This window comes from Marinobacter sp. F4206, assembly GCF_019392195.1.
GTDB lineage: Bacteria > Pseudomonadota > Gammaproteobacteria > Pseudomonadales > Oleiphilaceae > Marinobacter.
Genome location: NZ_JAHXKI010000002.1, coordinates 114934 through 345619 on the forward strand (window position 1 = coordinate 114934; position 230686 = coordinate 345619).

Here is a 230686-nt window from a genome sequence, read left to right on the forward strand (position 1 = left end):
CTCATGGAAGGCGTTCACATCTTCCTGGCCGTTCGGATAGATGCGGGTCATGGAGGGCACCACCGAGGACAACTCCGCATAGTCGTTCCAGTCGATGATGATGCCGGCGGCGCGGGCAATGGCAATCCAGTGAATGGTGTGATTGGTTGATCCGCCGGTCACCAGCAAGGCGACCAGCGCATTGACGATGCTTTTCTCGTCAACCATATCGCCCAGACCGAGCTCGCCGCCATGGGGTTTGGACAATCGAATCACCTGCTCCGTCGCCACCCGGGTCAGCCTATCCCGAAGCGGGGTACCGGGATTCACAAAGGCGGCACCGGGCAGGTGCAGCCCCATTACCTCCACCAGCAGTTGATTGCTGTTGGCCGTGCCGTAGAACGTGCAAGTACCGGGACTGTGGTAAGACTTGCTTTCGGCCTCCAGCAGCTCATCCCTCCCAACCTTACCTTCGGCATAAAGCTGTCGAATGCGCTGCTTCTCCTTGTTTGGCAAACCCGACGGCATCGGACCGGCCGGAACCAGGATGGTCGGCAGATAACCAAAGCTGAGGGAGCCAATCAGCAGCCCGGGAACAATCTTGTCACAGATCCCCAGAAGCAAGGTGGCGTCAAACATATTATGACTCAGCGCCACTGCGGTACTCATGGCAATGGTGTCGCGGGAAAAAAGGCTGAGTTCCATACCCGGCTGCCCCTGGGTTACGCCATCACACATGGCCGGCGTGCCCCCCGCAAACTGGGCGACTGACCCCATGCCGTGGGCTGCCTCCCGGATAATATCCGGGAACTTTTCATAGGGCTGGTGGGCCGAAAGCATATCATTGTAGGCAGACACGACAGCGACGTTGGCCTTGTTCATGAACTTCAGTGCGTCCTTGTCGCCGGGAGCACAAGCTGCAAAACCATGCGCCAGATTTCCGCACGAAAGGCTGCTCCGATGGGGGGACTGGTCTTTCAGCTCATTCATCCGGTTGAGATAGTCCTGCCGGCTGGACCGACTGCGGTCAATGATTCGCTGTGTAACCTTGTCGACGATCGGGTGCATGATGAGCTCCATTAAACTGACTGGTTGGACGCCTACATAGACGTAACTTTACTTTCTTTTTACGGATTTATCAGCTGCCATACGTTCAAAAAAGCCACTTTTATTGTATTATTTACTACACAAAATAAGGAAAACGACAAAACCAACAACCGAGGAGTCGGACGATGACTATCCGCATCGCAATCAACGGCTTTGGAAGGATCGGTCGCAATGCTCTCCGGGCACTTTATGAAAACGAGTACCGGAAGCAGCTTCAGGTAGTGGCGATCAATGACCTTGGTGATGCCGAAACCAATGCACATCTGCTCAAGTATGATAGCGTCCACGGTCGTTTTGAAGGCGTGGTAGGCCACGATGCGGAATCACTGACGGTGAATGGTGACCGCATCGCCATTTCCGCCGCTCGCAATCCCGAAGAATTGCCCTGGCGGGATTTCCATGTCGACGTCGTGCTCGAGTGTACCGGCCTCTTCACCCGACGCGATGCCGCAGCCGCGCACCTCAGAGCCGGAGCCCGCAAAGCCATCATCTCTGCCCCCTCCCCTGACGCCGACGCTACCGTGGTTTACGGCGTCAATCATCAGATCCTGTCCCGAGAGCATGACGTAATCTCGAATGCCTCCTGCACCACCAACTGCCTGGCGCCCGTCGTTGAAGCTCTGCACAAGACCGTGGGCATCGAAAGCGGCCTTATGACCACCATTCATTCCTACACGAATGACCAGAAACTCAGCGACGTCTTCCACTCGGACCTGTACCGTGCCCGCTCGGCTACGCAGTCGATGATTCCAACCAAAACCGGGGCCGCCGCTGCCATTGGCAAGGTGATACCGGAACTCGATGGCAAACTCGATGGCCTGGCTGTCCGGGTCCCCACCATCAATGTCTCATTGGTGGACTTCGGCTTCATCGCCGGCCGGGACACCACCGTTGAGGAAATCAACGAGGCGGTCAGGGCGGCGGCCGAGACCAGCCCCATTCTCGGCTATAACATGGAGAAACTGGTCAGCGTAGACTTCAACCACAATGCCCTATCCAGTGTTTTCGACGGCAACCACACCCGCGTATTGGGCCGTCACGTAAAAGTCATGGCCTGGTACGACAATGAGTGGGGATTTTCGAACCGAATGCTGGATAACGCCATAGCCCTGATCCAGGCTAACCAGTAATTCTGACCGGCACGGGCTATTACACTATTATTAACAAGACACTCCCGACTAACCAAAGGACACCACACATGCTAAGGCGCACCAAGATTGTCGCCACTCTCGGTCCCGCGACCGACTCCCCCGAATCCCTCGCCGCCATCATCGGTGCCGGTGTCGACGTCACCCGACTGAACTTCTCCCATGGCAGCGCCGAAGAACACATTGGCCGGGCGCGCCAGGTCCGTGAGGCTGCCGCCGCCCAGGGTCGCTTTGTAGCGCTGCTGGCAGATCTTCAGGGACCGAAACTCCGCATCGCACGATTTACCGACAACAAGGTCACCCTTGCTGCCGGCCAGACCTTCGTTCTGGATGCCTCAATGGACAAGGAAGCTGGCACTGCGGAACGGGTCGGAATCGATTACGAGCAACTGATCGAAGATGTCGAGCCAGGCGACATTCTGGTCCTGGATGACGGCCGCATCGAAATGGAAGTGACCTCTGTCGACGCCCAGAGCATCACCTCCACGGTCCTCATCGGCGGACCGCTCTCGAATAACAAGGGGCTCAACAAACGCGGAGGCGGCCTGTCGGCAGACGCCCTGACAGAGAAGGATAAGCAGGACATCGTCACTGCAGCCCGCCTGGGCGCGGACTATGTGGCGGTATCCTTCGTACGAACCGCAGAGGACATGTATACGGCCCGCCGACTCCTGAAGGATGCCGGGTCAGACGCAGGCCTCGTGGCCAAAATTGAGCGGGCCGAGCTGGCGCACGATGAAGCCGCCCTTGACGCCGTGATTGAGGCCTCCGACGCTGTGATGGTTGCCCGTGGTGACTTGGCGGTGGAAATCGGCGACGCGGAGCTGGTAGGCGTTCAGAAGCACATCATCAACCGGGCACGGGTCCTGAACCGGGCGGTGATTACCGCCACCCAGATGATGGAATCCATGATCACCAGTCCCATGCCAACCCGGGCCGAAGTCTCAGACGTAGCCAACGCCGTGATGGACTACACCGACGCGGTGATGCTGTCGGCGGAAACCGCCGTTGGCGATTACCCGAAAGAGGCCGTGGAAGCGATGGTTCGGATCTGCCTGGGGGCGGAAAAGCATCCATCGATGCATCAGTCCAAGCACCGGATTCACGAAAGCATGGAACGCGTGGACGAGGCTATTGCCCTGTCGGCCATGTACGCGGCCAACCACCTTGAAGGGGTCTCCGCCATCATCTGCATGACCGAAACCGGCGCCACCCCCAGACTGATGTCCCGCATCAAGTCCAGCCTGCCGATTTTTGCGTTCTCCCGGCACCACTCGACCCAACACCGCGTGGTTTTGTTCCGTGGCGTTCAGACCATCCCGTTTGATTCCGCCAAAATCCCCAATGAACGCACCAATGCCCTGGCGGTATCGGAGCTGGTGAACCGTGGCGTCGTCAATGAGAATGATCTGGTGGTCATCACCAAGGGCGACTATGTGAATGCCCAGGGCGGCACCAACACCATGAAAATTGTTCGGGTCGGCTCGGACATTCGCTAAAGCGTCACAGAACGGCCAGACTCCCGCGCGCGATCTCGGTAATCCGAGCCCAATCCCGGGCGGCAACCACGTCGCCCGGGGTCAACCAGGAGCCCCCAACAGCCTGAACATTCTTCAGCGCCAGGTAACTGCCGGCCGTGTTACGGCGAATACCACCGGTTGGGCAAAAGGTGACGTCGCCGAAGGGGCCGCTGAAGGCCTTCAATGCCGGAACACCGCCAGCGACTTCCGCCGGGAAGAATTTGAACTCCCGGTAGCCGAGGGCGTAGCCCATCATCAGCTCTGAAACGGTCGCGATACCAGGCAGTAATGGCGCTTCGGAGGTCAAGCCAAACTCGAGAATGGCTTCGGTTACACCGGGTGTAATGACGAACTGGGCACCGGCCGCCTCCACCTGACGGTACTGGGCTATGCTGGTGACGGTACCGGCGCCCACCCAGGCATCGGGAATGGCCGCACGAACCGCTTTGATGGCATCCACGCCATGCTCCGTCCGCAGGGTAATCTCAAGCACATTAATACCGCCATCGACCAGCGCCTGGCACAACGGCACGGCATCCTCAAGATTCTTGATCGCAATCACCGGTACCAGAGGCGACGCTTCCAGCACTGAGCGGACGCGCTTGCGATGGAAATCAGAAAGCTGGGTCATAATCTTCTCCAGAGAAACATTCAGCGCCGGATTCAGGGACTCCAGAACACATTCAGGCCGGGCTTGAGAAAGCCGCGAATCGGCATCGACATGACATCGTCCGGCACCGCCATCGCGCGCCGGAGCGTCTCGAGTTTGTCGCCTCCTTTGAGGTGAAGCGCAGTAAAACGGGCATCCCTCAGCGGCGGCCAGGTCAGGGTGACGCGCTGTTGAGACTGGGATGGCGGTGTGCTCGCAGCAACCAGCTCCCGGCAATCAGGGCTCATGGCCTCAGCAAGCTCCGGGGCATCCGGAAACAGAGACGCCGTATGGCCATCATTCCCCATCCCCAGGATCAGCACATCAAGGGGCAACGCCAGGCCAGCCAGCTCCGCCTTGACCGCCTCCAGGCCCTCCTGTGGCGTAGCTCCCGGCTGCTTCAGGGAGAGAAAATTGGCGTCCGCCGCATGCCCCTGAAGCAGGTTTTCCCGCACCAGCCGGGTATTGCTTGCCGGATCGTCCTCCGGCACCCACCGCTCATCGGCAAGCAGGAGATCAACCCGATGCCAGTCGAGGTTTTCCCTCGACAGCGCTCGAAAAAACGGCAGCGGCGTTGACCCACCCGAGACCACCAGACTGGCCCTTGACGCCAGCGCGAGCCGCTCTCTGAGAAATCCTGCTACGGCTTCCGCCAGGTTCAGTGCCACCTGCTCCGAATCCTCACCTAAATGCACCTGCACGCCCTCGGGCCAGTCAATCTCAGGCGTCCTCATACCAGCTCCTCCCGTCGCGAGTGATCATGGCAATCGACGCCACCGGCCCCCAGGTTCCTGCGGCGTAGCGCTTCGGCGGTTCGCCGCTGTCACGCCAGTTGCGGATCACCTGATCCACCCATCGCCAGGCGTGCTCAACTTCGTCACGGCGGACAAACAGGTACTGATTACCTTTCATGATCTCCCACAACAAACGCTCGTAGGCATCCGGAATGCGATCGGTATCAAAGGTCTCGGAAAAGGTCAGCTCCAGCGGCCCTTGCCGGAGGCGCATTCCCTTGTCCAGGCCCTGATCCTTGGTCAGGATTTTCAGTGACATGCCTTCGTCCGGCTGCAAACGAATGATCAGCTTGTTGTTGGCCAGGTGCTTCTGATCCGGATCGAAGATGTAATGGGGAGCCGGCTTGAAGTGAATGATGATCTGGGACAGCTTCTCGGGCAGGCGCTTGCCGGTCCTGATGTAGAACGGCACACCCGACCAACGCCAGTTCTCGATTTCTGCTTTCAGGGCCACAAAGGTTTCGGTATCACTGCCCTTGTTGGCGCCCTCCTCCTCCAGGTAGCCCGGGACCGGCTTGCCGTTGCTGGTGCCGGCAGTGTATTGGCCGCGCACAACGCGACTCTCCATCATGTCCGGGGTGACCCGCCGCAAGGCCTTCAGCACCTTCACTTTTTCGTCCCGGATGCTGTCAGCGGACAGATCGGATGGTGGATCCATTGCAATCAGGCACAGCAGCTGGAGCAGGTGATTCTGGATCATGTCCCGGATCTGGCCAGCCTTGTCGAAATACCCCCAGCGCCCCTCAATGCCCACGCTCTCGGCAACGGTAATCTCGACATGGGAGATGTGGTTTTGGTCCCACTGCGAGGCAAAGAGGTTGTTTGCAAAGCGCAGGGCTATCAGATTCTGGACCGTTTCCTTGCCCAGGTAATGATCAATCCGGAACAACTGGTTTTCGTTGTAAACCTCTCCCAGCTCGTCATTGATCACCCTGGAAGATTCGAGATCGTGACCGATGGGCTTCTCCACCACAACGCGAGTCTTCTCGGTACAACAGCTTGCCGCCCGGAGATTGCGGGCAATCACCCCGTACATCGCAGGAGGCGTTGCCATGTAGACAATCAGCTCATTATTGGCATCGTCGCGCCACTCATTGAGCACCTCGAACCCATCCGGGTCATTAAAATCCAGCCGCTGAAAATCCACGCGCTCAAGGAATTTCTCGACCACGGGCGCCTCGAACTCATCAGCCCTCACATGTTGCCCAAGCTTCTCGCCCAGTTGCTTCCGCACCGCCGCTGTATCAGTCTCGGTCCGCGCTATGGCAAGGATGCGACTGCCTTCAGCCAGCAGATTGGCGCGTTCAAGTTGGTACAAGGCTGGAAAAAGCTTGCGTTGGGCCAGGTCGCCCAGGGCGCCAAAAAGCATCAGGTCACACCGGGTATCGACTTTGTTGACCATTGATTCCTTCTCTCTGGTGGGTGAGGCAATCCCGAGAACCGCCCGGACAGCCAATAATGTAGTAATCTTACCAAAATAATGACACCGGAAATCGGTTAATCCAAGCAAAAAAACCACTTAATGATACTTTTACTACCCTATAATACCGAAAAACACGGTATAATCTGCGCGTTTCAAAAAACGATCGCCAAGATTCAGGGAGTACCTTAAATGGCTGCGAACCAGGCGCACCGCGACGACAATCTGCTTGAAGACATCCAGGCCCGACTGGACAGCCTCAACAAATCGGAGCGAAAAGTGGCCGAAGCCATTCTTCGGGACCCCAGCGCGGCCACTCGTTACAGCATAGCTGCCCTTGCCCGTGCCGCAGAAGTCAGCGAACCCACGGTAAACCGTTTTTGCCGGGGCTTCTCTGCCACCGGTTTTCCGGATTTCAAGATAAGACTGGCGCAAAGCATTGCTACCGGTACACCCTATGTCGGCCAGAATGTCGAACCGGACGACACCGTGGCCGAATTTTCAGACAAGATCATGCTGAGCACCATTGCCAGCCTGGACAAGGCCCGCCAGGCACTTGACCCGAAGGCACTGGCCATGGCCATCGACTACCTGATCCAGGCCAAGCAGATCAATTTCTTCGGGATGGGCGGGTCCGCCGCAGTAGCCCTGGACGCCCAGCACAAGTTTTTCCGTTTCAATATTCCAGTGATGTCCTACGACGATGCGCTGATGCAGCGGATGGTTGCCGCCGGGGCTAATGTGGGTGACGTCATTGTTCTGATTTCGTACACCGGCCGCACGCGGGAGACGGTCGATATCGCCAAGCTTGCCCGAGCAAACGGCGCCACGGTTATCGGCATCACCAACCCTCAATCTCCGCTTGCTGAAATCTGCACGACGGTCCTGGGTGTAACGGCACCCGAGGACACGGAAGTCTATATGCCCATGTCCTCCCGAATCATTCACCTGACCGTGATCGACATCCTGGCAACCGGAGTGACGCTCAAACGGGGCGCCGACTTTCTCGGGCACCTCAAGAAAATCAAGGAAAGCCTCAAACCCACACGCTTTCCGTCAGAGTAAACCCTGAGCCTGACCACAAAAAAACCCGGGAAATCCCGGGTTTTTTGTCATCAGGGCCACAACTACCAGCCCCACTCCCTGCTACATCTCATGGCCGCTCTACTTCGGCTCGATTCCGAAGGAACTGCTGATACGCGGAGTACTCCCGCTGCCCTTCGAGAGACGCCAGGAACTGGCTCAGCTGGTTAAACTCGGCGCCGCCCTCTTGGACCTCGCCTTCGTTTACGCCATCCAGCGCCACAATCGCGGCACGGTCTGAACTAACCGACTGGCCGTAGCTGGCATCACCTTCCGCCGGGCGCGCCAGGGAAAAGACCGTTCGCATTATGCCCGGACTCACTTCCTGCCCATTACGGGACTGCGCCTCGTAGCCGACCCATTCTCCGGCTCCCAGTTCTTCGAGGGACTGGCCTGCCTCAAGCCCGGCTATGATTTCTTCAGCCCTCTCACTCAGAGCGTTCCGGGTCTCCCTTGCAGTCAGCGTAGCCCGAATATCCTCGGCCACTTGCTCCAGAGGTAATTGCTGCGCTTCACGGTATTCCCGGACACGAGCTACCACGGAGACATTATCACCGACATCGATCAGCTCGGTGTTGTAACCTTCCTCAAGCACATCGGCCGAGAACAGCTGGCGAACCAGACCCTCGTGATCGAACGGCGCCATGCCACCGTTACGGCTCACCCCGGTCGCCTCCCGAACTTCCAGGCCAAGCTCTTCGGCCGGCCCCGCCAGATCGTCGGCAGCGTAAGCGGAATCCGCCAACTGGGTGCGAATCTCGGCAAAGCGCTCTTCAGCGCGGTCACGAGCCAGTTCGTTGCGAAGCTGATCGGCAATCTCCTCAAGCGCAGGAACCTCGGAGCGACGCACATCGTCGAGCTTGATCAGATGCACACCAAAGCTGGTTTCCACCGCGGCTGAGACTTCCCCCTCTTCAAGGGCAAAGAGTGCCTCCTCGAACGCCTCATCGTAAACACCTCGACCGGCATAACCCAGATCACCGCCTTCCTCGGCGGATACGGTATCGATCGAGTATTCCCTGGCCAGGTCAGCAAAGCTCTCTCCGGCAGCGAGACGTTCCCGGATCGTCGCCATGGTGTCATCGGCGCCTTCACCATCCTCGATCAGGATATGCGATGCCCGACGCTCCTCGCGGGCCAGGTCGTCGGCACGTTCTTCATAATAGGCCCGCAGCTCGTCGTCACTGATGTCGATGGTGTCTGCCAACGAACCCAACGACAATGTAATGTAGGCCGCATCAACCTGATCCGGTTGTTGAAACGCGCTGCTGTTCTCGTCGTAGAACGCCTGAACCTCTTCTTCGGTAACCTCTACCTGCTCAGCTACGGCGCTGTCGGGAACCGTCAACATCCGGAAATCCCGGGTCTGATTCTGGATACGCAGAATCTGGGCCACGTTCTCATCCGCCGCTACGCCACTCTGCACAACACCGGCCCGAATCTGGTTGACCACGTACTGCTTGCGCATCGCCTCACGGAACTCGGCCACGCCCATCCCCATGTTGCGCACCGTCGACACAAACCGGTCTCGATTAAATTGGCCATCAACCTGGAACTGGGGCATCTGGGTAATCAGCGCGTCAATGTCAGCATCGGTCAGCGCCAGCCCCTGGTTGCCAGCGTCCTGAATCAGGACTTCCTGCTGAATCAGGGATTCCAGCACGTCCGTGCGAATCTGGTCTTCGTTCAGTAGCGAAGGGTCCGGGGTTTCCATGCGCGACAGTCGACGCTGGCTTTCCATCTGGACCAGACGAAGAAACTCCCGCTCTGTAATGTCTTCACCATTGACTGTCGCCACTTCCGGCTCACCGGAGAACCCGCCAATAATGGCGTCCATTCCCCAGATGGATAGGGACACGATCAGAAGACCGATGATGATCTTGGCAATGGTGCCCTGGGCATTTTCCCGAATATCTTGAAGCATGTTTCTCCCGAATCCTGTTCAAGGTCGTGCAGTTTTTATCATTAGGCGATGAGCGTTGGGGCGCCGAACGTAAAAAGGCGCACCCTGTCCGGAATGCGCCTTAAATTCTTCTTGGGCAACCCTCTGCGACAGGGGTTGCCAGAGAAAGAACCGTTACTTAACGGCGTCTTTCAGGGCCTTGCCTGCTTTGAACCCAGGCACTTTAGAGGCCGGAATCTTGATCTCGGCACCAGTCTGCGGGTTACGACCGGTGCGAGCAGCACGCTCTTTAACAGAGAAAGTGCCAAAACCGATCAGGGTAACCTGATCGCCTTTTTTCAGGGCACCGGTGATGGAGTTGGTCATAGCATCCAGAGCACGGCCAGCGGCGGCTTTGGAAATATCTGAGGACTCTGCAATTGCATCGATTAGTTCGGACTTGTTCACACTAAACCCCTTCGATTTCAGGTTGAAGATGTTATAGGTTGGTTTGTTTTTTCTCGGACGTTCTCGACTATCGCATAAGCGGTCGGAGAATTCCATTCTTCAGTTTTCTTATCCCTTGCGGTTTTTAACCGGTGTTCGGAATAGGCACTTACTGCGCGGGAGCCCTTGGTATTGGCTGCTTCACGGCGAAACAGTTATACCAACGGGCTCTCTGGCATGTCAACAACTCATCATGGCTTTAGTGCGTATTTATGCGTTCTGCACTGTCACTTTCATCATCACGAGGCTTGCCTGAACCCGCCTCGGAAGACTCATTTTCGGCACGGGGTTCGGGCGGATAGGCCAACGCAATATCCAGAACTTCGTCGATCCATTTCACCGGACGGATTTCCAGGGACTCCTTGATGTTGTCCGGTATCTCTTTGAGATCTCTGACATTTTCATCTGGAATCATCACAGTCTTGATGCCACCGCGATGCGCCGCCAGCAGTTTCTCCTTGAGCCCGCCGATGGCCAGAACCCGACCGCGCAAGGTGATCTCACCCGTCATCGCCACATCGGCCCGGACCGGAATTTTGGTCAGAGCAGAGACCAGAGCCGTACACATACCGATACCGGCGCTGGGGCCATCTTTTGGCGTTGCACCCTCGGGAACGTGGATGTGCAGATCGTGCTTCTCGTGGAAATCATCGGCAATACCCAAGCCCGGCGCGCGACTGCGGACCACCGTCAGGGCGGTCTGGATTGACTCCTGCATTACATCCCCCAGGGAGCCGGTCTTCACGACCCGCCCCTTACCCGGGGTCAAGGCACATTCGATCGTCAGAAGTTCGCCGCCAACCTGGGTCCAGGCCAATCCGGTCACCTGTCCGATCTGATTCTTTTCTTCCGCCAGACCGTACTTGAACTTCTTCACCCCGGAGTAATCCTCCAGCACGTCCGGCTGCAGGGTCACAGAGGCCTTGTCATTGCTCTCGACATGCTCGCGCACAACTTTACGGCAGATCTTGGCGATCTCACGCTCCAGGCCGCGTACGCCCGCTTCTCGGGTGTAGTAACGAATCAGGTCCCTCAAGGTTTCCTCAGGGATCACCAGCTCGTCCTTGCGCAGGCCATTCGCCTTGATTTGTTTCGGCAATAGGTAACGCAACGCAATGTTTACCTTCTCATCCTCGGTGTAACCAGGGATGCGGATAATCTCCATCCGGTCCAGCAGCGCCGGCGGAATATCCATGGAATTGGAAGTACACACGAACATGACATCAGAGAGATCGTAATCCACCTCCAGATAATGATCGTTGAAAGTGTGGTTCTGCTCCGGGTCGAGCACCTCCAATAGTGCCGAGGCAGGATCGCCACGATGATCCATGCCCATCTTGTCGATCTCGTCGAACAGGAACAGCGGGTTTCTTACCCCGACCTTGGACAGCTTCTGCAACAGCTTGCCTGGAAGCGCGCCAATGTAGGTTTTCCGGTGACCCCGGATCTCGGCTTCGTCGCGTACCCCACCGAGCGCCATCCGCGTGTATTTGCGATTGGTTGCTCTGGCGATCGACTGCCCGAGCGAGGTCTTACCGACACCCGGAGGGCCAACCAGGCACAGCACGGGGCCTTTCACTTTCTTCACGCGGCTCTGGACCGCCAGGTATTCGAGAATCCGTTTCTTGACCTCGTCCAGCCCGTAGTGGTCCCGATCGAGGATTTCTCGGGCCTTTTCGATGTCGTGACGGACCCGGCTGCGCTTCTTCCAGGGCACCGCCAACATCCAGTCGATGTACCCACGTACCACGGTGGCTTCAGCCGACATCGGTGACATCATCTTGAGCTTGTTCAGCTCGGTCTCAGTCTTCTTGCGAGCCTCTTCAGGCAGCCCGGCTTCCTCAAGCTTCTGCTCGAGCTCCTCAAAATCGTTGTTACCCTCGCCCAGATTGCCCATCTCTTTCTGGATGGCCTTCATCTGCTCGTTCAGGTAGTACTCTCGCTGGCTGCGCTCCATCTGTTTTTTGACGCGGCCGCGAATGCGCTTCTCGACTTCGATCAAATCGATCTCGCCGTCGAGCTTGCCCAGAAGCAGATCGACCCGCTTGCGCACGTCCAGCGCCTCCAGCAGCTCCTGCTTCTCCGGAATCCGCATTTCCAGATGCGCGGCCATGGTATCGGCCAGGCGCTCCAGCTCCTCAATGCCGGTCAACGCGTTGGACACCTCGGACGGCACCTTTTTCGAGAGCTTCACGTACTTCTCGAACTCATCCATCAGGGTCTTGATCAGAACGTCCTGTTCACGCTCGGGCAGTCCCTCCTCGTCCATCAACACGGCACCACCGGAGAGATACTCACCCTCCGAAATGTCGCTGATGGTCGCGCGGGCATTGCCTTCAACCAGCACCTTCACAGTGCCATCCGGGAGCCGCAGCATCTGCAGCACAGTCGCCAGGGTGCCCATATCAAACACATCACCGGGGCCCGGCTCATCGGTGGAGGCATCCCGCTGGGCCACCAGGAGGATTTCCTTACTTCCTTCCATTGCGGCTTCGAGCGCCTGAATGGATTTATCACGGCCCACAAACAGCGGGACCACCATGTGCGGGAACACCACCACATCACGCAACGGCAGCAACGGGTATTCTTGCACAGTATTTTCGGGTATCCGGGTCATAGGGAATCCTCTGACGGTGTTTCTTTGAGCATACCACCCTTCATTGGGGCGCCCGTATAAATTGCAATCTTTTTACCAAACGAAACAGAGAGGGAAAACGGGGTAACAGAACGCGAAAAGGGGCGTTTCCGCCCCTCTCCTGTGTACCTTGATGTCAGACCAACCGGTCAGTCTTCCGGTACCGCCTTGGCATGATCACTGCTCGCGTAAATCTTGAAGGGCTCGGAGTCCCCGTCAATCACGCTTTCATCGATCACAACCTTGGTTACATCATGCTCGGACGGGATCTGATACATGGTATCCAACAGCGTGGCTTCCATGATCGAGCGCAGTCCGCGGGCACCGGTATTCCGTTCCATGGCCTTTCGCGCCACGGCCCGCAACGCATCCTCCCGGAAATCCAGCTCGACACCTTCCATATCAAACAGCTTCTGATACTGCTTGGTCAGGGCGTTCTTCGGCTCGGTCAGAATCTGTACCAAGGCAGCTTCATCCAGCTCGGTCAGAGTAGCGACCACCGGGAGACGGCCCACAAACTCGGGAATCAGGCCGAACTTGACCAAATCCTCGGTTTCCACATCCTTAATGATGTCGCCAGTACTCTTCTTTTCGTCTTCACTGACTACTGAAGCCGAGAAACCAATGGAACTCCGCTCGGAGCGTTCCTGGATCACCTTGTCCAGGCCGGCAAATGCACCGCCACAAATGAACAGGATGTTGCCGGTATCCACCTGCAAAAACTCCTGCTGCGGGTGCTTGCGTCCGCCTTGGGGCGGAACCGACGCCACGGTACCTTCGATCAGTTTCAACAGCGCCTGCTGCACACCCTCACCCGACACATCCCGGGTGATTGACGGGTTATCTGACTTGCGGGAGATCTTGTCGATCTCGTCAATGTAGACGATACCGCGCTGAGCCTTGTCGACATCATAATCACACTTCTGAAGCAGCTTCTGGATGATATTCTCGACATCCTCACCCACATAGCCGGCTTCGGTCAGGGTCGTCGCGTCCGCGATGGTGAACGGCACGTTCAGCATCCGCGCCAGAGTTTCAGCCAACAGCGTCTTACCGCTACCGGTCGGACCGATCAGAAGAATGTTGCTCTTGCCGAGCTCAACCTCTGCCTTGCCTTCACCGTAGCGCAAGCGCTTGTAGTGGTTGTAAACCGCTACCGAGAGCACAACCTTGGCGCGGTCCTGACCAATAACATACTCATTCAGAGTGTCGCGGATTTCTGCGGGTGTCGGGAGCCGGTCGCTGGCCTCTTCCTGGGCATTCTCCTGAATTTCTTCACGGATAATGTCATTGCACAGGTCAACGCACTCGTCGCAGATGAACACCGAGGGCCCTGCAATGAGCTTTCGGACTTCATGCTGGCTCTTTCCGCAAAACGAGCAGTAAAGCAACTTGCCGTTATCGTCGCCCCTGCCGTTTCTTTCATCTGCCATTGAATTACCTCTGATCTTGGTTTGCCGGCGTTACTGGCTCATACGCCGGCCAAGTATGATGCGATTACTTGCAGTATTATTTATTCGGTACGCGCTTATCAAGTATAGAATCGATGAGCCCGTAGTCTTTCGCCTGCTCCGGATCCATAAAGTTATCACGATCCGTGTCTTTGGCGATGGTATCCAGCTCCTGACCAGTATGGTGGGCCAGGATCGAGTTCAGGGTATGACGGATCTTGAGAATTTCACGGGTATGGATCTCGATGTCGGTCGCCTGACCCTGATAGCCACCCAGCGGCTGATGGATCATGACCCGGGAATTCGGCAGGCAGGCGCGCTTGCCCTCAGCACCACCGGCCAGCAGGAAAGCACCCATACTCGCGGCCTGGCCCACGCAGAGCGTGGCAACATCCGGCTTGATGAACTGCATGGTATCGTAGATGGACATACCGGCAGTAACGGACCCACCGGGGCTGTTAATGTACAGGTGGATGTCCTTGTCCGGGTTCTCGGATTCCAGGAACAGCAGCTGGGCAACGATCAGGTTCGCCATGTGGTCTTCAACCGGGCCAACCATGAAAATCACCCGCTCCTTGAGCAGACGAGAGTAGATGTCGAACGAACGTTCGCCCCGAGCCGTCTGCTCGATAACAATCGGCACCAGGCCGGAATTGGTAACCATTGCGGGACCATCAATTGGTTTCTGCGTCATTTGCGCCTGAACTCCTTATGGACAATGGGTCGTGGACTCGCGCCACGGCGTTCATTATAGGTGTTACTCCACCTCTTACTTTGCCAGCAGCAGGCCCAGATGAAAACAGCCGGACAAGCCGGCTGTTTTCTGAATTCGGCCAGCAGGGCCGGAATCAGTTCCGGCCCCGGCAGGATCAGCGCTGGGGCTGACCAGCCTGAACGGCTTCTTCGTACTTGACCTTCTTCTCTTTGACCTTGGCCTTATCCAGAACAAAATCGACAACCGCATCTTCAAGCACTGAAGATTCGATCTGGGACTTCTGCTCAGGATTGCTGTTGAAGTGGGCAACCACTTCTTCAGGCTGTTCATACGTAGATGCGATCTCCTGGATCTTTTCATCTACCTTGGCAGGGTCCGCTTTCAGGTCGTTCTGCTTGACCACTTCCTGGAAAAGCAGACCGGTTTTGACGCGACGCTCAGCCTGCTCCTGGAAGATTTCCTTCGGAAGCTGCTGGAAATCCACCTGGCCGCCGAAGCGCTGAACCGCGTCCTGACGCAGGCGATCAATTTCCTGATCAACCAGAGCAGCCGGCACATCCAGCTCGGTGCTTTCAAGCAGGCCGTCAACCACGTCGTTCTTAACCTTATTGGAGACCGCCTGCTTCAGCTCGCGCTCCATGTTCTTCTTCACTTCCTCACGGAAAGTGGCTTCATCTTCCGCCTCAATACCGAACTTCTTGAAAAATTCGGTATCCAGCTCCGGCAACTGGGGCTCTTCCACCTTGTGGATCTTGATCTCAAACTTCGCAGGCTTACCCGCGAGTTCTTCGTTATGGTAATCCTCCGGGAAGGTCACTTCGATTTCCATGTCCTCACCGGCCTTGCCGCCCTGGACAGCCTTTTCGAAGCCGGGAATCATCTGACCGGAACCGAGGGTCAAACGGTGGCCTTCAGCGGCACCGCCCTCAAATTCCTCGCCGTCAATAAAGCCTTTGAAGTCGATGGTCAGCACGTCCTTGTTCTTGGACTTGCGCTTCACTTCCTTCATGGTGGCCTGCTGGCGACGCAGGTTATCGATCATGTTGTCGATATCCTTGTCTGCGATTTCAGAGGTCAGCTTCTCGACAGAAACCTTGCTCAGATCACCCAACTCGATCTCTGGCAGCACCTCGAAAATGGCAACAAACTCCAGATCCTTGCCTTCTTCCATGGTCTTTGGCTCAAACTTCGGCCAGCCTGCAGGGTTGATGTCCTGCTCCTGAAGCGCCTTGATGTACTGGTCGCGCATCACCTCGCCGACCACTTCCTGGCGGACGCTGTCACCGAAACGACGCTTTACCACCTTCATGGGCACCTTGCCCGGGCGGAAACCGTTCAGGCGCACGGTGCGCGCTGTTTCCTGCAGGCGCTTCTGGACCGCCTGGTCAATTTCCTGGGCGGGCACACCAATCGTCATGCGACGTTCGATGTTGGAGGTCGTTTCAACAGACACTTGCATGGAAGATCCTCAAATTACAGGTTCGGTATGTGAATGAAATTAAAACCAAAAGTCCTATTCAGGGCGAACTCCCGCGAAAGGACCAAAATTTAAAGGCCGACAGTTTATCACGGTTTGACCCACCGAGAGAATCACCTGCCACAGGCAGTTTCCGGGAAGGGGACGGCACCGGCCCAACATACTTTGGAATAAACTTGGGGACAAAACACAAAAAAGAAAGGGTGGTGCGAGAGGAGAGACTCGAACTCTCACGGGTTGCCCCACTGGAACCTAAATCCAGCGCGTCTACCAGTTCCGCCACTCTCGCACATCATCTGCAAACCCCGAGGAACGCTGTTGCCAGCATGGAGTTCTGCAGAAGCGGAAAAACAAATCAGGAAAAATGGGGTGGACGAAGGGGTTCGAACCCTCGACCGCAGGAGTCACAATCCTGAGCTCTACCAACTGAGCTACGTCCACCACAATCAGGACATACCTTTCGGTATCTTCGACCTATCAACTTTGCTGGTTGGCGACCCCGGTTTCGGACCAAGCCGACGACTTAATGGCGCGCCCGGCAGGACTCGAACCTGCGACCACCCGCTTAGAAGGCGGGTGCTCTATCCAGCTGAGCTACGGGCGCTTAACCGTTCGCCCACCTGAATACTCAGAAAAGTGGTCGGGGTAGAGAGATTCGAACTCCCGACATCCTGCTCCCAAAGCAGGCGCGCTACCAGACTGCGCTATACCCCGTCTGAACTGAACAACAAGTGCCTCAGCAAAGTTGGCGCGCATATTACCGGCGCCGGACCACGCCGTCAACACGGAATTCCAAATTCACCGAAAGATCAGGATTCTCTGTGACTCGCCATCCCCTGAAAAGTTCCCGTGAGCGCGCCCTACTCCCCGCCAATTGGAGTTCCGACGGAAGCATGAGACAATGCCCAGCCTCCACTTTCCAACGCCCAACCGACAAGACGAGACATGAGCGCCAAACTGATTAACGGAAAAGAAATTGCCGCCGGTGTAAGACAGCAGGTTGCAGCCGGTGTAGAAGCCCGCCAACAACAGGGATTACGCGCTCCCGGGCTGGCCGTGGTTCTGGTCGGAGACGACCCGGCCTCCCACGTGTATGTTGGCAATAAACGAAAGGCCTGCGACGAAGCGGGCATCCTCTCGCTCTCCTACGACCTGCCGGCCGACACCTCCCAGGAGGCCCTGGAAGCCCTCATTGATGAGCTGAACGAAAACCCGACGGTAGACGGCATCCTCGTCCAGTTGCCGCTACCAGAGCATCTCGACGCAGACCCGATTCTGGTCAAGATTCGTCCCGACAAAGACGTGGACGGCTTCCACCCATACAACATCGGGCGCCTGATGCAGCGCAAGCCGACCCTGAGGCCCTGCACACCAGCGGGCATCATTACCCTTCTTGACAGCATTAACACGCCGTACAAGGGCCAGCACGCGGTGATCGTGGGCGCCTCCAACATTGTCGGCAGACCCATGAGCATGGAACTGCTACTCAAAGGTGCGACCATCACCGTGTGCCACCGGTTTACCCCAAACCTTGAGAAGTTCGTCCGGGAAGCGGACATCCTGATTGCTGCCGTGGGCAAGCCCAACCTGATCAACGGTGACTGGGTGAAACCTGGCTCAACAGTTATTGACGTGGGCATCAACCGGATGGAGGACGGCAAACTTCGTGGCGACGTGGATTTTCAGACCGCTGCTGAGCGTGCCGCCTACATCACCCCGGTTCCCGGTGGCGTGGGCCCAATGACAATCGCCACCCTTCTGGAAAACACGCTGTACGCGGCCAACGTCCTGCATAAGGACTGACACTTCGGGCCGGAGCCCCCGGCCTCTAACGTTTCTCCAGGCACAAAAAACCCCGCTCAAGGCGGGGTTTTTTGTGTCACTCTTCTTCGCTTACGCGCCGTACTTGGCCTTGGCCTTCAGACGGTATGCGTGCAGGAGTGGCTCAGTATAACCGTTCGGCTGCTCCCGACCCTTGAGGATCAGATCCATGGCCGCCTGGAAAGCAACGCTGTCGTCGAAGTCAGGCGCCATGTTGCGATAGGACGCATCGCCGGCGTTCTGCTTATCTACCACGGCCGCCATACGCTTCATGGTCTCCTCAATCTGCGCCTCGGTGCAAACACCATGGTAAAGCCAGTTGGTCAGCAGCTGAGAGGAGATGCGCAGCGTGGCGCGATCTTCCATCAGGCCCACGTTGTTGATATCGGGAACCTTGGAGCAACCAACGCCCTGCTCAACCCAGCGTACAACGTAGCCCAGAATGCCTTGCGCGTTGTTGTCGAGTTCCTGCTGAATCTCGTCCGCGGACAGCGCACTCGGATCGGTCATCACCGGCACAGTCAGAATGTCGTCGAGACTGGCCCGCGCGCGACTTTCCAGTTCCTTCTGGACGTCAGCAACACTCACCTGGTGGTAATGGGTTGCGTGCAGGGTTGCTGCGGTCGGCGATGGAACCCAGGCGGTGTTGGCGCCGGATTTTGGATGGCCGATCTTGGCTTCAAGCATGCCTGCCATCAGGTCCGGCATGGCCCACATACCTTTACCGATCTGGGCAACGCCACGGAACCCGGTTTCCAGGCCAATGTCCACATTCCACTGCTCGTAGGCATTGATCCAGGCCGCCTGCTTCATCTCGCCCTTGCGGATGAACGGTCCCAGCTCCATGGAGGTGTGCATTTCATCACCGGTGCGATCCAGGAAGCCGGTGTTGATGAACACTGCACGCTCTTTCGCCGCGTGGATGCAGGCCTTCAGGTTGACGGTGGTACGACGCTCTTCGTCCATGATACCGACCTTGAGGGTATACTGGGGCAGGCCCAGTGCGTCCTCGACACGGCCGAAGAATTCGTTGGTGAACGCCACTTCTTCCGGACCATGCATCTTCGGCTTCACGATGTACATGGAACCTTTGGTACTGTTCTGGAACTGACCCTGACCTTTCAGGTCATGGATGGCAATCAGCGACGTGATCAGCCCATCCATCAGCCCTTCAGGTACTTCCTGGCCATCGTTCAGCAGGATAGCCGGATTGGTCATGAGGTGACCGACATTACGGATGAACATCAGACTGCGACCTTTCAGGCTCAGCTCGCCGCCATCCGGAGCCGTGTAGGTCCGATCAGCGTTCATCTTGCGGGTCAGTTGCTTGCCGCCTTTCTCGAAGGTTTCCTGCAAATCACCTTTCATCAGGCCGAGCCAGTTGCGATAGGCCAGCGCCTTGTCGTCGGCATCAACGGCTGCTACGGAATCTTCGCAGTCCATGATGGTGGTCAGGGCCGACTCCATGAGCACGTCCTTGACGTTGGCGCCGTCGTCTTTGCCGATCGGATGGCTGGCATCAATCTGGATCTCGAAGTGCATGCCGTTCTTGACCAGCAGCACACCGGTCGGTGCATCAGCGGCTCCGGTGTAACCGACAAAACCGGATTCGTCTTTCAGGCCGGTGGCCTCGCCGTTCTGCAGTTTGACGACGAGCTTGCCATTTTCAACACTGTACTTGGCGGCGTCTTTGTGGCTGCCAGCAGCGAGCGGTGCAGAGCTGTCAAGCAGGTTGCGGGCCCACTCGATAACCTTGGCTCCGCGCACCGGGTTGTAGCCGGGACCTTTATCCGCACCACCCTCTTCGGAAATGGCGTCGGTACCGTAAAGCGCATCGTACAGACTGCCCCAGCGGGCATTAGCGGCATTCAATGCAAAACGGGCGTTCATGATCGGCACAACCAGCTGCGGACCCGCCATGGTGGCAACTTCCGGATCAACATTGGAGGTGGAGATTTTGAAATCCGACGGCTCGTCGACCAGGTAGCCGATGTCCTTCAGAAAGGACTTATACCCGGCCATGTCCAGCTGCTGACCCTTGTGGTCACGGTTCCAGCTGTCCATCTTCTCCTGGATCTCATCACGCTTGACCAACAGTTCGCGATTGCGCGGGGCCAGCTCGTTTACGATCTTGTCAAATTCTGCCCAGAATTTGTCGGCGTCGACGCCGGTTCCCGGGATCGCCTCGTTGTTTACGAAATCATAGAGATTCTTCGCGACCTGAATGCCGCCGACTTGTACGCGTTCTGTCATCGTTGTCTGCCTCAGTGGGTTACGTTTCCCGACTCCCCCTTCACAACGAGGGGGCATTCTAATTTGAGCGCCGCATTGTACGGGAAAATGCCTACAAGGTCATTCCCCTGAGGTCAATGCGGCTATCGTCAGAGGACCTCTGTCTTGTTATCCCCGTCGCCAGGTGGTTCCCTCACGGGAATCGTCCAGGACAATGCCCTTGCCCGCCAGCTCATCGCGGATGCGGTCAGCTTCGGCAAAATCCTTCGCTTTCCGGGCATCAGCACGGGCCTGGATCATGGCTTCGATGTCACTGGCGTCCAGCTCGCTGCCGGTATCGGCCTGGAAGAACGCCTCCGGATCCTGTTGCAGGAGCCCGAGTATGGCACCCAGACGGACCAACACGGCCGCACTTTCTTTCGCTTGTTGATCACTACCCTCGCGGCGGTGATGGTTAATACCGTTCGCTACCGCGTGAAGCACCGCAATGGCGCCCGCCGTATTGAAATCGTCATCCATCACTTCCATGAAGCGCCGGTCGTGTTCGGTCTCCGCCACGTCACTGTCTTTGGCCGGCACAACACCCCGGAGGGCATGGTACAGCTTGGTCAAGGTTCGACCTGCCTCGGCCAGATTCTCCTCGGAATAGTCGACCTGGCTGCGGTAATGGCTCGATACCAGGAAGTACCGCACCACTTCCGCCGGATAGCTCTCAAGGATTTCCCGGATCGTGAAAAAATTGCCCAGGGACTTGGACATCTTCTCTTTATTCACCCGAATCGCGCCGGCATGCATCCAGGCCCTGGCAAAATCATGGCCGGTTGCACACTCGGACTGGGCTATCTCATTTTCATGGTGCGGAAACAGTAGGTCCGGGCCACCTCCGTGAATATCGAAGGTGTCTCCCAGACAGCTGGTGGACATGGCGGAGCACTCGATGTGCCAGCCGGGGCGACCGTCACCCCAGGGCGATGGCCAGCTAACCTCACCTGCGCCGGCCGCTTTCCATAGCGCGAAGTCGGCAGGACTGCGCTTGGCTTCCTGCACATCGATCCGCGCTCCGGCCACAAGATCTTCCAGCTTCTTCTTGCTGAGCTTGCCGTACCCCTCAAAGGAGTCGACCGCAAAGTACACGTCGCCATTATCCGCGGCGTAGGCATGACCACTGGCAACCAGCTTGTGGATCATTGCCACGATTTCGTCAATATAGCCAGTGGCCCTGGGCTCCTCGGTGGGTGACAGCACCCCCAGCCGAGCCTCATCCTCGTGCATGGCGTGAATCATACGTTCGGTCAGGTCCGTGAAAACCTCACCATTCTCCTCCGCCCTGCGCAGAATCTTGTCGTCGATATCGGTGATGTTGCGCACGTAGTGGACATCGTAACCGCTGTGCCTGAGATACCGCGTGATGACATCAAAAGCCACCAGGACCCGAGCATGGCCAAGATGGCAGTAGTCATAAACGGTCATACCGCAGACGTAAATGCGCACCTTGCCCGGCTCGATTGGCCGGAACTCTTCTTTCTGCTGCGTAAGCGTGTTGTAGATACGGATCACTTGCCCCCCTTACCCCAGGAATCCCGCAGAGTAACGGTTCGGTTAAAGACCGGCCGACCGGCGCTCGCGGTGAGTTCCTGATCGCAATAGAAGTAACCCTCACGCTCGAACTGATAAGGCAGATCGGTGCGCGGCTCCACCAGCCCCTTTTCGGCCCTGGCTCCTTTAAGAACAACCAGCGATTCCGGATTCATGTGATCCACAAAGTCACCATCCTTGTCGCTGTCCGGGGACTCATGATTGAACAGGCGGTCATACAGGTTGATATCCGCCTCAACACTGTCGGTGGCGGACACCCAATGCACCACGCCATTGGGCTTGTAGCCTTCCGGATTGACACCAAGCGTCTTCGGATCGTATTCGCACTTCAGCTCGACAATTTCACCGCTGTCGTCACGTATGATCTCGCGGCAGGTCATGACATAACCGCCCCTCAGACGAACGGCCTGATCGGGCGCGAGGCGCTTCCATTTGCGGGGCGGCTCCTCCGCAAAATCCTCGCGATCAATGAACAGGGTCTGGCTCCAGGTAACCTCCCGCTCACCCATATCAGGGTTCTGGGGGTGGACCGGCAACACCAGGGTTTCGGTCTTGTCGGACGGATAATTGGTGAGTGTCACCTTCAACGGACGCATCACGCACATCGCTCGCGGCGCCCGGGTGTTGAGATCTTCCCGGATGGCATGCTCAAGCATGCCCACATCTACCGTTCCACCCGCTTTGTTGACACCAACCATGTCGCAGAAGGTTCGAATGGATTCCGGTGTATACCCTCGGCGACGCATGCCGGAGATGGTAGGCATCCGCGGATCATTCCAGCCATCAACGAACTGTTCATCCACCAGGCGCTTCAGTTTGCGCTTGCTGGTTATGGTGTAATTGAGGTTCAGCCGGGCGAATTCGATCTGGCGCGGATGGCAGGGCCCGGAGATGTTCTCCAGAACCCAGTCATAGAGCGGGCGATGATCCTCAAACTCCAGGGTGCACAGCGAGTGTGTGATTTCTTCCAATGCATCCGAAATCGGATGGGTAAAATCGTACATCGGGTAGATGCACCATTTGTCGCCGGTCTGGTGATGATCGGCGTAACGGATACGGTAAAGGATCGGGTCCCTGAGATTGATATTCGGAGATGCCATATCGATTTTCGCCCGCAGCACCAGTTCGCCGTTCTGGTACTTGCCGTCGCGCATATCCCGGAACAGCTGCAGGCTTTCATCCACGGGCCGGTCCCGGTAGGGACTGTTCTTTCCAGGCTCTTTCAGACTGCCACGGTACTCGGCCATTTCATCCGCAGACAGGGCGCAGACGTAGGCCTTGCCCTTTTCAATCAACTCCTCGGCAAAAGCGTACAGCGCGTCGAAGTAGTCGGAAGCGAAGCGGACATCCCCGGCCCATTCATAGCCAAGCCATTCCACATCCTGTTTGATGGCATCGATGTATTCCTGGTTTTCCTTTTCCGGATTGGTGTCATCAAACCGCAGGTTGCATTCGCCACCAAAGGTTTCAGCAATGCCAAAGTTCAGACAGATTGATTTGGCGTGGCCAATGTGCAGATAGCCGTTCGGCTCCGGCGGAAATCGGGTCACCACCTTACCGGTGTGCTCGCCCTTGGCGATGGCGTCTTCGATCAGGCTCTGAATAAAGTTGTGGGCTTTCTTCGATTCGGCGCTCATACGTTCTCTGTTAACAGGAGGTGGATCTGAAACCGACTATTATACTCACAAAACCCGGCCAGACTCATGCATAGCGGGAAACTCTTGCGTACAATATGGCCCTTACCGATTCTAACCCGTCTGAACAGGAAACCCTGATGATTCTGCTGAAAACCAACCACGGTGACATCAAGCTCGAACTGGACTACGACAAGGCACCGGAAACCGCTAAGAACTTTGAACAGTATGTGCGTGATGGCTTTTATGATGGTCTTGTTTTTCACCGCGTGATCAGCAACTTCATGATTCAGGGCGGCGGGTTTGAGCCGGGCATGACTCCGCGCAAAACCCGTGAGCCGATCCAGAACGAGGCCGACAATGGCCTGAGCAACATGCAGGGCACGGTTGCCATGGCACGCACCATGGACCCCCATTCCGCCACCGCCCAGTTTTTCATCAATGTCGAGAACAATGGTTTTCTAGACCACACCGCCAAGAATGCGGAAGGCTGGGGCTACTGCGTCTTCGGCAAGGTGGTGGAAGGCATGGATACGGTAAATCAGATCCGCGCTGTCCGCACTACCATGCGTGCCGGCCACCAGGACGTCCCCGCTGACGATGTCGTCATCGAAAAAGCGGAAGTGCTGGAGGATGGAGGCGCAGCGTGACTACGCTGTTCATCTCCGACCTTCACCTGGAGGAATCCCGGCCGGACATCACTGACGCCTTCCTCGGCTTTCTGACAGACAAGGCGCTGGGCGTGGAGAATCTCTACATCCTTGGCGACTTCTTTGAGGCCTGGATCGGTGACGATGAGAGAACGCCACTGCAGGAGAAGATTGCCGAAGCCTTGCGCGAGGTAAAGGCCAGCGGAACGGATATCTTCCTGATGCACGGCAACCGGGACTTCCTGATTGGCGAGGACTTCTGCAACCGCGCGGGCGCCAGACTTCTGGACGACCCAACCGTGGTGGATCTTTACGGCACCCCCACCCTGCTCATGCACGGTGACAGCCTGTGTACCGCCGACGTGGAGTACCAGAAGTTCCGTGCCAACATGCGCAACCCCCAGTGGCAGCAGATGATCCTGCAACGCCCGCTCGCGGATCGTCAGCAGATGGCCCGCCAGCTTCGGGAAATCAGCATGGCCAAGAACCAGGGCAAGGAAGAAACCATCATGGACGTCACCCCGGAAGAGGTGGTAAAGGAAATGGAGGCTCACGGGGTTCAGCGCCTGATCCACGGCCATACCCACCGTCCGGCTGAGCATGAACTGGAAGCCAATGGCCAGCCCGCCAAACGGATAGTACTGGGTGACTGGGACACGCACGTCTGGTGGCTGGAGGTAAGATCCGGCGAAGAGCCGATGTTGGAGAAACAACCCCTTTAAACAGAAAGGCCGGGCAAATGCCCGGCCTTTCTGTTTCTTGCTCCGACTCTAATGCGCCAGGATCTGTTTGAGGAATTTTTGCGTCCGTGCTTCCTGCGGATTGGTGAAAAACTCGTGGGGAGGCGCCTCCTCCACGATCTCGCCTCCATCCATGAAAATCACCCGGTCCGCCACGGTCTTGGCGAAGCCCATTTCGTGGGTGACGCAGATCATGGTCATGCCACTGCCCGCCAGTTCGATCATAACGTCCAGCACTTCCTTGATCATTTCGGGATCAAGCGCGGATGTCGGCTCGTCGAACAGCATGATCTTCGGCTTCATGCACAACGCCCGAGCAATGGCAACACGCTGCTGCTGACCACCGGAGAGCTGGCCTGGGAACTTGTTAGCCTGATCCGGGATCTTCACCCGTTCCAGGTATTCCATCGCCGTGGCTTCCGCTTCCTTGCGCGGAATTTTGCGTACCCAGATCGGAGACAGGCAGCAGTTTTCCAGCACAGTCAGATGCGGGAACAGATTGAAATGCTGGAACACCATACCCACTTCCCGGCGGACGGTATCGATGTGCCGTATGTCGTCTGTCAATTCCACATCATCAACGATGATGCTGCCCTGCTGGTGCTCTTCCAGGCGATTGATGCACCGGATAAAGGTGGATTTACCGGAACCGGATGGCCCACAGATTACGATGCGCTCGCCCTGCCTGACGGTCAGGTTCAGATCCTTGAGGACATGAAAATCACCGTACCACTTGTGCATGGCTTCAACCCGGATAATGTCCGGCTTCTTACCTTCCGCGCCTTGGGCGGAAGGCTGTGTTTCAGGAGTTTGGGATTGTTCTGTCATTGGATTACCCATCAGGTTTTATGACCGGTGTCGAGTTTGCGTTCGAGATTCTGGCTGTACCGCGAGATACCGAAGCAGAAAACCCAGAAACAGAAGGCCACGAAAACATAGCCCTCGATAGCAACGTTTTGCCAGGCCGGGTCTGTCACGGTTGACTGGACTGTTCCGAGAATGTCGAACAGACCGATGATCAGGACCAGCGTCGTGTCCTTGAACAGGGCAATAAACGTGTTCACGATACCTGGAATGACCAGTTTGAGCGCCTGCGGCAGAACAATCAGCCCCATTTTGCGCCAGTAGCCAAGCCCGAGCGCATCCGCCGCCTCGTATTGGCCCCGCGGAATGGCCTGTAAACCACCACGGATAACTTCCGCCATGTAGGCGGATTGCCAGAGCGTGATACCAATCAGTGCCCGTGCCAGCTTCTCGAAGTTCATGCCGTCAGGCAGGAACAGTGGCAGCATGACCGAGGCCATGAACAGAACCGTAATCAACGGCACCGCCCGCCACACTTCAATGAAGACGACACAGAGCCCTCGAATAATCGGCATTTCGGAACGGCGCCCAAGCGCCAACAGAGTACCTATTGGCAACGACGCGATAATCCCGATGTAAGCCAGGATCAGCGTCAGCATCAGCCCGCCCCACTTGGTGCTCTCCACCTGTTCAAGGCCGAACGTCCCGCCGGGAATGAGGAAAAAACCAACCAATGGCAGTCCGGTCATACCGAAGATGCCAAGCCACTTCCGCCCCGGGAAACGCTCGATGAACTGCGGAACAAAAGACACGGCAAGCAGCAGGAACATGACGTCCACGCGCCACTGAAGATCATCCGGGTAGAACCCATAGATAAAGAAGTTCAGACGCTGGTTAATAAACAGCCAGCAGGCACCCGCTCCGGAACAGTCACTGGGATCAGTGCCCTGGAAGCTGGCATCGAACAGAACCCAGTTCAGCAACGGCCCCACGCTGGTAACAATCAGGTAACCGACCACGACGGTCAGCAGAGCGTTGTACCAGGTGGAGAACAGATGCTGACGCATCCAGTTGACCGGACTGAGCGCTTTTTTCGGTGGTTTCATCGTTGACTCAGTCATCATCGCTCCTTAATCGCCACGGCCCGGTTATAGATGTTCATGAACAGGGAGATCAGCAGACTGATAGTGAGGTAGACCGCCATGGTGATGGCCACGACCTCCACTGCCTGCCCTGTCTGATTCAGGGTCGTGCCCATGAAGACAGCAACCAGATCCGGATAACCGATTGCGGTTGCAAGCGAGGAGTTCTTGACCAGATTCAGATACTGGCTGGTCAGCGGTGGAATGATGACCCGCATGGCCTGGGGAATCACCACCAGCCTCAGGGTCAGACTGTTCGGAAGGCCGAGAGCCTTGGATGCCTCAGTCTGGCCCTTGCTGACCGACAGGATGCCGGAGCGAACAATCTCAGCAATGAAACTGGCTGTGTAGAGGGACAAAGCGATCCACAGCGCCGCCAGCTCGGGAATGATGGTGATACCACCGCCGAAGTTGAAGCCCCTGAGCGCAGGAATATCCCACTCCAGCGGGCGACCCGCGACGAAATAGGAAATAACCGGCAGAAGAATCAGAACAGCGACACCGACCTTGAACGTTGGAAAGATCTGCCCCGTCGCGAGCTGTCGCCTCTTAGCCCAGATCCGGAGCCCCACTACGGCGGCAATCGCCACCAGGATACTGCCCCAAACCAGTCCGAACCCGTCCTGGGTTAGCGGCTCAGGCAGGTATAGACCACGGTTGTTGAGGAACATGGTACCGCCCACATCGACGCTTTGTCGGGGGGATGGCAAGTTGCTCAGGACCGCGAAATACCAGAAGAATATCTGGAGCAGCAATGGAATATTACGAATGACTTCGATGTAGACGAGCGAGATTTTGGCAACCAGCCAGTTGCTCGACAGGCGCGCCACACCCAACACGAACCCTAGAATTGTTGCTGCCACAATACCCATGGCAGAAACGAGGAGGGTGTTGGTGAGACCTACCCAGAAGGTTCGCCCGTAGGACATGGTCGCATCGTATGGCACGAGGTGCATTATGATGCCAAAACCGGCCGACTCCTCAAGGAATCCGAAACCGGTGCTGATACCGCGGCTCTCCATGTTCGAGAGTGTGTTGTCGACCAGGGTCCAGCCACCCCAGAAAACCAGCGCTATGGCGACAACCTGGAAGAAAATCGAACGTACCCGAGGGTCGTACCAGGGTTTTGGTCCCGCGGGTCTTGAATCAATGGTTTGTTTTTTCATGCAGTTTCCCGGAAAGCTTCCCTGCAGTTAACGTCATCAGAGATAACAGCGGGCGCCCCGTGAAGGGCGCCCGCGTGCGCTTTCAGGTTTTACCGTACCGGTGGCGCATACAGGATGCCGCCTTCAGTCCAGAGCGCGTTGATGCCTCGATCGAGACCCAGCGGGGTGTCCGGACCAACGTTACGGTCATACATCTCGCCGTAGTTACCAACGTGCTTGATGACCTCGTAGCCGAAATCATGCTGCAGGCCTAGCTTGGCCCCCATATCGCCATCTTCACCGAGCAGGCGCTGGATGTTGGGGTTGTCAGATTTCAGCATCTCGTCGACGTTTTCACTGGTTACACCCAGTTCCTCGGCGTTGATCTGAGCCGACAGCACCCACTTCACGATATTGAACCACTGGTCGTCACCCTGGCGAACAACAGGACCCAGCGGCTCCTTGGAAATAGTGTTCGGCAGGATCTTCGCGGAACTCGGATCGGACAGCTTGGAGCGCAGCGCTGCCAGCTGTGAACGGTCGGATGTCAGCACGTCACAACGACCGGCGGCAAAGCCCTGAACGGTTTGCTCGGAGGTATCGAACACGATCGGCTTGAACTCCATGCCCTTCGCACGGAAATAATCGGACAGGTTCAGCTCAGTGGTGGTACCGGACTGAATACAGATAGTAGCGCCATCCAGCTGGGTGGCATCATCCACGCCAATACCCTTGTTGATCAGGAAGCCCTGACCGTCGTAGTAGTTAACGCCCGCGAAATTCAGACCCAGGGAGGCATCACGGGTGAGCGTCCAGGTTGTGTTCCGGGACAGCATGTCGATCTCGCCCGATTGAAGAGCAGTGAACCGCTCTTTTGCGGTCAGTGGAGTGAATTCTACGGCCTTGGGATCGCCAAAGATGGCAGTGGCAACGGCGCGACAGGTATCAACGTCGATACCGGTCCAGTTACCATTCTCATCAGGCTGGGAGAACCCGGGCAGACCGCTGGTAACACCACACTGTAGATGACCTTTATCCTTCACATTTTCCAGCGTCGTTGCAGCCATTGCACCGGTGGCCGTGAAAGCGCCCACAGCCAGTGCCATTCCCAGGGCAATCGATTTCGTCTTTTTCATTATCGGATCTCCGAACTTCGGTTGGTTGCTTCGCGATGGTTTTCAGCAAATTGTGAGCCATGCAAGCTAACTTATTGATTAATTGTACTTATTTTCAATTTTCCAGCCTTTATTCTTGCCGCGACCGGCGATAAAAGTCAAACCGGCACCGATATTGTGCAGGCGACCGGACTCTACGCCCTATTCCGAGGCAAGATTAACGGACCGTACCCTTACAAAGTAGAACAAAGTTCGAGATTTCAACTAGTTTTTACGAAATTTTATGTGGCCGCCTTCATTTCTGCCGGCTCTTTATAGGTCTCCAGGCGCTTTAACCAGCCGTTGAGCCACCGTTCTCTCTCAATGGGATTTTCGGCATTTTCCGCCCGGCGCTTCAACACATATCCGGCAGCTTCCCGGAAACTCGCCAGGGTGGACTGTCCACCGGCCTCCCTTTCCATGGCAAGCAGAACCTGGAGCAGCCCCCACCCCTGCCCCTTGTAGCGTTCTGTCTGGGACAGGCCTTCACCTTTGAAATTGACGTAATCCATCAAAGCATAGATTCCGCCGGGTGTAGCGGTTAATGCCTTGAGACGACTCTGCACGGCTTCACGCTGCCCCTTGGGCGCCGCTGCAACAACATCGTTCAGTGACTGCCTGGCTCGCCGGACAATGAACTCTGCCTGCAGCCCCTGGGTGCCCGCAAGGAATTCCCGCAGTTCCGCCACTTCGACCGAATCCTGGCCGGCCAAAAACGCCTCGCGGTCCGGCCAGGGTGCGTCAAACGGTTCGAGTTCCCGCAACCACTCCGGCACGGACGCCTGACGCTGCTTCATGTACTGAATCAACGCGGGAAAACTCTCAACAAACCGGCCCTCGATGCCCTCGGGGTACCAGATGAAATGGCCGATACCCAATGACGGGAATTTTTCCCCCTCGTTCCAGTGCACCAGGCAGTCGAACTGGCCCGCACATTCGTTGCGAAATATCTGTGCGCCGACCCAGTCCATCTGGGCCGCTTCAAGCGTTATCGAAATATCCGGCTCGTCGGATTCAGCCTCAGCATCGGCCTGCATCGCAGCCGGCTGATCGGTCGCCTTCTCCGGCGTATCGCAACCACCCAGTATCAGAATCGCAATTGCGAAAAAACACACTCTCATTGCCACTGCCACGAAAACACCTCTTCATCTGCACCAGCCGGGAGCAATCGAAACAGGCTCCCGATCGAAATTCGAACGTCTTAGTATGGAACAGACCCAGCCTGCCGGGGGCGAAGTTTGGCTTACGAAATGGAAATAAACCGGATTGACTTAGCTTGACACTGCAGACAGTCTTCACTTTGTCGTCGCAAAATTAACGGATCTGTCATGATAAGAGCTGCATCTTCTCCCGATTCCTCAAGACTTCGCATTGCAGTATTCGGGGCCGGCAGTGTTGGGTGTTATATAGGCGGCCGGTTGATTTCCGGAGGCGCCGAGGTGGTTATGATTGGCCGGTCTCGCATGCGTCAGACCCTGACCGATCACCCGCTGGTACTGACGGATTTCGAGGGGTTCGCGTTCGAGACCGTGCTCACTCCCGAGCAGTTCACAGAAGATGCCGCGCAAGCCGCCAACGCCGATCTTGTCCTGATCACAGTAAAATCGGCAGCTACCGCCGATGCAGCAAAATCTCTCGCCAAATACCTCAGACCCGGCACCCCGGTGGTCAGTCTGCAAAACGGTATTTCCAATGCGGAGGAAATTCGCAGGCACCTCCCCGATGCCCGGGTGTGCGCCGGCATGATTCCGTTCAACGTCGTCCAGAAAAGCCCGGGACACTTTCACCATGGCACCGAAGGCCATCTGATGGCGGCCCACGATGACAGCCTTGGTGCCTTTCTGCCCTTGTTCGAACAATGCGGCCTGCCACTTGAGCTGCGCGATGACATGACATCGGTCATGTGGTCCAAGTTGTTGCTTAACCTGAACAACCCGATCAACGCGCTCTCCAATGTACCATTGCTGGAAGAGTTGTCCGACCGTTCCTATCGACGCTGCCTGGCGGCGGCGCAGCGTGAAACCCTGGAGCTGATGCAGAAGGCAGGCATAGAAACGGTCCAGCTCACGGCCATTCCCATGCGCCTGGTGCCCGTTGTGATGAGTCTTCCGGACTGGCTGTTCAAGCATCTGGCCAGTCGCATGCTGGCCATAGACCCGATCGCCCGCTCCTCGATGTGGGAGGATCTGGAGGCCGGCCGAGCCACCGAGGTGGACTGGATCAACGGCGAAGTGGTGAGACTGGCCGAATCCATGCATAGCTCGGCACCGGTGAACAGGCGCCTGACCGAACTGGTGCATGAGTGTGAGAACACCCGTCGGCGGTGGCCGGGCGATGAGCTGCTGGCCGAACTTCGTGCTGCCAAGGCCGGGGCAGCAGCCTGACCCCGACCAAGGACTGAGTCGATCGAATCAGTCGATCAGATGCTCGGACAGTTTCTCGCGGATTGGGTCCGGAATCGGCAAGGCTTTCTCGCTGTCGTAATCGAAGTGGATAAGCACCGCCGTGCCGCGGGCAATCGGCTTGCCGTTCTGCCAGGCCTCCTGAACTACATGAAAGGACGAATTGCCGATCTTGCCGATGCCGGTGCGGATCAGCACCGGCATATGCCAGTAACTCTGGGCCAACAGGTCGATCTCGAGCCGGGCAATGATCAGCGGCCAGGCTTTCACATCGAGGCTGGGGTGAAATATCTTGAAAACCGGCGTTCGCGCCTGTTCGAACCAGATGGGCAGCGCAGTGTTGCTGATGTGCCCCAGGGCATCGGTGTCGCTGAAACGGGGCTCAATTTCCAGTTGAAACATAGGATTTTCCTATTGCGAAAACCCGCCACTATACACCGATCCGGAGTATCCTCGGAATGCCAGGAATTGCGACGTTGGTATGCCTTGTCGACCACCGGGCACGATCAGCGCGCCGGTGTCACTCGGAGGATCTGTCCCTGCGGGCTATCCGTCAGCAGGTAGACGGCCCCGTCCGGGCCAGTGACCACGTCCCGGATCCTCGCGCCCAGCTCTTTGAACAACGTTTCCTCGTCGCGCGCCTGACCATCCCTCAACTCGACCCGGTGCACGCTCCGGTCGGCCAGCGCGCCCACCAGCAGATCGCCCTGCCAGTGCGGGAAAAGCGCGCCCCGGTAACGGGCCATTCCGGAGGGCGCGATCGATGGGGTCCACTGCAGCAGAGGCTGCTCCATGCTCGCACGGCGGGTGAACGGGGTCACCATGGCGCCGGTGTAATCAAGGCCATAGCTGATCACCGGCCAGCCGTAATTGTTACCGGGCTCAATCAGGTTGATTTCGTCGCCCCCCCGGGGACCGTGCTCGTGAATCAGCAATAATTGCTCGACGGGATCGTAAACCAGGCCCTGAACATTACGATGCCCGTAGCTATAGATCTCCGGACGCGCTTCCGGGGTTGCCACAAAGGGATTGTCGTCAGGAACTGTGCCATCGGGCATGAGGCGAACAATACTGCCCAGGTGACTGGAGAGGTTCTGGGCCTGCTCGCGGTAGTCGAAACCATCTCCCAGAGTCACGATCAGCGAACCATCCGGTAGCCAGGCCATGCGCCCACCGTAGTGTGCGTCGCCCTCTTTGGCCGGCATCGCCCTGAAGATCTCGGCAACGGCGGTGAGACGACCATGGATCAGCTGCCCACGGCTCACGCACAAATGGTTCGCCGCTGCCGAACCGCAGGCATAGGAGAGAAAAACCAGACCATCATCAGAGAAGTCTGGCGAGATCACCACGTCAAATAGCCCGGCCTGCCCCGAACTGAAGACCTCGGGCACACCGGCCACAGGTTCTGGCTGTACTTCGCCAGCTTCGGAGAGCAGCTGCAACCGCCCTGGGCGCTCGGTCACGAGGGCGCGACCGTCCGGGAGAAACACCAGGGACCAGGGGTGTTCAAGTCCACCGGCATAAACCTGCACATTATAGTCGCCCGGGGTCTGCGCCAATGCGTCTGATCCGGGCCATATCATGCCGGCAGCGAGCACCAGCGCCAGTGTGGGTCCGGCGGAGTAGCCAGCGTCGGTCCGCCGGTTCGCCGCCGTCAGCCAGGCGAACAGCCAGCCCGAACAGGCCGCCGTCAATAACATGACCAGCAGGCCGTCCGGCGTGCGGGTTGCCGCAATCAGGGTTGGCATCGGTGCCAGCGCATTGACCACAGTCAGCGTTACCCAAAGACCAACCCCACCGCCAAGGGCGTGAAACGGAGCCCGGGCCCCGAATCCGAGCAGCTTCAGCATCAAGCCGGTAATCAAAGTGGATGCCAGAAAACTGAAACCGAACACCACGGCGTAGAGGGGCGCAAAATGCAGCAGATCCTGGATCGTCGTCGATACCCGGGTGCTCAGATCGATATCGACTCCCAGCTCCTGGAGCGCGAGCAAGTTGAACTGCGTCTGCACCACGCTGCCCAACACGGTCCCAACCAACAGGGCGATGACAAAACCAACCACCACCCGTTTCACTCTAAGTCCTTCCACATCATTCCCTTTCAAACGGATTCGCCAATACAACGACTATAGCGACCCTGCCGGGAAATACATCAAAGAAAAACCCCGGGCTTTCGCTCCGGGGTTTCCTCGGTGAACACCTTATCGAAATGTCGGGCGGGTTACTGCTCGACGAAGGCCCGCTCAATCACGAAATGGCCCATGTCACCACCGCGCGCTTCCTTGAAGCCCATTTTGTTGAGAATGGCACAGGTGTCCTTGAGCATGCTGGGGCTGCCACAGATCATGAAGCGGTCGTTCTCCAGATCGAAATCCGGGAGGCCGAGATCACGGGTAATCTTGCCATTTTCCATGGCATCGGTCAGACGGCCCTGATTGCGGAAGTCCTCACGCGTCACCGTCGGGTAGTACTCCAACTTGCCTTTGACCATTTCACCGAAAAACTCGTTCTCCGGCAGCTCTTCGATCTCATTCTGATAAGCCAGCTCAGAGACATAACGGACGCCGTGGGTAAGGATCACCTTGTCAAACGCCTCGTACACCTCGGGATCCTTGATGATGCTCATGAACGGCGCAAGACCTGTGCCTGTGCTGATCAGCCACAGATTCTTGCCAGGCAACAGGTTGTCGAGGACCAGAGTGCCGGTGGGCTTCCGACTGACCAGGATTTCATCGCCAACCTGAATTTTCTGAAGCCGCGAGGTCAGCGGACCGTCCTGAACCTTGATCGAGAAAAACTCCAGCTCTTCCTCGTAATTCGCACTGGCAATACTGTAGGCGCGCATCAGAGGCTTGCCGTCAGTTTCCAGGCCAATCATCACGAAATGGCCGTTCTTGAAACGGAACCCCGGGTCGCGGCTGGTCTTGAAGCTGAACAGGGTATCGTTCCAGTGGTGTACGCTGGTCACTGTTTCTTTAATCAGGTTGCTCATGTAAACCTCGTCCTGTTCGGATCGCTTTTTACTGCGAATGTTTCAACTTTGAATTGCACAAAGTGTAACCCACCACTAACCTATCGGGAAAATGGGATATTCTCATAACCTTATTCGAGCGAGTCGATTAGAGCGTTTTCTTATGAAATACAGTTTTCGCCAGCTGGAGGTTTTTCTCGCCGCTGCGCACTTCCAGAACATTACCCGGGCCGCCGAATCCCTCGCCATGTCCCAGTCCGCCGCCAGCAGTGCGTTGAAGGAGCTGGAAAACCAGTTCGACATCCAGCTGTTCGATCGTGTGGGCAAACGCCTTCAGTTAAATGAACTCGGCCGACTCTACCGCCCCAAGGTGGAGGCGGTGCTGGCCCAGGCCAACGAACTGGAGCAGGCGTTCAGCAAGCACACTGAGGTTGGCGCATTGAAAGTCGGCGCCACCCTCACTATCGGAAACTATCTGGCGGTGGGCGTGATGGCCCAATATATGAACACCCCGACCCACCCACGGGTATCCCTGGAAGTTGCCAACACCAGTACGATTGCACGCCGGGTCCGGGATTTCGAACTCGACATCGGCCTGATCGAGGGCGAGCTGCAATCCTCCGAACTGGAGGTGTTGCCCTGGCGTGGCGACGAGCTGGTGGTGTTCTGCTCCCCCAGCCACCCGCTGGCCGAAAAACAGTCACTGACCGATGACGATTTACGTCAAGCAACCTGGATCATGCGCGAACAGGGCTCAGGTACACGGCAAAGCTTCGAACGCGGGATGCATGGCCTGCTGTCTGATCTGAACGTGCTACTGGAACTGGAGCACACGGAAGCGATAAAACGCGCGGTGGAAACCAATCTGGGAATCGGATGCCTGTCCGAGGTGGTTCTCGAGGATGCCTTCCGGCGGGGCAGTCTGGTTCCTCTGAAAGTTCCGGAGCACCGGCAGTTCGATCGCCAGTTTTACTTCATCCTGCACAAGCAGAAATACCGGAGTGCCGGCATTGATGCCTGGATGGAGCTGTGCCGGAAGCTCTGACTCAGTGCACAGGACCACTGTGGAAGCGGAATTCGGTGTCCGGCTCGGTAATCAGCCCGTGTTCAATCTGCAAAAACTGTCGCACCCGATCCGTTACCGGGCCGCCATTCGCCTGCTCCGCCAGGCCAAGGTAGTCCTGATAGTGACGGGCCTCGGATTTCAGAAGGCCATTGTAGAAATCCCCCAGCTTGTCATCCAGGTGCGGCGCCAGAATTGCGAACCGCTCACAGGACCGGGCCTCGATGATGGCACCAACGATCAGTACATCGACGAGGCGCCCGGGATCTTCTGCCCTGACTTCCTGCCGCAACCCGGCGGCATAACGGGCCGGGGTCAGATGGCTGTAGTCCACACCGCGCTTTTTCATGATCGCCAGCACCTGCTCGAAATGGCGCAGTTCCTCCCGTGCCAGTCGGGACATCTTGTTTAGCAACTCGGTGTTGTCCACGTACCGATACATCAGGCTCAGGGCGGTGGAGGCGGCCTTTTTCTCGCAATGGGCATGGTCGATCAGCATCAGGTCCTGGTTGGCCAGGGCGTTCTCAATCCATTGTTGCGGGGTACGGCACGGCAGAAAGTCGTGAATCTCTAGCAGGGCGTCGTTCATGTCGTTACTACGGTGATGAATTGGCGGACGGGAGTATAACGCACTTACCAGATACCTCCGACCTCTGTCCAACTTAACTTTATAAGGGGTTTCCTATAGAATGCAGCGCCAGTTAGGGAGCCTCTGAATAAACCCCCAATGCCCGGCCCGGTGACTTGAGGCGTTATTCAGAGGCTCCCGTGGCCTTTCCGCCATAAAACTCCCGCCAGGCATGAAGCCAATGGCGCGGGACATTCCAACTGATGAGGGTCCATATCGTGTTAGAAGCCTATCGTGAACACGTTGCCGAACGTGAAGCCCTGGGTATTCCTCCCAAGCCCCTGAACGCCGAGCAGACCGCTGCTCTGGTTGAACTGCTGAAAAACCCGCCTGCGGGTGAGGAAGAAACCCTGGTTTACCTCCTGGAAAACCGCATTCCGCCGGGCGTGGACGAAGCCGCCTACGTGAAAGCAGCTTTCCTGACTGCCATTGTCAAAGGCGAAGCTTCCTCTCCCCTGCTGGACAAGCAAAAAGCGGTTCAGCTGCTGGGCATGATGCAGGGTGGCTACAACATCGCGACCCTGGTTGACCTTCTCGACGATTCTGATCTGGCCGAACTGGCCGGCGAGCAGCTCAAGCGTACCCTGCTGATGTTCGATGCCTTCAACGATGTGAAGGAAAAGATGGACGCCGGCAACGCCGTCGCCAAGGCCGTTGTTGAATCCTGGGCCAACGCCGAGTGGTTCACCAACAAGAAGAAGGTTCCCGAGAGCACCAAGATGGTGGTCTTCAAGGTGACCGGTGAGACCAACACCGACGACCTGTCTCCGGCCCCGGATGCCTGGTCCCGTCCGGACATCCCGCTGCACGCCCGCGCTGCCTATAAAATGGAACGCGACGGCCTGAAGCCGGAAGAGCCGGGCGTTACCGGCCCGATGAGCCAGATCGACGAAATCAAGGCCAAGGGTCTGCCCGTCGCCTTCGTTGGCGATGTGGTCGGTACCGGCTCCTCACGTAAATCTGCCACCAACTCCGTTCTGTGGTTCTTCGGTGAAGACGTCCCGGGCGTACCGAACAAGCGAGCCGGTGGTGTCTGTATCGGTAACAAGGTTGCTCCGATCTTCTTCAACACCATGGAAGACGCGGGCGCCCTGGTATTCGAAGCGCCGGTCGACGACCTGAACATGGGCGACGTCATCGACATCCGCCCCTACGAAGGCAAGATCCTGAACGAGGCTGGCGAGACCATCTCCGAGTTCGGTTTCAAGTCCGACGTAATCCTGGACGAAGTTCAGGCCGGCGGTCGTATTCCGCTGATCATCGGTCGTGGCCTGACAGCCAAGGCGCGGGCAGCACTGGACATGGGTCCGACCGATCTGTTCCGCCTGCCGAAAGATCCGGAAGCCGGCACCAAGGGCTTCACTCTGGGTCAGAAGATGGTTGGCAAGGCCTGTGGACTGGAGGAAGGCAAAGGCGTTCGGCCCGGTACTTACTGCGAGCCGCACATGACCACCGTGGGCTCTCAGGATACCACCGGTCCGATGACCCGTGACGAGCTGAAAGACCTGGCGTGTCTGGGCTTCCAGGCCGACCTGGTGATGCAGTCTTTCTGTCACACCGCCGCGTACCCGAAGCCGGTCGACGTTGAAATGCAGCACACCATGCCGGACTTCATCCAGACTCGCGGCGGCGTCGCCCTGCGTCCGGGTGACGGCATCATCCACTCCTGGCTGAACCGCATGCTGCTGCCGGACACGGTTGGTACCGGTGGTGACTCCCACACCCGCTTCCCGATGGGCATCTCCTTCCCGGCCGGTTCCGGCCTGGTGGCGTTTGCGGCTGCTACCGGTGTTATGCCGCTGGATATGCCGGAATCCGTTCTGGTGCGCTTCAAGGGCGAAATGCAGCCGGGCATCACCCTGCGTGACCTGGTACACGCCATCCCGCTGTACGGCATCAAGCAAGGCATGCTGACCGTTGAGAAGAAAGGCAAGATCAACGAGTTCTCCGGTCGCATCCTGGAAATCGAAGGCCTTGAGCACCTGACCGTCGAGCAGGCGTTCGAGCTGTCCGACGCTTCTGCCGAGCGCTCCGCGGCCGGTTGTACCATCAACCTGTCTGAAGACTCCGTAGCCGAGTACCTGCGCTCCAACATTACCATGCTGCGCTGGATGATTGCCGAAGGTTACGGCGATCCACGCACCCTGGAACGTCGTGCTAAGCAGATGGAAGAGTGGATTGCCAATCCGAAGCTGATGCGTGCGGACAAAGACGCCGAGTACGCCCACGTGGTGGAAATCGATCTGGCTGACATCAAAGAGCCGATTGTATGCTGCCCGAACGATCCGGACGACGCCAAGTTCCTGTCCGAAGTCGCCGGCGACAAGGTCGACGAAGTGTTCATCGGTTCCTGCATGACCAACATCGGCCACTTCCGCGCCGCTGGCAAGCTGCTGGAGCAGAACAAAGAGCCCTTGAAGACCCGTCTGTGGATGTCACCACCCACCAAGATGGACCAGGCTCAGCTGATGGAAGAAGGTTACTTCAACACCTACGGCACTGCGGGCGTTCGTACCGAGATGCCGGGCTGCTCGCTCTGCATGGGTAACCAGGCTCGCGTAGCTGCCAAGAGCACCGTGCTGTCCACCTCCACCCGTAACTTCCCGAATCGTCTGGGCGATGGTGCCAATGTGTACCTGACCTCTGCGGAACTGGCTGCGGTTGGTGCGGTTCTGGGCAAACTCCCTTCTCCTCAGGAGTACATGGAGTACGCCAAGGACCTGAACAGCATGTCGAAAGAGATCTACAAGTATCTCAACTTCGACCAGATGGAGAACTACACCAAGAAGGCTTCTGAAGCGAACGTCGCGTAAACTTCAGAACTTCAAGGTCTAGTCCCATGAAAAACGCCAGCCCTTGGGCTGGCGTTTTTTGTTTCTGGCTAATACAGCGCGAGCCGAATCAGGATCGCCGCCACCATGATCAGCGTCATTCCCTTTACCCACCTGGCGCCCCTGGCGCTCATGTTCACCCGGGTCGCGATGAACGCACCGGTGACATTTCCCACCGCCAATGTGAGCCCCACCGTCCAGTCCACCTGGTCATTGATGGCAAAGACCACCAGCGCCGCAAAGGTGAAAGGCAGGATGATTGAAACCTTCAGCACGTTAACCTGGCGCAAATCTATCTTCAGCATGTGGTACAGCACCACGATGAAGAGAACTCCGACCCCGACCTGAATAAATCCGCCGTACACACCGATGACAAACATGGCCACATAGATCGCGGGAGACAGCCGTTCCGGGCTCAGTGTCCGCGTATCCAGCTTCGGTTGTGGCAACAGCATGAATACCGAGGCGCCAATCATCGCCGAGACAAGCACCCACTCAAAAACCTGATCCGGTACCCAGGTCGCGATCCAGGCTCCCAGCACCGCCCCGATAACGGCCGGAATGGCCAGGTGAATCCCGACCCTCAGGTTGCCATGCCCCATCCGGTGGAAGCTGCCCACAGCCATCAGGCTCTGCAGGGTGATCGCCACGCGATTGGTGCCATTGGCAACCTGGGGGGGAAGTCCAAGAAACATCAGTAGCGGCAGCGTAATCATGGAACCACCTGCAGACAGCACATTGATAAACCCGGCAAGGCTGCCCAGAACCAGCAACGCCACAACATCGGTCATTTTCGACTACGCCTTCCAGTAATAACCAAGGTGTCCACGGGGGGGACAGCGGACAAAAAAAGGGCCCCCTTCCGGGAGCCCTCTTCGTTCAGCAACTGGGTTCCGGGATTGCCCGGAACTCAGTGCAACGCCTTACGGCAGGTTATGATAGCGGGCCTTGATGGCCTTATCGAAACCAGCCAGGATCTCGGCGTGCGGCTTGTCACCGAACTTGGAGACAAGAACGATCGCAATGGTGGCAAAGAGGAAGCCCGGAATAATCTCGTACAGGTCGAGAAGACCGCCGGACATGTTGCCCCAGATTACGACAGTCGCGCCACCCACAATGATACCGGCGATGGCACCGTTGCGGGTCATTTCACGCCAGAACAGCGACAGTATCAGTGCCGGACCGAAGGCCGCACCGAAGCCGGCCCAGGCATAGGACACCAGTTCCAGGACCTTGCTGTCGGGGTTGAGACCCAGAATGCAGGCAATAATCGCGATACCCACGACAGCAAAGCGCCCTACCCAGACCAGCTCTTCCTGCGAGGCGTCCTTGCGGAACAGTGCCTTGTAGAAGTCTTCCGCCAGCGCGGACGAGGACACCAGCAGCTGAGAGTCAGCTGTACTCATGATGGCCGCCAGGATGGCCGCCAGCAGGATACCCGCAATGACCGGATGGAACAGGGCATCAACGAGAAGCATGAAGGCCCGCTCACCGTCATCCAGCGGTGTCTCGAAATAGCCGATGGCAGCAAAACCGCACAGCAGTGCGCCTAGCAGGCCAAGACCACTCCAGATTACCGCAATCCGGCGTGCCGCCGGGACGTCGTCTTCGCTACGAATAGCCTTGAATCGCGCGAGAATGTGCGGCTGACCAAAGTAACCCAGACCCCAACCCAGCAAGGACAGGATGGAGAGCACGCCCAGCGCTGCGCCATCGGAGCCCGTGAAGGCATCAAGGAATTCAGGGTTCTTGGCTTCCATTGCAGCTGTGGTTGCCGCCCAACCACCATCGGCATTGATGGCCATGATCGGCACCAGCAGCAGAGCTGCGAACATCAGCAGGCCCTGAATGACGTCGGTCCAGGTCACCGCCAGGAAGCCGCCAAAGAAGGTGTACGAGACCACCGCGATGGTGCCGACAATCACCGCCACCGTGTAATCGAGACCGAATACCGTTTCAAACAGTTTGCCCCCTGCGACCAGACCAGAGCTGGTATAGAACAGGAAGAACATCAGAATGAAGAAGGCACACACCACACGCAGGATACGACTGGTGTCGTGGAAGCGATTTTCGAAGTACGAGGGCAACGTCAGTGAGTCGCCGGCGGACAGCGAATAGGTGCGCAGGCGGCTGGCCACAAACAGCCAGTTCAGCCAGGTACCCGCCAGCAGGCCAACGGCGATCCAGATGGCCTCGTAACCGGCCGCATACGCGTAACCAGGCAGACCCAGCAAAAGCCAACCACTCATGTCGGACGCGCCGGCACTGATTGCAGATGGCAGGGGGCCAAGACTACGGCCGCCCAGGATGTAATCGGAAAGATTAGAAGTTCGTTTCCAGGCTACATAGCCGACGCCAAGCATCAGCAGGATGTAGGCCAGGAACGTAATACTGATCCCAACACTGTTTCCTATCATTTCGGTTTTCTCCCCGTGCGCTATCTGGGTTGTTTATTGTTGGCTTTGGAACGGCTCTCCTTCTGCACCCTGCGGACAGGATGAGAGGGACAACCCTGAGACGGAAACCTGCCGCCCGAAGACGCCAGATAACCGAATTTTAGACGACATCCATGCCGTTGCTATACTTTTGTAATTCCTAAACTTTTTCAATACCTAGTGACAGCAGCGATGCATTCCCGCCCACTGCGGTGGTGTTGATGGTTCTTGTTCGCTCGGTGGCGAACCGCTGCAGGTAGTGCGGCCCGCCCGCCTTCGGACCGGTGCCCGACAGCCCGCGGCCGCCGAACGGCTGCACGCCAACCACCGCGCCTATCTGGTCCCGATTGATGTAGCAGTTGCCAACCTTGACCCGTTGCTCGATCCAGGCGGCGGTCGATTCGCTGCGGCTGTGAATGCCAAGCGTCAGCCCATAACCTGCGCCGTTGATCTCATCGATCACCTCATCCAGCCGCTCTGCCCTGTATCGGATTACATGCAGGATCGGTCCGAAATGCTCCGTCTCCAGATCACCCATGCGCGAAATACCGTACGCCGAGGGCGGCACAAAATGACCCACCGCACACTCGGGCGGCACGGGCGAACGGGCAATAAAACGGGCCGACTGTTCAAGCTCGTTCAGGTGCTCCTGAAGCCCTTTCCGGGCCTCTGCGTCGATCACAGGGCCGACATCCGTGCTGTATTTCTCGGGACTGCCCACGGACAGCTCCAACATGGCACCGGCCAGCATTGCCTCAATGTGCTCGGCAACCTCTTCCTGCAGATACAGTACCCGCAGTGCAGAGCATCGCTGACCGGCGCTGGCAAAGGCAGAATGGAGAACGTCGCGAACCACCTGCTCCGGCAGCGCGCTGCTATCCACAATCATTGCGTTCTGGCCGCCGGTCTCGGCAATCAGCGGCACAATGGCACCCTCACGCTGAGCCAGCGTGCGGTTGATCAGGCGTGCCACCTGAGTAGATCCGGTGAAGGCAACTCCGGCAATTCTGGGGTCCGGGGTCAGTTTGCCGCCAAGTTTTGCGCCATCACCGGGTAACAGTTGAATCACATCGGCTGGAATACCGGCTTCAAGCATCAACTCGACAGCGCGACCAGCCACCAGACTCGTCTGCTCCGCCGGTTTGGCAATGACGCTATTGCCGGCTACCAGGGCCGCCATAATCTGGCCCGTAAAGATGGCCAGTGGGAAATTCCAGGGGCTGATGCACAGGAAGACGCCGCGACCTTCCATATAAAGCTCATTGCTCTCACCGGTTGGCCCCGGCATGGCAATGGCATCGCCGAACCGCGCCCGCCCCTGTATCGCATAGTAGCGACAGAAATCCACGGCCTCGCGCACTTCATCGATGCCGTCCTGCAGGGTTTTTCCCGCCTCGCGGCAACAGATCGCAATAAGTTCGTCCCTGTTCTTTTCAAGCAGGTCCGCATAGACCTGCAGGCACTGGGCGCGCTCAGCCACCGGACGGGCATTCCAGGGCCCGAAGCCATCCTCGGCGGCCTCGAGCGCTTTCTCTGCATCCCGCTCGCTGGCGAGCACGACCGAGCCGACCAAGCGGGCGTTGTCATAGGGCGAGCGCACCTCGACGCGTTCGCCATCGGTATGGCGTATGCCGGCGATGACGGGCCCGGCAGTCCAGCTGTGTTCCGACCACTGACCAAGACCGCTGAGCAAGGGATCGAGATCCGCCGCAACCTGGATGTTCAGGCCCCGGGAATTGATGCGCTCCTGACCGTAGATGTCCGTCGGTGCAGGGATGCGGTCATTCGGCATGGTCTCGTGTTTCAGCAACTCCTGAACAGGATTCTGGACCAGCACCTCGATCGGTGTTGCGGCGTCCACAAGGCGATGGACAAACGACGAATTGGCGCCGTTTTCCAACAGGCGCCGGACGAGGTATGGCAGCAACTCCTTGTGGGCACCAACCGGCGCGTAGATCCGCACAGGAATGTCGTTATCCCTGAGGATGCTGTTATAGAGCGCATCACCCATGCCATGCAGGCGCTGGAACTCAATCCTGCGCTTGCGATTCTTCGCCATCACCAGCGCAGCAGCCACGGTATGGGCATTGTGACTGGCCAATTGGGGATAAAGGGCACCCTCGGTGTAGTCACTCAACAGGTAACGCAGGCAGGCCAGATACGACGTGTCTGTTGCTTCCTTTCGGGTAAACACCGGATAACCTGTCAGGCCCAGTTGCTGACAGATCTTGATCTCAGTATCCCAGTAAGCCCCTTTGACCAACCGGATCGGGATCTCGTCACCCTGCTCTTTGGCCAGCTTGGTCAACCAACACAACGCTGGCAGGGCACGCTTGGAGTAGGCCTGGACTACCAGTCCAAAGCCGCCCCACCCTTTGGCCGCTCTGGACGTAAAAACCTTTTCAAACAGCTTGAGGGAGATTTCCAGGCGGTCCATCTCTTCCGCATCAATCGTGATCGCCACATGCTTTTCGCGGGCAAAGGTCACGAGATCTCGGACGGTGCGATACAGCTCCTTGAGAACCCGTTCCTCCTGGGCGTATTCATAGCGAGGATGAAGGGCGGAGAGCTTGATGGAAATAGAGGGCCGGGGCCCTTGATGACCCTCGTCGGGGTCTGCGCCCACTGACTCGATGGCCTTCATGTAGTCATTAAGGTAGCGGGCAGCATCCTCAGCGGTCAGCGCTGCTTCTCCCAGCATATCGAAGGAGTAGGTATAGCCCATCTCCCGATAGTCCCGGGCATTCCTGAGCGCCTCATCAATATCCCGCCCAAGGACAAACTGCTTACCCATGATGCCCATGGCCCGGTACATCGCACTGCGTATGACCGGCTCCCCGCTGCGCTTGACCAGACGTCGCCACACATTGGAAGGAGATCCATCCAGGCGCTTGTCCATCTTCACAACGCGCCCGGTCAACAAAAGCCCCCAGGTGGAGGCGTTCACCAGTGTCGATTCGCTGCGTCCCACGTGCTTCTGCCAATCGGCCATGGACATTTTGTCATGAATCAGCGCATCCGCAGTGTACTTGTCGGGGATGCGCATCAGCGCTTCGGCGAGGCACATCAGCAGGATGCCTTCCTCGGTATCGAGACTGTACTCCTGCAGCAGTGCGTCAATCATATGGACGGCGTCGTCCTGCTCGCGCACTTTGGCTATCAGCCCAGTGGCGGTTTCCGTGACGGCACGGTCTTCCGCCGTATCGCTTTGAGCGAGCTCAATCAGCTCCCGGAGGTAGCCGGCTTCATCGACAGCGTAGTTCGCAACCAGACTCCGCCAGAAGACAGATCGGGGCTGCTCCTGGAAAGCCGGTTCTAGAACCTTGCTTGCGTGAAACATGTCGGCACCTGTTACGAATGTCCGGTTTTGACCGGCGTCCGGTTCGTGATTTCAGCGACAGCAAACAGGCACTCGTGGGGCCTGGGCACTGACGAATTCGGTTACCGTTTAACTTAGTATTACTACGGACCCACGGCTTACAAAATCCTACGATTCTTTTATAAATTCGTCCGAAAAAGCCGATCTTTTCGCAATTTAGGCTACTTTTTCACCAAACCGTAACTTTGTGGGGGTAGTACCCTTGTGTTTTCTCAAGGCATTGGTCAACGCACTGTGGGACGAAAACCCCGTGCGATAGCTGACTTCCGAGACGGAAAGAGAGGTGGACATGAGCAGCTGGGCTGCCTGGTCCAGTCGGGTCTGAAGTAGAAACTGATGCGGGGTCACGCCAGTGACCTCCCGGAACATTTCGTAGAAACGACTGACACTGAGACAGGCCACACCCGCAAGATCCTGGACTGTGATCTTGCGATGGAGATTTTCCATGATGTAACGCCTGACCATATCCGGGCGAATCGCCTGACGATTCGTTGCGACTGTTCGACTCGCGTTCAGCCGCTCGGCCATGCAGTGGAGAATACTGGCTGCAAGGTGGCGCTTCATACCGTCGTTCGACGGTGATCGGTCAAATTCGCCCGCGGCGAACTGCACCAGCCCCTGCAGCTTGTTATCCAGCCCCAGTGTCCGGGGACGTTCAAATAGCGGCGCGAGATGCTCGTAATCGGCGTGGGCGGGCGTGTTGATCGCGGGCACATAGGGATCGAGATTGATCACCAGAACGTGGTTCTGGTTGTCACCACAATAATCATGGCGGGCCTCGGTCGGGACGAGGCAGGCTTTCCAGGTATCCAGGTGAGATCCGGTACCATCAACGCTCAGTTCCGCTTCGCCCTGAACGCCCACCACTATCTGATGATGCTCATGTCGGTGCTGATGAGAGGCAATGGGCAACTTCAGTAGGCGTGCATCCAGCATAGACGCGAGCGGACCTTAATTACTGAGAATGTGACTCAATTAAAGCAGATCCGAGTGAAACTTGCACATCAGCTCGCTCACTCGGGCACTGACCTGCTCCAGAGGGGCCCCGGCGTCGACAACGCTGTACCGGTCGGGCGTGGCCCTTGCGCGGTCCAGGTAGGTGTCGCGAATTCGCTGAAAAAACGACACCGCCTCCTGCTCGAAACGATCCAGTTCGCCGCGCTGTCTGGCCCGTCTCATGCCGGTTTCTACCGGGGCGTCCAGCAGGATCACATGATCCGGCCGGACCTCGCCCTGAACCAGGGTTTCCAACTGGGCAATTCTGTCCACGGAAACGCCGCGCCCCCCGCCCTGATAGGCAAAGGTGGCATCGGTGAAGCGATCACAGAGCACCCACTGCCCCTTTTCGAGAGCCGGAAGAATGCGGGTATGCAGATGCTGGGCCCGGGCAGCAAACATGAGCAACAATTCGGTGAGATCGTTAACCGGCTCGTCGCGGGGCGTCAGCAGTAATTCCCGGATGGCTTCCGCCATCGGTGTACCACCGGGCTCCCGGGTGACAATAAAATCAACGCCCAGGGATTCAAGGGTTGTGGACGCGTTTGCCAACTGAGTCGACTTGCCGACCCCTTCCGTTCCTTCAAAGGTAATAAACTGACCGCGCGAGGCCATCACTGCTCTCCATTACCATCGCTGGCGTCACTCTGAACCGCTGGCGACGACCGATAGTCCTCTCGACGATTCAGCTGGAATTCACGAACCGCTTTCTGGTGCTCCGACAGCGTCCGGGAGAATTTGTGAGTGCCATCACCCCGAGCCACAAAGTACAGGGCGTCCCCATCGTCCGGGTTCAACGCTGCATGGATGGCCTCGCGACCAGGCAACGCAATGGGCGTGGGCGGAAGACCATCAATCCGATAAGTGTTATAGGGCGTGTGCGTACGCAGATCGCGGCTGCCGATACGCCCCTGGTAGTTATCGCCCATGCCGTAGATCACCGTGGGATCGGTCTGCAGCCTCATACCCTGTTGCAGGCGACGCACGAAGACACCAGCCACCTGCTCTCGCTCATGGGGCGCTCCGGTTTCCCGCTCAACAATGGAGGCCATGATCAAAGCTTCGTAGGGCGAATCGTAGGGCAAGCCCTCTTCCCGGCCCGCCCATTCCTCTTCCAACACCGTGGACATGGTATTGAACGCGCGCTTGAGAAGGTCGAGATCCGATTCGGTGCTGGTAAACAGGTAGGTATCCGGGAAGAAACGGCCTTCCGGATGCTCGCCCTCAGCCCCCACTGCCGCCATAATTTCCTCATCGGTCCAGTCCCTGGTGACCTGTTCAAGTCGCTCTGTCCGAGCAAGGGCGGCCCTCATGTCACTGAAGGTCCAGCCTTCAATAAACTGAACCGACCAGTGCTTGGTATCACCCGACACCATGGCCGTCACCATGTCCAGCGGCGTCATGCCGCCGGTGAACTCGTATTCACCGGCCTGAATCCGGGCCTGCCCCGGATAGAGACGCCCGTGCAACCGCAGCCACAGACTCTTGTCAACCAGACCCTCACGTTCGAGCATTCGGGCGACCTGACTGAACGCCGTGCCGGTGGGCACGCTGAATAGAACCGGCTCCTTCAGAGCCACCGGCTTTTCCAGGGTTTGCAAACCCTGCCACACCCAGAGCCCGGTGCCGGCCCCGACCAGTATTGCCGCACAAACAGAGGCTATCAGTAACTTCTTGAGCAAAGGAATTATTCCAGTAGTTCGAAAGGATTGAAGATTGTCGCAAGTCCGGTTTCGACAGGCAAATCGTGGTCGGCGAGAGTGCGAACCGGAACAATGCCAAGCACGCTGTTGACCAGATACAGGCCCAGACAATCAGACCCCAGAATATCGTCCGTCGTTAACGGGCGCTCTTCCACGTGCTCGCCCCGTTCCCGCAAGCGCTCAAGCACCCATTCGCGCATGACCCCCGACACCGCCAGGGTGGCGCCAGCCGGCGTTATCCAGCCATCCCGAACCTTGACCAGAAGGTTGGTTCTGGTGCCCTCGATCAGATGGCCGGCGCTATCCGACATGATGACTTCAAAAAGCCGGTCGTCCAGATCCCTCGCAGCCATGACCTGCTCAAGCCGATTAAGTGACTTGATGCCCGCAAACAGCGGATTCACTGTCAACGGAATCCGGGAGAAGTCTGCGACGACACCACCGGGATCTGGCACGGGCGGAATTGAGGCCGCAGCCACCATCAGGTTGGGAACCATAACCGGATCCGGACGATAGCCACGACCGCCGGCGCCTCGCGTCAGGGTCAGCTTGAGAATCCAGCCTGCGTCACCAAAACCGCCGGCGAGCCGGTGAGCAGCCTGGGCACAGACCGACCTCAGCTCGCGTCCCGATACGGCGATGCCCAGCCGCGCAGCATCCCGAGTCAACCGGTTGATATGCCGTGAAAGGAGAACACCCTGGCGCCCCTCCATGCGGATGGTCTCAAACAGTCCATCACCATAGGCAAGCCCTCTGTCAGCAGCAGGAAGGCCGCCCTCGTCCGCCCAGAAGAGGTTGAGCATGGAAATGCTCAGTCCTCGTAACGACGAAAGATCAGTGTGCCGTTAGTGCCACCAAAACCAAAGGAATTGGAAAGAGTCACACCGACGTTCGATTCGCGGCTGGCATTGGCGACAAAATCCAGATCACAACCTTCATCAGGATTGTCCAGATTGATTGTCGGCGGCAATACTCCGTCACGGATCGCAAGCACGGAGAAAATACCTTCGACCGCGCCGGCGGCGCCGAGCAGATGCCCGGTCATGGACTTGGTACTGCTCATGGCCAGTTTCCGGGCATGGTCGCCAAAGACACTCTTCACTGCAGCCACCTCGGCGACGTCGCCGACCAGGGTGGAGGTACCGTGGGCGTTGATGTAATCAATCTCATCGGGACTGATTCCCGCATCACGGATCGCGTTCCGCATGGACCTTGCGGCGCCCTCTCCGCTCTCGGGCGGCGCAGTAATATGGTGGGCGTCATCACTCATACCAAAGCCGATCACTTCCCCGTAAATGGACGCCCCCCGCTTTTTGGCATGCTCCAGTTCTTCGAGAACCACGACACCCGCGCCGTCACTCAACACAAAGCCGTCGCGATCACGATCCCAGGGGCGGCTGGCTTTCTCCGGCTCTTCGTTGCGGGTGGACAATGCGCGGGCTGCGGAGAACGCGGCAATGCCCGTACGGGTGGTCGCCATTTCCGAACCACCCGCGAGCATTACATCGGCATCGCCATAGGCTATGGTGCGTGCCGCGTAACCAATGTTATGGGTGCCTGTGGTACAGGCAGTGACAATGGCAATATTGGGACCGCGGTAGCCAAATCGGATGGCAGCGTTGCCGGATATCATGTTGATGACCGACGCAGGCACAAAAAACGGTGACACCTTGCGGGGACCGGACTTGTCCATGGTCAGAACATTCTTCTCGATGTATTCCAGACCTCCAATACCAGATCCGATGGCAATACCTGCCCGATCCTTGTCGAGTTCGTCGTAGTCGTTCAGTCCGCTGTCATCGACGGCCTGTTGCGCTGCAATCAGACCGTAATGAATAAAGGCATCAAGCTTTCTGGCATCTTTGGTGGACAGCCAGGGTTCAAGATCCAGATCCCTGATGGCTCCGCCAATACGCGCGCTGTACCCGGACGTGTCAAACCGCTCGATCATGCCAATACCGCTGCGACCTGCCCGAACGCCTTCCCAGGAACTCTGTACGTCGTTGCCTAGAGGAGACAACATACCCATGCCTGTGATGACAACCCGTCGTTTGCTCATAACCCCTTTCACCTGAATCTAGTCTGAGTGCATCCGTTCACCGATTGAACCCGAAATTCAGCCAATAAAAAAGCCGTCCTTAGTTTGGTCACAAGGACGGCTTCTTGCCTGGCTTTGATTACTGCAGAGTATCAGGTGTGCGCGACAATGTAGTCAATCGCGTCCTGAACACTGGCCAGCTTCTCGGCTTCTTCATCAGGAATTTCAGTTTCAAATTCCTCTTCCAGTGCCATAACCAGCTCAACGGTGTCCAGTGAGTCAGCGCCAAGATCCTCTACAAAAGAAGATGTGTTCTGAACCTCGGACTCCTTTACGCCCAACTGTTCACAAACAATCTTCTTAACGCGCTCTTCAACTGTACTCATAATGTCCTCACTTTGTGTGTCAACCAAGCAACTCTAGTGCTGCCAGTTTAGTTTAAACCCCACCCGCAAACAAGCAGGGATTCGGTCAAACATGTTGTGCGACAAGGGGTTGCGTGCAAGCAACTCCAGGCGCTTATCCCATGTACATTCCGCCGTTGACGTGAATGGTCTCGCCGCTCACGTATCCGGCTGCATCTGACGCCAGAAAGGCAACCACTGCTGCCACTTCTTCCGGCTCACCCAGACGACCCGCAGGTATGATTTCCAGCATAGCTTCACGCTGCTTGTCGTCCAGTTTTTTTGTCATATCTGTGTCGATAAACCCGGGCGCCACGCAGTTCGCAGTAATCCCCCGATTCGACATTTCCTTGGCCAGACTGCGCGTAAAGCCTTCGACACCTGCCTTGGCTGCGCAGTAATTGGCCTGGCCCGGGTTCCCCATACCGGCAACCACGGAACTGATGTTTATGATCCGCCCCCACTTGGCCTTCGCCATCCCCCTGAGCACGGCCTTGCTGGTGCGATAGACGCTGGACAGGTTGGTTTCCAGAACCGAGCCCCAGTCATCATCTTTCAAGCGCATCAGCAGGTTATCACGGGTGATACCGGCATTGTTGACCAGCACCTGAGGCGCACCGGATTTCTCCGTTAATGCTTTCAGGCCGGTATCAATGCTTTCGGGATCCGCCACATTCATGACGATACCGTAGCCTTTCAGGCCGGCAGACTTGAGATCATTGGAGATGGATTCAGCACCTTCGGCACTGGTCGCGGTGCCCACGACTTCAGCACCCTGTTCTGCCAGCGCCCGGGCAATGGCCTTGCCAATGCCACGCGTTGCACCGGTCACCAGTGCGGTTTTGCCTTCCAGAGACATGAATAACTCCCTTTCGTTATGACTGACCGAATGCGTCCAGCGCTTTTGCCAGAGAATCCGGCTCCTCGATACCGTGAACCGCCAGACCGCGATCAATGCGCTTGATCAGACCGGCAAGTACCTTGCCGGTGCCGCATTCAACAGCCACTTCTACCCCATTGTTAACCAATGCCCGCACGGAATCGGTCCAGAGCACGGGAGAATAGAGCTGCTTCAGCAGATTGGCCTTGAGTGTATCGGAATCGGTCTCGGCAGCGGCGTTAACATTTTGTATAACCGGTATGACAGCGTCATTAAAACGCACGTCCTCAAGCGCTTCGGCCAGTTCCTTCGCGGCACCCTTCATAAGTGCACAGTGGGAGGGAACACTGACAGGAAGCGGCATGGCCTTACGGGCACCCTTTTCCTTGCACGCCTCGATAGCGCGTTCCACAGCCGCTGCAGAACCGGCGATCACAACCTGACCCGGCGCATTGAAGTTAACCGCCGCGACCACGTCACCCTGAGCGGCGCTTGCGCAGGCTGCGACAACATCATCATCCTCAAGACCGAGAATCGCCGCCATCTTGCCTTCGCCGGCCGGAACCGCATCCTGCATAAGCTCGCCCCGAAGGCGAACCAGCTTGACGGCCTCGACAAAATCCAGGCTTTCCGATGCGACCAGCGCACTGTACTCACCCAGGCTGTGGCCCGCCACAAAATCGGGCTTACTGCCGCCAGCCACGAGCCAATGACGCCACAGAGCAACACTGGCCGTCAGCAACGCGGGCTGCGTCACCATGGTCTGATTCAGCTCTTCCGCCGGACCTTTCTGGCAGAGCTGCCAGAGGTCGTACCCAAGCACATTGGATGCCTCGGCGAAGGTTCTGTTGATAATGGGCCACGCCTCTGCAGCATCAGCAAGCATGCCAACAGACTGGGACCCTTGACCGGGAAAAATAAAGGCTGATTTCATAAACAGGATCTTAACGTCATTGAGGGGTTACGGGAGATTAGCCAATAGTACAAGTTAGGCCAATTATCCGCGAATACACGAAAGAAACAGGACAGACTTTAGTCTCAGGGAGTTACAACATGAGGTCGTCGAGACGCTCGTTGATACGTCGCGGCACTTCGAGCTCCACTTCCCGAACGGCCTGGCGGATGGCCGCCAGCATGGCGCGCTCATTGGCATTGCCATGGCTCTTGATAACGACACCCTGCAGCCCGAGCAAGCTTGCACCATTGTGACGAGACGGATCCATCAGCCGCAGAAGACGGCCGATAATAGGCCGGGCCAGCATTCCGACCACCCGCCCGTATAGTGTGCGGGTAAAGGCCTGCTCCATCAGCTCAATCAGCAGACCGGCGACGCCTTCGCCGGTTTTGAGGGCAATGTTGCCAACAAAACCGTCACAGACCACCACGTCCGCCACATCCCTGAACAGATCACTGCCTTCGACGTAACCGATGTAGTTGATGGTATCGCACTGGGCAAGCATGTGGGACGCCAGACGAACCTGCTCGTTACCCTTGATCTCTTCCTCACCCACATTCAGCAACGCCACACGCGGCTCAGACTGGCGCGACATGGCCGACGCCATAAGGGATCCCATCAGGGCGTATTGGTAGAGGTTTTCTGCGGTCGAATCGACGTTGGCCCCGAGGTCCAGGACATGGCACCGCCCCCGCAGGGAAGGAATCAGCTTGGAAATGGCCGGGCGCTCGATACCCGGGTACATGCGGATGATGGAGCGACCAAACGCCATCAGGGCACCGGTATTGCCGGCACTTACGCAGCCCTGTGCCTCGCCATCGCGGACCAGGCTGAGGGCAATCGCCATGGACGAATTTTTCTTGTGCCGAAGGGCGTGGGACGGGCGCTCGTTCATCCTCACCACGTCTGCCGCCTCGACGATGCGAATTCGGGCGTGGCCTTCACGCAACAAAGCCTCAAGCTCGCTCCGTATTCCGACCAGAACGATACTCAAGGCTTCGTTTTCGCGCACCGCATCCAGCGCCGCGGAAGCCACCACTGTGGCTCCGCGGTCACCGCTCATGGCGTCAATCGCAATGGTAACCGGGTTCACCGCTTCTCCATCCGACACAGGGCGGCGCCTTTTCGTAACGAAATTACTCGTCGCGCGCTTCAATTACCTGCTTGCCGCGGTAAAAGCCGTCTGGAGAGACATGGTGACGACGATGAACTTCACCGGTAGTCGCATCAGTGGACAGAGCGGCGGCGCTCAGGGCGTCGTGAGAGCGGCGCATGCCACGCTTGGAACGGGTCTTTCGGTTTTGCTGTACAGCCATGATTATGCTCCTGACCTGTTAACGTAAATAAAACGTGTGTTCGTTGTAATGCGCCGACCCCCGATCAGAGCCCGCACCTGCTTAATGTTTCGTCTTCTTGAGATCCGCCAGCACGCTGAAAGGATTCTCTTTCCGCGGCTCCTCCGGCTGCGCCGGAGAACCGTCCGGCTCGAGCGCTTCCAGCTCTTCCCGGGCCGGACACTCATTCCGGTCATGCAGCGGGAATGCCGGCAGCACCAGCAGTAACTCGTCCTCAACCATTGACCAGAGATCCGCACTGAAATCATCTGTCAGGAACGGTTCAAGATCTTTCGGCAACTGCTGCGCTTGCTCATCGCTGGTCGCCAGTCCCAGTGTGAACCGGGATACCAGTGTCGTTTGCATGGCACCCATGCAACGCTGACACTCCAGATCGACTGGAGCCTCCAGCTCACCCGACGCGATGCGGCGGCGCTCAGCATCCATGTAAAAGGACAGCTTAACGCTGCACACGGCACCTTCATCAACACCCAAAACCGCTTCACGGAAACGAGTCAACGCACTGAGGGGAATCTCTCCCTCCAGCGTGCTGTTGTGTTCCGCCAATCGGTAGGGATCGACAGACTTGGGCAACTCGGCGTGCGGAGCTTTTGACATAGGCGCGCAATTTTAGGGGCGCGGCCCTCTGGTGTCAAAGACTTCGTTGTCTTTTGGCCAGGGGTTCCGACGAAGATAGGTGTATTCTACGATAAGACACCTTGCGCAACACCAACAGACGTCATAAGGAATAGAAAGATGACCTCCTCCCCGCTCCTTCTGGCTTCGTCATCGCCCTACCGCCGGAACCTGCTCCAAAGGCTCGGCCTGCCCTTCGAAAGCGCCAGTCCCGAGATTGACGAGACCCCGCAACCGGGCGAAACCGCAGACCAACTGGCCACCCGCTTATCGGAAACAAAAGCCCGCGCCCTGGCAGACCGCTACCCGGCGCACTGGATAATCGGATCCGACCAGGTCGCCTGCCTGCCAAATGGCACCCTGCTGAACAAACCTGGAAACCACGAGCAGGCCGTTTGGCAATTGAGCCAGAGCAGCGGCCACGCCGTGCAATTCATGACCGGACTGACCCTGCTCGACACCCGATCCGGAAACGCACAAAACCACTGCGAGCCATTTTCCGTGCATTTCAGGGATCTGACGTTCGCCGAGATTGACGCCTACCTTCGCAAGGAACAGCCCTATGACTGCGCCGGCAGCTTCCGCATGGAGGGACTGGGTATTGCCCTGTTCAGCCACATGGAAGGACGCGACCCTAACAGCCTGATCGGCCTGCCACTGATCGCTTTGAACGACATGCTGAGAAACTGGGGGCGAAACCCATTGCTTGAAACCTGAACCGCCCCTTCCAGCACCCTGCCTAGCGGAGCTCCAGGCGGGACTCCAGCATCTGGCCGGCGAAACCCTCACCAACGGCAACACCAAGCTGATCGACAAAGTCCTGCAACGGCGATTTGTGTCGACTGTAGTCCACCAGCTCTTCCTGACCGACGATCTGGCGGGCCACCCAGGACGAACTACCCAGGCCATCAACAAGCCCCAGCTCCACCGCCTGCTCGCCACTCCAGACCAGCCCGCTGAACAGACGACCATCGTCCGCAAGCCGGTCGCCCCGGCCCGCCTTGACGGCTTCAATGAACTGGCCATGAGTACTTTCAAGAACCCCTTGCCAGAACGCCACCTCGTCATCCTCTTCCGGCGAAAACGGGTCAAGGAACGCCTTATTCTCACCGGCGGTGTAGAGCCGGCGCTCCACCCCCACCTTTTCCATGACACCCGTAAAACCGAAGCCGCCAGCTACCACACCAATGGAACCGACCAGACTGGCACGGTTGGCGTAGATTTCATCGGCCGCGGATGCAATGTAATAGGCACCGGAGGCCCCGATGTCCGAAATCACCGCATACACCTTCTTGTCGGGATACTCTTCCCGCAGGCGCTTGATCTCGTCGTAGACATAGCCCGACTGCACAGGGCTGCCGCCCGGACTGTTGATCCGCAATACCACAGCCATTGCATTTTTCTCTTCAAACGCCGAGCGCAGCGCACCCACGATGTTATCCGCACTGGCCAACTCATCGGCCGCAATCGGGCCGCTCACCTCGACCAGCGCGGTATGCTTTCCCGTCGCCGCATCGATGGTGTCGCCCAGAGGAAACTTGAACATGAACAGGAGGGCAAACAGGTAACCGAAGGTCAGAAACTTGAAGAAGATACCCCAGCGCCGACTGCGGCGTTGCTCGGACTGCAGGGACATCACCAGCTTTTCAATCAACTTCCAGTCGCGCCCGCTTTCGGGCGGCAGGGCCGGCCCCTTACGGCCAGCACGGGGCTTACCCCCCTCCTCCGGCGAAACAGGCTTATCACCCCATTCAGGCGTTTTTTCGGAATCCCAGTCAGTCATGCACACATCCTGTCAGCAACATTATTTTGATTTAAGCGTCAGAGCCCGAGCACCCGGCGGAGATCGGCCACCGAATTAACGACGGCATGAGGGGAATAATCCTCCAGAACGTCGCGCTTGTGCACCCCCCACTCAACACCAATCGACGGCATCCCCAAACGCTGGGCCATATCCAGATCGTACCGGGTGTCGCCAATCATAACGGCTTCCGACGGGTCGATTCCGTAGAAGCGAACAATCTCCTCAAGCATGGCAGGATCAGGCTTGGAGCGGGTTTCATCTGCACACCGGGTAATATCGAAGTGCTTACCAAGACCACTGGAAACCAGAGCCATATCCAGACCGCGTCGACTTTTTCCGGTGGCAACAGAGCAGCCACGCCCCGAAGTGCGAAGATCCGTAACGACGTCGGCCATGCCCTTAAAGACATTCTGCGGTGACGTCACCTTGCTGAAGAAATACCGGCCATAGCCTTCCCGAATAGCATTCATTTCATCCCGACTGATCCCCGGGTAGAGCTTTTCCAGCGCCTCAACCATGCCGAGCCCAATGATATCCCGATAGGCCTCCCGCTCAAGCTGCGGATACCCCAGCTCGGTAGCAGCCTGATGCAGGCTTTCAGCAATGTGCTCGACGGAATCCACCAGGGTTCCATCCCAATCAAAGATAACGACCTTGACCTTCATTTATTGACCCCTGTTGCGCGCTTCGAGTTTTCTGAGCACGTCATTAAATGCATCATCGTAGGGCGCTTCCAGGCGCATTGCCTCGCCGGTTGCCGGCAGAGTGAACTCGAGGGCGCGGGCATGCAGCATGAGCCGCTGGCCGCCGATGGACCGAAACGCTTTCAGGCTCACATCATCCATATACTTGTCATCACCGGCAATCGGATGACCTTCCCAGGCACAGTGAACCCGGATCTGGTGGGTCCTGCCCGTAATCGGCGATGCCTCCACCAAACTGTACCCCCCGTAACGCGCCAGACACCGAAAAACGGTCAGCGAAGACTTGCCAGCATCGTCAACTTTCACCCGACGCTCGCCATTGGGCATTTCGTAACGCAACAGCGGCTCGTCCACGCGACCAACCGACTCTGACCAATGGCCGGCGACCAGGGCGTGATAGTGCTTCCGGATTCGCTTCTGACGCAATTCATCCTGGAGGAACCGCAGTGCCGACCGCTTCTTGGCAACCATAACCAGGCCCGAGGTATCCCGATCAAGCCGATGCACCAACTCCAGGAACCGGGACTCTGGCCGAGCTGAGCGCAACACCTCAATCAGACCAAAACTGAGACCGCTGCCGCCATGAACGGCAATGCCCGAGGGCTTATTGACCACCAGCATCTGGTCATTCTCAAAGACGACCGCAGCTTCCATGACCTCCTGGACCCGACTGCCCGGCTCGACCTGAGCCGGCTTCTCCTTTCTGGTCACTGGCGGAATGCGGACCTGATCACCTGCCTTGAGACGCGTATCCGGCTTGACGCGCCCCTTGTTTACGCGCACCTCGCCTTTGCGCACCACCCGGTAGATGATGCTTTTAGGCACCCCCCGCAGCTGAGCAAGCAGGAAATTATCCACCCGCTGCCCCTCGTTATCCTCATCAACCGTGACCCACTGGACGGCCTGGCGCACCTCCTTCCGACCACCGGATTGCGCTTCAGGCCTATCATTCCGGGCGGATTTTCTTGTCGCGGGCTTGCGAGGCATAGAATTCCTTAATAGAGGCGTGTTTGCGGGATTGAACGGCCACCCGAATACTGTTATATTCCGGCGTGCTCTGCCGTTTGTCTACGGCCTGACGAACTCCAGTCAGAAGCCGGAGCGGCAGAAGTATACCGACACTATTCGAGAGTTTGAACGCCGTATGCCCAATCACTATCGGGATCGGCGCAGGAAGTGCTCCCGGAGCTCCAGGACAGACCGATGACGGCTGTTAACCTGCCTTCGGGAGAAGTGGAAAACCGTGCGGAAAACCGACGGGCGACATCGCGAAGAATCATTGCCACGCAGGGCCGGGCCGTCCAGCTTACGAATACGACGTGAGACCCAGGCACCTGAGTGAACCTGAAAACGGATAACATGCGTCAACAGACACGAACCTTACACGACCTCTCGCTGCCCACAGGCAGCGGGACCGTCGGTGGTCTCAGACCAAGAGAATCGCACCCCATAAGGGTCTGATTCGTCTGGCCGCCGGCTTGCTCTTGATGTAGAAGAGCCCCGCGGCACGCACATCCCGCTTCGCTGATGCGATCCCCTCTGGTTTTCTGTCAAAACCAAACGACAGGAACCCTTTCTTTCCATGAAAAGAATGCTTATCAATGCAACTCATCCCGAAGAGTTGCGCGTAGCTCTGGTCGACGGCCAGCGTCTGTTCGACCTCGACATCGAATCCAGCTCACGCGAGCAGAAAAAAGCCAACATCTACAAGGGTCGCATCACCCGCGTCGAGCCCAGCCTCGAAGCCGCGTTTGTCGACTTTGGCGCCGAACGCCATGGCTTTCTGCCCCTGAAGGAAATCTCCAAGGAGTACTTCAAGAAATCGCCGGGCCAGATCGAAGGCAAGATCAACATCAAGGACGTGGTCTCCGAAGGCCAGGAAGTTATTATTCAGGTCGACAAGGAAGAGCGTGGCAACAAAGGCGCAGCCCTGACCACCTTCATTTCACTCGCCGGACGTTACCTGGTGCTGATGCCCAACAACCCCCGCGCTGGAGGCATATCGCGGCGTATCGAGGGTGACGAGCGGGCACAGCTGAAAGAGGCCATGAACGACGTCCAAGTGCCCAAGTCCATGGGCATTATCGTGCGCACGGCCGGTATCGGTCGGACCACGGAAGAACTCCAGTGGGACCTCGACTACCTGGTACAGTTCTGGGAAGCCATTACCCAGGCGGCCGGCGAGCGAAAAGCGCCATTCCTGATCCATCAGGAAAGCAACGTCATTATCCGTGCGGTACGTGACTACCTCCGCCAGGACATCGGCGAAGTGCTCATCGATGCCAACGGAGTGTACGAAGACGTCCTCAACTTCGTGCGCGCCGTCATGCCCACGTTCGAGAACAAGATCAAGCTGTACAAGGACGAAATCCCCCTGTTCAGCCGATATCAGATCGAAGGCCAGATCGAGACCGCTTTCGAGCGCGAAGTAAAACTCCCGTCAGGCGGCTCTATCGTTATCGATCCAACCGAGGCCCTGGTCTCAATCGATATCAACTCCTCCCGCGCCACCAAAGGGCACGATATCGAGGAGACCGCACTACAAACCAACCTTGAAGCGGCCGAAGAAATTGCCCGCCAATTACGCTTGCGTGACATGGGCGGTCTGATCGTCATCGACTTCATCGACATGACCCCGGCCAAGCATCAGCGGGAAGTCGAGCAGAAAATGCGCGAGGCCCTGGAAATCGACCGTGCACGGGTTCAGGTTGGAAAAATCTCCCGCTTCGGCCTGCTGGAGATGTCGCGCCAGCGTCTGCGTCCGTCACTGGGCGAGACTCGAAGCGAAGTCTGCCCGCGCTGTGAGGGTCAGGGCACCATCCGGGGTATCGAGTCCCTGGCTCTGAGCATCATGCGTCTGATTTACGAAGAATCCTCCAAGGAAAAGACCGGCGAAGTCCGGGCTGTGGTCCCCGTTTCCGTGGCCACCTTCCTGCTGAACGAGAAGCGCAAGCAGCTGGCCGATATCGAAGCCCGCCAGGAAGTCAGCGTGGTCGTAGTGCCGGTCCCCCATATGGAGACTCCCCACTTTGAAATCCTGCGCATGCGTCAGGATGAAACCACGCCCGAGCACATCTCCAGCCATCAGGTGGCCCAGGAATACAGCGAGCGTGAAGAAGAGGTGTTTGAGGCACCGGCGCCCGAGCGCCCGGCACGTGAACAGGCTGCGGTCAAGGCTATCCGCCCGTCTGCTCCGGCTCCCAAGCCAGCTGCGAAGGCGGCTGAGGTTCCCGATCAGGAAGAAGGTCTTTTCCGCCGTCTGGGCCGCAAGATCTCCAGCTTCTTCTCCGGTGACGAAGAGCAACCTGCGGAGACCCGAGAGAAGAACAGGGCTGCGCGCGAGGACCGTCGAACCCAGGGTCGTCAGGACCGTCGCAAATCCCGGGTCGCCCGCGACGACCAGCGCACAGGTGGCAACCGAAGCGGCGGCGACCGTCGTCAGGGCGGCCAGCAGAACCGCGGTGATGACAACCGCGGTCGCGGCCGCAACCGGAGCGATGATCAAAACCGGGGCAATCAGAACCGCCCGGCAGCAGACAAGGCTGCCGACAACAAAGGTGGTGAGGGTCGTAAGGAAGCCCAGGGTCGAGGCCGTGGTCAGGGCCGCAACAAGCCCCAACGGGAGCAAAAAGAAACTCGCGAGCAAAAGGATCAGCAAGGTCCCGCGAAGAAGCCGGCCAACGCCGAGAAAAGCGCCGGCGGCGAGAAGCGCGGCAAGCCGCGTCGTCAACGTGGGCGTGACGGTTCGCCGACCGAAACACCCTCTTCCACGCCGGCGGACCGCAAGGCTACACGCAGTGACAAACACCAGAAGGATACCCAGCCTGAGCAACCGCTGGAATCTGCTGGCAAGCCGGACGTGAAGCAAACTGAAGAGCGCCCGGATAATCGTGCGAAGGCCGCGGCCACTTCGGAAAAGGCCGATCAGCCAAAACAGGCCAAGACCGAACCCCAAGCAACCTCGCCCAAGGCTGAGCCAACCGCGGAAGCCAAAGTCGCGAAACCTGCTGAAGCCAAGACTGAAAAATCGGCAGAAGCCAAGGCAGAGAAACCGGCAGAAGCCAAGGCAGAGAAACCGGCAGCAGAAAAAGCCGAGAAGTCGGCTGAGCCAAAGGTGGCTGACAAGGGAGAGGCAAAGCCCGAGACCAAGGGCGGCGAAAGTACCGCCGCGGAAGCGCCAGCCAGCCTGCCTGCCCCGGCAAAGACCGAGACCGAGACAAAGGCCAGTGCCGGACGAAAGCCGAAATCGTCGGACAACGCGGAGAGCCCGGCGGCAGCCGATAAGATCGAGGCGGCCGAGCCTGCCAAGGCTTCAGCCAAGCCCACAGAAGCCGCTGCCCCCAAAGGCGAGAAAGCAGAAACCGCGCCCGCAGCCAAGGCCGAGCAGGCCGCGCCTGCTAAAGCCGAAGCAAAGGCCGAAACAGCGCCCTCAGAAAAGCGGGTCGACGAAAAACCGGCCGCTCAGGCCAAACCGGCGCCGGAGAACCGGCCCAAAGCCGCAGCCAGCACTTCGGAGCCTAAGACACCTGAGCAGAGCCAGCCGGAGCAAAAGGCGTCTGATCAGAAAACACCCGAGTCCCGGGCGCCAGAGCCGAAGCCGGCTACCACGCCTGAAGCCGAGTCAAAACCCGCGAGCGAGCAGGCCAGCAAACCGTCCAGCAGCGCGGCCGAAGAGACCAAGCCACAGGAACAACCTGCGATTGACGTTCCGGTGACACCCGGTCGTGCCTACAATGACCCAAGAGAAGTCCGTAAGCGCCAACGCGCCGCGGAAGAGGCCAAGAAAGCCGGGAGTAACTAACGAATGCTATCCAATTCCGACATTGAAGCGCTGGAAGACATCCTGTTTGCCGATCCCTGGGGCGACGAAGCCCTGGACTTCTTCGGCCTGCACGGAGTCGTCTGTGCCAGCGTCGTCGGCCCGGCAGAGTTGAGCGCGGAAGACATCTTCCGCCTCGCCACGGGCACCCAGACGGTGCCCGGCGGCGAGGTTCCCGAAATCTTTGCCCGCTGCGTCCATAAGCTTTCCGGGGACATGGCCCACTCCCTGGACATGGGGCAGGCTCTCGAGCTCCCGGAACCAGAAGACGGCGATCCCATGAATGCGCTAGAAAACTGGTGCGCCGGTTTTGTGGATACGTTCCTCGAGCATGAGGACGAGTGGCTAGAGGCAGCGAGTGAGGAAGAGACAGCGGACCTTCTGGTTCCCATGCTCACGCTGTCTGGGCTGTTCGATGACGAGGATTTCCAGAAGGTCCGTAACAGCGACAAGCTGTCACGCCAGATGGCCGATGCCATTCCGGATTCTTTGACTGACCTTTACCTGCTGTTCCACGCGCCGGACTAAGCCGACGCGGACGCCTCCACAGGTGTTTTGAAATGATGCCAGACCGGCTCGAGCCCGTCTGGCATTTTCATGATACGCCCGAGCTCACACCAGGCGGCGCCCGGAAAGTGGAAATCACTACCCTGGGAAGCCAGCAACCCCTCCCGCCGACAGAGTTCAGCCAGGAATCCCAGATCTCCACTGGACTGACCCGACGCTGAGACCTCGATCGCCCGGCCGCCGGCACGACGAAAATCACCCGTCAGCTCTCTCAGTTTCGTTGCTGTCAGCTGATACTTCCGCGGGTGGGCCAACACCGCAATACCGCCGGCGTCGTTAATCCAGCCCACTACTTCCTCCAGCTCCGGCCAGTAGGCTTTCACGTCACCGGGCTTGCCATTTCCAAGATGGCGCTTGAAAGCCTGGGCGGTGTTACTGACCACACCCTCCTGCACCAGTATCTGCGCAAAATGGGGGCGCCCGGGTACATCGCCGCCCGATGCCTCGGTGGCACGCTCAAGCAGATCCGGGACTTTAAGTTTGCTCAAACGTTCGGCAATCATCCGTGCCCTAGCCCACCGATTTTCATTCTGCCGCTCCAGTGCTGCCAGAAAGCGCTCATCCGTCGGGTTAAAATCCAGACCAACGATGTGAATGGTTCGGCTTTTCCAGAGACAGGACAGCTCAATGCCCGGAATCATGACCAGGCCCTGCTCACTGGCGGCCACCCCGGCTTCCGCCAGGCCCGAAATCGTGTCATGGTCGGTGAGGGCCAGATGTGTCACCCCCCGCTCCACTGCCCGATGCACCAGTGAGGTGGGCGCCAGGGCCCCGTCAGAGGCTGTGCTGTGGCAGTGCAGATCAATGCACAATGCGGGGGCTTGCGGTATAGTCACAGAAATTCCTGAATCAGTGGGTCGGCAACGGTGCCGGTTCGTCGACTAGTGTACCAGTCAGACCCTGATGCTGTATTACATCTCATTGCCGGACGAGATTCGGTATTCAACAGGACAATGGAGAGCTGAATGTACTACGCAATCATCAGCGAGGACGTCGAGAACAGCCTGCCGATGCGCCAGTCTGCGCGACCCGCGCATCTTGAGCGCCTGCAGGCGCTGAAAGCCGAAGGTCGCCTGCTCGTCGCAGGCCCCCACCCCGCCATCGACACCCCGGACCCGGGAGAAGCCGGCTTCAGCGGCAGCCTGGTCGTCGCCGAATTTGATTCGCTGGAGGCCGCGCAGGCATGGGCCGATGCCGACCCCTACATCGACGCGGGCGTGTACCAGAGGGTAACCGTCAAGCCATTCAAGGCCGTGCTGCCTTGAGCAAAGACGCGCACTCCATGAGTTTATTGTAATGCTGGCCCGCTTGAATGGCCTATTATCTATGACAAAATTGCGCCTTTGATTAATGACCGCTTTTTAACCGTCTAACTCAGGGATTGTATCCAGTGACGCCTTTCCGTCTTCTTGTCAGTGTACTGTTAATTGTGTCTTCTGTGGCAGTCGCCCAGGCCAAAACCGTTTGGGTCGATGACCAACTGTACCTGCCGGTTCGCGCCGGAGCCGGTACCCAGTTCCGGATCATCGAGAATGCCGTTCCAAGCGGCACTCCTCTGGAGGTACTGGAAACAACTGAGTCAGGATATACGCGGGTGCGCACACCCAAAGGCACCGAGGGCTGGGTCTCAAGCCAGTACCTCAGCGACACACCCATCGCCGCCGATCGTCTCCAGCGAGCAAATCGCGAACTGGAGCAAACCCGGAATGAGCTGTCGCAGGTCAAGGAACAGCTGTCGGAAGTAACCAAAGAGCGCAATTCCCTCGAAAGCTCCGAATCCTCACTCTCAGACCGCTCCCAGGCGCTTCAGGAAGAGCTTCAACGCATCAAGAGCATTGCCGCGGACTCGATCAATCTGGAGCGTCGCAACCGTGAATTGCGCGAAGAAAACCAGAAGATCCGCAATGATCTGGAAGTGCTGACGGCAGAAAATGAGCGTTTGGAAGCCAGCAAGGAATCGGATTTCATGTTGTTGGGAGCCGGCCTCGTTCTCGGTGGCGTACTCCTGGCGCTGATCATTCCAATGCTCAAACCAACAAGAAAAACTGACAACTGGGCCTGATACCATGAGGGACTATTCGGAGAAGCGGGACTTTCACCGGATGCAGGTGAACTCGGAGATAGAACTGACCGATGGCAACGGTGAGGTCTTTACCGGCATCTGCCGGGATCTCAGCGCCACCGGCATGCAGCTGTTGGTGCATCGTCCGGTTGCCGTTGGCGAGGAACTGAAAACACTGCTCCGCCCCACCGGCGACGAGATTCCACCACTGGAGACCGTCTGCGAGGTGCTGCGCTGCGAACCGGACGGCGATGGTTACCTGCTGGGCACGACTATCAACGAAGTAACTTGAGTTGAAACCGCCGGAACGCAGCAGGCGCGGCGTTCCGAGGTAATGAGAGCCTCAGACCAGAGGCTTCTCGGAAACAATGATGCCGTTGTTATCGGCATAGACATAGTGGCCCGGATGGAAGGTCACCCCGCCAAACGTCACTGCCACGTTCAGATCTCCGAGGCCACGCTTCTCGCTCTTGCGCGGGTGTGTGCCCAGCGCCTGAACGCCCAGCGCAGTGTTGCCGATCTCATCGACGTCCCGGACACAGCCGTAGATGATCAGACCCGCCCAGCCGTTATTCGCCGCCTTCTCCGCCAGCATGTCGCCCAGCAGAGCGTGACGCTTTGACGCGCCACCATCGACAACCATGACCCGACCGTTACCGGGCTGGCCGACCTGCTCCTTTACAACCGAGTTGTCCTCAAAACATTTCACGGTGACGATTTCACCGCCGAATGCCTTGTTGCCGCCGTAGTTATTGAAGCCCGGCTCAACAACCTGAACCTCCGGGAACTCGTCACACAGGTCGGGTGTAATGATCTCTGTCACTTCTCGTTCTCCTTTTCCTGAAATGGACTCAGTCGATTTTCTCGTCGGCGAGGAAGAACCAGGTATCCAGCACCGAGTCCGGGTTCAACGAGACGGTATCAATGCCCTGATCCATCAGCCACTTGGCCAGATCCGGGTGATCCGACGGCCCCTGGCCACAGATGCCAATGTACTTGCCGGCCTTCTTGCACGCCTGGATCGCGTTGGACAGCAGCGCCTTGACCGCGTCATTACGTTCGTCAAAGAGGTGCGCAATGATCCCGGAATCCCGGTCGAGGCCGAGGGTGAGCTGGGTCAGGTCGTTGGAGCCAATGGAGAAGCCATCGAAATGCTCCAGGAACTGGTCCGCCAACAGGGCATTGGCCGGCAATTCACACATCATGATCACGCGCAGCCCATTCTCGCCACGCTTGAGACCGTTTTCGGCCAGCAGATTCACCACCTGCTCCGCCTCTCCAACGGTCCGTACGAACGGCACCATGACCTCCACGTTGGTCAGCCCCATCTCGTTGCGGACTTTTTTCAGCGCCCGGCATTCCAGTTCGAAGCAGTCCCGGAAGGTCTCGGAGATGTAGCGAGAAGCACCGCGGAAACCGAGCATGGGGTTTTCTTCATCCGGCTCGTAGAGCGTCCCGCCAATGAGATTGGCGTATTCGTTGGATTTGAAATCCGACAGGCGCACGATCACCTTCTTTGGAGCAAAGGCAGCGGCCAGTGTGGAGATGCCCTCCACCAGCTTGTCCACGTAGAAATCCACGGGTGAGCTGTAGCCGGAGATACGCTTCTCAACGGTCTGCTTGATATCGCGCGGCAGGCCATCAAAGTTCAGCAGTGCCTTCGGGTGGACGCCAATCATGCGGTTGATGATGAACTCGAGACGGGCCAGACCCACGCCTTCGTTCGGCAATGCCTGGAAATCGAAGGCCCGGTCCGGGTTGCCCACGTTCATCATGATCTTGAACGGAATGTTGGGCATGGAATCGACGGTATTTTCGCGCAACTCAAAGTCCAGCGCGCCCTCGTAAATCATCCCGGTATCGCCTTCGGCGCAGGATACCGTGACTTCCTGACCGTCTTTCAGCAGTTCAGTGGCATCACCGCAGCCAACCACCGCCGGAATACCCAGCTCTCGAGCGATGATGGCCGCGTGGCAGGTTCGACCGCCCCGATCGGTAACAATTGCCGAGGCGCGCTTCATGACCGGCTCCCAGTCCGGGTCGGTCATATCAGTCACCAGCACGTCGCCGGCCTGAACGCGGTCCATCTCTTTAATGCTGGTGATGATTTTCACCGGGCCACTGCCAATCTTGTGACCGATACTGCGTCCTTCGACCAGCACCTTCCCGGTTTCATTCAGCAGGTAGCGCTCCATGACGTTGGCAGAGGCTCGGCTCTTGACCGTTTCCGGACGCGCCTGAACGATGTAGATCCGGCCGTCATCACCATCTTTCGCCCACTCGATGTCCATGGGGCGCTGGTAGTGCTTCTCGATGATCATGGCCTGCTTGGCCAGTTCTTCCACTTCGGCATCGGTGATGCAGAAGCGATTCCGCTCGTCCTGCTCCACCTTCACCGTTTCGACAAACTCTCCGGCATCGGGGCTGGAGTGATAAACCATCTTGATGGCTTTGCTGCCGAGATTGCGGCGCAGAACGGCGGGCCGGCCGTCGTCCAGGGTCGGCTTGTGGACATAGAATTCATCCGGATTCACAGCGCCCTGAACCACGGTTTCGCCCAGGCCATAGGAGGCGGTTACGAACACCACGTCCCGGAACCCGGATTCCGTATCGAGGGTAAACATGACACCACTGGCCGCCGTCTCACTGCGCACCATTTTCTGGATACCGGCGGACAGCGCCACCAGCTTGTGGTCGAAACCATGGTGAACCCGGTAGGAAATCGCACGGTCGTTGAACAGGGACGCAAACACTTCCTTCACGGAGGTGCGAACCTGCTGCAGCCCAACCACGTTCAGGAAGGTCTCCTGCTGGCCGGCGAAGGAGGCATCGGGCAGGTCTTCGGCGGTCGCGGACGATCGCACGGCAACGGCCATGTGCTCGTTGCCGGCCTGAAGCTTGGAATAGGCTTCAGCCAGCGCGCTCTCAAGAACGTCCGGAAAGTCCGTATCGATAACCCACTGACGAATCTGGGCACCCACGCGGGCCAGTTCGTTAACATCGTTGACGTCCAGGGCATCCAGGGCATTGTCGATCTTGTCTTTCAGGCCATCTGTGGCCAGGAATTCGCGATAAGCGTGGGCTGTCGTGGCGAAACCGCCGGGAACGGTAACACCTGCGTTGGCGAGATTACTGATCATTTCACCGAGAGAGGCGTTCTTTCCTCCCACCCGGTCAACATCGGACATTCCCAGGTGATCAAACCAGATAATGTAATCTTCCAAAGCACGTCTCCCTTGAGTCTGTGAAGCAAAGAGCATAACCGGGCCAGCGGTATCTAGCGGCAAAAGCGGGCAATATCCACTGCGGAGTCTCGAACTTGGAGTGTATGATACTGTAACCTGCGGCATTTACCTAGGGAACCCGCCAAATACGGAACCGGACGATACACCATGAAACGCACTGCTTTCTTTATTTCCGACGGCACCGGCCTGACCGCCGAGGCCCTCGGCCACAGCCTGCTGGCCCAGTTTGAAAAAATCGAATTTGAGCGCGTGACTGTGCCTTACATCGATGACGAGGAAAAGGCCCGGGACATGGTGAAGCGCATCAACAAAGCCGCCGAAACCGACAACGCCTCGCCACTGGTGTTCGACACCATCGTGAACAGCGATATCCGGGAGGTTATCGCCACGGCCGACGGTTTCATGGTGGACATCTTCGGAACGTTTCTCAGTCCACTGGAGCAGGAACTGCAGTCTTCGTCTTCCTATACGGTGGGCAAGTCCCACTCCATCAACAACGAGGGCAGCTACGAGCGCCGCATCAATGCAGTTAATTTCGCCCTCGACAACGATGACGGTGCGCGCATACGCCACTATGACGAGGCAGACCTGATCCTTGTCGGCGCCTCGCGCAGCGGTAAAACGCCAACCTGCCTTTACCTGGCTCTTCAATACGGGGTCAAAGCGGCTAATTATCCGATCACCGAAGAAGACCTGGAGGATCAGCAAATGCCCGCTGCCCTCAAGCCCCACAAGCAGAAAATTTTTGGCCTGACCATCGAACCTGAACGCCTCGCCACGATCCGCAACGAGCGCCGCCCGAATTCCCGGTACTCGTCATTGAAGCAGTGCATGCATGAAATCGAGGAGATCGAGCTGATGTACCGGCGGGAACGGATTCCCTACCTTAACACCACGGCCTATTCGGTCGAGGAAATCTCCACCCGGATCATGGTCACTACCGGCCTCAAGCGGAACCGCTGACGCAGTAAGGCCCGACTGAGGCACAAAAAAAGAGGGCCTTTCGGCCCTCTTTTCCTGCGCCCGCCCGGGGTTACATTTCTTCGATCGCCAGGCCGAGCTCCTCGGCAACCTTGCGGTTTTCCGGACTGGTGACCACCGCGGTGCTGGCTTTCTCAGGCACCAGCCAGGTACTGGCCACTCGCCTGAGATCATCCAGGGTCACGGCCAGCACACGCTCGCGGAACCTGACGCGTTGCTCCGGGCTTCGCCCAAACAACTTGTTATGGAAGGCGTGCCGCGCCGCCCCGGCCGGGGAACGCGGACGGTCCAGCTGGCCGATGACGCCCAGGATGGATTCTTCCAGCTCCTGGTAATCGTGATCGGTTGTCTGCAGCCACTCCAGCGCCTGATCAAAATCGTCGAGAGTCTCAGCCAGACGAGGGTCCCGGTAGGAGAAGAACCGGAAGGTCCCGTTCACACTGTCCTGGCCGGCGCCACCGCCGTAGGCACCCCCCTTCTCGCGGATCGCCCGGTGCAGGTAGCCGTTGCGCAGGAAGCCGCCCAGTACCGTCAATGCGGCCGCATCAGGGTGATCCACAGGAACCGTGCTGTAGGCTTTTGCGCAGAAGTTCACCTGGGTGGAGGTCAGCCACGCCTCGCGGGTGGTGTAGTTCACCGGCTCCATTTTCCAGGGTGACGACTCTGTGCTTTCCTCGCCCTGCCAGCAGGATTTGAGGTCATCCACCATAGCCGGAAGCTGGCCCTCTTCACCAATCACCAGGAACTCGCGGCCCTGACTGCGGATCTTGTCGTGCAGGGACGACAATTTCGCACACAGCGCCTCCAGCTCTTGCGGATCATTCAGCGCCTGATCCAGCTGCTTGGTCCCGCGAATGCCCGCCAGGCCACCCAGCCGGAACGACAGCCAGGATCCCGGACTCATGCCCTGGGCAGCCGCACCCATTGCCAGCGCGTGACCGCTGCCGGTCACGGCCTGTTCCCGACGGGTGCGAATCTGGGCAATGATCTCGCGAATCCGCTCCTTCTCATCAAAACGAGCGCTGGTATAAACGTCCCGCAGCAGACGTGTGAGCTCACTCCGGTTCCGCGCGAGGGCTTTGCCATTGAACACGATGTATCCGGACAGATCCTGAACATCGTCGACCTTTCCCTTGGCACTGAACGATGCGCCAATGCCGCCGGATTCCGCAGAAATACGATCCTGCATTTGCAGGTAGTCCAAATCCCCACAGCCCACTTCAGAGATCAGTGTGGTGTAATACGGCACCAGCAATAGCTCTTCCTCGGTAAGGTCCGGGACCGGCACCACCACCTGTTCATAAACCAGACCATTGGTGCCGCGGGCAAAGACAGTGGCAGAAATGTCACCGTCGTACCGGGACTCAGGCTCCGGCATCTGCAGCGGAACGTCGGAAAGATCCACCTTGGGCAGAATAGAATCATCGTCCTTGCGCATCTGGCGCTCTTCCAGTGCCTTGGCACGCTCGACAATCTGCTGAACTTCCGCATCCGTCAGCTCGGCCTTGCGACGAGCCAGGGCCTCACGGATTGCCTGCTGGCGATGGCTTTCCAGCTTGTCGTCCGGGCGCAGGGTCAACGTAACCCGATGCGGGTTTTCCAGCAGTTTCCGCCGGATCAGGTTCGGCACATACTGGGGATCCCGGATCTTCTCGCGCAGGATTTCCAGCACGGGTTCGAGATCCAGCAATTCAACCGGGTCGCCACCATGAACCATGGGCGCAATGGCGCTCATGATCAACTGCAGGCCATAGGGGAACTGATCCCCGGCGATCTCACGCTGGTGCAGTTCAAGCTGGTGCAGAATGGCCTCAAGACGCTCCTCGCTGACACCTTCCTCGGCTACCTTGAGCAGAGTGGTTTCAATCAGTGCCTCCAGCTCCTTGTGCTGCTCCGGCTCACTGCCCTCGATGCCGCAAACAAAGGTCATTTCCCGGTTGGAATCCTCAAGACCACACATCGGCGATGGCGCGTGACCGAGACCGGTGGTTTCCAGGGCGCGCATCAACGGCGAAGCACTGTTCTCCAGCAAAACGGCAGACAGAAGCTGACCTTCAAGGTTTTCCTGCAAATCAAAGCTGTGACCGAGCAACCAGCCCATGACAATGTGGGTCTTCTTCTCGGTGTCCTCACCTTCGTTCACGGCGTACCCGTGCTCGACCCGCACCGGCGAAAACATGCGCTTCTCATCCCGAACCGGCAATTCGATATCAAGACGGTCAAACCGTTTCAGGGCCAGCTCCTCGAAACGCTCGTGGTGCTCGTGGGCCGGGATATTGCCATAGGTGGCAAAAATGGCGTTGCTGGGGTGGTAATGGTGACGGTAGAACTTCACCAGGTCGTCGTAACTCAGATCGACGATGTGATCCGGCTCGCCACCACTGTTGTAGTGGTAAGTGGTGGTCGGAAAAAGGTGACTGCTCAGGTTCTGCCACAACTGAGAGGTGGGCGAACTCATGGCGCCCTTCATCTCGTTATAGACCACTCCGCGGTAGACCAGGTCGGTACCCGGGTCGTCCGGCGTATCGAATTCAAGCCGGTGACCTTCCTGGGCAAAATCCAGCTGATCCAGCTTGGAGAAAAAGACCGAATCCAGGTAGACCGACAGCAGGTTGTCAAAGTCCTTCCGGTTCATGCTGGCAAACGGATAGGCGGTCCAGTCACTGCTGGTGAACGCGTTCATGAAGGTATTCAAGGAACGACGGATCATCATGAAGAAAGGGTCCCGCACCGGATACCGCTCACTGCCACAGAGGGCGGTGTGCTCCAGAATGTGGGCAACGCCCGTCGAATCCATCGGGAAGGTCCGGAGCGCCACGAAAAAGACGTTCTCCTCGTTGTCCGCTGCCAGGTGCAGGTGCCGGGCGCCGGTCTTCCTGTGACGATACTCCTCAACATCCAGATTGAGGGTGCCAATCCGATGACTGCGAAGCTTTTCAAAGGCCGGATGGGCTGCGTTCTCGATCTCTGAAGCCATTCGAACTATCCTGTCTTTAACAATAAGAGACTTGTAGGGTAACACGTAGTATCGATTATCATGCACAGTCCACAAGCGATAAGGTAGCCCCGCAATTCATGACCACCTATTCACCACACACCAAGGCCGTGGACGCCCCTGAAGTGGCCGTGTATTGGGCTGAACGCCGTAGGTATCTCGAGCGCATCCGCAAGGTTCCGGAAATCAGACAGCGATTCTGGCGCGAAGTTGCCATGTACCTGCTTCGTCGGATCCTGTGGTCCTTTGGCTTCTTTCCCATTTTTATCGCGTTCTGGATTCCGTTCGTTCTCGCCAGCTTTAATCCGGTGGTGATGGCCTCGGACCTGATCCCCCTGCTCCAGGAGTTCACCAGCTCCAACCCCGAAGTCCAGGCCACCACGATCAGCACCCTGACCATTGCCTGGGCATCGATTGGCTTTATCTTCCTGGTCTTTGACTTCGTACTGACGCCGTTCCGTTCCCCCTATGAATATGAAGCCGATGTGTACATGAGGTCATGGGAACAGCTCAACCATGACCAGCTTCCGGACAAAGTGTGATTTGGCCTGCATTCTCGTTAACTCCAGACACTTTCTGTTACATAAGTTTGCACTCACTGGTTAAGATGCAGAGGTAGACAGAATTCTGAGAATGCAGGTTCACGAGGTTCCACCATGGTCGATGTCAGACCGCTTCTGTTCATCAACGCACTGGCCCTGATGCTTCTGGTTACCGCCGGCTTCGCGTCCGTCCGGGACGACGCGATGGCCCTGGCGGAGGTCGCGCCCCCCGCCGTTGACCAGGCGCTTGCGACGGCGAACCAACCCGAGCCCGAGGCGGCGCAACCTGATGTTTTTGCCGAACCCGCCCACCCCCCCGAGTCCGAGCAGGCCGGATCCAGGACGCTTGCCATCGGAACAGAGGCGGAGTTAACGGAAGAACCACGAAGGCCGAAAGCGGAAGCAGAGCCTTTCAGCGTGCCGCCTATGCCAGAGCAACCAACCGTGCTGGCTGTCGCGGAACCGTCCGCAGCCATGGCGACCAGAAGCGATGTATCGCCGACGCCGAAACCAGAACCGGAAAAACCAACTCCGACCACCGGAACCCTTATCCTGCGCTCGAATGTGGTCGGTGACAGCGTGACCATCAACGGCGAACCCTACGGCGCCACTCGACTCGACCTGGAACTCGATCCCGGCCGTTACGAGATCACCATCAGCAAACCCGGATTCAGTGACTGGAGCCGTCAGGTTGCGGTGGAGGCCGGTCGCGAGATGACTCTGGTGGGCAAACTTGAGGCTTATACCACCGTCAACTATCGCAAGGGCTCCTGGGTCGGCGGCGTAAAAACCGGTGACGGCACCTATGAAGACAAAGACGGGCTGCGCTACGAAGGTCACTTCGTCGATGGAAAATTCCACGGTGAAGGCACTGCCTGGTACCCCGATGGCAGCCGCTATGACGGCGACTGGAGTGAAGGTCAGCGGCATGGAGAAGGCACCTGGCGTGGCGCAGATGGGGCGCGCTATACCGGCGAATTCGCGGCCAACCGCTTTAGTGGCAAAGGCACCCTCACCATGGCCAATGGCGACATCCTGACCGGCTACTGGAAAGACGGCCACCTAAACGGCCACGGTTCGCTAACCACAGCGGACGGCATGCTTTATGTGGGCGCCTTTCGGGACGACGAATTTCACGGCCGCGGCTCGCTCACCTACCCGGATGGTCGTCATTACGAAGGCGAATTCTCCACCGGAGCATTTCACGGTACCGGCTCCGAAGTCTTTGCCGATGGCAAGAAGTACGAGGGCGAGTACATTGAAGGAAAATTCCACGGCAAGGGGCTGCTGTTGAACCCCAACGGCAGCTCCATCGAAGCCACCTTCCGACATGGCGAGCCTTATGGAAAGGTGCGCCTGACAACCGCGGCCGGCGAAATATTCACCGCCCGGACAACCGAACCCGGTGTCTGCTATCGGGACAAGAGCTACCGGGCCACTCAATGCCCGAAACTGGAAGGCTGGTAACCGATACCGGCCCGATCATACACGCGTTTGCAGTACAGGATTGAGGTAGTGACATGGCGATCAAGAACGCTCTGCTGGTGGACGACTCCAAGGTGGCGCGGTTTGCCCTGAGCAAGCTGCTGGAAAGTCGTGACATGGAAGTGAACATGGCAGGGTCGGCCGAGGAAGCACTGGATTTCCTGAACGGTTCCGACCGCCCGGACGTCATTTTCATGGATCACCTGATGCCCGGCATGAATGGCGTGGAAGCGACTAAGGCTATCAAGGGCAACCCGGACACCGCCGCCATCCCGATCATCATGTGCACCTCCAAGAAATCGTCGACGTTTATGGAGGAGGCGAAGAACTTCGGTGTATACAACATTCTTACCAAGCCGCCCCACACAGATGGCCTGACCCTGGTTCTTGAGCAACTGGACCGCGATGTCACCGAAGGCACGTTACCCGAACCACCGGAGGTCGATTCAACCAACGCCAACGGAGAAGACGAACTTCTGAACATTCCCGACGACGCCTCGGTTGAGCTGTCCCTCAAAACCGAGGGCGATGCCGCGCCTCAGGACAGTGCTTCCTCGAATGTCGTGCCCCTGACCGGTGACCTGATTGAGCAGATTGCGCGTTCAGCGGTTAAAACCCACATCAACAACCGGCTGCACGAACTGCTCAGCTCCCTCTTTGACGAACAGTTTGATCATCTCAAGCGGGCACTGGATGAATCCCGCAGCAGGCAGGAGAGCACTGTCGAGGAGCGGCTGGATGGCATGGCGGCACTGGTGGAGGAACGCACCCGACACCTGCGCGACGAAGTGGCTGCCGAAGTGAATCTCAACCTGGCCCGCGAACTGGCAGACCTGAAACGGGAACTGAAAAGCAATTCCGGGTTCACCACTGACCACATGGCGGAACTCAAGGACCACATCACCAGCGTCCAGACCATCGACACCGAGTTCTGGCAAACCCTTCAGTCAGAGGCCATTCAACAGGCCCACGAAATATCACGGGAAACCGCCGAGGATATCGCCCAACGGACCATCGATCTCTTCGTGGCCCAACAACGGTCGGCCTCTTCCAAGGTCTACACCGTGGGACTGGCCGTCAGCCTGGGCATCTTCAGCGTCGGGATTGCCTGGTTGTCCGGCCTGTTTGGCTGAGCCTCGACCTTACCTCTTGCCAGTCTTCCGGAGTGTCCACATCGTCGTGGACACCCGGAATATCAACCCGGGTCGCCCTGACGCTGGCCAATAGCGCGCCAGCGCCGCGATCACCTTCCAGCTCCATTAGTTCGGGCCAAAGCCACCGTGGCAGGTAGGCAGGCACCCCGGGCCGACCATCGTAATCGGCTGCGACCGGCTGATTCGGCACAAACCTGGCTGCCTCGCCAAACGCTCTCAGTGAATCTACATCCAGCAACGGCTGGTCGGCCAACAGGACAAAGACGCCCCGGGCTTTTGGCCCCATGCTCGCCAGGCCGGTCGCCAGGGACGCTGAAAGCCCCTGATACCAGTCAGGCGACCTGAGCCAGGCCGTCGGTTGCGACGAGCAGCGAAACCGGATCAGAGGATACCAGGCACCACAAACGACCCGGACGTCTCGACTGAGCACTCGCCCCAACTCGATGGCCCGGTCCAGCAGGATCCCCTGTCGCTCCCCCATGGGAAGCAACATCTTGGGCCGGCCATATCGGCTGGAAGCGCCTGCAGCAAGGATAAGTGTCGGAAATTCCTGATCGGTCGCGCGGGGGGAGAAGTTTATGATAAGCGTCTCGATAGTCAGATACATGAAGCCCGGAGCAGATGCAGACTGCCGGTTTCAGTGATTTTTGCTAGAATTCCGCCATCATTCAACCATACCCGCCCGGACTTTTAATGAATCACCTCTTTGTGGACAACCTCACCGTCATAGATTTCGCATACCTGGACCCTACTCGCGGCCTGGTCGGCGAGAGCTGGATCGCGGATGTGGTGCTGGGCGGCGACCTGGACGATCAGGGTATGGTGTTCGATTTCAGCAACGTGAAGCGGACCATCAAACGGATTATTGACGAGCGAGTGGATCACCGGCTCGTCATTCCCCGTGGCTATGAAGGCCTGTCGTGGAACGAGGATGAACCCGACACGTTTCGCTGGGCGCTGACTGACGGCAGCGAAATCGTCCATCGCTCCCCGGACGAAGCCGTGGTGTGGCTGTCATCCGAGCGGGTCGTACCCTCTGTGGTCGCCAGCCTCCTGGAGCATGAACTCAAGGCGGTTCTGCCTGCAAACGTCACCACCGTTGAAATCAATCTGCGAGAAGATGTGATTGAGGGAGCTTACTACCACTATGTGCATGGGCTCAAAAAACACCTGGGCAATTGCCAGAGGATAGCCCACGGGCACCGCTCACCGATCCGGATCGACCGCAACGGGCACCGGGATTACGATCTGGAACGCCGTTGGTCCAAGCTCTGGCGAGACATTTACGTAGGCTCCGAGGAGGACGTTGTCCGGCGCCACGTGGGCAATGACGGGGTTCGGTATGTAACCTTCGAATACGAGGCAAACCAGGGCGAGTTTGCGCTGACACTGCCCGAGGATCGGGTATACATGCTGGATACGGACACCACAGTGGAACTGATCGCCGCCCATATCGCCGACAAGCTGAAGCTGGAATTTCCGACCGACAGGATCCGGGTCAAGGCCTACGAGGGCGTTGGCAAGGGTGCCATTGCAGCCCGTTAGAAACAGGCGTACGAGCAGCCCCCACACAGACACCGGGGGCTTTGCCACAGATTTCTCCAGGCACAAAAAAACCGCCCAAAGGCGGTTTTTTTGATGGCTCTCCGGTGGACTAAACCGTCAAGCCGAATTGGCGTCCCCTAGGGGGTTCGAACCCCTGTTGCCGCCGTGAAAGGGCGGAGTCCTAGGCCACTAGACGAAGGGGACTAGAAATTGGTGGAGCCAGGCGGGATCGAACCGCCGACCTCAACACTGCCAGTGTTGCGCTCTCCCAGCTGAGCTATGGCCCCTCAACGGCTGCGTATATTAAGGATCCGCCCTATGGGCGTCAACCTCTGAATCGCACTTTTTTCAAGTTTTCTGAACATCCCTGCTCAAGCCGTTTATTTCTTCACCAAAGCGGTTATTAAGCACCCAATGCGGCGTACTCTTTCTCCACTCTCTTGGTCTCCTTCTTTGAAAACCCACCCAACACTTCCAGGGCATGACGCAGACGGGAACGGGTCATATCCGGCCCCAGCAGGTCCATGGAATCCATTACCGACCAGGAATTCGGGGTGCCGGCGACGGCAACGAAGATTGAGAACATGAAGTCGCCCATCTTCAGCTCCATGGCTTTGGCCAGGGCTTTGATGTCCGCGAAGATGTTTTCCTTGCTCCAGTGCCGCTGCGCTTCCAGCTTCCACAGGGTGAACTGGAGGACGCGTTTGATCTGCGCCTCATCCAGCTTGTTGTGAGCGAAATCGTCCGGGGTCAGCTCCAACATTCCGGAGAACATGAAGTTGGCCATAGGTGCGACATCGGAGAACACGTCTGCCCTGCCCTTGATGTGAGGCACCAGTGCCTTCAAGGCATCCTCATTGAACCACCACTGACGCATGCGCTCCATGAACTGTTCTTCGGTGAGCTCGTCGCGCAACCACTGGCCATTGAGCCAACGCAGTTTTTCCACATCGAATACCGGACCACCGAGGGAAACCCGCTGGATGTCGAAGTTCTCGATCATCTCGTCCAGCGTAAACTTCTCGCGCTCATCCGGCATCGACCAGCCCATGCGGCCGAGGTAGTTCGTCACCGCTTCCGGCAGGAAGCCCATACGCTCATAGAAGTTGATGCTGGTCGGGTTCTTGCGCTTGGACAGCTTGCTCTTGTCCGGGTTACGCAACAGGGGCAGATGACACAGCTCGGGCATGTCCCAGCCAAAGTACTGGTACAGCAGCTTGTGCTTGGGCGCAGAGTTGATCCACTCCTCGCCACGCAGGACATGGGTAATACCCATCTTGTGATCATCGACCACGTTCGCCAGGTGATAGGTTGGCATGCCATCCGATTTCAACAGAATCTGGCAGTCCACCTGGGCCCAGTCGATCTCGATGGTGCCACGAAGCATGTCCTGGATCTCACAGATACCCTCGTCCGGAACCTTCATGCGGATTACGTGCGCTTCACCGGCATCCAGACGGCGCTTCACCTCTTCTTCCGGCAGCTCCAGGTCGCCTTTGATGCCCGGATTCAGCCCCTTGGCCTTGCGCTCCTCACGAATGGCCTCCAGTTCTTCCGGTGTCCGGAAACAATAAAATGCGTGGCCGGACGTGACCAGGTCCTCAGCATACTGCTTGTAGGAATCCTTGCGTTCGGACTGACGGTACGGCCCATGAGGACCACCGACGTCGGGCCCCTCATCCCAGTTCAACCCGAGCCAGCGCAGCGCCTGAAGGATGTCCCGTTCTGATTCCGCTGTACTGCGAGCCTGGTCAGTGTCTTCAATCCGCAGGATAAACTGACCGCCGTGCTGGCGGGCAAAGCAGAGGTTGAACAGGGCGACGTAGGCGGTACCAACGTGAGGGTCACCGGTGGGTGATGGAGCAATTCGGGTGCGTACTGTCATGAAACCTTCCTGAAATGTCGGTGGCCGTTTATTAAGCCGGGCATTATACCGACCCACCCCGGATTTCGCATAACCCGCTGGCTTTGCGCGTCCAAACGGTCAATGCCAGCGCCACTCTTGGCGCATCGCCACCGATAATGTAACATTATAACATTCTATTGATTGAACCAGGACACGCCAGCCATGCTACGAACCTATGCCAACGCGGCCACCGCCTTTGCCGCCGGTACGCTACTTTCCCTACCCTCTCTGGCCACGGCGGCCGAAGTCGTCACCTCTATCAAACCACTGGAACTGCTGGTCCGGGCGATTGCTGAAGACGACGTCAAAACCAGCACCATCGTCCCCGCCGGCTCAAGCCCGCACACTTACAGCATGCGTCCCTCACAGCGGCGCGCCCTGGAAAACGCCGATGTGATTTTTTGGGTCGGGCCCGACGTCGAAAGCTTTCTGGACCGGCTCCTGCACGGCGAAGAGTTCCGGGGACGAACCGTTGGCCTTATGGATCCCGAAAACGCCCACGAGGAGGAACGGCATGACGGGCATCACGACCATGGAGGGAAGCATTCCGGGGAAGCGGATATGCATGACCATGGCGACGGTGAGGACCCTCACCTATGGTTGGATCCGACTCTGGCGCTCGGCATGGCAAAAGACATCCATAAGGCCCTGTCGGGACTCAAAGGCGCCGACCAGGAAACTCTGGACCGGAATCTTGCCCGTTTCGAGTCAAATCTGACTGAAACAGAATCCATCATCCGCAAGAAGCTGGAGCCAGCTCACGCGCTCGGCCTGTTTGCTTACCACAGCGCATTCACTCGATTTGCCGAACACTATGAGCTGCCGCTTGTCGACGTACTCACCCTGAATCCGGAGCTGTCCCCCGGTGCCCGGCACGTTGCCGAGGTTCAGACCAAGTTACGCGAGGCAACACACCCCTGCCTTCTGACCGAACCGCAATTCAACCGTCAGTGGTGGACCTCCATCACCGAGGGACTGGATGTCACGTTCAGCACCTGGGATCCCCTGGCCACGGACATCGGAGTAAGCGTAAACGGCTACCAGGAGTTTCAGCTCGGCATTGCCGAGGCTGTGCTGAAGTGCCTACCAGAGGATACTGAGCATTAACGGAATGGAGACGATGGCCAGTAACGTCTGGCCACTGATAATACCCGCCATCAACGGGGCATCGCCGCCGAGCTGGCGGGCAAGGATATAGGCAGAGGTGGCCGTGGGAAGTGCCGCCAACAGAACCGCAACCTGAACCATGGTTCCGTCGAGGCCCAGCAACAATGCAAGCCCCCCGGTCGTGAGGGGAAATCCCACCAGCTTAAGCACCGACGAAACGATAAAAGGCAGGGAAGCCCCTCTCAGAGCCTTGAGCTGAAGCCCCGCACCCACCGTCATTAACCCCATGGGCAACGCCAGGTTGCTGAGAGGCTCCAGAATGCCGCCGATCAGGGGGTGAAACCCGATCTCGAAGAAACTCCAGACCACGCCAATCACCGAGCCCACGATCAGTGGATTGGTCACGATCGCCTTGAACACCGGCACCAACCGGACCGGACCCTCCGTGGCCACGAGAGAAAACATCAGTATGCAAAGCAGGTTCAGCAACGGCACCATGATGGCAACGGCGATCGCCGTCAGCGACAAGCCCTCGTCCCCCAGCAGCATGCCGCCTGCGGCCAGACCCACATAGGAATTGAAACGGATAGCGCCCTGGTAAACCGAAGAAAACACCGGGCCGGGCCAGCGCCAGAACCACTGCGCCAACGCCAGGACCAGTGTCATTGCGATCAGCATGGCACCAATCAGCAAGGCAATATCGCCATAGGCGGAGGCCGGCAACCGCGCCTGTCCCAGCTTGAAAACGAGCATGGCTGGAAACAGCACGTAATAGGTAAACCGCTCTGCCTGTGGCCAGAAATCTCCGCCTGGAAAATCCATGCGCCGGAATACATGCCCGAGCATGATCAGGAAAAATATCGGCAACAGGGCCTGCACCATCAGCGGCATACGCGCAAACTCCAAGGCTTGGGGAGGCTGCCAATTGCCCACCCGTTATTAGCAAGCTATGTAGGGTAGCAAAACCGCACAATCCCGTCTTTCAGACGATCCGGGGGGGGATCAGCCCCGGCGCAGTTTTTTCATCACCGCGCGAGTTACAGCTGCAGGCGATGACCGGGCAATCGGCCAGAGTATTTTGAACTGACCCGAAACCGGCCTGTGAAGTTGCGGCGAGCACACCTGTTTCCAGACCTCTGCGGCAACCTCCGCAGGTGCCAGGTTCACGCCAAGGCTGTCGAACAACCGCGATCCCCCCGCATTGGCCTGAACCATACCCGTATTCACAAATGGCGGCATCAGGTCGCAGACGCGAATGCCATGGGACTCCCATTCGATGTCTAAAGCCTCGGTCATGGCGCGGACCGCATGCTTGCTCGCCGAATAGGAGGCAAAATCGGGTGTTCCGTAAGCCGCTGATGCGGAACTCATGTTCACCACTACCGCGCCCGGGGCAGCCTTGAGGTAGGGAAAAGCTGCATGCAAAACATTCATCAGGCCGATCACATTAATTTCGATCACCGCCCTGTGGTCCGCCATACCAATGCCTTCAAAGCAGCCCACCCTGAGAATGCCCGCATTGTTGTGCAACGCGTCGATGGTGCCACCGGTGCTTTCTGCGAATTTCGACAGGGCGCCGATGACGGCCTTTTCGTCGGTCACATTCAGAGCATGAACGGCGCAAACACGCTCACCCAGCTCAGCCTGGAGGTCGTAAAGCGCCTGTTGGTCACAGTCCGCCGCGCCCACAAACCAGCCTTTTGATGCGAACAGACGTGCAGTTTCCAGGCCGATTCCGGCACCTGCACCCGTAATAAAGATGGACTTGGTCAAGGTTGCTTTTCCTTATTTGTTATTGAGCAAGATTGGTCATAAAAATCGTCCAGCATCGCCCCCCAGCCAGGCTGCTCCCCGCACCCCACTGGAATCCCCATGAACCGACCTTTTGATTGGGGTCCTGCATTCGCCACCGAACACATAGCCAGACAGTCTGCGGGGCAATTCCTCGTATACTTGCTCGGCATTACTCATCCCCCCACCCAGCACAATAATGTCCGGGTCCAATACATTGATCACAGCCGCCAGGCCGCGCGCCAGGTGACCCAGATACCGGTTCATTGTCTCGCTGGCCCGGGACTCGTTCTTGCGTGCCTGCTCAACGATGGCTCGGGCTGACTGTTTCTGGCCGGTGATCAACTTGTGAGTAAGCGATAGGCCGGTTCCGGACAGAAAGGTTTCGTTGCAGCCATGGCGACCGCAGAAACATGGACGTTGCTCCAGTTCAGACTGTGATGTCCAAGCCAGAGGGTTGTGCCCCCACTCACCGGCCACGCCATTGGGGCCGCTGAGTATGTGACCGTTCACACTGATGCCAGCACCGCAGCCTGTACCCAATATGGCCGCAAACACAGTGCCGTGGTTCCGACCTGCGCCGTCCGTCGCCTCGGAAAGAGCCAGGCAGTTGGCGTCGTTGGTGAGGGTTACCGGCCGTTCCAGCAGATCGCCAAGGTGCTTCTGCATGGGTTGGTCGTTTATCCAGGTGGAGTTGCTGTTTTTTATACGGCCGGTAACACCTGACACACTGCCTGGTATGGCAATACCAACGCGTAACTCGCCATCGCCGGCCCGCGCTTCGGCCTCGAACACCAGTGCCCGGATGGTTTTCAGGGTGGCTTGATAGTCCCCGGCAGGCGTGGGAACCCGCTTCCGGAAATGCTCCGTGCTTTGCCGATCCATAAGGATGACTTCGGTTTTGGTTCCGCCCAGGTCAACGCCTACCAGCCAATTGCTGTCCATTACGCTCTCTTGTTCACTTCAGTTCCACAAACATAAAGCTTTGTATCATTCGAAGGAACCACACTACTTGCAATCCAACCAATGCCAGTCGCTGGACGAGTTTCGCCAAAGCCCTACGGAAATTCCATGGCGAACCCTGTTAAACTGCCCCGCCCTTGATTAACGTAACGGTCCAGAACTGAAGCAGCTAACAGGTAACCGCAATGCCAGCAATGCCGTCGCAGGACGCCGCCATCCACAATTCCGGTCCCTCCCGCCGCTTTTGCGTCGCCCCGATGATGGATTGGACCACCAGTCACTACCGGTATCTGGCCCGACTGCTGAGCCGCAACACCCTGCTCTATACGGAAATGGTGACCACCGGCGCGTTGATTCATGGCGACACGGCACGGTTCCTGCGCCACGACCCTGCTGAATATCCTCTGGCGTTGCAGCTCGGTGGCAGCGATGCGGGTGAACTGGCCCATTGTGCGAAATTGGCAGAACATTTTGGCTTTGATGAGGTGAACCTGAACGTTGGCTGCCCCAGCGACCGGGTGCAGAACAACATGATTGGTGCCTGTCTGATGGGCCACCCGGACAAGGTGGCTGAAGGCGTTAGTGCGATGATTGAAGCAACCAGTCTGCCGGTAACGGTTAAGCATCGCATCGGCATTGATGGCCGGGAATCCTGGGATGACCTTTGTGAATTCATCGAAAAGGTCGCCGCAGCGGGCTGTCGAACCTTCATCGTTCATGCCCGGATCGCGATCCTCGAGGGACTCAGCCCCAAGGAAAATCGGGACATTCCGCCGCTCAAGTACGACTGGGTCTACCGCCTGAAACAGACCTACCCGGAGCTCGAGATCATCATCAATGGCGGCATCAAGACCTTTGAAGAGTGCCACGAGCATCTGGCGCGCACCGACGGCGTAATGCTTGGCCGGGAGGCCTACCACAACCCCTGGTTGCTGGCGGGCGTCGACGCCGAATTCTTTGGTGATGACGCACCCACCCGCTCTCGCCATGATGCGCTCAGGGCCATGTATCCCTTCATCGAGAGCGAACTCAAGCGCGGCGTGTTTCTTACCCACATGTCCCGGCATCTGCTTGGTCTGTTCCACGGTGTGCCCGGAGGCCGCCAGTTCCGACGTTACATCAGTGAGAATGCCCACAAACCCGGGGCCGGACTGGAAGTCATTCAGACAGCGCTTGAGAAGGTCCGGGAGCCGGAGCGCTCTGCCATTGCCGAAGCTTAATCAAGCCCAGACCTTTTGTTGTCTTGTTCCTGTCAGAGCGGCCCGTTATTGTAGGCATAGAGCCAGCATCCGGGAGTCGGATGCATCAATAACAGATCAACCGGGACGACAGGACGAATGACGAACAAACTTGAGCAACTGAAAACCATGACCACGGTGGTGGCCGACACTGGCGACCTTGACGCCATTGCCAAATGGCGGCCGGAAGATGCCACCACCAATCCTTCCCTGCTGCTGAAAGCCGCCGCGTCCGACGCCTACCGGCCCATGCTGGACAAGGCCGTCACGGAAGCTCGCCGTCACGGCGGTTCTGACGCCGAACAGCTCACCGTTGCAACGGATACGCTGGCGGTGCTGGCAGGGCGGGAAATCCTGAACCTGATTCCCGGCGTGGTCTCCACCGAAGTGGACGCACGGCTCTCCTTCGATACCGCCGGCACGCTGGAGCGGGCCCGCCGCCTGGTTGACCTCTACGACAAACAGGGTGTGGACACCAACCGGGTTCTGATCAAGATTGCCTCAACCTGGGAAGGCATTCGTGCCGCCGAGCAGTTGGAGAAGGAAGGTATCCGTTGCAATCTCACCCTGCTTTTCTCCTTCATTCAGGCGGCTGCCTGTGCCCAGGCCGGCGCCTTCCTGATCTCGCCGTTTGTGGGGCGAATCCTGGACTGGCACCTGGCCAGCAGCGGCCGTGACAGCTTTCCTGCCGCCGAGGATCCGGGCGTCCTGTCGGTTTCCCGCATCTATAACTACTACAAGGCCAACAGCTATGACACGGTTGTTATGGGTGCGAGTTTTCGCAACACCGGCGAGATCGAAATGCTGGCCGGCTGTGACCGACTGACGATCAGCCCGGCACTATTGCAGGAGCTGCAGGACGACACCAGTCCCCTGACACAAAAGCTGTCGGCCCAGGGTGCCCGCTCGCCGGATCGGCTCGGCACAATCAACGAGAAGCTATTTCGCTGGGAGTCCAACGAAGACGCCATGGCCACCGAGAAACTGGCTGATGGCATCCGGCGCTTTACCGCCGATCAGATCGAGCTGGAACACCGGGTGCGACAACTGGCCAAAGCCGCCTGAATTCACCGTTTACGGAGCGCTGTTAGCCGATCATGATTGACCAACTGAAAAAGCTGTTTGCCGCCCCTGAAGCTGACCAGTCCGAACCAGACCCGCACCAGTTGGCTGTGGCCGCCACGGCTCTGATGGTTCAGCTTAGCCGGGTCGACCAGAACGAAGATGAACGGGAACTGCAAACCATTGTGGACTGCGCGGTAACGGCCCACCAGGTGACCCGGGAAGAGGCCGAGGCCATTCTCAAGGACGCCCTGGACCACGCCGAAGACGCGACCTCCATGTACGAGTTCACTGGCCAGATCAACGAGCACCTCGACCAGAATGCCAAACAGGCGCTGCTGGAGAGTATCTGGCGGGTGGCGTTTGCGGACGGCCGTATCGACAAGTACGAGGAACACCTTATACGCCGTATGGCTGATCTGCTGCATCTTAACCATCGGGAGTACATGCAGGCGCGGCACCGTGCCGAGAGCGCCAGCTGAGACAAGGAGAAAGCATGTTAGCCATTCTTCACCCCAACACGTCGCTGGACAGTGATGCCTACCGCCAGACCCTGCACTTTCTGGAAAACCTGCCCGGGGTGTCGGTGCGGGTTCATGAAATCCAGGGCGCCAGCCAGCGACTGACCGAAATCTACCTGCTGGGGGACACCAAATCTCTGGACAAGGAAGAAATCGAGGCGCTGCCAGCCGTCGAACGCGCCATCCGCATTTCCGATGACTACCGCATACTCGGGCGCCACCGGGATGATCGGCGCCAGAGCGGTTTCACCTATAACGGCGTCGAGTTCAGTCAGTCCAACCTCAACGTGTTTGCCGGACTGTGTGCTGTCGATGTTCCCGAGCACGTGGAAATGATGATGCAGGCCCTGGAGGACAACGGCGAAGTCTGCACTCGAATGGGCGCCTACAAGCCCCGCACCAATCCCTACTCATTCCAGGGTCACGGCAAGGGGTGCCTGCCCTGGGTGTTCGAAAAGGCGGGCAAGCATGGCATCAAGGTGGTCGCCATGGAGATCACCCATGAAAGCCATATCGAGGAAATTGACACCTGCCTGGAGAAGCTTGGCCGCCCGACCGGGGTGATGCTGCAGGTCGGCACCCGAAACACCCAGAACTTTGAGCTCCTCAAGGCGATCGGCCGGCAGAGCACCTATCCGGTCCTCCTCAAGCGCGGCTTCGGTATCACCCTGAACGAATCCCTCAATGCGGCCGAGTACCTGGCCAGCGAGGGCAACGCCAACGTGATCTTTTGCCTGAGGGGAATGAAAACCGAGGCGGGCCAGCCGCACCGGAACATGGTCGATTTTGCCCACGTGCCAGCGGTAAAGCGACTAACCCGGATGCCCGTGTGTATTGACCCATCCCACTCGGTGGGAAGCCGGGAAAAATCACCAGACGGCGTGCTGGATGTCATGCACGCCACAGCCCAGGGCGTGATCGCCGGGGCCAACATGGTGCTGGTAGACTTCCACCCGAAACCGGAGAAAGCGCTGGTGGACGGGCCCCAGGCCCTGCTGATGAGCGAGCTCCCCGCCTACCTCGAAGACATACGGCTCTGCCACGACACCTGGAAGAAACGCCAAGCCATTTATCAACGCCTGAAAGGTGAAGCCACAGAATGATTGTGTACGGACACAGAGGAGCCAAGGGAGAAGCTCCGGAAAATACCCTGCCCGGTTTCGTCCATGCCTACCGGCATGGAATCCGTCACTTTGAGCTGGACCTGGTCCTGTCCAAAGATGGCAAACCGGTGCTGGTGCACGATCTGACCGTGGACCGTACCACCGGCCAGAGAGGGGATGTCAGCAGCTACACAGCCGCCGAACTCGCGGACATGGACGCCCGCCGCAACACCAGCTCATGGCCCCGGAAAATTGGCATCCCCACCCTCGAGGATCTGCTGGACCAGTTCGATGATCTGGAACATCTTCAACTGGAGGTAAAGAAGGACAGCCGGCAGCGACTGAATATCCTGTGCAACCGGATTACCGAAATCATCCAACGCCGGGATCTTTACCAGACCGCTGCCATAACCTCGTCCGACACCTGGTTCCTGAAGGAAATTCGTCGCCGGAACAGGCACATCCGGATTGGACTGGTCGCCGAACGCAAATTCCCACGACCACTGAACATGGCCGCAAGGCTCGACTGCGACTACCTGTGTCTGAACTGGAAGCTGTGCTCGAAGGAACTGGTTGAAAATGCCCATCGCAAGGGGCTGCATGTCTCAACCTGGACGGTTAACCGCATCCACGACATGCTTCAGCTTGAGGAGATGGGTGTGGACAGCATCATCACCGACTACCCGACCAGCACCCGGATGTTCTTTGATAACCGTGCCCGAGCACTGTTATCCCTACCTTCCTCTCAAGCCGACACCCTCTCGGGCGGCGAAGCACTGTCCGCCGGCTGAACCCGGATCAAAAGATCCGGTTCAGGCCATTCAGTGCCGCGACCCGATAGGCTTCTGCCATGGTCGGATAGTTGAACGTGGTGTTGATGAAATAGTTCAGGGAATTGGCATCCCCTTCCTGATTCATGATGGCCTGTCCGATGTGGACGATCTCGGCTGCCTGGTCCCCGAAACAGTGGATGCCGAGGATTTCCCGGCTCTCACGATGGAAGAGGATTTTCAGCATGCCCACGGCTTCCCCGGTGATCTGGGCCCGCGCAAGGTCCTTGAAAAAGGCCTGGCCCACTTCGTAGGGCACCTTGGCTTCCGTCAACTCGCGCTCGGTTTTGCCGACGGAACTGATCTCCGGGATCGTGTAGATACCAGTGGGTACGTCGGAGACAAAGCGGAAATACTCGTCCTTCACGATGTCCGACGACGCGGACCGGCCCTGATCGTAGGCCGCACTGGCGAGACTCGGCCAGCCGATCACATCCCCGGCGGCGTAGACATTCTCTACCTCGGTACGGTAATGCTCATCCACTGCCAGCTGTCCCCGGCCATTCGGCACCAAGCCAATGTTATCGAGGCCGAGAGATTCCGTATTGCCGCTGCGGCCATTACACCACAGGAAGGCGTCGGCCCTGATTTTCTTGCCGGACTGAAGCGACAGGACCACGCCGTGATCATCGCCTTCCACTTTCTCATACTGCTCGTTGTGCCGCACCAGCACGCCGTTGTTCCGCAGGTGGTAGCTGAGTGCATCGGAGATTTCATCGTCGAGGAATGAAAGCAGCCGGCTACCCGGGTTGATCAGGTCGACTTTGACCCCCAGGCCGGCAAATATCGAGGCATACTCGGATCCGATAACACCGGCACCGTAGATGATCAGCGTCCGTGGCGTATGGGACAGGTTCAGGATGGTATCGGAGTTGTAAATCCGGTGGTGGCGGAAATCAACATCGGGTGGCAAATACGGGCGCGAACCTGTTGCGATGATCACCTGCTTGAAATGCAGGGTTTCGATCGACTTGTTGCCCCGGATTTCCAGCCGGTGGCTATCGAGGAAGGAAGCACGACCGTTGATGAGGTCTACCCGGTTCCGGGAGTAGAACTGGGTTCTCAGTTTAACCTGCTTGCCAATCACCTTCTGGGCGTTCTGCAGTACCCTCGGAAACGAGAACCAGCGCGGTTCTCCGATATCACGGAACATCTGGTTGGTGTTGAACGTGATGATCTGTTTAACGGAGTGACGCAGGGCCTTGGAAGGAATGGTACCCCAGTGGGTACAGTTACCGCCGACGGTGGGTTTGTCTTCGATGATCGCGACACGTTTACCGTGTTTCGTCGCATTCATCGCCGCACCCTCACCGGAAGGCCCAGCGCCGATAACGACGACGTCGTAATGATGTTCTGCCATGCGCGCAGTGACTCCTTATCTACGTCGTGGAAAGGTATTCTTAATTATTGAATCGGTATCAGTGTTTACTGGCGTTGCTGGCGTCGTAAGCTAGGTCTTCGGCAGCCTTGCCCTCGCTGGCAACCCGCTGATTCTCTTCTTCGCACTTCTGGGTGTTCCCACCGCAGATGTCGCAGGACTGGCTGATACCCAGTGCCCCAATGCCGCCACAGGTGCCGCTGATCGGTTTACGTCCAAAAATCACACCGACGGACATGGCCGCTACAAGCAGAACCACAATAAACAAAACAAGAAGAAAGGTACCCATGTTGCCCTCCCTTTACTGAGTCACAAATGACGAAAACGCCGGCGTCTGATGGGTTTCAAAGCCGCCTTCCGTCCGAATGATGAAATAGGCCGGGATATTCTCCCTGGTGGCAAGCGCTTCCGCCCGCTCGTAACCCATCACGTTAAAACCGGTCGCCAGGGCGTCGGCTGTCATGCAGTTGTCTGCGATTACCGTAACCGACGCCAGATTATGCCCAATCGGTTTGCCCGTCGCAGGGTCTATTGTATGGGAATAACGGCGACCGTCCGATTCGTAATAGTTACGATAGTCACCGGACGTCGCCATGGCACGACTCTCCAGTGCGACAACGCGGTTCACCTGTCGCCCTTCCGACATCGGCTGTTCGATTGCCAGGCGCCAGGCATCGCCACCCGGTTTGCGTCCGTGAACCCGGACCTCGCCACCAATTTCGACCAGATACGCTTCGATCCCTTCACTGTCGAGGTATCGGGAAACCACGTCAACCCCATAGCCCTTGGCGATCGCCGACAAATCGATGTACTGGGGCACGACGGTCCGGACCGCCGGCGGCGATTCCCTGAGTTCGAGCTTGTCGTGACCGGTTAGTGCCAGGGCGGCTTGCAGTTCCTGATCAGTTGGTACCTGTTCCGGGCGCGCCTCGGGCCCGAACCCCCAAAGATTTACGACTGGCCCGATGGTAACGTCGAATGCCCCATCGGTGAGACTCGCCACTTCGTCGGCTCGTTTCAGCACTTCAAACAGCGGATCCGATAGCGGTATCCATTCCGACTGATCGTCTGCGCCATTGAGGTTCGACAACTCAGAATCCGGGCGCCATGTCGACATGGAGGCATCGACCTTTTCCAGCTCGGCTTCAATCCCTGCCGCCAGAGTCTCCAATCGCGACTGGTCTTCGGTCAATACGACATTGATGTGATAGCTGGTGCCGAAAATCGGTCCGGAGATCTCCCAGACTTTTTCCTCGGACTGAAACGAACAACCCGCCAGAGCGGCCGCGGCCAGTACCATCGCGGCACTGGCCAGGGCTACCCTGACGGGTCGTAGCATGCAGGATGTCATCTGAGCTGATTAACCCCCGAAGTCATCCAGCATGATATTTTCGTCTTCGACACCCAGATCTTTCAACATCTTGATGCAGGATGCGTTCATGATGGGCGGCCCACACATGTAGAACTCACAGTCTTCCGGAGCCGGATGGTCCTTCAGGTAGTTCTCGTAGAGGACGTTGTGGATAAAGCCGGTCGGGCCTTCCCAGTTGTCTTCCGGCAGCGCATCGGAAAGCGCCACATGCCATTCGAAGTTATCGTTCTCTTCCTGCAGCATGTCGAAGTCTTCCACGTAGAACATTTCGCGGACACTCCGTGCACCGTACCAGAAGCTGATCTTGCGCTTCGAGTTCAGACGCTTGAGCTGATCGAAGATGTGCGAGCGCATCGGTGCCATACCCGCACCACCGCCGATGAATACCATTTCGGCATCGGTCTTCTTGGCGAAGAACTCACCGAACGGCCCCATCACGGTAACCTTGTCGCCCGGCTTCATGTTGAACACGTAGCTCGACATGATGCCTGGGTTGTGGTCGGTACCTGGAGGCGGAGTCGCGATCCGGATGTTGAACTTCAGGACGCCCTTCTCTTCCGGGTAGTTCGCCATGGAGTACGCACGGATGGTCTCTTCCTTGTTGATCGCCTTGAAACGCCAGATGTTGTGCTTGTCCCAGTCTTCGTGGAACTCTTCCTCAATATCGAAATCCTTGAAGTCGATTTCGTAGGGCGGGCACTCGAGCTGAACGTAACCGCCAGCGCGGAAATCCACTTCTTCGCCTTCCGGAAGCTTCAGTACCAGCTCTTTGATGAACGTGGCCACGTTGTGGTTGGAAATAACCTCACACTCCCACTTCTTGACGCCGAAGAACTCTTCCGGAACCTCGATCTTCATATCCTGCTTCACAGGAACCTGGCAGGACAGACGCCAGCCTTCCTTCTCTTCGCGATTGGTGAAGTGGGTCTTTTCAGTAGGCAGCATCGCACCGCCACCTTCGAAAACCTTGCACTTGCACTGGGCGCAGGTACCACCGCCGCCACACGCAGAGGACAGGAAGATACCCTGATTTGCCAGGGTACCCAGCAGTTTCCCGCCAGCACCGGTTTTCATGGTGTGTTCGGGATCGTCGTTGATCTCAATCGTCACGTCACCGGTGCTTACCAGCCTGGAGCGGGCCGCAAGAATAATTGCGACCAGCGCCAGAACGATAACGGTGAACATGACCACGCCGAGAATAATTTCTGTATTCATGGTCTCGCCTTTTCGTTAAACCGAATCACCGGGTGAGTTACAGAGAGATGCCGGAGAAGGACATGAAGCCCAGGGACATCAGACCAACGGTAATGAAGGTGATACCCAGGCCACGAAGCCCTTCCGGTACATCGCTGTACTTCAGTTTCTCACGGATTCCGGCCAGCGCAATGATGGCCAGGGCCCAGCCCACACCGGCGCCAAAGCCGTACACGACACTTTCGCCGAAGGTGTAATCCCGCTCTACCATGAACAGTGACGCACCCAGAATGGCGCAGTTCACCGTAATCAGGGGCAGGAACACACCCAGAGCGGCGTAGAGCGCAGGAATATACTTGTCCAGAACCATTTCCATGATCTGAACAATTGCCGCGATTACACCAATGTACGTCAGCAAGCCGAGAAAGCTCAGGTCAACGTTGGGCAGACCAGCCCAGTCCAGCGCACCTTCACGCAAGATGCTGTTATACAGCAGGTTGTTCACCGGAACAGTAACGGTCAACACGACCACAACGGCAATGCCAAGACCGGTAGCGGCCTCAATCTTCTTCGAAATGGCCAGGAAGGTACACATCCCGAGGAAGAAGGCCAGCGCCATGTTCTCAACGAAGATGGCCTTAACAATCAAGCTGATATAGTGTTCCATCAGAAGGCCTCCTTGGCGGTATGGCGAGACATCTTGTAATCCGCCTCTTCAACCTGCTCCGGCTTCCAGGTACGAAGACCCCAGATGGCCAGGCCGATGATGAAGAACGCACTCGGCGGGAGCAGCAGCAGGCCATTCGGAATGTACCAGCCGCCTTCATTCACGGTCGGCATCAGAGAAACACCGAACAGTGAGCCAGCGCCGAGCAGTTCACGGAAGAACGCCACGAACAGCAGCAGGACTGAGTAGCCCAGACCGTTACCGATACCGTCGAGGAAGCTCAGGTACGGCCCATTCTTCATGGCGAAGCCTTCGGCACGACCCATAACGATACAGTTGGTGATGATCAGACCGACAAAGACCGACAACTGCTTGCTGATCTCATAGGCATAGGCCTTGAGAATCTGATCCACCACGATAACCAGCGACGCGATGATCGTCATCTGGACGATGATCCGGATGCTGCCCGGAATCTGGGCCCGCACCAGCGACACCGCCAGGTTAGAGAACGCTGTAACCGCAATAACCGCAAGACACATGACGATGGTCACGTTCATGCTGGTGGTCACGGCCAGGGCCGAACAGATACCGAGGATCTGCAGGGCAATGGGGTTGTTGCTAAAAATTGGTTCGAAGAGAACCTGTTTGGCTGATGCATCTGCCATGATCAGACCTCCCCTTCACGAAGTTTTTGCAGGAACGGTGCGTAGCCCCGGTCGCTCATCCAGTAGTTAACCAACTGCTGGACACCCCGGCTGGTCAACGTTGCACCAGAGAGCGCATCGACCTTGTGCTCTTTGTCCGCTGCATCCGCACTGACCCCGCCCTTGACCAGACGAATCTGGGGTTCGGTCAGCTCACCGCCATAGACCTCTTTGCCAACCCACTGTTTCTTCCAGCGCGGGTTGTCGACTTCACCACCCAGACCCGGTGTTTCCGCGTGAGCGTAGAAACCAAGGCCTTCAACGGTGTTCAGGTCGCCTTCCAGCGAAATAAAGCCGTACAGGGTCGACCATAGACCGTAACCATGGATGGGCAGCACTACCCTGGTCACCTTACCGTTCTCACTCATGGTGTAAACCTTGGCAACGTCAGGACGGCGTTTGATTCCAGCCTTGTCTTCGGAGGCAGGAATGTCCGTAGACAGTTCCGGATCCGAGGCGGCCTTGTACATGTCGTACTTCATCGGGTCTTTGACACCAACGAAAGACGGCTCGACGTACTCGCCGGTTTTCAGGTTGACCAGACGGACCTCGAAGCGCTCGAACAGCGTTTCAATGTCCTGGGCGCTTGACCCCTGGGGCAGCATACCGGCCGCCGACAGGATGTTGGTCTTGATGTCCAGGTTCTGGTTCTGGATCTGGGCCGGCTTGAGCATTACCGCGGCGGTGGACACCACAACGGAGAACACAATACTAAGCACCAGAGCAACGATCAGCGTTCTGGAGACAGTTTCTTTAGCTTTAGCCACGAGCAAGCCTCCGTTTGATGTTGGCCTGAACCACATAGTGATCCATCAGCGGCGCAAACAGGTTAGCGAACAGGATGGCCAGCATGATGCCTTCCGGGAAGGCCGGGTTGACCACACGAATCAGCACTGTCATCACACCGACCAGGATGCCGAAACACCAGCGCCCGGTATTGGTCATCGCCGCGGAAACAGGGTCCGTCGCCATAAACATCATACCGAAGGCAAAGCCACCCATGACCAGATGCCAGTGCGCCGGGATCGCAAACATGGGGTTGGTTTCCGAGCCAACCGCATTCAGCAACAGAGACATACCGATCATGCCGATCAATACCCCACCAACAATCCGGTAACTGGCAATTTTCATCACCAGCAGGATGATACCGCCGATCAGCACCGCCAACGTGGAGGTCTCACCCATGGACCCCTGAATGGAACCCATGAACGCGTTCATCCAGCCAACCTGCTCTTTCAGCGCGTCCAGACCACCGCTGGCAGCCCAGCTCAGCGCGGTTGCACCGCTGAATCCGTCAACTGCAGTCCAGACGGTATCGCCGGAAATCTGCGCCGGATAGGCAAAATACAGGAACGCACGGCCGGTCAGTGCCGGGTTCAGGAAGTTCTTGCCGGTTCCGCCAAATACTTCCTTGCCGATCACCACACCGAAGGTGATGCCAAGAGCCACCTGCCACAACGGGATGGTGGGCGGGCAGATCAGAGCGAACAGAACGGAGGTCACGAAGAAGCCTTCGTTGACTTCGTGACGACGTACGGTAGCGAACAGCACTTCCCAGAAGCCACCAACCACGAAGGTTACGAAGTAGATAGGCACGAAGTAAGCCATGCCGTAGACAAAGTTGTCCCAGACACCCGCTCCAGCTCCAGTCACCGCCAGAGCCTGGATAAAGGCGGTACGCAGGCCACCGTCGGCAACCATGGCGTCCGGATTAGACGCCAGGAAGCTGTTGGCCTGGAAGCCAATATTCCACATCCCGAAGAACATGGCCGGGAAAGTACACATCCAGACCGTGATCATGATCCGCTTCAGGTCAACGCCGTCACGCACGTGAGCCGTGGTGGACGTCACCTTGCCCGGTGTGTAGAAAATGGTATCGACGGCTTCGTACAGGGCATACCAGCGCTCGTACTTGCCACCCTTTTCAAAATGATGCTCGATTCCATCGAGAAACTGTCTGATAGCCATCGTATTAGCCCTCGATCTCGATTCGGGTCAGATTCTCGCGGAGAATCGGACCGTATTCATATTTACCCGGGCACACGAAAGTGCACAGCGCCAGATCCTCTTCATCCAGTTCCAGGGCACCGAGCTTCTGTGCCATTTCGGTATCGCCAACGATCAGCGAACGCAGCAACTGGGTCGGGAGAATATCCAGAGGCATGATCTGCTCATAAGCACCAACAGGCACCATGGCGCGTTCGCTGCCATTGGTGGTCGTGGTGAAGTTGAACAGCTTGCCGCCTGCCAGCTTGGAGAGATAGATATTCAGCACCGAGAATTTGTTGGGACCCGGCGAGAGCCAGCCCATAAATTCACGTTTGGTACCCTCTTCCAAAACCGATACCTGATTGGCAAACCGGCCCAGGTAGGCACAGGGGCCATCACCACGACGACCACCGAAGACCGAACCGGAAATTGCACGGACTTCGCAATCCGTCGCCACTTCGCCCTCGAGAAGCTCGGGCAGACTGGCACCCAGACGAGTGCGCACGAGACGCGGCTTCTGCGCCTTCGGGCCGGCGATTGCGACAATACGCTCAACCGGTACTTCGCCGGACTCGAACAGCTTGGCGATATCGATCACGTCCTGGTAGTTGATGGACCAGACAGTCTTGCTGCCGGACACCGGATCCAGGTGATGAATGTGAGTACCGACGTTTCCGGCCGGGTGTACGCCATCAAACTGGTGCACTTCGATATTGTCGGCCTTGGGAACGGCAACATCGGAACCGGGCTTGCCGGTCACGAACACCTTGCCTGCGGTCAGCTTGGACAGAACCGTCAGGCCCTGCTCGAAGGCTTTGCTGTTCTCACCAATGATGACAGTCGGGTCCGCGGCCAGCGGATTGGTGTCCATGACAGACACGAAAATGGAATGGGGCGCGCTGTCGATCGTAGGGACTTTGCTGTAGGGGCGGGTTTTAAACGCAGTCCACAGCCCGGATTCCACCAGGTTGTCCACGACCTGCTGGCGTTCCAGGCCGGCAAGATCCGCGTCGTTGTAACGGGCAAAGGTCTCAGCGTCGTCGCCATCGATTTCGATAACGATCGACTGAAACACGCGACGCTCACCACGGTTGATTTCTTTCACCACGCCGGCAGCGGGTGATGTATAACGAACGCCTTCGGTCTTCTTGTCCGTGAACAGCAGCGTGCCGCGCTTGACGCGGTCCCCTTCTTTCACAGCCATCGTCGGCTTCATGCCGTTGTAGTCAAAACCGATCAACGCCACGTGGCGAACGGGTTTGCCCTCTGTAATGGTCTGTTCGGGAGCGCCGCTGATGGGAAGATCCAGGCCTTTCTTGATCTTGATCATTAGCCTCATCCAATCATCAGAAACTATTCTATGGATTTGTAACGTCCGGCCCCTGCGACCCAGGTTTCCTCTCCGGTTTGCACCAGACGGCAGCCCCAAAGTAGCGAAAGCGATAGCCGCCTGAATGCGGCCAGACCTTCGACGCAGGAAAAGATGAGAAACTGGGTGCCAGACATACCCAAAATCGCGCCAATTATAGAGATTAAGGAAACCTATTTCCACCAGAAACCGGAACAGGTTTGTGCCCGAACGTAAACCTCACAGACCACAATTTCCACAAACAAAAACCCCGGCAGCTCTCGCTGCCGGGGTTTTCGAAGACGTTACGCGCCAACTAGGACGCGTTTCGATCAGTCCCGGGCACGTTTCGGGAAGATCGGATAGGTAACGCCTGCCATCTGGTTCACGACCCGAACAACCTGGGCACTGTAACCAAACTCGTTGTCGTACCAGACGTACAGGATCAGACGCTTGCCACCGGCAATGGTTGCCTGGGCGTCGACCACACCGGCATGACGGGACCCTACAAAGTCCGTGGAGACCACTTCCGGCGAGTTCACGAAGTCGATCTGCTTCTGAAGCTCCGAGTGCAGCGCCATGTCACGCAGGTACTCGTTAACACCCTCGACATCCACATCTTTCTTCAAGTTCAGGTTGAGGATTGCCATAGACACGTTCGGGGTCGGGACCCGGATTGCGTTACCGGTCAGCTTGCCCTTCAACTCGGGCAGCGCCTTGGCAACGGCCTTGGCCGCGCCGGTCTCGGTGATCACCATGTTCAGAGGCGCACTGCGACCACGGCGACTGCCCTTGTGGTAGTTGTCGATCAGGTTCTGGTCATTGGTGTAGGAGTGAACCGTCTCAACGTGACCATCCTCAATGCCGTACTCGTCCTCGATCGCCTTCAGAACCGGAGTAATGGCGTTGGTAGTGCAGGACGCCGCCGACAGAATCCTGTCGTCTTTGGTGATCCAGTCGTTGTTGATGCCATAGACGATATTCTTGATGTCGCCTTTGCCTGGCGCGGTCAGAATAACGCGGCTGACGCCCTTGGACTTCAGGTGCAACCCCAGTCCGGCCTCGTCACGCCACTTACCCGTGTTGTCGATAACAATGGCGTTGTTGATGCCGTACTCGGTGTAGTCCACTTTGTCCGGACCGTCGGAGTAGATCACCTTGATGTAGTTGCCGTTGGCAATCAGGGCAGACTCTTCCTCGTTGACGGTGATGGTGCCGTCGAAAGGCCCATGCACGGAGTCACGACGCAGTAGGCTGGCGCGCTTCTCCAGGTCGTTCTCGGCGCCGCCGTTACGCACCACGATGGCACGCAGGCGGAGGTTGTTACCACCGCCGGCCTTTTCAATCAGGATGCGGGCAAGCAGACGACCGATACGGCCAAAGCCATAGAGCACCACGTCTTTGGTGTCGTTATTGGCATCTTCCTCGGACTGGGCAGCGTATTGCCCAACCACCGGGCCGATTTCGCGCTTGAGGAACTCGACCAGGTCGCCGCCCTCTTCCTTGAACTTGACCGCCAGTTTGCCGATATCGACGTGGGCGCGCCCCAGCTCCAGAGAATCCATCGCCTGCAGGATCGGCAGCGTGTCATGGACGGACAGCTCGCTGTCTTCCACCTGGCGAACAAACCGGTGGGCACGGATGATATCGATCACAGACTGGTTAATAATGGCGCGGCCATAGACGGACGTCACCACGTTGTTCTTGCGGTAGAGACGACCGATCAACGGAATCATGGTTTCCGCAGTGGACTCTCTTTCCGTCCAGTTAGACAGGTGCTGATTGATCTGTTCGTGGCTCACGGTTGGGACCTCTGTATAGCACGGGTTGGAAATTTGGGCGCACATTATCCAACTTAAATACCCTGACGGCAAATACGGACTGACCCTACCTTCGTAGACACGCAGCATCGGGCGTTGCCAGCTCTAAACGGCTGGAGTCGGCAGTCACCACAACCATGACACCGCCCCTCGCGGGCGTTAGAATACGCGCCTCGCCATCTCCCGGTCACCCACAGCAGGAGAACACGACTTCCCATGAGCCAAGGTGCACCTACACCCGAACTGCCCCACTCATTGATCGCCCCGGCATTCCCGGACAAACCGGCAGATCACCGCACATGGGGCCAGCTGCATGGCAGCAGCGACGCCTTGGCTATTTGCGAGAGCGCCCGCGCTCACCGGGGGCTGACCCTGGTCATTACCCGCAACACCAACGATGCGATCCGCCTGGAACAGGCAATGCGGTTCTTTCTCGGACTGCCCGCCGACGAGGAAGGCGCGGCCATCAGCCGGGACGGGCTGGAATTGCTCTCCTTGCCAGACTGGGAAACCCTGCCCTACGATCTGTTCTCGCCGCACCAGGACATCACCTCCCGGCGCATCCGTACGCTGCACCGACTGCCTTCCACCAGTCACGGTGTGCTGGTGGTGCCCGCGCGGACCCTGATGCACCGATTGCCGCCAGTAAAGTACCTGCAGGGCAACACCCTGTTGCTTGAAATCGGCCAGTCACTGGATATAGACACCTGGCGCCTGCATCTCGAATCCGCCGGATACCGGCACTCGGAAAACGTCTATGAGCACGGCGAATATGCCGTCCGCGGGGCCATTCTCGACATATTTCCGATGGGCTCCAACCTGCCCTACCGTATCGACCTGTTCGATGATGAGATTGAAACCCTGCGTACCTTCGATCCGGAAACCCAGCGCTCCATCGACCGCGTTGAGCGCATTGAGCTTTTGCCCGCGTTCGAGTTCCCATGGCACAAAGAGGCCCGCTCCGGCTTTCGGAATCGCTGGTTCGAGCAGTTTCCCGACGCCGACAAGGACGCACCGATTTATAAGGACGTCACGAACGCCATCACCCCGCCGGGCATCGAGTATTACCTGCCTCTGTTTTTCGATGACACGGCAACCCTGTTTGATTACCTGCCCGGCAAGACCCAGGTATTCACGGCCGAGAGCCTGAACGACGCGGTCAGCCTGTTCGATACCGAGACCCGAGACCGCTATGAAGACCGCCGCCACGACCGGTTGCGGCCAATCCTGCCGCCGACCCGCCTGTTCCTGCAGCAGGACGAACTCTTTGGCCACCTGAAAGCCTTCCCCAGGGTGACTACGACGACAGAATCGGTGACCGGCACAGGCGCGAAAAACTGTGCCGCCGAGGCTCTCCCGGACGTGGCCATGGATGGACGGGCCGCGGACCCCGCCGGGCGACTCAAACGTTATCTGAAGGAATTCAGCGGCCGGGTGCTGATCTGCGCGGAATCTTCCGGCCGTCGTGAAGCCCTGATCGAGAGCCTCGGCGACCACCAGCTCAAACCCAAAACCCAGGAAAACTGGCAGGCCTTCCTGGAAGACGACCAGTGCACCCTGGGGATCACCATCGCCCCCATGGAACAGGGCCTTGCGCTGCCGGGACAGCACCTTGCACTGATTACCGAGACCGCGCTGTTTGGCGAACGGGTTCTGCAACGCCGGCGTCGACAGAAGCCTACCGAGGCGGATGACGCCGGCTACCGCGACCTGTCCGAACTGCGAATCGGCGCCCCGGTGGTGCACATCGATCACGGTGTAGGACGCTATCGAGGCCTTGAAACCATCACTGTCGAGGGTGAGTCCAACGAATTCCTGATGCTGGAATACGCCGGCGGATCGAAACTCTACGTGCCGGTTTCCAGCCTTCACCTGATCTCACGCTACGCCGGAAATGACGCCGATCACGCACCGTTGCACAAACTTGGCAACGAACGCTGGAGTCAGGCCAAGCAGAAGGCGCTGGAAAAAATCCGGGACACCGCGGCCGAACTGCTCGATGTTTACGCCCGCCGCGAGGCCCGAAAGGGCTTCAGTTTCGAGAACCCGAAAGAAGCCTACCGGGCCTTCGCCGCCGGCTTCCCGTTCGAGGAGACCCCGGACCAGGAAGTTGCGATTCAGGCCGTCATCGAAGACATGACCAGCGAACGCCCGATGGATCGACTGGTCTGTGGCGACGTGGGCTTCGGCAAGACCGAGGTGGCCATGCGCGCGGCTTTCATGGCCACCTACTCCGGCAAACAGGTGGCCGTACTGGTACCTACAACCCTTCTGGCACAGCAACACTATGAATCGTTCCGGGATCGGTTTTCCGATACCGCGGTCAACGTCGAGCTACTCAGCCGTTTTCGCAGCAGTGGCCAGACCAGCAAAGCGCTGGAGGCCATCGAAGCCGGCAAGGCCGATATCGTCATCGGCACTCACAAGCTGCTGCAGGGTGACATTAAGTTCAAAAACCTTGGCCTGGTGATTATCGACGAGGAGCACCGCTTCGGCGTCCAGCAAAAAGAAAAGCTGAAAGCGTTACGAGCCGAAGTCGATATGCTGACTCTGACGGCAACCCCCATTCCGCGCACCCTGAACATGGCCATGGGCCATCTGCGGGACCTGTCGATCATCGCCACCCCCCCGGCCCGACGGCTGTCGGTAAAGACCTTCGTTCGCCAGCGCGACGATGCGATGGTCAAGGAAGCTATCCTGCGGGAGATTCTGCGGGGCGGTCAGGTGTATTTCCTCCACAACGACGTCGCCACCATCGACAAGACCGCCGAGGATCTGCGGCGCCTGATCCCTGAAGCCCGCGTGGGCGTGGCCCATGGCCAGATGCGGGAGCGTGAGCTGGAACAGATCATGTCTGATTTCTACCACAAGCGCTTCAACGTGCTGGTGTGCAGCACCATCATCGAAACCGGCATCGACATTCCCAGCGCCAACACAATCATCATCGAACGCGCGGACAAGTTTGGCCTGGCGCAACTGCACCAGCTCCGGGGACGGGTTGGCCGCTCCCACCACCAGGCCTACGCCTATCTGCTGACACCACCACCGCGCTCCATCAGCGCGGACGCCAAGAAGCGACTGGACGCTATTTCGGAATCCCAGGACCTGGGTGCCGGCTTTATGCTTGCTTCCCACGATCTCGAGATCCGGGGCGCCGGCGAACTTCTAGGCGAGGAACAGAGCGGGCAGATCGAAAGCATCGGCTTTACCCTGTACATGCAACTACTGGACGAAGCCGTGAAGGCCATCCGGGAAGGCCGGACCCCCAATGCTGACTTGCCGCTGAGCCACGGCACGGAGATGAACCTGCGGATTCCCGCACTCATTCCGGAAGACTATCTGCCGGATGTGCACAATCGCCTGATGCTGTACAAGCGCATCGCCAGCGTCGACAACAAGGCCGCATTAAAAGAACTTCAGGTTGAGATGATTGATCGCTTCGGTTTGTTACCGGAACCTGCCAAAAATCTGATGTCGCAGGCAGAGTTGCGACTGCGGGCCGAAGGCTTGGGGATCGTACAGGTAGACGCGGGCAAGGAGTGGGCACGACTGGAATTCGGCGGCTCCACACCCGTTGACCCGCTGGTTCTGGTTAAAAAAGTGCAATCCGCACCGGACCAATACCGACTGGAAGGGGCCAACAGCTTCCGGTTTCGGCTGAAGGACGCGTCCACCGGTGGTAAACTCGACGGCATTTCCGAGATGCTTGGCGAACTGGCACCCGCAAAAACGGCTGCAACCGCCTCATGAACGCTCGATTCACACGTGGAGTAATACCCTTGCAGACTGACGCTAATTGCGGCGGCCGCTTAATGGCACGCACAGTATTCACAGCCCTGCTGCTGACGTTTTCACTGACGGCACAGTCACAGGAAGCGGGAACGGATGTCAACGCCATCCCCGAGAACTACTATCGGGCGGAATTGGTGATCCTCGAACGCATCGTCCAACCGACGGCAGTCAATGAGCAAATGGCCGATCGAGCGGTCGAACCGGCATCCGACACCGAAGAAATCCTTCGGTCAGTGGCCCGGGACGGCAGCGCCGAAACCACTCTGGAGCTGGTGCCGAACGGCGAACTGCACCTGCATAGCGCCGCCCAGCGCCTTGAGCGCAGTGGTCGTTACCGGGTACTGGTTGAGGCGGGCTGGTACGAGGCATTCCCCCCCGATTACGAAGGCCAGCCCTTACGAGTAGCCGTCGGTGACTGGCTCGAGGGCGCCGGCACCCGCGAAATCGAAGGCACGGTCACAATCGATCGCCAGCGTTACCTGCACGTTGGTGTGCAGCTCAACCATTGGCAACTCGCCGAGAACGAAATGCCGGAGCCCGCGGCAATGCCCCAGGGGGAAGGCGATCAACCAGATACGGAGACCGGAGTCGCACCTGAAACCGGCAGTGACGTCGCGTCAATGGCAACCGTTGCAGACGTGCAGACTGCCGTGCTAGCCGCCCCCGTCGAACTGCTTACCTGGATTCGTGAAACCCGCCGTATGCGCAGCGAGGAAATCCATTTCCTGGACTCCCCCACGATCGGTGTACTGGTGTTCTTCAAGAAGATTGAGGCATCGGAGTAAGCTTCCCGAGACCGGCCATCGACCGCTCCAGCATGCTCTTGACGCTGGACATACCCTTGTCGATGGCCTCGTCAATTTCGGCCATGGTGATGATGTGGTCAGACTTGCCCGCCGCCCAGTTCACCACCAGCCCCAGACAGACATAGCGCATACCGAGCTCGGCTGCCAGCACGGCTTCCGGCATGCCCGTCATGCCCACCAGATCGCAACCGTCACGCTCCATTCTGCGGATCTCCGCGGCTGTCTCCAGCCGCGGGCCCTGGGTTGCTCCGTACACGCCGAAATCCGAGAACGACGCGCCCAATGAACCGGCGGCGTCAATCAGGATCTGGCGCGCTTCCGCATCGTAGGGCCAGGTGAAATCAATGTGGGTCACGCCCTCAAGGTCACCCTCAAAGAAGGTACTCGGGCGCCCCCAGGTGTAGTCGATAATCTGGTCAGGAATCACCACGTGTGCAGGCCCCATATCCCGATGGATGCCACCAACGGCATTGACGCCCACCACGGTCCGGACACCGGCATCGTAGAGCGCCTTCAGGTTGGCGCGGTAGTTCACCTGGTGCGGGGGAATCCGGTGCGGATTACCGTGTCGAGCAAGAAATACCACAGGCTGATCGCCCAGCGAACCATCAACGAGGGGCGCCGAGGGCGTTCCCCAGGCCGTTTCCACCGACCTTTCGCCGGCGATCTCCAGCCCGGAAAGCGTTGTCAGCCCGGTGCCGCCGATGATCCCGACCGGGTAGTTCTCCGCCGCCTTGTTCATTCTGCATCTCCCGCTTCTTCCTGATCACCCGCGTGCGCCGTCTGACGTGACCGCTCAACGGGTTTGCGCTGCTCCCTGGACTCGCTGCCCTGATCCGGTTCACGGCCACCCTCGTTATTGCCCTCTCTGGCATTCGCCAATCGGACCCCCTCGGGCAAATGCAGAGTGCGCGTCGGGAATGCGACCTCGGCACCATAGCCCTCGATAATCTCACTGATCTTCAGCAGGACGCTCTGCTTTACCTCATGGTAATGCACCCACTGGGTGGTTTTCGTGAAGGTGTAAACCATGATGTCCAGCGAGGAGGCGTTAAAGGCCACGAAGTTCACGATCAATGTCTGATTGGTATCGATTTCGTCGTTATGCTCCAGCATGGACCTGATGTCCTCGACAATTTCAGCCATCTGGCTGACGTCCGCATAGCGGATGCCGATGGTTTCACTGATACGGCGATTGCTCATTCTGGAGGGGTTTTCCACGGCAATCGTGGTAAACGCAGCATTGGGGACGTAAAGCGGGCGTTGATCGAACGTCCGCACTGTGGTCAGACGCCAGCCAATATGCTCGACGGTTCCCTCAATGTTCCGATCCGGGGACCGGACCCAATCGCCCACCTTGAATGGGCGATCAAGGTGAATAATGAAACCACCGAAGAAGTTCGCCAACAGATCCTTGGCCGCAAAACCGACAGCAACACCGCCGATACCGCCGAACGCCAACACCCCGGAAATGCTGTAACCGAGGGTCTGCATGGCTATCAGCACGGCGGTGATGAGAACAACGGCACGGGACAGTTTGCTCACCGCATTGACGGTGGTGTAGTCCATCGGCGTTTTCATCTTCAACGGGGAGATGAGAATTTTCTCGGCCTCTTTGATGAGCCGAAGCAACGCCCAGACGAAAACCCAGATAAAACCGACCTGAAGGACCGTGTCGTTGGCCTTGAAGATCTCGGCCTGGGAATAACGGTGCGCCACCTCAGCCGCCCAGTACACGCCCTGCAGCCAGACAAAGGCAACGGCGGGCTTCCTGGCAGCATGGAGAATCGCATCATCCCAGAGGTTTTTCGTGTTGCTGAACCTGTGCTCCATCGCCCCGATAATTTTACTGACGATGTAGGCGACGGTCGCCGTGCCAAACACCAGCGCAAAGACCACGATCCCCACGCGCCAACCCTGGGACAGAAGATCAAAACTCTGAATCCAGCCATTGATCATGGCAGTTACGTCTCCGGTCATCGGATCCCTCTGGTCAATCTGGTTTAACGGATAACAACGGCCGTGCCAGCACTCACCCGTTCATACAGGTCAATGACATCGGCATTGCGCATTCGAACACAACCATGCGACATGGGCACACCCATAGGCTCGGTTTCAGGCGTGCCGTGAATGTATATGAAGCGGCGGAAACTATCGACCCCGGGCCCGCGGTTTTTACCGGGTTCGAGACCGCAAAGCCAGAGAATGCGGCTCAGAATCCAATCCCGCCCCGGATTCTGGCGAGCCAGCTCCGGGGTATGGATTTCACCTGTGGGCCGGCGGCCACGGAATACGGTGCAAATGGGTTGGTCGCCACCAATCTTGGCGCGGATATAGTGCTCGCCTCGAGGCGTACAGCCACTGCTGTCCTGCTCACCGGGGCCATTGAGGGCTGTGGAGACCGGATACTCGGCCAGCACCGTGCCGGCACTGTTGACCAGGGTCAGGATCTGACGATCCAGACTGATGTGGATTTGCGGGGCGGTGGAACGGTCGAAACTCAAATCGGTTAAGCTCCCTTCGGGCTGGCGCCAGAAGGAAGCCTAACCGACTGCGCAGAACTCAGGCAACCGAGACCTTGCTGCCGGACGGAGGAATAAGCATGGTGTCTTCGGCCTGCATGCCGGCAGCCAGGAAAGGCACCAGCCTGGCGGCGATTTCCTGAACGGTGGTTTCGACGCCCAACTTGTTCTGCAGGATATCCCGCAAGGCGTCGCTGCTGGACATGGTAAAGGCGGTGGCACCCAGCATGAACTGGATACGCCAGTAGCGGTCCACCGCAGACAACTGAGGGGTTGCTTCTTTAAGCAGGCGCATGAACCGGCTGAAGGGGTCGCCGTATTCCTGTTCCAGAAACTTCCTGAGATGGCCCTGGGACTGGGTATAGGCGAGTCCGAGCAGGCGCATGAAAATGGAAATACCCTTCTCATTGCGCTGGGGCATGCGGACCGCACTTTCGGTCAACGCCCACAGGGTCTGATTCAGGGTCGGCGGCTGCCCCTCACACCGCTCTTCCAGTTCGTCGAAAGCTTTTTCCAGAGTGGCCGAGAACGGAGTCAGGAACCGGGCAAATACCGCGTGAATAAGCGCGTTTTTCGAACCAAAGTGGTAATTGACAGCGGCCAGGTTTACTTTAGCCTTACTGGTAATCATGCGAAGCGAGGTTTCCGAGAACCCGCGGTCGGCAAACAGCTCTTCGGCTGCATCAAGTATCCGGTCAACGGTATCAGACTGCGCCATTTTGTTATCAAAGCCTCTAGCAAACGTCTGTTTGAAACATACGTTTGAAGCCATCCTATGTCAAGTTCTCGACTCCGGCTCTGCGGCTACGCCCTGCCAGCCACGATCGATGGCCTGCTGATTCCCCTCGAAGAACGCTTTCTGTACCCGGTCATAGGCCTTTTCGGCCTCCAGCAGATAGATCAGGTACATCCGCACGTGCTCTCTGCGGGTCAGGTGGCGGGCCAGCGCCCGCTGTTCAGACAGTCTGACCAAGTTGCTGAATCGGGTATTCTTCAGGGCCGGATTGAAGTCCGCCATACGGGCACACTGCCAGATCAAGCCTTCATTACCTTCCAGATGCGCTGCATGGGCACGCGCATCCCGAAGCATACGCTGACGCTTCATGACGACATCCAGGTAGGAGGGGCTCGCGGAATAAATGCGCCGTACCGAGGGAACACCCAGCAACAGAATGATCACAAATGCACCGAAGCCGGTACCGGCGACCCAGGCCGGGACAAAACCGGTCAGGCCGCTCAGAAACACCAGGGCGGCCAGCAGTGCGCTGAACAACCACAGATCCCGACTCCGGCGTGCGGCGGCGAGCGTGTAGTTATCCGGCCAGTCGTTCATGGCCAGTTGTTCAAAGTCCATCAACAGAATTCTGTCGCATTGACGCAACATCAGCCGGAGCTGGCGCTGCCTTGAGTGGGCCAGCGTCTGCTCAACGTTATCTTCCGCATTGTCATCGCCCGGGGCATCCCCGGCTTCGCCAACACCTCCGTCGTCGGGCGCCGACAACCGAGCCTCTGCCCCCGCCTGTTTTTCCACCGGTTCCGCCACGCCGCCAGCGAGCCCTGCCAGGGGCACAGAAGACGACTGGGCGGGATGGGGTGCCGTCGACGGCAAAGGGTCAGCAGCCCGGCCCGGACGCAACACGGCACCCTGGGAAGGGTCTGTAACTGGCGGGGCGGTCCTCTGATTCTCGACCATGCTTAACCATCCGGAAAATAGGCGATGAAATCGCATTTGAATGCGGCTCTACCTGCATATCGACAGTTTAACCCCATTCTTGAGCCAGCGTTACAGATGCAGTCCGGATTGCTATCAACTTGGCAATGGCGCAACCGCCCGTTATCCTTTGCCCCCACCCAAGCGGTCAACCCCGCACTTTTCTCGAGAGGTCCGGATATGTTCACAGGCATTGTTCAAGGGATTGCAACCGTTGCGGAGATCAACACGGCTCCCGGACTGAGCACGTTCGTGATTCGCCTGCCCGAAGACAAGGCCGAAGGGGTCGCGATCGGAGCCTCGGTCGCTATCAACGGCACCTGCCTGACAGTCACCCGCCAGGACGGAAATGCCCTCTACTTCGATGCCATGCAGGAAACACTGAGGCTGACCACCCTTGGCAACCTGGCCGCCGGCGATGAGATTAACTTCGAGCGGGCAGCAAGGATTGGCGATGAAATTGGCGGCCACCTGTTGTCCGGCCACATCCACACCACAGCGACCATCGTGGAAATCCTGCGGCCGGCAAACAACGTCACCCTCTGGTTTGAGGTTCCCGAAGAATGGACCCGCTATATCTTTGCCAAGGGCTACATTGCCATCAACGGTGCCAGCCTGACCATTGGCGAGGTTCAGGGCAACCGATTTAACGTGCACCTTATTCCCGAAACACTTCGGGCAACCACCTTTGGCACAGTGACCGAGGGAGACCGGGTCAACATCGAGATCGACAGCCAGACCCAGACCATCGTGGACACGCTTGCTCGACTGGGTTACGACCAGCCACCGAAACACCTTTAAGCTAAATCTGCTAGCGCCGCCCGGCCTCCAGAACGACAAACTTCGGACTCGCATCCAGCTGGTGAACCTGCGGGAAAAACCGGCGCAGGCTGCGATGGTAGCCAAGGTGACGGTTTCCGACCATGAGCAGCCGGCCACCGCTGGAAAGGTGTTTCGCCGCCTGCTCAAACAGGCGAAGCGCGACGTGGTCGCCAACCACCCCACCCTCGTGGAAAGGCGGATTCAACAGAATCAGATCGAACAGTCCGGCTGAATCAGGAATGCCATCTGCGTGCTCGAAGCTGACCGGAGTGCCAGGGAACGCTCTGGAGACGTTGAGACGGGCGCTGGCAACTGCCTGACTGGACACATCTGTGAAGGTAAGTGTCAGATCTGGCCGCTCCGCCAGCGCACTTACACCAACCACGCCATTACCACAGGCGAGATCCAGAACCCGGGCTCCCGAAGCAAGACCCGACACGGACGCTTTCACCCGGGGCAAAAGCAACCGTGTGCCAATATCCAGCTTCTCCCGGGCAAACACCGCTGGCAGGGCATCAACCCTGAATCTGACCTCGCCGGGTCCATAGCCCTTCCAGGTCCCGGACCACTCTTCCAATTCCGCCTGCCCCCGCCGACAGACCACAACCCGGGCCTTCTTCCGGGCAGGACACACCATCTCAGTCTGTACCGCCTGGGCAAACACCTCCACGCCGCGGTCGGGAAGATGCTTGATCATTCCGCCCGCGAGCAACAGACCATTATCCTTCAGAACCCCATTCACCCAGCGCAGAAGCCAGGCGAGATAATCCGCGTGACGGGGAATTCTGAGGACAACCGCGTCATAGGCACCCACTGGCGGCTTCAGCCAGCTGTGCACGACATCCGGAGTGATCACCCCGGGATTCATCCCGGCATTGTGCGCCAGGGCATCCGACAACGTAGCGCTGTCCGCAACGAGGTCCGGCTGATATCGCTGAAGACCGAGGGCCAGGGCGCCAAACTGGTCGTCGATAACCAGCACTTTCGGCGCCTTGTCGGCATCCACACGCCCGAAAACCTCCTGCAGCAACAGTTCATCCGCCGCATCCCATGCCCGGAGTGACGGATCCCCGCCGCCAGGCCGGGACAGGGTGAGCCGACCTTCCGGAAATTCCAGTACTGCAGTTGTCATTTCAGGCATCCAAAACGAATATTTTCACAATCACGACATTTTAGGCTGATTATTCTAGAAATTAACCCTAGATTAGAACCTGTTCACGCAACATCCCTTTTCCGGTTGGCTCCGTTGTTTTGGACGCGAACCTTTTGCCCCTCACCCCAGGGGCTTTTTTCGTTGGGCACTACAGAAAACAGACCTGTTGCCGGTTCAGCGTCTGATCGCCCGGTAAACGGTAAAGCGCCGATCTTCATAAAGGCGCTCAACCGGACCAATAAAGCGCTTGATCATGGATTCGTATGGCAGAAAGCTGTTGGCAACCAACCGCAGCTCTCCCCTTGATTTCAGGTGGCGTGACACCTCGCGCAGGAAGTTTTCAGTCATTGAAGTGTCGGTTTTTACTCCGGCATGGAACGGCGGGTTCGTTACAATTGCGGACCAGAGGCCGTCGACTTCTGACAGACCATCCGAGGCGAGAATGTCTCCGCCAGCTCCGGAACGCTCGTAGGTTGCCCGAGCGCAAATCACAGCCTGTGACTGCACATCCACACCATCCACCACGCTGGCGGGAACCCCTTGCTCCCGTTGCCAGGCCTGATACCACGCCCCGATCACACCCGCTCCGCAGGCAAAATCCAGCACCCGCTCAGCCCTGAGCGGCGAACTGACCAGGGTTTCCAGCAGAAGCGCTGTTCCATCGTCCAGCTCGCCCTGACTGAAGATGCCGGGCAGCCCACACACCTCCAGCGAACAGCCGGCATGACTGACCGTATGCCACTCCATCCAGTCTGTCAGGTCAAACTCCGCCAGGGATGCGGGGTCGGAGGCCGCCCAGACCTGGCAATGCCGCGCGCTGTCGACCTTTTCTGCCCCGGGAGCGACCGCCTTGAGTTGCTTCACCGCGCCGGCAATGCCTTCCTTTTTTTCGCCAATGAGGATCAGGCTGGCCCCGGGCGCCGCCAACCAGCGCGCCAAAGACAGTCTCAAGTCCAGTTCGGACCGGGCTTTTGGCAGGAATACCACCACCGTGTCAAAACCCGACGCGGTCAGCGCAGGGTCGTCATAACCGAAACACACCTGCCAGTGATCCTGGGTTGCCAGCGCAGCTGCCTGACCGGCGTGTTCACTCATTGCCAAGCCACCGGAGGGAAGCTCCGACAACAACGCCGGCGTACTGGCACCCAGCAGAGCGACACGACCATTCAATCGGGACCGATTCCGGACCAGGGCTTCATGGGAATTGGGCATAGCAGGCATTGGCAGAGAGATCCCGTGACTGATTTTTGAATCGGGATACTCTAACCGGAATCAGCCCCCGAGTCTCGCCGGGAACGGCGGAATCAGAGGGCCAATCGGGAGGACAACAACGTGAGAAGGTTACTTGTAACGGGCGACCGTGCCGACCCGGAGTGCGTCTTCCGGAGACATTCCCCAGTCCTCACTCTGACGACTGCTGCCAGCCTTTTGGCCATCGGTCCGGACATCTGACTCAAGGTTATCGGACTTTCGTTGCGCCAGGGCACTCAGCGCTTTCTGCATCAATTCTTTCATGGTCAACCCCCTCGCTTACTGCAAGTACCAATGTACCAAAACGGGAGGTGACCAACTGTGATGACGCCACGGGTCCACTAGTGACGTTCATCACGAATTTTTGACGCAATTTTACATTTTGAGCTACACGTTTTTTTGGCGCCCGGCGCGAACCGGTCTTTGAACCAGTTCATCCACACTGTTCTGTTTGACCCGTTCGCGGTCCTGCTCGCTGGAAATCGACAAGCCCATATCCCGCAGGATGCCATCGGCAAGATCGTAGACAAAACCGTGTACCGTCAGTGGCTGACCACGTTTCCAGGCTTCCTGAACAATGCTGTTCTGGCACACGTGGCCCACCTGCTCTACCACATTCAGCTCGCACAAGCGGTCAACACGATCCTGTTCACTTGAGACGTCATCGAGCACTGACTGGTGCCGGTCCCGAACATCCTGAACGTGGCGCAGCCAGTTGCTTATCAGGCCAAAGCCTTCGTCCAGCAGCGCTGCCCGCACCCCACCGCAACCGTAGTGACCAACGACCATGACATGCTTGACCTTCAGCACTTCAACTGCGAACTGCAGCACTGAGAGACAGTTAAAGTCGGTGTGGACAACCACGTTGGCAACATTTCGATGAACGAAAAGCTCCCCCGGCAGCAAATCCACGATCTGGTTGGCCGGCACCCGGCTGTCGGCACAGCCGATCCAGAGATACTCCGGCGCCTGCTGATTGGACAGGCGGTCAAAGAACTTGGGATCGGCGGACTTTATACCATTGGCCCACGCCCGGTTTTTCTCAAGAAGGTGGTCAAGCTGACCCATCAAATAACCCCCACTCCATGACTTGAAGGCTCAGATTGAACGGCAATCGTTGCCACAAAGCAATACTCAGTTGGTCTCAGGTTCAACCTCAAGATGACCTGAGTGCATTGTACTCTGCGCCAGATCCAGCAACTCTCTCAGCGCAACAGAGAACATGGCGTACTCAGGCTCACGCACACCCTTGAGTTCCGCGAGCATGGATTTCCAGCGATGGATCATTCCGATGTGGCGATTCAGCCAGGCATCCACGCAGGCGGGAACATCCTCCGGCTTTTCCGCCAACCGGAGCACTCCCGTGGTTAACGCCCTCTGCTGCCATTCGAGGTCCTCGCGGAAGCTTTCCCGAGCCAGGGCCTGCCAATGCGACGCAGGCGTCAGCGAAGCGATAGCCTGGGCAAACCAGTTCAGATCAAGCCGGTCTCCCAGATCATAATAGAGGTTGGCCACTGTCTTGAGTGGCATTCCTGTCGCTTCCTGAGCCTCAATGATCCCCAGTGAGGAATAGAGATAGTCGGTACCCGATACCACCGATGCCAGCTCCTTGGGCAAACCCGCGTCCATAAGGACTTGGTGACGTTTCTCCCAGGCCACGCGGGCCTGCTCGCCGAGGTAATCCGGTAGATTGGCGGTAATGGCCCAGACACTGTCGGCGAAACGTTCGATGTGGTTCTGGATGCTGAGCTCCGCCCGACGATTCCGCAGCAGCCAGCGAACCGAGCGACGCATCAGCCGCATCAGGTCCTGCATCAGCGTCATTTGCAGTTGGGCGGGAACATTGAAGTCCTGCTCCTCAATCCGGTCCCACCAGTTATCGATGCGGAACACATCCCGGGCGATGATCCACGCCAGGGCGATGGATGCCGGATCCGCCCCGGTGGATTGATTCAGCCGCTCAACAAAGGTGATGCCCATGTGATTGACCATGTCGTTGGCAATCTGGGTCGCAATGATTTCCCGCCTCAGCTGGTGCTCGCCCAGCTCCCTGGAGAACCTCTGCGTCAACTCGCGGGGAAATACCTTGTACATCTCCCCAGCCAGCAGGGGCTCATCCGGCAAGGTGCTGTCGATCAAGGTTTGCTTGAGGTCGCCCTTCACATAGGAAATCAGCACCGAAAGCTCCGGCCGGGTCAGCCCTTTCTTGTCGAGCTTGCGCTCCGACAGGGTTTCATCGTCCGGCAAGAATTCCAGGGCCCGGTTGAGCTTGCCTTCATTCTCGAAGGTGTTCATAAGCCGGCGATACTCCTCAAGCCGGGTCGCGGCGTCCTCGCTGGCAATACTGATGGCCTGGGTCTGACGGTAGTTATTCTTCAACACCAGTGCAGCAACATCGTCGGTCATCTCTTCCAGCATGATGTTGCGCTGTTTGCCAGTCAGGTCGCCCATGGCGACGGCCTGGTTAAGCAGGATCTTCATGTTCACTTCGTGGTCCGAACAGTCGACACCACCGGAGTTATCGATGAAGTCAGTATTCAGACGCCCACCCCTCAATGCGTACTCAATACGCCCGAGCTGGGTAAGTCCGAGGTTCCCGCCCTCACCGACGACCTTGCAGCGCAGTTCGGTGCCGTTAATCCGCAGACCATCGTTGGCTTTGTCGCCGACATCCCCGTGCGTTTCACTGGTGCCCTTCACGTAGGTGCCAATACCGCCAACCCAGAGCAGATCCACCTGGGCCTTGAGAATTTGTGAAATCAGCATGTTGGGCGGAACCCGGTCCGACTTGATACCCAGCAGCTTCTTCATCTCGGGGCTGAGCGGAATCGACTTGGCGTTACGACTGAACACCCCGCCACCCTTGGAGATCAGCTTGGTGTCGTAGTCGGTCCAGGAGGAACGGGGCAATTCAAACAAACGCTTCCGTTCCTTGAAGCTCTTCTCAGGGTCTGGCGCCGGATCAATGAAGATGTGGATATGGTTAAACGCCGCAACGAGCTTGGTCTTCTCCGAACACAGCATGCCGTTACCAAAGACGTCACCGGCCATGTCCCCGATACCAATAGCAGTGAACTCATCCAGCGCAGGGTTCACCCCCAGCTCCCGGAAATGTCGCTCCACTGACACCCAGGCGCCACGCGCCGTGATGCCCATCTTCTTGTGGTCGTATCCGTTGCTGCCGCCTGACGCGAAGGCATCGCCCATCCAGAAGCCGTATTCGGCCGACAGCCCGTTGGCGATATCCGAGAACGTGGCCGTCCCCTTGTCCGCCGCAACCACCAGGTAGTGATCATCCTCATCGTGCCGGACCACCCGTTCGGGGGGCTGAATGCCGGAATCCACCAGGTTGTCGGTAATGTCCAGCAACCCCCGGATGAAGGTCTTGTAGGCTGCAATCCCCTCGGCCTGGAAGGCTTCCCGATCGGAAGGCTCGGGCAGTCGCTTGGCGACAAAACCGCCCTTGGCCCCGACCGGGACAATGACCGCGTTCTTGACCTGCTGCGCTTTCACCAGCCCCAGGATCTCCGTCCGGTAATCCTCGAACCGATCCGACCAGCGCAGGCCCCCGCGGGCTACTTTTCCGCCCCTCAGGTGCACGCCTTCAACCCTCGGCGAGTACACAAAAATCTCAAACATGGGCATGGGCAACGGCATGTCCGGGATCCGTGACGGGTCGAACTTGGCGCTGATGTAGGACTTGTTGATGCCCTGATCGTCGGGCTGATAGTAGTTGGTGCGCAGCGTCGCCTGCATCAGTTCCAGATACAGCCTCAGGACCCGGTCTTCACTGAGGTTCTCTACCCCGTCCAGACCGGCGTTGAATTCGATTTCAAGCTTCTGCTGGGCCGCGCGGCTCTTGCCATCACTCTGATAGCGGTCCGGATTGAACCGGACTTCGAAATAATCCAGCAGCATCCGGGTCAGCTCAACGTGATTGACCAGGGTGTTGGAAATAAAGGTCTGACTGTTTGAAAACCGGATCTGCCTCATGTACCGGGCGTAGGTCCGTAGCAGCGCAATCTCGCGCCAGCTCATGTAGGAGGACAACAGCATCCGGTTAAAGGCGTCGTTTTCGGCCTCACCATGCCAGACACGCCGGAACAGATCCTCGAAGATGGGCCGGATACGGTGAATATCCACCACGCGACCGGTGTGAGCCTGCAGGGTGAAGTCGTGAATCCACACCGTTTTGTCGTGACGATCAATCACCTCAAACGGATGCTCACCCAGCACCCGGAAACCGAGGTTGTCGAAGATTGGCATCACATCGGACAAGGGCAACGGCTGGTCCGGGAAAAAGAGTTTGAAATGCAGTGTGCTCTCATCCTCTTCCAGAGCCCGGTAGAAGCTCATCGCCAGATCATTGCTGCGGGCAGACTGAGAGATGTGTTCAAGATCAATGGCCGCACGGCGGGGTGAGAACATATCCGTGTAACTGGCCGGGAATCCCCCGGCCCAGATCCTATAGAGTTCGTTCCCTTCCTCTTCACCGTAGGCTTCACTGAGAGCCTCGTAGAGCCCGTCGCGCCAGGACTGTGCCATCTCGATAACTTTTTCCCGAATCTCGGAAATCGGCAGCTGACGGTTTTCCACCTGGGGCACCCGGACAGTGAACTGCACGCGGGCCAGTACCGATTCGGAGAAATGGGTAACAAATTCGATGTCTTCCGCTTCCAGCCGATCCAGCAACACCTGCTCGACCTTGAGCCGCAACTCGGTGTTGTAGATATCCCGGGGGAAGAAGGCGAGGCAGGTTACAAACTGACCGTAGACATCCTCCCGCATGAAGAGCTCGATGCGCCGGCGCTCCTGGATGTAAAGGATGCTCTTGGCCACCTTGAGCAGCTCATTGCTCTCTATCTGGAAAAGCTCGTCCCTCGGGTAAAGCGTCAGGATCTGTTCCAGCTCCTTGCCCGCGTAATCATCCCGGAGAAACCCCGAGCGTTTCATGACACTCTGGTATTTCCTCCTCAGCAGAGGAATTTCATCCGGGCGCTCGTTATAGACCCTTGCGGTATAGAGACCGAGAAAGCGGCGCTCGCCGACCACCTCCCCCTTGCTGTTGAATTTCTTCACCGCAATGTAGTCCGGGTAGGCCGGACGGTGAACCCGGGAGCGCTGGGCTGACTTGGCGAAGATGAAGATGTCATCAGTGCGGGTCATTTCATGACGGGTTCGCTGAGGCAGCTCGTTCAGCCGGACCCGGTCCGGACGCTCGTTATTGACCCGCAGGATACCGAGCTCGGAGTTCTCGACCCGTCGCACCGCCATGCCGCTTTTATCCTTGGCAAAGTCGTACTCGTCATACCCAAGGAACGTAAAGTGATCCTGCACCAGCCAGTTCAGGAACGCTCGCGCCTCCTCCTTTTCCTCGTCGCTGATACCCGCGGTCGTGTCGTCCAGCTCTTCCAGGATTTCCGTCACCTTATTGGTCACGATCGGGAAGTCCGCCACGGCTATCCGCACCTCGTGCAGGACGGTCTGCAGGGTTTCCTCCAGGTCTCTCAGATCCTTCGGATCGCTGTGCCGGTCGATCTCGAGTACGATGAAAGCTTCATACTCGGAGCCCTTGTTGGTTTTCTTGCTGGACAGCAGCTTGCTCAGCTTGCCTTCCTGGGTCCGCTGTACCTGCAGGATGGAATGCTGAATGGAATGGGTACCGATCTCCCGCTGGTTGATCGCGATTCGCAGGGAGTCGATCAGGAAGGGAATGTTCGGGTGCAGGATAAAAATGACGGTATGGGTGGACTGCCAACCATCGCTTTCAAGATCCGGGTTAAACACCGAAACCGGGGTTTCTTCGGCACTTCGCTTCTGGAGAAATTGCCAGGCGGCCAGCACCGCGCCGTAGGTATCCGAAAATCGTCGACTAACCAGCTCTTCAAGAGGAATATGGGCGTAATGCTGCTTCGCAAATTCGCTGATTTTCGTTGCCTCGGTTTTGGCAATTTTCTGAGCGAACGCATCAGCCAGTTGTTCGAAAAACTGATCCTTGCTGGCCACTGTCAGCGCATTCATGATCGACCTCGGTTAGTGTGAAATAAAAGTAATCGTCGTATCGTCACATAAGCATAGTCAAACCCTTGATTTTTGCCGGCCAGACACCAAAACTGCGGCAACTACTTACGGACGAAACACGTTCTTCTGATGAACCAAAAAAAGAGTGGGAGCAGTAACTTCCAATGTCGTTACAGAATACGTTCGGTGAGCTAAGAACGCAGTTGGCAAAAAGGATAATCGGGCAGGAAAAACTGGTGGACCGGCTGCTGATTGCGCTCCTCGCGGACGGACATCTGCTGGTGGAGGGTGCCCCGGGGCTGGCCAAGACCACCGCGATCAAGGCACTGGCCGAGCACCTGGATGGAGACTTTCACCGTATCCAGTTCACCCCGGACCTGTTGCCGTCCGATGTAACGGGCAGCGAAATTTACCGGGCAGAAACAGGCCTGTTCGAGTTTCAGCGCGGTCCCATCTTCCACAACCTCGTGCTGGCTGACGAAATCAACCGGGCGCCGGCCAAGGTCCAGTCCGCGCTGCTGGAAGCCATGGGCGAGCGGCAGATCAGCGTTGGCATGCGCACCTTCCCGCTCGAACGCCTTTTCATGGTTATGGCCACCCAGAACCCGATTGAGCAGGAAGGCACCTATCCTCTGCCTGAAGCCCAGCTCGACCGGTTTCTCATGCACGTGGTGATTCACTATCCGTCGGCGGACGCCGAAAAAGCCATTCTGCACCTGGCTCGCAATGACTACCGTCAGGGCCAGCCGCCGGCAAACATACAGCTGACCGCCGAGCAGGTGTTCGAAGCCCGTGCCGAGGTGGCAGAGATCTACATGGCAGAAGCGGTCGAGCAATACCTTCTGGCCCTGGTGCTGGCCAGCCGGGACGCCGCCAGTCTGGACCCGGAACTGGCACGGTGGACCGCTTTCGGCGCCAGCCCACGGGGTACCATTGCCCTCGATCGCTGCGCTCGGGCACTGGCCTGGCTGGACGGTCGCGACTACGTCACCCCGGATGACGTCCGGGCCATGGCCTTCGATGTCCTTCGCCACCGGATCCTGCTGACGTTCGAAGCCGAAGCCGAAGGCATGACCGCCGATACCGTCATCCAGCGACTGATCGACAGGGTGCCGGTAACTGCCTGATGTTCACTTCTGACCCGACAGACTGACCACGCCACCATGGCCAACATTGATGCTGTAACACATATCAGTCTGCCCGACCTGATTCGCCTGCAAGCGGACGCCAGGGCCCTGAAACTTCCCTCTGCCCGGCCGGTACGGAGCCGCCAGGCCGGCTTGCAGCGCTCCCCGCAACGGGGACGTGGCATGGCCTTCGCCGAGGTCCGGCAGTACCAGCCGGGCGATGACATTCGCAGCATTGACTGGCGGGTAACAGCCCGACGCCAGGCCCCCCACACCAAGCTCTATGAAGAGGAACGGGAACGCCCGGTGTTGTTGCTCTGCGACCTTGGCCAAACCCTGTTTTTCGCCAGTACCGGCGCGTTCAAACAGGTTCGTGCCGCCCAGGTTGCCAGTCTCCTTGCCTGGCTGGCGTTGTGGGCCGGTGACCAGGTGGGTGGCATCGTGTTCAACGATCGGGAACTGAGCGTCCTGCGCCCTGCCCGACGAAAGAAGTCCGTGCTGCGCCTGCTGGACACTCTGGCCGAGCAACAGCGACGCCCGGGTCGCGACCCGGACACCACCGTTGAAGGCCTTGGGGACGGATTGAACCGGGCACTCGCCGAAGCCCGGCGGGTCGCCCACACCGGCAGCCGCATTTTCGTTATCAGCGATTTTCTCAGTGTGTCAGCCGACACCGGTGCCCTGCTCGGTGCTTTAGCCCGCCACAACTCGGTGAGCGCACTGCGCATCGTCGACCCTCTGGAGCTCGAGCTACCTGACAGTGGCCGTTTTGCGGTTGCAGGGCCGGATGGGCCGGTGTGGTTCGACGCCGCCAACGGGAAGTTTCAGGAAGCCTGGCACCGCAAAGTAGAAGCCCATGAGGCGCAACTGGAAGAGTGCTTCCGAGCCTCCGGTGTGGCGGCTGCCACCCTGTCCACTGCCGACGATCCGGCGATGGTTCTCAAGACCCTGCTTGGGCCGGGAGGGCGCATCGGATGAATCCCCAGGATCCACTCAGCCAACTCAGGGACATTCATCTGCCACAGACCGGAGGCTTCTGGCCTCCAGCGCCTGGCTGGTGGCTGCTCGCGCTGGTCCTGCTGCTGTTGATTGCCGGCATTATCTGGCTCGTCCGCCGAAGACAGCGTAAAAACCGCTGGCTAAAGCTGGCGAAGGCAGAACTGGCAGACCTTGAACGAGAGGCCATGCGAGATCCGGACTGGTTCTCCAAACTGAACTCGCTTCTTAAGCGTGCTGCCCGGCAGCGCTACCCTGACCTCCATCCCGAGACACTGTCGGGAGAGGCCTGGGTCGCCTTCCTTCTGGAAAAAGCTCCGAGCGACCGCGTGGCCTCGAGACCGGTGGTCGAAGCCATCGTCCACAGCGCCTGGCAGCCCAAGGCCAGTGCCGATCCCCGCCAGGCCATGGACTTTGCCTGGCGCTGGCTGGGAGGTCAGACATGCTGACCCTGGCCTACCCCTGGCTGCTGTTACTCGCGGTCATCCCCCTGCTCCTGCAATGGCGGCGGCCCGTCGGACACTCGGTTGACGCGCCGGTCTTACCGGTCGGCCACTGGTTGTCCGAACTACCCGGCGTCAGTCGACGAGGCAGTGCCACGCCACTTTGGCAAAAAGCCCTGCTGTTCGTTATCTGGCTTTTGCTGGTCGTGGCCGTGGCACGGCCACAGCATGTGGGCGAACAGGTCCAACTGCCGGTGTCCGGACGCGACCTGATGCTGGTGGTGGACATTTCCCCGAGTATGGATGAACAGGACATGATCATTCAGGGTCGAAGCATCAACCGGCTTCAAGCCGTCAAGGTTGTGCTGGACGACTTCGTCACCCGACGTAAAGGCGACCGGCTGGGATTGATCCTGTTCGGCACCCAACCCTATGTGCAGGTGCCGCTGACCTTCGACCTGGAGACCGTGCGCACCCTGATGCGTGAATCCGGGCTTGGCATGGCAGGCCGGGCTACCGCCATTGGCGACGCGGTGGGCCTCGCCATCAAGCGCCTGCGCGATCGCCCTCAGGACCAACGGGTGGTTATCCTGCTGACCGACGGTGCCAACACAGCGGGCGAAATCACTCCGGACAAGGCAACGGAGATCGCCGAAGCGGCAGGCGTTCGTTTGTATACCATTGGTATCGGCGCCGAATCCATGGTCCAGCGGGGTTTTCTGGGCTCACGTCGGGTCAATCCTTCCAGGGACCTGGACGAAGCACTGCTCACCCGCATGGCCGAGCAAACCGGTGGCCGCTACTTCCGGGCCCGGAGCCTGCCCGAACTGGAAATGATCTACGAGAGCATCAATCAGCTGGAGCCAATTGAACTGGAGGGTAAGTTTTACCGGCCCGTAACCGAGCTTTTTGTCTGGCCCGCAGGCGCAGCGGCAGTGCTTTGGATGACGCTGTTAATGCTCAGGCAGGTCAGGCGCCTTAGGCTGTCTCGCCAACAGACCAGAGGGGAGGAAGCCCATGGCTGATTTTCATTTCCTTCGACCACTCTGGCTGCTGCTGATTCTGAGCCTGCCAGTGATCTATATCACCCTCCGGCATCTGCGTCGCGGGGACAGCGGATGGTCCCGCGTGATACCGGATCGACTGCTGGCACCAGTCATCCGACACGAGGGCGCAGCGGGCACCAGACAGCGCTCGCCCCTGTTGCCGGTTTGTGTTGCCGTTATTGTGCTTGCCATTGCACTGGCGGGCCCGGCTTGGCGGGAGGCGCCGACCCCCTTGAAACAGCCCGGAGACAGTCTGGTCATTGCCCTGGATCTGTCGTTGTCCATGCTCGCCACTGACGTGGAACCAGATCGACTGACCCTGGCAAAACGAAAAATCCGGGATATCCTGGATGCCCGGCAGGGCAGCCTGAATGGACTGATCGTGTTTGCCGCCGATGCGCACGTGGTCGCCCCCCTGACCGACGACACCAAGACCATTGAAGGGATGCTGGATGTGCTTGACCCAGTGATCATGCCCGCTGCCGGAAACCGGGCCGATCTGGCTGTCGCCGGCGCCAAAACCCTGCTCGGCCAGGGAGCCCCGGGCCAGGGCCGGATTCTTCTAATCTCGGATGATGTGCCCAAGCGATACCACTCAGCCATTGGCAGCACCCTGAAGGGTACGGATCTTACCCTGAGCACCCTGGTTGTGGGCACCGAGGAGGGGGGGCCAATCCCCCTCGCCAAACAAGGTTTCATCCGCGACAACGGAAACATCGTTATCAGCCGGGCCAACCCGGAAAGCATGGCCGATCTGGCCGACGAAAACGGCGGTTCGAGCCAGGCGCTGACTCTCGACGAAACGGATATTCAGGCGCTCGCGCTGGAACCCACCGACACCGGCGACTGGCAGGAAAGCGAAAACGGTCTCACGGTGAACCGGTGGCAGGACGATGGCTACTGGCTGCTCTGGCTAGCGTTGCCCTTGCTGCTGTTGGGATGGCGACGAGGCGCATTTGCGATCATGGCCCTGAGTATCATGCCACTTGTCCCCCAACCCGCCCAGGCCCAGGACTGGGACGCACTCTGGCAGCGCGAGGATCAGCGGGCACCCGAGCTGATCCGCGAGGATCCGGAGAGCGCCGCCGAGCAACTGGAGAATCCGGAATGGCGTGGTTCGGCACTCTACAGATCGGGCAGATTCGATCAGGCCGTTGACGCCTTTGCTTCCGGCCAGAGCGCGCGGTCTGACTACAACCGGGGCAATGCCCTGGCACGAGCGGGCAAACTCGAGGAAGCCATCACCGCCTATGACAAGGCGCTGGCCAAAAATCCGGACCTGGACGATGCCGACTATAACCGTGCCCTGGTCGAGAAGCTGCTCGAGCAACAAAAGCAGCAGAAGAACCAGGAACAACAGCAGGACTCCGGCGACAGCCAGAGTGACCGTTCCGAACAGTCATCGAAGAATCAGGATCAAGACCAGCAACAGAGCCCGTCCCAATCGAGCGACAGCCAGAACTCGGGGCAGAAACAGTCGTCTGGAGACTCCCCAGAGAACCAGAACCGCGACCAACAGGATTCCTCCGCTGAGTCCGAAAACGGTCAGGAAGAGCAGGAACAGCAGGCCGGGGCCAATGAGAGCGAACAGCCCGCCGGGCAAGCCGAAGCACCGGCGCAGATCTCGGAGAGACCATTGTCCCAGGGTCAGGAACAGTGGTTACGACGGGTTCCGGACAACCCGGGCGGGCTGTTGAAACGCAAATTCCTGCAACAATACCAGGAACGTCAGACACCATCCGATGAGGGCGATACACCATGGTGAAACAGCTAACCTTAGCCGCTGTCCTGCTGTTACTGCTGATGAGTCTGACGACATCACTCCGGGCCGAGGAACTCAAGGTCGAGCCGGACCGAACCCGGCTCTATGAGGGCGAAGTGCTGACCGTGACTGTGACAGGTTCCATGAAGCTCGACATCAACCTGAGCAACCTGTTCGACTTTGATCTTTCCGACCTGCCCGCCCCGGACATTGAGAAGGTGGAGCCGACGTTTGAAATCCTCGGCAAGAACCAACGTTACAGTATCCGTACGGAAAACAGCGAGATGATCGGTGAAATCACCTGGACCTATCAGCTGGCGCCAAAGCGCAATGGAACCCTGACCATACCAACGCTGACGTTCAGGGATTCAAAATCCAGACCGGTAACGGTTGAGGTTGTGAGCGGCAATCCGCCCGATCAGGGCACCGCCAGCAGGGACAGCTTCATCGAGCTCTCGGCCGACAAGGCCGAGGTCTACGTACAGGAGCAACTGACGCTGACGATCCGGCTGTTCTTCAGTGGCAACCTTATCCGCGGCGAGTTATCGGAGCCTCAGCACCCTAACGCCATCATTGAGCCACTGGGTAAACAGCGGGAGTTTTCCCGCTACCGTGATGGCGTAAGGTACCGCGTCGTGGAACGCCGCTATGCCCTGTTTCCTCAGCAACCGGGAGAGCTCTCGCTGGAACCGATCCAGTTCGAGGGCCAGGCCCGCGATGCCAGCGGCAAGCTGATCTTTCTCCGGGACAGCGAACAGCTCTACACGGTACCGGTCAAGGAAGTGCCTGCCGGCTTTTCCGGTAACACCTGGCTGCCCGCCAGCGGCCTCAGCCTGGACGAGAACGGCCTGCCGCCGACCATGCAGGTGGAAACTGGCGAAAACCTCACCCGGGAAATAACCCTCAAGGCCGCTGGCCTGCCCTCGGAAGCACTCCCGCCCCTGCCCGACGCGACGCCTGATGGCCTACGCAGCTACCCCGAGCCACCGGAGCGGTCAACCGAAGTCACACCCGCAGGCCTGACCTCCACCCTGAGTCAGACCAGCGCCCTGGTGCCCGTACATTCCGGACAGCTCACGCTGCCCGAGATCCGGATCCCCTGGTGGAACACCAACACCGACAGCGAGCAAGTGGCTGTTATTCCGGCCCGAACGCTTCAGGTGGCGGGCTCTGCCGCACCGGTCGCGCAGCCGCCAGAGACCGATAGCACTGAGAGCCAACCCGATTCACCCGACACCCTCAGCGTCTCAGAGGCGAAACCGGTGAATGGCATCACTGCGTGGCAATGGCTGAGTCTGGCGCTGGCGATTCTATGGCTGGTGACCATGATGATGTGGTGGCGGTCCAAAACACCCGATGCCCAGCACCGAATGGGTAGCGAAGAGTCCAACCCCCGCGAAAGGAACCTGTTCGAGAATCTCATCCGGTCTGCCCGGGCAGGCTCCTCATCCACCCCGGCCCTATTGGTGCAGTGGATGAACCATCGCTTTCCGGGGCGTCAGTTCCAGACCGCGAGCGACGTGTTGGATTGGTGTGACGATCAGACCCTGGCAACCGAGATTCACCGCTTGCAGGCGCACCTGTTCTCCCCCGAGGCAACCACGACGTCAGAATGGGATGGCAGAGCGCTGGCCGAGGCCCTGCAACGGCTGCGTCGTCATGCCCCCAAGGCCAGCTCCACGGACTCCGGGCTCCCGCCGCTTTACCCCGGCGACCTGTCTGCCTGAAACGCGGTCCCGAAGGAACCGACTGACCGGTCAGTCGGTGAGCTGCTTGTCGATGATCAGTTCCACCGGCGCCCCAGAACCCACGGCAACAGGTGCCTCGAGGCTCCCCTGCCAGTCACCCGCCTGGGCAATGGCATTCCCTGAACGGCTGAGGCGTGCCGTGACCATGACTTCCTCGGCACTGGAGATCTTCGCCTCGGGTGCCATCGATTTGCTGTCATCAAGACGCACCTCCGCCGGTAGCGCTCCGGCCGTCAGGCGCGTGATCGCCAGCGGCGGCCCACCGGCACCATCGACCCGACGGGCAAAGACAAACAGCGTGGTGTCAGCCGGCACCTGATCGCGGAATGCGTCCGAGATTGCGACCCGAACGGTCACCGCCGGACCGTCGGCCGCCGCCTGTTTCATGGCCGGTGGCTCCTCGCCCAACCGGTTGTACGCCTCGCGAATGCCGCCCTGAATGGACGCCAACTGCGGATGGTCCGGCGCAACTTTGCCGATGCGCTCCCAGTAACGAATCGCTTCGCGGTAATCCTGTTGACTGAAGGCGTGGATCCCCAGCAGTCCCAGAGCATTCACCTCATCGGGATTCAGGGCCCTGGCGGCCTCAATGGCGGCGGCTACGTCCTCTGTCATGGCGCCTTGACTGCGGTAAAACAGGGCTTGCGCCGCGAGCCCGAGGGCGACGGCACGTGCTCCGTCTTCCTCTACGCTGTCCGCCAGACGACGGAACGCCCAGGCTGCATCCTCGTACCGTTCGAGCCGCATATAGCTTTGCCCGAGCATCGCCCAACCATCGGAATTGTCCGGGCTGGCCTCAAGCTTTTCCCGCAGTTGCTCGGCCAGCTCGTTCATCCGGGTCTGGCGCGCCGCGTCTGTATCCCCCATCTCCTGCATGGTGATGAACTGCTCCACCCGATCCATGGCGCCCCACTCCTGATAGAGCAGGAAAGTCGCAGCAGGCAACACAAGAATGGCCAGAAGGCCGACTGCCATCGCACTTTTCCGGCCGCTAACCAGGCGATCGGGGCCGATATTCTCCGGGAGATCGTCGAGCATGGCGCCCGCAAGCTCATCCTTCAGCTGACGGTAGTTTTCGTCATCAAGGATGCCGGCTTCGTATTCCGCATCCAGCTCTTTCATCCGGCTGCGGTAGGCCAGCAGGTTCTGGTTCCTGAGGTCGGCGCGCTCCCGTGCTCCCGTACTGTGGAACAGCACCGGATAGAGCACAAAGGCAAGGGCGAGAATGATGAGTACCGCTGCGGCAATCCAGAAGGTTTCGGTCATGAAGCTATCGTCACAGGTTCAGTCATGGGTGCAGCAGAGAAGCGCTGACTCAGGCGCGTGTGTCCTGGTCATTCTCTGCAAGAATCTTTTCCACTCGGGCTTTTTCTTCGGTGGTCAGTGCAGTCGCCTGGGCGGTGCCGCGCCGGGATCGGATCACCACGACGGCGACCATCAGCAGCCCGCCCAGCACTGCTATGGCGGGCGTTGCCCAAAGCAGGATAGTGCGCTTTTCCACTTCAGGTTTGTAAAGGATGAACTCGCCGAACCGTGCGACCAGTGCATCCATAATCTCCCTGTCGCTGGCGCCCTCGCCCATCATCCGATACACCTCCGCTCGCATGTCCTTGGAGATCGGCGCATTCGAATCGGCAATGTTCTGGTTCTGGCACTTCGGGCAACGCAGCTCCTCAATCAGGTTCTGAAATCGCTGCTCCTGCTCCACGGAACCAAAATCATAGACATCCGCCACGTCTGCGGTCACCACTGCTGACAGAGACGCCAGCAGCAAGACAAATAGAAGATGCCTCATCAACCGTTCCCCCGGGCGTCGTTAATCGCCGGGAGCAGGGTTTCCTGCCATACCTTCTCATTGACCACTCCAACGTGGCGGTACCGAACCACGCCTGACGCATCGATCACAAACGTCTCCGGTGCTCCGTAGACTCCCAGATCAAACCCCAGGGTTCCCTTCGGGTCGTATATGGTGGTGCTGTAGGGATTCCCGAGGCGTTCCAGCCAGACCAGCGCGTCTGCCCGATTGTCCTTGTAATTCAGACCAACAATGGAGACGCCCTTATCACGGGCCAGCCGCATGAGGTCATCGTGTTCGTCACGACAGGCCGGGCACCATGTGCCCCAGACGTTCAGCAGCTGCACTTGTCCACGGAGCAGGCTCTCGTCCAGCTCTGCCTCCGGGTTGTTGAGGTCCTTCAGGCTGAAGGCCGGCACCGGCTTGCCGATCAGGGCCGATTCCAGTTTGGTTGGATCCTTGCCGATCCCGGCGAACAGGACAACCCCCAGCACAACCGCAATCAGCAGGGGAAGGAACAGAAAAAACCGCTTCATGATAAAGCTCCAGCAGGATCATCAGAGTGACCAGCGTTATCTCCGCGAGCACGCTCCCCTGCTCCGGCCCGCTCACGGATACGGTAACGACGGTCGGAAATCGCAAGGAATCCACCCGCAGCCATGAACAGCGAGCCCAACCAGAGCCAGCGAACTAGGGGCTTATACTGGAGCCGGATAGCCCAGGCGTCGTCCGAAATGCGCTCACCAATGGCAACGAAAATGTCCCGGAACAGCCCGGCGTCGATATCCGCCTCGGTCATGACACTCATACCCACCGAGTACTGCCGTTTCTCCGGATGCAGGTCGGCGATCCGCTCGCCATCGAGGATTACGTCAAAGCTGCCGTATTGCGCGGTGAAATTGGGACCTCGGCGCTCGCCAATCTCGCGAAAGACGAACTGGTAGTCACCCACCGTGGCGACATCGCCCGGAACCATCCGGACATCCCGCTCGATTCCGTAATTGGACACCACCGTGGCACCGGCCATGGTGATCGCCAGCCCAAGGTGACCGAGGACCATGCCGTAGTAACTACGGGACTGGCGCTTCAGCCCGTGGATCCGGCCCTTGCGGGACGAGGATTTTTCCCAGAGATCCCAGAATGTGGCTACTGCTACCCACATGGCGGAAAAGATTCCGGCGAACGCCCAGGGGGTGAAGCCGCCATAGCCGATCAGGACGGCGGTGCTTGCCACGAGGCTGATCGCCAGTGGCCACAGCAGCTTGCGCCCCAGCCAGCCGCCGTCGGTCTTTTTCCAGCGCGAGAAGATGCCGGTGCCGAGCAGTAGACCAGTGGCGACCGCCAGCGGGCTGAAGGTGAGGTTGAAGAAGGGCTCGCCGATGGACAGCTTGCCCATCTCGAGATAATCCAGCACCAGCGGATACAACGTTCCCACCGCGACCAGAAGAGTGGCCGAGACCAGCAGCACATTGTTCAGCAGCAGGAAAATTTCCCGCGACAGCGAACCGTAACGGGCCCGGACGTGGACCACAGGCGCACGAAAGGCATACAGGGTCAGGCTGGCGATCACGGTGATTGCCAGCAGGGCCAGCAGGAACACGCCGCGCTCGGGGTCCGAGGCAAAGGCGTGTACCGAGGTCAGGACGCCGGAGCGCACCAGGAAGGTTCCCAGCAAACTGAGTGAGAATGTGACGATCGCGAGCAGCACCGTCCAGCTTTTGAACACACCGCGTTTCTCAGTCACGGCCAACGAATGCATCAACGCGGTTCCCGAAAGCCAGGGCAGGAGCGAGGCATTTTCGACCGGATCCCAGAACCACCAGCCGCCCCAGCCCAGCTCGTAGTAGGCCCACCAGCTGCCCAGGGCAATACCCACGGAAAGGAAGGCCCAGGCAACGGTTGTCCAGGGGCGCGACCAGCGGGCCCATGCCGCATCCAGGCGACCATTGATCAACGCGGCAATGGCAAAGGCAAACGCTACAGAGAAACCGACATACCCCATGTACAGCATGGGCGGATGCACAATCAGGCCAAAGTCCTGCAGCAGCGGATTCAGGTCGGCGCCGTCAGCCGGAATGTTCGGCAACAGTCGGTCAAATGGATTGGAGGTGATAATGATAAACAGAAGAAAGCCAACGGCGACCATGCCCAGAATCGACAAAACCTGGGAGATCATCACCGCGGGCAGGCGCCGGCTGAACACCGCCACGGCCAGAGTCCAGCCTGCGAGCATCAGTATCCACAACAGCAACGACCCTTCATGGCCGCCCCAGACCGCACTGAACTTGAAGTACCAGGGCAGCAGGCTGTTGCTGTTATTGGCCACGTAGGCGACAGAGAAATCATCGGTCAGGAAGGCATGGGTCAGTACCGCGAACGCCAGCGCGGTAAAGACAAACATGCCGGTCGCCAGAGGGCGGGCAAAGGCCTGGAGATTGTCCCGCCCGGCAATAGAACCCGCCAGGGGTACTACGGAAAGGAGCACTGCCAGCAACAGCGCGAGAATCAGTGCAAGCTGTCCGAGTTCCGGATACATCTAAGCCCTCCAGCCAACCGGCTGTTCATGTGTGGTGATCAGTAAGCGGCGGCGTCTCCAGCCTGGCCCGACTCTTTCTGGTTCTTCGCCGACTTCGCCAAAGCATCTGCCACCTCGGGTGGCATGTAATTTTCGTCGTGTTTGGCCAACACCTGATCCGCGACAAAGCGACCCTCCGCGTTCAGCTGCCCCATGGCAACAACACCCTGCCCCTCGGCAAACAGATCCGGCAGAATGCCGACATACTCAACCGGAACCGACGCGTTGAAGTCGGTCACCCGGAACTCCACTTTCAGACTGTTCGGGTCGCGTACCACCGAACCTTCCTCAACCATGCCGCCGGCTCGAATTCGCACTTCTACCGGCGCCTCGCCCGCAGAAATCTGACTCGGATCGTAGAACAGATTGATGTTCTGGCGCAGTGCGTAGGTGGTCAGACCTACCGCGACGGCAATACCGGCCATCAGGAATAGAACAATGGTCAGCCGTTTTTTACGGATCGGGTGCATTCGGTACCTGCTCTTCAGTCTTGGGAAACGTTAACTCGGGTGAACGTGGCCGATGCGCGGTTAGCAGCGCCACCGTCATTCGCCTCAAGGGATTCATACTGCCGACGGCAGGACTCGATGACCGCCCGACGGCGCCGCAGCGACCAGACCATCATCGCCGCCATAAGCACAAAAAAGGCACCGTAACAGGTCCACACATATGGGCCGTGGCCCTCCATCGAGAGAAACGCGGCAAAGGATTCAAACGCCATCAATCAGGTTCTCCCCGCCATAACATACTCTTTGACCCACCTCGTGCGTTGCTCACGGACCAGTATCTCCGTCTGCATGCGCAGGCAGGCGAACCAGCCAAAAATCAGATACAAACCCAGCACCGACAACAACAGCGGAACCCACATTTCTGCCGGCATGGAGGGCTTTTCCGTGAGTTTGAAGGTTGCCGGCTGGTGCAGTGTATTCCACCATTCCACGGAGTACTTGATGATAGGGATATTCACCACCCCGACCAACACCAGAACAGCCACCGCCCGGGCGGCGGATTTTTCATCATTGATGGCTCGATCCAGGGCGATCACCCCCCCATAGAGAAACAGAAGGATCAGCATGGATGTCAGCCGGGCGTCCCAGATCCACCAGGTTCCCCAGGTTGGCTTGCCCCAGACGGCGCCGGTGAAAAGCGCGAGGAAGGTCAGCATCAGGCCAACAGGAGCCACCGCCTTGACAAAGACATCGGCCAGCTTCATGCGCCAAACCAGCGTCACCACTGCGGCGACCGCCATCATGATGTACACCGACTGCGCAAGAAACGCCGTTGGCACATGAATGAAAATGATCCGGTAGCTGTTTCCCTGAAGGTAGTCCTGTGGCGCAAATCCCAGCCCCCATACAACACCCGCCACCAATAACAGACTGCCACCGGCCAACAGCCAGGGCATTAACCGGGTTGCAATCCCGAAGAACCATTTGGGTGAGCCCAGTTTATGAAAAATCTGCCACATCAGATGGATACCCTAACAATCATCAACATCGTCCTAGCTGTTTGACAGGCTGATTCTCAATGCCGCCGAGGCTGCAAACGGTGCCAGCGTAATCGACAGAACCAGAAACGCCCCCATTAGTGCCACGTAAGCGCCAACCGGCGCGCCCTCGGTGGCCGCTGCCACGGTACCTGTACCAAAAATCAGGACCGGAATGTACAGCGGAATGATCAGCAAGGACAAGAGCACGCCCGCCGACCGCAAGCCCAGGGTCAATGCTGCACCGATGGATCCGATCAGACTCAGCACCGGTGTGCCAATCAGCAGCGTTAGACACAAAACTGCTATGGAGTTCCCTTCCAGATGCACCATGACCCCAAGAACCGGGGCCAGAAGAACCAGCGGCAATCCGGTCAGTGTCCAGTGCGCCAGCGTTTTCGCCAGCACCAGCAAGAACAGAGGTTGCGGCTGTAGTACCAACTGCTCAAGCGTGCCGTCATCAAAATCGTGGCGGAACAGGTGATCCAGCGATAACAACACTGACAGCAACGCCGCTACCCACAGAATACCTGCACCGGCCTCCCGCAGGAATGACACTTCCGGGCTAACACCAAGGGGGAAGAGCGTCACCACCATCACGAAAAACAGCAGCGGGTTGAGCAAATCCTGACGCTGCCGGAAAGCCACCTTCATATCGCGACTGAACACGGCCTTCATGGCGGCAAAACTGCCGACCCCGGAACTCAATGGTTTGATCACCGGGCGGGCTTCAGCGTTCATGGTGCACCCCCTCGCCCAGGACTATTCTCTGCATGCCTGGCAATTGCAGATCGTGGTGGGTGGTAACGACAACGGCTCCGCCCTCCTCCGCGCGATGCTGTAGCAAGGTTTCAATGGCACTCACGCCATCTGCATCGATAGCAGTGAAAACCTCATCCAGTAACCACAACGGTTCGTCGGCAATCAGCAGGCGTGCGAGCGCAACCCGGCGTTGTTGTCCGGCTGACAGCTTCCGGCAGGGAACATCCTGAAAGCCGTCGAGGCCGGTGCCGGCCAGCGCCTGGTGCAAAACCGTATCGGTCACCGGACGGCGGGGCGCCATCAGCGCCCGCAGGTTCTCCATTGGGGTCAGCAAGGCCTTGATACCGGGCCGGTGCCCCAGATAAAGCATGTTACGAAGAAATTCTTCCCGGTGGGTTACTCGCGACCGCCCACGCCAGAGCAATTCCCCCGACCAGGCATCATTGAGCCCCGCCAGGATTCGTAGCAGTGTGGTTTTGCCGGTGCCATTGGCACCCTCGACACGGGTTACCGTACCGGGCAGTATGGAAAACGAAAGGTCGCGGAAGAGTATCCGCTCATCTCGTTCACACTGCAGATTGGCAGCCTGTAGTAACGGCTCAGACATCAGGGCCCCGTAACCAGGACGATGCACGCACATACGGCATCGGGTGCATTCAAGACTGACACGGCGGGTGCAGACATTATTCACGGCAAGACTCGCCGGCGCGGCGTATTATAACGAAAGCGTTTACGGATTACTCTTGTCCAACATCAAATCGATAACGATGAAACTACCGACCGGCCAACAGCCCCCCCAACCTTCCGGGCAAACTCCGATCTCGCCGACCCGAGCGGCTCCGCCCTCTGCATCGGGGCCGGACGGTTTGCCACCATCGGCCCGCCAACAGCTGGAGGCGCTGCAGCTGGCTAACCGGCAGACCACACTGGCACGGGTTGCGGAAATCATCAATCGCCAGGGCAACCCATCGTCCGAGGTGCTGTTGGACGTGCGGGGAAAGTCATTGCTGGTCGAGGCCGCCATTGGCAATACCAGGCTGGAGACAGGCGACTGGGTCAAAGTCATGCGGGCCGGCAACGAGCTCCAGTTGATGGGCAAACTGGCACCGGCACAGGAAGTGGGAATCGCACGGGCTCTGGTCCAGCACATGCCCTGGCAACAGAACCTGGAGGGCGGACTTACGAAGCTGCTGGCCAGCCTGACCCAGGGGCTAAAGCCGGATCCCGCTCCCGGCCAGCTGCCCTCAGCCAGAGCGCCCCAGCCGCTACCAGAGGCCGCCCGACAGAGCATCCAGCAGATGTTAACCCGCCTCCCCTCTAGCACCAGCCTCTCCCCCGGCAGTGGCAATCAGGAGCAGCCGCTTCAACAGATCAAACAATGGATTGCCGAAAGCGGCCTGTTTGCCGAATCAAGGCTGACTCAGACACCCTCCGCCACATTGCCGGACCTGAAACTGGCACTAGGGCGCGTCATTACGGCGCTGCTGGCCCAACAAGGCAACGGGCCGGAACACTTCAGCCGCCTGACACCACTGGCCAGCCCGGAACTCGTGCAGGCTCCGTTGCAATTCCCCCAACCCGTAGGCCAGGCATCGTCACCGTCCTCCACCAACGAACCCACCACCGTGGGTCAGATGCTCAGGCTCCTGGCCGGCATGTTGAACCGCATAACCGTAAACCAGCTCCACAGTCAGGTGCTGACAGCACGGGCCGGTGGTGACGCACCCGCGCCTGTATCCACAACCCTGCTGGAATTGCCCTGGGTTACCCCGCAGAATGAACCTCGGGTTGCGCAGTTGCGCCTCGAACAGTATCCGGAAGACCAAAGAACGACGGGACAACAACACAAAACCGCTGCCCGTGAGTGGCGACTCTCGCTGGCCATGGACCTGGATGAAGCCGGCCCCCTGCACTTTGATGTCGCATTGCGTCAGCAATCGGTCAGCGCCCGGGTCTGGGCCGAGAAACAGAGCACGCTGCGCCAGGTCAACGAGGAATTGCCCCTGCTGAGGCGCAGCCTGACCGACCTGGGCCTGGAAGTGACCGACCTGGAATGTCGACGGGGCAGCCCACAGGGGGCAGCCACACGCCTGGAGCACAGACTGGTGGACACAAGAGCATGACCGAGCGAACGTCTGGGCAGAACTCAAACGCGGCCGTCGCACTGAAGTATGATGGCGAACAGGCACCGATCATTGCCGCAACCGGGACGCACGAACTGGCGGAGGAGATTATTCGGATAGCACGGGAACACGATGTCCCGCTTTATGAGAATGCCGAACTGGCCAGCATTCTGGCGCGACTCTCGCTGAATGAGGAAATTCCGGAGAGCCTGTATCGGGTTATCGCCGAAATTCTGGCTTTCGCCTTTCACATTCGCGGACGCACACCGGACGACGTACGCTCCGGCTCGCCCCAGGCCGAATCACCGAATCAGTGAGCGCATGGCCCAGGCCTGCTCCCAGTTCGCCCCTTTGCGGTAGGCAACCGTTGTCTCGAAATAGTGGCGCAGACGCCGCCGGTCCTCGGGCTGGTCCTTAAGGGCAGAACCCACAATGTGGTGCATCAGTTGCTCAATGGTTGTCACGGACCCGCTGTAGTACCAGGCATTCAGACTGGCCGCATGAGCCACGGAAACCGCTTCTGCCGTCGACAGCGCGGCACCAGCCAACCTGTCGGTACTGCGGCCATCAAGTGTCTGCCCGTTCCTTAATTCATGGAACATGGTGACCAACACCTCGATAACGGATTCCTCCAGCTCAACATCAACTCCAGCCCTGGTATTTGCCTTGTGCACTTCCCGGAGAACCACCGCCATTTCATCAGACAGACTCCGAATCGGAGGTATCTCCTCAAAGTCCATACGCCGCTTCAGCGCTGCGCTCATTCGATGCACGCCTTCATCAACGCTGTTGGAGGTAGCAACGACATTGAAGCCCTCCCGTGCAAACACAACGCCCTCCTCACCGGTCAGTTCGGGAATGACCGCTACCCGGTCAGACAGGAGCGACAACAGCGCGTCCTGGAGAGTCTGCGGGCAACGCGCGATCTCTTCAAAACGGACAATCCGCCCTTCCATCATGCCCCGCAGAAGGGGGCTGGGCACCAACGCTTTTCGCGTTGGACCCTCTGAACGGAGAACGGCATCGTTCCAGGTATACAGGAGTTGACCGATATGACTGACAGCTCCCCCCTGAAGGGTCAGGATTGAGTCTCCCGAAATAGCCGCGGACAACAGTTCCGATAGCCAGGATTTTGCGGTACCGGGCTCACCAACCAGCAAGCATCCTCGGCTGGTGCACAGGGAAATGATGATACGGACGACCATGGCCCTGTCTGCAACAAACTTCTGTTCTATCCCCAGGTTCGCGTCGCCCATGACAAACTTCTCGACTGCCCGGGGTGACATCTGCCAGCCGGGCGGAACCGGCCCCGGATCCGCATCAACCAGCCTTCGAAGCTCATCCGCGTAGATGACTTCCACAGGCTCTCGCTGAGCGGCTCTCCGCCGTTGCTCCTGTCGTCTCATAGCGGACTCCTTCGACCACCGCGCACTTCCGGCGCCATACGTTCCCGTGGTAAAACGCGGGGCAACTCGGACAAGGGAACGACGCCCTCAATGACATGATCCAGCGCGCTGTCACGCATCGTCACCAGGCCGGCATCAAGTGCCCGCCAGCGCAGCTCACCAATCGGCGGCTGGCTCGAGATCGCGTTCCGGATATCGGCATCGACCTGCATATACTCGACAATGGCTACCCGACCGCGGGTACCGCGGCCATTACACTGCTCGCAGCCCTCGCCTTCGAAACACCTGAAGTTTGCCGGTGCGCCTTCGGGGAAGAGCTCTTCCAGAATCGCTGCGTCCGGCACCGCCGGCGTGCGACAGTGCGGGCAGATTCGCTTGGCCAGACGCTGGGCAATAACCGCCAGCAATTCTCCGGCAATCGAGTTCGGATGCACGCCCAGGTCATACAGACGCTGGAGTGAATCTACCGCATCGTTGCAATGCAGCGTCGACAGCACCACGTGTCCGGTCTGAGATGCGCGGATCGCCTCCAGGGCTGTTTCCTGGTCACGGATCTCACCGACCAGAATGACGTCCGGATCCTCCCTGACAAAGGCACGCATGGCATCGGCAAAGCCAAATCCGATGTCGGAACGGACCCGCGTCTGCTGGACGTTATCAATGGAGTACTCAATGGGGTCTTCCACGGTAATGACCTTACGAAGGCCATCATCGGCAAGCTTCTGCAAACCTGCATAGAGCGTCGTGGACTTTCCAGACCCGGTCGGTCCGACCACCAGAACCAGGCCGGCCGGATTGTCTAGCAGGCGCTGGTATCGGGCGCCAATACGCTCCGCCATTCCAAGCTCCGCTATGGTCATGGCCCGTCCGGTCTGGGGCAACAACCGGATGATCGCATTCTCCCCGTGCAGGGATGGCTGGATCTGGATTCGCAAATCGTAGTCCATTTGACCCAACTGAAGCCGCGACCGGCCGCCCTGCGGCAACCGGTGCTCGGCAATGTTCAGTTCGGCGCGCAGCTTGATGACATTGATAACGCCTTTGATTTCCCGCGGGGACAACTGATATTGAGGGAGGTCATGCAGGTCGCCATCGACCCGCAACCGGATACGGACACGGCTGGCATACTGTTCAATGTGAATGTCGCTGGCCTTCTCACTGACCGCATCCAGCAGGATCGCTTCATAAACCGATACCAGGTAGGGACTCACATGATGCTTGCCCGCCTCGCCCAGAAGCAGGTCGGAACTGTCACCACGGGGCTCGCTCCCACCTTCGGGACTGCCTGACAGGTCAGCCACAAACCGACTACCTTTCTCGGTCAGGTCCAGCGCCGACCAGAGTCGACGGAAATCCGTCGGGGTCACCAACAGGCATTCGATGGCCTGATTGGGGCTCAGTCTCTCGAGCTGGTCGGTCCGGGCGTCAGGATCATCAGTAACCACCCGGATTTTTCCACCACCCTCGGCGACCGGAATCAATCGGGATAAATCCAGGAAGGTCCGTGAAAAACGCCGGAACAGATCCGGCTTCAACGTTGGTAGAAGGGTATCTGCATCGGTCAACTCCATGCCACGCTGCTGGGCGAGAGACCGATACAAGCCGTGTTCTTCAAGATTCAGTTTACGGCGCAGCAGGTCAATAACACGGCAGTTTTCGCCCGCCGCTTCTGACTTTGCGTCTTCCAGCGTCTTCTCGTCGACGACGCCTAGATCAATCAGCACCTGTTCTGAATTCCGATTGAAGTCGACCCAGCCAAGGGTTCTTGAACGCTCCAATTTCTGCCCGCGCTTAATGAACAAAGCCATGCTGGGAACGGGCCCGGCGCGACCCTCGAGGCAGGCCAAGAAGCCATTTTCCCGGAGGTGTCGGGCCATCACGTTGCGGTCCGCAACGAATGTTGTGCTGAGTATGAAATCGCAGGCCTGGTCCAGCCCAATGGTGTCCTCGATCGCTGATACCACGACCTCAACGTTATGGATTCCAAGGCGGGAAAAACGGGTGCGGGCGGCTTCAGCTACGGCCGGATTCTTCTCAACGTAGATGACCCGTTCTGCCATTTTGGAGAGCACTGCGGCCAAGTAACCGGAGCCACCGCCGACGTGCATGACGAGCTGATCAGGTTCAATTTCCGGAATCAGGTGAAGGATGTGACCAACGGTTTCTTCGCGGGGTATGGAGTGACCGGTAATGGTTGCAACCAGATCAGAGCCGGCAACAAAATCCTTGCGGGGGACCGCAAGAAGGGCCTCATCGGCCCTCGGATAAGCACTCTTCATTGAGCAACGTTCCTAACAGCATGACATCAGGCCGCCTGACGTTTTTTCAATGCTGATACCAGCTCGGCCTCGGGGCGGGAGATCCCGCAGGTGTTCATAAGATCGTCTATATCAGCGCCAAGATCAACAAGGCGGGAGGCCTCATCGTAGGAAATCCTTAGGGGATCGTTCTGGCGCATTTCATCCAGCGTGGTCCGCAGTTCGTGGAGTTGCCGTTCACAAGCCACCAGGCGCTGGCCAACGCCGACACTGCCGCTGGTGGTCGCATGCAATTCCCTGCCGAGGATGTCGCACCGGTCCTTGAGCGAGACTTTCAGCTGGCGAATCTGGCGCCCGTGAGCGATGCCCTGGAAGAGAACCAGTGACAGGGCAGCCACAGTCAGCCCCCAGGGAAGGTAGGACGGAATTTCTGCAAACATGACGGACGTCTCCCGTGATTTATAACGAAAGGCGTCCACCCTGAGCACTGCGAGAAAGCGATTTCCCGATTACAGCGCGGCGATTTCAGCCCATTCGTTCTCTGACAACATTTTGTCGAATTCAACCAGGATGATCAGTTCACCATCCTTGTTGCACACGCCCTGAATAAACTTGGCGCTTTCCTCGTTACCCACGTTCGGTGCAGTCTCAATTTCGCTGGACTTCAGGTAGACCACCTCGGCTACCGAATCCACCAGAATACCCATGACCTGGTTGGCGGATTCCATCACCACAATCCGGGTAGCGTCGGTCACTTCCGCATCCGCCAATCCAAACCGACGGCGGGTGTCGATCACCGTGACCACATTGCCCCGCAGATTAATGATGCCGAGTACATAATCGGGAGCTCCCGGGACCGGGGCAATTTCCGTGTATCTCAGCACTTCCTGGATCTGCATGACATTCAGACCATAGGTCTCGTCATCCAGCCGGAAGGTCACATACTGCAGTACCTGATCGTCCTGGACCTGATTGTGTTGTCCGCTCGGGGATGCCATAGCACTGTTTCTCCTCTGTGGCTGCCCTGCGGGCAACCTGATCGTCAAAAAATCATCATCAGTGCCCAATACTATATTTATGGGCACAAACCGTGCCAGCGCGGCAAGGTTTCAATCGGTAACCGGCGTTCCCGTCAGCTCAGGTCGAGATGATGCTCTCGTTCCGCCCTGACCAGAAGGTCGGCCATGGTGCGCACATCAATCAGCGCGCACATGTGATCAATAACCGTTCCAGCCAGCCAGGGCCTCTTGCTGCGCGCCGTGCGCCAGCGTACCTCGTCCGGCCTGAGCGTGAAGGATTGGGCTACGTCGTCGCAGGCCAGCCCCCAGTCGCTGTTATCCAGGCGGATGACAAACCGGTAGTTGTCACGGGCGTTGTCCGGTACCCGCCCTGCCATGATCCATTCAGCGGTATCCACCACTCTCAGATTCTGATCACGATCAGGGCGGATACCCATGTACCAGCGGGGGCTTCCCGGAATCGGCCGGATTTCCTCTTCTACGCGGTGGATGGCCCCAAGCAGAATCAGAGGCACCGCCAGCTGCAGGCCGGCGACCGTGAAGATCAGACACTCAAACGGCGCACCGGACCATTCCGGTCGCGACGACGGCTCGGCGGTTTCAGGCTGAGGCTCGATCTCGGGACTGGCTACAACCGCAGGTTCCGGCGCCTCCACGGCCCGCGCTTCGGCAATGGCTGGTTCTGGCTTTGCCCGTTCCACCACCTTCGGGCCCGCCACAGGGGGTTCAGGTTTTGTCTCCGGAACGGCCTTTACTGGCGCCTCCGCCCGGACTTCACGTACCGGAACCTCAACCACCGACTCCTCGCGCAACGCGGTGTCGGTCGCGGTATGCAGCAGGTCGTCCAGATAACTGGCAATGGCACTGGCCGGATCAGACAACCTTGTCAAATTCTCGTCAGCCATGCTGACGCTCCTTCAGGGAGCCTCTGCGCGTAAGCAAATCATCAAGCAAATGGGAATAAGCGCGAACGCCGTGGGTTTCCGCATCAAGCGCCGACGGTACGACACCCGACTGGCTCGCATCCCGGAATTTGGTGTCCACTGGGACGGCAAAACGCCACAGGCTGTCCGAGTAGGTCTTGCGCAACAAGTTCAGGCTTTTCACCGACGCCTGGGTCCGGCGGTCGTACAGGGTCGGCACAATGGTAAAGGGCAGTTCGTTTTTCTGGGACCGCATGATCATTTTCAGGGTATGCAGCATCCGCTCAAGACCTTTGATCGCCAGAAACTCGGTCTGGACCGGAATCACCAGATGTTGAGCCGCCGCCAATGCATTGACCATCAACACACCGAGCGACGGCGTATTGTCCAGGATCACATAGTCGAAATCGTCCCATAACTGCGCCAGGGCCCGCGAGATAATCAGGCCCATACCCTCGACACCGACCATGCGGCGCTCGAGTGTTGCCAGGGCCGTGCTGGCCGGTAACAGAGACAGTCCCTGGCAGCTGGTCTCGGTGATGAGCTGGGCCGGTAGCCCCTCGGGCACCTTGCCCTCGTGCTGGAACAGGTCAAATACACTGTGGGCAATGGTATCCGGATCGTATCCAAACCAGCTCGTGAGAGACCCATGGGGATCCAGATCAACGACCAGCACGCGTTTGCCGCGCTCGGCCAGCAAACCGCCCAACGCCACCACGGATGTGGTTTTGCCCACACCGCCCTTTTGATTGGCTACAGCCCAGATTCTCACGCTTGTTTCTCCAGAGAAAACGTCATTGCAGCGGGACACACCATCGCTGCATTCCGGTTTATCGGCCAGTTCATTCCCAACTTGACCCCCGCGGGCCTGAAAAAAGGAGATGACGGCAAACGCTTGCCGGCCGGAAATTATTACCTCGGAGTAATACAGGAACCATGCCAGAACGGCTATACGAATGTGCCGTGCACCATCGCGTCAGCGCATAGCCCCTCGGACATTGGCGTCCCGGGAAATGAGGAGAACAACTCGGCGATTTCGCCTTCGGCCTTCGTCGGTATCGTTGCGGGCCACCGGCTGAAACCGGCCATAGCCGACAGCCGCCAGGCGCTCCGGTTCGATACCTTCCATGGTCAGCATCCTTACCACCGCGGCAGCCCTGGCCGCTGAAAGCTCCCAGTTGGAGGGAAAACGCGAAGTACTGATGGGCTGGTTATCCGTGAATCCTTCCACTTTGACCGCGTTATCACGATCACGCAGGACTCTGGCGATCTTACTGACTACGTCAAAGGCATCGTAATGCGGCTCTGCATCGCCGCTTCCGAACAAAAGACTGTTAGGCAGATTCAGCTCCAACCAACGATCGCTGGTTTCCAGCGTCACCACGCCCTGATCAATCAGTTCGTCGAACTCCAGGGTCAGCTGATCGGCCATGGCCCGAAGCGCTTCGGTCCTGGCCTCGGCGTCCCGTTCGCTGTTGCGGGGCGCCTCCGTAACCGCCGGCGGAATCACCGCATCGGAGGGCGCGTCGACCGACTGCGACGGTCGGTCCCCCACCTCAATGGGTTTTACCGATCGTTGCGGCGCATTGAACACTCCGGTCAGGGTCTCGGAGAGTACCTTGTACTTACCCTCGTTCACCGAGGAAACGGAATACATGACGACGAAAAAGGCGAAAAGCAGGGTGATGAAATCCGCATAGGAAATCAGCCAGCGCTCTTTATTGTGGAGATCCTCCTGGGGTTGCCTACGGCGCCGCATAAGATGCCCTGACCATGATTGCTACAGGAAGCCCCGTAGTCGCATTTCAATGGATTTCGGGTTTTCACCGTCGGCGATGGCAATAATGCCATCGATCATCATGTCCTGGTATCGGGTGCGCTCCCGAACGATGCCGCGGAGCTTGTTTGCAACCGGGAAAAACAGCAGGTTCGCCAGGGCGACGCCATAGATCGTGGCGACAAACGCCGTCGCAATGCCGCTCCCCAGGGACTGCGGATCCTCCAGATTGGTCATCACCTGGATCAGGCCCATAACCGCACCAATGATGCCGATGGTGGGCGAATAACCGCCCATGGCCTCAAACACCCGCGCTGATTCCAGATCCCGTTGTTCCCGGGACTCCAGATCCACTTCCATGATACTGCGGATGGTCTCGGTCTCCGCTCCGTCGACCAGCAGTTGCAAGCCCTTCTGGGCAAACAGTTCAGGTTCGCGCTCGGCGAGCCCCTCAAGACCGAGCAGGCCTTGCTTGCGGGCTTTCACGCTCCAGTCAATAACTTTGCCGATGCCATCCTCCATGCTGATGAACGGGGGCACGAAGACCCAGCGAGCCTGCCCAAATGCCCGCTTCAGAACGGGCCAGGAGGTCTGCAGAATGGTCGCGGCCAGGGTACCACCAACAACAATCAGTGCTGCCGGCCCATTAAACAGCGAGCTGAGCGCCCCACCCTCAAGCAGGTTGCCGCCAAGGATGGCGGCAAAGGCCAGCATGATGCCCAGCAGGCTCAGAATATCCATCAGGCGACACCTTCCTTCAGTCGCGGTCCGATCTCCTCCAGCGCCAAAACCTCGTCGCTGAGGCCAGCCCGGGCCACGGCCATTGGCATGCCGTAGATGACCGAGGTCTTCTCGTCCTGGGACCAGATGTCAGAGCCGGTCTGTTTCATCATCCGACAACCATCCTTACCATCCGAACCCATACCAGTCAGGATCACGCCCAGGGTTTTACCGGGGAAGCTACGGGCCAGGGAGCCGAACGTGACATCAACACAAGGCTTGTAATTCAGGCGCTCATCGCCGGGCAGGATTCGAACCCGGGCCTGCCCGCCGCGGTTCTCAATCATCATCTGTTTTCCGCCCGGGGCCAGCAGGGCGAGGCCGGGCCTGAGCACGTCGCCGTCTTCGGCCTGGCGTACCTGGATCTGGCACAGCTTGTTGAGCCTCTCGGCGAAGGCCGGTGTGAAACTGGCAGGCATGTGCTGGACCAGTACAATCGGCGCAGGAAACGACGCCGGCAGCGACGTCAGTACCCGCTGCAAGGCCACTGGCCCGCCGGTGGACGTGCCGATACCAACCACGCTGTAATGCTTGGCCGACCCGCGCCTGGTTGTGCGCCGGGGTGTTTCCGGTTCGACGGCCGGCTGGGCCGTTCTGGGAGGCGACGCAGGACGGGTCGAGGACGTTGAAGGTGAACGCGGCCGCAGTGGTGCCGTCTCGCGCGGGGCCGGCGCGGAGGAAGCACTACCCGCAGCGGGCGCTGGACGGGCGCCGGGGCGGCTCTGAGCCACATCCAGAATACGATCAATGAGGATTTTCTGGAGTTGACTGCTGTCCCTGGCGATTTCTTCAAAGTTCTTCGGCAGGAAATCCACAGCTCCCGCCTCCAGGGCATCCAGGGTGACCCTGGCGCCCTCGTAGGTGAGAGAGGAGAACATCAACACGGGCACCGGGTGCTTCTTCATGATCTCCCGTACTGCCGAGATGCCGTCCATCACCGGCATCTCGTAATCCATGGTGATGACATCCGGCCGAAGCTTTTCAGCCAGTTCCACACCCTCACGGCCATTGGTGGCGACGCCCACCACCTTGATCTGGCCCGAGCCGGTCAAAATTTCCGTCAGCCGTTTGCGAAAGAACCCTGAATCATCCACGACCAGGACAGAAACTGTCATCCATTTCTCCTAACGAAGTCCAATCTCGGGTGCCACCAAACTGCGTCAACTGTAGTGTTGCAGCAGACTGGGAACATCAATAATCAGGGCAATACGCCCGTCGCCGGTGATGGTCGCACCGGCCATACCCGGCGTTCCCTGAAGCGCACGACCCAGAGGTTTGATGACCACCTCTTCCTGCCCCACCAGCTGATCGACCACAAAGCCAACCTGCCTTGTTCCCATGGCGACAATCACCACGTGGGCGTTGTCGGGCTCATCGTCACCGGCGGCGTCTCTCACCAGCCAGCGCTTGATGTGGAACAGCGGGAAGACTTTGTCCCGCACCACGATGCATTCTCGCCCGTCAACAATATTGGTCTTGGTCAGATCCAGGTGGAAAATCTCCACCACATTGACCAGCGGCAGGGCGAACGACTGGTCTCCGAGCATGATCATCAGGGTGGGCATGATCGCCAGGGTAAGGGGCACCTTGATGATGATCCGGGAGCCCTTGCCCAGCTCCGACACGATATTGATCTGGCCATTGAGCTGACCGATCTTGGTCTTGACCACGTCCATGCCGACACCACGGCCGGACACGTCCGAAATCTGCTCCTTGGTTGAAAAACCGGCGGAGAAGATCAAATTGAAACACTCGCTGTCGGTGAGCCGGTCGGCGGCATCCTGTTCGTAAATGCCTTTCTCGACGGCTTTACGCCTGAGCACCTCGGGGTCCATACCCGCGCCATCGTCATCGATCGACAAAAGGATATGATCGCCTTCCTGCTCAGCGGACAGGGTGACGGTTCCCTGGCGCGGCTTTCCGGCGTTCTCGCGAACGTCCGGGGCCTCGATACCATGGTCCACGGAGTTCCTGACAAGGTGCACCAGTGGGTCCGAGAGCGCTTCCACCAGGTTCTTGTCCAGGTCGGTCTCTTCCCCGTGCATCACGAGGTTCACTTCTTTTTTCAGGTTGCGGGCGAGGTCGCGGACCACCCGGGGGAATCGACCAAACACTTTCTTGATGGGCTGCATCCGCGTCTGCATGACGGCAGACTGCAGATCGGTGGTCACCACATCCAGATTGGATACGGCCTTGTGCATGTGCTCGTCTTCGCTTGCAGCGCCCAAACGCTGCAGGCGGTTTCGCACCAGCACCAGTTCACCCACCATATTCATGATGTCGTCCAGGCGTTTGGTATCAACCCGCACCGTGGTTTCTGCGGTCGGTGCCGGGTCCCTCGCCGGGGCAGCGGGCGCCGGGGCTTTGGCGGCAGATCCGGCATTGTCGGCCGGCTCGGGAGTTTCTGCCTTTTTCGGCTTGGGGGTCGACGACTCCGGCGTCGCTGCGGCTGACGATTCTGTTTTGGGCGCCTTGCCCCCGTCGTTAGCGGTTGGACCACCGCCCTTACCATGCAGCTCGTCCAACAGCTTTTCGAATTCGTCGTCGGTGATCAGTTCATCACCCTTACCCGTTGACGCCTCCTTATCCTGACGGGCACCGGTCTCGGGCTCGTCGGATTCCGGGGCGCCGGCAAACTGGCCTTTGCCATGGAGCTGGTCCAGCAAAGCCTCGAACTCGTCGTCGGTGATTTCGTCATCACCGGATTCGCCAGCAGGCGCCCCGGCAGAGTCATGAGAACCGGGCGCCTGGTTGTCGGCAGAATCGCTGCCGTCGTGAAGAGCATCAAGCAGCTGCTCAAATTCGTCATCGGTGATATCACCGCCGTCGTCCGCCCCCGGCTGCCGGGTCTCTTCGGCAGGCTCCTGTGAACCTCTTCCGGTGTCACTTTCCGGTTCGGCAAAGGCATCGAGGGCGGCAATCAGTTCATCCGGAGCCGGTGTCAGCTCTTCATGATTCCTGACCTGCTCGAACATGGCGTTAACGTGATCAAGCGCCTCGAGCACCACGTCCATGAGCTCCGAGTCCACACGGCGCTTGTGATTGCGCAGAATGTCGAACACGTTCTCTGCGGAGTGGCAACAATTGACCAGGGCATCGAGCTGGAGGAAGCCCGCACCACCCTTGACGGTGTGAAAACCACGGAAAATGGCGTTCAACAGATCACTGTCGTCCGGGTGCTGCTCGAGATCGACCAGTTGCTCCGACAGTTTTTCGAGAATTTCGCCAGCTTCCACGAGGAAGTCCTGGAGAATCTCGTCATCAGCATCAAACGCCATGCGAACCCCTTATCAATTCAGAAACCGAGACTGGACAGCAGATCATCGACATCGTCCTGTCCCGATACTACATCTTCACGCTCTTCAGCCTTGATCTGAGGCCCTACGCCCTGCTCCGCCGAAACCTGAGTCTCGTCAATCTGGTGCACGGTGCCGGTGATCTGATCCACATGGCTCGCCATCACCACAAGGCTGAGCATCTGTTCTTCCACTTCCTTCACCAGGGTCGTGACCTTCTGGATCACCTGCCCGGTCAGATCCTGAAAATCCTGGGCCAACAGAATTTCCGAAAGATTGTTGTACATGGTGTCGGCGTCGGTGGTCAGGCCGGCAAAGAACCGGTCGATGCGCCCGTAGAGCTCACGGAACTCGGCGGGCTGCATTTCCCGCCGGCGTAACCGTTGCCATTCATCCCGCAGTGCCGAGGCCTCATCGCGAACGGAGTGGGCAACAGGCATGGTCTCTTCCACCAGGTCCATGGTGCGGTTGGCCGCCTGACTGGTCATCTGGACCACGTACTCAAGGCGGTCGGAGGCATCAGTCATCTTCGACAGCGCTTCCTGCTGCTCGACGCTGCGTGGATCCACCTGAAAATTCCGGATTGCTTCGTGCAGGCTACGGGTCAGCCGACCAACCTCGCGGTAGAGACTTTGATCCCTGACCTCGCTGAGTTCATTGATCACGGTCATCGCCTGAGCAAAATCTCCGGCCTTTACGCTTTCGGCCAGCTCTGCGCTCTGACGCTGGAGCTGCTCAGTCACCTCCGGATCGAGGCTCCGATGGTTCTTGTTGCTATCGCTCATGAGAGCCATCCGACCTCTGATTACTGAATGCGTTCGAAGATTTTCTCAATCTTTTCCTTCAGGACCGCTGCCGTGAACGGCTTGACCACATAGCCATTCACACCTGCCTGGGCCGCCGCCACGATCTGATCCCGTTTGGCTTCGGCTGTCACCATCAGCACCGGCAGCGTCTTCAGATCTTCATCGGCGCGCACGGCTTTCAGCAGATCAAACCCGGACATCCCCGGCATGTTCCAATCCGTCACCAGAAAATCGTACTTGCCGCTTTTCAGCATCGGCAGCGCGGTGTTGCCATCATCTGCCTCGTCGGTGTTGCTGAAACCCAGATCACGCAGCAGGTTCTTGATGATCCGTCGCATTGTGGAAAAGTCGTCCACAATCAGGATTTTCATGTTCTTGTCCAATGGGACCTCCAGTTAGTAACACCCGGAATTCGTTTGACCTATGAGCTCGACATCTAGCAGGCCGCTGTTTTAAGCACTTATTGTCTGATCTTTGGTGCCCAAGTAAAGCGCCGGTTACCAAAAGCTACAGAGCGCTATGAACCAGACACACGGAGTAGGCGTCTAGTCGTCCGCTTCACGACGCCAGCCCGCAAGGCGACCACGCAACCTGAGCGCGGCCTGGCTGTGAATCTGGCTGACCCGGCTTTCACTGACGCCCAGAACGGCGCCGATTTCCTTCAGGTTCAGCTCTTCCTGGTAGTACAGGCTGAGCACCAGTTTTTCCCGCTCCGGCAACTCTTCGATGGCCTCGGCCAGATTGCGACGGAAGGCATCGGACGCCAGACCATCCAGCGGATTATCGCTGCTCTCTGCTTCTTCTATCGGCAGCTCGCCGGATTCATTGAGCTCATCCAGACTAAAAAGTCGCCCGCTGTTGGCGTCTGCAAGCGAGGCATGGTATTCGGAAAGCTCCATACCCAGTTCTTCGGCGACTTCGAGGTCCTGGGCTTCACGACCGAGACGGTCTTCAACGGCCTTGATGGCCTGGGAAATCCGGCGGGCATTTCGATGGACTGAACGGGGGACCCAGTCGCCCTTGCGGATCTCATCCACCATGGCGCCTCGGATACGGATGCCGGCATAGGTTTCAAACGTCGCACCTTTGGTCGAGCTGTAGCGTTGGGCCGACTCAAGCAGACCGATCATGCCCGCCTGCATCAGGTCGTCCAGCTGCACCGAGGCGGGGAGCCTGGCCATCAGATGAAGGGCAATTTTCTTGACCAGCGGAGCGTGCTCCTCAATGAGTCGAGAAGGACCTTTCGCGTCAGACTGCTGATAGATTCCCAGATGTTTCGCCAATGTCATGTATCCGGTGTTGATTTGACTGGATCAGAATCAGACTTCGACGAGCCGCTCCACAAAGAACTCGAGGTGTCCCCGGGGCGAGGATGGCAACGGCCAGTTGTCGACCTTGTCCGCCAGTGCCTTGATCGCAAGAGACGCCTTGGCGCGGGGGTAGGCGTCCAGCACCGCCCGCTGTCGCTGTACCGATTTCTTGACGGCTTCGTCGTACGGCACCATACCCACATACTGCAGAGCCACATCAAGGAACCGTTCGGTCACCCGGGTCAGTTTATCGAAAAGGTGGCGGCCTTCCTGCTCATTTCGCACCTGGTTTGCCAGAATACGAAAGCGGTTGGTGCCGTATTCGCGATTCATCAGCTTGATCAGGGCGTAGGCATCGGTGATGGAGGTGGGCTCATCACAGACAACGAACAGCAGTTCCTGGGAGGCCCGAAGAAAACTGACCACGGATTCGGAAATGCCCGCGGCGGTATCGACAATCAGTACGTCAATCTGATCACCCAGTTCACTGAAGGCATTGATCAGTCCGGCGTGCTCCATCGGGCTCAAATGAGTCATTCGCTGGGTGCCGGAGGAGGCCGGCACAATCTTGATGCCGCCGGGTCCGTTGACCAGTATGTCCTTGAGTTCGCACTCACCGGACAGCACGTCTGAGATGTTTCGGCTGGCCGTAATTCCGAGCAGCACATCAATGTTGGCGAGGCCCAGATCGGCGTCCAGAATCACAACCCGGCGACCTTTCTGTGCCAGGGCGATTCCGAGGTTGACCGACACGTTACTCTTGCCGACTCCACCCTTGCCGCCGGAAACCGCAATCACCTGTACCGGATTTGCTCTGCTCATGTTGATTCTTGTCTCTCGCCAGTTGTACTGAAGGCTCGTCTTGTTATTGAACGGCGCCAGCTCCGCGCGCCGGATGCCCTGGGATCCGGTTAAGGCATGTTTGCGCTCAGGCCCCTTCGGCAACCGACTGCTGTTGCTGAAGGCGTTTCAGCCGCTCCACCGCCAGCCGCACCAGAGGAATGGCTTCCGCGTGATGCAGATCCTCGGGGATTTTCTGCCCGTCCGTGTAATAAGCCACCGGCAACCCGGTTTCCATCACGAACCCCAGAGATTCCCCGAGTGTCAGGGCTTCGTCAATCTTTGTCATCACGCAGCCCGAAAGATTTGCCATCTTATAGCAATGCCAGACGGATTTCATGATACGCGGCTGGCTGGTGGCAGACACCACAAGGTGGGTACGGATATTGTGGTGGCTACGCGCCAGCTCCGCCAGCTGTTCCTGGTACCCCTTGTCCGTACTGGTCAGGCCGGCTGTATCAATCAATACCAGATGCCGGTCGGACAGTTCGTCCAGAATATCATCCAGGGAGTGGCTTTCATCCACCACCCGCACTGGCACGTTCAGGATCCGACCGAACACGAACAGCTGTTCATGAGCGGCCACCCGATAGCGATCGGTCGTGACCAGCGCCAATGAATCGGCCCCGTGTCGCAACACGTAATGTGCCGCCAGCTTGCCAATGGTGGTTGTCTTGCCGGAGCCAGTGGGACCAACCAGCGCGTAGACACCGCCCTCATCCGGCCATTCCTGGCGGGAGGTGCGGACACCGGTGGCGAGCATTTTCAGGGACTGTTTCCAGCCATCTTCCAGCCGGCCACCCTTGTGCCGACGGGACAACGAGCCGGCCAAATCGTTACTCAGACCAAACTCCTGCAAGCGTTCCGCCAGCCGCTGTTGGACCGCATTGCTGGCCGGCTTCGCTGGCTCGACCGGCCGACCACTCATCATCTCCCGCAATGAGCTGATTTCAGCCCGCATCTGAGCCAGCTCATCGGAATAACCCTGGGCGTCGCCAGCCGGTGCAGGCGTCGACGCCTCAAACCCGGAAGACGCAGCCTCGTTCAGGTCCGCAAAGGAAGCGCCAGAATACGATGCCCCCACCTTGGCCCGTTTCTCCCGCACGTCACGGATACGATCGCGGGATCGGTTCAGCTCGTCTTCAAGCCGGCGATGCTGGTCAGCCTGCATTTCGGCCAGTCGCGAGCCGTTGGTGGCGGACTCGGCCTTGTCACCCAATCGCTGGCGCGCCATGTTCTCGTCGTAGTCCAGTGCCGTCACGATTTCGACGCCACCATCAACACGACGATTGGAAAGAATCACGGCATCCGGCCCCATCTGTTCACTGACCTGCTTCAGCGCCTCTGCCATGCTCTGAGCGAAAAACCGTTTTACTTTCATACTGCCTCATCCTCCACCGGCAGCCCCCTGCGGGCGCTGGCCGCGTTGTGGTCCGTGTCGTTACTGACCGACGGACGCCACGATAGTGATCTGTTTGTTATCCGGTATTTCCTGGTAGGAGAGCACGTGCAGGCGCTCTACCCCGTAGCTCGCAAACCTTGCCAGAACCGGTCGCAATGGACCGGAAACCAACAGAATGGCGGGCTTGCCAAGCATTTCCTGGCGCTGGACGCTTTCCTGCAGGGACCGCTGCAGCTTCTCCACCATGTTCGGCTCCAGAACCAGACCGATGTCGTCCTGACCGCCGGATTGTTGACTCTGCTGAACAGACTTTAGCAATAACTGTTCCAGATCCGGATCCAGGGTGATGACCGGGATCTCCGACTCGTTCCCGCAGATACTCTGCACGATCATCCGGCGCAGGGACTGACGGGCCACCGTGGTCAGCAACTTCGGATCCTGACTCTTCGGATGAACGTTCACGATGGCCTCAGCGATCGAACGCATGTCCCGAATCGGCACTTCTTCCTTGAGAAGATTCTGCAGCACCTTGAGCAACAGGCTGATCGACACCGTGGTCGGCACCAGCTCTTCCGCCAGTTTGGGCGACACCTTCTCCAACTGGTCGAGCCACTTCTGCACTTCCTCATGACCGAGCAGCTCGTGGGCATGCTTCTGCAAGACCTGGTTCAGATGGGTGGCAACCACGGTGCTGGCATCAACCACGGTGTAACCCAGAGTCTGGGCCTGATCCTTCTTGTCCGGCTCAATCCAGCAGGCATCCAGTCCGAAAGCCGGATCCTTGCCCTGAATCCCCTCGACTTTGCCAAATACCTGACCGGGGTCGATCGCCAGTTCCCGCTCCGGGTGAATTTCAGCCTCGGCAATGGTCACACCCATGAGCGTGATCCGGTAAACATTGGGCATCAGGTCGAGGTTGTCGCGGATATGAACCGACGGCATCAGGAAGCCCAGATCCTGCGACAGTTTCTTGCGCACCCCCTTGATCCGACTCAGAAGCTGGCCACCCTGCGACTTGTCTACCAGGGGAATCAGTCGGTACCCCACTTCCAGCCCGACGATGTCGACCGTGGCGACGTCGTCCCAACCCAGCTCCTTGGTCTCTCCCGGCGCGGGCAATTGCCGGCCCGGATCACCACCACTATCCCCGCCGGGGGGCAGATCCTGCCCCGTCGAGCGCGGCATGCCGGCGGCACCGCCCCGGCCCGGGAAGACACCATCTTCCTCGACCGTCTGACGATCATGTGTCCAGATGTACCAGGCCGCTGCCGCTGCGAGGCTGCCGAGACCCAGGAAGGCCACGTGGGGCATCCCCGGAATCAGGCCAAGAATGATCAGGATCGCGGCCGCAATGGCCAGCGCCTTGGGCGCACTGAACATCTGGCTGAGAATCTGGCCGCCCATGTCCTGGCTGGAGGTCACCCGGGTGACCATGATGGCCGCGGAGGTGGACAAGAGCAGTGAGGGAATCTGGGCAACCAGGCCGTCACCGATGGTGAGCAATGCGTAACGCTGCATGGCCAACCCGAAGGTCAGATCGTGCTGCAGCATGCCGATGGCGACGCCGCCAATAATATTGATGGCAAGAATCAACAGGCCGGCAACGGCATCGCCCTTAACGAATTTCGAGGCACCGTCCATGGAACCGTAGAAATCCGCTTCCTGAGCAATCTCTGAACGGCGATGTTTGGCCTCGTCCTGGTTAATCAAACCGGCGTTCAGGTCGGCGTCGATAGCCATCTGCTTGCCTGGCATGGCATCCAGGGTAAAGCGGGCGCTGACTTCGGAAACGCGGCCCGCGCCCTTGGTGACCACCAGGAAGTTGATGATCATCAGGATGGCAAATACCACGAGCCCCACCGCGTAGTTACCGCCGATCAGCACGGCACCGAAGGATTCAATCACCTTACCCGCCGCGTCGCCGCCTTCGTGACCTTCCAGCAGCACAATGCGGGTGGACGCCACGTTCAGGGCCAGTCGCAGGAGCGTCGCCACCAGCAGCACCGTCGGAAAGGAAGCAAACTCCATGGGGCGCATGGCGTAGACACACACCAGCAGGATGACAATGGACAGCGTAATATTGAAGGTGAAGAAGACGTCCAGCAGGAACGCAGGCATGGGCAGGATCATCATGCCCAACAGCCCCATCAACATGACCGGGATGCCCAGATTTCCCCGCGTCAGGGATTTGACGTTGTTAAGGACCAATGCTCTGTCCATGCCGGACTGCTCTCCGCTAGGCTGTGCCTGAAGGGGTTTCAGGGTCGAGAATCTGACGCCGCGGCGCCGTTTCGAGGTGGTATCGCAAGATCCGTACCACTCCTTATCCGATTTCCCCAGGCTTTCTCCCGGTGTCGCCTGACGTTGCTCCTCAGATACGGTATCCTTGCGCCATTTGAACGCGCTGCAAAAACCCCGACAGATAAACCAGACACACAGGTGACCCATGCCAATCCACGAGGTTAAACATCCCCTGATCCGACACAAACTCGGCCTGATGCGCCGGGCGGACATCAGCACCAAGAATTTTCGTGAACTGGCACAGGAGGTCGGTGCCCTGCTGACGTACGAAGCCACCAAGGATTTCAATCTGCAGGAAAAGACGATTGAAGGCTGGGCCGGGCCGGTTAACGTTGAACAAATCCATGGCAAGAAAATCACCATCGTCCCCATCCTGCGGGCCGGACTCGGCATGCTCGACGGCGTTCTGAGCCTGATCCCGGTGGCCCGCGTGAGCGTAGTCGGCCAGATTCGTAACGAAGAGACCCTGGAAGCCAGCACCTACCTGGAAAAGCTGGTTGGCGAACTGGATCAGCGTATGGCGCTGATCGTGGACCCGATGCTGGCCACCGGCGGCTCCATGATTTCCACCATCGACCTGCTGAAGAAAGCCGGCAGCACCGAAATCCGGGCGCTGGTACTGGTCGCGGCTCCCGAAGGCATCGAGAAGGTGCTCGAGAAACATCCGGATGTGTCTATTTACACCGCCTCGGTTGACGACCACCTGAACGATAAAGGCTATATCCTTCCGGGTCTTGGTGATGCCGGTGACAAGATTTTCGGAACCAAGCAGAAGGACGTATAACCATGCAGGACCACACCAACGATCCGGTCTGGAAACAGGCCATCGCCGGTTCGCAAATGCTGTTGGTCGCCTTCGGTGCCCTGGTGCTGATGCCCCTGATCACCGGACTGGACCCGAACGTCGCGTTGTTTACGGCCGGTCTCGGCACCATCATTTTTCACATTGTCACCGGTGGCCAGATCCCGATTTTCCTGGCCTCATCCTTTGCCTTCATTGCTCCGGTGATTGCCTCCAAGGGCAAGTTCGGCATGGAAGAGACACTCGGCGGCCTGATGGCGGCCGGCATTCTCTACATCTTCCTCAGCGGACTGGTTCGCCTGCGTGGCACCGGGTTTGTCCGCGCCCTGCTGCCTCCGGTAGTGATTGGCCCGGTCATCATGACCATTGGCCTGGGCCTTGCCCCGGTCGCCGTACACATGGCCTCCGGCCGTACCGGTGACGGCGCCACCCAGCTCATCCCATACGATACCGCCATCTGGATCGCGATGACTTCACTGGCCGTGACCATTGTCATGTCGGTCTGGGCGAAGGGCATTTTTCGCCTGATTCCGATCATGTTCGGGGTCATCACCGGCTACGTGCTTTCGGCCATTGCCGGCATTGTCGATACCACGCCGATCCAGGAAGCGGCCTGGCTGGCCATGCCAAACTTCGTCACCCCAGAATTCAGCTGGGGCGCCGTCCTGTTCATGATCCCGGTCGCCATCGCGCCGGCCATCGAACACATTGGTGATGTTCTGGCCATCGGCAACGTCACCCGCAAGAACTACCTCGAGAAGCCCGGCCTGCACCGCACGCTCCTCGGTGACGGCCTGGCAACCAGTGCAGCATCCCTGCTCGGTGGACCGCCCAACACCACCTACTCGGAAGTCACCGGTGCCGTCATGCTCACCAAGAACTTCAACCCCCGGGTGATGTGGTGGGCCGCGGTCGTCGCCATTGTGCTGGCGTTCGTCGGCAAATTCGGCGCAGCCCTGCAGACCATCCCGGTTCCGGTCATGGGCGGCATCCTGTGCCTGCTGTTCGGCTCCATTGCAGTGGTGGGACTCAACACCCTGATTCGTCATCAGGTTGATCTTTCCCAGTCCCGCAACCTGGTGATCGTGGGCGTCACCCTGGTGTTCGGTATTGGTGGCATGGTGCTGGGACACCTTGAAGGCATCGCCCTGTGTGCGGTGGCTGCCATTATCCTGAACCTGATCCTGCCCGGCAGTCGCGAGGCGTGGGGCAAGGCGGTCTATGAGCACCAAGCCGACTGACAGTTCGGGCATCAGCTTTACCGCCCTCTATACCGGTGCCGTCTGGCACCGGTACGGGCTCTCCGATGACACCCTCGCTACCCAACAGGGCCGCTGGCTCTATCATCTGATGACGCCGTTCGAAGCCGCCAGCAAGGCGGCCATCGGCGGCAACATCCGGACCTTCCTGCTGCAGCGCCACCTGATCATTGACCACCTGATTGACCAGGCCATCCATGATCACGGTATTACCCAGGTTCTCGAGATTGCTTGTGGCATGTCCCCCAGGGGCATTCGCCTGCGAAAACGCCACCCTCAGGTTCACATGGTCGAGGCCGACCTGCCGGACATGGCCGGACGCAAGGCACTGCGACTACTCGCCACCGGCAGACTGGGAGACCACCATCAGGTCACACCCATCGATATCCGCGCCGAGCATGGCGAGTACCAACTTGAACAGGTCATTGATCGCGTCTTCGACAATTCCCAGCCGGTGATTATCATCACCGAAGGGTTGACCAGCTATTTCTCGCTGGACGTTATCAGCGACTTCTGGCGGCGCCTGGCCGCTGCCATGGCGAAACGCCCCCGGTCGGTCTACCTAGCCGAAAGCTACTATCGCCCGAAACAGCCACTGCTCGACGGCACCTTACGAGCCCTCGGTACGGTTCTCGGCGCCGCCACCCGGAGCGAGGTAACGTTCCACTTCCGGAACGACGACGAGGCCCGTGATCACTTCCTTTCCTGCGGGTTCAACTCGGCAGCGGTCCATGATCCTCGGTCCTGGTATCGCGTTCTGCCGATTCCGGAGAGTCGTGGAGAGCCGATGGTTCGGGTTATCGAAGCTTGCTCCTGAGGCGGTTATTCGGATTGGGCCCTGGCCTGATAGCTTCGGAGTATGGCGAAACCGACCTAAATATCCCGCCTCAAATCAGAAGGAATCGGTAAGTCCGGCATGCCGGGCTTGGGCCCACGCCCCTTGCGGAACTGGCGGAGCTGGAACACATAGGCCAGCACCTGGGCGATGGCCATGTAGAGACCGTCGGGAATCTCTTCACCGATGTCGGTGTTGTGGTAGACCGCCCGGGTCAATGGTGGTGTGCGGAGGACTTCCACCTTGTGCTCGCGGGCAATTTCCATGATCTTGAACGCCACTTCGTCGGCGCCCTTGGCCACCACCACCGGCGCGGCCATCGCACCCTGATCGTATTTCAGTGCCACCGCATAGTGGGTCGGGTTGGTGATGACCACATCGGCAGTGGGAACATCCTGCATCATGCGGCGCTGGGCCATTTCACGTTGCAACTGGCGAATCTTGCCTTTGACTTCCGGCTTGCCTTCGGTGTCCTTGAACTCGTCCTTGACCTCCTGCTTGGTCATGCGCAGCTTTTTCTGGTGGTCGTAAATCTGAAAAGGCACATCGATCAGGGCAATGATGATTGTTGCGCAAGAGAGCAGGAAAAAGCTCCAGCCGATCGTCCACAACACATGCTCCATCGCCGGCACCGCGGGCTCCTCTGCAATGCTCAGAAGATCCTCGGTCCTCAGGTTCAGGATCAGGACGGCAAGGGCCATCACCAGACTGACCTTGGCAATGGCCTTGACCAGTTCCACCAGCGAGCGGGCCGAGAACATGCGGCCCAGTCCCTTGATCGGGTCCATTCGGTTCAGCTTGGGAGTAATGGCCTTACCACTGAACAGCAGGCCACCAATACCAATAGAGCCGAAGAAGGCGGCGATCAATAACACAATCAGAATGGGTGACAGGGCCCACGCGGCTTCCTTGGCGGAAGCAATGAGCTGAACACTCATGTGCCGGGTATCAAAGATAGCCGAGCGTTCAAGCACGAAACTGTCTCGCATGATGCCTTCAAGCGCAGCACCGAGACTGGTGCCAAAGATCAGAAGGCCGCCGGCACCGGCCATGAGCACCGCCATGGTCGCCAGTTCGCGGGAACGGGCCGTCTGACCTTCCTCCTTGGCTTTCTCAAGCCTTCGGGGCGTGGCCTCTTCCGTTTTTTCCTGACTGTTGTCGTTTTCTTCGGCCATGGCTCAGGTTCTGTGGTGTCGGTGCCTAGGGCTGGCCCTGCAACTGCCGCATGAAATCAAACGTCTCCCGCGTGTACTGGTCAAAGTGCGGCAGAAAGTTGGCGTGCAAGACCCATATGGCAAACAATCCAAAAATCAGGCCAATCGGGAAACCCAACGCGAAGATGTTCATCTGAGGCGCTGCCCGGGTCGTTACGCCAAACGAGATGGTGACGATCAGCACCGCCGTCACCGCCGGTAACGCCAGGAGCATGGCGGAGGCGAACATCCAGCTGATGCGGTGGGCCAATTCCCAGATGCCGCCCTGACCCAACCCTTCGAGGCCAACAGGCAGGGTGCGGAAGCTTTCGATAAAGACCTCAAAAACAGCGAGATGGCCGTTCATGGCGAGAAACAACAGGGTAATCGTGATGGTGTAGATCTGGGACAGCACCGGCACGTTGACGCCGTTGGCCGGGTCAACCATGGACGCGAAGCCGAGGCCCATCTGCATCGCAATCATCTGACCGGCTACGACAAAAAGTTGCCACAGGGCGGTCAGGGCAAATCCGAGCCCTACACCGATCAGGATTTGTTGCAGGGTTATGACGACCGCATCGGCACTGAGCGCTTCCACTTGCGGCACCGGGGGGATCAACGGAACAATGAGGACGGTCATCAGCAGCGCCAGCCCCAGACGGATTCGGGCCGGCACCAATTGGGTCCCGAAGATGGGAATCACCATCAGGAAACTGGCGATCCGGAACAGGGGCCAGAGGTGCTGCCCTACCCACTGCCCCAGCATATCCGCGCTGAATTCCGCCGGTATCATCCGTCAGCCGATCAGGTAAGGAATGCTGGAGATCAGCCGGTTCGCATGATCCAGCAACTGAGTCAGCATCCATGGTCCCATGACGATGATGACAATCAGGGTTACCAGCAGGCGCGGCAGGAAGCTCAGGGTCTGCTCGTTGATCTGGGTCGCGGCCTGGAAGGTACTGACCACCAAACCGATGACCAGACCGGGTCCGATGATGACCGACGCCAGAAGCACGATCATCCACAGTGCCTCGCGAAGAATATCGATAACGGTTTCCGGAGTCATAACGCCCCCTATATTCCGTAGCTGGCCGCCAGCGTTCCCATAATCAGGGCCCAGCCATCCACCAGGACAAACAGCATGATCTTGAACGGCAATGAGATGATGATGGGCGACAGCATCATCATACCCATCGCCATGAGGACACTGGCCACCACCATGTCGATAATCAGGAACGGGATAAACAGGATAAACCCGATCTGGAAGGCGGTCTTTAACTCACTGGTGACAAAGGCAGGCATCAGTACCCAGAAAGACACGTCATCCGGCGTCTGGTACTGTTCATCCGCCATCCGCATGAACAGGGCCAGGTCGCTTTCCCGGGTCTGTTCGAGCATGAATTTCTTGAACGGCTCACTGGCCAGTTCCACAGCTTCCAGGGAGGTCACTTCCTCCTGAAGGTAGGGCTGCAACCCCACACGGTTGGCTTCCTCCAGCACCGGCTTCATGATGAAAATACTGAGGAACAGGGCGAGTCCGAGCAGGATCTGGTTCGATGGCGTGGCCTGCAGACCAAGTGCCTGGCGAAGGATGGCGAACACCACGATGATGCGGGTAAACGAGGTCATCATCATCAGCATCGCCGGCAGGAACGTCAGCGCCGTCATCAGCGCGAGGATCTGCAGGGTTACCGAATATTCCTGGACGCCTTCGCCTTCGCCGGGCTCGACGGTGAACGCCGGAATACCGGGAATGCCGCCCGCGCCACCATCCTGCGCCAGCGACAGGGGTGCCCAGAGCACGACAAGCAAGAGGATCAGAATCGGGAGAAACCGGTTGGTGATCAGGGCAATCATGGGCTCAGTCGTTCCTTGTCGGCGAAGTCCAGGATTTACCGATCATGCCCTGAAGCCGTCTGGCGAAGTCACCCGAGGGCGGATTACTGGCATCGACCACCGGCTCATCGAACACATGAAGGGTTCGGATCGCCGACGGCGTGATTCCCAGCAATATCTGCTGGCCACCAACTTCGATCAGCGCCAGACGCTCCCGGGCACCCAGCGCCATCACCGAGACCACTTTAATGGCATTGTTGTTCATCCCGGTCATGCCGTTCATCCGGCGAATGATCCAGGCACAGCCATAGATAATCGCAATGACGGCCAACAGCCCGATACCGAGACTGATAACGGTGCCCATCGTGTCCGGCGCACGAACCGGGGCCTCCTGCGCCGCCCTGGAAGCTTCTTCTGCCAGTACCGGGCCGGCAAGAACCAGCGTCGTCAGCGCCACCAGTTTTGACCACATGTTATTTCTGCAACCGCTTGATGCGCTCGCCCGGGCTGATCACGTCGGTCAGGCGGATACCGAACTTCTCGTTCACCATGACCACCTCGCCGTGAGCAATCAGCGTACCGTTGACCAGAACATCCAGTGGCTCTCCGGCCAGTCGGTCCAATTCGATGACCGATCCCTGGTTGAGCTGCAGCAGGTTGCGAATGGGGATTTGGGTATTGCCCACTTCCATCGAAATGGTCACCGGAATATCCAGAATCACGTCCATATCCGGCGCCGCCCCAGAACCCTGCGAAGGCTGTGTGGCGTGATCAAACTCTTCCATGGGCGCCGTCTGCACGTCATCGCCCTGACCCGACTCTCCGGCCTCTGCCATGGCAGCCGCCCATTCGTCCTCGGCGGAACCGCTGTCGTCGCCGGACTCTTCCATGGCCGCTTCCCACTCCGCCGCCAGCTTCTCGTCTTCGCTGAGTTGCTGCTCGTCTTTCTTGTCGTCAGCCATTGCGTCCCACCTTCAGTTGTTTCTTGACCTTGGGCAGCGATGCCCTTTCTTGAATTCGCAGTGCCAGCTTCCCGTCCCGTGTGCCCATGGTGGCCTTGTAGATCGGAATACCGTTTGCGGTCACCGTCAGATACTCGGGAATTTCGACCGGGATAATATCGCCGGTTTTCATATTGGCGATATCCCGCAGGGAGATCCGGCGACGACAGACCGTGGTGTTCACCGGTACGTTGACGTCCTTGATGTCCTCCTGCAGAGCATTGACCCAGCGCTCGTCGACGTCGTCAATGTCACTCTGGACACCGGCATCCAACACATCCCGGATTGGCTCGATCATGGAATAGGGCAAGGCAAAATGCAGTTCCCCGCCGCCGCCATCGAGTTCGATGTGGAAGGTACTGACCACCACCACTTCGCTCGGGCTGACGATGTTGGCCATGGCCGGGTTCACTTCCGAGCTAAGGTAGTCAAACTCCACCTTGAGGACCGCGTGCCAGGCTTCTTTCATATCGTGAAACACCTGGTCCAGCACCATCTGCACGATCCGTGTCTCGGTCGGGGTGAATTCCCGGCCCTCGATCTTGGCGTGACGACCCTCGCCCCCGAAGAAGTTGTCGACCAGCTTGAAAACCAGTTTTGCGTCGAGAACAAAGAGTGAGGTGCCGCGCAGCGGGCGAACCTTGCAGAGATTGAGGCTGGTGGGTACGTACAGGGTATGGATGTACTCACCAAATTTCATGATTTTCACGCCACCGGTGGATACGTCAGCATTACGGCGCATGAGATTGAAGAGGCTGATCCGGGTATAACGGGCAAAGCGCTCATTGATCATCTCCAGGGTCGGCATACGACCCCGAACGATTCGATCCTGGCTCGAGAGGTCGTAGGACTTTACGCCGGTTTCGTCGGTCTCTTCGTAGGTATCGATATCGCCATCGTCCACCCCGTGAAGGAGGGCATCGATTTCATCCTGTGACAACAAGTCCTGCATAGTAGTCCTGCCCCTGAAATGCCTTGCCCGCGACGGGCCCTATTGCACTACAAAATTTCTGAACAATACCCGCTTGATGGCGGGCTCGCCTTCCTGTTCAAGTACCTGGTTGACCGTCGTCAACATCTCGTCGGCCAGCCCCCGCCGGCCTTCCGGCGTTTGCAGCTGATCGAATTTACTGCTCCCCAGCACCATGACCAGTTGGCTCCGTATCAGTGGCAAATGCAGCTGGGCGGCAGCGAGCGCTTGCGGGTCGGTTGCTTCCAGCGCCAGATACACCTGAGCATAGCGCTGGCGTCCCTCAGCCTGCACCGTCGTGACCAGTGCTTTCTGCAGTTCGACGTAGGTGCTGGAGACAAAACTCTCTTCTACCGCCTCGTCGCTCCCCTCTTCCTCGCCGCCCGCCATGCCGGGCAAACTGCCTCCGAGGAACCAGAGTGTACCCGCAACGGAAAGCACAATCGCCAGGATGACAATCACCACCAGCATGATGATGAGTTTCAGCTTGCCTTTCTTGGCGGGGGCCGCTTCGGGCGCGTTATTTTCAGCCATAGTATCTGCTTTGCCAGAAATCCGTCAGACGGAGTGTTTTTCCGCGACTTTCATGGGTTAGATGCAAAGGTTGGGCCAGAAGGCCCAACCTTGCTGTTCAGAACCGCAGTTTAGCGTTGCACAGAAGGATGGGCAAAAGAGTTTGGAGGGAATGTTCTTAAGTGATAGCAGCGTACCGGCGACGCATCATCCAGCGAAAGCTGTCAGGCGAAAATGTCAACTTCACCCTTCCAGCTGAGATCCAGATTGCCCGCCTCAACATCGACATCATCAACATCCGACAGCGCGGGATTGCCCGGGTGATTTGCCTGCCCTTCGCCGTCACCCGGTCCCTGCTCTCCACCCCGCTGCTGGGGAGAATCGGAGACATCGAACCGCGCCAGGTTCAGGCCCTGATCTCCCAGCATGTCCCTCAGCCGATGCGAATGCTGTTCCAACTGATCACGGACGACCGGGTTAGCGGCGTGAACGGTAATGTTGGCCTGCTCGTTATGAACCCGGACTTTGACCTCCATCGGGCCCATATCCGGCGGAGTGAGATGGATCTCCGCCACCGACATGTTTCTGGCCGTCAACCAACTGAGCTTGCCCACCAGCTTGTCACCCCATTCGGCCTGACCCACGGGCGTATCGATGGACGTGGCGTAGCTTCTCAGCGGCACCGCGGCTTCTGCCGACAATTTGGCAGCGCCGGCGTTCGCCGCCTGCTGACCGGCCATCTCCAGAGCGGATTGGAATCGGCCGGAGGCGACAAGACTGGTCGGCTCCGCCGGACGGCCCGTTTCAGAGCCCAGCGTCGCGGCCAGAGCCTCGGTCAACTGCAGCCCCGTGGTGAGACCCGGAGCCGCCTGTCCGGATTGCCCTGCCTGGCCAAGCTTGCCACCGATTATGCCGTTGAGCGATCCGTTCGCGGTTATTAAGGGGGCCAGTGTTTGAGGCGCGCCTTTGGTCGCAGAGGCAGTCCCCGGAACCGCCGTGCCGGAATGACCGGCAGCCGGAACCAACAAGGCCTGCAACTCGGCGAACGTCAACGGTGTGGATGTGATCTCCATCTCGGAGACAGGCTCGGTCGTGACCTGAACAGCCGCCCCTTCCTGTTCTGCGACGGCCTTGTCCGCTTTTTCGTCGGCCCCGGGTTTCGATTGGGCCGGATCAGAAGAAGATCCGTTAGCCTGTCGATCTTTGCGGGTCTCGGCAGACTTGTCGGTGGCTGCCTTGTCACCGGACCGCACCTCGTCCCGGCGCTCATTTTCTGCGCGATCCATTCGCTTGTGCTCAGCCCGCGACACCGATTCATATCGGCTCTCGCCATCCGGCTCTCTTGAAGAACCGGACTTGGCAGCACTGGGGTCTTTTTGCATCCCGGGAGCGGGAGTCTGGGGAAGAACCATCTGGGGCATGGCAACCTCTTGCCGCTTTTGTCTCGTGAACACCCGAAACTTGCCGACTTGCAGCGAATTGACGGGCGGTTTCCACTTGATTTGCAAAAGCGATGCCAGACGGTTTTAAAGCATCACCGGACCAGCAGATTCTCCAGCATGCCAGTGACGTTGCGGAACTCGGACTCAATGGCATCCACCGTAGCGGGCGCGTCGTCCAGTCGCTGTTCCTTTCCGGCATTTTCGGCAACCCGGCAGAGCTCACCCAGCTGGGGCGCCCCGATGTTGATGCAGCTGCCCTTGAAGCTATGAGCCATGTGGGCCAGTGCATCGGCGTCCTGCCCGTTTACCGCCTGTTTCAGCCCCGCAATTCGCTCGCGGGAATCGTTCAGAAAGGTGTGTATCAATACTTCAAACTCATCATCCATGACGTCCTGAAGCTCAGCCAGTGCTTCTTCGTCAAGGTGTGGTGTTTTGCTCATACCAACCCCCTGTCTTTGTACCGGATATCACCGGTGTGTTGACGCCTGATCCGGCGAGGCCCCGGAAAAATCCCAGTCGTAGATGATTTCGACATGATTACCCCGTTGGTGGAAGGTGACGGATTCTGACAACCGTTTCAACAGCAACAGCCCTCGCCCAGCGTACCTTGCAGCTACTCCCGGCTTACCTTCCTCGCCCAGCACCGGATGGTTCCTGAAATCAAAACCCGGCCCGCTGTCCTCACAAATGACACGTAATCGGCCGCCCGAGGGTTTCATGGAATGGTGAAGGCTGAAGCGGATGTAATGCCCCTCAATCCGCGCCAGCCTGCGCCGGCGCTCTTCATAGTAGCGCCCAAACCCCTCGCGGGAGTGTTTCCAGTCCGACGGCAATGCCAACACCCCATGCTCGAGGGCGTTATTGTAGAGCTCCGCGAGCAAGGTGTAGATTTCGCCACTCTTGCGCCGAAGCCCCGGCACTTCCATACAGATGTGCAGCAACAGCGGCAAGGGACTGAAATCCCCTAACGTGCGCTCACGGATTTCATAGACACAGTGCCACTCGGTCGGCCCGGGTCGTGCCGATGGCGGAGCCCGGTCCGGAATCGCTGAAATGCCCGCTTCGTCCACCATTTCAAGGCAGCACAGGGTGAGGTCATCACCGTCCTCGTGGGCGCCCGTAAACTGATGCACGGCGCCCATCACCGCATCGAAGGGGTGCTGACCATCATCCCGGGACTCCAATGCCCGGGTAATGCCAGCCTCTCCAAAGGTTTCGCCCGCGGCATTACGGGACTCCAGAAATCCGTCTGTCATCATCAGCAAGCGGTCACCGGGCCTCGCGACCAGCGTTTCCATCTCGGCGTCGAATTGATCCGGCGCCAGAATGCCCAATGGCAGATGCCGGGACGGCAAGACCTGATGCTCACCCGTTGTCCGGACCAGCCAGCCATCCGGCAAACCACCATTCCAGAAGAGCAGCTGATTGAGCTTGAAATCCGCCTCAATCATCCCACCACAGCAGAACATGCCGGTGGGGAGAATCTGCCTGAGCTTCTGGTTAATCTCCCTGAGCACATCGGCACTCTTGAAGCCTTTGCCGGCCATGCCATAAAAGATCTCGGCCATCGGCATGGCGCCAATGGCCGCAGGCAGCCCGTGCCCCGTGAAATCGCCGATAAAGATCAGCATGCCGCCCGCCGGGCGCGGTGCGGCGAACAGAACATCACCGTTGAAGATGGTCAGTGGTGAGGCGTGATAGCGTATATTGAAGGCGTCGAGACAACCGGTGTGGGCTACGTTGTCAAAAACCCGTTTGGCGACTTCCTGCTCCTCCAGCAGCTGCTGATTGCGCTCCCTGATCAGATCCCGCTGATCCGAAAGGGCTTGGTGCATAAGCCGCATGCGATTGAAGGCGTTGATTTTGGCCTCTATGATGATTCGATTGTACGGCTTGCTCAAAAAATCATCGCCGCCCGCATCCAGGCAGCGCGCCAGTTCCCCCGCCTCGGAGAGTGAGGTCAGAAAGATCAGGGGGACCATTCGCTCCCCGGCCAGCCGCTTGATTTGACGCGCCGCTTCCATACCATCCATGACCGGCATGAGCGCATCCAGCAGTACAATATCCGGGGCGGACTCCCGGAACAGCCTTACCGCCTCCTCACCATTACAGGCATCAAAAACGTCGTGGCCGAGTCGTTTTACCAGTGTTTTGAGAATCAGGCGATCGGTGTCGCTGTCATCGGCGATAAGAATCCTGAGCGCCCGCGATTCGGCAACAGACTCTTCCACAATGAGTTCCCCGGACCGTGCGAGAGGATCACCTGATGGCGAACAGCTGCTCGAAATTGGAGATGGACAGAATACGGCGAACGTCGTTGTTGCAGTTTTCGATGACAATACGGGCACCGTCGCCGCCCGCGTAATCCCTCAGCAACAGCAACATTCCCAGTGCGGAACTATCCAGATAGGTGGTTTCAGACAGATCTACAACGTAGTTGCGGATTGATTGGTCGCCATGCTCATAGGCATCGCGGAAGGCCTGGTGGGTGCTGAAATCAAAACGGCCTTCGATACTGATAATCAGGGTCTGGCTATCCTCTCCGCGACGTGTCTGAATCGGCATTCCGAAACCTCCGAAGGTAATCTGGGCAGCGTTGACCGCCGAGTATTGCATGGTTCATCTTCGGGTAAGGATAGCCCAACCCGCCTGAATTGCATCCGTGGCGAATTGATGCAGGGCAATATTTATCGTTGGCGGCGAGTGAAGGCGCGACCGGCAGCCTCGTCAGCCAGTTTCTGCTCTCGCAGGTCCTGTTCACGCTGTTCCTGGCGGCGACAGGTTTTAATGTATTTTTCCATCCCTCGCCGGCGCTCCCAGGCCTGTTGCCACTCAAGCCGGCGGGTCTCGAACACCTGCTCCGCCTGATCCAGTTGTTTTTGCTGCTGCAGAATTACCTGATCCAGCTGGGCGATGAACGCTTGCCAGGCTTGCAGTCGACTCACCGGTACCACACCGTTCTGATTGCTTCGAATCTGGTCGCGGTATTCCTGCTGATACCGGTTCAGGTTGTCGACCTGCTCCCGCTGCTGCTCCGCCAGATTTCTGGCCTCGCCCATCCGTTCAAGGGCCTCCTGCTCCTTACGCTCCTCAAGGGACAGCACCACTTCCAGTCGCCGGGAACGCAGCATCAGCCATTACCTCTGCCTGCGTTAACCTGATTATTGGGCGCTGCTGACTTCAGACGGTCAGGAGAGCGGCGCTCTGGCACGACCGCCAACAATTGATCAATGCTCTCCTGTAACGGAGCACTTTCGTTCAAACCCTGTTGCAGGAACTGACCCATATTGCCAATGTGCGCGATGGCAAAATCGGTTTCCGGATCCGAGCCTTTGACATAAGCCCCGACACTGATCAGATCACGCGCCTGCTGGTAGCGGGAATAGACCTGTTTAAAACGCTGGGCCCGTGAAAAGTGCTCCGTCCCGGTGACCTGAGGCATGACCCGGCTGATAGAGGCTTCCACATCAATGGCGGGGTAATGGCCTTCCTCGGCCAACCGGCGGGACAACACGATGTGGCCATCCAGAATGGCGCGGGCCGCGTCTGCAATCGGATCCTGCTGGTCGTCCCCTTCGGTCAGAACCGTGTAGAACGCCGTGATTGAGCCACCACCCGGCCGGCCGTTGCCGGTACGTTCAACCAATTGCGGTAACTTTGCAAAGACCGAGGGCGGATAGCCCTTGGTGGCCGGCGGCTCACCCACCGCCAGGGCAATCTCGCGCTGGGCCTGGGCATAGCGGGTCAGCGAATCCATCAGCAACAGAACCCGCTTGCCCTGATCGCGGTAATACTCGGCAATGCGGGTGGTGAGCATCGCGGCGCGCAGGCGCATCAGGGGAGAATCGTCAGCCGGGGAGGCAACCACCACGGAGCGGGACAGGCCCTCTTCACCCAGAATATCCTCGATGAACTCCTTGACCTCACGCCCCCGCTCGCCGATGAGACCGACCACAGTGATATCGGCATCGGTGAACCGGGTCATCATGCCCAACAGCATACTCTTGCCCACACCACTGCCGGCAAACAGGCCCAGGCGCTGGCCCTGGCCCACCGTCAGCAGCGAATTGATCGCGCGAATGCCCACGTCCATGGATTCCCGGACCGGAGCCCGGTTCAGGGGGTTGATGATGTCGCCGGACAGGGCCACACGGGCCTCGGCCTGCAAGGGCCCCTTGCCATCAAGGGGCTCACCGCTGCCGTCCACCACGCGACCAAGCATCTGCGGCCCGACCGGCACCCGACTGGCCGCCGAAACCGGCACAACCCGGGCACCGGGCCTGAGGCCCTCGATGGCGGTCAGTGGCATCAGGTAGACCTTGTCGTCCTCAAAACCAACCACTTCGGCTTCAACGCTTCCTGAGCCCTGACCCTGGATAACGCAGCGGTCACCAACCACCATGGGGCACCCAACACATTCCAGCGTCAGCCCGACCATCCGGGTCAGACGCCCGGAGAGTTCGGGGCCCGGATCGCTCCCGATAAAGTCCTGGAACCGGTTTAAGCGATCAGCCAGACGTGAGGTCATCGCCCTCACCCCTGTCATCGCCGCTCTCGTCCGGGTGCCCGGACTCGACCGCTTCTCCGGCATCGGTCGAATTCAGCACATCGCGCTGAAAATCGGTCAGGTCTCCCATCAGGGCGTCCACATCCTCGGCTTCTGCGGCCACGGCCTCTTCCGACTGTTGTTCCAGCATGCTTTGTACAGCCCGCTGGAACCGTTTCTCGACGGTGAAATCCACCAGGCTGTGCCGGGTTTCGACCCGGCAGCCCCCAGGTAGGACGTCATCGTCTTCAATAATGGATGCCTGGGTTTCCAGACGTGCCGTCACCTCGCGGACCAGCTCACCGTCGTCCGGATGGATATGTACACGGAGGTTCTCGGCGGTCGAAGGCAACGCCTCGAGGGCCCTGCGGACAACGCTCCGAATTTGCGAGGAATCGATGGTCAGTTCCCTGAACACCACTGCGCGGGCCAGAACCGTGGTGAGGTTCACCAGCGCGCCCTCGATCTCGTCCTCATGGCGGCGGATCGGCAACAGCAATTCACCCATCAGATGTTCCAGACGGTCGAGCCTGGTATCCATTTCCTTGCGGGTGTCCTCGTAACCCTTCTTTTCACCCTGTTCGCGGCCTTCATCCTTGCCGGCTTGCAGACCCTCCTCGTGGCCCTGCTCCCGACCTTCGGCCAAGCCGGCCTGATAACCTTCTTCCCGGCCCTCGTTAAAACCGTCTTCTCTGGCCGCCCTGCGAATTTCGCTGATGTCGGCGGCCGTCAGGGGCTTTACGTTCCGCTCCTCTTCCCGGGCAACTTCGTTGCCCTGGCCGTCCAGCAGCGGCAGCTCCCAGCGTTCGTAGGCTGTGAGCTGTTCCTTGGGAATCCGGTTGAGATCCTTGGTGGAGTCTTTCATCACATCATTTCTTCGCCGGCACCACCGAGTGAGATCTCACCCGCTTCTGCCATCCGCCGGGCAACCGTAATAATGTCTTTCTGGGCCGCCTCGACTTCGCTGACCTTGACCGGGCCCTTCGCTTCGAGATCATCCTGCAGCAACTCGGCCGCCCTCTTGGACATGTTCTTGAAAATCTTGTCCTGGACAGCGTCATCAGCGCCCTTGAGCGCAACCACCAGAACTTCCGAGGAAACTTCTCGCAGCAGTGCCTGGATGCCCCGGTCGTCAATATCCTTCAAGTTATCAAAGACAAACATCAGGTCTTCAATGGTCGACGCCAGATCGGGATCCATGTCCTTGATCGAATCCATCAGGTTGCCTTCAATACTGCGGTCCATGAAGTTCATGATGTCTGCTGCCCGCTTGATACCGCCAATGCGGCTGGTCTGGGCCGCGGAACCACCGGAGAACTGCTTCTCGAGAATGTCGTTCAATTCCTGCAACGCCTGGGGCTGGATACTTTCCAGGGACGCCACACGCATCATGACGTCCAGACGAACCTTGTCGTCCAGCGTTGCCAGAATTTCGGCGGCCTGGTCCGGATCCAGATAGGAAATCACGATGGCCTGAATCTGCGGGTGCTCGTACCGGATAATGTCACCGACGGCCCGGGGCTCCATCCACTTGAGGGTATCGAGACCCGTGGTGTTGCCCCCGATCAGAATACGATCGATCAGACTGGCGGCTTTGTCGTCGCCCAACGCCTGGGTCAGCATGGCGCGAATGTAATCGTCGTTGCCGACACCGAGGCCGGTCTGTCCGCCCACGGCGTCCACGAACTGGTTCAGTACGAAGGTGACATCGTCTTTACTGACGTCCTTCATCTGGGCCATAGCCACCCCGACGCGCTGAACCTCCTTCGGGCCCATGTGCTTCAGAACCTGAGCCGCATCCGCCTCACCCAGAGACATCAACAGAATGGCGGCCTGCTCGACGCGCGGGATCTTACGCTGCGGTTTCTGGGGCGCAGCAACGCCCTGCTGGTTGTCTTGATCAGTCATCGACGTTCACCCACTGGCGCATGACCTGGGCCACCCGGGCCGGGTCCTCTGCAATCAGGCCTTTCAATGCATTAAGCTGCCTATCATAGCTGTCCGTCGCGCCCGGCAAAAGCAGGTCATCCTGTGACGACATGGCCTCGCGCAGTTCGTCGCCGCCCTCGATGCTGTCCAACTCTCCGTAGCCACGGTCACCAGACCCTTCGCCCCGTTCACGCTGGCCACCACCGGACAGGCTCTTCAGAGTCGGGCGCAACAGACCAAGCACCAGAACCAGAATCACCAGCCCCGCCAACACCTGTTTCATCAGGTCCCAGAACCAGGGCTGTTCCCAGAAGCCTGGCGCTTCGAATTCAATGGACTCCTCGGGTGCAAAGGCCGTATTCATCACCGTAACACTGTCGCCTCGGGCGGCGGAATAACCGACCGCATCACGCACCAGCATACTGAGACGCTGCAGCTCCTGTTCCGGCCACGGCTGATAACTCATCTCACCAGTCTGGGGGTCGACTACTTTCATGTCGTCCACCGCCAGGGCAACGGTCACCCGCTTGATGCGGCCCAGTTCCTGACGGACATAGCTGACCGTGCGATCCATCTCGTAATTACGGGTCGACTCCCGACGCACATCCACCGGCTGGCTGGCCTGTCCGCCTTCCTCGTCCTGAGCGTTGTCGGCCTGTTCGGGCACGGCAGCATCGGCCGGCGGCTGATTGGACAAGGCGCCCGGGATGCCAAGGGGACCGCCTCCGGGAACCCGCTGTTCGCTCATTTCCCGCTCGCTACGAACCGCCTGCTGCTCCGGATTGAACAGCTCTTCAGCCTGTTCCACCGATGAAAAGTCCAGATCCGCAGACACCTCGGCACGGTAGCGGCCCTCCCCAACGATCGGCGCGATCAGCGACGCCACCCGCCGGGTCAGGCGTTCCTCAACCTTGGAGGTGTACTCGTACTGGTCCTCCATTCGATCGGTGTCGCCTTTCCCGTCCATACCGGTCAGCAGGCTGCCGTTCTGATCCACCACGGTGACGTTGTCTTTTTTCATCATGGGAATGCTGCCGGCCACCAGGTTCACGACTGCATTGATTTGCTCCTGCTCCGGACGACGCCCGGCGAAGACTTCCAGGAATACGGAAGCCGAGGGTTCACGGGCATCGCGGACAAACACCGAGCGCTCGGGAATGGCCAGGTGAACACGTGCGCTGCGCACCCCGCGCATGGCGCCAATCGTGCGGGCAAGTTCGCCCTCGAGGCCACGGCGATAACTGACGGTTTCCATGAACTGGGAAGTACCCAGACCGCGCTCCTGGTCCAGCAGTTCAAAGCCCATGGTTTTCTGGTCGGTCACGCCTTCGGCCGCAAGTTTCAGGCGAGCATTGTAGACCTGGTCCGATGGCACCAGGAGCGCGCCGCTCCGGGGATCCATCTTGTAGTCGATGCCATTGCTCTCGAGAATGGTGGTGACGTCCTGCGGGTTGTAAGAGGACAGATCCCCCACAACCGGCTGGTAATTCGGCTCCTGCGCCCACAGGACGACGGCAACGCCCAGCGCCACACTGGCCGCGAGGCCAACCATCAGGCCAATCTGCCGGAGCAGATTCAGGCGATTGAACCCCAAAAACATATCGTTGCCGCTATCGGGCGCATCCGACGCCTGGGCTGCGGGAACATTCGGGGAGGAGGTTTCTGCAGGAACGCTGGCCATTTCTCTGCTCCGTTATCAGATCGGCATGTTCATGATGTCTTCGTAGGCCCGGACCACGCGGTTTCGAACCTGGGTCAGCGCTTCGAAGGAGACAGAGGACTTCTGAGCAGCAATCATCACCCTGGTAATGTCCACATTGGGATCACCCATCTCATAGGCCGTGCGCAGTTCACTGGTATTCTGCTGGAGTTCGTTCACGTTGTTCACCGCCTTGCCCAGCATGTCGCTGAAACTCGGCGCTTCCTGTGTCTCCTGGGTTTCCTGAACCTGGCGAGGACCGTCAATTCGACCCCGCACCGACTGATCCTGCTGAATCTGCTGATTCTGCATCATCTGTGAACGCAGTGAGCGGATGTCGGACAGAACACTATTGATGTCGGCACGCTGGACCATAACTCTCTCCCGATCCCGCCGCCAGTGGTGGCGGACTTACTCATGGAATTCTCGTTACAGATCGTTTAGCAATGACCAGGCCAAGTAGTTTTTATTCCATTATTTCAGTAGTTTAAATAACTATAGGACGATCAAAAATAGACCTGTGACGGTCTTTTGACAGCACGGATTGAGTATCCGGGAGGCAACAAAAAAAGGGCACTCGAATGAGTGCCCAATGAAGGAGTCTTCGCCAGATGTCAGGCCATTGCCAATTCGGAATCGAGATCGATCCCGGCGTCGCGCATTTGAGCCAGTTTGTAACGGAGGGTCCGTGGACTGATGCCAAGCTGCTCGGCTGCGCGGTTCCGACGCCCACGCTCCTGCTTGAGCGTCTGGATAATAATACGGAACTCCTGTTGCCTCAGATCATCGCCGAGGGATCCTGCGGCAAAGGTCTCGTCCTCCACAGCTTGCGAGTGGTCACTGACGGTCGGCTCACCTGCATATGACTCTGCCTGCGAAGGTTCGGAAAGAGACGACGACGGCGTCAACGCTACCGCAGTGGACGCATCCGGTCGACCGGTGATACCAAGCTCCAGGCACAGGTCACCGGCGTGAATGACATTGCCCTGATGGAGCACCAGAGCCCTCTGGATGGCGTTGTCCAGTTCCCGCACGTTGCCCGGCCAGGCATGACCCATCAGGGCATTTTTCGCATCGGCGGCGAAGGTAATGCCAGTCAGTTTCATTTTCCGGCAGTGTTTTTTCAGAAGCGTCGAGGCCAACGGCATGATATCCAGCGGTCGCTCACGCAGCGGCTGCCAGTGCATGGGAAATACCGTCAGCCGGTAATACAGGTCTTCCCGGAACTTGCCTTCACGAACGTAATCGCCGAGGTCCCGGTTCGTCGTGGCCACCACGCGGACATCCAGAGCGATGGTCTTGCGACCACCCACGCGTTCTACTTCCCGCTCCTGCAACACCCTCAAGAGCTTGGACTGCAGCCCCAGGTCCATTTCAGAGATCTCATCCAGCAGGATGGTGCCGCCATTGGCCTGTTCGAACTTACCCGGCGAAGACGCCACGGCACCGGTAAACGCCCCTTTTTCATGACCAAACAGAATCGCTTCCAGCATATTCTCGGGAATGGCCGCGCAGTTTATGGCAACGAACGGCTGATCCGCCCGGGGGGATTGCTGATGGATATACCGGGCCAGAACTTCCTTGCCGGTGCCACTTTCACCGGAAATCATCACGGTGGAATCACTGCCAGCCACCTTTGTGGCCAGCTGGAACATCCGCTTGCTGATCGGATCCTCTGCCACAGGCGCGTCGGTGGACTTCTGGCGCACACCACCGACCACCTTGCTGACCGCCTCTACCAGAACCTGGGGCTCAAATGGCTTGACGAGGTAATCGATGGCGCCCGCCTGCATGGCGGACACGGCATGATCGATCTGACCGTAGGCCGTGATCAGCATCATGGGCAGGCCCGGATACAGACGCTGCACTTCCGAGAGCAGTTCATGGCCGGACAGCCCCGGCATGTTGACATCGCTAACCACCATATCGACCGGCGCTTCCGCCAGACGAGCCAGCGCTTCCCGGGCGTTTGAGGCCTCCCGTACCCGGAACCGGGCTAGCTCCAGCGTCGTTACCAGTGCCTCACGCAGGTCATGGTCATCCTCAACAATCAGAATCTGGGCCTTGGCCATGGTTGCCTCCGATCAGTGGTTTTTATTCAGTTGCGGTAAACGCAGCGTGGCGACAGCACCACCCTGCTCCGGCGATTCAATGCGGAACTGCCCCTGATGGGCCTTGACCACGGCCTGAACCACTGCCAGGCCCAGCCCCGTACCATGGGACTTCGTGGTGTAGAATGCCTCCATGAGTCGACCAGCGTCGGAGCGCTCAAATCCCGGACCGTTATCGACCACGCGAACCACCAGGTCGCCGTGTTCAGCCGTCACCTGGACCGCGACGGCTGTGGCGCCGGCCTCAAGGCTGTTATTGACAAGATTGGTGCAGGCGCCAACCAGCGCGTCCCGGTTGCACATCAACCGGCTGTCCTCCGGCACCTCGTCGATGACCGAAACCTCAGCGCCGGGGGCCAGTTTCAGACCTTCCACTGCCGAATCGAGTGCCGAGACAAGTGTCACGGCGGACAGCTCTTCCGCCAGACGGGTCTCACCCCGGGCAAAGATCAGCATGTCACGCACCTGTTGTTCCAGATGAGTAAGGCGTGACATCAGGCGGGATGCGCAGCGCTGCCGCATTTCCTCGTCCAGGTCTTCCTGGCTCAAATGGCCGCCGTACAGGATTGCGGCAGACAGCGGCGTGCGGATCTGGTGCGCCAGAGAGGCCACCATCTTGCCCATGGCCGACAGGCGCTGGGCATGCGCCAGCTGCGACTGCAATTGACGGGTTTCGGTCAGGTCGGTCAGCAGAATCAGCTGTCCGGGTTGGTTCTCCATGGTCCGGATTTCAATGCTGACCCGGCGTCCGTCCTTGAGCGAGACTTCATGACCATCATCCCGGCGAGGCGCAAAGCAGCGCTGAATCACATCGACCCAACGTTCGCCGTCGAGGGGTTCGCCCAGCAGGGCAATCGCGGCCGGGTTGGTCTGGGTCACCACGCCCTGGCTGTCGAGCACCACGACCCCGGCCGGCAGCGCCGTCAGCAGGGTCGACAACCGGTCCGCCAACTCCTCCTTCGCTTCCAGCTCCTGTTGGCGCTGCATCGTCTCGTGGGTCAGCTCGCCGGACAACTGATTGACCCGGGATTCGAGCGTTCGATAGGAGTCAGTAATCTGCCGGGACATCCGGTTGAACAGCTCCAGTGCGGAATCCACCGCCTCATCGTCCTGCTGCGGAAACAGCGCCGTAACCTTATCGTTAACGTCCGCCGCCGCATTGGCCTGGGTCTCTTGCGCGTCGGATTGAACAACGGAATGTGCCTGACTCATCACTTCTACCCCCTGACCGGCCCAACCATTAGGCCGCACCATTCGGATTATTCGTTTTCAGGGACTTAAGCCAGCACCGTGCCAACTCAACTTTTTCTTTCAATATCAAAGGGAAGGAAAATCAGACAGAACGCAGATGACGGTTTTACGTCGGCCAGAAACGAGAACGGCGCCGCAGGTTACAAACCTTTGACGCCGTCCTATCCGGGGTTATCGGGAGCCTGGGATCAGGTTTCTTCGGACTCCTCCTCCCTGAGTCCATACTTCCGAACCTTTTCGACCAGAGTGGTCCGCCGAATCCGCAGTTTCTCGGCGGCCCGGGCAACGACGCCACCAGCCTCATCCAGGGCCTGCTGAATCAGCTGCTTCTCAAGATTGGAGAGATAGTCCTTGAGATCGATGCCGTTAACCGGCAGCAACGCCGGGGCATCCAGACCAATCAGGCCGGGCACGCTGGACGGCATGCCCGAATCCTCAACCGGTCGATTCTCATCATAGTCGTCGACGTAGCGGAACTTCTTCGGCAACTCCTGCACCCCGATTACGCCGTAGGGGTGCATGATCGCGAGGCGTTCCACCAGGTTGGCCAGTTCCCGCACATTGCCCGGCCAGTTATGACGACACAAACTCATGATCGCGGCCGAGTTCATCCTCAGGGAGCCACGCTTTTCCTTCTCCATTCTTGAAATCAGTTCGTTGATCAACAGCGGAATATCCTCGACCCGCTCCCGCAACGACGGCATTTCAATGGGAAAAACGTTCAGCCGGTAGTACAGGTCCTCCCGGAAATCGCCGGTTTCGATCATGTCCTCGAGGTGCTTGTGAGTGGCCGCGATAACCCGGACATCGGCGGACTGGGTGCGGTTACTGCCCACCCGTTCGAAGGTCCGCTCCTGAAGAACACGAAGAATTTTCACCTGCATGTTTAGCGGCATGTCGCCGATTTCATCCAGGAACAGGGTGCCGCCTTCGGCCATCTCAAACCGGCCGACCCGCGCCGTGATGGCGCCGGTAAACGCGCCCTTCTCGTGGCCGAACAGTTCGCTTTCAAGAAGTTCGGCGGGAATCGCTCCGCAGTTGACCGGAACGAATGGCTTGTCCCGGCGGGCAGAATGATAATGCAGGTTGCGGGCAACGACTTCCTTGCCGGTACCGGACTCACCGGTGATCAGGACGCTGACGTCCTTATCCGCGACCTGCTCCATCAGCTGCCGGACCTGATGGACCTTACGGGACGTCCCCACCAGGCTACGAAACAGCTGCAGACCGCGCTGCTGACCGCGCTCCCGTGAGCGACCGTACTGGTCCCGGAAAACCTGTGCGCGGTACAGCGAGTCAACAAACTTGGTGTAGTTAAGGGGCCATTCCATGCGGGCAATGACGCGGGCCGTGTGCTCGTCGGACGCACCCTTGAGCGATGGATCTCCCACCATCAGCACCGGTAAACCCTGAACGGCCGAGCAAATCGACGTGACGGTATCCACCACGCCTTTGTCCTCGCCATTAACGATGGCGACTGCAACGTCGGCCAGATGATCGACATCACCGGATTTCAGGAGCGCCAGGGCGTCATCACCGGCAACAACTTCCTCTTCACCAATGAATTCAAGAATCGTGACCATGTCCCGGCGTCTTGACTCATTGTCGCTCAGCACCAGCACCTTGTTATTTTTGGACATTCACAAAAAATCTCTTGATGGATTCGTGCGGTATTTAAGACTGTAAGGACGCCAGAGTCAATTTTATGACGCTATTTGGGACGATTTGAAGAAATGTTTTGATACGCCTTGGCGGCGTGACTATTTTGGTTAACGCCTTTGAGGGCATCCTGCGCTTCCTGACGGGCGCGTGTCGCGCCCTGATTGGCCGCGTCAACCAGTTGCTGGAGCTCCTGAAGCCGGGTGCGAACCGGCTCGGCAGCCACAGTGCCCGCTTCCAGAGCTGCCATCAGAGGCTCAACCGCCGGCCTGACCTGACCGTTGAGCCGGGCAAGCTCATCCCAGTCCTGATCGCTCAGGGCGCGCCCCATACTGGCCATCAGTTGATCGACGTGGTCCAGATAGGACTGGGGATCGGCCATGTCATTTTCTCCTCTTGGATACCTGTGAGAATCGGTGGGCGGGGGCCGGCATGAACCGGCCCCAGACCTCGACCTCAATCAGCGGCGGGCGGCCCGTCGGGCGGCCGAGGCAGTGAAATCATTGCCACGGAATCCCGGATTGAAATCATATGCCGGGAAACCGTCGCTCAGCCCATCGACATAATAACGATTGGCCTTGAGATCATACGTCATCTCCATGGTAGTCCAGAATACCGGCTCACTGTAATAGCTGATGTTATGAGCCTCCGACACACGCCACAGGTTACCCTCCTCGTCGTACTCCTCGGAGGCCAGAATCTGCCAGCTATCCTCATCCACGTAAAAGACCCGCCGATCATAGATGTGACCAATGCCGGTGCGGCGTTTTGCCTCCACCACCCAGACCCGGTGCAATTCATAACGGGTCAGGGTCTGGTTGATATGGTTCGGCCGAATAACATCGTCAGCCTGGACATCCTGGTCGTGCAGCAGGTAGGCATTGTAGGGAACATACAGTTCCCGCTTGCCTTTCAGGGTCCAGTCGTACTGGTTCGGCGCCCCGTTATACATGTCCTTCTGGTCAACCGAGCGGAGGGATGACGAATTGGGCAGATCTGTCTCATAGGCAAGATTGGGCGAACGGCGAAGCCTGCGGGAGCCGGCATCGTAACGCCAGGCCAGACGGGGAGAGCGGATCTGGTCCAGGGTTTCGTGCACCAGGGTGATGGTTCCTGCAAGCGCCGATGGCGAAATGGTATCGGTCTTGAGGTAGAAAATCTTGTTGTCGATCTCCTCAAGCTCCGCGCCTTTTTTGCTGTAGGCAAAGAAATATTCGTAGTCGTTTACCACCGGATTGTAGGAACCGTTAGTTTGCGGCGTGGCAGAGGCGCTGCGGAACGCCACCTCGGTGCCCCGATAACGCAGGATGTGGTTCCAGATCACTTCCAGGCCATTTTTAGGAATCGGGAAGGGGCTGGTCATGATGGTGTTGCGAACGCCATTCCCGTTATCCAGGAGCTCTGCCTGAACCGCATTCTTCCGGGACTTGTCGTAAACATGCTCGGGAAACGCTGCCGTTCGACGTGTCCGATAGACCGGCATAAAGAACTCGGGCCCGTATTGCTCAAGCATCCGGATATGCCCGGCAGACAGCTTGTCCCGATAGAGGTGGTAATTCTCGGCCGTAATCACGAACAGGGCCCTGTCGTTGGGGAATGGGTTCGTCTCGATCTGCCCCTTCGCCCAGGACTTCGGTGGCGTTTTAAGCCCCCCCGTCCACTCGGGAATGCTTCCGGAGGTGTTGCCCCCCCTCTCGGCACCGACAGGTGTCAGCTCGCTTTCGAGCCGTTCGGCTTCGGCCGGCGATACCTTGGACAGGGCGTGCCCGGACATTCCGAACAAAACCGCTGCAATACCTGCGACAACATGGTTTCGCATCCCTTACACCTCCAGAAAATCATGCAGTTTGGCTGGCTTTGCCGCCGTTTACAGGCCACCAGCAGATGGCCGTACTTCGCACAGATCGCACAACCGGGCGTCTTTTTGCCAAATTCAAACGACCGTTTCAAGTGAATGTTTGTATTTTCTTGTGAAACGGAAACCACCCAGACAAAGGGAGAAACTTGTGGCTGGAAATGTTATGCTGGTGAATTAATTTTCCGGGTTGAAACGACCGCTCCGTGATTGCAGGTATCCCATGGCTTCTCAGTGGCATTCGCTGGTTTCACAGAAACTGTTCCTTGCTCGAACTCTGCTGAGCCAGCTAGAGAACGACTCTGGGCCCATGAAAGACCGGCCAGCCACAGAGGCAGAACTGGCAATGGGACGCGAAGCGGTAATTCAGGGCGCCATTGAGCTCTTGCTGAGGTCACGGCGCTTGTTACTGGTGATGATTGCCCGCCTCTACCAGAAACGGAGCGAGGAACCGGCAACCCTGGATGAACTGGCGGCGTTGATCGGGGAGGCCCCCAACGACATTGCCCGCCTGCGGGAACTGGAGAGCCAGCCGGGCAGCTGGTGGAACCATCTGGATCAGATGGAAGCTTCACAGAGTCGGCCACCTGTGACCCGGAAATCGGTCAGTGCAGAGAACATCATTGCGGTTTCTGCCGATACCGGGCCTGACCGCTCAGCCCAGGGCCTGCGCCGGACACTTGGCGCCATGAAAAATTTTGCCGATGACCTGGAAGAGCAGCACAGCGAGTGGTAACCAAACGCTGAGCTACTCCGGGTCTCATTAATTGAAAGGTTTACCGAATGTCACCATCATTTTTTGAAATCGTACAACTGAGCAACGGCGACTATGCGTTGCGTCGTATCGACGACGATAGCGCACCGCTTGTGAAAATTTCGTTCTCTGAGGAAGCCCGGGAAATGATGGAAGACCGGGATATGAATGTTGCCAAGGCCATGATCGCGGCGGGCATCGAGGCCGTTGGAAATGTCGCTCACGACATTGACTGGGAAGATGACGAGCTGGAAGCTGTCGACAGCCAGCAGTCCTATACCCTCCACTGATTTACAGGCCCCGGCGGCACTTGGCCGCTACTGATCAGAGCCCGGCGTTGCGTCACAGGGAAAACCGTGACGCAACCGACCTCAACGCTGGCGCAGAACGACACCATGACTGCTGCCATTGGCTGAAGCCCGCTGGAGGGCCTCAAACGCCGAATTGCCAAGCTTGCGCGTCCACATCACGACGGCATGGCAGGTACCCGCACTTAATGCCCGCTCTGCCAGTTCCTGCGCCGAATGATCCGAAGTGGACCTGAGCACCAACAGCTCGCCAGCGACAATGCCATGCATTTTCTGCCATTTGCTGACCAGGGCCTGAGGTGGATCAATCCAGGCAAGCCAGCGCTTTTCCTGATTCAGTTGCGTCAGCATTGGAAGCAGCAGCTGAAAATTCTCTACCTGACCTTCCGGCAAAATAATCTCCGTGACGTTCCCGCTAGCCGCCGTATCGGTACGATCAGGTCTGCGCCGGGCCCGAATCACAGAACGCCTCTCCGGAGCCGCAGACGGCGGTACCGCGTGGGACAACGCACCTTGCTGATAAGCCAGATTCTGGTTGAAGCTTAATTGTTCCATGATTCACCTGCTCTCAAACTATCCGTGGCAACCCGACTTGGTCAGTGAAGGTCCGACCGTCGGATTACACCCACGCCCAAACCTTCGATAAACAGTTGCTGCTCGGTAAGGTCCACCTCAATCGGGGCAAATTCGTCGTTCTCCGCAATCAGGTAAACCTTCGAACCTTCCTTCCGGAACCGCTTGACGGTCACCTCTTCTTCGCCTACACGCGCCACAACTACCTGGCCATTGTGCACATCCTGGGTCCGATGGACTGCCAATAAATCGCCATCAAGGATGCCAATGTCCTTCATGCTCATCCCGCGCACCCGCAGAAGATAATCCGCCGACGGCGAGAAAAAACTGGGCTGGAGGGTGACATGATCCTCAATGTGCTCCTGGGCGAGGATCGGACTGCCCGCAGCCACCTGGCCAATCACCGGCAACCCGAGATCTTCCTCTGCTTCCGGCAGACGTATGCCTCGACTGGCCCCCGGAACCATTTCTATGGCCCCTTTACGAGCCAGGGCACGCAGGTGCTCTTCCGCCGCATTAGCTGAACGAAAGCCCAACTCCGCGGCAATTTCCGCACGTGTGGGTGGATAACCAGTTTCATCCAGATACCGCCGGATTATTTCCAGCACCTGAGATTGCCTTGCTGTCAGCTTCATTGAGCTACTCCATCACGGGGATCCCGGGAACCGGCCTTAATGACCCTTCTGACCAGCCCTGTTTTTATATACAGTAAAATGACTATATACAGTGTTTTATCCAGTGTAAAGTCCCGCCACGTTTTTTCTGCCTGCTGCGTAAACGCGCCCGCTTCGGTGATTGTGGTAAGGTGACAAAACATGAAACTCGCGTGTTAGGGAGAGCTATGAGCCAATCGACTGGCTGCAAGATGCCGGACATTCTTAGAACCGATGACGGCAAAGAGCGCCGCGTCGGGATCGAAATTGAACTTTCCGGACTGGGGTACGATGCACTGGTGAATCTTATGGCGCGTTTCCTGGGCACCGAACCCGACCTGCAATCGCGTTATGTCACCAAGCTGGATACTGACCTGGGGTCATTCACCATTGAGCTGGACTCAGATCCGATCAAGGATCTGGACCTGACCGATGAGCGCCTGCCCGACACCATTCGGGAGCTGGGCGGTCAGGCCATGGAAGTGATTGATGCCGCAGCCGAGCGCGTTGTTCCACTTGAAATCATCACACCCCCTATCCCGTTTTCCGAAGTCCCCCGGATAGAGGCGCTTTCAGACAAGCTGCGCGAGGAAGGAGCACTCGGAAGCCGGGAAGCGATCTATTATGCTTTCGGGCTCCAGCTTAACCCGGAGTTGCCGGACCTGAAGCCGGCTACGCTGGTACGCTATTTCCAGGCCTTCGCAGCACTGTACGAGTGGCTCAAATCCCGCCACCAGCTGGACATCAGCCGCAAATTCACCACCTATATCGAACCCTGGAGCAGCCGGTATACCGATCTGTTGATGGAAGATGACTATGCACCGGATCAGGAACAGCTGATGCGGGACTACCTGGAATACAATCCGACGCGGAACCGGGCACTGGACCTCCTACCCCTGTTCGCCCACCTGGACTCAGAGCTACTGGGCCAGTATGTGGATGACCCGAGGATCAAGAGTCGCCCTACCCTGCATTACCGGCTGCCGGACTGTGACATTGATAACCCGTCGTGGCACTTTTCCAGCGTCTGGAACGACTGGGTCATTCTGGAGCAGATCGCCTCTGATGCCTCCCAACTGGCAGAGCTCCGCAGGCTCTTCCGGGAGAAGAGCAAGATCAATCTGCACAACCTGACCCACAGCTGGCTTGATACAGCCGCCGAGTGGTTACATAGCAGGGGTTATGTCTGAACCACTTGGAACCGGAGATGAACAGCCCGGACTGACCATCGGTATCAGCGGTCCGGCACGAAAAGGCACTGCACATCGCCTCATCAGCCTCGGCATCAGGTTGCAGGGGGGGCGCACCCACTATATTCGCCCCGGGTCGCGAACGGATGTGTCTCTGCTGGATGGGCTCGTCCTGTCCGGGGGAACCCATGTGCATCCAGAGCACTACAATCAGCAACCGATGGTCACCGCGAACTATGACCGGGAACGGGATGCCACCGACCAGCGATTGCTGGAAGAGGCGGAACGCATCGGAATTCCCGTGCTCGGAATCTGCCGGGGTGCCCAGTTTATCAATGTGTTCCATGGCGGCTCCCTGTGCCAGAACGTGACGCCCTTTCGCGTCCATACCCGACACCGCCCGCTACTGTTACCGATGCAGACGGTGAGAGTGGTAAAGAACAGCAGGCTCGGGCACATCATGCAGTCGTCGATGATCGGTGCCAATCGCATCCACAGCCAGGCGATCAAACGGCTTGGTCGAAACCTCCGGGTAGTTGCTGTGGATAACGACCTGTTTGTTCAGGCTATCGAAAACACACACCACCAATGGCTGATGGGCGTGCAATGGCATCCGGAATATCTGCTATATCATAGTGGACATCGCCGCATTTTCAGACAATTCGTCCAGGCAGCACTGGACTTCAAACTGGGCCGCCTGGAACCGGATTCCGGAAAGCCCGATCCCGATGTGAATTCAGAGGAGGAATGACTCATGAACAGATGGAAGCGTGCAACAAGCCTCGGCCTTTCACTGGCGCTGGTCCCGGCTCTGTCATTGGCCGGCGAAGTTACCCTCAGCGGCGAAGGCAGTGTGCGGTATCAGCCGGACAGCGCCCGGCTGCAATTCATCGCCAAGGCCGAGCATGAGATGCCGCAACAGGCAACAGAGCAGGTGGCCGAGCTGATGGACCAGTGGCGCGAAGCGATCCGTCAGTATCAGGACAGGCTTCAGGATTACACGGATGCCATGGTGAACCTTTACAGCCGAACGCTGCCGGTAAGCGAACGGGGCGAGGAACCTCGGAAACAGGCGGTAGCGTCGCAGACGGTCACCTTCCACATTGACGACCTTTCCCTGCTCAACCCCCTGCTCGAACAGGCGCAGGCCATTGGACTGAACTACAATCTCGGCCCTGGCCAGTTTTTTCACTCCGATGAAACCGGCCTGGAGCAGGAAGCCTTGTCCAGAGCCATCGCCAATGCCCAGTCTCGCTGCGAGTTCGTGGCCCAGCAACTGCAACAATCCTGTGGTGACGTAGTGACCATCAACATCAACGGTGGCTTCCGGCCGGTTCCAATGATGATGGCGGAAGCCAAGGGATCGGCCGATGCCGTTTCCAGCGTCGGAGTGCGAGAGGTGCACGCCACAGTCAACGTAACTTTTGAACTGGACTGAGCTCAGAAATCCCGGGTGTAGAAGATGTCCAGCGAAGCGGCCAGACCACTGGCCGCTTCCAGGTAGAAGTACCGGCCGAGATCGTACCTCAGGGCCACCGTTGTGATCGGCTCGAAAATACCGACGCCATACCGGACACTCAGCTCATCCGTCAGATAACCACTGGCCACGACAGACGTCTGCTCCCCACTGCCCTCCGATTCCAGCATGAACTGTTCAATGCCGAATTCCTCACCGATCTGGCCGGTAAACTTGTTGGCCTGAGTCAACCCCAGGGACAACGCAGCACCGCTCATTTGCCCTTCATCCCCCCGGCCCTGGGGCGGCCGGCCCAGAATCAAATAGGACAGGGCGTCGGTCTGGGGCATTTCCGGGGTGGAAAACACTTCCGTCGCGGGCGATTGCACGGGCCCGCTCAAACGAATGCCGGCCACCACCGTATCCACCGTCCGCACGGCCTCAATGTCAAGGTAGGGTTGCGTCAGGTTGCCCACGAACAGTATCCGGGCCGTGCGCAACTCCAGCTCCTGGCCAAACTTCTTATACTGGCCATTCACGAGCTGAAGGGTGCCACGGGTATCAAGATTGTTACCAATGCGTATCGTACCCTCAAGATCACCGGTAACACCGAAGGCGGCGAAGGTTACCTGATCCTCGCCAACCACAACGGTTACATCCATATCCAGGGTTCGAATGGCCGGCTCTTCCTGTTCGACCCCGACAATCACCTCGTCTTCCGACACCGAGACCGCCTGCGCCGGCAGTCCCTTGATTTCGATGCTGCCCCGCGGCACTGCCAGCTGGCCGGTCACACTCAGCTCACCCTGGCGGAAAGCAATCGCGAGATCCGGCGCCAACTCCACCTGTGCGTAGGGTTCCAGGCTGAACGGAACACGCTCTCCATTGATTGTCAGTCGCCCTTCCGGCGCATTTTCCCAACTTACCGACCCATTCAGTGTGGTTTGGCTGCGGGCATTGCTTCGAATCCTGCCGCGAATATCCGCGGAGTAGCCATTCAGCCCCAGACTGACATAAATCTCTTCCAGGGGAATCGGCAAACTCGGGTCAACCACCCGACCATTGGTCAGCGCCAATTCGCCAGTAACGGCCGGTTTCATTAGCGGGCCGGACAGTTTCCCCTGGCCATTGATCTCTCCCGAGATCTCCTCAAGCCCCGCAAAAAGACCGGCCATGGCTATGTCGAGATTGTTCAACCTGAATGTCCCTTCCAACCGACGATCAGCGGAACGCGGATCAACTCCGACATCGACAGCGAGCTCCCCCAGCTGCGGACCTGCAAGCTGCAGATCCAGCTCTGCCCTCTCAGGCTCAAGATTCAGCTCTGTGATGAAACGCTCATAATCCAGGGACTCCCAGCCCTCATCGACCAGAATCTGAAAGTCCCCGCTACCGGCATCGACCCGAACCTGCCCGCTTGGCCCGCTCTCTGTCATGGTCAAATCGATCTCGCCATTCAGGCTGCCCCGCCAGCGCAGCCGCTCCGGCATTAACGGATCCAGGGCCGCCGTCGGGAAGTTGTCAATTTGATAAGCAAGACTCGGGGTGGGCAGCAGTGTCTGATTTTCAGCACAGACACTGCTCTGCTGCCAGCGCCAACAGTGGGCGCCAAAGCGGAGTTCGCCATCCTCCTGATACGCCAGGGTTGCTGCAGACTCCAGTTCCCAGCGCTGATTCTGTTCCGGTACCTCAATCAGCCCTTCGGACAGGGAGCCGTTCCAGGTGCTCCACGACTCCTCACTGAAACCACCGGCAAACAGGAGGCGCACGGCGGCTTCGGCATGACTGGCCGAAAGCTCAAGCTGGTGTTCATCCCGGGTGCCGGACGCATTCAGTGTGAGCGCCTTGAGTTGCTGACCGGCAGCCTCAATGCCTTTTGCATCGACGCGACCCTTCAGGCTGAAGCCTGACTCCAGAATCGCGTCAACATCCAGGCTTGCGATCCCCAGGGTGTCCTGCCAACCGAGTTCCCGGGCATCGACCGTCAGTTCTCCCGTGGGATTGTCTGGTGTACCCGCCACCGTCAGTTCCGCGTTCATCTGCCCCGCCAGATCCGCCAGCAACTGACCAGGGGCCGGCAAGCTCAAGCGAAGCTTGCCGGCTATCTCATTGCCCCAGGTTCCGGATCCGTCCAGGCGGTTGTCTCCGACCGTCATCTCGAGTCCGGACACTTCCCAACTGCCGGTTGAGGAATCAAGCGACCCTCGGGCTTGCGCCGGTTTGGACTGCCATTGGCCGGCCAAATCCCAGCGTGCCTGGATGGCGGGAATAGCGTCTTCGCGAAGCGTCCCGCTGGTTTCAATGTCGCCACTGAGGCTGGCCTCAAGGACGGGCACCCAGTAGCCCGGATTGAAACCGTCAAGCTGCAACCCGGCCTGCCAGGTCAGAGGCCCGGAAAAATTCACCTTACCGCTCCCGGACAGGGATCCGGCATCAGTCACCACGCTCAGATCTGTCAGTGTGGTCTCGCTGGTATCACCGTCCACGACCGAGGCCAGCGTCGCCGCCCCCTGGGGTCCCTCTACATCAGCTTCTACGTTGGCGTGATAGCGCCCGGCTGACCAGGTTACGGAGCCGTCGAGTCGATTCAGGCTAACCGCAGGCTCGGCCAACTCCGGCACCAGCGAGTACCAGGGAAAGCGGTTCAGTGACAGGTTCGCATCCGCCGCCAGACCGTCCAGCCAGGTTACGTTACCGGTGACGCGGACTTTGCCGGTCGTCCCGGAAGACGATGACGACACTGTCAGCGTCAGGTCTCTGGCCGCGCCGGTATCCACCAGACCCTCCAGGGTCAGGCCAATTGGCCCCTCGGTACCGGGCAACCTTGCCTCCGCACGGGTTTGAAAACCTGACTCGAGGCTACCCTCGGCCTCGACAAACCAATCCTGCAGCTCCAATGTCTCCGGCAGTGTTTCGAGCGCAAGGAAACGTGTCGAGGTGATCCGGAGTTCCGCCGGCAAGGCAGGGGCCAGGGGCGACAACCGGCCCTCCAGACCTGCCTCGAGGTATCCCTGGCTGTGTCCCGATAACCTGAGATCGCGAACGCTGCCCGCCAGGTTCACATCGAACGTCCAGCGATCGCCGGACGGGGGTGGCAGTGACACTTCAACATCCAGATCCACGGGCCAGTCCCGCCGGGTTTCCACCCGACCGGACACAGTGACCGAATAGTCATCCAGCTGGTAGCGCGCCTGCTCGATCTGCCAGTCCGATCCCGAACCACCGGCTGACAATTCCAACCGATCCCAGATTCGGGATTCATTCAGGCTGAACGGCCCGAGGTTCACCTCACCGATGCGGATTCCCAACGGCAAATCCAAACCAGGCAGGGCAATCCCCTGATCATCGCTCTCCTTGTCAGGGGACGGCTCGACACGCACATCAACCTGCGTGGCCCGAAGCGCGTCCAGACAGAGCCGTTTCTTGAGCAGACACGAAGGCGACCAGTCGATCAGCGCCGACTCGACCAGGACCTCCACGCCATAGCCCTGCCAGTCAACTGTTTCGGCCTGCCACTTACCCATCAGCGATCCCCGGCCTTCAGTCACCTCCAGGCCGGGAATCTGCTCTATCACCCAGGCGGTACCCGTTTCGGATTTAAGGGCCAACAAGATCGCGATCACCAGAACCAGAGGCAACAGAATCAGGCCACCCAACACAAGCAGCACCCAGAACCAGGCCGACCGGCGGCTGGGAGCCTGCTCCGGCTGCTGATCCTCGTCGCGATCCTTATGATCGGTCACAATTCAGGTCCCATTGAGAAGTGAATACGCCAGCCACCTCCGAACTCCCGGTCCAGCCCCTTGGCCACATCCAGCCGCAAAGGCCCGACCGGACTGATCCAACGAATACCGATACCGGCGCCGGTCGCAAGCGGATCAAACGGATCATTGATGGCGTTACCATGATCGACGAACACTGCTGCTCGCCAACGGTCAGCGAACTGGTACTGGTACTCGCCACTGCTCACCAGCAGAAAACGACCACCGACCGGAACCCCGTTGTCGTTCTCGGGGGACAGGGTTTCATACCCGTAACCCCGGACACTCTGGTCGCCGCCGGCAAAGAAACGAAGCGAGGGCGGCACATCTTCAAAACTGTTGGTGGCGACCGCGCCCACCTGAACCCGGCCCAGAAAGCGGTGATTGCCAAACACGGTATACAATCCCTTGGCCAGTGCATTGACGTGCAGAATGTCCACTGTCGACAGCACCGCCCGGTGTGCTCCGGTAACGTCAAACTGGAACCGGTAGCCTTTCGACGGGTCCAACGCCGAATCCGCATAGAGCTTGGAATAACCAGCGCCCGGCAAGAACAGGCTACTGGTACCCGTCTCGTCGTCGCCAATATTGAAACGCTCACCCTCCCAGCGAATGGACAGTACCTGAAGCCAGCCGCTATCCAGTTCGTGCTGCCACTGCTGGCCGAAGGTCAACAGTTCCGACTCGACATTCTCGATGTCTTCGCGCTGGTAACCTGCGGTCAATCGGATCAGGTCCGTCATTGGCGGCTCGAGCGGCAACTCGTACCAGGCGCTCACATTCTGGCGCGGAGCGGACAGCTCGGCATCGGCTCCCCGTTTGTGCCCCATGGGGTTGATCCAGTGTTCGCGCCAGTTCCCCCGCAACCGGGGCCCGACATCGGTAGAAAAGCCAACACCGGCGGAGACCGAGCGAGGATCACGTCGGGTCAGGGCGACACTGACCGGGATCACCCGGTCGACCGCGCTGGATGGCACAGCATCAATATCGATCCCGGAAAAATAGCCGCTATTGGACAGATCCCGGTTCAGCTTGGCGATTTCATCGGCGTGGTAGGGGATCCCCGGTTCAAAGGTGACAAAGTCCTCAAGCAGGCCAGTCTCGAACCAGTGGCCTTCCTCGAATGAGACGTCACCCAGGCGATAACGTTCCCCGCTGTCATAGACCAGCGTGATCTCGGCAATCCGGGTCTCGGGATTTACCTTGAGGCTTTTTTCTACGAAGGTTCCATCAAAATAGCCACGCTGGCGAGCCCGGGTCTGAATGGTGTCACGAAGGCCCGCATACTGGCCGTGATTGAGGACATCCCCTTCTTTCGGGTGCTCGGGCAGATCATCGGTGAACTCCGCATCAGAGGCAGCCGCTCCCCGAATCTCTACCGAACGCGATACGACCTTGACTGGCTCACCGGGAACGATGTCCAGAATAAGATGGGAGACCTCATCGGCATCCCCTTCCTCGACACGCCAGTCTATTTGCGGGCTGTAATACCCGAGCGCGCGCAAGGCCCGACTCGCCTGATTGACTGCGGTTGATGCGTAGCGACGCAGATTGCTGGCACTTCGACCTTCAACCTCTCCGATGAAGGCCTCGGCATTCTCCTTGAGCTTCGGGTAGTCCCCTTTGATCGTCACCTCGACCTGCTGGGCAAAAACCGACAAAGGCGCCCACAGGATCAGTAATGCGAGGAGCCGGAGCCGGCCTGATGTAACAACGTGTTTTATTGGTAGCATCCGGCTGCTTCAGGGTTGAGGGTCGTGAACAGTGCGTCCGTGTTCAAGCGTGGAAGTTTAATTGCAGGCGGTCAAGTTAATCCATGGCGAGTCGTCGTAAGGAACAAAATAAGCTAACCTGTCAGGAGGTTATAACGTCTTGGCAGGCAACCGGAAGCCCTGAATGCTCCACATTAATCGAGAGAATCTTAAGTCCAGCCATCAACTTGTCTGGTTCATCGTCGACTTCCTGATGCTTGGCCTGCTCATCATCAACCTGGCCTTCATCATCTGGGACTCCATCTACAACTTCGTGGCCGTCCAGAACCTTCTGCGGGAATACACCCCGGGACTACAAAGCCTGTACCACCCGATCCACGAACGCTTTATCTTTTACGACATGATTTTCGTCTCGGTTTTTCTGACCGAGTTTTTCCTGCGCTGGGGCTACGCCGTCAAAGCCAAAGTCTATGACCGCTGGTATTTCTACCCCTTTATCCACTGGTACGACCTGGTTGGCTGTATCCCCGTGGGCAGTCTCCGTTTCCTGCGGATTCTTCGGGTCATCTCGATCATTTATCGCCTGCATCAGTACAAGATCATTGATGTAACCAGCACCAAGCTCTATCGCTTCGTGAATTTCTACTACGAGGCGTTCATGGAAGAGCTGTCCGACCGAATCGTTCTGAAGGTGCTAAGCGGGGTTCAGCAAGAGGTCCGCCGCGGATCCCCGCTGTTCGACAAAATCCAGCAGGACATTCTCTACCCCCGCCGCGGCATGCTCGCCGACTGGATTTCAGACCGCGTTGCCGAAGCCGCCCAGGAGGGCTATGTACCCAACCGGGGGGCCTTGCGCAGTTACCTGGAGGACCGGGTAGACACCGCCCTCAAGCAAAACCTTGAGCTGTCCCGCCTGAAGTACCTGCCGGTGGTCGGCCCCACTATCCAGGAAACGCTGGAAGAAGCGGTCGGCGATATTGTTGCCAATGTGATCCACCAGATACTCGACGACCTGGCTTCGGCCTCCAATCACGCCTTCATCGAGGATATCGTTAACGTATTCCTGCCGAGCCCTGAACAGATGCAGGCAGACGAGACCGAGAATGAGGCGCTGATCAACCTCATCATCGAGATCATCGATGCTGTCAAGACGCAGGTCCGTGTGAAGTACTGGCGCGAAAATTTACCCTGATATCCTCACTCCTTCTGTACCGACAACAAGGCCCAGCGCTCATGAATTCACTCCATTACCAGCCCGCCCACGCGTTACTGGCGGACCTGAAAGCTGGCAAAGTAACCAGCGAAAGCCTGACCCGGACCTTTCTTGAGCGCATCCGGCAGCATAATGGCGCCGTCAATGCCGTGGTGACCCTGCATGAAAGCGGGGCATTGGAACAAGCCAGGGCAGCCGACCAGAGACTGGCGGCCGGCGAAGCCCCGCAAGCACTGCACGGCCTGCCCCTGACTCTCAAGGACACCTGGGAAGTTTCCGGCATGACCGCTACCGCAGGCGCACCAGCCTTGCAGAAACACATGCCCGAACAACACGCGGACATAGCCCGGCAACTGGAAGAGGCCGGCGCCATTATTCTTGGCAAGACCAACGTGCCCGTCTATGCCACCGATCTGCAGAGCTACAACAAGCTGTTTGGTGTAACCAACAACCCTTACCACTCCGGACATACCCCCGGTGGGTCCTCCGGCGGTGCCGCTGCGGCGCTCGCCAGCGGCATGACCCCCTTGGAGGTCGGCAGCGATCTGGCAGGCTCCATTCGCACGCCCGCGCATTTCTGCGGCGTATTCGGCCACAAACCAACCCGATCCCTGGTCTCCTTCCGGGGGCACATTCCGGGGCCTCCCGGCACCCAGTCCCGACCGGACCTGGCCGAAGGCGGTCCCATGGCCCGCTGCAGCAGGGATCTGGAACTCCTGCTGGGCGTTATTGCCGGTCCTCGCCCGGCCGAGAGCCGGAGCTGGTCGCTCAACATGGAGCCCGCCAGTCTGGACCACCTGGAGCAGGCACGGGTCGGGCTCTGGCTGGACGATCCGCTCTGCCCGATCGACCGAGAACTCAGCCAGGGCTATCAGAGTCTGGCGAGCCGGCTCGAAGAACGCGGCTCGCTCGTGGCCGAGGCCAAACACCAGTTACTCAATCTCGAACATATCCTGCCGGCCTACTTCAATCTCCTCGGAAGCCTGCTGGCGACCTCACTGAAGCCTGCTCAGCGCCGTCAGATGAAGTTCATTGCACGGTTCGAACGGTGGCTGAAGCTCTTTGGTCCGATTACCCCCTGTATCGGTGAGTATGGCCGTGGCGTCAATCAGGCCGCGCACCAGTGGGCGGTCTGGAACGAAATGCGCGAGAAAATGCGCAGCGAAATCGAAAGCCTGTTCGAAGAATTCGACGTCCTGCTCACACCGGTGACGCCCACAACGGCGATCAGGCACGATCACAGCCAACCGGTGTTCAAACGCCGGATTATGGTAGCGGGCCAACCAAGAGCCTATATGGATCAGTTCTGCTGGATTGCACTTGCCACCTTACTGGGCCTGCCTGCGACCTCGGTGCCAGTGGGGCGAACGAAGGAGGGCCTGCCGTTCAATATTCAGGTGATTGGAGCCCCCGGCAAGGACCTGACGACAATACGGTTCGGGCAATTACTGGAAGAGGCCGGACTGGCTGGCTTTCAGCCTCCGGCGGGATTCTAGGCAATAAAAAAGCCGACTGAAACGTCGGCTTTTAAATAGTGGTAGCGGGGGCTGGATTCGAACCAACGACCTTCGGGTTATGAGCCCGACGAGCTACCAGACTGCTCCACCCCGCATCAAACTGGTTGTCTTTCGGGGAATCCCCGATCAACGTGGCGCGCATGATAAGGGCTGGAGTCCGGCCTGTCAAAGCTAAATTGGAATTTTCCGGAACTCAGCGCTCCAGGATGGCCGTTACCCCCTGCCCGCCGGCCGCACAGATGGAAATCAGGCCGCGACCGCTGCCCTTCTCTTCCAGCAGCTTCGCCAGGGTGGCGACGATTCGCCCCCCGGTGGCGGCAAACGGATGCCCCGCCGCGAGACTGCTGCCCTTAACGTTGAGCCGGGTGCGGTCAATGCTCCCCAGCGGCTTCTCCAGCCCCAGACGGTCCTTGCAGAATCCCGGATCCTCCCAGGCCTTGAGCGTCGCCAGCACTTGTGACGCGAAGGCCTCATGAATCTCGTAAAAGTCGAAATCCTGAAGACTGAGGCCAGCTTTTTCCAGCATTCTCGGTACCGCATAGGCCGGCGCCATCAACAGACCTTCTTTCTTGACCACGAAGTCGACCGCTGCGACCTCAGAAAACGTCAGCCAGGCTTTTACCTCGTAGTTGTTGGCCTTGGCCCACTCCTCACTGGCCAGCAATACGCAGGAAGCCCCGTCGGTCAGAGCAGTACTGTTGGCTGCGGTCATGGTGCCGTTCTCACGGTCAAAACAAGGTTTCAACGTGGCGAGTTTCTCCAGCGAGGTATCCGGACGAAGGATGTTGTCCCGATCCAGCCCGGCCAACGGCGTCATCAGATCGGTAAAGAAGCCCTCTTCATAGGCCCTGGCCAGCTTCTGATGACTCTCCATGGCCAACTGATCCTGATCTTCCCGGGCGATTCCCCACTCCCGGGCCGTAACCTGGGCATGATCGCCCATGGACATGCCGGTGCGCGGCTCCCCATTCTCGGGAATTTCAGGAACCAGGTGCCCGGGACGAAAACGGCCCAAAATCTTCAAGCGCTCTTTTGTCGTCTTCGCCCGGTTGAGATCCAGCAGGATTTCACGCAGGCCCTCTCCAACACCAATCGGGGCGTCAGATGTGGTATCAGTACCACCGGCAATACCACACTCGATCTGCCCCAGGGCAATCTTGTTGGCCACCAGAATGGCCGCTTCGAGCCCTGTGCCACAGGCCTGCTGAACGTCGTAGGCCGGCGTTTCCGGGGCCAATCCGCAGCTGAGCACCGATTCTCTTGTCAGATTGAAGTCCCGGGAATGCTTGATCACTGCACCGGCGGCCACTTCACCCAGACGCTGGCCCTGAAGACTGTAGCGGTCCACCAGTCCACGCAGGGCCGACGTCAGCAATTCCTGGTTGCTGATCTTGCTGTAAGCGGTGTTCGACTTGGCAAACGGAATCCGGTTACCACCGAGAATGGCGACCCGGCGAACGCCCGTACCAGCCGTCGCTCCTTTTTTCGCCGACGCGGGCTTTGCGGATGCGGGTGCTTTCTTTTGAGTGGTTTTCGAAGCCTGTGCCATGATGATGTCCTTGCTGAAAATGGGTAACCTGAAAGCAGTCTAACCAGAAAGACTAGTCGCTCATTGGCATGCCTGACAATGCACCCTATACGTTGAGTCAATACAAAAACTGGCCGATTCTTTACCCTGTTGGTCGATTCGCATCCGAGATGCCCCTCAGCAACCACAAGGAAGAACCTATGTCTGACCTCTACCTTAAATTCGTGAATACTCCGGTGGGCAAAACCGCGGCCCAGTCGCTGGGCCTGCCCTCACCGGTCCCGCTCAAACGCCTCCAACGGCTGGACCAGCCCTTTATCGAGGGTGACGTACTCATCGGCGCCGGCACCGGCGGCAAAACCGTTTCGACCCTGGGCAGCATTCTGGGCGCCAGTGCGGCCACCCTCCATCACGCCGCTGGCATCAATTCGCTTACAGACTCGGCAAAAGCTGGCAACAAGGCCAAAGCACTGGACCTGGGCCAGAATGTCGAGCAGACCTTTTCCGCCCTGATCTTTGACGCCACCGGCCTCAAGACCCCGGATGAGCTGAGAGCGGTCTACGATTTCTTCCACCCGACCATCAAGAAACTTGCCGGCAATGCCCGGGTCCTGGTGATTGGCCAGAATCCGGCCACCTGCCGGAAAGCCCCCCAGGCCGCAGCCCAGCAGGCCCTGGAAGGCTTTGTCCGAAGTGTCGGGAAGGAGATCGGCAAGAAGGGCTCAACCGCCAACCTCGTCTGGATGGCGCCGGGCGCGGAGAAACAACTGGACTCCACCGTTCGCTTTTTCCTGTCCGCCCGCTCGGCTTATGTTTCCGGCCAGGTTGTCCGAATTGGCAAAAGCACGGCCGCGCCGGCCACCAACCCGGTCGCCCCGCTGACCGGCAAGGTAGCCCTGGTAACCGGCGCCTCGAGAGGAATTGGCGCGGCCATTGCCCAGACATTGGCCCGCGACGGCGCGACCGTGATTGGCCTCGACATTCCACCGGCGATGGCCGAACTGCAGAAGGTGACCGACGCCATCAACGGCAAGGCCCTCGCCTGCGACATCACGGACAAGGCCGCGCCCAAACTGATCGCGGACTTTGTCCAGGAGCACTTCGAGGGAGTTGATCTGGTGATCCACAACGCCGGTATCACCCGCGACAAGACCCTGGGTAACATGCCGGAGCACTTCTGGGATATGACCATTGCCGTCAATCTGAGTGCTGAAGAGTTCATTGACGAAGAACTGGCTCACCGGGAATTGCTGCGCGAAAACGGACGCATTGTGTGCATTTCATCTATCAGTGGCATTGCCGGTAACTTCGGGCAAACCAACTATTCCACGGCCAAGAGCGGCGTCATCGGTTACGTTGAGGCCATGGCCAAACAACTGAAGAACGGCATCACCATCAACGCCGTTGCCCCAGGCTTTATCGAAACCCAGATGACCGCCTCAATGCCCATGACGATCCGCGAGGCGGGGCGTCGAATGAATAGCCTGTCACAGGGCGGCCAGCCGGTGGATGTTGCGGAGGCCATTGCCTGGTACTGCAACCCGGCATCGAGCGGCGTTAATGGCAACGTGGTGAGGGTGTGTGGCCAGTCGCTGATAGGCAAATAGGCAACAAAAAAGGCAGGCCCTGAGGCCTGCCTTTTTCGAGAATTCTGGTGGGTGGTGCAGGGATCGAACCTGCGACCCTCGCCTTGTAAGGGCGATGCTCTCCCAGCTGAGCTAACCACCCGGGAATAAAATGGCGGAGCGGACGGGACTCGAACCCGCGACCCCCGGCGTGACAGGCCGGTATTCTAACCAACTGAACTACCGCTCCGCATCAATCCTGACCCTGAGGGCCCGAATCTAAAACCGGATGGGGTGATCCGGTGATGCACTTTGAAAGTGGTGGGTGGTACTGGGATCGAACCAGTGACCCTCGCCTTGTAAGGGCGATGCTCTCCCAGCTGAGCTAACCACCCACTTTCGCGCTTTCCGTTTTGAAAGCCATTCAAAGACTCTCACTGGCCGAAGCAGACTTGCTGTCTCAACCAAGTGAGACGCGCATTTTAAGCATTTCACTGACGGTGTCAAATATTTTCCCGGAAAAACCAGAAAAAACTTCCAACCCTCTAAAAAGTGGGCATTTTTTGAACAGAAGCTATTATTTGACGGCCGTCTTTCGCGGCCGTTTCACGACCTTCAGACTGGCCCGCCCCTGCCCCGCCTGCTCGGCTTTCTGACGCAAGGAAAGCTCGCTGACCTTCGAGCGCCTCTTTTCGGGAACCGCGCGATTGGCCAGTGAGCAATTCAGGTCATCCAGCCGCTTCTGGAGATCCTTCCAAGTGCCCAGCAATTGAGGCACTACCTCGTCGGCAAGCTTCTCGAGCCTGCCCTGTAATGAATCCTTCAAGGACATGGTTTTGACTTCCTGAATGTTTCAACCGATGTCAGTGTAGTAACGGCACCCCGACTCGACAATTGTGAAATCGCTCACAGTCCTTGTCGCCCGGGCCAATCCGTCAAAAAATCCACCAGCCTCCGCCCGATTCCGCTTCTTCTTGCCGCTCTCGTTCAAGCTCAAGCTGTGCGTACTCCCGCTCGAGCTGTTCGATTTTTTTCTCGGATTCGAGGGGAACCGTGGGGCCGCCACCAAAGGGCCAGAACCAGGAAGCCGATTCGTATTTGCCCTCTTCTTTCAGGCGCTCAATCTCCAGCTCCCGCTCCTCTTCGAGCACCACCATTTTCCGCTCGTAATCCATATCCTCGTTGGTCTCGACAATCGAGGTGGCGGCATGGTTTGGTGCCAGAAGATCGCTGTTCAGGAAGCGCGTGCTGACGATCTCGCCCGCCTGCATGGCGTAGCCCCGCGTCACCAATTGCAGATCCCCCTGGGCCAGGGGATGCTCAGGATCCAGATCCGGATGGGCCTGTTCGGGCTCGGTCAGTTCGTTGTATCGCAGGTAGTAGATGCGCCCGGCCTCAACCTTCAGGGTGGCGTCAGCGATGAGGCTCAAACTGAAGGAATTCAGCCCCTCGAGTCCCAGGAGTGGTCGCCGCATGGCAATATGACGCTCTCCCGGGCTCACCTCAAGCCAGGTATAACTGTCATTGCGGATATTGAAATAGTGTTTGTCGTCAATGTAGACGCTGGGGGACTCAATCTCATCCGCCGCCCACTGGGAATGGGTGCGATAGAAATAAAGAAGAGCATTCTTCCGGTCCCATTCGTCGTCAGGGATGTGCACGAAATCGGGACCGGATACCGGATGCAGGAAAGCACCAACGCTCTTGCCAATTGATTGATAAATCGTACAACCGGAACTGAGCAACAGCACTGAGGCAAGCAGGGCCCGAGCGGCCAATGCAGACAGCCGGTGAGCAGCCGGAACGGCTTGGGGCATTCGGGTTTTCATTGTTATTCACTCTTCATTTTTCCGCGAGTTGCCTGATGATAACAACTGCTCAAGGACAGAAATGAGAGCTACCGCAAAGGGATGAATACAAACCGTTACAAACGATCGAAACGCCCCCGAATCCCCACGGCTCGACCTAGTTCCGGGATACTTGTGACCGCAGCATGTTCACCTCTTCAGAAAGACGAACCAGGCGAGACGTCAGCTGCGCTCTTGAAGAGTCTATCGCCTGAACCGTGCGCTTGAGGCTGGCCACCTCATTCTGAAGCGCCCTGACACTGCTCTCGCCGGCAAGCGCATCCGATTTGTTTTCAAGGGCCGTGATTCGGCCTTCCATTCCGTTAATGCCAAGCTTCTGTTCCTGCTCGAACCGACGGATTCGGCTTTCGATCACCTGATCCACATCAGCCATCTGCTGACTGAGCCTTGTTAATTGATCCGTGGCCTGCCGCGTGGATTCCTGCAGTGCAACAATGGAGGTCTGGGTCTGCTCCCTGAGCGCTGCGATGTCGGCGGCCAATGATTTATTCACCTGATCAACCGAGGTTCCCAGTGCCGCCAGTGCCTCGACATTTTCTGCGAGGCCTTTCTCAATGGCGGATAGCCGCTCCTGATGCTCATTCAGACGAGCCTTGTTGCGCTCATTGGCCACCACCCACAATTTCCGGATTTCGCTGTTGGCCGACTCCAGATCCTTGTCGTTGGCGGCAATCTGTTCCGAAAGCGAGGCCCCACGTTCCTGGAGGTTCTCACCCGTTTCCGACAATTCGCCCTCGAACCGGGCCAGCGCCAGTTTGCTTTGCCGGGCCCAGTAATCCGCCTCTTCCAGCTGCCCCTCCAACGCCTGAATCCGCTGGTTCTGGGAATACCAGCCAGCGCCTGCAGCCGCGGCAACGGCAACCAGCACGAGCCACAACAGCGACCGGCCGCCACGGCCACCGCCTTTTCCGGAGCCGTTTTCACGGGACGGTTTTCCTCCACCACCCCGGGAGGAGTCCTCTGGTTTTTTCTGCTCCGGATCCCTGCGCTCTGCACGAATAATCGGGGCCTCGGATCTGAGTTCATCGTCATCTGGGCGGATGGGTTCCATTACAACTCCTGAATATGGACGGGCCTTACTTCAAGACCCGATAATACATGCACTTATAAACTTGGTGAAATGGAGCCTTGGCATCAGGGGGCGGGACAGCTCTGCAAACAGCCAGGCTTTGTTGCATGGTAAGTAGCCAAAACATACAATGGCCGGCTTTCCAATTATCACAGGACCGTTGCTTATGCAGCCGCTTGTAGGACTCATCATGGGCTCCAAATCGGACTGGCCCACTATGGAACACGCCGCGCAGATGCTTGAAAAGCTCGGCGTCGCCTACGAAACCAGAGTGGTCTCGGCCCACCGCACGCCCGACTTGCTGTTCGACTACGCCAAGACGGCTTCGGAACGTGGCCTGAAAGTGATTATTGCAGGCGCCGGCGGTGCCGCGCACCTCCCCGGCATGGTTGCCTCACAGACGTCCCTGCCGGTCCTCGGGGTCCCTGTGCAATCCAAGGCACTCAACGGTCTCGATTCCCTGCTTTCCATCGTCCAGATGCCCGGCGGCATCGCCGTGGGCACCCTGGCCATCGGCAAAGCAGGCGCCACCAATGCCGGCCTGCTGGCGGCCCAGATTGTCGGTACCGCCGACGACAGCGTTCGCAAGGCCGTTGATGAATTCCGCTCATCACAGACACAAACGGTTCTGGACAACCCGGACCCCCGAGACCAGTAGGTCGTTCCGCCATCGTCCGAAATCGGTCACACTGACCGCTTAATTTGCCTCTCAGTGGCAGGAGAATGAAGATGAGAATTGGTGTCTTAGGTGCAGGCCAACTTGGACGCATGCTAGCCCTTGCCGGTTACCCGCTGGCCAAAACCTTTGTTTTCTACGACATGTCGGGCAGCCCAAGCGCGGGACTGGGCGAAGTCATTATTGACCGTGAAGGTCAGTATCAGGACGACTTCCTGTCCCGGGTAGACCGTGTCACCTACGAATTTGAACATCTCCCGGTGAGTGTTGCCGAGAAACTGGCAAAAGTAAAACCGGTCCACCCCTGCCCCCGCGCCCTTCAGGTCTGCCAGAACCGGGAACTGGAAAAGACGCTTTTTGGTCAGCTGGGCATTCCCACCCCGGCGTGGAGAATCGCCGACAGTGCAGACTCCCTCCAGGCGGCGGCCGAAGAGCTTGGCTGCCCGGTGGTGGCAAAATCCAACACCGAAGGCTATGACGGCAAGGGCCAGGCGGTTCTCCGGAGCCCCGAAGACGCAGCTGAAGCCTGGGCCGCCATCGGACACCCGCGCCTGATCGTCGAGAAGTTCGTCGACTTCAAGCGCGAGGTATCCATGATCGCGGTGCGCGCAGAGGACGGTGACCTGGCCTTCTACCCGATGGCAGAAAACACCCATCACGAGGGCATTCTTCGGTACTCCATCGCACCGGCTCCCGATCTGGACAAGTCGGTCCAGGAAGATGCAGAGCGGTACATTCGCGCCCTACTGAACGAATTGGACTATGTCGGCGTATTGACTCTCGAACTGTTCGAAACGGCGGACGGACTTGTGGCCAATGAGATGGCGCCACGGGTTCACAATTCCGGCCATTGGACCATTGAAGGTGCGATGACCAGCCAGTTCGAGAATCACATCCGGGCTGTAAGCGGACATCACTTGGGCAACACCGAGCCCCGGGGCCTGAGCTGTATGATCAACATCATCGGCGAGCACGGCGACATTGAGCGCATACTCGAACTGCCGTATGCGCACTTACACCTCTATAATAAAGGGGAGCGCCCGGGCCGAAAGCTTGGCCATGTGAACATTCTGGCGGACAGCTACGAGGAACTGATCTGGCGCGTCCGAAACTGCGCACAGTTTCTTCCGGGCAGCCCGGAGTTTAAAAGTTCTTTAACACCAAGGGGTTGATATAGCTCAAATCGCCCTTATATTGGCCCACTGTACATCCACATAAAACAGAGAGACAGGGAGAACGACCTCATGGCATTTGAACTTCCCGCACTACCGTACGAAAAGAACGCTCTGGAACCGCACATCTCCCAGGAAACCCTTGAGTACCATTACGGCAAGCACCACAACACCTACGTAACCAAGCTGAACGGCCTGGTCGAAGGTACCGACAATGCCAACAAATCTCTTGAAGACATCATCAAGAGCGCCAGCGGCCCGTTGTTCAACAACGCCGCACAGGTCTGGAACCACACGTTCTACTGGCACTGCCTGAGCCCGAACGGCGGCGGCGCTCCGACCGGAGCAGCCAAGGACGCCATCGAAAAAGCCTTCGGCTCGTTTGAAGACTTCAAGAAAGAATTCAACGACAAGGCCGCCAACAACTTCGGATCAGGCTGGACCTGGCTGGTGAAGAAGGCTGACGGCAGCGTTGCCATCGTTAACACCAGCAATGCGGAAACCCCGCTGACCGGCGCCGACAAGCCGGTGCTGACTGTCGACGTTTGGGAGCATGCGTACTACATCGATTACCGCAACTCCCGTCCGAACTATCTGGAAGCCTTCTGGAATCTGGTTAACTGGGATTTCGTGAACGAAAACCTGGCCTGATCAGACACGCAGAACGACTGACAGACCGCAGCTGAAGACCGCTGCAACACAAACGCCCGCCCTGTGCGGGCGTTTGTGTATCCGAGCGAACGAAAACCTTACAAATTGATACACGTATGCCCTGCATTCTCTGAAAAAATTGCCGATACTCAACGAGGTTACGCCGCCCCGGGACCATACTTACAAGCCAACCGGGGCGTAATTCCCCAAGTCATGGCTAGTGTGCGACCATGACCTTCGATCATACGGATGACAGACAGGCCTGAATGAAAAACTCCTTCGAGGTTGAACATCGCCTGGGCTATCGCATTTTCTGGTGGATTCTCGCCATAGCCCTGCTCAGTGGCGTGGTCGTCAGCACAGTGCAAGTAATTCTGGATGCACGGCGCGTTTCCGTGGACCTCGACAATCAGGCTGCCCAGACCATTTCCATGGTCAAGGACGCCGCGACCCAGGCCGTCTTCAGCATCGATTCGGAACTGGCCCAGCAAGTGGTCGATGGCCTGTTCGCGCGGGAAGCGGTCCATATGGCCCAAATCGCCCACCCGGACGGTGAAGCACTGGGTAATCGTAACCGACCACTGCAGCAAACCACCTTCCGCCCGGTAACCGACCCGATTTTTGACGCCGAAAGACTGTATCGCACCCCCCTCGTCCGTGACGCCGACTCGGACATGGTTTACGGATACCTGGAAGTTCATTACGACACTGCCCCCGCCGCCAGAACCTGGCTTGACCGGGCCACCGTTACCTTCGCCTCCGGCGTGGCAACGGCGCTAATTCTCGGAATGGTTCTCTACTACGTGTTCCACCTGCTCCTGACCCGCCCGCTACTGCGGATCGTACGCTCGGTAAAGCAGGTAGATCCGGAACACCCGGATGATCGACTGGTCACGATCCCGGCGGGGCACCAAAGGGATGAGCTTGGACTCTGGGTAAACGCCACCAACAACCTGTTAGTGGCTATCGGTGACAGCCAGAAACGCCACCGCGAAGCGGAAGACAGGGTCAGCCGGCTTTCCCGCTTTGACCAGCTAACCGGCCTTCCAAGCCGTGACACCTTTATGGAGCTACTGGAACGGGACATCCAGGAAGCCCGGAAGCGCAGCAACGTGCTGTCACTGATCGTCTGCGGCATAGACGACTTCAAGTCCGTCAACGAGCAATGCGGATTCCGCACCGGAGACATGATCCTTCAGACCGTCGCCGACAGGCTGGTCGCCAGGCTTGGGAGCACCCGCTTTACCATCGCTCGCCTTGGCAGTGACCAGTTCGTGATTGTCGAGAAAGGCCTGCGGGATGGGTTTCAGGCAGCAGACACGGCCGAACGCATTCTCGCCTGCATCGGAGAGCCAATGCTGGTGGAAAACCAGAATGTTGCGACAACGGCTACGCTCGGTGTGGCCCTGTTCCCCTCCGACACCGACAAAGCAGACCGGTTACTGCAAAGTGCCGAACAGACCATGACACTGGCGAAGCAGAACGGGCAGGATCACTTCCAGTTCTATGTCGCCAGCATTGATCAGGAAATCCGGGACCGCAAGCAGCTTGAAAAAGATCTCTCCAACGCTCTTGCCAATCACCAGTTCCATCTTGTGTACCAGCCCCAGATCAATCTGGAGAGCAAGCGCGTCATTGGCGCCGAAGCCCTGCTTCGCTGGGAACACCCGGAACGGGGCCTGGTGCCACCGGACGATTTCATTCCAGTATCCGAGTCGAACGGCACCATTGTCGAGATCGGACAGTGGGTACTGGAACAGGCTTGCTGGCAAGCCGCCCGCTGGGCGTCTGAAGGCACGCCGCTGCGAATTGCAGTCAACCTGTCGGCCGTACAATTGCGCCAGGACACCATCGTCCACGACATTCTGGAAACCCTGCAGCGCCACAACATCCCGGCCGGCAGGCTTGAGCTGGAGGTGACTGAAACCAGCTTTATGACCAATCTGTCGGACGCGGTTGAAAAGCTGCACCGCCTGAACAAGGCGGGGATCAGTATCGCGGTGGACGACTTCGGCACCGGCTATTCATCCCTCACCTACCTGAAGCAGATGCCGGTACAGCATCTGAAAATCGACAAGCAATTCATCCGCGACCTGCTGGTGAACGAAGAAGACACCCGCATTGCCAACACCATCATTGATCTTGGAAAGAGCCTGAACCTTTCTGTGGTCGCCGAAGGTGTGGAAACCGCAGAACAGGAGTACTACCTGAGCCAGCGGGGCTGCCAACTCGCCCAGGGCTACTACTTCAGCAAACCGCTACAACCACGCGAATTTGAGACCTTCGTTAAAGGATTTCACGAACAGTTCGCCGAGAATAACGCCTAAACCTTAATCCCCCGAGGAGTTGCTATGGGAACTACCGTCATCGGTTTGATTGTGATCGCCGTCGCAGTGATCTATCTGGTTTTTATCTATAACCGTCTTGTCTCGCTGAGAAACCAGTTCAAGAACGGCTTCGCCCAGATCGACGTACAACTGCAGCGCCGGCATGACCTGATCCCCAACCTCGTCGAAGCCGCCAAAGCCTACCTGGACCATGAAAAATCCACCCTCACTCAGGTGATGGAAGCACGGAATAACGCGGTCAGTGCTCAGAAAGATGCTGCTCGCGACCCGGGTGACGGCACCAAAATCCAGCGTCTCGGCAGCGCTGAAAACCTGCTGACCAAGGCCCTGGCCAATTTCTACGCGGTGGCGGAGAACTACCCGGAACTGAAGGCCAACGAGACCATCCAGCAGTTGATGGAGGAACTTTCCAGTACCGAAAATCGGGTCGCCTTCGCCCGCCAGGCGTACAACGACGGTGTGATGAGCTACAACATCTTCCGCGAGCAATTCCCCAACAACTTCATTGCCGGCATGTTTGCGTTTAAGGAAACCTCGCAACTCGAGCTTGAGTCGCCGGAGGCCCGTCAGGCTCCCAAAGTGGCCTTCTGACGCTCTGAACCATGGCTCATTCCGGTTTTTTCCAGCGCCAGGCGAGTGCCCGGCGCAACACCAGCCTGCTCGTGTTCCTGTTCCTGACCGCCGTCGTGCTGATCACCCTGGCCGTCAGCCTGGTCGGGTACTTTGTCACCCGGAGCGAAACATCAGGTCTGGCCTTCCACGATTGGCTGCTCTCCAGCCACGGCCTGCTGACGTCGGCCACCGTTGTCACCCTGATCGGTGTGAGTTCCCTGATTCGATGGGTCGACCTGGCCGGCGGTGGCACCCGCGTCGCCAAGATGGTGGGTGCCCGGCCGATTGACCCCGACACCCGCGACGGTGATGAGCGCAAGCTCCGCAACATTGTCGAGGAGATGGCGATTGCCAGCGGCGTACCGGTACCGGAACTTTATGTGATGACCCAGGAAACCGGCATCAATGCCTTTGTCGCTGGCTACACGCCGGGCGAAGCCGTGATGGTGGTTACCCACGGGGCGATCACCCAACTCAGCCGTGACGAGCTTCAGGGCGTGGTCGGCCATGAGTTCAGTCACATCCTGAACGGCGATATGCGGCTGAACGTCCGCCTGATCGCGATTCTCGCCGGCATCCTGATGATTGGCCAGATTGGCAGCTTCCTGATGCGGATTTCGTTTTACAGCAGCCACCGTTCGTCACGCTCTTCCAATGACAGCCGGGGGCAAGCTGCAATGGGCCTGATTGGCATAGCCTTGCTTGTCATTGGCTACGTCGGGGTGTTTTTCGGACGGCTGATACAGGCCGCCGTTTCGAGGCAGCGGGAAATGCTCGCCGACGCCTCATCGGTGCAGTTTACCCGCAACCCCGAGGGCATCGCCGGAGCGCTGTTCAAAATTGGGCTCAAGGGTGGATATCTGGACACCACCAGCCATGCCAGTGACATGAACCACATGTGCTTTGGCGAGAGTGCGCGGATGAAATTCACCTCCCTCCTTGCCTCCCATCCGCCCATCGACGAGCGCATCAACAGCATCCAACCCGGAATGCTCGCGCGCTTGAGAAGCCGGTTCCGTGACACGGAAACCGGCGCTGATCTCCGTTCCGCCACAGAGGCCCGACGCCCCCTTCAGGCGTCCGGGTTCGCCGATGCCGTTGGCGCAGTGCAGCAACCGCTCAAACGATCCAGCACCTCGCCTCTGGCATCGACCGCGGCTCCTGAACCGACATTGGGAAATAGATTATCCGAACGGGTAGGCACGGTGACCGGTCAGGGCGAAGATTTTGCGGCCCGGTTCCTCGCAAGACTGCCTGCGACTTTCCGCAATCTGCTGTATACCCGAGCGGGCGCAATCCAGCTCTGCTATGCCCTGGTCATCAACGGCCTCTCCCGGGACGTTCAGCGGGAACGGCTGGCATTGGTTCCGACCCATCCACTGCTCGGCGCGGAACGGGACCTGCTGGACAAGCTTCTCCCGACGCTGCAAACCATTGGCGATAACGTCCGGTTTCCGGCCCTGGAATTGGCAATGCCGGCGTTGCGCAAGCTGGATCCGGAAGAGCGGGAGGGACTGATGACCAACGTTCAGAAACTGGTGGCGGCAGACAACCGGGTCACCCTGTTCGAGCTCGCACTGACCAGTTTTCTCTCCAGACACCTGGGCACTGGCGCCAGCCGTGCAATGCCGGCCCGCTACCACAAATACCGGCCGGTCATGCCTGCGATCCAGAAGTTACTGAGCTTGCTGGCACGAGCAGGAACCGAAGACGCTTCCGAGGCAGAGACACTCTACCGGGAAGCGATGGCCGGCTTCACAAGCGTTGGCCGGGGTAACGAGCCCGTCCTGGAAAAGGTGACCATGCGACAGTTGCGGGAAGCGCTGACAGCGTTGAACGGACTTTCACCGCTGCTGAAGCCCGCGGTCATAGACGCCTGCGGGTACTGCATCACCCACGACGGCAAAGTCGACGTCAGAGAGTATGAACTGATGCGACTGGTGGCGGACCAGCTGGACTGCCCGATGCCACCCCTCGCTAGTTAGTTCGGGGCGCGCAGCCTTTCGCGACGGCGACCATCGAACAGAACATCAATATCCGGGTTAGCTTCAGCCTCCGGCAGGTCCAGCTTCTCCCGGATGTTGAGATTCACTTCCCACAGCTCCTCGAACTTATCGTCGGTTGCGGCAATTGCTTCGGCCTTACCCAGCATGATGGTAGGGCGCAGGAACACCAGCAGGTTCCGCTTCACCCGACGCTCGGATTCCGAGGAGAACAACCGACCCAGAAAGGGGATGTCCCCCAGAAGCGGCACCTTGCTCTTGTTGATCTGGTAGTCATCGCGGATCAACCCGCCCAACACGATGGTCTCGCCGTCATCGGCCAGCACCGTGGTCTTGATTTCCCGCTTGTTAGTCACGATATCAGACGCGTTTTCAATGCTGTCGGCGACGTTTTCCGTTGTCTGCTCAACCACCAGCCGCACCAGGCCATCGGCACTGATGGTCGGCGTGACCTTCAGGGTCAGGCCGATGTCCCGGCGCTCGATGGTGGTAAAGGGATTGGTCGTACCATCGCCGGTCACCGTGGACTGCCCGGTACGGAAGGGCACGTTCTGGCCAACAATGATTTCCGACTCCTGGTTATCCAGGGTAATGATGCTGGGCGTGGACAACAGGTTTGCAGCAGCGGAGGTGGACAGGGCCTGGAGCAGAATCCCCCAGGTCACGCCGTCAGAGTCGTCCTGGCCAGCACCGATGGTGATGCCCCCCGCGGCCGGCCCGATCGGAGTATCGGTAACAATCGCGTTGATCACTTCACTGAGGCTGCGGCCAACGTTGCTGAAATTGGTACCGGCAATCGGCGTGGAATTTCCGGACTGATCGCCGACGGCAAACTGAACACCCAAGTCTTCGCCCAGCTCGTCACTGATCTCCACAATCGCCGCCTCGATCAGAACCTGGGCGCGCCGGACATCCAGAAGCGCCACAATCTGCTCTGCTTCCTGCATAAGCGACGGCTCGCCTCGCACTACAATGGCGTTCAACCCTTCGTCGGCAAAGACCGCGAAATTACTCTGGGGCTTGCCACCAGAGGAGCCATTGGAGCCCTCTGAGCCCTCTTTGACAAGCTCGCCCATCACGCCTTTTAGTATTTCCGACAGGTTCTTGGCGTCGGCGTGCTTCAGTCGGAGCACCTTGGTAGTTCCACCTGAGGCGGATGGCTGGTCCAGCTGCCGGATGAGGCCGCGCATCTTGTCGCGGAAGCTCTGGTCGCCCCGGAGGATAAGCCGGTTGCTACGCTCGTCGGCGGTGACGCTGTACTTGCGGGCGGCGTTCTCTCCTCCGTTCTTGCCGATTTCGTCGGGCGCAAGTTCCTGCAGCAGGGTCACCATATCCCCGACCCAGGCTTCATCAAGCTGGATGACTTCCACCTCGTACTTGGACGGACTGTCGAGCTCGCGGACGATCTGTTCGATACGCTGAATGTTGGAACGGTGGTCGCTGACGATGAGCGCATTGGCCGCCGCAACACCGGCAAGGTGACCATACTTGGCCACCAGCGGGCGCAGAATAGGAACCAGTTCCAGGGCGTTGGCATTGTCGATCTGAATGACCCGGGTAATCAGCTGTTCGGAGGGAATCTCCGTGAACCGGGAGACGGATTCCGCGGACTGCTTGGCATCAACCTGCTGAACCACCTTGATAACTTCTTCACCGGGGATCGCGGTGAATCCATGCACATTCAAGACCGCAAGAAACAGGTCGTAGATTTCGTCCTTGTTCATGGGGGCGCTGGAGAGAACGGTTACCTTGCCCTTGACCCGGGGATCCACCACAAAACTGTAACCGGTGATATCGGCAACCTGGGTTACAAACGCCCGGATGTCAGCATCCTTCAGGTTCAACCGCCAGGTTTCCTCCTGACCGTGGGCCAGGGTCATCAGCGGCAGAAGAATAATCAGGGCAAGTGCCCGCAACAGACTTGTCTTGTGGTTATACATGCGGCGATTTCGTCCTGTATCGATGAACCCGATCAGCGCCACTGCTCGGGTATGGCATAACTTATGGTGAGGATGGATCCGTCACGTTCGATTTCTATATCCACCTGAGACTGTCCGCGCCAGCTCTCAAGCAGCGATTTATCCTGTTCTATGTCACCCAGCCGTTGTCCGTTGATGGCGGTAATCACATCGCCGGCCTGCAGGTTGACGGCGTTGAGCATGGCATTGGAGCCGTCATACACGTAACCGGATGCGCCGCTCTGATCTGCCGGGCTCAGCCCGTACGCGTTGAGCGCTGCAACCCCCTGGCTGTCCAGTTCGGCCCGGGCATTCTCCAGAAAGGCATCCGGAGATGATTCTGCAGGCTGCTCAGGCGCATCTGCAACCAGCGTCTCTGAATCCGGCTCTTCAAACGTCAGCGATTCATAACGGCCGCCCCGACGGATCAGAATGCGGCTTGGCTCCACCTCGGCCAGCTCGGCATTCCCGGGCAACATGTCCCCAACCCGGTAATACGCGGTTTCTCCGTTGCTTCCTGCAACTATAGCACCGGAGTCTTCCGGGCGCTGTCCCACGAGAACCCCCTCAAGCCGGAGCCGCAAGCCGGTTTCCGGAGCCGAGCGCTTGACCACATCCGCTACCCCGGCTTGCTCTGCCGACCGGCCGAAAAAATCATAACTCGCCATCGGGAATGACAGCCCTGCGCCAGAGCCGCCCATGCTTCCGCTTGCAGAGACGGGCGCCACGGGAACGGGCTTGTCGTCCCAGGCGAACAGCCAGGTAATCTTCGCCAGCGAGACCCCCAGATAAACGACCAGCACCAGCAAAAGCAGGTTCGCCAGAGTACGGGATATGCGGCTTTGTGCATGCATGTCCATCAATGCCATATCAACGCGCCCCCGGGAGCAAAGGCTGCTTGACCCGGAACACAACATCCCCGGGACTGGCCGATTCTGACCAGGGTTGGCCGGCCAGATCCACCATCCGTTTATAGACCCGGACTTCCATCATGCCATTCCACAGGATATTGGCATCTGCCGCCGGGCCTCTGCCGCCCTGCTCTGCCACTGTCAGCGCGATTCCGCCCTGAGTGGTGTCGAGATTGGCCTGCATCGGCGGAAACCGCGCCTGCCCCGTCTGATTCCCCATCGGCCATGTCACCAGTCCGCCGGCCCAGCGACCCACACCGTCAGCCCGGGCAATCCGGTTATCCGCCCAGACCAGATTCAAACGGTCAATGGTCACATTGCCCTCGATCATCGCGCCACCACTGCGACGGATCAGGTCTTCAAATTCACTGACCACGATCTGCCCCCGGGCATCGAGCTCGGCGCGGTCCGGCCATACCACCTTAACATCACCCTCAATCGTGGATTGTGACGAAGCCACCGTAATATCGAGTGGTAACGACAGGCTGGTCAGGGATGGCCAGCCCAGGCGCCAGTCAACGCGAACCGGGTAACCGGCCACCACCAGCCCGGCGGCACCGTCCCAGACCTGGCCAGACACCTGCTTGACCTCCACCTGTTGTGGCAGAGGGACATGGGCCGAGACCTGGTGCCAGACCCACCCCGCCGGGATCCATATCACCAGCGCCGCCACATAGACGGCCAGCCCCAACAGGACAAGCAGAACTACCTTGCCGGGGCGAAGAAAGGATTTGGATTCGACGTCACTCATTCGGCTACACAAAGACAATGGGTCGGTAGCCGAGTCTAACAAAGGCCCGAGGCAACTTCATGAGAAAAAACAAAAACCCCGCGTCAGTGCGAACCGACGCGGGGTTTTTGAGGTCGATCGGGCCGCGCCCTGACGTTGCAGGACGCGGTTGGGATCAGGCCGGCATTACATCATGCCGCCCATGCCTCCCATTCCACCCATACCGCCCATGTCCGGCATACCACCGCCGGCGCCTTCTTCCTGCGGCTCATCCGCAACCATCGCCTCGGTGGTGATGATCAGGGATGCAACGGAAGCCGCGGCCTGCAGGGCAGAACGGGTCACCTTGGCAGGATCCAGGATACCCATCTCGAGCATGTCGCCATACTGCTCGGTGGACGCGTTGAACCCGAAGGAGCCTTCGCCTTCACGCACCTTGGCAACCACAACGGAAGACTCGCCACCTGCGTTGTAAACGATCTGACGCAGCGGAGCTTCCATGGCACGGCGCAGGATGTTCACACCGGCTTTCTGCTCTTCGTTGATGGCATCCACTTTATCCAGGGCCGCGATGGCACGGATCAGGGTAACGCCACCACCGGCCACGATGCCCTCTTCAACCGCAGCGCGGGTGGAGTGCAGTGCGTCTTCAACGCGGGCCTTCTTCTCTTTCATTTCCACTTCGGAACCGGCGCCAACCTTGATGACGGCAACACCGCCGGCCAGCTTGGCAACGCGCTCCTGCAGCTTCTCTTTGTCGTAATCAGAGGAGCTGTCTTCGATCTGCTTGCGGATCTGCTCTACGCGAGCTTCGATGTCCGCCTGAGCGCCAACGCCACCGATCACCGTGGTGTTCTCCTTGGTGATGTTGACGCGCTTGGCTGTACCCAGATCATCCAGAGTGGTGTTCTCCAGAGTCAGGCCGACCTCTTCTGAGATCACAGTACCGCCGGTCAGGATGGCGATGTCCTGCAGCATTTCCTTGCGACGATCGCCAAAGCCAGGTGCCTTGACGGCAGCCACTTTCACGATGCCACGCATGTTGTTCACAACCAGGGTGGCCAACGCTTCGCCTTCAATGTCCTCGGCGATGATCATCAGCGGTTTGCCAGCCTTGGCGACAGATTCCAACACCGGCAGGAGTTCGCGGATGTTGGAGATCTTCTTGTCGACCAGCAGGATGTACGGGTCATCCAGCTCGGCGGACATGTTGTCCTGGTTGTTGATGAAGTACGGAGACAGGTAGCCGCGATCGAACTGCATACCTTCGACCACGTCCAGCTCATCTTCCAGGCCACGGCCTTCCTCAACGGTAATAACGCCTTCTTTGCCTACACGCTCCATGGCGTCGGCAATCAGCTTACCGATGGTCTCATCACCGTTCGCGGAAATGGTACCAACCTGGGCAATGTTGCGGCTGTCGTCGCACGGCTTGGCCATGTCGCGGATCGCTTTGACCGCTTCGGTAGTCGCCTTGTCGATGCCGCGCTTCAGATCCATCGGGTTCATGCCGGCGGTCACCGCCTTCACACCCTCGTTGACGATGGACTGGGCCAGAACGGTGGCCGTGGTGGTGCCGTCACCGGCGGTGTCGTTGGCCTGGGAAGCGACTTCCTTCACCATCTGAGCGCCCATGTTCTCGAACTTGTCAGCCAGCTCGATTTCCTTCGCTACGGACACACCATCTTTCGTGATGGTCGGCGCGCCGAAGGATTTTTCCAGAACCACGTTCCGGCCTTTCGGGCCGAGGGTCACTTTAACCGCGTCTGCCAGTACGTTGACGCCTGCGACCATACGCTTGCGAGCGTTATCACCAAATTTAACGTCTTTTGCTGCCATGTCTTCTATTCCTGTTCGTTAAACCGAATTCGTTGACCAATCGGATTAATGAGGGTTCGTGCGAGCGACCTCAGCGATCACTCAAGCACGCCGTAAATGTCGTTCTCGCTCATGATGAGCAACTCTTCACCGTCGACTTTTACGGTGTTTCCGGCGTACTGGCCAAAGACCACGGTGTCACCCACCTTAACCGCCAGCGCACGGGTTTCGCCGTTGTCCAGGATACGGCCGTTGCCTACGGCAACCACTTCACCCTGGGAAGGCTTCTCTTTGGCGTTACCCGGCAGCACGATGCCACCCGCAGTTTTCTCTTCTTCTTCCTTACGGCGCACGACAACACGATCGTGTAGCGGACGAATTTTCATTGCTCGGTTTCTCCAGTCGTCAGATTAATGTGGCAATGACATTTGCTGTTTAAAAAGGTCGGACTTGCAAAGCGTCATCCGGCCAAATTGCCCGGCTGCCTAACCTGCTGTTTTCCAGCCGTTATCAGCCTGCAGCGAACTTGTGCAACTTATGTGGGGTTGGCGGTGAGGTTTTCAACGCCCCGAAATGAATTTTTTCACTTTTTTTCGATGCGGTCGCGATCGGATTCGGTCTCGTCCCGGTACTCGCCTTCGATGATGTTGCCATCACTGTCGCGATCAAAGGGACGCTGCCTGCCGAAGGGGTTCTCATGGCTACCGAACGGATCCTGACCAAACGGGCTTGGACCACCTCCAGACCGGAAATAAAAGCCCCGGCTCTGGCCAGAAACCACCATCCGCTTGAGGGCCTCTGCCGCCAGCCAGTGGCGGGTACCCGGGATGAGGCAAAGAAAGCCAATGGTGTCCGTAATAAAGCCCGGAGTCAGCAACAGGGCCCCACCGACCGCCAGGATCAGCCCCTCGGCCACCTCTTTGGCCGGCAACTCACCGCTGTTGAGGCGCTGATTGGCCTTCAGAAGGGTGGCAAGCCCCTGCTGGCGGAGCAGCCAGGCACCAATCACGGCTGTTAACAGTACCAGGCCGACGGTGTTCAGCACGCCGATAATGCCCCCGACCTTGATGAGCACCGCCATCTCGGCGATCGGCATGATAATGAAGAGAAACAGAAACACAGACATCAGGCCCTCACGGTCTGAAAAGGAATTTAGGAAGGTCTGGTATACTCGCAGCCCTTCCGTATTGAACAAGAAGCCACACGACTGGCTCGTTGCGCCCGTGCCGAATGGCGGGTTAGGGACACACGGCAAACGTAAACCACCTGATAACAGTAGTTAGGGCAAAACATGAAACTTCAAGATTCCGTAATCGCAATCACCGGCGGCGGCCAGGGCCTGGGCCGCGCCATGGCCGAATACCTCGCCGCCCGGGGTGCGAAACTCGCGCTCATCGACCTGATGCCGGAGAAGCTCGACGAAGCCGTTGCCGCCTGCAAGGCCGCGGGTGCAGAGGCGAAAAGCTACGTCTGCAATGTGGCAAAAGAAGAGGACGTGGTACAAACCTTCGCCGCTATTACAAATGACTTCGGTCGCCTCAATGGCCTGGTGAACAACGCGGGCATCCTGCGTGATGGGCTGATGGTCAAGGTCAAGGATGGCCAGGTTGAGAAGCGCATGGAGCTGTCCCAGTGGCAAGCCGTGATTGACGTGAACCTCACCGGCGTTTTCCTGTGCGGTCGAGAAGCGGCAACCCAGATGATCGAGAACGGTGATCAGGGTGTGATTATCAACATCGCTTCCATTTCCCGCGCTGGCAACATGGGTCAGAGCAACTACTCGGCAGCCAAGGCTGGAGTATCGGCGCTGGTTCCGGTCTGGGCGAAGGAACTGGCTCGCTATGGCATCCGCTGCATGGGTATTGCACCGGGCTTCGTTGAAACCGAGATGACGGCATCGATGAAGCCGGAAGCGCTGGAGAAGATGGCAGCGGGGATTCCGCTCAAGCGTATGGGCAAGCCGGAGGAGATTGCTTCGGCGGCGGCGTTTATTTTTGAGAACGATTATCTGTCGGGGCGGATGATTGAGGTTGATGGGGCGCTTCGGCTCTAGTCGCCTGCCCGTTTTTACGCAGCCCTCGAGTTTCGGGGGCTGGTCATGGGATGGGAGGCCTTTCCTTCTGGAACACGAACTCGCTGCGCTCAGACATCTTTGTTCCGGCAGAAAAGGCCTCCCACCCCATGACCGACGTACCAAATTCTATTCGCTAAAAAAAGAATAAAAGAGTTATGGCAGCCAGCGGAAACGGCGCATTGAGACTCTTCCGCTGATCACTTCTACGCCTTCCTGCTCCAGCAATTCCTTTTGCATTAGAAACGTGGACGAACCCTCTGGGAAGGCGATCTGGCCGTTGGTGCGGAGTACTCGATACCAGGGCACTGAATGGCCTGCCGGGAGCTTGCCCAGCGCGCGGCCGATGTAACGGGCCTGGCGTCCTAATCCTGCCATGTCGGCAACTTGGCCATAGCTTGCAACTCTGCCCTTCGGGATCGATAGAACCACCTGCCAGATCTTTTGATCCTTGGTTGGCTCCATGCTCAGGACTCCTTTGGTACTGCGTTCTCGTCCGGCTCGACCTGTTCGGCCTTTCTTGGTGCCAATGCATCCAGGCGCTCGCCCTGGCGGATCATGAATAGTGCCAGGAGGATGGCCGGCACGCCCATGACACCCGCCACGAAGAAGAACTGGGCGTAGCCAAAGTCAGCAACCACCATGCCGGAAAAACCTCCCAGGAATTTGCCCGGAAGGGTCATCAGAGAGCTGAACAAAGCGTACTGGGTCGCGGTGAAGGAGGCGCTGGTCATGCTGGACAGCCAGGCGATGAGCGCGACATTGGCGATGCCGCCGCTCAGATTGTCGGCACTGACCACAGCCGCCAGGGTCATGACATTTGGCGGATACTGGGCCAGCAGCACAAACAGGAGGTTGGTTGCGGCGGTCATCACCGCGCCCAGCAACAGAATCCTGCGAACGCCGTAGCGTACCACCATGACACCGCCGGCAAGAGAGCCGGCAATCGTCATGAAGAACCCGAAAATTTTGGTGACGTCCGCAACCTGGGTCTTGCTAAAGCCCATGAAATCCAGATAGAAGGGGTTCGCCATCACGCCCATGGCGATGTCCGAGATCCGGTAGACCGCGACCATCACCAGAATGAGAATCGCAAGCTCCTTATAGCGCCGGAAAAAATCGAGGAAGGGGCCAGCAACGGCGGCGTAGAACCAACCGACGAGACGGGCGAGGCGCGGATTAAGGTGGGTACGCGTCGCCGCTTCCTGCTCGATTTTATGGGCGATGTCCTGCGCTGCGGCGAAATGGTTGACCGCGGGCTCGCGGACGACCAGCACCGTGAGAGCACCAACGCCGACAAGGCTCGCCATCACCTGATAGGACACCTGCCAGGACCAGAACTCCGCCAGGTACAGGGCGCCGGCGCCGGCAACCAGCAATGCCAGCCGGTATCCGAAGATGTAGGTAGCCGCCAGCGCCGCCTGCAATCGCTCCTCCGCGATTTCGATGCGATAGGCATCAATGGCTACGTCTTGCGTGGCGGAGGAGAACGCGACCAGCAGCCCGAAAAGCGCCATCATTTCCGGCGCTGTCGTGGCATCGACACCGGCCATCAGATACAGACCCGTAGCGATACCGGCCTGGGCCAGAATGATCCAGCTGCGGCGTTTGCCCAGTAACCGATCCAGCAGCGGCAGCTTGACCCGGTCTACCACCGGCGCCCAGAAGACCTTGATGGAATAGGTGATCCCCAGCCAGCTGAAGAAGCCGATGGTTGCGGTTTCCACGCCCACATCCGCCAGCCGCGCGTTCAGGGTCGAAAACACCAACAGGAACGGCAGCCCTGCCGAAAACCCGAGAAACAGGAGGGCAATGACCTGCCAGCGAGTGTAGGTGTAGAGCGTGTCCCGGATCAGGGCGCGGCGGTCGCTGGAAAGAATGGTCGAGCCTCCGGGTCAGTCGCGAAAGTTATTGAACTGCAGGGGAATGTCCAGCTCCGCCTCGCGCAGCATGGCAATGGCACCCTGCAGGTCGTCGCGCTTTTTACCGTTTACCCGGACTTTGTCGCCCTGGATACTGGCCTGCACTTTGAGCTTGGCATCCTTGATCATCTTCACGATCTTCTTCGCCATATCGGTTTCGATACCTTGCTTCAAAACCAGATGCTGCTTTACCAGCTTACCCGCCTTACTCTCGCCATCCTCGCTGATCGCGCGGCTGTCGACGTTGCGCTTGGCAAAGGCCATCCGAAGGATCTCCATCAGTTGCTCGAGCTGGAAATCCTGCTCGGCGCTGATGGTGATGCCCTTGTCGTCCTGCTCGATGTCGGCGTCCACATTCTTGAAGTCCCAGCGATTGCCGAGCTCCCTTTTGGCCTGGTCCACCGCGTTGGTGACTTCGTGCATATCAATTTCAGAAACTATGTCAAAAGAAGGCATGGTCGTTATTCTCCGGCAGCCACTGGGGGTATACTGTGGCCTTTATTTATTCCTGAATGTTCAAGGTGCCAAAGCATAGCAAGACCCACGCCGGACCGCATCCGGCAAAGGCCGAAGCATTCGACAATGGACTGGTGAGAAGTAGATAACAATGCCAAACCTGGACCTACCCATCCTCGTAGTAGACGACGCCAAATTCAGCAGTATGGTGGTTGGCCGTACCCTGCGAAATGCCGGATATCGCGACGTACGCATCGTCAACAATGCTCCCGCCGCACTTGAGCTGATTGAGCAGCGTCCGGTCAGTGTCCTGATTGCCGACTGGCTGATGCCAGAGATGGATGGCCTGGAGCTCACCGACCAGGTTCGTCAGCAGGACGAGCAGAACAATCACTACACCTACGTGATTCTGCTCACCGCACGGGAAAGCGTCGAAGCGCTTTCGGAAGCGTTTGACCGGGGCGTGGACGACTTCATCTACAAGTCCGACATGACCAAGCAACTGATCCCAAGAATCTTTGCCGCGGATCGCATGGCTGATCGCCAGAACACCCTGCTAAAAGCCAATTCCCTGCTGATCGAGAACAACCGGGAACTGGAGGCGACCAACATCATCGATCTCGAAACCAGCCTCTGCAACAACAAATATGGCCGCGAACGCCTAGGCAAGATGTTGCGCCACGCTGAATCCCGCGGTGGCTCATGCGCCTATGTGCTTTGCGGCATCCGCAACTGGCAGGAACTCAAGCGCAAGCACCCGCCGACGGTGATGAGCGAACTGGCTGTCGGGATCGCTCGCCGTCTCAGCACCCTGATTCGACCGATCGATGCGCTTTGCCGGGTAGGCGACAACCAGTTCGCCATCATTGCCTACTTTCCCAACAGCGACCACTGCACCACCACCGCTTTTCGGCGGGTGTTCGATGGCATCAACCACAAGGCGCTGAAGACCACGGCAGGCTATATCTCGGTGGAAGCGGGCATGGTGCTTTGTCGGGCCGATGCCCAGAATGGAACACCCTCGGTGCAGGAAATGGAACGCACCGCCGTTCAGGGGCTGGTGGACGCCTACGAGACCCGCCGGTTTGCCGAAACAGCGCCGCAGATCACCGAAGAGGCCTGATACGCAGCTGGCCACTTTTCGAACAATCTGTAACAGTGCGACACACATCACACACAGACAGTGCAGAGCGAAAGCCTTATTCTGCAATTGTGGATTTAAGCAGTATCCCCCAGGGCGGAGGAGCCGTGTAGTACCTCCGCCGCCATCTGGGCCACTTTACTGAGAGATCCACCGGATTAACGAATTTTTCAGGCACTTTCGTTCTTTCCTTATTTTGGGCCAGCTGATTTAGCTGGCCTTTTTATTTTGTGTTTCCGAATTCCGGTATACTCGGCTTATAACGACTCCAATAAGCTGTGCTGTAACCATGAGATCCCTCGGAACTGCCTCTGTCGCCGCCTTGCGCCAATACGTCCGTGCCGCCGAATCCGCCGGCCTGGACACCACCGCCCTGTTCGACCAGATCGCTCTGCCTATCGACATACTGGCAACGGACGACGGTCGCATCCCGGGCGAGCAACTTCAGGACTTCATACGTCTGCTGTGCGAGTGTACCGGCAACCCCGTGCTCGGGCTGGAAACCGGCGACTTCGTGCAACCCGGCACCTACAGCGTTCTCGGTTATATCACCATGAGCTGCGCCACATTGGGCGAGGCCGTGGCCCGGATTGCCCCGTTCGAGAAACTCGTTGGCGACATGGGCACCACCAGCCTCACCGTCAATGGCGATGAAATCAAACTTACCTGGACCTGCCACTACACCGATCCCGTGGTGCGCCCTCACCTGGTCGACAATGTCTTTGCCTCCTGGGTGACGTACGCGCGGTGGCTGGCCGACAACCGCACCGCCTCACCCTCCCGGGTCTGCCTGCAGAGGCCATCGCCGGGCCCGGAACTGGAGCAGGCCTACCAGAAACGCTGGGGCTGCCCTGTCATTTTCGGTGCCGACGAGGACAGCGTTAGCCTGAAGAAGAACCTGCTCGACACCCGGCTGCGACAACCGGACCCACTGCTGCGCAAAACCCTTGAGGCCCATGCCCTCACCCAGCTTGCCGCCCTGGACACCGACAGCGATCTGACGTCCCGGGTAAAACACAGCATCCAGCAACAACTGATGCACGGTATCACGCGGCAGGATATGGTGGCGGAAGATCTGCGGATGACCAGTCGCACCTTGCAGCGCAAACTCAGTCAGGAAGGGATGTCGTACCAGAAACTGCTGGATGAGGTTCGGCTGAAAATGGCCGAGGATTACCTGCTCAACAGCGAGCTGCCGATACCGGATATTGCATTAAGGCTGGGGTACAGTGAAACCACGTCGTTTCACCGGAAATTCAAGGCTGTAAAAGGAAAGACGCCCGGAGAGTTCCGGGCGTCCAGAGACTGACCTCAGAGCGCGCGGCCCTTGCCAGCAGCAATACGCAGACGCAGCGCGTTCAGCTTGATAAAGCCTTCCGCGTCTTTCTGATCGTAGGCACCCTGATCTTCCTCGAAGGTTGCGATCTTCTCGTCAAACAGGGAATCGTCGGATTTACGACCGGCAACGTCGACATTGCCCTTGTAGAGCTTGAGGCGAACAGTGCCGTTCACATACTCCTGAGTCTGGTCAATCAGTGCCTGCAGTGCTTCACGCTCCGGGGACCACCAGTAACCGTTGTAGATCACCTCGGCGTACCGCGGCATGATGCTGTCTTTCAGGTGGGCCACTTCGCGGTCCAGGGTAATGGACTCAATCGCACGGTGGGCCCGCAGCATGATCGTTCCGCCCGGCGTCTCGTAGCAGCCACGGGACTTCATACCGACATAGCGGTTCTCGACGATGTCCAGGCGACCAATGCCGTTCGCACCCGCCAGCTTGTTCAGGGTTTCCAGAACCACATGCGGCTTCATTTCCTGACCGTCAATGGCAACGATGTCGCCTTTCTTGTAAGTCAGTTCAACATAGGTCGGCGTATCCGGGGCCGCTTCCGGAGACACGCTCCAGCGCCACATATCTTCCTCGGCTTCCGCCCAGGGATCTTCCAGGTTGATGCCTTCGTAGGATATGTGCAGCAGGTTGGCATCCATGGAGTACGGGCTCTTGCCCTTCTTCTTCTCCACCGGAATGTTGCGCTCGTCGCAGTAGGCCAGCAGCTTCTCGCGGGAATTCAGATCCCACTCGCGCCAGGGCGCAATCACCTTCACGCCAGGTTTGAGGGCGTAGGCACCCAGCTCAAACCGGACCTGATCGTTACCCTTGCCGGTCGCGCCGTGGGAGATGGCGTCAGCGCCGGTCTCGTTGGCGATTTCAATCAGACGACGGGAGATCAGCGGGCGGGCAATGGAGGTACCCAGCAGGTACTCGCCCTCGTAGATGGTGTTCGCGCGAAACATCGGGAACACATAATCGCGCACAAACTCCTCGCGCAGATCCTCGATGTAGATTTCCTTGACCCCCAGCGCCTCGGCTTTCGCCCGCGCCGGTTCCACTTCCTCGCCCTGGCCGATGTCGGCGGTGAAAGTCACCACCTCACAGTTGTAGGTATCCTGCAACCACCGAACGATCACGGAAGTATCCAGGCCACCGGAATAGGCCAGCACCACCTTTTTGATATCAGACATGCCCTTGCTCCAGACTGAACAGAATGGATGTATCGAAAATAAGGCGCATATTGTACGGGAGAGCGGGGGGAATGGCTATTGGGCCAAAGGCATGAGGGTGCGATAGCCGAATCGGGCCGGAACAGGCCCGATTTGGTCAGAAGAGGCGAGAAGCTCGACCGGTTCAACCGGCCTGCTGCTGAGCAACAACCTCCTCACGGATACCATCCCAACCTTCCTTGATGGAGCGCAGCAAACCTGCAACCTCATCAAGCCGGTTGATGTCATTGCGGGCGTTAGCTTCCCACAGCGCGCGTTCCATGTACTCATAGAGGGCATCAAGACGTTCCGAGAGATCACCGCCCTGCTCTTTATCCAGGAACCCGCGGAGAGCCGCCACAATGTCAATTGCCTTCAGAATCAGCTTGCCTTTGCCATCGAAATTTCGTGCCTGAAGCTGTGCCTTGGCCATGTTTATACGCTCAATAGCACCCTGATACAGGAGCTGAATCAGTTTATGCGGATCGGCGTCTGTGATGCTGGTCTGGGTATTAATACGTTGGTATTGCTGAAGACCGTTCATAAGTAACCTCTTCGAGTTCAGCGCCGTTTACTGCTGGCTGCCGCTGGATTGCTGAGGTGCAATCGCTGCCAGCTGCTGGCTGACGTAATTGCCCGTACTGTTCAACTGTGAGATCAGAGAGTCTGCCGCCGAAAACTGCGCGACCAAACGCTCGCGATAAGTCTCCATCCGGAGGTCAAGACGATCCCTCTGTTCCTGAATCTGATCCAGGGCATTATTCAGACCGTTCGTCCGCCCCGAAATCGCACCATCGCTGGCCAGATAATTTTCGATGGTTGCATCAATCTTTGCGGCAATACCGTCCGCGCCATTCTGCTCCGAAAACAGCGCAGTCACTGCCTCTGGATCGGCCTCCAGCTTATCCTTGAAGACCTCTGCGTCGAACTCAAGCTTTCCGGTGCTTGGATCTGTCTTGATGCCGAGATCTGCCAGGGTGCGAACGGTGCTGTTCTCCATGCCAGCAGGTACCGTGGTCAAGCCTGAGCGCAAATCCCGCTCAATGCTTCGGACCGTCGAATCGCCTGAAAGAATCCCCCCGACCCCGGTATCCGCATTGTAGCCGGAAGCCTTGTCGATAATGTCCTGAAGCGCGTTGAACTTGTCGACAAATTCCTGGACGCGGCCGGCGACTTCGTCCGGGTCCCTTTCCACCTTCACGGAGGTGGTGCCCACGGATTTCACGTCAAACGTTACGCCTTCCACAACATCTTCAACGGTGTTGGAGGGCCGACTGACCGAAATGCCATTGACCTCCAGCAACGCGTCTTTCGCTGCCACCGTCTCGGTCAGATTCGACGTAGTGCCATCAAATGCAAACTGCGACAGTCCGGACGCATCAGCGTTGTTGCCGTCGCTGTCGGCCACCGAGACCTGGACGGCATTTTCCAGTCCACTCTCATCGGAAGACAGAACGAGGCGAAACCCGCTGCCGGTGTCGACAATGCCCGCCGACAAACCGGCATTCGAATCGTTGATCGAATCGGCGAGCCCCTGGAGCGTGTTATTACTACCATCCACCGTCACGTCGGTACTGACACCATTGACGGTGAACGTGAGGGTGCCGGTGCCCACTGTTGTGGTATCGGTATCAGCAAAGGAACCCGAGGCAAGAGACTGAGCCTGGGCAAGCTGCGTCACGTTGACACTGTAGGAGCCGCGACTGGCGACCGTAGGGTCCACGTTGACTGCAGCAACCGACTCGTTAGAGGAACTGGCCGTCAGCGCCTTGAGGCCATCCGGAGATGCCAGCGTTTCGAGCGGCTTTTGCAGGGCTTCCAGAGCCCCCTTTAACGCGCCGAAGGCAGAAATCTTGGTCTGGGCTTCGTTTTCTCTGCGATTTAAACGGAGCTCAACGGGCTGTCGCTCTGCGCTGACCAGCTGGTCAACCAGATCGGCACTGAAGATTCCGGAGCCAGCACCCAGCGATGAAATTCCTGCCATATCGAGCCTCCTGCAAGGCTTGTTTGTTCTATCTATACATAACGGCAGCGGGCGGCAAAACTTTGCCTCATTCCCACCGCCTTTCAGTAACTATTTGTTAACCGCCTGCACATCCAGAACAGACGAAAACGCCGCCAGCCCGTAAGGGTGGCGGCGCTAACGCAGATCCACAGCATTCAGTGAACGGCCTACAGGTTAGACTTTCAAGTCAAATAACGTTAGCGGTTCATCCTGCTGCAATTTTTCTGCCAACCTCAATGCGACCTCATCCGGAATCTGCCGAATAACTTTCTGGGTTTCCTGATCAACGACCCTCACGATCGTTTTACCAAGCTCCTGGTTCACTTCGAATTGCAGATCTCTCTGCACATTCTGAACAAAGTCATTCAACTGCGAAACGGCACGCCCCACATCCTCGCTGTCGATCACCCGGCGACGTTCTTCAACCGGCGATTGGGCGTTATTTGATGCTGGAGACAGGTCAACATCAGTGGCCGACCTCCCCGGGGATAAGGCTTCTTGAGCGGAGACATTTCTGCCATCTGCTCGAGGTGACACGGACGCCCGAGCCGGAGCTTGCTCACTGGAGCGAACCAGCTTCAAATCCGGGCTGTTCAGGTTTACGTCATTCATGATCCACCTCGCTGTCCCTGAATGGAATTAACCAGCCCTTCTCAATGAAGGGCCGGTTGACTCCAACTGCCCCCGATTACTGAAGGAGGGACAGAACCTGATTGGGACGAGCGTTCGCCTGCGCAAGGACCGAGATACCGGCCTGCTGCAGTACGTTCGCCTTGGCCAGTTTCGCGGTTTCAGCGGCGAAGTCTGCATCTACGATCCGGCTGTTGGAAGCACTCAGGTTCTCGATGTTGGTGCCGAGGTTGTTGATGGTGCTTTCAAAGCGGTTCTGCACCGCACCCAGATCGGCGCGGAAGGTATTTACACTCGAGAGAGCTGCATCGATGGTGTCAAGTGCAGATGCTGCGCCAGTTGCAGTTGAAATGTCTACCGCATTGACGCTCAACCCGGCCGCCGTCATGGTTGTATCGAAGTCAACGGAAATTGTCTGACCAGCGTTCGCTCCAACCTGAAAGTCAACACTGGAAAGAGAACCGTCAAGTACATTCAAGCTGTTGAACTGGGTATCATCGGCAATGCGCGTGATTTCTGAGATGCGCTGAGTAACTTCAGCTTGCAGCAGGTCCCGATCACCGTCGGAGTTAGAGCCGTTAGCCGCCTGAACCGCCAGTTCACGCATACGCTGCAGGTTTGCAACCGTTTCATCCAGGCCACCTTCAGCGGTCTGGACCATAGAGATACCGTCGTTGGCGTTACGTTGCGCGACGTTCAAGCCACGAATCTGGGTATCAAAGCGGGTTGAGATTGCCAGACCGGCCGCGTCATCCTTGGCCGAGTTGATCCGCAGGCCGGAAGACAGACGCTCAAGAGCCTGATCGCTCAGACCCTGAGACTTGTTCAGCTGGTTCTGGGCGCTGAGAGATGCGACGTTAGTGTTGATTCCGAGAGCCATGATGCTTCCCCTTCAAAATTGTGTTTTGACACTTTAGAAAGGCCAGCCCCCAGATCTTCTGTTTGGGAACGCTGCCCTGTTATTCCACTTAACGGCAGCGTTTTCCATCGCTTTAGCGTCCATACCTGAATTTATGTAACAAACTGTTAAATCGACTGTATTATCACTTATCGGGCTCAGCATTCATGAGTCGATGGATAACCCATGGGTCCTCTTCCGGCCTCAGATCGGCAAGCATAACAGATGAAAAATGGTCGGGAAGCTGCTCCAAAAACTCCTTGAATGTCTGTCCCCAGTGATCCAGGAAATCCTGCAAGTCTTCATCCCGATGAGCGAGTCCATGACAAAGACCCGTTTGCAGAAAACGCTGAACCGACCCTTTCAGAATTTGCCATCCCATCATCTGAACAATCACCTGTGAACGTCGACCGCTTCCGGGCCCGACTCTGTTGAGATAGTCTCGAATCTGATTACACACGATGATCAAATCCTTGAGACCCGACAGGCGGCTCCCCCGTAACGTCAACAGAAACTCCCTCGCCGTTTCTTTAACCTCTTTCGCCACTGCAGCAAAGATCTGATCCCTGTCTATGAACGGCATGCTCTCTGCACTTTCTTTCACCGAGGCAATTATGCCGCTCCGCTCTGCTTCCGAAATTGCGGTTAAAGGCTCAATAAAGTCAGCTTCCGATAGCCATTCGGCGCCATTGATCAAAGCGCCGTCTGAGCAATTTCGCACGGAGAACGTGAGCCCTTGCTTGTCACGGTCTTCAAGATACCGTTCAGCTGCCCGTTTGGCACTGAAGTAATCGCCTTGGGTAATAACTGTGGTGCCATTCACTCCCTCGGTCTCAAACTTGGGGCGAGCCTCCGTTTCGGATGCAGTGTCCTTCCGAAAGCTCGTTGCGAATTCCGTCTTGGATTCCTGGCCATAGACTGAAAACCGGGAATGATGCTGGGACTTATCCTGGTAGCCGTAGTCCGTGCCAAACAGGAAGATATTTCGGAATCCGTAAGCAAACGCCAAGGCCAACGCGGCATTGGTGCATGTCGGAGAACAACCGGGAATGGCGTAGTCATTGAAACCGAGGAACGCCGGTATGTAGTACTCGGACGAGAAGTAGAAACAAAAATCCTCGAACAAGGGGGGGACCAAAGGGTTCACGCTGATCGTAGACAACAGTGTAATGTCGTGCAGACCAAACTGTTCATCGATATCGGTGAGCATTTCATAAATCATGTAATCGGCATCGAGTTCGACATGAAAATCCGGACGTACCCCGTGATTCAGCAGGGCTCGCAATCCGGTACCCGCGCTGATTACGATCAGTTTGTCTCGACATGCTTTCAAACCCTCAATCCTATTATCAATTGAGGGCCCACTCCCAACCACGGCCACGGGAATATTTGATTCTTCCAACTCGAACGGCCTTATGTGGCGCCCACCCAGGCGCAAGTTATGGAATACGTTACGAAGCCCCCTAAGCTCAAAATCGTAATTCCCCCAGTTGGCACCAACAACCGGCAAATCTTTTTCAAGGTCTTTGGCGATGCGGTACAACTCAACGTTCGCCAAGTGATTATAATACCAACTAAAAAATGGGTATAGCGGGACAATTTCTGCCATTTTCTTGCCCAGGACCCTGCGCACATTCTCTTCTGACGCGTCTGTCGCGATACAAAAAGAAATTGCGCGACCCTTGCCACGAAAACGCTTACAGATTTCTTCCCAGTCGACGGTAAACAAGGTCAAGGCAAAGCGCTCGGCATCGGGCTCAAAAACAACAGCGTCGATCACATCAGCCTGCGCAGTCAGGTATTCAATATGATAGCCGAGCCCGCAACCGAGGAAGACTACCGAAGGTAACACCTCACCGCGGTAATACCCTCTAAACGACTCGGGCGTAATCTTGCTTGTCGCAACGCTTTCAGCAACAAAGCGCGAAGCGAACCTCGCGTTGTCCCCGCCGGAATGAAATGGGGGCCGCATGGTGACAATGGGCTTTTCGGGCGGATTGTTTTCCAGAAATTTCTGAACCTCTGATTCAGAATATTCCCGGGCAAGATGGCGATAGACCGAACGTCCGGAATCCAATAGATCTACATCATCTCGCCCCGGAGTCAAAACCAATTCACAATGCTGAGGCTCAAAATTAGCAAAATATTGGTAAATCTCTGGACGATACTTCTGAAAGTAAGCCAGGTTTTTTAGTTTTCTCCGAATAAACGGCAGCGAAGCATCTTCATCGGTTCCAGACATCTAACGGTTTCCTTAATACTTGATCAGGATTCAGCCTTCAGACAAAAACTCACTGCGGTAACGCAATTGGCGAGCTAATTTTCCAAGGTTTCTTCAAGTAATACCAGAATCACCAAAGCAACAGCAAAACCTTCGTCTCCGGCATCAAAAAGAAGGCGGCAAATTTCTGCCCCTGACCTCACCCCACCACAGGCGGATAACTCACCTCTCCGCAAGCAGCTCTGGATTTTCTATTTATTTTCATGACCTTAATGAGATTCTTGCCCTTTTGGCACGTTATTGGCTTTACCTCGCCCAGGTAAACAACTTTTAGCCGGCCCAACATGCTGACGGCAAATGAAGTTGTCCAGAAAATCACACCGAGGAGAAAAAGAGATGCCTCAGATAATTAACACCAACATTGCATCACTCAATGCCCAGCGGAATCTGAACGCAACTCAAAGCGACGCCAACGTCGCCTTGCAGCGTCTCTCCTCGGGGCTGCGGATCAACTCCGCCAAAGACGACGCGGCCGGCCTGGCGATTTCCGAACGCTTTCAGTCCCAGATTACTGGCCTGAACATGGCACAGAGAAATGCCAACGACGGTATCTCGCTGGCTCAGACCACCGAGGGTGCGCTGGACGAAATTACCGCGAACCTGCAGCGGATCCGCGAACTTGCTGTGCAGTCTGCCAACGCCTCCAATAGTCCTTCAGACCGCCAGGCCCTGAATGCCGAGGTTCAGCAGCGGATTGAAGAAATTAACCGAATTGCTGGCCAGACATCCTTCAACGGCCTGAAGATTCTGGATGGCAGCCTGCTCACCCAGACCTTCCAGGTCGGCGCCAACGCGGGTGACACTATCAGCGTTTCCGGTTTCGATACCCGCGGCTCCCAGATCGGTTCGACCATCAACCAGAGCACCGGTCTTCTGGCCCTGACCGACGGGACCGATACCCTTCAGACTATTTTTGATGAAGGGCGAACTGTCGATATGGCTTTTGACATTACCGGCGTCGATGGCACCGTGACCACTGTCAACGTAACCGGTGCCGGCTCTCTGCAGGACGTTCTTGGACAGGTCAACGCCCAGTCACCGACCACCGGTGTCAGCGTGAACATGAACCGAACCAACGACGAGCTGATCTTCTCGTCCCAGTTCGGCGAGGACTTCTCCGTTGATATCACGCCCGCAGGTGGAGCCACACAGACTGTCGCTGCGACCGCCGCCGCCAATACAGTGTCAGCCAACGATACCGACATCTCCACTCAGGACGGTGCGGATTTGGCGATGATCTCTGTTGACTACGCCATCGAAGCCATTAATGGCATTCGTGCGGAACTGGGTGCGGTTCAGAACCGCTTCGAGTCCACCATCGCCAACCTGAGCACCACATCGGAAAACCTCTCGGCCTCAAACAGCCGGATCCGGGATGCTGACTTCGCCGCCGAGTCGGCGGAGCTCGCCCGCACCCAGGTATTGCAACAAGCGGGTCTTTCGGTGCTTGCCCAGGCAAACGCTCGTCCCCAGCAGGTGCTCCAGCTGCTCCAGGGTTAAGGTTTTGACTTGAAGGATTGAGGTATACCCATGCAAGCACAGCATCAAAATAGTGATCTCCACGCCCGGGACGCGCAAGCTGCCCGCCTGCTTCTGCAGGCAAACATCGCTTATGCCGATTCCAACAGCAGCGAGTCCAGCCTTGTTCAGAGGCTGAACGCGCGTCAGGAATGTCGGGGCCATCTGGAGCAGGCACTTGCAGTGGATCCTGAAAGCGCCGGAGCGCTGGGCTTGCTGGGACGCGTCGAGCTGGACGACGGCCAGTTGGAAAAGGCACAACTACTCTTCAACGCCAGCCTCAACGCAGACCCAGAGCAACCGCAACAATACGCCAACCTGGGCTATTGGGCGCTGAAGAGTGAGCGTCCGGCCCTGGCCGAGCAGTATTTCCTGCAAGCGCTGGATTACGACCGCCAATCGGCGTCGGCCTTCTGTGGCGTTGCCCATGCAAAGCGGCTTCAAGGCCAGTTTGATGTGGCCTATCTGCATTACCGGAAGCTTCTCGAAATGGGCGTCGAATGGGCGTCCGTCTACAGCGGCATGCTGAACTGTGCACTCCACCTCAACGTGGACCGGGCAGACGGCGATCTCGCCCAGGACGCCATCGCACTGCTTCGTCAGGAAGGCCTGCCGCACCAGGAACTCGGTCGATTTGTCGGTGCCATCATTCACCAGCAGTACGATCTGGATAACCCCAGTGCAGAAATCATTCTGGACGCCGCCAGCGAAGATGAGCTACTGATTCTTGCCCTGCAAAAAACGCTGATGCCCAGTCCGGCAATCGAGAACCTGGTGGTGCTGTTGCGCCGGGCTATCGTTGCCGAGGTGGCGCAGACGGTGGAGTTGCGCGACGACCTGCAGCGACTGGCCCTGGCCATCGGCCAGTATGTCGATCGCACCGGCTATGCCCTGATTGCCGAAGAAGACGAAGAACGGCTTGTAGCTGCCATCAACGACAGCATTCAGGCTCAGCTTGTCATGGCCGAACCTCAGGATGGCATGATCGGCTCGCTGATCATCAGTTCTATGTACGGCGCCCTGTTCCATCAGGCCTTTGCCGTGCAGCTTGGCCAGTGGAGCCTGACCGACTGGCCACTGGCGCTGCAGCCGGTTCTGGCCGCGAGCTACTATGACCGCGCCAACGAAGAAGCCATCAAACAGAATTTCGCCGAGAAGGCTGACGAACTGGCCCTGGAGAAAACGGATACACCTCAGGCCTGGCCCGCCTGGTCTCAGCTGGCCTTCCGCGCCGAGAGCAGCCTCAAAAGCCTGATGGCAACCGAACTGAAACTGCCGACAGACCATCTTCCAAATATTCTCCGAATCATGATCTGCGGCGCTCAGTCAGGCCAGCGTGCCATGGAATTGGCCCGCTATCTGAGTGATGTGGAAATCATTGCGGTGGACGAATCACTGGCCAACATCGCCAAAGGCACACGCATGGCCGGAGAGCTCGGCATGGAGAACATTGTGTTCTGGCCCTGGTCCATTGCCCAGCAATTCGTAGCCGATGGTCATCAGGTCCACTGGATCGAGATTGGACGACTGCCCTCCTCCGCCATGACCAACCTGTCCCTGGCGGCGCTGGTGAACGATGCCACCTCGTCCGGTGCAGTGGTGCACATGCACACCACCGTCGCCGAACAGACCCGCGGCGATCAGCACATTCGCTCGCTGATCGAAGAGCACAATCTGAAACCCAATCGAGCAACGCTACGGCAATTACGCCAGATGGTGCTCACCAGCCACCAGGACACCGACTGGCAGGAATTGGCGAACGAAGACGACTTCTTCAATCTCGGCGGGTGTCGCGACCGCTGGTTCTGTCCCCAGGAAACCTCTCAACTGAGACAGTTGATGGGCATGGTGAGCAACGAGGTGGAATGGAAACTGGTCAAGGCAAGGGATACGGATGGCCACAGCCTGGCCACCCAACCCGTGCAAAAGCAGATTCAGGCCGAAGCCCTTGGCAGCGAAGTCCAGAGCCTGGTCGGCCAGGGCCTGAGCGTCTACTTCTGTAAACGCCGCTGAGCCTCAGACGTACGGAATCAACGATTCCCCGTACAGATGCAGGTCTTCGAGAATGTGCCGCTTCTCCGGCGTTAATGCCGGATCGGCGGCCAGCCGCTGCAGCTCACCGGCGTAGGCCTCCAGCGATCGCCACCCTTTTTTCGGACGCATCAACCGCTGGGATCGGAATTCTTCCCAGCGCTCCATTTCTTCCCCGACAAGGGAGCCCGGGTAATTCCGGGCGCGGTATCGAAACAACAGCTCCTGCAACCGCTCATCCCCAAACTCGACGTCCTGCTCACCCAGGCTTTCCACCGGTTGCTGCAACAGCCAGTTCAGTTTTTCACGGTCCGTCTTGCTGATGAAGCCGCCGGCATACAACTGCTCGTCCGGATCGGTCAGGTCGCCCTCGTGTGGCTGATCAAATGCCTGCGCAATTCTGCCTGCCAGGCCGGGCGCCTTGCGCAAGATCGCGAGATTGCGTCGCAAGGCTTCCCCGTCGAGTTCCAGCTCGGCCAACCGCTCCGCTGACAGGGTCGACAACATGTTGGCGGGCGCGAGTACCGGGCATTTATTCAACTGCACCCCTTTGAGCGGAAAACGGCTGATGCCTTCGCCGAGCTCGGCCTGGGAAGTAAATACCCGCTCACGAATCTGCTCGGGCGTGGCTTCAATCAACTCGGTGGGGTCCTCCCGGAGGTCGTAGACAATCACGAGGTTCTTGTTGGTCGGATGTTCGGCCACCGGTGCCACCATTGCGCAGCAGCCACGGGCCGCCGGATACTTGGCCGAAATATGGAATACCGGCTTCATCGTCCCGGTATCCAGCATCGCGCGGGCGGAATGCTTATCTTTGTTCTGCAACACGAAGTCGAACAGCTTGGGCTGCTTTTCCTTGATCAGCCTGGCAACGGCAATCGTCGCCTGCACGTCGGACATGGCGTCGTGCGCACTTTCATGGGCAATGCCATTGGCAACGGTCAGCTCTTCCAGACGAAAACTCGGACTGCCGTCTTCTTTGCGCGGCCAGTTGATGCCTTCCGGACGAAGCGCGTAGGTGAGCCGAACCATATCAATGATGTCCCAGCGGGAATTGCCGTTCTGCCACTCCCGGGCGTAGGGATCCCTCAGATTTCGATAGAGCGTATGGCGGGTTACCTCATCGTCGAATCGCAGGCTGTTGTAGCCCACCACACAGGTTCCAGGCTGGCTGAAGGCCTCGTTGATCTGGGCGATGAATTCCGCCTCGGGGAAACCGTCGGCAAGCGCTTTCTGGGGCGTGATACCGGTGATCAGGCAAGCTTCCGGGGAGGGCAGGTAATCGTCCGCCGGTTTGCAGTAGATCACCAGCGGATCTTCGATGATGTTGAGGTTCTCGTCTGTTCTGACACCGGCGAACTGGGAGGGGCGGTCATGGACCGGGTCTACGCCGAAGGTTTCGTAGTCGTGCCAGTAGAACGAGCGAATCAAGGGAAAACTCCTGCCAGTCGTGTATCAATGAGGCAGGAGTTTAACATTTAAAACAACTGCGTCCCCATATCCGTCTGGTGCGTCTGCAAGCGCGGCAAACCAGAAGCGCCCGTTAACTGGCTCATATCAACGGTCATACTGGTTGGCAGGTTGATAAACACACCCTTACCGGCATTGATCACATTGGCACCGTCCGGGCTCTGCCATTCAACGTTTTCGCGCTGGAACCCAATGAAAAAGTCGTCGGTGAAACCGGTCGTACCGTCGGTGTTTTCAGTGCCTACAAAGAGCGACTGGACCTTGCTGATGGAAGCACATTCGGCGCACATGGTAGGGGCTGCACTGTCGGCAATACCAATCTGCGTGGCCCGATAGCTGGTGGCCTGGCCTGCAGCATCAAACAGAGCCGCATCATGAACAACATCCGAGGAATCTTTGATCTTCAGGCCGATGTTGCCGCTGAAACTGGAGGTAAGCGAGGAAACGGAGCCGCGGGCCTGCTGGAACCCCATCCGGAATCCGGCAAGGCCGTCCGCGTCCTCGGCCAGCTCAATGTACGGTTGAACGGCCTCGAACGGAACCGTCTCGCCGGCGCTGTAAACTTTGCCGTTATATTGTTCGCCGTCCTGACGGGCAATGTGGCCCAGAGCGACGTGCGAGGCGGCAAAATCGACGCCTCCGTCAATCTCACCCACGGTCGCATTGTCGATATTGACCCGGGTCTCGACATCAATCCCCAACGTCATTCGGGTAAACTGATGCTCGGAATCCGTTGGCACCGAGATATTTTCGACCTGCATAAACGCCTGCCCGGTTACCTCGCCCATGGTTTCATCAGAAATGGGCTTCAGTTCAGCCTGGGCAACGGGCGTCATACCCAGACAAAACATGGCAAGGACAGCGCATCCATACGCTTGATGTGTCATAGCTTGTGTCTCTGATTAGTAGTGTAGAGTCAGTTTCGACGCCCGACCCTGCTGCCACCCTGCTTTTTCTGATTATTAAGCTGGCAGGCGGCTATCCCGAGAACTTCATGTTCTTCTGTTTATTTGCCGCAGATACACTATAACGGAGGCGGCTCGGCCAATAGAGTGAGCCCCGTCACAATCAACACTAACGGGGCCGCCCCAACGCACCAAGCATGATCGCATTCACAAAAAAACATCGTGATGTAGCAAATGTGTACATAAAACAACGGCCTGTTATACTTCGCCGGATAAAACTCTGTCCTTGGCGAACCACATGACCACCCGCATATTAATCTGCGACGATTCCGCACTTGCCAGAAAGCAAATGGCCAGAGCCCTGCCCGGCGGCCTGAACGCAGAAGTCACCTATGCGGGAAACGGCAAAGAAGCGCTTGAGACGTTGCGGGCCCATGAAGCCGAACTGATGTTTCTGGACCTGAACATGCCTGAGATGGACGGTTATCAGGTGCTGGAAACGGTCCGTAAAGAAGACCTTCCGGTACTGACGATCGTCGTCTCGGGCGATATCCAGCCCGAGGCCCGGGAACGGGTTCGAAAGCTGGGCGCTATCGACTTCATCCGCAAGCCCACCGAATCGGGCATTGTACTGTCCCTGCTCAGAGACTATGGCTTCTATAGCCCCAGTGAGGTTGAAGACACCGCCCTGAACGACAGCACACTGAAAACCAACATCAGGAACGCACCGGCCGAACCCGCGCTGTCGATTTCGCTGAACGATTACCTGCAGGAAATTTCCAACGTCGCCATGGGCCGCTCGTCGGACCTGCTGGCGCGCCTGCTCCGCGTGTTTGTGAAGCAACCGATTCCCAAGGTTGCCTTCATAGCCAACTCGGAATTGCACATGGCCATTTCCGCCGCCCAGAATTACGACACCTATTCCGCCGTCTGCCAGGGCTTTACCGGGGCAGGCATTGCTGGCGAGGCGCTGCTGCTGTTTGCCGATGCCAGCTTCCATGAGATGGCGGAGATGCTGCACTACGAAGAACTCGAGGGCGAAGCGGTTAACGTAGAAGTGCTGATGGACATGTCCAGCATCCTGTTCGGCGCGTTCCTCAAGGGTATTGGCGACCAACTGGACCTGAAGCTCGGGCTCGGACACCCCACCGTTCTGGGGCAGCACCGACAGATTACCGAACTTCTTGAACATCACAGTTCCCGTGAGGAACGGCTGCTCTGCATAGAGGTCAGTTATGTTCTGGAGGATCGCGATATCCAATGCGACGTGCTGGTCTTGCTCACCGAGGATTCCGTGCCCTTTCTCGAACAACGTCTTGAATATCTGGTGGACTGATCCATGGCCTTTCAAGAAGTCGAAGCCAATTCGTTTCACTGGTTAATGGATATGCTTGAGTCCGTCGAAGTCGGGCTGGTGGTGCTGGATCTGGATTTCCGGGTTCAGGCCTGGAACGGTTTCATGGAAAACCACAGCGGCATCACCGCCAGCAGAATCCGCGACAAAGTGCTCTTTGATGTCTTCCCGGACATCCCGAAGGCCTGGTTATCCCGCAAGGTGGATGCGGTGGCACTGCTGAACACCCGAGCCTTTACCTCGTGGGAGCAACGCCCTTACCTGTTCAAATTTCGCAATACCCGCCCCATCACCGGCACCGAGGAATACATGTTCCAGAACCTGACCATCAGCCCCCTGTCCGGGCCGTCCGGTGAGGTCGAGAAGGTGTGCCTGATGGTGTACGACGTGACCGACATTGCCAGCAGCAAACGGGCGCTCGAGCGTGCCAACGAGCAGCTGGCCAAACTCAGCATGACCGACCGGCTAACCGGCCTGCTCAATCGCGGTACCTGGGAAAACCTGGTCGACGCCGAGTTCGAGCGCTTTCGACGCTACGGACAGGCCACCTCATTGGTTATGTTCGACATTGATCACTTCAAAAAAGTGAACGACAGCTACGGCCACCTCGCCGGTGACGAGGTTATCAAGCACACGGCTGCCGTAACGAAGAGCGGCCTAAGGCAATCCGACACGTCCGGCCGATACGGTGGCGAAGAGTTCGGGATCATTCTGCCGGAAACCGGCGCAGAAGGCGCGAAGGTGATCTGCGAGAGGATAAGAGAACATATTGAGCAAAGCGTGGTGGAAACCAGCGTCGCGCCGATTCGCTACACCATTAGCATGGGTGTCGCCCAGCTAACCGAAAGCCCGGAGAATTACATGCAATGGATGCAGCAAGCCGATGAGGCCTTATACGAGGCCAAAGAAGCCGGCAGAAATTGTGTGAAAGTTTTTGGTGGCTCAAATAGAAGAAAAGCCCGGCATTAACCGAGCTCTTCTTTTTTTTGAACAATCAAGCTGATCTTAGTTTTCCTGCCAGCTTTGTACGGCTTCCTTACCGTACTTGTCACGCCACTCGTTCAGAGTCTTGTGATTACCGCCACGGGTTTTAACGATTTCCCCAGTGTGCGGATTCTTGTATGTTTTCAGGGGACGCTTCGGGCGGCTACCCGCGACAGAGTCTGCCTTAGCACCAGCAACAGTAGGATCAATGGCTGACAAAATCTGAAGGACATCCTTCGGCGATTTGTCATATTCCTTCATCAACGCACGGACCTTGTTTTCAAACTCCAGTTCACCTTTCAGAGCCTGATCTTCTTCAAGCTTTTCCAGCTCTGCAGCAAGCTTTTCCATAAGCTGTTTTTTCTGGTAGTAATCGTTAATCTTTGCCATGGAAATAAAACCTTGTTCAATTTAGGGCTTTAAAAAAACGGGGAGTTTATGTAAATCGCAATAGATAATAATTAAATTAACAACATTTGGCAAAGTATTTAAAAAAGATCTGAGCGCAAAAAAGCCGAACTCACTGCTCGGCTTAAAAGACTTTTCGAATTCTGGTTCAATTCAGAACTACAACCTCAAGTCGGCTTCACCAAGCGGCAGCACCCCTTTCAAATCAAAAAGTACGCCATTGTCTTTTAAATAAGTGCGCAAAGCCTGCGAGGACTTTTCTGCATATTCCCGATGTGGAACAGCTAAGAGCAATGCGTCATAAATTCCGGTTTCAGGCGTATCAGTAAGCGATACACCATATTCATGTTCCGCTTCATCACTATCAGCCCAGCAATCTGTAATGTCTACCACACAACCAAAATCTTGAAGCTCTTTCACCACATCAATCACGTGCGTATTCCGCAGGTCCGGGCAGTTCTCCTTGAACGTAAAGCCCATAATCAATACGCGAGCGGAGGCCACGGCTTGTCCTGATTTAATCATTGCTTTAACCAGCTCAGCGGCCACGTAAGCACCCATTCCATCGTTTACCCGTCTACCTGCCAATATAATCTCGGGATGATAACCGATCGCCTGGGCTTTATGAGTCAGGTAATAGGGATCCACGCCAATACAATGCCCACCGACGAGCCCCGGCTTGAACGGGAGGAAATTCCACTTGGTACCCGCGGCAGCAAGCACTTCGTGCGTATCGATTTTCAATCGGGCAAAAATCATCGATAGCTCGTTAATCAGCGCGATGTTCAGATCGCGCTGCGTGTTTTCAATAACTTTTGCCGCTTCGGCAACTTTTATGGAACTGGCCTTATGAGTGCCCGCTGTAATGATCCCCGCATAGAGGGTGTCTATTTCATCGGCAATTTCAGGCGTGGAACCCGAGGTCACCTTCTTGATGGTTGTAACACGGTGTTCTCGATCACCCGGATTAATTCGTTCCGGACTGTAACCGGCAAAGAAATCTTTATTGAAGATCAGGCCGGATTCACGCTCCAGAACCGGGACACAAACCTCTTCGGTAGCCCCGGGAAAGACCGTGGATTCGTAAATAACAATATCACCTTTCTTGAGAACTTTACCGACACTTTCGCTTGCACGAATCAGCGGACTCAAGTCCGGCGATTTGTATTCATCAATCGGAGTGGGGACCGTAACGATATATATTTCGCATTCAGCAATCTCTTCAAGGGAGTCGGTGAATGATAGATTCGAGGAGGCCCTTAATTCCTCTCGTGAAACTTCGCGAGTGAAATCCACCCCATCCTTGAGCTCAGCAATCCTCTTGCTATTGATGTCGAACCCCTTAACCCGGCGCTGCTCGCCAAACGCGGCGGCAAGCGGCAGGCCGACATAACCAAGACCAATAACAGCAATATTCTTCATTTTAAGTCCCTTTGCCATGATTACACCTGAACAATGCTTTCCGTCCTCACCCTTTGAACCGGAGCCATCCCAATTCCTACCGGTAATCCGTTTTCGCGACCGGTGAGTGTCGTTCAATATCTCTCGTCGCTACCCTGCCGACAACCTCTTTCAGATACTTGGGAGCCAAACCGTAACCAGGGCGCACACTACGAATGTCGTTTTCCCGGATCATCTGCCCCGATTTGATATCCTGAACAAAATACAGCGAACGGCGGAACTGGGCGTTACCCTGCTCGCTGGACTTCCTTCCATAATCTACCCGGCCCAACGCTTTCCACGCGGTTTTACTATCCCGACATAACGCCGCAAGATCCTCCGGCTCCAATGAGAAACTGTCGTCCGGGCCTCCTCCCTGCCGGTCGAGCGTAAAATGCTTTTCTACAATCGATGCGCCGAGGACGACACTGGCAATGGCTGTGGTGTTATCCAGGGTGTGATCGGACAACCCGGTAACCAACCCAAAACGATCCTGCATATCGACAATAGTACGCAAATTATAGTCCTCCGCCGGAGCCGGGTAACCACTGACACAGTGCAGGATAGCGAGTTGGGTACAGCCAGCATTTCGGGCGGCGTCGACCGCTTCCCGAATCTCCTCCGCGTCGGCCATCCCGGTGGAAATGATCATCGGCTTACCGGTGCGGGCAACGTATTCAATAAGGGGCAAATCTACCGCCTCGAATGAAGCAATCTTATAGGCCGGGGCACCGAGCTCTTCGAGTAAATCGACCGCAGTGGTATCAAACGGTGAGCTGAAAATAGTAA

205 protein-coding genes and 10 tRNA genes (2 of these 215 running past the window's edge) are annotated in these 230686 nt (G+C 58.2%); 61 read left to right on the forward strand and 154 right to left on the reverse strand.

The features are described from left to right. Window positions 1-1047, reverse strand: the 5' portion of a protein-coding gene (gene edd, locus KZO34_RS02810; protein ID WP_219473196.1) for a phosphogluconate dehydratase. It extends 774 nt beyond the left edge of the window; the window shows 1047 of its 1821 coding nt (coding positions 1-1047); the start codon lies at window positions 1045-1047; its stop codon lies off the left edge, out of view. Window positions 1048-1211: 164 nt separating this feature from the next. Here edd and gap point away from each other — a divergent pair, with 164 nt between their 5' ends. Further along, the gene (gap, locus tag KZO34_RS02815; RefSeq protein ID WP_219473197.1) at window positions 1212-2216 is read left to right on the forward strand and encodes a type I glyceraldehyde-3-phosphate dehydrogenase; all 1005 of its coding nucleotides are present in this window, start codon (window positions 1212-1214) and stop codon (window positions 2214-2216) included. A 68-nt stretch (window positions 2217-2284) separates the two neighbouring features. Beyond that, window positions 2285-3733: a pyruvate kinase gene (gene pyk / locus KZO34_RS02820; RefSeq protein WP_219473198.1), complete on the forward strand. Its 1449-nt coding sequence runs from the start codon at window positions 2285-2287 to the stop codon at window positions 3731-3733. Between the two features lie 4 nt (window positions 3734-3737). On the opposite strand, the gene KZO34_RS02825 is transcribed toward pyk, so the two are convergent. The 3 genes from KZO34_RS02825 to zwf are packed head-to-tail and all read right to left on the reverse strand — an operon-like array spanning window position 3738 to window position 6599. Beyond that, complete coding sequence (locus KZO34_RS02825; RefSeq protein WP_219473199.1) at window positions 3738-4385, reverse strand: bifunctional 4-hydroxy-2-oxoglutarate aldolase/2-dehydro-3-deoxy-phosphogluconate aldolase; 648 nt, start codon at window positions 4383-4385, stop codon at window positions 3738-3740. Between the two features lie 32 nt (window positions 4386-4417). After that, on the reverse strand, window positions 4418-5137 hold the full coding sequence (gene pgl / locus KZO34_RS02830) for a 6-phosphogluconolactonase (protein WP_219473200.1): 720 nt from the start codon (window positions 5135-5137) through the stop codon (window positions 4418-4420). Then, window positions 5124-6599 carry a glucose-6-phosphate dehydrogenase gene (gene zwf, locus KZO34_RS02835; RefSeq protein WP_219473201.1) on the reverse strand — a complete coding sequence of 492 codons (1476 nt, stop codon included), beginning with the start codon at window positions 6597-6599 and terminating at the stop codon, window positions 5124-5126. Before zwf ends, pgl begins: the two co-directional genes overlap by 14 nt. Window positions 6600-6809: 210 nt before the next feature. Here zwf and KZO34_RS02840 point away from each other — a divergent pair, with 210 nt between their 5' ends. Then, a complete protein-coding gene (locus KZO34_RS02840; RefSeq protein WP_219473202.1) occupies window positions 6810-7682 on the forward strand; it encodes a MurR/RpiR family transcriptional regulator in 873 nt (290 codons plus the stop codon). 88 nt (window positions 7683-7770) lie between these two features. Here KZO34_RS02840 and KZO34_RS02845 read toward each other — a convergent pair whose 3' ends face one another. The 10 genes from KZO34_RS02845 to KZO34_RS02890 all read right to left on the reverse strand — a co-directional run bounded on the left by KZO34_RS02845 (window position 7771) and on the right by KZO34_RS02890 (window position 17081). Further along, window positions 7771-9624 carry a SurA N-terminal domain-containing protein gene (locus KZO34_RS02845; RefSeq protein ID WP_219473204.1) on the reverse strand — a complete coding sequence of 618 codons (1854 nt, stop codon included), beginning with the start codon at window positions 9622-9624 and terminating at the stop codon, window positions 7771-7773. A 153-nt stretch (window positions 9625-9777) separates the two neighbouring features. After that, window positions 9778-10050 carry an HU family DNA-binding protein gene (locus tag KZO34_RS02850; protein ID WP_041344017.1) on the reverse strand — a complete coding sequence of 91 codons (273 nt, stop codon included), beginning with the start codon at window positions 10048-10050 and terminating at the stop codon, window positions 9778-9780. 238 nt (window positions 10051-10288) lie between these two features. Then, window positions 10289-12706 carry an endopeptidase La gene (gene lon / locus KZO34_RS02855; protein ID WP_219473206.1) on the reverse strand — a complete coding sequence of 806 codons (2418 nt, stop codon included), beginning with the start codon at window positions 12704-12706 and terminating at the stop codon, window positions 10289-10291. Window positions 12707-12873: 167 nt separating this feature from the next. Next, window positions 12874-14157 carry an ATP-dependent Clp protease ATP-binding subunit ClpX gene (gene clpX, locus KZO34_RS02860; RefSeq protein WP_219473209.1) on the reverse strand — a complete coding sequence of 428 codons (1284 nt, stop codon included), beginning with the start codon at window positions 14155-14157 and terminating at the stop codon, window positions 12874-12876. 76 nt (window positions 14158-14233) lie between these two features. Next, window positions 14234-14869, reverse strand: coding sequence for an ATP-dependent Clp endopeptidase proteolytic subunit ClpP (gene clpP / locus KZO34_RS02865; protein WP_219473211.1), 636 nt, complete (start codon window positions 14867-14869; stop codon window positions 14234-14236). A 175-nt stretch (window positions 14870-15044) separates the two neighbouring features. Then, complete coding sequence (tig, locus tag KZO34_RS02870; protein ID WP_219473212.1) at window positions 15045-16349, reverse strand: trigger factor; 1305 nt, start codon at window positions 16347-16349, stop codon at window positions 15045-15047. 222 nt (window positions 16350-16571) lie between these two features. Beyond that, window positions 16572-16656 (reverse strand) — tRNA-Leu (locus tag KZO34_RS02875). A 76-nt stretch (window positions 16657-16732) separates the two neighbouring features. After that, window positions 16733-16808, reverse strand: a tRNA-His gene (locus KZO34_RS02880). Window positions 16809-16894: 86 nt separating this feature from the next. After that, window positions 16895-16971 (reverse strand) — tRNA-Arg (locus tag KZO34_RS02885). Window positions 16972-17004: 33 nt separating this feature from the next. Then, window positions 17005-17081 (reverse strand) — tRNA-Pro (locus KZO34_RS02890). Window positions 17082-17312: 231 nt separating this feature from the next. Here KZO34_RS02890 and folD point away from each other — a divergent pair. Beyond that, window positions 17313-18170 (forward strand): bifunctional methylenetetrahydrofolate dehydrogenase/methenyltetrahydrofolate cyclohydrolase FolD, encoded by an 858-nt coding sequence (folD, locus tag KZO34_RS02895; RefSeq protein ID WP_219473213.1) that lies wholly within the window; start codon window positions 17313-17315, stop codon window positions 18168-18170. A gap of 90 nt (window positions 18171-18260) precedes the next feature. On the opposite strand, the gene KZO34_RS02900 is transcribed toward folD, so the two are convergent. The 3 genes from KZO34_RS02900 to KZO34_RS02910 all read right to left on the reverse strand — a co-directional run bounded on the left by KZO34_RS02900 (window position 18261) and on the right by KZO34_RS02910 (window position 23653). Continuing rightward, on the reverse strand, window positions 18261-20441 hold the full coding sequence (locus tag KZO34_RS02900) for a malate synthase G (RefSeq protein ID WP_219473214.1): 2181 nt from the start codon (window positions 20439-20441) through the stop codon (window positions 18261-18263). A 147-nt stretch (window positions 20442-20588) separates the two neighbouring features. Continuing rightward, window positions 20589-21977, reverse strand: a complete 1389-nt coding sequence (cysS, locus tag KZO34_RS02905) for a cysteine--tRNA ligase (RefSeq protein ID WP_219473215.1) — start codon at window positions 21975-21977, stop codon at window positions 20589-20591. Beyond that, a complete protein-coding gene (locus tag KZO34_RS02910; protein WP_219473216.1) occupies window positions 21974-23653 on the reverse strand; it encodes a glutamine--tRNA ligase/YqeY domain fusion protein in 1680 nt (559 codons plus the stop codon). The genes cysS and KZO34_RS02910 overlap by 4 nt, the downstream gene beginning before the upstream one ends. 137 nt (window positions 23654-23790) lie before the next feature. On the opposite strand from KZO34_RS02910, the gene KZO34_RS02915 reads away from it, so the two are divergent. Both KZO34_RS02915 and KZO34_RS02920 read left to right on the forward strand, forming a co-directional pair. Further along, window positions 23791-24300, forward strand: a complete 510-nt coding sequence (locus KZO34_RS02915) for a peptidylprolyl isomerase (RefSeq protein ID WP_219473217.1) — start codon at window positions 23791-23793, stop codon at window positions 24298-24300. Beyond that, window positions 24297-25022 carry a UDP-2,3-diacylglucosamine diphosphatase gene (locus KZO34_RS02920; RefSeq protein WP_219473220.1) on the forward strand — a complete coding sequence of 242 codons (726 nt, stop codon included), beginning with the start codon at window positions 24297-24299 and terminating at the stop codon, window positions 25020-25022. Before KZO34_RS02915 ends, KZO34_RS02920 begins: the two co-directional genes overlap by 4 nt. 48 nt (window positions 25023-25070) lie before the next feature. On the opposite strand, the gene KZO34_RS02925 is transcribed toward KZO34_RS02920, so the two are convergent. From KZO34_RS02925 to KZO34_RS02945, 5 genes are all read right to left on the reverse strand, one after another. Then, the gene (locus KZO34_RS02925) at window positions 25071-25868 is read right to left on the reverse strand and encodes an amino acid ABC transporter ATP-binding protein (RefSeq protein ID WP_308318761.1); all 798 of its coding nucleotides are present in this window, start codon (window positions 25866-25868) and stop codon (window positions 25071-25073) included. A gap of 11 nt (window positions 25869-25879) precedes the next feature. Further along, window positions 25880-26965, reverse strand: a complete 1086-nt coding sequence (locus tag KZO34_RS02930; RefSeq protein ID WP_219473223.1) for an amino acid ABC transporter permease — start codon at window positions 26963-26965, stop codon at window positions 25880-25882. After that, on the reverse strand, window positions 26965-28152 hold the full coding sequence (locus tag KZO34_RS02935; protein ID WP_219473225.1) for an amino acid ABC transporter permease: 1188 nt from the start codon (window positions 28150-28152) through the stop codon (window positions 26965-26967). The genes KZO34_RS02930 and KZO34_RS02935 overlap by 1 nt, the downstream gene beginning before the upstream one ends. Before the next feature lie 89 nt (window positions 28153-28241). Further along, complete coding sequence (locus KZO34_RS02940; RefSeq protein ID WP_219473227.1) at window positions 28242-29267, reverse strand: amino acid ABC transporter substrate-binding protein; 1026 nt, start codon at window positions 29265-29267, stop codon at window positions 28242-28244. 260 nt (window positions 29268-29527) lie between these two features. Then, window positions 29528-30418 (reverse strand): hypothetical protein, encoded by an 891-nt coding sequence (locus KZO34_RS02945; protein WP_374706514.1) that lies wholly within the window; start codon window positions 30416-30418, stop codon window positions 29528-29530. Window positions 30419-30613: 195 nt separating this feature from the next. Here KZO34_RS02945 and KZO34_RS02950 point away from each other — a divergent pair, with 195 nt between their 5' ends. After that, on the forward strand, window positions 30614-31669 hold the full coding sequence (locus KZO34_RS02950; RefSeq protein WP_219473229.1) for a 2-dehydropantoate 2-reductase: 1056 nt from the start codon (window positions 30614-30616) through the stop codon (window positions 31667-31669). A gap of 27 nt (window positions 31670-31696) precedes the next feature. Here KZO34_RS02950 and KZO34_RS02955 read toward each other — a convergent pair whose 3' ends face one another. The 3 genes from KZO34_RS02955 to KZO34_RS02965 form a co-directional block, all read right to left on the reverse strand. Then, window positions 31697-32089 carry an acyl-CoA thioesterase gene (locus tag KZO34_RS02955; RefSeq protein ID WP_219473231.1) on the reverse strand — a complete coding sequence of 131 codons (393 nt, stop codon included), beginning with the start codon at window positions 32087-32089 and terminating at the stop codon, window positions 31697-31699. A 104-nt stretch (window positions 32090-32193) separates the two neighbouring features. Beyond that, window positions 32194-33777 carry a PQQ-dependent sugar dehydrogenase gene (locus tag KZO34_RS02960; RefSeq protein ID WP_308318763.1) on the reverse strand — a complete coding sequence of 528 codons (1584 nt, stop codon included), beginning with the start codon at window positions 33775-33777 and terminating at the stop codon, window positions 32194-32196. A 131-nt stretch (window positions 33778-33908) separates the two neighbouring features. Then, window positions 33909-34679, reverse strand: a complete 771-nt coding sequence (locus KZO34_RS02965; RefSeq protein ID WP_219473232.1) for a ferredoxin--NADP reductase — start codon at window positions 34677-34679, stop codon at window positions 33909-33911. A 142-nt stretch (window positions 34680-34821) separates the two neighbouring features. Between KZO34_RS02965 and KZO34_RS02970 the strand changes: the two genes are divergently transcribed. Further along, window positions 34822-35703 carry a LysR family transcriptional regulator gene (locus KZO34_RS02970; protein WP_219473234.1) on the forward strand — a complete coding sequence of 294 codons (882 nt, stop codon included), beginning with the start codon at window positions 34822-34824 and terminating at the stop codon, window positions 35701-35703. A gap of 1 nt (window position 35704) precedes the next feature. Here KZO34_RS02970 and KZO34_RS02975 read toward each other — a convergent pair whose 3' ends face one another. Further along, the gene (locus KZO34_RS02975) at window positions 35705-36310 is read right to left on the reverse strand and encodes a MiaE family protein (protein WP_219473236.1); all 606 of its coding nucleotides are present in this window, start codon (window positions 36308-36310) and stop codon (window positions 35705-35707) included. Between the two features lie 257 nt (window positions 36311-36567). On the opposite strand from KZO34_RS02975, the gene KZO34_RS02980 reads away from it, so the two are divergent. After that, complete coding sequence (locus KZO34_RS02980) at window positions 36568-39162, forward strand: bifunctional aconitate hydratase 2/2-methylisocitrate dehydratase (protein WP_219477132.1); 2595 nt, start codon at window positions 36568-36570, stop codon at window positions 39160-39162. A 68-nt stretch (window positions 39163-39230) separates the two neighbouring features. Here KZO34_RS02980 and KZO34_RS02985 read toward each other — a convergent pair whose 3' ends face one another. The 14 genes from KZO34_RS02985 to KZO34_RS03050 form a co-directional block, all read right to left on the reverse strand. Continuing rightward, on the reverse strand, window positions 39231-39971 hold the full coding sequence (locus tag KZO34_RS02985; protein ID WP_219473237.1) for a sulfite exporter TauE/SafE family protein: 741 nt from the start codon (window positions 39969-39971) through the stop codon (window positions 39231-39233). 132 nt (window positions 39972-40103) lie between these two features. Next, complete coding sequence (gene putP, locus KZO34_RS02990) at window positions 40104-41594, reverse strand: sodium/proline symporter PutP (protein WP_374706523.1); 1491 nt, start codon at window positions 41592-41594, stop codon at window positions 40104-40106. Between the two features lie 181 nt (window positions 41595-41775). Beyond that, window positions 41776-44955 carry a bifunctional proline dehydrogenase/L-glutamate gamma-semialdehyde dehydrogenase PutA gene (gene putA, locus KZO34_RS02995; protein ID WP_219473240.1) on the reverse strand — a complete coding sequence of 1060 codons (3180 nt, stop codon included), beginning with the start codon at window positions 44953-44955 and terminating at the stop codon, window positions 41776-41778. Between the two features lie 195 nt (window positions 44956-45150). Next, window positions 45151-45930 (reverse strand): AraC family transcriptional regulator, encoded by a 780-nt coding sequence (locus KZO34_RS03000; protein ID WP_219473242.1) that lies wholly within the window; start codon window positions 45928-45930, stop codon window positions 45151-45153. Between the two features lie 39 nt (window positions 45931-45969). Next, window positions 45970-46605 (reverse strand): dTMP kinase, encoded by a 636-nt coding sequence (tmk, locus tag KZO34_RS03005; RefSeq protein ID WP_219473244.1) that lies wholly within the window; start codon window positions 46603-46605, stop codon window positions 45970-45972. Next, on the reverse strand, window positions 46605-47672 hold the full coding sequence (gene mltG, locus KZO34_RS03010; protein WP_257900188.1) for an endolytic transglycosylase MltG: 1068 nt from the start codon (window positions 47670-47672) through the stop codon (window positions 46605-46607). The genes tmk and mltG overlap by 1 nt, the downstream gene beginning before the upstream one ends. Before the next feature lie 5 nt (window positions 47673-47677). Beyond that, complete coding sequence (locus KZO34_RS03015; protein WP_219473246.1) at window positions 47678-48496, reverse strand: aminotransferase class IV; 819 nt, start codon at window positions 48494-48496, stop codon at window positions 47678-47680. 8 nt (window positions 48497-48504) lie between these two features. Further along, window positions 48505-49752, reverse strand: a complete 1248-nt coding sequence (gene fabF / locus KZO34_RS03020) for a beta-ketoacyl-ACP synthase II (protein ID WP_219473248.1) — start codon at window positions 49750-49752, stop codon at window positions 48505-48507. A 131-nt stretch (window positions 49753-49883) separates the two neighbouring features. Beyond that, a complete protein-coding gene (gene acpP, locus KZO34_RS03025; RefSeq protein ID WP_007154069.1) occupies window positions 49884-50117 on the reverse strand; it encodes an acyl carrier protein in 234 nt (77 codons plus the stop codon). 133 nt (window positions 50118-50250) lie between these two features. Then, a complete protein-coding gene (gene fabG, locus KZO34_RS03030; RefSeq protein ID WP_219473250.1) occupies window positions 50251-50994 on the reverse strand; it encodes a 3-oxoacyl-ACP reductase FabG in 744 nt (247 codons plus the stop codon). Between the two features lie 16 nt (window positions 50995-51010). Beyond that, entirely contained in the window at window positions 51011-51949 is a 939-nt protein-coding gene (gene fabD / locus KZO34_RS03035) for an ACP S-malonyltransferase (RefSeq protein ID WP_219473252.1), read from the reverse strand. Window positions 51950-52061: 112 nt separating this feature from the next. Beyond that, a complete protein-coding gene (gene plsX, locus KZO34_RS03040) occupies window positions 52062-53063 on the reverse strand; it encodes a phosphate acyltransferase PlsX (RefSeq protein WP_219477135.1) in 1002 nt (333 codons plus the stop codon). A gap of 43 nt (window positions 53064-53106) precedes the next feature. Next, the gene (rpmF, locus tag KZO34_RS03045; RefSeq protein ID WP_008174968.1) at window positions 53107-53286 is read right to left on the reverse strand and encodes a 50S ribosomal protein L32; all 180 of its coding nucleotides are present in this window, start codon (window positions 53284-53286) and stop codon (window positions 53107-53109) included. 81 nt (window positions 53287-53367) lie between these two features. Next, complete coding sequence (locus tag KZO34_RS03050) at window positions 53368-53922, reverse strand: YceD family protein (protein ID WP_219473255.1); 555 nt, start codon at window positions 53920-53922, stop codon at window positions 53368-53370. A gap of 138 nt (window positions 53923-54060) precedes the next feature. Here KZO34_RS03050 and KZO34_RS03055 point away from each other — a divergent pair, with 138 nt between their 5' ends. Next, window positions 54061-54657 (forward strand): Maf family protein, encoded by a 597-nt coding sequence (locus KZO34_RS03055; RefSeq protein WP_219473258.1) that lies wholly within the window; start codon window positions 54061-54063, stop codon window positions 54655-54657. Between the two features lie 22 nt (window positions 54658-54679). Here the strand turns inward: KZO34_RS03055 and KZO34_RS03060 are convergent, their stop codons facing one another. From KZO34_RS03060 to rluC, 3 genes are read right to left on the reverse strand one after another with little or no spacing between them, the layout of a single operon-like run. Continuing rightward, the gene (locus KZO34_RS03060) at window positions 54680-55723 is read right to left on the reverse strand and encodes a S49 family peptidase (protein ID WP_219473259.1); all 1044 of its coding nucleotides are present in this window, start codon (window positions 55721-55723) and stop codon (window positions 54680-54682) included. A gap of 38 nt (window positions 55724-55761) precedes the next feature. After that, window positions 55762-56409, reverse strand: coding sequence for an HAD family hydrolase (locus KZO34_RS03065; RefSeq protein ID WP_219473267.1), 648 nt, complete (start codon window positions 56407-56409; stop codon window positions 55762-55764). Continuing rightward, complete coding sequence (gene rluC / locus KZO34_RS03070) at window positions 56410-57435, reverse strand: 23S rRNA pseudouridine(955/2504/2580) synthase RluC (protein WP_219473269.1); 1026 nt, start codon at window positions 57433-57435, stop codon at window positions 56410-56412. It lies immediately after the preceding gene. A 595-nt stretch (window positions 57436-58030) separates the two neighbouring features. Between rluC and rne the strand changes: the two genes are divergently transcribed. After that, the gene (gene rne, locus KZO34_RS03075) at window positions 58031-61249 is read left to right on the forward strand and encodes a ribonuclease E (RefSeq protein ID WP_219473271.1); all 3219 of its coding nucleotides are present in this window, start codon (window positions 58031-58033) and stop codon (window positions 61247-61249) included. 3 nt (window positions 61250-61252) lie between these two features. Then, the gene (locus KZO34_RS03080; RefSeq protein ID WP_219473274.1) at window positions 61253-61795 is read left to right on the forward strand and encodes a YecA/YgfB family protein; all 543 of its coding nucleotides are present in this window, start codon (window positions 61253-61255) and stop codon (window positions 61793-61795) included. On the opposite strand, the gene KZO34_RS03085 is transcribed toward KZO34_RS03080, so the two are convergent. Beyond that, window positions 61792-62670 (reverse strand): PHP domain-containing protein, encoded by an 879-nt coding sequence (locus tag KZO34_RS03085; RefSeq protein ID WP_308318765.1) that lies wholly within the window; start codon window positions 62668-62670, stop codon window positions 61792-61794. The two genes, KZO34_RS03080 and KZO34_RS03085, sit on opposite strands and share 4 nt — an antisense overlap. Before the next feature lie 129 nt (window positions 62671-62799). On the opposite strand from KZO34_RS03085, the gene KZO34_RS03090 reads away from it, so the two are divergent. The 3 genes from KZO34_RS03090 (at window position 62800) to KZO34_RS03100 (ending at window position 64188) form a co-directional block, all read left to right on the forward strand. After that, on the forward strand, window positions 62800-63099 hold the full coding sequence (locus KZO34_RS03090) for a YciI family protein (protein ID WP_219473282.1): 300 nt from the start codon (window positions 62800-62802) through the stop codon (window positions 63097-63099). A gap of 125 nt (window positions 63100-63224) precedes the next feature. Next, entirely contained in the window at window positions 63225-63896 is a 672-nt protein-coding gene (locus KZO34_RS03095; protein ID WP_219473283.1) for a TIGR04211 family SH3 domain-containing protein, read from the forward strand. A 4-nt stretch (window positions 63897-63900) separates the two neighbouring features. Next, a complete protein-coding gene (locus KZO34_RS03100; RefSeq protein WP_219473285.1) occupies window positions 63901-64188 on the forward strand; it encodes a PilZ domain-containing protein in 288 nt (95 codons plus the stop codon). Between the two features lie 51 nt (window positions 64189-64239). Here the strand turns inward: KZO34_RS03100 and rraA are convergent, their stop codons facing one another. Then, entirely contained in the window at window positions 64240-64719 is a 480-nt protein-coding gene (rraA, locus tag KZO34_RS03105) for a ribonuclease E activity regulator RraA (protein ID WP_219473288.1), read from the reverse strand. Between the two features lie 28 nt (window positions 64720-64747). Beyond that, on the reverse strand, window positions 64748-67120 hold the full coding sequence (ppsA, locus tag KZO34_RS03110) for a phosphoenolpyruvate synthase (protein ID WP_219473289.1): 2373 nt from the start codon (window positions 67118-67120) through the stop codon (window positions 64748-64750). Between the two features lie 168 nt (window positions 67121-67288). On the opposite strand from ppsA, the gene ppsR reads away from it, so the two are divergent. Then, window positions 67289-68104, forward strand: coding sequence for a posphoenolpyruvate synthetase regulatory kinase/phosphorylase PpsR (gene ppsR / locus KZO34_RS03115; protein ID WP_219473291.1), 816 nt, complete (start codon window positions 67289-67291; stop codon window positions 68102-68104). A gap of 70 nt (window positions 68105-68174) precedes the next feature. On the opposite strand, the gene KZO34_RS03120 is transcribed toward ppsR, so the two are convergent. Further along, complete coding sequence (locus tag KZO34_RS03120; protein WP_219473293.1) at window positions 68175-71099, reverse strand: insulinase family protein; 2925 nt, start codon at window positions 71097-71099, stop codon at window positions 68175-68177. 98 nt (window positions 71100-71197) lie between these two features. On the opposite strand from KZO34_RS03120, the gene KZO34_RS03125 reads away from it, so the two are divergent. The 3 genes from KZO34_RS03125 (at window position 71198) to KZO34_RS03135 (ending at window position 74277) form a co-directional block, all read left to right on the forward strand. Further along, on the forward strand, window positions 71198-71659 hold the full coding sequence (locus KZO34_RS03125) for a hypothetical protein (RefSeq protein ID WP_219473295.1): 462 nt from the start codon (window positions 71198-71200) through the stop codon (window positions 71657-71659). 114 nt (window positions 71660-71773) lie between these two features. After that, complete coding sequence (locus KZO34_RS03130; protein ID WP_219473297.1) at window positions 71774-73126, forward strand: MORN repeat-containing protein; 1353 nt, start codon at window positions 71774-71776, stop codon at window positions 73124-73126. Between the two features lie 53 nt (window positions 73127-73179). Further along, complete coding sequence (locus KZO34_RS03135) at window positions 73180-74277, forward strand: response regulator (protein ID WP_219473299.1); 1098 nt, start codon at window positions 73180-73182, stop codon at window positions 74275-74277. Here the strand turns inward: KZO34_RS03135 and KZO34_RS03140 are convergent. Further along, window positions 74237-74905, reverse strand: a complete 669-nt coding sequence (locus tag KZO34_RS03140; RefSeq protein WP_219473301.1) for a nucleotidyltransferase family protein — start codon at window positions 74903-74905, stop codon at window positions 74237-74239. The genes KZO34_RS03135 and KZO34_RS03140 overlap by 41 nt on opposite strands. An 86-nt stretch (window positions 74906-74991) precedes the next feature. On the opposite strand from KZO34_RS03140, the gene KZO34_RS03145 reads away from it, so the two are divergent. After that, window positions 74992-75843, forward strand: a complete 852-nt coding sequence (locus KZO34_RS03145) for a 6-carboxytetrahydropterin synthase (protein WP_219473303.1) — start codon at window positions 74992-74994, stop codon at window positions 75841-75843. A 128-nt stretch (window positions 75844-75971) separates the two neighbouring features. On the opposite strand, the gene KZO34_RS03150 is transcribed toward KZO34_RS03145, so the two are convergent. The 3 genes from KZO34_RS03150 to gltX form a co-directional block, all read right to left on the reverse strand. Continuing rightward, window positions 75972-76047, reverse strand: a tRNA-Glu gene (locus KZO34_RS03150). A 7-nt stretch (window positions 76048-76054) separates the two neighbouring features. Continuing rightward, window positions 76055-76130, reverse strand: a tRNA-Ala gene (locus KZO34_RS03155). 116 nt (window positions 76131-76246) lie between these two features. Beyond that, window positions 76247-77728, reverse strand: coding sequence for a glutamate--tRNA ligase (gene gltX / locus KZO34_RS03160; protein ID WP_219473305.1), 1482 nt, complete (start codon window positions 77726-77728; stop codon window positions 76247-76249). Between the two features lie 183 nt (window positions 77729-77911). Between gltX and KZO34_RS03165 the strand changes: the two genes are divergently transcribed. Further along, a complete protein-coding gene (locus tag KZO34_RS03165; RefSeq protein WP_219473308.1) occupies window positions 77912-78856 on the forward strand; it encodes a zinc ABC transporter substrate-binding protein in 945 nt (314 codons plus the stop codon). On the opposite strand, the gene KZO34_RS03170 is transcribed toward KZO34_RS03165, so the two are convergent. The 3 genes from KZO34_RS03170 to KZO34_RS03180 all read right to left on the reverse strand — a co-directional run bounded on the left by KZO34_RS03170 (window position 78833) and on the right by KZO34_RS03180 (window position 81592). Next, window positions 78833-79747 carry an AEC family transporter gene (locus tag KZO34_RS03170; RefSeq protein WP_219473311.1) on the reverse strand — a complete coding sequence of 305 codons (915 nt, stop codon included), beginning with the start codon at window positions 79745-79747 and terminating at the stop codon, window positions 78833-78835. The genes KZO34_RS03165 and KZO34_RS03170 overlap by 24 nt on opposite strands. A gap of 111 nt (window positions 79748-79858) precedes the next feature. After that, a complete protein-coding gene (locus KZO34_RS03175; RefSeq protein WP_219473313.1) occupies window positions 79859-80629 on the reverse strand; it encodes an SDR family oxidoreductase in 771 nt (256 codons plus the stop codon). Between the two features lie 36 nt (window positions 80630-80665). Beyond that, the gene (locus KZO34_RS03180; protein ID WP_219473322.1) at window positions 80666-81592 is read right to left on the reverse strand and encodes an ROK family protein; all 927 of its coding nucleotides are present in this window, start codon (window positions 81590-81592) and stop codon (window positions 80666-80668) included. Window positions 81593-81795: 203 nt separating this feature from the next. On the opposite strand from KZO34_RS03180, the gene dusA reads away from it, so the two are divergent. The 5 genes from dusA to KZO34_RS03205 all read left to right on the forward strand — a co-directional run bounded on the left by dusA (window position 81796) and on the right by KZO34_RS03205 (window position 86325). After that, on the forward strand, window positions 81796-82830 hold the full coding sequence (dusA, locus tag KZO34_RS03185; RefSeq protein WP_219473323.1) for a tRNA dihydrouridine(20/20a) synthase DusA: 1035 nt from the start codon (window positions 81796-81798) through the stop codon (window positions 82828-82830). A gap of 117 nt (window positions 82831-82947) precedes the next feature. Then, window positions 82948-83913: a transaldolase gene (tal, locus tag KZO34_RS03190; protein ID WP_219473325.1), complete on the forward strand. Its 966-nt coding sequence runs from the start codon at window positions 82948-82950 to the stop codon at window positions 83911-83913. A 32-nt stretch (window positions 83914-83945) separates the two neighbouring features. Continuing rightward, window positions 83946-84392 carry a tellurite resistance TerB family protein gene (locus KZO34_RS03195; RefSeq protein WP_219473326.1) on the forward strand — a complete coding sequence of 149 codons (447 nt, stop codon included), beginning with the start codon at window positions 83946-83948 and terminating at the stop codon, window positions 84390-84392. A gap of 14 nt (window positions 84393-84406) precedes the next feature. After that, the gene (locus KZO34_RS03200; protein WP_219473327.1) at window positions 84407-85534 is read left to right on the forward strand and encodes a 3-deoxy-7-phosphoheptulonate synthase; all 1128 of its coding nucleotides are present in this window, start codon (window positions 84407-84409) and stop codon (window positions 85532-85534) included. Next, window positions 85531-86325: a glycerophosphodiester phosphodiesterase gene (locus KZO34_RS03205; RefSeq protein WP_219473329.1), complete on the forward strand. Its 795-nt coding sequence runs from the start codon at window positions 85531-85533 to the stop codon at window positions 86323-86325. The genes KZO34_RS03200 and KZO34_RS03205 overlap by 4 nt, the downstream gene beginning before the upstream one ends. Before the next feature lie 7 nt (window positions 86326-86332). On the opposite strand, the gene sthA is transcribed toward KZO34_RS03205, so the two are convergent. The 10 genes from sthA to KZO34_RS03255 form a co-directional block, all read right to left on the reverse strand. After that, on the reverse strand, window positions 86333-87724 hold the full coding sequence (sthA, locus tag KZO34_RS03210; protein ID WP_219473331.1) for a Si-specific NAD(P)(+) transhydrogenase: 1392 nt from the start codon (window positions 87722-87724) through the stop codon (window positions 86333-86335). Between the two features lie 58 nt (window positions 87725-87782). After that, the gene (gene nqrM / locus KZO34_RS03215; protein WP_219473334.1) at window positions 87783-88031 is read right to left on the reverse strand and encodes a (Na+)-NQR maturation NqrM; all 249 of its coding nucleotides are present in this window, start codon (window positions 88029-88031) and stop codon (window positions 87783-87785) included. 12 nt (window positions 88032-88043) lie between these two features. Beyond that, window positions 88044-89093: an FAD:protein FMN transferase gene (locus KZO34_RS03220; RefSeq protein WP_219473336.1), complete on the reverse strand. Its 1050-nt coding sequence runs from the start codon at window positions 89091-89093 to the stop codon at window positions 88044-88046. Window positions 89094-89102: 9 nt separating this feature from the next. Beyond that, window positions 89103-90329: an NADH:ubiquinone reductase (Na(+)-transporting) subunit F gene (nqrF, locus tag KZO34_RS03225; protein ID WP_219473338.1), complete on the reverse strand. Its 1227-nt coding sequence runs from the start codon at window positions 90327-90329 to the stop codon at window positions 89103-89105. 37 nt (window positions 90330-90366) lie between these two features. After that, window positions 90367-90975 carry an NADH:ubiquinone reductase (Na(+)-transporting) subunit E gene (gene nqrE, locus KZO34_RS03230; protein WP_219473340.1) on the reverse strand — a complete coding sequence of 203 codons (609 nt, stop codon included), beginning with the start codon at window positions 90973-90975 and terminating at the stop codon, window positions 90367-90369. Further along, window positions 90975-91640, reverse strand: coding sequence for an NADH:ubiquinone reductase (Na(+)-transporting) subunit D (locus tag KZO34_RS03235; protein WP_219473346.1), 666 nt, complete (start codon window positions 91638-91640; stop codon window positions 90975-90977). Before KZO34_RS03235 ends, nqrE begins: the two co-directional genes overlap by 1 nt. 2 nt (window positions 91641-91642) lie before the next feature. Further along, the gene (locus KZO34_RS03240) at window positions 91643-92446 is read right to left on the reverse strand and encodes a Na(+)-translocating NADH-quinone reductase subunit C (protein WP_219473354.1); all 804 of its coding nucleotides are present in this window, start codon (window positions 92444-92446) and stop codon (window positions 91643-91645) included. Further along, window positions 92439-93647 carry an NADH:ubiquinone reductase (Na(+)-transporting) subunit B gene (locus KZO34_RS03245; protein WP_219473364.1) on the reverse strand — a complete coding sequence of 403 codons (1209 nt, stop codon included), beginning with the start codon at window positions 93645-93647 and terminating at the stop codon, window positions 92439-92441. Before KZO34_RS03245 ends, KZO34_RS03240 begins: the two co-directional genes overlap by 8 nt. A 4-nt stretch (window positions 93648-93651) precedes the next feature. Continuing rightward, complete coding sequence (locus KZO34_RS03250) at window positions 93652-94998, reverse strand: Na(+)-translocating NADH-quinone reductase subunit A (protein ID WP_219473367.1); 1347 nt, start codon at window positions 94996-94998, stop codon at window positions 93652-93654. 350 nt (window positions 94999-95348) lie between these two features. Further along, window positions 95349-96818, reverse strand: coding sequence for a glyceraldehyde-3-phosphate dehydrogenase (locus KZO34_RS03255; RefSeq protein WP_219473369.1), 1470 nt, complete (start codon window positions 96816-96818; stop codon window positions 95349-95351). 234 nt (window positions 96819-97052) lie between these two features. Here KZO34_RS03255 and mfd point away from each other — a divergent pair, with 234 nt between their 5' ends. Continuing rightward, on the forward strand, window positions 97053-100586 hold the full coding sequence (gene mfd, locus KZO34_RS03260) for a transcription-repair coupling factor (RefSeq protein ID WP_219473376.1): 3534 nt from the start codon (window positions 97053-97055) through the stop codon (window positions 100584-100586). A gap of 62 nt (window positions 100587-100648) precedes the next feature. Then, the gene (locus KZO34_RS03265; protein WP_219473379.1) at window positions 100649-101413 is read left to right on the forward strand and encodes a CsiV family protein; all 765 of its coding nucleotides are present in this window, start codon (window positions 100649-100651) and stop codon (window positions 101411-101413) included. On the opposite strand, the gene KZO34_RS03270 is transcribed toward KZO34_RS03265, so the two are convergent. The 5 genes from KZO34_RS03270 to KZO34_RS03290 are packed head-to-tail and all read right to left on the reverse strand — an operon-like array spanning window position 101388 to window position 105649. Beyond that, entirely contained in the window at window positions 101388-102176 is a 789-nt protein-coding gene (locus tag KZO34_RS03270) for an S-methyl-5'-thioinosine phosphorylase (protein WP_219473381.1), read from the reverse strand. The genes KZO34_RS03265 and KZO34_RS03270 overlap by 26 nt on opposite strands. After that, window positions 102173-103414 (reverse strand): mechanosensitive ion channel family protein, encoded by a 1242-nt coding sequence (locus KZO34_RS03275; RefSeq protein WP_219473384.1) that lies wholly within the window; start codon window positions 103412-103414, stop codon window positions 102173-102175. Before KZO34_RS03275 ends, KZO34_RS03270 begins: the two co-directional genes overlap by 4 nt. Before the next feature lie 23 nt (window positions 103415-103437). Beyond that, window positions 103438-103938 (reverse strand): L,D-transpeptidase family protein, encoded by a 501-nt coding sequence (locus KZO34_RS03280; protein WP_219473386.1) that lies wholly within the window; start codon window positions 103936-103938, stop codon window positions 103438-103440. Between the two features lie 58 nt (window positions 103939-103996). After that, on the reverse strand, window positions 103997-104674 hold the full coding sequence (locus KZO34_RS03285) for a TetR/AcrR family transcriptional regulator (RefSeq protein ID WP_219473387.1): 678 nt from the start codon (window positions 104672-104674) through the stop codon (window positions 103997-103999). A 60-nt stretch (window positions 104675-104734) separates the two neighbouring features. Continuing rightward, window positions 104735-105649, reverse strand: coding sequence for a hypothetical protein (locus tag KZO34_RS03290; protein WP_219473389.1), 915 nt, complete (start codon window positions 105647-105649; stop codon window positions 104735-104737). A gap of 198 nt (window positions 105650-105847) precedes the next feature. Here KZO34_RS03290 and KZO34_RS03295 point away from each other — a divergent pair, with 198 nt between their 5' ends. Continuing rightward, a complete protein-coding gene (locus KZO34_RS03295) occupies window positions 105848-106468 on the forward strand; it encodes a riboflavin synthase subunit alpha (protein WP_219473391.1) in 621 nt (206 codons plus the stop codon). A 10-nt stretch (window positions 106469-106478) separates the two neighbouring features. On the opposite strand, the gene KZO34_RS03300 is transcribed toward KZO34_RS03295, so the two are convergent. The 5 genes from KZO34_RS03300 to KZO34_RS03320 form a co-directional block, all read right to left on the reverse strand. Continuing rightward, window positions 106479-107621: a class I SAM-dependent methyltransferase gene (locus KZO34_RS03300; protein WP_219473393.1), complete on the reverse strand. Its 1143-nt coding sequence runs from the start codon at window positions 107619-107621 to the stop codon at window positions 106479-106481. Between the two features lie 195 nt (window positions 107622-107816). Next, on the reverse strand, window positions 107817-108863 hold the full coding sequence (locus KZO34_RS03305; protein ID WP_219473396.1) for a class I SAM-dependent methyltransferase: 1047 nt from the start codon (window positions 108861-108863) through the stop codon (window positions 107817-107819). Between the two features lie 120 nt (window positions 108864-108983). After that, entirely contained in the window at window positions 108984-109157 is a 174-nt protein-coding gene (locus KZO34_RS03310; RefSeq protein ID WP_219473398.1) for a hypothetical protein, read from the reverse strand. A gap of 123 nt (window positions 109158-109280) precedes the next feature. Beyond that, window positions 109281-109961, reverse strand: a complete 681-nt coding sequence (gene can, locus KZO34_RS03315; protein ID WP_219473400.1) for a carbonate dehydratase — start codon at window positions 109959-109961, stop codon at window positions 109281-109283. 66 nt (window positions 109962-110027) lie between these two features. Continuing rightward, window positions 110028-114914: an NAD-glutamate dehydrogenase gene (locus tag KZO34_RS03320; protein WP_219473401.1), complete on the reverse strand. Its 4887-nt coding sequence runs from the start codon at window positions 114912-114914 to the stop codon at window positions 110028-110030. 164 nt (window positions 114915-115078) lie between these two features. On the opposite strand from KZO34_RS03320, the gene KZO34_RS03325 reads away from it, so the two are divergent. Genes KZO34_RS03325 through KZO34_RS03350 form a run of 6 tightly spaced genes read left to right on the forward strand, consistent with a single transcriptional unit; the run spans window position 115079 to window position 122015 of the window. Continuing rightward, window positions 115079-116041, forward strand: coding sequence for an AAA family ATPase (locus KZO34_RS03325; protein ID WP_219473403.1), 963 nt, complete (start codon window positions 115079-115081; stop codon window positions 116039-116041). A 36-nt stretch (window positions 116042-116077) separates the two neighbouring features. Continuing rightward, window positions 116078-117019 carry a DUF58 domain-containing protein gene (locus KZO34_RS03330; protein ID WP_219473405.1) on the forward strand — a complete coding sequence of 314 codons (942 nt, stop codon included), beginning with the start codon at window positions 116078-116080 and terminating at the stop codon, window positions 117017-117019. Next, window positions 117016-117486 carry a DUF4381 domain-containing protein gene (locus KZO34_RS03335; RefSeq protein ID WP_219473406.1) on the forward strand — a complete coding sequence of 157 codons (471 nt, stop codon included), beginning with the start codon at window positions 117016-117018 and terminating at the stop codon, window positions 117484-117486. The genes KZO34_RS03330 and KZO34_RS03335 overlap by 4 nt, the downstream gene beginning before the upstream one ends. Further along, a complete protein-coding gene (locus KZO34_RS03340; protein ID WP_219473408.1) occupies window positions 117480-118505 on the forward strand; it encodes a vWA domain-containing protein in 1026 nt (341 codons plus the stop codon). Before KZO34_RS03335 ends, KZO34_RS03340 begins: the two co-directional genes overlap by 7 nt. After that, window positions 118498-120291, forward strand: coding sequence for a VWA domain-containing protein (locus KZO34_RS03345; RefSeq protein WP_219473409.1), 1794 nt, complete (start codon window positions 118498-118500; stop codon window positions 120289-120291). Before KZO34_RS03340 ends, KZO34_RS03345 begins: the two co-directional genes overlap by 8 nt. Beyond that, window positions 120285-122015 carry a BatD family protein gene (locus KZO34_RS03350; RefSeq protein ID WP_219473411.1) on the forward strand — a complete coding sequence of 577 codons (1731 nt, stop codon included), beginning with the start codon at window positions 120285-120287 and terminating at the stop codon, window positions 122013-122015. Before KZO34_RS03345 ends, KZO34_RS03350 begins: the two co-directional genes overlap by 7 nt. A 30-nt stretch (window positions 122016-122045) precedes the next feature. On the opposite strand, the gene ccmI is transcribed toward KZO34_RS03350, so the two are convergent. Genes ccmI through ccmA form a run of 9 tightly spaced genes read right to left on the reverse strand, consistent with a single transcriptional unit; the run spans window position 122046 to window position 129261 of the window. Continuing rightward, complete coding sequence (gene ccmI / locus KZO34_RS03355; RefSeq protein WP_219473416.1) at window positions 122046-123302, reverse strand: c-type cytochrome biogenesis protein CcmI; 1257 nt, start codon at window positions 123300-123302, stop codon at window positions 122046-122048. Window positions 123303-123351: 49 nt separating this feature from the next. Further along, entirely contained in the window at window positions 123352-123831 is a 480-nt protein-coding gene (locus KZO34_RS03360; RefSeq protein WP_219473418.1) for a cytochrome c-type biogenesis protein, read from the reverse strand. After that, window positions 123831-124367 (reverse strand): DsbE family thiol:disulfide interchange protein, encoded by a 537-nt coding sequence (locus tag KZO34_RS03365; protein ID WP_219473427.1) that lies wholly within the window; start codon window positions 124365-124367, stop codon window positions 123831-123833. Before KZO34_RS03365 ends, KZO34_RS03360 begins: the two co-directional genes overlap by 1 nt. After that, the gene (locus KZO34_RS03370) at window positions 124364-126367 is read right to left on the reverse strand and encodes a heme lyase CcmF/NrfE family subunit (protein WP_219473429.1); all 2004 of its coding nucleotides are present in this window, start codon (window positions 126365-126367) and stop codon (window positions 124364-124366) included. The genes KZO34_RS03365 and KZO34_RS03370 overlap by 4 nt, the downstream gene beginning before the upstream one ends. A gap of 38 nt (window positions 126368-126405) precedes the next feature. Then, on the reverse strand, window positions 126406-126876 hold the full coding sequence (gene ccmE / locus KZO34_RS03375; protein ID WP_219473430.1) for a cytochrome c maturation protein CcmE: 471 nt from the start codon (window positions 126874-126876) through the stop codon (window positions 126406-126408). Window positions 126877-126890: 14 nt separating this feature from the next. Beyond that, window positions 126891-127127, reverse strand: a complete 237-nt coding sequence (gene ccmD / locus KZO34_RS03380) for a heme exporter protein CcmD (protein ID WP_219473432.1) — start codon at window positions 127125-127127, stop codon at window positions 126891-126893. Between the two features lie 3 nt (window positions 127128-127130). Continuing rightward, entirely contained in the window at window positions 127131-127874 is a 744-nt protein-coding gene (gene ccmC, locus KZO34_RS03385) for a heme ABC transporter permease CcmC (protein ID WP_219473433.1), read from the reverse strand. Window positions 127875-127907: 33 nt separating this feature from the next. Next, entirely contained in the window at window positions 127908-128633 is a 726-nt protein-coding gene (gene ccmB, locus KZO34_RS03390) for a heme exporter protein CcmB (protein ID WP_257900190.1), read from the reverse strand. Further along, window positions 128623-129261: a cytochrome c biogenesis heme-transporting ATPase CcmA gene (gene ccmA, locus KZO34_RS03395; RefSeq protein WP_219473435.1), complete on the reverse strand. Its 639-nt coding sequence runs from the start codon at window positions 129259-129261 to the stop codon at window positions 128623-128625. The genes ccmB and ccmA overlap by 11 nt, the downstream gene beginning before the upstream one ends. A 259-nt stretch (window positions 129262-129520) precedes the next feature. Between ccmA and fliK the strand changes: the two genes are divergently transcribed. Both fliK and KZO34_RS03405 read left to right on the forward strand, forming a co-directional pair. Beyond that, a complete protein-coding gene (fliK, locus tag KZO34_RS03400; protein ID WP_257900191.1) occupies window positions 129521-130777 on the forward strand; it encodes a flagellar hook-length control protein FliK in 1257 nt (418 codons plus the stop codon). Continuing rightward, complete coding sequence (locus tag KZO34_RS03405) at window positions 130774-131094, forward strand: EscU/YscU/HrcU family type III secretion system export apparatus switch protein (protein WP_219473437.1); 321 nt, start codon at window positions 130774-130776, stop codon at window positions 131092-131094. The genes fliK and KZO34_RS03405 overlap by 4 nt, the downstream gene beginning before the upstream one ends. On the opposite strand, the gene KZO34_RS03410 is transcribed toward KZO34_RS03405, so the two are convergent. From KZO34_RS03410 to flhA, 16 genes are all read right to left on the reverse strand, one after another. Beyond that, window positions 131080-132183, reverse strand: coding sequence for an ATP-binding protein (locus KZO34_RS03410; RefSeq protein ID WP_219473439.1), 1104 nt, complete (start codon window positions 132181-132183; stop codon window positions 131080-131082). The genes KZO34_RS03405 and KZO34_RS03410 overlap by 15 nt on opposite strands. After that, the gene (locus tag KZO34_RS03415; RefSeq protein WP_219473441.1) at window positions 132180-134462 is read right to left on the reverse strand and encodes an ATPase, T2SS/T4P/T4SS family; all 2283 of its coding nucleotides are present in this window, start codon (window positions 134460-134462) and stop codon (window positions 132180-132182) included. Before KZO34_RS03415 ends, KZO34_RS03410 begins: the two co-directional genes overlap by 4 nt. Before the next feature lie 26 nt (window positions 134463-134488). Beyond that, window positions 134489-134881: a DUF2802 domain-containing protein gene (locus KZO34_RS03420; protein WP_219473443.1), complete on the reverse strand. Its 393-nt coding sequence runs from the start codon at window positions 134879-134881 to the stop codon at window positions 134489-134491. 69 nt (window positions 134882-134950) lie between these two features. After that, window positions 134951-135439 carry a chemotaxis protein CheW gene (locus KZO34_RS03425; protein ID WP_219473445.1) on the reverse strand — a complete coding sequence of 163 codons (489 nt, stop codon included), beginning with the start codon at window positions 135437-135439 and terminating at the stop codon, window positions 134951-134953. Between the two features lie 134 nt (window positions 135440-135573). Then, window positions 135574-136365: a chemotaxis protein CheW gene (locus KZO34_RS03430; RefSeq protein ID WP_219473447.1), complete on the reverse strand. Its 792-nt coding sequence runs from the start codon at window positions 136363-136365 to the stop codon at window positions 135574-135576. Continuing rightward, complete coding sequence (locus tag KZO34_RS03435; protein WP_219473449.1) at window positions 136358-137155, reverse strand: ParA family protein; 798 nt, start codon at window positions 137153-137155, stop codon at window positions 136358-136360. The genes KZO34_RS03430 and KZO34_RS03435 overlap by 8 nt, the downstream gene beginning before the upstream one ends. Before the next feature lie 204 nt (window positions 137156-137359). Beyond that, window positions 137360-138142, reverse strand: a complete 783-nt coding sequence (gene motD / locus KZO34_RS03440) for a flagellar motor protein MotD (RefSeq protein WP_219473450.1) — start codon at window positions 138140-138142, stop codon at window positions 137360-137362. Window positions 138143-138163: 21 nt separating this feature from the next. Further along, the gene (locus tag KZO34_RS03445) at window positions 138164-138901 is read right to left on the reverse strand and encodes a flagellar motor protein (protein WP_219473453.1); all 738 of its coding nucleotides are present in this window, start codon (window positions 138899-138901) and stop codon (window positions 138164-138166) included. Further along, entirely contained in the window at window positions 138901-140055 is a 1155-nt protein-coding gene (locus KZO34_RS03450) for a protein-glutamate methylesterase/protein-glutamine glutaminase (protein ID WP_219473455.1), read from the reverse strand. The genes KZO34_RS03445 and KZO34_RS03450 overlap by 1 nt, the downstream gene beginning before the upstream one ends. 45 nt (window positions 140056-140100) lie before the next feature. After that, the gene (locus KZO34_RS03455) at window positions 140101-142218 is read right to left on the reverse strand and encodes a chemotaxis protein CheA (protein WP_219473457.1); all 2118 of its coding nucleotides are present in this window, start codon (window positions 142216-142218) and stop codon (window positions 140101-140103) included. A gap of 17 nt (window positions 142219-142235) precedes the next feature. Further along, complete coding sequence (locus tag KZO34_RS03460) at window positions 142236-143021, reverse strand: protein phosphatase CheZ (RefSeq protein ID WP_219473459.1); 786 nt, start codon at window positions 143019-143021, stop codon at window positions 142236-142238. Window positions 143022-143041: 20 nt separating this feature from the next. Further along, on the reverse strand, window positions 143042-143425 hold the full coding sequence (cheY, locus tag KZO34_RS03465; RefSeq protein WP_219473460.1) for a chemotaxis response regulator CheY: 384 nt from the start codon (window positions 143423-143425) through the stop codon (window positions 143042-143044). Between the two features lie 162 nt (window positions 143426-143587). Continuing rightward, window positions 143588-144331: an RNA polymerase sigma factor FliA gene (locus KZO34_RS03470; RefSeq protein WP_219473463.1), complete on the reverse strand. Its 744-nt coding sequence runs from the start codon at window positions 144329-144331 to the stop codon at window positions 143588-143590. 30 nt (window positions 144332-144361) lie between these two features. Continuing rightward, entirely contained in the window at window positions 144362-145174 is an 813-nt protein-coding gene (locus KZO34_RS03475) for a MinD/ParA family protein (RefSeq protein WP_219473464.1), read from the reverse strand. Between the two features lie 106 nt (window positions 145175-145280). Further along, window positions 145281-146573, reverse strand: a complete 1293-nt coding sequence (gene flhF / locus KZO34_RS03480; protein ID WP_219473466.1) for a flagellar biosynthesis protein FlhF — start codon at window positions 146571-146573, stop codon at window positions 145281-145283. Window positions 146574-146633: 60 nt separating this feature from the next. Continuing rightward, entirely contained in the window at window positions 146634-148814 is a 2181-nt protein-coding gene (flhA, locus tag KZO34_RS03485) for a flagellar biosynthesis protein FlhA (RefSeq protein ID WP_219473468.1), read from the reverse strand. 226 nt (window positions 148815-149040) lie between these two features. On the opposite strand from flhA, the gene upp reads away from it, so the two are divergent. The 3 genes from upp to KZO34_RS03500 are packed head-to-tail and all read left to right on the forward strand — an operon-like array spanning window position 149041 to window position 151773. Further along, complete coding sequence (gene upp, locus KZO34_RS03490) at window positions 149041-149679, forward strand: uracil phosphoribosyltransferase (RefSeq protein ID WP_070965803.1); 639 nt, start codon at window positions 149041-149043, stop codon at window positions 149677-149679. A 2-nt stretch (window positions 149680-149681) separates the two neighbouring features. Beyond that, window positions 149682-150938 carry a uracil-xanthine permease family protein gene (locus KZO34_RS03495; RefSeq protein WP_219473470.1) on the forward strand — a complete coding sequence of 419 codons (1257 nt, stop codon included), beginning with the start codon at window positions 149682-149684 and terminating at the stop codon, window positions 150936-150938. After that, window positions 150919-151773: a class I SAM-dependent methyltransferase gene (locus tag KZO34_RS03500; RefSeq protein WP_219473472.1), complete on the forward strand. Its 855-nt coding sequence runs from the start codon at window positions 150919-150921 to the stop codon at window positions 151771-151773. The genes KZO34_RS03495 and KZO34_RS03500 overlap by 20 nt, the downstream gene beginning before the upstream one ends. Before the next feature lie 56 nt (window positions 151774-151829). Here the strand turns inward: KZO34_RS03500 and flhB are convergent, their stop codons facing one another. From flhB to KZO34_RS03615, 23 genes are all read right to left on the reverse strand, one after another. Then, the gene (flhB, locus tag KZO34_RS03505; protein WP_219473474.1) at window positions 151830-152966 is read right to left on the reverse strand and encodes a flagellar biosynthesis protein FlhB; all 1137 of its coding nucleotides are present in this window, start codon (window positions 152964-152966) and stop codon (window positions 151830-151832) included. A gap of 25 nt (window positions 152967-152991) precedes the next feature. Next, a complete protein-coding gene (gene fliR / locus KZO34_RS03510; protein WP_219473476.1) occupies window positions 152992-153777 on the reverse strand; it encodes a flagellar biosynthetic protein FliR in 786 nt (261 codons plus the stop codon). 3 nt (window positions 153778-153780) lie between these two features. Continuing rightward, window positions 153781-154050, reverse strand: coding sequence for a flagellar biosynthesis protein FliQ (fliQ, locus tag KZO34_RS03515; RefSeq protein ID WP_219473477.1), 270 nt, complete (start codon window positions 154048-154050; stop codon window positions 153781-153783). A gap of 8 nt (window positions 154051-154058) precedes the next feature. Further along, window positions 154059-154841 carry a flagellar type III secretion system pore protein FliP gene (gene fliP / locus KZO34_RS03520; RefSeq protein WP_219473479.1) on the reverse strand — a complete coding sequence of 261 codons (783 nt, stop codon included), beginning with the start codon at window positions 154839-154841 and terminating at the stop codon, window positions 154059-154061. Between the two features lie 4 nt (window positions 154842-154845). Continuing rightward, window positions 154846-155292, reverse strand: coding sequence for a flagellar biosynthetic protein FliO (gene fliO / locus KZO34_RS03525; protein ID WP_219473481.1), 447 nt, complete (start codon window positions 155290-155292; stop codon window positions 154846-154848). Window position 155293: 1 nt separating this feature from the next. After that, on the reverse strand, window positions 155294-155782 hold the full coding sequence (gene fliN, locus KZO34_RS03530) for a flagellar motor switch protein FliN (protein WP_219473484.1): 489 nt from the start codon (window positions 155780-155782) through the stop codon (window positions 155294-155296). Continuing rightward, entirely contained in the window at window positions 155775-156773 is a 999-nt protein-coding gene (gene fliM / locus KZO34_RS03535; RefSeq protein WP_219473485.1) for a flagellar motor switch protein FliM, read from the reverse strand. The genes fliN and fliM overlap by 8 nt, the downstream gene beginning before the upstream one ends. A 39-nt stretch (window positions 156774-156812) precedes the next feature. Continuing rightward, window positions 156813-157325: a flagellar basal body-associated FliL family protein gene (locus KZO34_RS03540; RefSeq protein WP_219473486.1), complete on the reverse strand. Its 513-nt coding sequence runs from the start codon at window positions 157323-157325 to the stop codon at window positions 156813-156815. A 203-nt stretch (window positions 157326-157528) separates the two neighbouring features. Continuing rightward, entirely contained in the window at window positions 157529-158725 is a 1197-nt protein-coding gene (locus KZO34_RS03545) for a flagellar hook-length control protein FliK (RefSeq protein WP_219473487.1), read from the reverse strand. Window positions 158726-158838: 113 nt separating this feature from the next. Then, entirely contained in the window at window positions 158839-159186 is a 348-nt protein-coding gene (locus tag KZO34_RS03550) for an Hpt domain-containing protein (protein ID WP_219473488.1), read from the reverse strand. Window positions 159187-159213: 27 nt separating this feature from the next. Continuing rightward, window positions 159214-160977 carry a PP2C family protein-serine/threonine phosphatase gene (locus tag KZO34_RS03555; RefSeq protein ID WP_219473489.1) on the reverse strand — a complete coding sequence of 588 codons (1764 nt, stop codon included), beginning with the start codon at window positions 160975-160977 and terminating at the stop codon, window positions 159214-159216. Window positions 160978-161005: 28 nt separating this feature from the next. Further along, window positions 161006-161311 carry an STAS domain-containing protein gene (locus tag KZO34_RS03560; protein WP_219473490.1) on the reverse strand — a complete coding sequence of 102 codons (306 nt, stop codon included), beginning with the start codon at window positions 161309-161311 and terminating at the stop codon, window positions 161006-161008. A 122-nt stretch (window positions 161312-161433) separates the two neighbouring features. Beyond that, complete coding sequence (gene fliJ / locus KZO34_RS03565) at window positions 161434-161877, reverse strand: flagellar export protein FliJ (RefSeq protein WP_219473493.1); 444 nt, start codon at window positions 161875-161877, stop codon at window positions 161434-161436. Further along, entirely contained in the window at window positions 161877-163274 is a 1398-nt protein-coding gene (gene fliI / locus KZO34_RS03570; RefSeq protein ID WP_219473494.1) for a flagellar protein export ATPase FliI, read from the reverse strand. The genes fliJ and fliI overlap by 1 nt, the downstream gene beginning before the upstream one ends. Next, entirely contained in the window at window positions 163255-164157 is a 903-nt protein-coding gene (locus tag KZO34_RS03575; protein ID WP_219473495.1) for a flagellar assembly protein FliH, read from the reverse strand. Before KZO34_RS03575 ends, fliI begins: the two co-directional genes overlap by 20 nt. Beyond that, window positions 164157-165200, reverse strand: coding sequence for a flagellar motor switch protein FliG (fliG, locus tag KZO34_RS03580; protein ID WP_219473496.1), 1044 nt, complete (start codon window positions 165198-165200; stop codon window positions 164157-164159). The genes KZO34_RS03575 and fliG overlap by 1 nt, the downstream gene beginning before the upstream one ends. Then, complete coding sequence (gene fliF / locus KZO34_RS03585; RefSeq protein WP_219473497.1) at window positions 165193-166902, reverse strand: flagellar basal-body MS-ring/collar protein FliF; 1710 nt, start codon at window positions 166900-166902, stop codon at window positions 165193-165195. Before fliF ends, fliG begins: the two co-directional genes overlap by 8 nt. Window positions 166903-166917: 15 nt before the next feature. Continuing rightward, window positions 166918-167295: a flagellar hook-basal body complex protein FliE gene (gene fliE / locus KZO34_RS03590; protein WP_219473498.1), complete on the reverse strand. Its 378-nt coding sequence runs from the start codon at window positions 167293-167295 to the stop codon at window positions 166918-166920. 239 nt (window positions 167296-167534) lie between these two features. Next, window positions 167535-168992, reverse strand: a complete 1458-nt coding sequence (locus KZO34_RS03595) for a sigma-54-dependent transcriptional regulator (protein WP_219473499.1) — start codon at window positions 168990-168992, stop codon at window positions 167535-167537. A gap of 12 nt (window positions 168993-169004) precedes the next feature. After that, entirely contained in the window at window positions 169005-170243 is a 1239-nt protein-coding gene (locus KZO34_RS03600; protein WP_219473500.1) for a sensor histidine kinase, read from the reverse strand. Window positions 170244-170470: 227 nt separating this feature from the next. Next, window positions 170471-171922 carry a sigma-54 dependent transcriptional regulator gene (locus KZO34_RS03605; protein ID WP_219473501.1) on the reverse strand — a complete coding sequence of 484 codons (1452 nt, stop codon included), beginning with the start codon at window positions 171920-171922 and terminating at the stop codon, window positions 170471-170473. 71 nt (window positions 171923-171993) lie between these two features. Beyond that, window positions 171994-172323 (reverse strand): SOS cell division inhibitor, encoded by a 330-nt coding sequence (locus KZO34_RS03610; RefSeq protein WP_219473503.1) that lies wholly within the window; start codon window positions 172321-172323, stop codon window positions 171994-171996. A gap of 78 nt (window positions 172324-172401) precedes the next feature. Beyond that, complete coding sequence (locus KZO34_RS03615; protein WP_219473505.1) at window positions 172402-173760, reverse strand: DUF1329 domain-containing protein; 1359 nt, start codon at window positions 173758-173760, stop codon at window positions 172402-172404. A 259-nt stretch (window positions 173761-174019) separates the two neighbouring features. Here KZO34_RS03615 and KZO34_RS03620 point away from each other — a divergent pair, with 259 nt between their 5' ends. Both KZO34_RS03620 and KZO34_RS03625 read left to right on the forward strand, forming a co-directional pair. Continuing rightward, a complete protein-coding gene (locus KZO34_RS03620; RefSeq protein WP_219473507.1) occupies window positions 174020-174532 on the forward strand; it encodes a DUF6586 family protein in 513 nt (170 codons plus the stop codon). 47 nt (window positions 174533-174579) lie between these two features. After that, window positions 174580-174840 (forward strand): hypothetical protein, encoded by a 261-nt coding sequence (locus KZO34_RS03625; RefSeq protein WP_219473509.1) that lies wholly within the window; start codon window positions 174580-174582, stop codon window positions 174838-174840. A gap of 81 nt (window positions 174841-174921) precedes the next feature. On the opposite strand, the gene KZO34_RS03630 is transcribed toward KZO34_RS03625, so the two are convergent. Both KZO34_RS03630 and lexA read right to left on the reverse strand, forming a co-directional pair. Continuing rightward, complete coding sequence (locus KZO34_RS03630) at window positions 174922-175413, reverse strand: cell division inhibitor SulA (protein WP_219473511.1); 492 nt, start codon at window positions 175411-175413, stop codon at window positions 174922-174924. 41 nt (window positions 175414-175454) lie between these two features. Continuing rightward, the gene (gene lexA, locus KZO34_RS03635) at window positions 175455-176066 is read right to left on the reverse strand and encodes a transcriptional repressor LexA (protein ID WP_219473512.1); all 612 of its coding nucleotides are present in this window, start codon (window positions 176064-176066) and stop codon (window positions 175455-175457) included. 206 nt (window positions 176067-176272) lie between these two features. On the opposite strand from lexA, the gene KZO34_RS03640 reads away from it, so the two are divergent. Genes KZO34_RS03640 through KZO34_RS03650 form a run of 3 tightly spaced genes read left to right on the forward strand, consistent with a single transcriptional unit; the run spans window position 176273 to window position 178712 of the window. Beyond that, window positions 176273-177274 (forward strand): amidoligase family protein, encoded by a 1002-nt coding sequence (locus KZO34_RS03640; RefSeq protein ID WP_219473513.1) that lies wholly within the window; start codon window positions 176273-176275, stop codon window positions 177272-177274. Next, window positions 177267-178025, forward strand: coding sequence for a gamma-glutamyl-gamma-aminobutyrate hydrolase family protein (locus tag KZO34_RS03645; protein WP_219473514.1), 759 nt, complete (start codon window positions 177267-177269; stop codon window positions 178023-178025). The genes KZO34_RS03640 and KZO34_RS03645 overlap by 8 nt, the downstream gene beginning before the upstream one ends. Before the next feature lie 3 nt (window positions 178026-178028). Further along, window positions 178029-178712: an SIMPL domain-containing protein gene (locus KZO34_RS03650; protein ID WP_219473515.1), complete on the forward strand. Its 684-nt coding sequence runs from the start codon at window positions 178029-178031 to the stop codon at window positions 178710-178712. 2 nt (window positions 178713-178714) lie between these two features. Here KZO34_RS03650 and KZO34_RS03655 read toward each other — a convergent pair whose 3' ends face one another. Both KZO34_RS03655 and KZO34_RS03660 read right to left on the reverse strand, forming a co-directional pair. Then, on the reverse strand, window positions 178715-182473 hold the full coding sequence (locus KZO34_RS03655; RefSeq protein WP_308318766.1) for a translocation/assembly module TamB domain-containing protein: 3759 nt from the start codon (window positions 182471-182473) through the stop codon (window positions 178715-178717). Continuing rightward, window positions 182470-184224 (reverse strand): autotransporter assembly complex protein TamA, encoded by a 1755-nt coding sequence (locus KZO34_RS03660; RefSeq protein WP_219473516.1) that lies wholly within the window; start codon window positions 184222-184224, stop codon window positions 182470-182472. The genes KZO34_RS03655 and KZO34_RS03660 overlap by 4 nt, the downstream gene beginning before the upstream one ends. A gap of 163 nt (window positions 184225-184387) precedes the next feature. Between KZO34_RS03660 and KZO34_RS03665 the strand changes: the two genes are divergently transcribed. Then, entirely contained in the window at window positions 184388-185395 is a 1008-nt protein-coding gene (locus KZO34_RS03665) for a hypothetical protein (RefSeq protein ID WP_219473517.1), read from the forward strand. Window positions 185396-185436: 41 nt separating this feature from the next. Further along, window positions 185437-186912 carry an amidase family protein gene (locus KZO34_RS03670; RefSeq protein WP_219473519.1) on the forward strand — a complete coding sequence of 492 codons (1476 nt, stop codon included), beginning with the start codon at window positions 185437-185439 and terminating at the stop codon, window positions 186910-186912. A 39-nt stretch (window positions 186913-186951) separates the two neighbouring features. Here KZO34_RS03670 and KZO34_RS03675 read toward each other — a convergent pair. Then, a tRNA-Met gene (locus KZO34_RS03675) sits at window positions 186952-187028 on the reverse strand. Window positions 187029-187126: 98 nt separating this feature from the next. Then, window positions 187127-188482 carry an acetyl-CoA C-acetyltransferase gene (locus tag KZO34_RS03680; RefSeq protein ID WP_219473521.1) on the reverse strand — a complete coding sequence of 452 codons (1356 nt, stop codon included), beginning with the start codon at window positions 188480-188482 and terminating at the stop codon, window positions 187127-187129. A gap of 179 nt (window positions 188483-188661) precedes the next feature. Between KZO34_RS03680 and KZO34_RS03685 the strand changes: the two genes are divergently transcribed. After that, window positions 188662-190068, forward strand: a complete 1407-nt coding sequence (locus KZO34_RS03685; RefSeq protein ID WP_219473523.1) for a 3-oxoacyl-ACP reductase — start codon at window positions 188662-188664, stop codon at window positions 190066-190068. Between the two features lie 45 nt (window positions 190069-190113). Here KZO34_RS03685 and KZO34_RS03690 read toward each other — a convergent pair. The 6 genes from KZO34_RS03690 to KZO34_RS03715 all read right to left on the reverse strand — a co-directional run bounded on the left by KZO34_RS03690 (window position 190114) and on the right by KZO34_RS03715 (window position 192945). Further along, a tRNA-Val gene (locus KZO34_RS03690) sits at window positions 190114-190189 on the reverse strand. A gap of 10 nt (window positions 190190-190199) precedes the next feature. Then, window positions 190200-190276, reverse strand: a tRNA-Asp gene (locus KZO34_RS03695). A 69-nt stretch (window positions 190277-190345) separates the two neighbouring features. After that, a tRNA-Val gene (locus KZO34_RS03700) sits at window positions 190346-190421 on the reverse strand. Window positions 190422-190603: 182 nt separating this feature from the next. Next, the gene (locus KZO34_RS03705; protein ID WP_219473525.1) at window positions 190604-190858 is read right to left on the reverse strand and encodes a hypothetical protein; all 255 of its coding nucleotides are present in this window, start codon (window positions 190856-190858) and stop codon (window positions 190604-190606) included. A 103-nt stretch (window positions 190859-190961) separates the two neighbouring features. After that, complete coding sequence (locus KZO34_RS03710; protein ID WP_374706515.1) at window positions 190962-191855, reverse strand: DUF2846 domain-containing protein; 894 nt, start codon at window positions 191853-191855, stop codon at window positions 190962-190964. A gap of 136 nt (window positions 191856-191991) precedes the next feature. Next, on the reverse strand, window positions 191992-192945 hold the full coding sequence (locus KZO34_RS03715; RefSeq protein ID WP_219473529.1) for a hypothetical protein: 954 nt from the start codon (window positions 192943-192945) through the stop codon (window positions 191992-191994). Window positions 192946-193129: 184 nt separating this feature from the next. On the opposite strand from KZO34_RS03715, the gene purE reads away from it, so the two are divergent. From purE to KZO34_RS03745, 6 genes are all read left to right on the forward strand, one after another. After that, window positions 193130-193621, forward strand: a complete 492-nt coding sequence (purE, locus tag KZO34_RS03720) for a 5-(carboxyamino)imidazole ribonucleotide mutase (RefSeq protein ID WP_219473531.1) — start codon at window positions 193130-193132, stop codon at window positions 193619-193621. Window positions 193622-193692: 71 nt separating this feature from the next. Further along, on the forward strand, window positions 193693-194811 hold the full coding sequence (locus tag KZO34_RS03725; RefSeq protein WP_219473533.1) for a 5-(carboxyamino)imidazole ribonucleotide synthase: 1119 nt from the start codon (window positions 193693-193695) through the stop codon (window positions 194809-194811). Window positions 194812-194883: 72 nt separating this feature from the next. Continuing rightward, the gene (gene sodB / locus KZO34_RS03730) at window positions 194884-195462 is read left to right on the forward strand and encodes a superoxide dismutase [Fe] (RefSeq protein ID WP_218634916.1); all 579 of its coding nucleotides are present in this window, start codon (window positions 194884-194886) and stop codon (window positions 195460-195462) included. Window positions 195463-195728: 266 nt separating this feature from the next. Further along, a complete protein-coding gene (locus KZO34_RS03735) occupies window positions 195729-197789 on the forward strand; it encodes a putative bifunctional diguanylate cyclase/phosphodiesterase (RefSeq protein WP_219473534.1) in 2061 nt (686 codons plus the stop codon). 24 nt (window positions 197790-197813) lie between these two features. Continuing rightward, complete coding sequence (locus KZO34_RS03740) at window positions 197814-198401, forward strand: LemA family protein (RefSeq protein WP_219473536.1); 588 nt, start codon at window positions 197814-197816, stop codon at window positions 198399-198401. An 11-nt stretch (window positions 198402-198412) separates the two neighbouring features. Beyond that, the gene (locus tag KZO34_RS03745) at window positions 198413-200407 is read left to right on the forward strand and encodes a M48 family metallopeptidase (protein ID WP_219473543.1); all 1995 of its coding nucleotides are present in this window, start codon (window positions 198413-198415) and stop codon (window positions 200405-200407) included. Here the strand turns inward: KZO34_RS03745 and gspD are convergent. The 6 genes from gspD to KZO34_RS03775 form a co-directional block, all read right to left on the reverse strand. Beyond that, window positions 200404-202365, reverse strand: a complete 1962-nt coding sequence (gene gspD, locus KZO34_RS03750; RefSeq protein WP_219473545.1) for a type II secretion system secretin GspD — start codon at window positions 202363-202365, stop codon at window positions 200404-200406. The genes KZO34_RS03745 and gspD overlap by 4 nt on opposite strands. 32 nt (window positions 202366-202397) lie before the next feature. Beyond that, window positions 202398-203252: a type II secretion system protein N gene (locus KZO34_RS03755; RefSeq protein ID WP_219473546.1), complete on the reverse strand. Its 855-nt coding sequence runs from the start codon at window positions 203250-203252 to the stop codon at window positions 202398-202400. Window position 203253: 1 nt separating this feature from the next. Further along, a complete protein-coding gene (gene gspN, locus KZO34_RS03760) occupies window positions 203254-204045 on the reverse strand; it encodes a type II secretion system protein N (protein WP_219473548.1) in 792 nt (263 codons plus the stop codon). 165 nt (window positions 204046-204210) lie between these two features. Further along, window positions 204211-205863, reverse strand: a complete 1653-nt coding sequence (gene groL / locus KZO34_RS03765; protein ID WP_219473549.1) for a chaperonin GroEL — start codon at window positions 205861-205863, stop codon at window positions 204211-204213. A gap of 77 nt (window positions 205864-205940) precedes the next feature. Next, entirely contained in the window at window positions 205941-206228 is a 288-nt protein-coding gene (gene groES / locus KZO34_RS03770; RefSeq protein WP_041341247.1) for a co-chaperone GroES, read from the reverse strand. A 197-nt stretch (window positions 206229-206425) separates the two neighbouring features. Beyond that, window positions 206426-206968 carry an FxsA family protein gene (locus tag KZO34_RS03775; protein ID WP_219473551.1) on the reverse strand — a complete coding sequence of 181 codons (543 nt, stop codon included), beginning with the start codon at window positions 206966-206968 and terminating at the stop codon, window positions 206426-206428. Between the two features lie 165 nt (window positions 206969-207133). On the opposite strand from KZO34_RS03775, the gene KZO34_RS03780 reads away from it, so the two are divergent. After that, entirely contained in the window at window positions 207134-207895 is a 762-nt protein-coding gene (locus tag KZO34_RS03780) for an SDR family oxidoreductase (protein WP_219473552.1), read from the forward strand. Window positions 207896-208069: 174 nt separating this feature from the next. On the opposite strand, the gene KZO34_RS03785 is transcribed toward KZO34_RS03780, so the two are convergent. The 3 genes from KZO34_RS03785 to KZO34_RS03795 are packed head-to-tail and all read right to left on the reverse strand — an operon-like array spanning window position 208070 to window position 210291. After that, window positions 208070-208378, reverse strand: coding sequence for an MGMT family protein (locus tag KZO34_RS03785; RefSeq protein ID WP_219473554.1), 309 nt, complete (start codon window positions 208376-208378; stop codon window positions 208070-208072). 2 nt (window positions 208379-208380) lie between these two features. Next, entirely contained in the window at window positions 208381-209793 is a 1413-nt protein-coding gene (locus KZO34_RS03790) for an AmpG family muropeptide MFS transporter (protein WP_459076677.1), read from the reverse strand. Between the two features lie 15 nt (window positions 209794-209808). Then, window positions 209809-210291, reverse strand: coding sequence for a YajQ family cyclic di-GMP-binding protein (locus KZO34_RS03795; RefSeq protein ID WP_219473556.1), 483 nt, complete (start codon window positions 210289-210291; stop codon window positions 209809-209811). A 151-nt stretch (window positions 210292-210442) separates the two neighbouring features. Here KZO34_RS03795 and KZO34_RS03800 point away from each other — a divergent pair, with 151 nt between their 5' ends. After that, entirely contained in the window at window positions 210443-211414 is a 972-nt protein-coding gene (locus tag KZO34_RS03800; protein WP_219473557.1) for a response regulator, read from the forward strand. Window positions 211415-211721: 307 nt separating this feature from the next. After that, window positions 211722-212741 carry an AraC family transcriptional regulator gene (locus KZO34_RS03805; protein WP_219473558.1) on the forward strand — a complete coding sequence of 340 codons (1020 nt, stop codon included), beginning with the start codon at window positions 211722-211724 and terminating at the stop codon, window positions 212739-212741. A 2-nt stretch (window positions 212742-212743) separates the two neighbouring features. On the opposite strand, the gene KZO34_RS03810 is transcribed toward KZO34_RS03805, so the two are convergent. The 6 genes from KZO34_RS03810 to KZO34_RS03835 all read right to left on the reverse strand — a co-directional run bounded on the left by KZO34_RS03810 (window position 212744) and on the right by KZO34_RS03835 (window position 219748). After that, window positions 212744-213955, reverse strand: a complete 1212-nt coding sequence (locus KZO34_RS03810) for an argininosuccinate synthase (protein WP_219473560.1) — start codon at window positions 213953-213955, stop codon at window positions 212744-212746. A 163-nt stretch (window positions 213956-214118) separates the two neighbouring features. Beyond that, complete coding sequence (gene fliS, locus KZO34_RS03815) at window positions 214119-214517, reverse strand: flagellar export chaperone FliS (RefSeq protein WP_219473562.1); 399 nt, start codon at window positions 214515-214517, stop codon at window positions 214119-214121. Between the two features lie 27 nt (window positions 214518-214544). Beyond that, window positions 214545-215957, reverse strand: coding sequence for a flagellar filament capping protein FliD (fliD, locus tag KZO34_RS03820; protein ID WP_219473564.1), 1413 nt, complete (start codon window positions 215955-215957; stop codon window positions 214545-214547). Between the two features lie 195 nt (window positions 215958-216152). After that, window positions 216153-216590 carry a flagellar protein FlaG gene (locus KZO34_RS03825; RefSeq protein WP_219473565.1) on the reverse strand — a complete coding sequence of 146 codons (438 nt, stop codon included), beginning with the start codon at window positions 216588-216590 and terminating at the stop codon, window positions 216153-216155. A gap of 76 nt (window positions 216591-216666) precedes the next feature. Continuing rightward, entirely contained in the window at window positions 216667-217488 is an 822-nt protein-coding gene (locus KZO34_RS03830; RefSeq protein ID WP_219473567.1) for a flagellin domain-containing protein, read from the reverse strand. A 163-nt stretch (window positions 217489-217651) separates the two neighbouring features. Further along, window positions 217652-219748, reverse strand: coding sequence for a motility associated factor glycosyltransferase family protein (locus KZO34_RS03835; RefSeq protein WP_219473569.1), 2097 nt, complete (start codon window positions 219746-219748; stop codon window positions 217652-217654). A 375-nt stretch (window positions 219749-220123) separates the two neighbouring features. On the opposite strand from KZO34_RS03835, the gene KZO34_RS03840 reads away from it, so the two are divergent. Both KZO34_RS03840 and KZO34_RS03845 read left to right on the forward strand, forming a co-directional pair. Continuing rightward, window positions 220124-221287 (forward strand): flagellin, encoded by a 1164-nt coding sequence (locus KZO34_RS03840; RefSeq protein ID WP_219473571.1) that lies wholly within the window; start codon window positions 220124-220126, stop codon window positions 221285-221287. A 30-nt stretch (window positions 221288-221317) separates the two neighbouring features. Next, a complete protein-coding gene (locus KZO34_RS03845; RefSeq protein ID WP_219473572.1) occupies window positions 221318-223318 on the forward strand; it encodes a tetratricopeptide repeat protein in 2001 nt (666 codons plus the stop codon). Window positions 223319-223321: 3 nt separating this feature from the next. Here the strand turns inward: KZO34_RS03845 and sbcB are convergent, their stop codons facing one another. Together sbcB and KZO34_RS03855 are read right to left on the reverse strand one after the other, a co-directional pair. Beyond that, window positions 223322-224767, reverse strand: a complete 1446-nt coding sequence (gene sbcB / locus KZO34_RS03850) for an exodeoxyribonuclease I (RefSeq protein WP_219473574.1) — start codon at window positions 224765-224767, stop codon at window positions 223322-223324. A 47-nt stretch (window positions 224768-224814) separates the two neighbouring features. Continuing rightward, window positions 224815-225693, reverse strand: a complete 879-nt coding sequence (locus KZO34_RS03855; protein ID WP_219473576.1) for a hypothetical protein — start codon at window positions 225691-225693, stop codon at window positions 224815-224817. 316 nt (window positions 225694-226009) lie between these two features. On the opposite strand from KZO34_RS03855, the gene KZO34_RS03860 reads away from it, so the two are divergent. Both KZO34_RS03860 and KZO34_RS03865 read left to right on the forward strand, forming a co-directional pair. Continuing rightward, the gene (locus tag KZO34_RS03860; protein ID WP_219473578.1) at window positions 226010-227047 is read left to right on the forward strand and encodes a response regulator; all 1038 of its coding nucleotides are present in this window, start codon (window positions 226010-226012) and stop codon (window positions 227045-227047) included. A 3-nt stretch (window positions 227048-227050) separates the two neighbouring features. Continuing rightward, entirely contained in the window at window positions 227051-228034 is a 984-nt protein-coding gene (locus KZO34_RS03865) for a GGDEF domain-containing protein (protein WP_219473580.1), read from the forward strand. Window positions 228035-228070: 36 nt separating this feature from the next. On the opposite strand, the gene KZO34_RS03870 is transcribed toward KZO34_RS03865, so the two are convergent. The 3 genes from KZO34_RS03870 to pseI form a co-directional block, all read right to left on the reverse strand. Continuing rightward, window positions 228071-228439 (reverse strand): histone-like nucleoid-structuring protein, MvaT/MvaU family, encoded by a 369-nt coding sequence (locus KZO34_RS03870; RefSeq protein WP_219473582.1) that lies wholly within the window; start codon window positions 228437-228439, stop codon window positions 228071-228073. 177 nt (window positions 228440-228616) lie between these two features. Further along, window positions 228617-229879 carry a Vi polysaccharide biosynthesis UDP-N-acetylglucosamine C-6 dehydrogenase TviB gene (gene tviB / locus KZO34_RS03875; protein WP_219477146.1) on the reverse strand — a complete coding sequence of 421 codons (1263 nt, stop codon included), beginning with the start codon at window positions 229877-229879 and terminating at the stop codon, window positions 228617-228619. 76 nt (window positions 229880-229955) lie between these two features. Continuing rightward, window positions 229956-230686, reverse strand: the 3' portion of a protein-coding gene (pseI, locus tag KZO34_RS03880) for a pseudaminic acid synthase (protein ID WP_219473584.1). It continues 322 nt past the right edge of the window; only the last 731 of its 1053 coding nucleotides appear in the window; the start codon falls outside the window, past its right edge; its stop codon occupies window positions 229956-229958.

What these genes read in the sequence shown, in the direction of transcription:
- KZO34_RS03370 (WP_219473429.1), bottom strand. Translation starts at nt 126,367, where the DNA reads ATGTATCCGGAACTCGGACAGCTTGCACTGATTCTCGCGCTGTTGCTG.
- groL (WP_219473549.1), bottom strand. Translation starts at nt 205,863, where the DNA reads ATGGCAGCAAAAGACGTTAAATTTGGTGATAACGCTCGCAAGCGTATG.
- KZO34_RS03460 (WP_219473459.1), bottom strand. Translation starts at nt 143,021, where the DNA reads ATGAGCGATAGCAACAAGAACCATCGGAGCCTCGATCCGGAGGTGACT.
- fliF (WP_219473497.1), bottom strand. Translation starts at nt 166,902, where the DNA reads ATGGCCAGCGTTCCTGCAGAAACCTCCTCCCCGAATGTTCCCGCAGCC.
- KZO34_RS03810 (WP_219473560.1), bottom strand. Translation starts at nt 213,955, where the DNA reads ATGTCTGATATCAAAAAGGTGGTGCTGGCCTATTCCGGTGGCCTGGAT.
- KZO34_RS03660 (WP_219473516.1), bottom strand. Translation starts at nt 184,224, where the DNA reads ATGCTACCAATAAAACACGTTGTTACATCAGGCCGGCTCCGGCTCCTC.
- KZO34_RS03140 (WP_219473301.1), bottom strand. Translation starts at nt 74,905, where the DNA reads ATGTATCTGACTATCGAGACGCTTATCATAAACTTCTCCCCCCGCGCG.
- KZO34_RS03410 (WP_219473439.1), bottom strand. Translation starts at nt 132,183, where the DNA reads ATGAGACGACAGGAGCAACGGCGGAGAGCCGCTCAGCGAGAGCCTGTG.
- KZO34_RS03865 (WP_219473580.1), top strand. Translation starts at nt 227,051, where the DNA reads ATGGCCTTTCAAGAAGTCGAAGCCAATTCGTTTCACTGGTTAATGGAT.
- KZO34_RS03795 (WP_219473556.1), bottom strand. Translation starts at nt 210,291, where the DNA reads ATGCCTTCTTTTGACATAGTTTCTGAAATTGATATGCACGAAGTCACC.
- KZO34_RS03725 (WP_219473533.1), top strand. Translation starts at nt 193,693, where the DNA reads ATGAGAATTGGTGTCTTAGGTGCAGGCCAACTTGGACGCATGCTAGCC.
- ccmC (WP_219473433.1), bottom strand. Translation starts at nt 127,874, where the DNA reads ATGTGGCAGATTTTTCATAAACTGGGCTCACCCAAATGGTTCTTCGGG.
- KZO34_RS03870 (WP_219473582.1), bottom strand. Translation starts at nt 228,439, where the DNA reads ATGGCAAAGATTAACGATTACTACCAGAAAAAACAGCTTATGGAAAAG.
- KZO34_RS03620 (WP_219473507.1), top strand. Translation starts at nt 174,020, where the DNA reads ATGGCTTCTCAGTGGCATTCGCTGGTTTCACAGAAACTGTTCCTTGCT.
- acpP (WP_007154069.1), bottom strand. Translation starts at nt 50,117, where the DNA reads ATGAGTACAGTTGAAGAGCGCGTTAAGAAGATTGTTTGTGAACAGTTG.
- KZO34_RS02965 (WP_219473232.1), bottom strand. Translation starts at nt 34,679, where the DNA reads ATGAGCAACCTGATTAAAGAAACAGTGACCAGCGTACACCACTGGAAC.
- KZO34_RS03630 (WP_219473511.1), bottom strand. Translation starts at nt 175,413, where the DNA reads ATGGAACAATTAAGCTTCAACCAGAATCTGGCTTATCAGCAAGGTGCG.
- fabF (WP_219473248.1), bottom strand. Translation starts at nt 49,752, where the DNA reads ATGAGCAAACGACGGGTTGTCATCACAGGCATGGGTATGTTGTCTCCT.
- nqrE (WP_219473340.1), bottom strand. Translation starts at nt 90,975, where the DNA reads ATGGAACACTATATCAGCTTGATTGTTAAGGCCATCTTCGTTGAGAAC.
- pyk (WP_219473198.1), top strand. Translation starts at nt 2,285, where the DNA reads ATGCTAAGGCGCACCAAGATTGTCGCCACTCTCGGTCCCGCGACCGAC.
- KZO34_RS03305 (WP_219473396.1), bottom strand. Translation starts at nt 108,863, where the DNA reads ATGCCTGCTATGCCCAATTCCCATGAAGCCCTGGTCCGGAATCGGTCC.
- KZO34_RS03775 (WP_219473551.1), bottom strand. Translation starts at nt 206,968, where the DNA reads ATGTCTGTGTTTCTGTTTCTCTTCATTATCATGCCGATCGCCGAGATG.
- KZO34_RS03015 (WP_219473246.1), bottom strand. Translation starts at nt 48,496, where the DNA reads ATGCTCAACCTCTTCTGGGCGGACGAGGGCGGCCTTCCTGCTGCTGAC.
- KZO34_RS03495 (WP_219473470.1), top strand. Translation starts at nt 149,682, where the DNA reads ATGCAGGACCACACCAACGATCCGGTCTGGAAACAGGCCATCGCCGGT.
- KZO34_RS02985 (WP_219473237.1), bottom strand. Translation starts at nt 39,971, where the DNA reads ATGACCGATGTTGTGGCGTTGCTGGTTCTGGGCAGCCTTGCCGGGTTT.
- gltX (WP_219473305.1), bottom strand. Translation starts at nt 77,728, where the DNA reads ATGACAGTACGCACCCGAATTGCTCCATCACCCACCGGTGACCCTCAC.
- KZO34_RS03650 (WP_219473515.1), top strand. Translation starts at nt 178,029, where the DNA reads ATGAACAGATGGAAGCGTGCAACAAGCCTCGGCCTTTCACTGGCGCTG.
- upp (WP_070965803.1), top strand. Translation starts at nt 149,041, where the DNA reads ATGCCAATCCACGAGGTTAAACATCCCCTGATCCGACACAAACTCGGC.
- KZO34_RS03365 (WP_219473427.1), bottom strand. Translation starts at nt 124,367, where the DNA reads ATGAAGCGGTTTTTTCTGTTCCTTCCCCTGCTGATTGCGGTTGTGCTG.
- KZO34_RS03300 (WP_219473393.1), bottom strand. Translation starts at nt 107,621, where the DNA reads ATGACAACTGCAGTACTGGAATTTCCGGAAGGTCGGCTCACCCTGTCC.
- motD (WP_219473450.1), bottom strand. Translation starts at nt 138,142, where the DNA reads ATGCGGCGCCGTAGGCAACCCCAGGAGGATCTCCACAATAAAGAGCGC.
- KZO34_RS03425 (WP_219473445.1), bottom strand. Translation starts at nt 135,439, where the DNA reads ATGGCATCCCCGAGCGGACAACACAATCAGGTCCAGGACGATCAGGTA.
- KZO34_RS03835 (WP_219473569.1), bottom strand. Translation starts at nt 219,748, where the DNA reads ATGTCTGGAACCGATGAAGATGCTTCGCTGCCGTTTATTCGGAGAAAA.
- KZO34_RS03615 (WP_219473505.1), bottom strand. Translation starts at nt 173,760, where the DNA reads ATGCGAAACCATGTTGTCGCAGGTATTGCAGCGGTTTTGTTCGGAATG.
- KZO34_RS03545 (WP_219473487.1), bottom strand. Translation starts at nt 158,725, where the DNA reads ATGCCCCAGATGGTTCTTCCCCAGACTCCCGCTCCCGGGATGCAAAAA.
- KZO34_RS03560 (WP_219473490.1), bottom strand. Translation starts at nt 161,311, where the DNA reads ATGCCGATTCAGACACGTCGCGGAGAGGATAGCCAGACCCTGATTATC.
- KZO34_RS03665 (WP_219473517.1), top strand. Translation starts at nt 184,388, where the DNA reads ATGCTCCACATTAATCGAGAGAATCTTAAGTCCAGCCATCAACTTGTC.
- fliM (WP_219473485.1), bottom strand. Translation starts at nt 156,773, where the DNA reads ATGCAGGACTTGTTGTCACAGGATGAAATCGATGCCCTCCTTCACGGG.
- KZO34_RS03445 (WP_219473453.1), bottom strand. Translation starts at nt 138,901, where the DNA reads ATGGATATTCTGAGCCTGCTGGGCATCATGCTGGCCTTTGCCGCCATC.
- KZO34_RS03325 (WP_219473403.1), top strand. Translation starts at nt 115,079, where the DNA reads ATGTCGTTACAGAATACGTTCGGTGAGCTAAGAACGCAGTTGGCAAAA.
- KZO34_RS03180 (WP_219473322.1), bottom strand. Translation starts at nt 81,592, where the DNA reads ATGGACAGCAATTGGCTGGTAGGCGTTGACCTGGGCGGAACCAAAACC.
- KZO34_RS03610 (WP_219473503.1), bottom strand. Translation starts at nt 172,323, where the DNA reads ATGGCCGATCCCCAGTCCTATCTGGACCACGTCGATCAACTGATGGCC.
- KZO34_RS03645 (WP_219473514.1), top strand. Translation starts at nt 177,267, where the DNA reads ATGTCTGAACCACTTGGAACCGGAGATGAACAGCCCGGACTGACCATC.
- KZO34_RS03165 (WP_219473308.1), top strand. Translation starts at nt 77,912, where the DNA reads ATGCTACGAACCTATGCCAACGCGGCCACCGCCTTTGCCGCCGGTACG.
- purE (WP_219473531.1), top strand. Translation starts at nt 193,130, where the DNA reads ATGCAGCCGCTTGTAGGACTCATCATGGGCTCCAAATCGGACTGGCCC.
- fliD (WP_219473564.1), bottom strand. Translation starts at nt 215,957, where the DNA reads ATGGCAGGAATTTCATCGCTGGGTGCTGGCTCCGGAATCTTCAGTGCC.
- KZO34_RS02940 (WP_219473227.1), bottom strand. Translation starts at nt 29,267, where the DNA reads ATGAAAAAGACGAAATCGATTGCCCTGGGAATGGCACTGGCTGTGGGC.
- KZO34_RS03450 (WP_219473455.1), bottom strand. Translation starts at nt 140,055, where the DNA reads ATGACAGTTTCTGTCCTGGTCGTGGATGATTCAGGGTTCTTTCGCAAA.
- KZO34_RS02930 (WP_219473223.1), bottom strand. Translation starts at nt 26,965, where the DNA reads ATGACTGAGTCAACGATGAAACCACCGAAAAAAGCGCTCAGTCCGGTC.
- nqrF (WP_219473338.1), bottom strand. Translation starts at nt 90,329, where the DNA reads ATGAATACAGAAATTATTCTCGGCGTGGTCATGTTCACCGTTATCGTT.
- KZO34_RS03625 (WP_219473509.1), top strand. Translation starts at nt 174,580, where the DNA reads ATGTCACCATCATTTTTTGAAATCGTACAACTGAGCAACGGCGACTAT.
- fliQ (WP_219473477.1), bottom strand. Translation starts at nt 154,050, where the DNA reads ATGACTCCGGAAACCGTTATCGATATTCTTCGCGAGGCACTGTGGATG.
- tmk (WP_219473244.1), bottom strand. Translation starts at nt 46,605, where the DNA reads ATGGCCTCGCGCGGTCAGTTTATTACCTTTGAAGGAACGGAAGGGGTC.
- sthA (WP_219473331.1), bottom strand. Translation starts at nt 87,724, where the DNA reads ATGGCAGAACATCATTACGACGTCGTCGTTATCGGCGCTGGGCCTTCC.
- KZO34_RS03455 (WP_219473457.1), bottom strand. Translation starts at nt 142,218, where the DNA reads ATGGCGTTTGATGCTGATGACGAGATTCTCCAGGACTTCCTCGTGGAA.
- KZO34_RS03685 (WP_219473523.1), top strand. Translation starts at nt 188,662, where the DNA reads ATGTCTGACCTCTACCTTAAATTCGTGAATACTCCGGTGGGCAAAACC.
- KZO34_RS03360 (WP_219473418.1), bottom strand. Translation starts at nt 123,831, where the DNA reads ATGAGGCATCTTCTATTTGTCTTGCTGCTGGCGTCTCTGTCAGCAGTG.
- rluC (WP_219473269.1), bottom strand. Translation starts at nt 57,435, where the DNA reads ATGCCTCGCAAGCCCGCGACAAGAAAATCCGCCCGGAATGATAGGCCT.
- KZO34_RS03470 (WP_219473463.1), bottom strand. Translation starts at nt 144,331, where the DNA reads ATGACATTGGCGAAACATCTGGGAATCTATCAGCAGTCTGACGCGAAA.
- KZO34_RS03575 (WP_219473495.1), bottom strand. Translation starts at nt 164,157, where the DNA reads ATGAAAGACTCCACCAAGGATCTCAACCGGATTCCCAAGGAACAGCTC.
- KZO34_RS03100 (WP_219473285.1), top strand. Translation starts at nt 63,901, where the DNA reads ATGAGGGACTATTCGGAGAAGCGGGACTTTCACCGGATGCAGGTGAAC.
- fliN (WP_219473484.1), bottom strand. Translation starts at nt 155,782, where the DNA reads ATGGCTGACGACAAGAAAGACGAGCAGCAACTCAGCGAAGACGAGAAG.
- KZO34_RS02925 (WP_308318761.1), bottom strand. Translation starts at nt 25,868, where the DNA reads ATGACAGAACAATCCCAAACTCCTGAAACACAGCCTTCCGCCCAAGGC.
- KZO34_RS03050 (WP_219473255.1), bottom strand. Translation starts at nt 53,922, where the DNA reads ATGTCAAAAGCTCCGCACGCCGAGTTGCCCAAGTCTGTCGATCCCTAC.
- fliS (WP_219473562.1), bottom strand. Translation starts at nt 214,517, where the DNA reads ATGAACGGTCTTCAGCAATACCAACGTATTAATACCCAGACCAGCATC.
- KZO34_RS03350 (WP_219473411.1), top strand. Translation starts at nt 120,285, where the DNA reads ATGGTGAAACAGCTAACCTTAGCCGCTGTCCTGCTGTTACTGCTGATG.
- KZO34_RS03270 (WP_219473381.1), bottom strand. Translation starts at nt 102,176, where the DNA reads ATGAACAAGGCGGCGGAGAACTACCCGGTCGGGATCATCGGCGGCACC.
- KZO34_RS03250 (WP_219473367.1), bottom strand. Translation starts at nt 94,998, where the DNA reads ATGATCAAGATCAAGAAAGGCCTGGATCTTCCCATCAGCGGCGCTCCC.
- KZO34_RS03475 (WP_219473464.1), bottom strand. Translation starts at nt 145,174, where the DNA reads ATGAGCAGAGCAAATCCGGTACAGGTGATTGCGGTTTCCGGCGGCAAG.
- KZO34_RS03715 (WP_219473529.1), bottom strand. Translation starts at nt 192,945, where the DNA reads ATGGAACCCATCCGCCCAGATGACGATGAACTCAGATCCGAGGCCCCG.
- KZO34_RS02975 (WP_219473236.1), bottom strand. Translation starts at nt 36,310, where the DNA reads ATGAACGACGCCCTGCTAGAGATTCACGACTTTCTGCCGTGCCGTACC.
- fliP (WP_219473479.1), bottom strand. Translation starts at nt 154,841, where the DNA reads ATGATTGCCCTGATCACCAACCGGTTTCTCCCGATTCTGATCCTCTTG.
- tal (WP_219473325.1), top strand. Translation starts at nt 82,948, where the DNA reads ATGACGAACAAACTTGAGCAACTGAAAACCATGACCACGGTGGTGGCC.
- fliE (WP_219473498.1), bottom strand. Translation starts at nt 167,295, where the DNA reads ATGGTCCAGCGTGCCGACATCAATAGTGTTCTGTCCGACATCCGCTCA.
- KZO34_RS03080 (WP_219473274.1), top strand. Translation starts at nt 61,253, where the DNA reads ATGCTATCCAATTCCGACATTGAAGCGCTGGAAGACATCCTGTTTGCC.
- KZO34_RS03335 (WP_219473406.1), top strand. Translation starts at nt 117,016, where the DNA reads ATGAATCCCCAGGATCCACTCAGCCAACTCAGGGACATTCATCTGCCA.
- nqrM (WP_219473334.1), bottom strand. Translation starts at nt 88,031, where the DNA reads ATGGGTACCTTTCTTCTTGTTTTGTTTATTGTGGTTCTGCTTGTAGCG.
- groES (WP_041341247.1), bottom strand. Translation starts at nt 206,228, where the DNA reads ATGAAAATTCGTCCGCTACACGATCGTGTTGTCGTGCGCCGTAAGGAA.
- KZO34_RS03205 (WP_219473329.1), top strand. Translation starts at nt 85,531, where the DNA reads ATGATTGTGTACGGACACAGAGGAGCCAAGGGAGAAGCTCCGGAAAAT.
- lon (WP_219473206.1), bottom strand. Translation starts at nt 12,706, where the DNA reads ATGACCCGGATACCCGAAAATACTGTGCAAGAATACCCGTTGCTGCCG.
- fabD (WP_219473252.1), bottom strand. Translation starts at nt 51,949, where the DNA reads ATGAAATCAGCCTTTATTTTTCCCGGTCAAGGGTCCCAGTCTGTTGGC.
- tig (WP_219473212.1), bottom strand. Translation starts at nt 16,349, where the DNA reads ATGCAAGTGTCTGTTGAAACGACCTCCAACATCGAACGTCGCATGACG.
- KZO34_RS03540 (WP_219473486.1), bottom strand. Translation starts at nt 157,325, where the DNA reads ATGGCTGAAAATAACGCGCCCGAAGCGGCCCCCGCCAAGAAAGGCAAG.
- gap (WP_219473197.1), top strand. Translation starts at nt 1,212, where the DNA reads ATGACTATCCGCATCGCAATCAACGGCTTTGGAAGGATCGGTCGCAAT.
- KZO34_RS03785 (WP_219473554.1), bottom strand. Translation starts at nt 208,378, where the DNA reads ATGGAGCCAACCAAGGATCAAAAGATCTGGCAGGTGGTTCTATCGATC.
- KZO34_RS03755 (WP_219473546.1), bottom strand. Translation starts at nt 203,252, where the DNA reads ATGGCATTGATGGACATGCATGCACAAAGCCGCATATCCCGTACTCTG.
- KZO34_RS02915 (WP_219473217.1), top strand. Translation starts at nt 23,791, where the DNA reads ATGATTCTGCTGAAAACCAACCACGGTGACATCAAGCTCGAACTGGAC.
- dusA (WP_219473323.1), top strand. Translation starts at nt 81,796, where the DNA reads ATGCCAGCAATGCCGTCGCAGGACGCCGCCATCCACAATTCCGGTCCC.
- KZO34_RS02950 (WP_219473229.1), top strand. Translation starts at nt 30,614, where the DNA reads ATGATAAGAGCTGCATCTTCTCCCGATTCCTCAAGACTTCGCATTGCA.
- lexA (WP_219473512.1), bottom strand. Translation starts at nt 176,066, where the DNA reads ATGAAGCTGACAGCAAGGCAATCTCAGGTGCTGGAAATAATCCGGCGG.
- KZO34_RS03125 (WP_219473295.1), top strand. Translation starts at nt 71,198, where the DNA reads ATGACCACCTATTCACCACACACCAAGGCCGTGGACGCCCCTGAAGTG.
- folD (WP_219473213.1), top strand. Translation starts at nt 17,313, where the DNA reads ATGAGCGCCAAACTGATTAACGGAAAAGAAATTGCCGCCGGTGTAAGA.
- KZO34_RS03285 (WP_219473387.1), bottom strand. Translation starts at nt 104,674, where the DNA reads ATGGCGCAGTCTGATACCGTTGACCGGATACTTGATGCAGCCGAAGAG.
- KZO34_RS03600 (WP_219473500.1), bottom strand. Translation starts at nt 170,243, where the DNA reads ATGAGTCAGGCACATTCCGTTGTTCAATCCGACGCGCAAGAGACCCAG.
- KZO34_RS03860 (WP_219473578.1), top strand. Translation starts at nt 226,010, where the DNA reads ATGACCACCCGCATATTAATCTGCGACGATTCCGCACTTGCCAGAAAG.
- KZO34_RS03595 (WP_219473499.1), bottom strand. Translation starts at nt 168,992, where the DNA reads ATGGCCAAGGCCCAGATTCTGATTGTTGAGGATGACCATGACCTGCGT.
- fliJ (WP_219473493.1), bottom strand. Translation starts at nt 161,877, where the DNA reads ATGCTGCGTTCCCGGCGACTGGAAGTGGTGCTGTCCCTTGAGGAGCGT.
- KZO34_RS02825 (WP_219473199.1), bottom strand. Translation starts at nt 4,385, where the DNA reads ATGACCCAGCTTTCTGATTTCCATCGCAAGCGCGTCCGCTCAGTGCTG.
- ccmB (WP_257900190.1), bottom strand. Translation starts at nt 128,633, where the DNA reads ATGAACGCTGAAGCCCGCCCGGTGATCAAACCATTGAGTTCCGGGGTC.
- KZO34_RS03780 (WP_219473552.1), top strand. Translation starts at nt 207,134, where the DNA reads ATGAAACTTCAAGATTCCGTAATCGCAATCACCGGCGGCGGCCAGGGC.
- KZO34_RS03345 (WP_219473409.1), top strand. Translation starts at nt 118,498, where the DNA reads ATGGCTGATTTTCATTTCCTTCGACCACTCTGGCTGCTGCTGATTCTG.
- KZO34_RS03320 (WP_219473401.1), bottom strand. Translation starts at nt 114,914, where the DNA reads ATGAATGCGCTGACAGTGGCCAGCAAGGATCAGTTTTTCGAACAACTG.
- KZO34_RS03200 (WP_219473327.1), top strand. Translation starts at nt 84,407, where the DNA reads ATGTTAGCCATTCTTCACCCCAACACGTCGCTGGACAGTGATGCCTAC.
- flhF (WP_219473466.1), bottom strand. Translation starts at nt 146,573, where the DNA reads ATGAAAGTAAAACGGTTTTTCGCTCAGAGCATGGCAGAGGCGCTGAAG.
- KZO34_RS03330 (WP_219473405.1), top strand. Translation starts at nt 116,078, where the DNA reads ATGGCCAACATTGATGCTGTAACACATATCAGTCTGCCCGACCTGATT.
- KZO34_RS03130 (WP_219473297.1), top strand. Translation starts at nt 71,774, where the DNA reads ATGGTCGATGTCAGACCGCTTCTGTTCATCAACGCACTGGCCCTGATG.
- KZO34_RS02845 (WP_219473204.1), bottom strand. Translation starts at nt 9,624, where the DNA reads ATGCTTCAAGATATTCGGGAAAATGCCCAGGGCACCATTGCCAAGATC.
- gspN (WP_219473548.1), bottom strand. Translation starts at nt 204,045, where the DNA reads ATGAGTGACGTCGAATCCAAATCCTTTCTTCGCCCCGGCAAGGTAGTT.
- KZO34_RS03275 (WP_219473384.1), bottom strand. Translation starts at nt 103,414, where the DNA reads ATGACCGGAGACGTAACTGCCATGATCAATGGCTGGATTCAGAGTTTT.
- KZO34_RS03740 (WP_219473536.1), top strand. Translation starts at nt 197,814, where the DNA reads ATGGGAACTACCGTCATCGGTTTGATTGTGATCGCCGTCGCAGTGATC.
- ccmA (WP_219473435.1), bottom strand. Translation starts at nt 129,261, where the DNA reads ATGTCTGAGCCGTTACTACAGGCTGCCAATCTGCAGTGTGAACGAGAT.
- KZO34_RS03800 (WP_219473557.1), top strand. Translation starts at nt 210,443, where the DNA reads ATGCCAAACCTGGACCTACCCATCCTCGTAGTAGACGACGCCAAATTC.
- can (WP_219473400.1), bottom strand. Translation starts at nt 109,961, where the DNA reads ATGGGTCAGCTTGACCACCTTCTTGAGAAAAACCGGGCGTGGGCCAAT.
- gspD (WP_219473545.1), bottom strand. Translation starts at nt 202,365, where the DNA reads ATGTATAACCACAAGACAAGTCTGTTGCGGGCACTTGCCCTGATTATT.
- KZO34_RS03120 (WP_219473293.1), bottom strand. Translation starts at nt 71,099, where the DNA reads ATGGCTTCAGAGATCGAGAACGCAGCCCATCCGGCCTTTGAAAAGCTT.
- fliO (WP_219473481.1), bottom strand. Translation starts at nt 155,292, where the DNA reads ATGTGGTCAAAACTGGTGGCGCTGACGACGCTGGTTCTTGCCGGCCCG.
- fliI (WP_219473494.1), bottom strand. Translation starts at nt 163,274, where the DNA reads ATGACCTCACGTCTGGCTGATCGCTTAAACCGGTTCCAGGACTTTATC.
- ccmE (WP_219473430.1), bottom strand. Translation starts at nt 126,876, where the DNA reads ATGCACCCGATCCGTAAAAAACGGCTGACCATTGTTCTATTCCTGATG.
- KZO34_RS03605 (WP_219473501.1), bottom strand. Translation starts at nt 171,922, where the DNA reads ATGTCCAAAAATAACAAGGTGCTGGTGCTGAGCGACAATGAGTCAAGA.
- KZO34_RS02955 (WP_219473231.1), bottom strand. Translation starts at nt 32,089, where the DNA reads ATGTTTCAACTGGAAATTGAGCCCCGTTTCAGCGACACCGATGCCCTG.
- KZO34_RS03745 (WP_219473543.1), top strand. Translation starts at nt 198,413, where the DNA reads ATGGCTCATTCCGGTTTTTTCCAGCGCCAGGCGAGTGCCCGGCGCAAC.
- KZO34_RS03500 (WP_219473472.1), top strand. Translation starts at nt 150,919, where the DNA reads ATGAGCACCAAGCCGACTGACAGTTCGGGCATCAGCTTTACCGCCCTC.
- KZO34_RS03550 (WP_219473488.1), bottom strand. Translation starts at nt 159,186, where the DNA reads ATGAGCAAAACACCACACCTTGACGAAGAAGCACTGGCTGAGCTTCAG.
- clpP (WP_219473211.1), bottom strand. Translation starts at nt 14,869, where the DNA reads ATGACGCAGAAACCAATTGATGGTCCCGCAATGGTTACCAATTCCGGC.
- flhA (WP_219473468.1), bottom strand. Translation starts at nt 148,814, where the DNA reads ATGGACAGAGCATTGGTCCTTAACAACGTCAAATCCCTGACGCGGGGA.
- KZO34_RS03065 (WP_219473267.1), bottom strand. Translation starts at nt 56,409, where the DNA reads ATGAAGGTCAAGGTCGTTATCTTTGATTGGGATGGAACCCTGGTGGAT.
- flhB (WP_219473474.1), bottom strand. Translation starts at nt 152,966, where the DNA reads ATGGCCGAAGAAAACGACAACAGTCAGGAAAAAACGGAAGAGGCCACG.
- KZO34_RS03840 (WP_219473571.1), top strand. Translation starts at nt 220,124, where the DNA reads ATGCCTCAGATAATTAACACCAACATTGCATCACTCAATGCCCAGCGG.
- KZO34_RS03830 (WP_219473567.1), bottom strand. Translation starts at nt 217,488, where the DNA reads ATGGCTCTCGGAATCAACACTAACGTCGCATCTCTCAGCGCCCAGAAC.
- KZO34_RS03235 (WP_219473346.1), bottom strand. Translation starts at nt 91,640, where the DNA reads ATGGCAGATGCATCAGCCAAACAGGTTCTCTTCGAACCAATTTTTAGC.
- ccmI (WP_219473416.1), bottom strand. Translation starts at nt 123,302, where the DNA reads ATGACCGAAACCTTCTGGATTGCCGCAGCGGTACTCATCATTCTCGCC.
- KZO34_RS03145 (WP_219473303.1), top strand. Translation starts at nt 74,992, where the DNA reads ATGAATCACCTCTTTGTGGACAACCTCACCGTCATAGATTTCGCATAC.
- KZO34_RS02970 (WP_219473234.1), top strand. Translation starts at nt 34,822, where the DNA reads ATGAAATACAGTTTTCGCCAGCTGGAGGTTTTTCTCGCCGCTGCGCAC.
- KZO34_RS03825 (WP_219473565.1), bottom strand. Translation starts at nt 216,590, where the DNA reads ATGAATGACGTAAACCTGAACAGCCCGGATTTGAAGCTGGTTCGCTCC.
- putA (WP_219473240.1), bottom strand. Translation starts at nt 44,955, where the DNA reads ATGTTTCACGCAAGCAAGGTTCTAGAACCGGCTTTCCAGGAGCAGCCC.
- KZO34_RS03805 (WP_219473558.1), top strand. Translation starts at nt 211,722, where the DNA reads ATGAGATCCCTCGGAACTGCCTCTGTCGCCGCCTTGCGCCAATACGTC.
- KZO34_RS02910 (WP_219473216.1), bottom strand. Translation starts at nt 23,653, where the DNA reads ATGAGCGCCGAATCGAAGAAAGCCCACAACTTTATTCAGAGCCTGATC.
- fabG (WP_219473250.1), bottom strand. Translation starts at nt 50,994, where the DNA reads ATGTCTCTGGAAGGCAAAACCGCACTGGTGACCGGTGCAACGCGTGGC.
- KZO34_RS03170 (WP_219473311.1), bottom strand. Translation starts at nt 79,747, where the DNA reads ATGCCGCTGATGGTGCAGGCCCTGTTGCCGATATTTTTCCTGATCATG.
- clpX (WP_219473209.1), bottom strand. Translation starts at nt 14,157, where the DNA reads ATGGCAGATGAAAGAAACGGCAGGGGCGACGATAACGGCAAGTTGCTT.
- KZO34_RS03295 (WP_219473391.1), top strand. Translation starts at nt 105,848, where the DNA reads ATGTTCACAGGCATTGTTCAAGGGATTGCAACCGTTGCGGAGATCAAC.
- KZO34_RS02840 (WP_219473202.1), top strand. Translation starts at nt 6,810, where the DNA reads ATGGCTGCGAACCAGGCGCACCGCGACGACAATCTGCTTGAAGACATC.
- KZO34_RS03265 (WP_219473379.1), top strand. Translation starts at nt 100,649, where the DNA reads ATGGCACGCACAGTATTCACAGCCCTGCTGCTGACGTTTTCACTGACG.
- KZO34_RS03290 (WP_219473389.1), bottom strand. Translation starts at nt 105,649, where the DNA reads ATGGTCGAGAATCAGAGGACCGCCCCGCCAGTTACAGACCCTTCCCAG.
- KZO34_RS03055 (WP_219473258.1), top strand. Translation starts at nt 54,061, where the DNA reads ATGACCTCCTCCCCGCTCCTTCTGGCTTCGTCATCGCCCTACCGCCGG.
- KZO34_RS03135 (WP_219473299.1), top strand. Translation starts at nt 73,180, where the DNA reads ATGGCGATCAAGAACGCTCTGCTGGTGGACGACTCCAAGGTGGCGCGG.
- KZO34_RS02935 (WP_219473225.1), bottom strand. Translation starts at nt 28,152, where the DNA reads ATGAAAAAACAAACCATTGATTCAAGACCCGCGGGACCAAAACCCTGG.
- KZO34_RS03405 (WP_219473437.1), top strand. Translation starts at nt 130,774, where the DNA reads ATGACCGAGCGAACGTCTGGGCAGAACTCAAACGCGGCCGTCGCACTG.
- KZO34_RS03060 (WP_219473259.1), bottom strand. Translation starts at nt 55,723, where the DNA reads ATGACTGACTGGGATTCCGAAAAAACGCCTGAATGGGGTGATAAGCCT.
- KZO34_RS03195 (WP_219473326.1), top strand. Translation starts at nt 83,946, where the DNA reads ATGATTGACCAACTGAAAAAGCTGTTTGCCGCCCCTGAAGCTGACCAG.
- fliR (WP_219473476.1), bottom strand. Translation starts at nt 153,777, where the DNA reads ATGATACCGGCGGAATTCAGCGCGGATATGCTGGGGCAGTGGGTAGGG.
- pgl (WP_219473200.1), bottom strand. Translation starts at nt 5,137, where the DNA reads ATGAGGACGCCTGAGATTGACTGGCCCGAGGGCGTGCAGGTGCATTTA.
- KZO34_RS03680 (WP_219473521.1), bottom strand. Translation starts at nt 188,482, where the DNA reads ATGGCACAGGCTTCGAAAACCACTCAAAAGAAAGCACCCGCATCCGCA.
- KZO34_RS03430 (WP_219473447.1), bottom strand. Translation starts at nt 136,365, where the DNA reads ATGGCTGACGAGAATTTGACAAGGTTGTCTGATCCGGCCAGTGCCATT.
- KZO34_RS03735 (WP_219473534.1), top strand. Translation starts at nt 195,729, where the DNA reads ATGAAAAACTCCTTCGAGGTTGAACATCGCCTGGGCTATCGCATTTTC.
- KZO34_RS03670 (WP_219473519.1), top strand. Translation starts at nt 185,437, where the DNA reads ATGAATTCACTCCATTACCAGCCCGCCCACGCGTTACTGGCGGACCTG.
- KZO34_RS03705 (WP_219473525.1), bottom strand. Translation starts at nt 190,858, where the DNA reads ATGTCCTTGAAGGATTCATTACAGGGCAGGCTCGAGAAGCTTGCCGAC.
- KZO34_RS03090 (WP_219473282.1), top strand. Translation starts at nt 62,800, where the DNA reads ATGTACTACGCAATCATCAGCGAGGACGTCGAGAACAGCCTGCCGATG.
- rpmF (WP_008174968.1), bottom strand. Translation starts at nt 53,286, where the DNA reads ATGGCTGTACAGCAAAACCGAAAGACCCGTTCCAAGCGTGGCATGCGC.
- fliG (WP_219473496.1), bottom strand. Translation starts at nt 165,200, where the DNA reads ATGACTGATCAAGACAACCAGCAGGGCGTTGCTGCGCCCCAGAAACCG.
- zwf (WP_219473201.1), bottom strand. Translation starts at nt 6,599, where the DNA reads ATGGTCAACAAAGTCGATACCCGGTGTGACCTGATGCTTTTTGGCGCC.
- KZO34_RS03415 (WP_219473441.1), bottom strand. Translation starts at nt 134,462, where the DNA reads ATGAAGAGTGCTTATCCGAGGGCCGATGAGGCCCTTCTTGCGGTCCCC.
- KZO34_RS03710 (WP_374706515.1), bottom strand. Translation starts at nt 191,855, where the DNA reads ATGAAAACCCGAATGCCCCAAGCCGTTCCGGCTGCTCACCGGCTGTCT.
- KZO34_RS03220 (WP_219473336.1), bottom strand. Translation starts at nt 89,093, where the DNA reads ATGACATCCTGCATGCTACGACCCGTCAGGGTAGCCCTGGCCAGTGCC.
- mfd (WP_219473376.1), top strand. Translation starts at nt 97,053, where the DNA reads ATGAGCCAAGGTGCACCTACACCCGAACTGCCCCACTCATTGATCGCC.
- rne (WP_219473271.1), top strand. Translation starts at nt 58,031, where the DNA reads ATGAAAAGAATGCTTATCAATGCAACTCATCCCGAAGAGTTGCGCGTA.
- KZO34_RS03000 (WP_219473242.1), bottom strand. Translation starts at nt 45,930, where the DNA reads ATGCTGGATGCACGCCTACTGAAGTTGCCCATTGCCTCTCATCAGCAC.
- ppsR (WP_219473291.1), top strand. Translation starts at nt 67,289, where the DNA reads ATGAAACGCACTGCTTTCTTTATTTCCGACGGCACCGGCCTGACCGCC.
- KZO34_RS03855 (WP_219473576.1), bottom strand. Translation starts at nt 225,693, where the DNA reads ATGACACATCAAGCGTATGGATGCGCTGTCCTTGCCATGTTTTGTCTG.
- KZO34_RS03845 (WP_219473572.1), top strand. Translation starts at nt 221,318, where the DNA reads ATGCAAGCACAGCATCAAAATAGTGATCTCCACGCCCGGGACGCGCAA.
- KZO34_RS03310 (WP_219473398.1), bottom strand. Translation starts at nt 109,157, where the DNA reads ATGAAAGAATTGATGCAGAAAGCGCTGAGTGCCCTGGCGCAACGAAAG.
- KZO34_RS03420 (WP_219473443.1), bottom strand. Translation starts at nt 134,881, where the DNA reads ATGTTTGCAGAAATTCCGTCCTACCTTCCCTGGGGGCTGACTGTGGCT.
- KZO34_RS02900 (WP_219473214.1), bottom strand. Translation starts at nt 20,441, where the DNA reads ATGACAGAACGCGTACAAGTCGGCGGCATTCAGGTCGCGAAGAATCTC.
- KZO34_RS03340 (WP_219473408.1), top strand. Translation starts at nt 117,480, where the DNA reads ATGCTGACCCTGGCCTACCCCTGGCTGCTGTTACTCGCGGTCATCCCC.
- ccmD (WP_219473432.1), bottom strand. Translation starts at nt 127,127, where the DNA reads ATGGCGTTTGAATCCTTTGCCGCGTTTCTCTCGATGGAGGGCCACGGC.
- KZO34_RS03245 (WP_219473364.1), bottom strand. Translation starts at nt 93,647, where the DNA reads ATGGCTATCAGACAGTTTCTCGATGGAATCGAGCATCATTTTGAAAAG.
- KZO34_RS03640 (WP_219473513.1), top strand. Translation starts at nt 176,273, where the DNA reads ATGAGCCAATCGACTGGCTGCAAGATGCCGGACATTCTTAGAACCGAT.
- tviB (WP_219477146.1), bottom strand. Translation starts at nt 229,879, where the DNA reads ATGAAGAATATTGCTGTTATTGGTCTTGGTTATGTCGGCCTGCCGCTT.
- sodB (WP_218634916.1), top strand. Translation starts at nt 194,884, where the DNA reads ATGGCATTTGAACTTCCCGCACTACCGTACGAAAAGAACGCTCTGGAA.